General features: G+C 66.3%; 188 protein-coding genes and 2 tRNA genes (2 of these 190 only partly in view). 103 read left to right on the top strand and 87 right to left on the bottom strand.

From position 1 onward, the window contains the following. The 3 genes from der to KF715_01120 all read right to left on the bottom strand — a co-directional run. Positions 1-680: the start of a ribosome biogenesis GTPase Der gene (gene der / locus KF715_01130; GenBank protein MBX3735265.1), read on the bottom strand. Its footprint begins 808 nt before the window's first position; the window shows 680 of its 1,488 coding nt (coding positions 1-680); it begins with the start codon at positions 678-680; its stop codon lies beyond the left edge, outside the window. 113 nt (positions 681-793) lie between these two features. Continuing rightward, complete coding sequence (locus KF715_01125) at positions 794-1,981, bottom strand: aminotransferase class I/II-fold pyridoxal phosphate-dependent enzyme (protein ID MBX3735264.1); 1,188 nt, start codon at positions 1,979-1,981, stop codon at positions 794-796. Between the two features lie 16 nt (positions 1,982-1,997). Beyond that, entirely contained in the window at positions 1,998-2,483 is a 486-nt protein-coding gene (locus KF715_01120; protein MBX3735263.1) for an Lrp/AsnC family transcriptional regulator, read from the bottom strand. A 113-nt stretch (positions 2,484-2,596) separates the two neighbouring features. On the opposite strand from KF715_01120, the gene ffh reads away from it, so the two are divergent. Together ffh and KF715_01110 are read left to right on the top strand one after the other, a co-directional pair. Further along, a complete protein-coding gene (ffh, locus tag KF715_01115; GenBank protein ID MBX3735262.1) occupies positions 2,597-3,949 on the top strand; it encodes a signal recognition particle protein in 1,353 nt (450 codons plus the stop codon). A gap of 213 nt (positions 3,950-4,162) precedes the next feature. Then, positions 4,163-5,851: a BNR-4 repeat-containing protein gene (locus KF715_01110; GenBank protein MBX3735261.1), complete on the top strand. Its 1,689-nt coding sequence runs from the start codon at positions 4,163-4,165 to the stop codon at positions 5,849-5,851. A gap of 295 nt (positions 5,852-6,146) precedes the next feature. Here the strand turns inward: KF715_01110 and KF715_01105 are convergent, their stop codons facing one another. Next, positions 6,147-6,920, bottom strand: coding sequence for an anti-sigma factor (locus tag KF715_01105; GenBank protein ID MBX3735260.1), 774 nt, complete (start codon positions 6,918-6,920; stop codon positions 6,147-6,149). Next, a complete protein-coding gene (locus KF715_01100; GenBank protein MBX3735259.1) occupies positions 6,917-7,435 on the bottom strand; it encodes a sigma-70 family RNA polymerase sigma factor in 519 nt (172 codons plus the stop codon). The genes KF715_01105 and KF715_01100 overlap by 4 nt, the downstream gene beginning before the upstream one ends. Before the next feature lie 116 nt (positions 7,436-7,551). Here KF715_01100 and KF715_01095 point away from each other — a divergent pair, with 116 nt between their 5' ends. The 3 genes from KF715_01095 to KF715_01085 are packed head-to-tail and all read left to right on the top strand — an operon-like array spanning position 7,552 to position 9,338. After that, positions 7,552-8,520: a metallophosphoesterase gene (locus KF715_01095; GenBank protein ID MBX3735258.1), complete on the top strand. Its 969-nt coding sequence runs from the start codon at positions 7,552-7,554 to the stop codon at positions 8,518-8,520. Positions 8,521-8,526: 6 nt separating this feature from the next. Next, positions 8,527-8,952 (top strand): hypothetical protein, encoded by a 426-nt coding sequence (locus tag KF715_01090; protein ID MBX3735257.1) that lies wholly within the window; start codon positions 8,527-8,529, stop codon positions 8,950-8,952. After that, positions 8,949-9,338, top strand: coding sequence for a cytochrome c (locus KF715_01085; protein MBX3735256.1), 390 nt, complete (start codon positions 8,949-8,951; stop codon positions 9,336-9,338). The genes KF715_01090 and KF715_01085 overlap by 4 nt, the downstream gene beginning before the upstream one ends. Before the next feature lie 25 nt (positions 9,339-9,363). Here the strand turns inward: KF715_01085 and KF715_01080 are convergent, their stop codons facing one another. From KF715_01080 to KF715_01045, 8 genes are all read right to left on the bottom strand, one after another. Continuing rightward, complete coding sequence (locus KF715_01080; GenBank protein MBX3735255.1) at positions 9,364-10,536, bottom strand: alpha/beta hydrolase; 1,173 nt, start codon at positions 10,534-10,536, stop codon at positions 9,364-9,366. 50 nt (positions 10,537-10,586) lie between these two features. Further along, positions 10,587-11,819, bottom strand: coding sequence for a tetratricopeptide repeat protein (locus KF715_01075; protein MBX3735254.1), 1,233 nt, complete (start codon positions 11,817-11,819; stop codon positions 10,587-10,589). A gap of 123 nt (positions 11,820-11,942) precedes the next feature. Next, positions 11,943-12,587, bottom strand: a complete 645-nt coding sequence (locus KF715_01070; protein MBX3735253.1) for a phosphoribosylanthranilate isomerase — start codon at positions 12,585-12,587, stop codon at positions 11,943-11,945. A gap of 19 nt (positions 12,588-12,606) precedes the next feature. Further along, the gene (locus KF715_01065) at positions 12,607-13,707 is read right to left on the bottom strand and encodes a DegT/DnrJ/EryC1/StrS family aminotransferase (GenBank protein MBX3735252.1); all 1,101 of its coding nucleotides are present in this window, start codon (positions 13,705-13,707) and stop codon (positions 12,607-12,609) included. An 83-nt stretch (positions 13,708-13,790) separates the two neighbouring features. Next, positions 13,791-14,585, bottom strand: coding sequence for a uroporphyrinogen-III synthase (locus tag KF715_01060; protein ID MBX3735251.1), 795 nt, complete (start codon positions 14,583-14,585; stop codon positions 13,791-13,793). Beyond that, positions 14,585-15,430 (bottom strand): hydroxymethylbilane synthase, encoded by an 846-nt coding sequence (hemC, locus tag KF715_01055; GenBank protein ID MBX3735250.1) that lies wholly within the window; start codon positions 15,428-15,430, stop codon positions 14,585-14,587. The genes KF715_01060 and hemC overlap by 1 nt, the downstream gene beginning before the upstream one ends. 15 nt (positions 15,431-15,445) lie before the next feature. After that, positions 15,446-15,522 (bottom strand) — tRNA-Val (locus tag KF715_01050). A gap of 241 nt (positions 15,523-15,763) precedes the next feature. Continuing rightward, positions 15,764-16,798 carry an aspartate-semialdehyde dehydrogenase gene (locus tag KF715_01045; GenBank protein MBX3735249.1) on the bottom strand — a complete coding sequence of 345 codons (1,035 nt, stop codon included), beginning with the start codon at positions 16,796-16,798 and terminating at the stop codon, positions 15,764-15,766. A 96-nt stretch (positions 16,799-16,894) separates the two neighbouring features. On the opposite strand from KF715_01045, the gene KF715_01040 reads away from it, so the two are divergent. Then, complete coding sequence (locus KF715_01040) at positions 16,895-17,350, top strand: L,D-transpeptidase (protein MBX3735248.1); 456 nt, start codon at positions 16,895-16,897, stop codon at positions 17,348-17,350. Positions 17,351-17,458: 108 nt separating this feature from the next. Here KF715_01040 and lepB read toward each other — a convergent pair whose 3' ends face one another. Genes lepB through KF715_01015 form a run of 5 tightly spaced genes read right to left on the bottom strand, consistent with a single transcriptional unit; the run spans position 17,459 to position 23,591 of the window. After that, entirely contained in the window at positions 17,459-18,823 is a 1,365-nt protein-coding gene (gene lepB, locus KF715_01035; protein ID MBX3735247.1) for a signal peptidase I, read from the bottom strand. Positions 18,824-18,842: 19 nt separating this feature from the next. After that, on the bottom strand, positions 18,843-20,642 hold the full coding sequence (lepA, locus tag KF715_01030; GenBank protein MBX3735246.1) for a translation elongation factor 4: 1,800 nt from the start codon (positions 20,640-20,642) through the stop codon (positions 18,843-18,845). Further along, complete coding sequence (gene fabD, locus KF715_01025) at positions 20,642-21,547, bottom strand: ACP S-malonyltransferase (GenBank protein ID MBX3735245.1); 906 nt, start codon at positions 21,545-21,547, stop codon at positions 20,642-20,644. Before fabD ends, lepA begins: the two co-directional genes overlap by 1 nt. Positions 21,548-21,594: 47 nt before the next feature. Continuing rightward, positions 21,595-22,500: a hypothetical protein gene (locus KF715_01020; protein MBX3735244.1), complete on the bottom strand. Its 906-nt coding sequence runs from the start codon at positions 22,498-22,500 to the stop codon at positions 21,595-21,597. Continuing rightward, positions 22,497-23,591, bottom strand: a complete 1,095-nt coding sequence (locus KF715_01015; GenBank protein ID MBX3735243.1) for a PilT/PilU family type 4a pilus ATPase — start codon at positions 23,589-23,591, stop codon at positions 22,497-22,499. The genes KF715_01020 and KF715_01015 overlap by 4 nt, the downstream gene beginning before the upstream one ends. Positions 23,592-23,665: 74 nt before the next feature. Between KF715_01015 and dapA the strand changes: the two genes are divergently transcribed. Genes dapA through ruvA form a run of 3 tightly spaced genes read left to right on the top strand, consistent with a single transcriptional unit; the run spans position 23,666 to position 25,903 of the window. Further along, positions 23,666-24,562, top strand: coding sequence for a 4-hydroxy-tetrahydrodipicolinate synthase (gene dapA, locus KF715_01010; GenBank protein MBX3735242.1), 897 nt, complete (start codon positions 23,666-23,668; stop codon positions 24,560-24,562). Next, positions 24,559-25,299 (top strand): 4-hydroxy-tetrahydrodipicolinate reductase, encoded by a 741-nt coding sequence (gene dapB / locus KF715_01005; protein ID MBX3735241.1) that lies wholly within the window; start codon positions 24,559-24,561, stop codon positions 25,297-25,299. The genes dapA and dapB overlap by 4 nt, the downstream gene beginning before the upstream one ends. A gap of 1 nt (position 25,300) precedes the next feature. Continuing rightward, on the top strand, positions 25,301-25,903 hold the full coding sequence (gene ruvA / locus KF715_01000; GenBank protein MBX3735240.1) for a Holliday junction branch migration protein RuvA: 603 nt from the start codon (positions 25,301-25,303) through the stop codon (positions 25,901-25,903). A gap of 54 nt (positions 25,904-25,957) precedes the next feature. Here the strand turns inward: ruvA and KF715_00995 are convergent, their stop codons facing one another. Together KF715_00995 and KF715_00990 are read right to left on the bottom strand one after the other, a co-directional pair. After that, positions 25,958-26,647, bottom strand: coding sequence for a hypothetical protein (locus tag KF715_00995; GenBank protein MBX3735239.1), 690 nt, complete (start codon positions 26,645-26,647; stop codon positions 25,958-25,960). Continuing rightward, complete coding sequence (locus tag KF715_00990) at positions 26,644-27,249, bottom strand: sigma-70 family RNA polymerase sigma factor (protein ID MBX3735238.1); 606 nt, start codon at positions 27,247-27,249, stop codon at positions 26,644-26,646. The genes KF715_00995 and KF715_00990 overlap by 4 nt, the downstream gene beginning before the upstream one ends. 183 nt (positions 27,250-27,432) lie before the next feature. On the opposite strand from KF715_00990, the gene KF715_00985 reads away from it, so the two are divergent. The 3 genes from KF715_00985 (at position 27,433) to KF715_00975 (ending at position 28,921) form a co-directional block, all read left to right on the top strand. Further along, positions 27,433-27,507 (top strand) — tRNA-Lys (locus tag KF715_00985). Positions 27,508-27,649: 142 nt separating this feature from the next. Continuing rightward, on the top strand, positions 27,650-28,303 hold the full coding sequence (locus KF715_00980; protein MBX3735237.1) for a response regulator transcription factor: 654 nt from the start codon (positions 27,650-27,652) through the stop codon (positions 28,301-28,303). Positions 28,304-28,381: 78 nt separating this feature from the next. Then, entirely contained in the window at positions 28,382-28,921 is a 540-nt protein-coding gene (locus tag KF715_00975) for an OmpA family protein (GenBank protein MBX3735236.1), read from the top strand. A gap of 155 nt (positions 28,922-29,076) precedes the next feature. Here the strand turns inward: KF715_00975 and KF715_00970 are convergent, their stop codons facing one another. The 3 genes from KF715_00970 to KF715_00960 form a co-directional block, all read right to left on the bottom strand. Continuing rightward, complete coding sequence (locus tag KF715_00970) at positions 29,077-30,447, bottom strand: M20/M25/M40 family metallo-hydrolase (protein ID MBX3735235.1); 1,371 nt, start codon at positions 30,445-30,447, stop codon at positions 29,077-29,079. 184 nt (positions 30,448-30,631) lie between these two features. Then, positions 30,632-32,188 carry a bifunctional phosphoribosylaminoimidazolecarboxamide formyltransferase/IMP cyclohydrolase gene (gene purH, locus KF715_00965; protein ID MBX3735234.1) on the bottom strand — a complete coding sequence of 519 codons (1,557 nt, stop codon included), beginning with the start codon at positions 32,186-32,188 and terminating at the stop codon, positions 30,632-30,634. A 124-nt stretch (positions 32,189-32,312) separates the two neighbouring features. Then, the gene (locus KF715_00960) at positions 32,313-33,959 is read right to left on the bottom strand and encodes a formate--tetrahydrofolate ligase (GenBank protein MBX3735233.1); all 1,647 of its coding nucleotides are present in this window, start codon (positions 33,957-33,959) and stop codon (positions 32,313-32,315) included. Between the two features lie 33 nt (positions 33,960-33,992). Here KF715_00960 and KF715_00955 point away from each other — a divergent pair, with 33 nt between their 5' ends. The 3 genes from KF715_00955 (at position 33,993) to KF715_00945 (ending at position 36,864) form a co-directional block, all read left to right on the top strand. Beyond that, positions 33,993-34,379 carry an ApaG domain gene (locus tag KF715_00955; protein ID MBX3735232.1) on the top strand — a complete coding sequence of 129 codons (387 nt, stop codon included), beginning with the start codon at positions 33,993-33,995 and terminating at the stop codon, positions 34,377-34,379. 84 nt (positions 34,380-34,463) lie between these two features. Then, positions 34,464-35,822, top strand: coding sequence for an MBL fold metallo-hydrolase (locus tag KF715_00950; protein ID MBX3735231.1), 1,359 nt, complete (start codon positions 34,464-34,466; stop codon positions 35,820-35,822). Positions 35,823-35,925: 103 nt separating this feature from the next. Then, positions 35,926-36,864: a hypothetical protein gene (locus KF715_00945; protein MBX3735230.1), complete on the top strand. Its 939-nt coding sequence runs from the start codon at positions 35,926-35,928 to the stop codon at positions 36,862-36,864. Between the two features lie 205 nt (positions 36,865-37,069). Here the strand turns inward: KF715_00945 and KF715_00940 are convergent, their stop codons facing one another. From KF715_00940 to uvrA, 6 genes are all read right to left on the bottom strand, one after another. After that, entirely contained in the window at positions 37,070-37,468 is a 399-nt protein-coding gene (locus tag KF715_00940) for a hemerythrin family protein (GenBank protein MBX3735229.1), read from the bottom strand. Positions 37,469-37,630: 162 nt separating this feature from the next. Continuing rightward, positions 37,631-38,425, bottom strand: a complete 795-nt coding sequence (locus tag KF715_00935) for an inositol monophosphatase (GenBank protein ID MBX3735228.1) — start codon at positions 38,423-38,425, stop codon at positions 37,631-37,633. Between the two features lie 75 nt (positions 38,426-38,500). Further along, entirely contained in the window at positions 38,501-39,046 is a 546-nt protein-coding gene (locus KF715_00930; protein MBX3735227.1) for an FmdB family transcriptional regulator, read from the bottom strand. Between the two features lie 132 nt (positions 39,047-39,178). Next, positions 39,179-40,651, bottom strand: coding sequence for a DNA polymerase IV (locus tag KF715_00925; protein MBX3735226.1), 1,473 nt, complete (start codon positions 40,649-40,651; stop codon positions 39,179-39,181). 512 nt (positions 40,652-41,163) lie between these two features. Further along, complete coding sequence (locus tag KF715_00920) at positions 41,164-41,739, bottom strand: DUF4252 domain-containing protein (protein MBX3735225.1); 576 nt, start codon at positions 41,737-41,739, stop codon at positions 41,164-41,166. A gap of 104 nt (positions 41,740-41,843) precedes the next feature. Further along, a complete protein-coding gene (gene uvrA / locus KF715_00915) occupies positions 41,844-44,696 on the bottom strand; it encodes an excinuclease ABC subunit UvrA (GenBank protein ID MBX3735224.1) in 2,853 nt (950 codons plus the stop codon). Between the two features lie 216 nt (positions 44,697-44,912). On the opposite strand from uvrA, the gene KF715_00910 reads away from it, so the two are divergent. From KF715_00910 to KF715_00895, 4 genes are all read left to right on the top strand, one after another. Further along, positions 44,913-46,898: a DUF1302 domain-containing protein gene (locus KF715_00910; GenBank protein MBX3735223.1), complete on the top strand. Its 1,986-nt coding sequence runs from the start codon at positions 44,913-44,915 to the stop codon at positions 46,896-46,898. 19 nt (positions 46,899-46,917) lie between these two features. Then, positions 46,918-48,285 (top strand): DUF1329 domain-containing protein, encoded by a 1,368-nt coding sequence (locus KF715_00905; GenBank protein ID MBX3735222.1) that lies wholly within the window; start codon positions 46,918-46,920, stop codon positions 48,283-48,285. An 81-nt stretch (positions 48,286-48,366) separates the two neighbouring features. Further along, positions 48,367-49,338, top strand: a complete 972-nt coding sequence (locus tag KF715_00900; GenBank protein MBX3735221.1) for a hypothetical protein — start codon at positions 48,367-48,369, stop codon at positions 49,336-49,338. A 2-nt stretch (positions 49,339-49,340) separates the two neighbouring features. Beyond that, a complete protein-coding gene (locus KF715_00895) occupies positions 49,341-51,695 on the top strand; it encodes an RND family transporter (protein ID MBX3735220.1) in 2,355 nt (784 codons plus the stop codon). A gap of 39 nt (positions 51,696-51,734) precedes the next feature. Here the strand turns inward: KF715_00895 and KF715_00890 are convergent, their stop codons facing one another. Continuing rightward, a complete protein-coding gene (locus tag KF715_00890; GenBank protein MBX3735219.1) occupies positions 51,735-54,413 on the bottom strand; it encodes an ABC transporter permease in 2,679 nt (892 codons plus the stop codon). Between the two features lie 9 nt (positions 54,414-54,422). Continuing rightward, on the bottom strand, positions 54,423-54,758 hold the full coding sequence (locus KF715_00885; GenBank protein ID MBX3735218.1) for a PadR family transcriptional regulator: 336 nt from the start codon (positions 54,756-54,758) through the stop codon (positions 54,423-54,425). A gap of 144 nt (positions 54,759-54,902) precedes the next feature. Here KF715_00885 and KF715_00880 point away from each other — a divergent pair, with 144 nt between their 5' ends. The 3 genes from KF715_00880 to KF715_00870 are packed head-to-tail and all read left to right on the top strand — an operon-like array spanning position 54,903 to position 57,869. Next, positions 54,903-56,066: an AI-2E family transporter gene (locus KF715_00880; GenBank protein MBX3735217.1), complete on the top strand. Its 1,164-nt coding sequence runs from the start codon at positions 54,903-54,905 to the stop codon at positions 56,064-56,066. Between the two features lie 31 nt (positions 56,067-56,097). Further along, entirely contained in the window at positions 56,098-57,072 is a 975-nt protein-coding gene (locus KF715_00875; protein ID MBX3735216.1) for a hypothetical protein, read from the top strand. A 29-nt stretch (positions 57,073-57,101) separates the two neighbouring features. Next, entirely contained in the window at positions 57,102-57,869 is a 768-nt protein-coding gene (locus KF715_00870) for a DUF3108 domain-containing protein (GenBank protein MBX3735215.1), read from the top strand. Between the two features lie 15 nt (positions 57,870-57,884). On the opposite strand, the gene KF715_00865 is transcribed toward KF715_00870, so the two are convergent. Then, positions 57,885-58,439 carry a DNA-3-methyladenine glycosylase gene (locus tag KF715_00865; protein ID MBX3735214.1) on the bottom strand — a complete coding sequence of 185 codons (555 nt, stop codon included), beginning with the start codon at positions 58,437-58,439 and terminating at the stop codon, positions 57,885-57,887. 142 nt (positions 58,440-58,581) lie between these two features. Between KF715_00865 and rplU the strand changes: the two genes are divergently transcribed. The 4 genes from rplU (at position 58,582) to KF715_00845 (ending at position 60,527) form a co-directional block, all read left to right on the top strand. Then, positions 58,582-58,896, top strand: a complete 315-nt coding sequence (gene rplU / locus KF715_00860) for a 50S ribosomal protein L21 (protein MBX3735213.1) — start codon at positions 58,582-58,584, stop codon at positions 58,894-58,896. A 12-nt stretch (positions 58,897-58,908) separates the two neighbouring features. Continuing rightward, positions 58,909-59,148 carry a 50S ribosomal protein L27 gene (gene rpmA, locus KF715_00855; GenBank protein ID MBX3735212.1) on the top strand — a complete coding sequence of 80 codons (240 nt, stop codon included), beginning with the start codon at positions 58,909-58,911 and terminating at the stop codon, positions 59,146-59,148. 96 nt (positions 59,149-59,244) lie between these two features. After that, positions 59,245-59,601, top strand: a complete 357-nt coding sequence (locus KF715_00850; GenBank protein MBX3735211.1) for a hypothetical protein — start codon at positions 59,245-59,247, stop codon at positions 59,599-59,601. A gap of 74 nt (positions 59,602-59,675) precedes the next feature. Continuing rightward, complete coding sequence (locus tag KF715_00845; GenBank protein ID MBX3735210.1) at positions 59,676-60,527, top strand: diaminopimelate epimerase; 852 nt, start codon at positions 59,676-59,678, stop codon at positions 60,525-60,527. A gap of 64 nt (positions 60,528-60,591) precedes the next feature. Here the strand turns inward: KF715_00845 and KF715_00840 are convergent, their stop codons facing one another. Next, positions 60,592-61,200: a redoxin domain-containing protein gene (locus KF715_00840; protein MBX3735209.1), complete on the bottom strand. Its 609-nt coding sequence runs from the start codon at positions 61,198-61,200 to the stop codon at positions 60,592-60,594. Positions 61,201-61,341: 141 nt separating this feature from the next. Here KF715_00840 and KF715_00835 point away from each other — a divergent pair, with 141 nt between their 5' ends. The 5 genes from KF715_00835 (at position 61,342) to dtd (ending at position 66,439) form a co-directional block, all read left to right on the top strand. Continuing rightward, the gene (locus KF715_00835) at positions 61,342-62,958 is read left to right on the top strand and encodes an exosortase/archaeosortase family protein (GenBank protein MBX3735208.1); all 1,617 of its coding nucleotides are present in this window, start codon (positions 61,342-61,344) and stop codon (positions 62,956-62,958) included. 171 nt (positions 62,959-63,129) lie between these two features. Next, positions 63,130-63,792 carry a sigma-70 family RNA polymerase sigma factor gene (locus KF715_00830; protein ID MBX3735207.1) on the top strand — a complete coding sequence of 221 codons (663 nt, stop codon included), beginning with the start codon at positions 63,130-63,132 and terminating at the stop codon, positions 63,790-63,792. Next, on the top strand, positions 63,789-64,616 hold the full coding sequence (locus KF715_00825) for an anti-sigma factor (GenBank protein ID MBX3735206.1): 828 nt from the start codon (positions 63,789-63,791) through the stop codon (positions 64,614-64,616). Before KF715_00830 ends, KF715_00825 begins: the two co-directional genes overlap by 4 nt. A 96-nt stretch (positions 64,617-64,712) precedes the next feature. Beyond that, entirely contained in the window at positions 64,713-65,900 is a 1,188-nt protein-coding gene (locus tag KF715_00820) for a trans-2-enoyl-CoA reductase family protein (GenBank protein ID MBX3735205.1), read from the top strand. A gap of 86 nt (positions 65,901-65,986) precedes the next feature. Then, on the top strand, positions 65,987-66,439 hold the full coding sequence (gene dtd / locus KF715_00815; GenBank protein MBX3735204.1) for a D-tyrosyl-tRNA(Tyr) deacylase: 453 nt from the start codon (positions 65,987-65,989) through the stop codon (positions 66,437-66,439). 3 nt (positions 66,440-66,442) lie between these two features. Here dtd and KF715_00810 read toward each other — a convergent pair whose 3' ends face one another. Next, a complete protein-coding gene (locus tag KF715_00810; protein MBX3735203.1) occupies positions 66,443-67,270 on the bottom strand; it encodes an isocitrate lyase/phosphoenolpyruvate mutase family protein in 828 nt (275 codons plus the stop codon). A 124-nt stretch (positions 67,271-67,394) separates the two neighbouring features. Between KF715_00810 and KF715_00805 the strand changes: the two genes are divergently transcribed. Then, positions 67,395-69,590 carry a DPP IV N-terminal domain-containing protein gene (locus tag KF715_00805; GenBank protein ID MBX3735202.1) on the top strand — a complete coding sequence of 732 codons (2,196 nt, stop codon included), beginning with the start codon at positions 67,395-67,397 and terminating at the stop codon, positions 69,588-69,590. Between the two features lie 138 nt (positions 69,591-69,728). On the opposite strand, the gene KF715_00800 is transcribed toward KF715_00805, so the two are convergent. The 7 genes from KF715_00800 to KF715_00770 form a co-directional block, all read right to left on the bottom strand. Then, complete coding sequence (locus tag KF715_00800) at positions 69,729-70,415, bottom strand: SDR family oxidoreductase (protein ID MBX3735201.1); 687 nt, start codon at positions 70,413-70,415, stop codon at positions 69,729-69,731. A gap of 110 nt (positions 70,416-70,525) precedes the next feature. Further along, positions 70,526-70,936, bottom strand: coding sequence for a biopolymer transporter ExbD (locus KF715_00795; protein MBX3735200.1), 411 nt, complete (start codon positions 70,934-70,936; stop codon positions 70,526-70,528). Then, positions 70,933-71,496: a MotA/TolQ/ExbB proton channel family protein gene (locus KF715_00790; GenBank protein MBX3735199.1), complete on the bottom strand. Its 564-nt coding sequence runs from the start codon at positions 71,494-71,496 to the stop codon at positions 70,933-70,935. The genes KF715_00795 and KF715_00790 overlap by 4 nt, the downstream gene beginning before the upstream one ends. Before the next feature lie 106 nt (positions 71,497-71,602). Then, a complete protein-coding gene (locus KF715_00785; GenBank protein ID MBX3735198.1) occupies positions 71,603-73,384 on the bottom strand; it encodes a hypothetical protein in 1,782 nt (593 codons plus the stop codon). A 92-nt stretch (positions 73,385-73,476) separates the two neighbouring features. Next, a complete protein-coding gene (locus KF715_00780) occupies positions 73,477-76,026 on the bottom strand; it encodes an ATP-dependent Clp protease ATP-binding subunit (protein ID MBX3735197.1) in 2,550 nt (849 codons plus the stop codon). Between the two features lie 25 nt (positions 76,027-76,051). Next, a complete protein-coding gene (locus KF715_00775; protein ID MBX3735196.1) occupies positions 76,052-77,134 on the bottom strand; it encodes a protein arginine kinase in 1,083 nt (360 codons plus the stop codon). A gap of 1 nt (position 77,135) precedes the next feature. Further along, a complete protein-coding gene (locus KF715_00770) occupies positions 77,136-77,645 on the bottom strand; it encodes a UvrB/UvrC motif-containing protein (protein MBX3735195.1) in 510 nt (169 codons plus the stop codon). A gap of 306 nt (positions 77,646-77,951) precedes the next feature. Between KF715_00770 and KF715_00765 the strand changes: the two genes are divergently transcribed. The 7 genes from KF715_00765 (at position 77,952) to KF715_00735 (ending at position 84,195) form a co-directional block, all read left to right on the top strand. Further along, positions 77,952-78,704: a type II secretion system protein gene (locus KF715_00765; GenBank protein ID MBX3735194.1), complete on the top strand. Its 753-nt coding sequence runs from the start codon at positions 77,952-77,954 to the stop codon at positions 78,702-78,704. 231 nt (positions 78,705-78,935) lie between these two features. Further along, positions 78,936-80,600, top strand: a complete 1,665-nt coding sequence (locus KF715_00760; protein ID MBX3735193.1) for a putative manganese-dependent inorganic diphosphatase — start codon at positions 78,936-78,938, stop codon at positions 80,598-80,600. A 19-nt stretch (positions 80,601-80,619) separates the two neighbouring features. Then, the gene (locus KF715_00755; GenBank protein MBX3735192.1) at positions 80,620-80,943 is read left to right on the top strand and encodes a hypothetical protein; all 324 of its coding nucleotides are present in this window, start codon (positions 80,620-80,622) and stop codon (positions 80,941-80,943) included. A gap of 44 nt (positions 80,944-80,987) precedes the next feature. Then, the gene (locus KF715_00750) at positions 80,988-81,185 is read left to right on the top strand and encodes a hypothetical protein (protein ID MBX3735191.1); all 198 of its coding nucleotides are present in this window, start codon (positions 80,988-80,990) and stop codon (positions 81,183-81,185) included. After that, positions 81,178-81,438, top strand: a complete 261-nt coding sequence (locus KF715_00745) for a hypothetical protein (GenBank protein MBX3735190.1) — start codon at positions 81,178-81,180, stop codon at positions 81,436-81,438. The genes KF715_00750 and KF715_00745 overlap by 8 nt, the downstream gene beginning before the upstream one ends. Before the next feature lie 77 nt (positions 81,439-81,515). Next, positions 81,516-83,306 (top strand): glutamine--tRNA ligase, encoded by a 1,791-nt coding sequence (gene glnS, locus KF715_00740; protein ID MBX3735189.1) that lies wholly within the window; start codon positions 81,516-81,518, stop codon positions 83,304-83,306. A 208-nt stretch (positions 83,307-83,514) separates the two neighbouring features. Continuing rightward, positions 83,515-84,195 carry a YceH family protein gene (locus tag KF715_00735; protein MBX3735188.1) on the top strand — a complete coding sequence of 227 codons (681 nt, stop codon included), beginning with the start codon at positions 83,515-83,517 and terminating at the stop codon, positions 84,193-84,195. 92 nt (positions 84,196-84,287) lie between these two features. Here KF715_00735 and KF715_00730 read toward each other — a convergent pair whose 3' ends face one another. The 5 genes from KF715_00730 to KF715_00710 are packed head-to-tail and all read right to left on the bottom strand — an operon-like array spanning position 84,288 to position 87,562. Then, positions 84,288-84,446 (bottom strand): hypothetical protein, encoded by a 159-nt coding sequence (locus KF715_00730; GenBank protein ID MBX3735187.1) that lies wholly within the window; start codon positions 84,444-84,446, stop codon positions 84,288-84,290. Between the two features lie 39 nt (positions 84,447-84,485). Then, positions 84,486-84,893, bottom strand: a complete 408-nt coding sequence (locus KF715_00725; protein ID MBX3735186.1) for a hypothetical protein — start codon at positions 84,891-84,893, stop codon at positions 84,486-84,488. Positions 84,894-84,924: 31 nt separating this feature from the next. Next, the gene (locus KF715_00720) at positions 84,925-85,425 is read right to left on the bottom strand and encodes an ATP-binding protein (protein MBX3735185.1); all 501 of its coding nucleotides are present in this window, start codon (positions 85,423-85,425) and stop codon (positions 84,925-84,927) included. 4 nt (positions 85,426-85,429) lie between these two features. Beyond that, positions 85,430-86,158: a hypothetical protein gene (locus tag KF715_00715; protein MBX3735184.1), complete on the bottom strand. Its 729-nt coding sequence runs from the start codon at positions 86,156-86,158 to the stop codon at positions 85,430-85,432. Between the two features lie 15 nt (positions 86,159-86,173). Beyond that, entirely contained in the window at positions 86,174-87,562 is a 1,389-nt protein-coding gene (locus KF715_00710) for a glutamate--tRNA ligase (GenBank protein ID MBX3735183.1), read from the bottom strand. A 119-nt stretch (positions 87,563-87,681) separates the two neighbouring features. Between KF715_00710 and KF715_00705 the strand changes: the two genes are divergently transcribed. Beyond that, positions 87,682-88,434, top strand: a complete 753-nt coding sequence (locus KF715_00705; GenBank protein ID MBX3735182.1) for a M14 family metallocarboxypeptidase — start codon at positions 87,682-87,684, stop codon at positions 88,432-88,434. Here KF715_00705 and KF715_00700 read toward each other — a convergent pair. Both KF715_00700 and KF715_00695 read right to left on the bottom strand, forming a co-directional pair. Continuing rightward, positions 88,420-90,033: a hypothetical protein gene (locus KF715_00700; protein ID MBX3735181.1), complete on the bottom strand. Its 1,614-nt coding sequence runs from the start codon at positions 90,031-90,033 to the stop codon at positions 88,420-88,422. The genes KF715_00705 and KF715_00700 overlap by 15 nt on opposite strands. A gap of 538 nt (positions 90,034-90,571) precedes the next feature. Beyond that, on the bottom strand, positions 90,572-91,447 hold the full coding sequence (locus tag KF715_00695; protein MBX3735180.1) for an RluA family pseudouridine synthase: 876 nt from the start codon (positions 91,445-91,447) through the stop codon (positions 90,572-90,574). A 204-nt stretch (positions 91,448-91,651) separates the two neighbouring features. On the opposite strand from KF715_00695, the gene raiA reads away from it, so the two are divergent. The 7 genes from raiA (at position 91,652) to KF715_00660 (ending at position 98,979) form a co-directional block, all read left to right on the top strand. Then, on the top strand, positions 91,652-92,020 hold the full coding sequence (gene raiA / locus KF715_00690) for a ribosome-associated translation inhibitor RaiA (protein ID MBX3735179.1): 369 nt from the start codon (positions 91,652-91,654) through the stop codon (positions 92,018-92,020). 206 nt (positions 92,021-92,226) lie between these two features. Continuing rightward, a complete protein-coding gene (hutH, locus tag KF715_00685; protein ID MBX3735178.1) occupies positions 92,227-93,765 on the top strand; it encodes a histidine ammonia-lyase in 1,539 nt (512 codons plus the stop codon). Between the two features lie 14 nt (positions 93,766-93,779). Further along, positions 93,780-94,235 (top strand): GNAT family N-acetyltransferase, encoded by a 456-nt coding sequence (locus KF715_00680; protein ID MBX3735177.1) that lies wholly within the window; start codon positions 93,780-93,782, stop codon positions 94,233-94,235. A gap of 10 nt (positions 94,236-94,245) precedes the next feature. After that, positions 94,246-95,967 carry a urocanate hydratase gene (gene hutU / locus KF715_00675; GenBank protein MBX3735176.1) on the top strand — a complete coding sequence of 574 codons (1,722 nt, stop codon included), beginning with the start codon at positions 94,246-94,248 and terminating at the stop codon, positions 95,965-95,967. A 7-nt stretch (positions 95,968-95,974) separates the two neighbouring features. Further along, complete coding sequence (locus KF715_00670) at positions 95,975-96,850, top strand: formimidoylglutamase (protein ID MBX3735175.1); 876 nt, start codon at positions 95,975-95,977, stop codon at positions 96,848-96,850. A gap of 98 nt (positions 96,851-96,948) precedes the next feature. Then, positions 96,949-98,157 (top strand): imidazolonepropionase, encoded by a 1,209-nt coding sequence (hutI, locus tag KF715_00665; protein ID MBX3735174.1) that lies wholly within the window; start codon positions 96,949-96,951, stop codon positions 98,155-98,157. 129 nt (positions 98,158-98,286) lie between these two features. After that, the gene (locus KF715_00660) at positions 98,287-98,979 is read left to right on the top strand and encodes a hypothetical protein (protein ID MBX3735173.1); all 693 of its coding nucleotides are present in this window, start codon (positions 98,287-98,289) and stop codon (positions 98,977-98,979) included. An 18-nt stretch (positions 98,980-98,997) separates the two neighbouring features. Here KF715_00660 and KF715_00655 read toward each other — a convergent pair whose 3' ends face one another. The 10 genes from KF715_00655 to KF715_00610 all read right to left on the bottom strand — a co-directional run bounded on the left by KF715_00655 (position 98,998) and on the right by KF715_00610 (position 108,026). After that, positions 98,998-100,317: a glycoside hydrolase family 28 protein gene (locus KF715_00655; protein MBX3735172.1), complete on the bottom strand. Its 1,320-nt coding sequence runs from the start codon at positions 100,315-100,317 to the stop codon at positions 98,998-99,000. Between the two features lie 50 nt (positions 100,318-100,367). Beyond that, positions 100,368-100,892, bottom strand: coding sequence for a MaoC family dehydratase (locus KF715_00650; protein ID MBX3735171.1), 525 nt, complete (start codon positions 100,890-100,892; stop codon positions 100,368-100,370). Positions 100,893-100,894: 2 nt separating this feature from the next. Beyond that, positions 100,895-101,416, bottom strand: a complete 522-nt coding sequence (locus KF715_00645) for a MaoC family dehydratase (protein ID MBX3735170.1) — start codon at positions 101,414-101,416, stop codon at positions 100,895-100,897. 3 nt (positions 101,417-101,419) lie between these two features. Further along, complete coding sequence (locus KF715_00640) at positions 101,420-102,256, bottom strand: CoA ester lyase (protein MBX3735169.1); 837 nt, start codon at positions 102,254-102,256, stop codon at positions 101,420-101,422. 219 nt (positions 102,257-102,475) lie between these two features. Next, the gene (locus tag KF715_00635; GenBank protein ID MBX3735168.1) at positions 102,476-104,179 is read right to left on the bottom strand and encodes a response regulator; all 1,704 of its coding nucleotides are present in this window, start codon (positions 104,177-104,179) and stop codon (positions 102,476-102,478) included. Positions 104,180-104,225: 46 nt separating this feature from the next. Beyond that, a complete protein-coding gene (locus KF715_00630; protein ID MBX3735167.1) occupies positions 104,226-104,936 on the bottom strand; it encodes a response regulator transcription factor in 711 nt (236 codons plus the stop codon). Positions 104,937-105,101: 165 nt separating this feature from the next. Further along, positions 105,102-105,446, bottom strand: a complete 345-nt coding sequence (locus KF715_00625; protein ID MBX3735166.1) for a P-II family nitrogen regulator — start codon at positions 105,444-105,446, stop codon at positions 105,102-105,104. Between the two features lie 14 nt (positions 105,447-105,460). Beyond that, entirely contained in the window at positions 105,461-106,780 is a 1,320-nt protein-coding gene (locus KF715_00620) for an ammonium transporter (protein MBX3735165.1), read from the bottom strand. 115 nt (positions 106,781-106,895) lie between these two features. Beyond that, the gene (locus KF715_00615) at positions 106,896-107,456 is read right to left on the bottom strand and encodes a YqgE/AlgH family protein (GenBank protein ID MBX3735164.1); all 561 of its coding nucleotides are present in this window, start codon (positions 107,454-107,456) and stop codon (positions 106,896-106,898) included. Between the two features lie 51 nt (positions 107,457-107,507). Next, positions 107,508-108,026 (bottom strand): cytidine/deoxycytidylate deaminase family protein, encoded by a 519-nt coding sequence (locus KF715_00610; GenBank protein ID MBX3735163.1) that lies wholly within the window; start codon positions 108,024-108,026, stop codon positions 107,508-107,510. An 84-nt stretch (positions 108,027-108,110) separates the two neighbouring features. Here KF715_00610 and KF715_00605 point away from each other — a divergent pair, with 84 nt between their 5' ends. Genes KF715_00605 through KF715_00590 form a run of 4 tightly spaced genes read left to right on the top strand, consistent with a single transcriptional unit; the run spans position 108,111 to position 110,788 of the window. Beyond that, entirely contained in the window at positions 108,111-108,863 is a 753-nt protein-coding gene (locus tag KF715_00605) for a Nif3-like dinuclear metal center hexameric protein (GenBank protein MBX3735162.1), read from the top strand. Further along, positions 108,860-109,297, top strand: coding sequence for a 3-dehydroquinate dehydratase (locus KF715_00600; protein MBX3735161.1), 438 nt, complete (start codon positions 108,860-108,862; stop codon positions 109,295-109,297). Before KF715_00605 ends, KF715_00600 begins: the two co-directional genes overlap by 4 nt. 49 nt (positions 109,298-109,346) lie before the next feature. After that, the gene (locus KF715_00595; GenBank protein ID MBX3735160.1) at positions 109,347-109,859 is read left to right on the top strand and encodes a UpxY family transcription antiterminator; all 513 of its coding nucleotides are present in this window, start codon (positions 109,347-109,349) and stop codon (positions 109,857-109,859) included. Further along, a complete protein-coding gene (locus KF715_00590; GenBank protein ID MBX3735159.1) occupies positions 109,856-110,788 on the top strand; it encodes a hypothetical protein in 933 nt (310 codons plus the stop codon). The genes KF715_00595 and KF715_00590 overlap by 4 nt, the downstream gene beginning before the upstream one ends. On the opposite strand, the gene KF715_00585 is transcribed toward KF715_00590, so the two are convergent. The 3 genes from KF715_00585 to pgsA are packed head-to-tail and all read right to left on the bottom strand — an operon-like array spanning position 110,785 to position 112,479. Continuing rightward, entirely contained in the window at positions 110,785-111,354 is a 570-nt protein-coding gene (locus KF715_00585) for a CPBP family intramembrane metalloprotease (protein ID MBX3735158.1), read from the bottom strand. The genes KF715_00590 and KF715_00585 overlap by 4 nt on opposite strands. Continuing rightward, complete coding sequence (locus tag KF715_00580; protein MBX3735157.1) at positions 111,354-111,869, bottom strand: phosphatidylglycerophosphatase A; 516 nt, start codon at positions 111,867-111,869, stop codon at positions 111,354-111,356. The genes KF715_00585 and KF715_00580 overlap by 1 nt, the downstream gene beginning before the upstream one ends. A gap of 1 nt (position 111,870) precedes the next feature. Further along, entirely contained in the window at positions 111,871-112,479 is a 609-nt protein-coding gene (pgsA, locus tag KF715_00575) for a CDP-diacylglycerol--glycerol-3-phosphate 3-phosphatidyltransferase (protein MBX3735156.1), read from the bottom strand. 203 nt (positions 112,480-112,682) lie between these two features. Here pgsA and coaD point away from each other — a divergent pair, with 203 nt between their 5' ends. From coaD to KF715_00550, 5 genes are all read left to right on the top strand, one after another. After that, positions 112,683-113,219 (top strand): pantetheine-phosphate adenylyltransferase, encoded by a 537-nt coding sequence (coaD, locus tag KF715_00570; protein ID MBX3735155.1) that lies wholly within the window; start codon positions 112,683-112,685, stop codon positions 113,217-113,219. A gap of 105 nt (positions 113,220-113,324) precedes the next feature. Next, on the top strand, positions 113,325-116,747 hold the full coding sequence (locus KF715_00565) for a PD40 domain-containing protein (GenBank protein MBX3735154.1): 3,423 nt from the start codon (positions 113,325-113,327) through the stop codon (positions 116,745-116,747). Positions 116,748-117,073: 326 nt separating this feature from the next. Next, the gene (locus KF715_00560) at positions 117,074-118,270 is read left to right on the top strand and encodes a hypothetical protein (GenBank protein MBX3735153.1); all 1,197 of its coding nucleotides are present in this window, start codon (positions 117,074-117,076) and stop codon (positions 118,268-118,270) included. 21 nt (positions 118,271-118,291) lie between these two features. Beyond that, a complete protein-coding gene (locus tag KF715_00555; GenBank protein ID MBX3735152.1) occupies positions 118,292-118,840 on the top strand; it encodes a cache domain-containing protein in 549 nt (182 codons plus the stop codon). Between the two features lie 4 nt (positions 118,841-118,844). After that, positions 118,845-120,341: a hypothetical protein gene (locus tag KF715_00550; protein MBX3735151.1), complete on the top strand. Its 1,497-nt coding sequence runs from the start codon at positions 118,845-118,847 to the stop codon at positions 120,339-120,341. Between the two features lie 62 nt (positions 120,342-120,403). Here the strand turns inward: KF715_00550 and KF715_00545 are convergent, their stop codons facing one another. After that, on the bottom strand, positions 120,404-121,981 hold the full coding sequence (locus tag KF715_00545) for a hypothetical protein (GenBank protein MBX3735150.1): 1,578 nt from the start codon (positions 121,979-121,981) through the stop codon (positions 120,404-120,406). A gap of 167 nt (positions 121,982-122,148) precedes the next feature. Here KF715_00545 and KF715_00540 point away from each other — a divergent pair, with 167 nt between their 5' ends. The 37 genes from KF715_00540 (at position 122,149) to KF715_00360 (ending at position 179,703) form a co-directional block, all read left to right on the top strand. Then, positions 122,149-123,603 carry an efflux RND transporter periplasmic adaptor subunit gene (locus KF715_00540; protein ID MBX3735149.1) on the top strand — a complete coding sequence of 485 codons (1,455 nt, stop codon included), beginning with the start codon at positions 122,149-122,151 and terminating at the stop codon, positions 123,601-123,603. Between the two features lie 2 nt (positions 123,604-123,605). After that, positions 123,606-124,367, top strand: a complete 762-nt coding sequence (locus KF715_00535) for an ABC transporter ATP-binding protein (GenBank protein ID MBX3735148.1) — start codon at positions 123,606-123,608, stop codon at positions 124,365-124,367. Positions 124,368-124,369: 2 nt separating this feature from the next. Further along, on the top strand, positions 124,370-125,578 hold the full coding sequence (locus KF715_00530; GenBank protein MBX3735147.1) for an ABC transporter permease: 1,209 nt from the start codon (positions 124,370-124,372) through the stop codon (positions 125,576-125,578). Positions 125,579-125,814: 236 nt separating this feature from the next. Next, positions 125,815-126,096, top strand: a complete 282-nt coding sequence (locus KF715_00525) for a hypothetical protein (protein MBX3735146.1) — start codon at positions 125,815-125,817, stop codon at positions 126,094-126,096. 89 nt (positions 126,097-126,185) lie between these two features. Then, a complete protein-coding gene (locus KF715_00520) occupies positions 126,186-127,553 on the top strand; it encodes a sigma-54-dependent Fis family transcriptional regulator (protein ID MBX3735145.1) in 1,368 nt (455 codons plus the stop codon). Between the two features lie 42 nt (positions 127,554-127,595). Continuing rightward, positions 127,596-127,955, top strand: coding sequence for a four helix bundle protein (locus tag KF715_00515; GenBank protein ID MBX3735144.1), 360 nt, complete (start codon positions 127,596-127,598; stop codon positions 127,953-127,955). Between the two features lie 6 nt (positions 127,956-127,961). Then, positions 127,962-129,314 carry a PAS domain-containing sensor histidine kinase gene (locus KF715_00510; GenBank protein MBX3735143.1) on the top strand — a complete coding sequence of 451 codons (1,353 nt, stop codon included), beginning with the start codon at positions 127,962-127,964 and terminating at the stop codon, positions 129,312-129,314. A gap of 67 nt (positions 129,315-129,381) precedes the next feature. Beyond that, entirely contained in the window at positions 129,382-129,612 is a 231-nt protein-coding gene (locus KF715_00505) for a hypothetical protein (protein ID MBX3735142.1), read from the top strand. Positions 129,613-129,812: 200 nt separating this feature from the next. Continuing rightward, on the top strand, positions 129,813-131,066 hold the full coding sequence (locus KF715_00500; GenBank protein MBX3735141.1) for an HlyD family efflux transporter periplasmic adaptor subunit: 1,254 nt from the start codon (positions 129,813-129,815) through the stop codon (positions 131,064-131,066). Positions 131,067-131,304: 238 nt separating this feature from the next. Then, complete coding sequence (locus KF715_00495) at positions 131,305-132,015, top strand: ABC transporter ATP-binding protein (protein MBX3735140.1); 711 nt, start codon at positions 131,305-131,307, stop codon at positions 132,013-132,015. A 364-nt stretch (positions 132,016-132,379) separates the two neighbouring features. After that, entirely contained in the window at positions 132,380-134,803 is a 2,424-nt protein-coding gene (locus KF715_00490) for an ABC transporter permease (GenBank protein ID MBX3735139.1), read from the top strand. Positions 134,804-134,833: 30 nt separating this feature from the next. Beyond that, a complete protein-coding gene (locus KF715_00485) occupies positions 134,834-137,236 on the top strand; it encodes an ABC transporter permease (GenBank protein MBX3735138.1) in 2,403 nt (800 codons plus the stop codon). A 45-nt stretch (positions 137,237-137,281) separates the two neighbouring features. Next, positions 137,282-139,810: an ABC transporter permease gene (locus tag KF715_00480; protein ID MBX3735137.1), complete on the top strand. Its 2,529-nt coding sequence runs from the start codon at positions 137,282-137,284 to the stop codon at positions 139,808-139,810. 99 nt (positions 139,811-139,909) lie between these two features. Continuing rightward, positions 139,910-140,329: a DUF3788 family protein gene (locus KF715_00475; GenBank protein MBX3735136.1), complete on the top strand. Its 420-nt coding sequence runs from the start codon at positions 139,910-139,912 to the stop codon at positions 140,327-140,329. Between the two features lie 7 nt (positions 140,330-140,336). After that, positions 140,337-140,672 carry a hypothetical protein gene (locus KF715_00470; GenBank protein MBX3735135.1) on the top strand — a complete coding sequence of 112 codons (336 nt, stop codon included), beginning with the start codon at positions 140,337-140,339 and terminating at the stop codon, positions 140,670-140,672. A gap of 65 nt (positions 140,673-140,737) precedes the next feature. Then, the gene (locus KF715_00465; protein ID MBX3735134.1) at positions 140,738-143,146 is read left to right on the top strand and encodes an ABC transporter permease; all 2,409 of its coding nucleotides are present in this window, start codon (positions 140,738-140,740) and stop codon (positions 143,144-143,146) included. 73 nt (positions 143,147-143,219) lie between these two features. Continuing rightward, positions 143,220-143,789, top strand: a complete 570-nt coding sequence (locus tag KF715_00460; protein MBX3735133.1) for an RNA polymerase subunit sigma — start codon at positions 143,220-143,222, stop codon at positions 143,787-143,789. 162 nt (positions 143,790-143,951) lie between these two features. After that, complete coding sequence (locus KF715_00455) at positions 143,952-146,744, top strand: serine/threonine protein kinase (GenBank protein MBX3735132.1); 2,793 nt, start codon at positions 143,952-143,954, stop codon at positions 146,742-146,744. Between the two features lie 14 nt (positions 146,745-146,758). Beyond that, entirely contained in the window at positions 146,759-147,220 is a 462-nt protein-coding gene (locus KF715_00450; GenBank protein MBX3735131.1) for a hypothetical protein, read from the top strand. Positions 147,221-147,387: 167 nt separating this feature from the next. Then, the gene (locus tag KF715_00445) at positions 147,388-147,795 is read left to right on the top strand and encodes a hypothetical protein (protein ID MBX3735130.1); all 408 of its coding nucleotides are present in this window, start codon (positions 147,388-147,390) and stop codon (positions 147,793-147,795) included. A gap of 287 nt (positions 147,796-148,082) precedes the next feature. Continuing rightward, on the top strand, positions 148,083-148,895 hold the full coding sequence (locus tag KF715_00440) for a hypothetical protein (GenBank protein MBX3735129.1): 813 nt from the start codon (positions 148,083-148,085) through the stop codon (positions 148,893-148,895). Between the two features lie 189 nt (positions 148,896-149,084). After that, complete coding sequence (locus tag KF715_00435; protein MBX3735128.1) at positions 149,085-151,652, top strand: ABC transporter permease; 2,568 nt, start codon at positions 149,085-149,087, stop codon at positions 151,650-151,652. A 28-nt stretch (positions 151,653-151,680) separates the two neighbouring features. Further along, positions 151,681-154,287, top strand: coding sequence for an ABC transporter permease (locus KF715_00430; protein MBX3735127.1), 2,607 nt, complete (start codon positions 151,681-151,683; stop codon positions 154,285-154,287). A gap of 7 nt (positions 154,288-154,294) precedes the next feature. Beyond that, entirely contained in the window at positions 154,295-156,826 is a 2,532-nt protein-coding gene (locus KF715_00425) for an ABC transporter permease (protein MBX3735126.1), read from the top strand. A 54-nt stretch (positions 156,827-156,880) separates the two neighbouring features. Further along, entirely contained in the window at positions 156,881-157,654 is a 774-nt protein-coding gene (locus KF715_00420) for a DUF4097 family beta strand repeat protein (GenBank protein MBX3735125.1), read from the top strand. A 10-nt stretch (positions 157,655-157,664) separates the two neighbouring features. Beyond that, positions 157,665-158,420, top strand: a complete 756-nt coding sequence (locus tag KF715_00415; protein ID MBX3735124.1) for a DUF4097 family beta strand repeat protein — start codon at positions 157,665-157,667, stop codon at positions 158,418-158,420. Between the two features lie 168 nt (positions 158,421-158,588). Beyond that, on the top strand, positions 158,589-159,884 hold the full coding sequence (locus tag KF715_00410; GenBank protein MBX3735123.1) for an SMP-30/gluconolactonase/LRE family protein: 1,296 nt from the start codon (positions 158,589-158,591) through the stop codon (positions 159,882-159,884). An 11-nt stretch (positions 159,885-159,895) separates the two neighbouring features. Next, on the top strand, positions 159,896-162,415 hold the full coding sequence (locus tag KF715_00405; protein MBX3735122.1) for an ABC transporter permease: 2,520 nt from the start codon (positions 159,896-159,898) through the stop codon (positions 162,413-162,415). A gap of 15 nt (positions 162,416-162,430) precedes the next feature. After that, complete coding sequence (locus KF715_00400; GenBank protein ID MBX3735121.1) at positions 162,431-164,836, top strand: ABC transporter permease; 2,406 nt, start codon at positions 162,431-162,433, stop codon at positions 164,834-164,836. A 32-nt stretch (positions 164,837-164,868) separates the two neighbouring features. Beyond that, entirely contained in the window at positions 164,869-167,289 is a 2,421-nt protein-coding gene (locus KF715_00395) for an ABC transporter permease (GenBank protein ID MBX3735120.1), read from the top strand. A gap of 13 nt (positions 167,290-167,302) precedes the next feature. After that, positions 167,303-169,708 (top strand): ABC transporter permease, encoded by a 2,406-nt coding sequence (locus tag KF715_00390; GenBank protein MBX3735119.1) that lies wholly within the window; start codon positions 167,303-167,305, stop codon positions 169,706-169,708. Positions 169,709-169,723: 15 nt separating this feature from the next. Next, complete coding sequence (locus tag KF715_00385; protein ID MBX3735118.1) at positions 169,724-172,138, top strand: ABC transporter permease; 2,415 nt, start codon at positions 169,724-169,726, stop codon at positions 172,136-172,138. 38 nt (positions 172,139-172,176) lie between these two features. Beyond that, complete coding sequence (locus tag KF715_00380) at positions 172,177-174,636, top strand: ABC transporter permease (protein MBX3735117.1); 2,460 nt, start codon at positions 172,177-172,179, stop codon at positions 174,634-174,636. Positions 174,637-174,777: 141 nt separating this feature from the next. After that, positions 174,778-177,198, top strand: coding sequence for an ABC transporter permease (locus KF715_00375; GenBank protein MBX3735116.1), 2,421 nt, complete (start codon positions 174,778-174,780; stop codon positions 177,196-177,198). A 54-nt stretch (positions 177,199-177,252) separates the two neighbouring features. Continuing rightward, entirely contained in the window at positions 177,253-178,104 is an 852-nt protein-coding gene (locus KF715_00370; GenBank protein MBX3735115.1) for a tetratricopeptide repeat protein, read from the top strand. A gap of 187 nt (positions 178,105-178,291) precedes the next feature. Beyond that, positions 178,292-179,515 (top strand): SAM-dependent methyltransferase, encoded by a 1,224-nt coding sequence (locus KF715_00365; GenBank protein ID MBX3735114.1) that lies wholly within the window; start codon positions 178,292-178,294, stop codon positions 179,513-179,515. After that, positions 179,512-179,703, top strand: coding sequence for an MmcQ/YjbR family DNA-binding protein (locus KF715_00360; protein ID MBX3735113.1), 192 nt, complete (start codon positions 179,512-179,514; stop codon positions 179,701-179,703). The genes KF715_00365 and KF715_00360 overlap by 4 nt, the downstream gene beginning before the upstream one ends. Before the next feature lie 157 nt (positions 179,704-179,860). Here KF715_00360 and KF715_00355 read toward each other — a convergent pair whose 3' ends face one another. The 7 genes from KF715_00355 to KF715_00325 all read right to left on the bottom strand — a co-directional run bounded on the left by KF715_00355 (position 179,861) and on the right by KF715_00325 (position 188,684). Further along, entirely contained in the window at positions 179,861-180,829 is a 969-nt protein-coding gene (locus KF715_00355; GenBank protein ID MBX3735112.1) for a metallophosphoesterase, read from the bottom strand. A 62-nt stretch (positions 180,830-180,891) separates the two neighbouring features. Further along, positions 180,892-181,506 (bottom strand): LUD domain-containing protein, encoded by a 615-nt coding sequence (locus KF715_00350; GenBank protein MBX3735111.1) that lies wholly within the window; start codon positions 181,504-181,506, stop codon positions 180,892-180,894. After that, on the bottom strand, positions 181,500-182,894 hold the full coding sequence (locus KF715_00345; protein MBX3735110.1) for an iron-sulfur cluster-binding protein: 1,395 nt from the start codon (positions 182,892-182,894) through the stop codon (positions 181,500-181,502). The genes KF715_00350 and KF715_00345 overlap by 7 nt, the downstream gene beginning before the upstream one ends. A 107-nt stretch (positions 182,895-183,001) precedes the next feature. Then, positions 183,002-183,781, bottom strand: coding sequence for a (Fe-S)-binding protein (locus tag KF715_00340; protein MBX3735109.1), 780 nt, complete (start codon positions 183,779-183,781; stop codon positions 183,002-183,004). Continuing rightward, the gene (locus KF715_00335; GenBank protein MBX3735108.1) at positions 183,781-185,199 is read right to left on the bottom strand and encodes a rhamnulokinase; all 1,419 of its coding nucleotides are present in this window, start codon (positions 185,197-185,199) and stop codon (positions 183,781-183,783) included. Before KF715_00335 ends, KF715_00340 begins: the two co-directional genes overlap by 1 nt. Before the next feature lie 4 nt (positions 185,200-185,203). Further along, positions 185,204-187,396, bottom strand: coding sequence for a bifunctional rhamnulose-1-phosphate aldolase/short-chain dehydrogenase (locus KF715_00330; GenBank protein ID MBX3735107.1), 2,193 nt, complete (start codon positions 187,394-187,396; stop codon positions 185,204-185,206). Between the two features lie 31 nt (positions 187,397-187,427). Beyond that, on the bottom strand, positions 187,428-188,684 hold the full coding sequence (locus KF715_00325; protein ID MBX3735106.1) for an L-rhamnose isomerase: 1,257 nt from the start codon (positions 188,682-188,684) through the stop codon (positions 187,428-187,430). A 214-nt stretch (positions 188,685-188,898) separates the two neighbouring features. Between KF715_00325 and KF715_00320 the strand changes: the two genes are divergently transcribed. Then, entirely contained in the window at positions 188,899-190,389 is a 1,491-nt protein-coding gene (locus tag KF715_00320; protein ID MBX3735105.1) for a sialate O-acetylesterase, read from the top strand. A gap of 172 nt (positions 190,390-190,561) precedes the next feature. Beyond that, on the top strand, positions 190,562-191,167 hold the full coding sequence (locus KF715_00315; protein MBX3735104.1) for a hypothetical protein: 606 nt from the start codon (positions 190,562-190,564) through the stop codon (positions 191,165-191,167). Between the two features lie 108 nt (positions 191,168-191,275). Here the strand turns inward: KF715_00315 and KF715_00310 are convergent, their stop codons facing one another. Further along, a complete protein-coding gene (locus tag KF715_00310; protein MBX3735103.1) occupies positions 191,276-193,426 on the bottom strand; it encodes a beta-galactosidase in 2,151 nt (716 codons plus the stop codon). A gap of 12 nt (positions 193,427-193,438) precedes the next feature. Next, positions 193,439-195,859 (bottom strand): DUF4982 domain-containing protein, encoded by a 2,421-nt coding sequence (locus tag KF715_00305; protein MBX3735102.1) that lies wholly within the window; start codon positions 195,857-195,859, stop codon positions 193,439-193,441. Positions 195,860-195,978: 119 nt separating this feature from the next. Between KF715_00305 and KF715_00300 the strand changes: the two genes are divergently transcribed. The 7 genes from KF715_00300 to araH all read left to right on the top strand — a co-directional run bounded on the left by KF715_00300 (position 195,979) and on the right by araH (position 205,383). After that, positions 195,979-196,905, top strand: a complete 927-nt coding sequence (locus KF715_00300) for an AraC family transcriptional regulator (GenBank protein ID MBX3735101.1) — start codon at positions 195,979-195,981, stop codon at positions 196,903-196,905. 264 nt (positions 196,906-197,169) lie between these two features. Beyond that, positions 197,170-198,006 (top strand): amidohydrolase, encoded by an 837-nt coding sequence (locus tag KF715_00295; GenBank protein MBX3735100.1) that lies wholly within the window; start codon positions 197,170-197,172, stop codon positions 198,004-198,006. 88 nt (positions 198,007-198,094) lie between these two features. Then, positions 198,095-199,189 (top strand): hypothetical protein, encoded by a 1,095-nt coding sequence (locus KF715_00290; protein ID MBX3735099.1) that lies wholly within the window; start codon positions 198,095-198,097, stop codon positions 199,187-199,189. After that, the gene (locus tag KF715_00285; GenBank protein MBX3735098.1) at positions 199,186-201,573 is read left to right on the top strand and encodes a glycoside hydrolase family 95 protein; all 2,388 of its coding nucleotides are present in this window, start codon (positions 199,186-199,188) and stop codon (positions 201,571-201,573) included. Before KF715_00290 ends, KF715_00285 begins: the two co-directional genes overlap by 4 nt. Positions 201,574-201,698: 125 nt before the next feature. After that, a complete protein-coding gene (locus tag KF715_00280) occupies positions 201,699-202,730 on the top strand; it encodes an arabinose ABC transporter substrate-binding protein (GenBank protein ID MBX3735097.1) in 1,032 nt (343 codons plus the stop codon). Positions 202,731-202,744: 14 nt separating this feature from the next. Next, positions 202,745-204,325 carry an L-arabinose ABC transporter ATP-binding protein AraG gene (gene araG / locus KF715_00275; GenBank protein MBX3735096.1) on the top strand — a complete coding sequence of 527 codons (1,581 nt, stop codon included), beginning with the start codon at positions 202,745-202,747 and terminating at the stop codon, positions 204,323-204,325. 62 nt (positions 204,326-204,387) lie between these two features. Then, positions 204,388-205,383, top strand: a complete 996-nt coding sequence (gene araH, locus KF715_00270; GenBank protein MBX3735095.1) for an L-arabinose ABC transporter permease AraH — start codon at positions 204,388-204,390, stop codon at positions 205,381-205,383. A gap of 96 nt (positions 205,384-205,479) precedes the next feature. Here the strand turns inward: araH and KF715_00265 are convergent, their stop codons facing one another. The 5 genes from KF715_00265 to KF715_00245 all read right to left on the bottom strand — a co-directional run bounded on the left by KF715_00265 (position 205,480) and on the right by KF715_00245 (position 214,256). Continuing rightward, entirely contained in the window at positions 205,480-209,457 is a 3,978-nt protein-coding gene (locus tag KF715_00265) for a hypothetical protein (GenBank protein ID MBX3735094.1), read from the bottom strand. A gap of 165 nt (positions 209,458-209,622) precedes the next feature. Beyond that, positions 209,623-210,186 carry a hypothetical protein gene (locus KF715_00260; protein MBX3735093.1) on the bottom strand — a complete coding sequence of 188 codons (564 nt, stop codon included), beginning with the start codon at positions 210,184-210,186 and terminating at the stop codon, positions 209,623-209,625. Positions 210,187-210,202: 16 nt separating this feature from the next. Continuing rightward, positions 210,203-210,901 (bottom strand): L-ribulose-5-phosphate 4-epimerase AraD, encoded by a 699-nt coding sequence (araD, locus tag KF715_00255; protein ID MBX3735092.1) that lies wholly within the window; start codon positions 210,899-210,901, stop codon positions 210,203-210,205. Positions 210,902-211,008: 107 nt separating this feature from the next. Further along, on the bottom strand, positions 211,009-212,523 hold the full coding sequence (araA, locus tag KF715_00250; GenBank protein ID MBX3735091.1) for an L-arabinose isomerase: 1,515 nt from the start codon (positions 212,521-212,523) through the stop codon (positions 211,009-211,011). Positions 212,524-212,579: 56 nt separating this feature from the next. Continuing rightward, positions 212,580-214,256 (bottom strand): ribulokinase, encoded by a 1,677-nt coding sequence (locus tag KF715_00245; protein ID MBX3735090.1) that lies wholly within the window; start codon positions 214,254-214,256, stop codon positions 212,580-212,582. 112 nt (positions 214,257-214,368) lie between these two features. Here KF715_00245 and KF715_00240 point away from each other — a divergent pair, with 112 nt between their 5' ends. Then, complete coding sequence (locus KF715_00240) at positions 214,369-215,421, top strand: LacI family DNA-binding transcriptional regulator (GenBank protein ID MBX3735089.1); 1,053 nt, start codon at positions 214,369-214,371, stop codon at positions 215,419-215,421. On the opposite strand, the gene KF715_00235 is transcribed toward KF715_00240, so the two are convergent. From KF715_00235 to KF715_00185, 11 genes are all read right to left on the bottom strand, one after another. Further along, a complete protein-coding gene (locus KF715_00235; GenBank protein MBX3735088.1) occupies positions 215,418-216,713 on the bottom strand; it encodes a bile acid:sodium symporter family protein in 1,296 nt (431 codons plus the stop codon). The two genes, KF715_00240 and KF715_00235, sit on opposite strands and share 4 nt — an antisense overlap. 73 nt (positions 216,714-216,786) lie before the next feature. Next, complete coding sequence (locus KF715_00230; GenBank protein MBX3735087.1) at positions 216,787-217,446, bottom strand: hypothetical protein; 660 nt, start codon at positions 217,444-217,446, stop codon at positions 216,787-216,789. Between the two features lie 6 nt (positions 217,447-217,452). Then, positions 217,453-218,769 (bottom strand): four-carbon acid sugar kinase family protein, encoded by a 1,317-nt coding sequence (locus tag KF715_00225; GenBank protein MBX3735086.1) that lies wholly within the window; start codon positions 218,767-218,769, stop codon positions 217,453-217,455. Further along, positions 218,766-220,010: a ribulose-bisphosphate carboxylase large subunit family protein gene (locus KF715_00220; GenBank protein ID MBX3735085.1), complete on the bottom strand. Its 1,245-nt coding sequence runs from the start codon at positions 220,008-220,010 to the stop codon at positions 218,766-218,768. Before KF715_00220 ends, KF715_00225 begins: the two co-directional genes overlap by 4 nt. Positions 220,011-220,159: 149 nt before the next feature. Then, a complete protein-coding gene (locus tag KF715_00215; protein MBX3735084.1) occupies positions 220,160-221,272 on the bottom strand; it encodes a mandelate racemase/muconate lactonizing enzyme family protein in 1,113 nt (370 codons plus the stop codon). Next, the gene (locus tag KF715_00210) at positions 221,269-223,980 is read right to left on the bottom strand and encodes a family 78 glycoside hydrolase catalytic domain (GenBank protein MBX3735083.1); all 2,712 of its coding nucleotides are present in this window, start codon (positions 223,978-223,980) and stop codon (positions 221,269-221,271) included. Before KF715_00210 ends, KF715_00215 begins: the two co-directional genes overlap by 4 nt. 111 nt (positions 223,981-224,091) lie before the next feature. Continuing rightward, on the bottom strand, positions 224,092-225,378 hold the full coding sequence (locus KF715_00205) for an MFS transporter (GenBank protein MBX3735082.1): 1,287 nt from the start codon (positions 225,376-225,378) through the stop codon (positions 224,092-224,094). 28 nt (positions 225,379-225,406) lie between these two features. Next, the gene (locus tag KF715_00200; GenBank protein ID MBX3735081.1) at positions 225,407-227,467 is read right to left on the bottom strand and encodes a glycoside hydrolase family 127 protein; all 2,061 of its coding nucleotides are present in this window, start codon (positions 227,465-227,467) and stop codon (positions 225,407-225,409) included. 16 nt (positions 227,468-227,483) lie between these two features. Beyond that, a complete protein-coding gene (glpK, locus tag KF715_00195) occupies positions 227,484-228,977 on the bottom strand; it encodes a glycerol kinase GlpK (GenBank protein ID MBX3735080.1) in 1,494 nt (497 codons plus the stop codon). 113 nt (positions 228,978-229,090) lie between these two features. Continuing rightward, entirely contained in the window at positions 229,091-230,149 is a 1,059-nt protein-coding gene (locus tag KF715_00190; GenBank protein ID MBX3735079.1) for a hypothetical protein, read from the bottom strand. After that, positions 230,146-230,686, bottom strand: the 3' portion of a protein-coding gene (locus tag KF715_00185; GenBank protein MBX3735078.1) for a transketolase. It continues 293 nt past the right edge of the window; only the last 541 of its 834 coding nucleotides appear in the window; the start codon falls outside the window, past its right edge; the stop codon is at positions 230,146-230,148. Before KF715_00185 ends, KF715_00190 begins: the two co-directional genes overlap by 4 nt.

Here is a 230,686-nt window from a genome sequence, read left to right as displayed (position 1 = left end):
CGCGACTTGTAGTCGAAGTCGAGTTCCACGGAATCGCGCGTCGTGCCGGGCACGTCGGAGACGATGAGCCGCTCGTGCTTGAGGAGGCGGTTCGAGAGCGAGGATTTGCCGACGTTCGGACGCCCGACGAAGCAGAGCGTGAGGCGCTTCTTGTCGTGGTCTTCGGGCTCGGGTTCGGCCGCGGGAAGTTTCTCGAGTATCTTCTCGCGGAGGATCGCTTCACCGTTGCCGTGCTCGGCGGAAACGAAGATCGGCTCGCCAAACCCGAGGCGGAATAACTCGCCGACTTCGCCAACCTTTTCCTCACCGTGGTCGGCCTTGTTGGCGACGAGGATGACGTGCTTCTTCGCCTTGCGGAGCATCTGGCCGACGCGCTCGTCGAGCGAGGTCAGGCCCTCCTTGGCGTCGACGACGAAGCAGATCACGCTGGCCGCGCGGATCGCGAATTCGACCTGCGCCTCGGAGGCCTTGATCAGCTTCGACGGCGTATTGGCGTCCTGCAGGCCGAGGCCACCGGTGTCCATAAGCGTGTAGCCGCCGTCCTTGACCTCGACAGAGACGATGTCGCGCGTGACGCCGGGTTGATCGTGGACAATGGAAACGCGGCGCTTCGCCAGTCGGTTAAACAGGCGGCTTTTGCCCACATTGGGGCGGCCAACGATGGCGACGGTGCGGCTCATAAGCGGTAAGCTGTAAGCAGGAAGCGGTAAGCTCAAGCCAGCTAAATCGCGACCGGCGACCAACCGCGATGGACGGCGCCCGGTGGCGATCGCCGCAGCTTACCGCTTAGAGCTTATCGCTTACCGCCAGCCGCCACGAACTTCTCCATCCGGTCGCAGGCATCGATCAGCTGCTCGTAGCTGGTGGCGAAGCAGGCGCGGACGTGACCGTGGCCGTTGTCGCCGAAGGCCGTGCCGGGGACGACGGCGACCTTGTGCTCCTTGAGCAGGCCGACGGCGAAATCCTTCTCGGTCATGCCGGTGCTCTTCACGTCGGGGAATGCGTAGAACGAACCGCGCGGCGAGTGGCACTTGAGGCCAATCTCGTTGAAACGGCGGACGACGAGGTCGCGGCGGCGGTGATATTGGTCGCGCATTTTCACGACGGAATCCCAGCCGTTGCGCAGCGCCTCAAGCGCCGCTTCCTGCGCGATGATCGAGGCGCAAAGCATCGAGTATTGGTGCACCTTCATCATCGCATCGATCAACACGGCCGGGCCGCACGCGTAGCCGATGCGCCAGCCGGTCATCGCGAATGCCTTCGAGAAACCGTGCAGGAAGATCGTGCGCTCCGCCATGCCGGGCAGGCTGGCGATGCTGGTGTGCGTGCCGTCGAACGTGAGCTCCGAGTAGATCTCGTCGGAGAGCACGAGCAGGTCCTTTTCGCGGCAGAACTCCGCGATCTCGGTCAACTGCTCGCGCGTGCAGGTGCCGCCAGTCGGATTGCACGGCAGGTTGAGCATCAACATGCGGCAACCGGGCTGCCAGGCGGCGCGGAGCGATTCGGCGGTGAGAGCGAAGTTGTCCTTCGCATACGTCGGCACCGCGACGGGGATCGCGTGCGTGAGCGCGATGCTCGGCGAATACGAGACGTAGCACGGCTGGTGAAACAGCACCTTGTCGCCGGGATTGAGGAACGCGCGACAAGCGAGGTCGAGCGCCTCGGACACGCCGACGGCCACGAGAATTTGATCCTCGGGCCGGTAACTGACGTTGAAGTGCTGCGCGACGTAGTCGGCGATCGCGCGGCGCAGTTCGATCATGCCGAGGTTGGACGTGTAGTAGGTCTTGCCCTTTTCGATCGCGTAGATCGCGGCCTCGCGGATGTGCCACGGCGTGACGAAGTCGGGCTCGCCCACGCCGAGGGAGATCACGCCGCCCTCATTTTTCATTTGGGCGACGAGTTCGAAGAAGTCGCGGATACCGCTCTTGGGCAACGCGGCCACATGGCCCGCCACCCAGCGTTTCGGGTCGGTGCTCATTGAGTTGTCCTCCCGGTTACGGCGCGACGTTCAACCGCTCGCCCGAGGACTCGGCTTGATCGAGGATGAAGCCCTGGTCCTTATAGCAGCGGAGTTGGAAATGCGTGGAGGTCGAGAGCACGCCCTCGATCGTGGACAGCTTTTCGGAGACGAAAGCCGCGACGCGTTGGAGCGTGGTGCCCTTGACGAAAAGGAGCAGGTCGTAGCCGCCCGACATGAGGAAGCACGACTCAACCTCGTCGAACCGGCTGATGCGCTCGGCCAAGCGGTTGAAACCGCCGCCCCGTTCCGGAGTGATGCGGACCTCGATGACGGCCCGCACGGTAGCTGCTGCGGCGTCGCGCGAGAGATCGAGCACCGGACGCCAGCCGAGGAAGATTTTTTCCTTCTTCAACTGTTCCAGGTGCTGATTGACTTCGGATTCGGAGACGCCCGCCACTTGCGCCATTTGGGCAGTGGTGAGTTGGCCGCCGTCGAGCAACAGCTTGAGAACAGGGTTCATGGGAGCGGGAAGGTGGCAAATCGCCCGCGTCGCACGCGACTTTAATCCAAAGGGCATGTGGCATAAAAATTTGGGTGGCCTCGCGCGCCGCTTTGGTTTCCCTGCCCCTTCCGATGTTCGAATCCCTGACCGACAAACTGACCAACGCGCTGCGCAACCTCCGCGGCGTCGGCAAGCTGTCCGAGGAAAACATGGCCGACGCGCTCAAGGAAGTGCGCGCCGCCCTCCTCGCCGCCGACGTGCACTTCAAGGTCGCGCGCGAATTCATCGAGCGCGTGCAGACAGCCGTCGTCGGTCAGGAAGTCCTGAAATCGGTCACGCCGGGCCAGATGGTCATCAAGATCATCCACGACGAGCTCGTGAAGCTGCTCGGCGAAGGCACGACCGAACTCTCCGCCAAGCGCCCGTTGCGCATCCTGATGGTCGGTCTGCACGGCTCGGGCAAAACCACCTCGACCGCGAAGCTCGGCAAATTGCTCAAGAAAAAGGGTGCTCGCCCCTTCGTCGTCGCGTGCGACGTCTATCGCCCCGCCGCCATCGACCAGCTCGAGATTCTCGCGAAGCAGGAAGAACTCGGCTTCTACTGCGACCGCGCCTCCAAGGACGTGCCCGCCATCGGCGCCCAGGCGCTGGACGCCGCGACCGCCGCCAACGCCGACATCATCCTCTTCGACACCGCCGGCCGACTCCAGATCGACACCGAGTTGGTCGAGGAAGTGAAGAAACTCAGCGCGCGTGTGCAACCCGACGAGATCATCCTCGTCGCCGACGGCGCCCTCGGCCAGGAGGCCGTGAACGTCGCCAAGACCTTCCACGACGCCCTCTCGCTCACCGGCCTCATCCTCACGAAGATGGATGGCGACGCCCGCGGCGGCGCCGCGCTGTCGATCAAGAGCGTCACCGGCGTGCCGATCAAATTCGTCGGCACCGGCGAAAAGACGGCGGACTTCGAGGTGTTTCACCCGGACCGCCTCGCCTCGCGCATCCTCGGCATGGGCGACGTCGTGTCGCTCGTCGAGAAGGCGCAGGAGACCATCGATCAGAAGGAAGCCGAGCGCATGGCGGAGAAGATGCGCAAGGCGGACTTCAACCTCGAAGACTTCCTCTCGCAGATGCAGCAGGTGAAGAAGATGGGCTCGATGCAGTCCATCCTCGGCATGATGCCCGGCATGAGCGGCGTCGAATTGCCCGGCGACGCCGACAAGCAGATGAAGCGCACCGAAGCCATCATCCTCTCGATGACCGTGCAGGAGCGCCGGAAGCCGCAAATTCTCAATGGCAACCGCCGCATCCGTATCGCCAACGGCGCCGGCGTGAAGGTCGTCGAAGTGAATCAGCTCATGAAGCAGTTCGAACAGATGCAGAAGCTCATGAAGATGATGAAGGGCGGAAACCAGAAGAAGCTGATGCGCCAGATGGAAGCCATGCGCAAAGGCGGTGGCATGGGCGGCATGCCGGGTTTCTGAGCGCGCGCCACCTCGGCTGACACCGTCAGTGTAACGCGCGCTGCCCCGGCAACGCCGGCCCCACGGGGATCGCGTCGGCCGGTGGCTCGCCGCTTCTCTTGACACAGTTTGCGGACTATCCGGCTTGAGCCCGGTTTTTGCCGCCGGATGCTGCGCTCACGACCTGAGCGCAGCCGCAGACCCCGTCGGCTCAACAATTGTCCCCAACCGCGCATGACGACCCACTCCCGCTTGCTGCTTCTCTGTGTTCTGATTCCGACTTGGTTGTTCGCCGCGCCCACTGGACCGGTCGACGCGCCGGAGGTCTACACGCTCGACCGCAATGTTGCCGATCGGCAAATCGCGACGTTCGAGGACGTGGGCACCTATTGCGCTCTGCCCGATTCGCGCGACAAGCCCGAGAATCGCCGTAAATCCCACGAACTCGTCTGGCACCGTGGCGCGCTTTACGCGGGCATGGTGGGCTGGGTGCAACCGGTGTGCGACGCGCCGGGGGTCTCGTTTGCGAACTACCCCGAGGTTTACGGTTCCGGGCTGTTTGTCGCGGCGACCGCAGGAGTGTTCAGACTCGCCGACGATCAGACGCCCGCTCGCCTTGCTGCGTCCGTCAGCGCGGCTCCGACGCCGACCGCAGACACAGCGGCACGCGTGAGGTTGACCACGTTCATGCGGGACGCGGGTTGGTGCTGGTATCAGGATCCGCGCGTCATCCTACATCAGGGTAAACTCTTCATCGGTGCCGTTAAGGGAAACGGCGACGGCGAGGCGCTGGTCGGCATCTACGATCTGCGCGCGGAAAAATCGCTCGGCCCGTTCGTCCTGCACGAGAAATTCGACTGCGACGACCATAACTCTCCCGTGTTCTACGCGCGACCCGACGGCTCGGTGCTCGCGATGTATGCGCGACACAGTCGCGAGAAATTCCACTATTACCGCGTCAGCGATCCGCAGGACTGCACGCGTTGGTCCGAGGAGAAACGCATCGACCACACCGCGACGCTCCCCGAGCGCGACCGCGTGACTTACATGAATCTCCTACCGCTCTCGGCCGAGGGTAAGCTCTACAATTTCTACCGCGGCTTCGAGTTCAACCCCAGCTTCGTGACCTCCACCGACGACGGCCTGACTTGGAGCGAGGATACGCACTTCATCAAAAGCGAGGTCCCCGGTTACCAACGTCCGTATGCGCGCTATGCCGGCAACGGCCGCGACACCGTCCTCGTGACGTTCACCGACGCGCACCCCCGCGACTTCGGAAACAGCATTTACTACACCGCGTTTCGCGGCCGCGCTTTCTACCGCGCCGACGGCACGAAGATTTCCGATCTCGCCGACGGACCGCTGAAGCCCTCCGCCGCCGAGCGGATTTTCCGCGGCAGCGGCGTGAAGACCGACGGCGCCACGCTCGGAAATGCTCCATCCGCCGCGTGGACTTCGTCCATCGCCCTCGACACGCAGGGCCGCCCGCACATCGCCTACACGCTCTACCTCTCGAACGACGACCACCGCTACCGTCTCGCCTCGTGGGACGGAAAGAAGTGGATCGACCGCGAGATCGCCTACGGCGGCCGCTGTCTCTACGCGAAGGAAGCCAGTTACACCGGACTCGTCACCCTCGACCCCGTCGATCCGACCCAGGTTTTCATCTCCACCAACGTGAATCCGAGCACGGGCATCGATTCCGGCGGGCGGCACGAAATCTACCGCGCGAAAATCGGGCCGCACGACAATCTCCAGACGGTGAAATGGGAGCCCGTCACGCACGATTCGTCCGTCGCCAACCTCCGCCCGATCATCGTCCGCGATGGAGCGCAGCGCGTCGTCCTGTGGACTCGCGGCGTCTTCAGATCCTACGCTGATTACAACCTCGAAGCCGTCGGCTTCGTCGAGACGGCCGACTGAGGTTCGGTCAGTCAGGCGCGATCCGGACTATTCGCGACTGAGTGTGGAACGGGCGAAGCCAGTCGCCGCGAACACTTCGTAAGCCGCAAGAATCACGACGCTCCCGGGCGTGTGCCAGCCGGCTCGGACGTGAAAGTCGTCGAAGTGAATCAGCTCAGGTAGATGATGAAGGGCGGGAATCAGAAGAAGCTGATGCGCCAGATGGAAGCTATGCGCAAAGGCGGCGGCATGCCGGGCTTCTGAGCGCGGCGGCGCGCGCGCACTTGGCGCGCGGTGTCCGTATCCGGCAGCAGAGCTATTGCGGAAGCGACGCGTCCACTCCGGTGAACTGCCGCCGGAATTCCATCAGCTCAGGCGCCGCGAGATCCGAGACGGCCACATAGAAGAGCCCGTCCTCCCCTTTCCAACCCAGCAGCGTGAAACCGGCTTCGCGCACCGGAGCCTCGCTCGCGGCCGGACCGTCACGCCAGACGTAAACGTCGATCGTGTGCTGCCGCCGTCCGTAGACCAAAGCAGCCGCCGGACGCGTTCCGAAGCGCTCGACTCGTCCGCCCAGCAGCGGAAATCCCTGCGCCGCCAAGTCCGGCACTGCCGGCGAAAAGTCCACGCGCCCCGCGAACCACGGCTTCACCGTGTGCTGACTCGACGACGCGACTTCGTAAAGCCGTCCCGTCGCGCGCGCCCGGACAAAGCTGGCGGTGGCATCGTCCGTGAATCCGATCCGTTCGCTCCGCATGCGGCCCCACTGAAAACCGATCGCCCCCGCGAGCGCAATCGAGGCGGCGAGCGCGAACGCTTGCGACCAGCGCCGTGGAAAACGCACGACGCGTCCCGCGTGCGCCGCCGGCTCGGCCGCGAGTTGCCGGCGAATCTGCGCCGCCAAGTCGACCGGCGCAGCGCGGCGCAGTGGACTGCGTTGCAACGTCCGGCGTAGCTCGGTCAGCGCCTGCAACTCGCGGGTGCAATGCGGGCAAGTGTCGAGATGCGCGACGACGGTGGCATCGTGCACGACGTCGAGCTCCTCGTCGAGATGCGAGCCGAGCAGCGGGCGGATTTGTTCGCAGGTCATGGACGTTCCTCCGATTGGGCGGGACCGAGCAGGGCGCGGTTCAGACGCAGACGCGCGCGGGAGAGACGCGACATCACGGTGCCGAGCGGGATGCCCACGACGGCCGCGATCTCCTTATAGGCGAGTCCCTCGATTTCGTGCAGCACCAACACCTCGCGAAGATCGACCGGCAGCGCCGTCAGCGCCGCATCCAAGCGCGCGTGATCGATCTCCTGCCGGTCGAGCACCGCCAGTTCCGCCGGCTCGTTGACCCGCCCGTGCTGGCTTTCGTCGAACGGCTCGGTGGGCAGCTGGCGCTGCATCCGCCGCAGATGCGTGTAGCAGACGTTGCGCACGATCGTCAGCAGCCAGGCGCGTCCGTCTCCGCCGCGGAAGCCGTGAAAGGCCTTGAACGCGCGCAGATAGGCCTCCTGCACGGAATCCCGTGCATCCTGCTCGTTGCGCAACAGCCAGTGCGCCAGGTTGTAGGCGGCATCCAGGTGCGGCAGCATCGTTTGCTCGAAGGGAGAGGTCATGGCGGCGAGGGCCTGATTACATATACGCGGCGCCCGGGCCGTTTATTCCCGGCGCAGCTTTTTTCTTTTCCGGCGAATAAACCGCCCGGCCTCGGCGTAACGGGAGATGAAACCTTATGAGCGACTTCATCCTCGACGATCATCATCACGACGGCATCGACCGCCGTGGCTTCCTCAAGTGCATGGCCTGGGCAGGCACCGGCGTGCTGTGGACCCTCAGCAGCGGCGTCCTCACGTCCAAGGTGCTGGGCCAGACGACCGGGCTCGGCGATCTCCCCTTGGCGGGCGGCAATGCCCTGCACTTCGTTCAAATCAGCGACAGCCACATCGGCTTTCACAAGCCGGCGAATCAGGATGTCGTCGGGACCTTCCGCGAGTCGATTGCACGCATCAACGCGCTCCAGCATGCACCGGACTTCATCCTGCACACCGGCGACCTCACGCACCTGTCCGAAGCGGCCGAGTTCGACACGCTCGAACAACTGCTGAAGGACTGCCGCACCAAGCAGGTCTTCTACGTGCCCGGCGAGCACGACATCCTCAACGACAACGGCGCCCAATACCGCGCCCGTTTCGGCCGCAACACCTTCGGCGCCGGCTGGCACAGCTTCGACCAGAAGGGCGTGCATTTCATCGGCCTGGTCAACGTCGCGGCGATCGCCGAAGGCGGCCTCGGCGTGCTGGGCGCCGAGCAGCTCGACTGGCTGGCGCGCGACCTCGCGCCGCTCTCGGCCGAGACGCCCATCGTGGTCTACGCGCACATTCCGCTTTGGTCCGTCTACCCGCAATGGGGCTGGGGCACGAGCGACGCCGAGAAGGCGCTCACGCTGCTGAAGCGCTTCGGATCCGTCACGGTTCTGAACGGACACATTCACCAGACCCTGCAAAAAATCGAAGGCAACGTCACCTTCCACACCGCTTGCTCGACCGCGTTTCCGCAACCCGCGCCCGGTGCCGCACCCAAGCCCGGCCCCATGGTCGTCGAGGCGCCGCGCCTGCGTTCCACGCTCGGTTTGACCGAGGTGACCTTCCTCGAGCACGACAAGCCGCTCGCCGTCGTCGATCACACCCTCGCCGAGAAGTAAGCCGACATGTCCGCACCGCTTTGGGCCCAAGTGCACGGCGCCACCGTGCACTTCCCGATCGCCCTGGTTTTCTTCGCGTTGTTCGGCGACTCGCTGGCGCAGCTCACGTGGCGCCGGCCGTCGTCCGGCACCTGGCTTAACATGGCCCGCTACACCGTCATCGCCGCCGCCGTGAGCTGCTGGCCGCCGCTCGTATCGGGTCTCTGGCTCACGCGCGGCAACCTGTGGGGCCACGGCGCCCTGCGTTGGCACCACCTGTTCCTCTGGCCCATGGTCGCGCTGCTGACCGGACTGGCGGTCTGGCGGCAATGCCGGCCCCTGCCGGTCTCACGGCGCGCGCATCTCGGTCACCTCGTCCTGTTGCTCGCCATCGCAGGATTGGTCGCTGCGACCGGCCATTGGGGCGGCCAACTTTCCCAATCGCTCCCATGACCCCGTATCGAGCCCTGGTTTTCAGCGCGACCGCCGCCGCGATCGTGCTCGGCAGCTCCGTGGCCCTCGGCAGACTCCTCGAAGCCCGTGCCCGGCGCGATTCGCACGAACTGCCGCCTTGGACCGGTTTGCCGACGCCGGCCAGGGCGACGCTGGATACGCTCACCCGCACCGGCCACGATCTCTACCTGAACAGTTGCGCCCATTGCCATGGCGCCGACGCGCGCGGCGACGAAGGGCCCGACCTCCACGCGCTGCAAGTCAGCGATCGCCGCATCGCGAACGTCGTGCTCCGGGGCATTCCCGGCGAGATGCCGTCATTCGCGAAAAAGCACTCACCGGAGGAAGTCGCCGCCCTGATCGCCTACCTGCGGACGCTCGACTGAGATTCTCCCGCGCCCACGCACCGGCTCAATGCGCCGTGGGCAGAAGAAACTTCCAATACCGCCGGTCTGCCGTGTCGCCTTTCTCGGCTAGACCGCGCTGTGCGGCGCGCAGGCCTTCCAGCACGAGCCGACGGATGTCCTGCAGCACGGAACCACTGGTCGCGAAATATGAATGCTCGAGAAAACTGGTATCGAGACCGGAAGCGTCGACGGTTTCCACGCCCGGCATCACTGCGATCCCGGCCGCCGCGTCACCGAGGCGCGGGTAGCCGTGAACTTTCTTCGAGGCGAGCAATGCCTTGTCGCCGTCCGAGACGTAGAGCGTGATCTTGTCGCAGCCGGCCACGAGCTTCGGCGCGAGCTCGCGCTTGAAGACGTCCGCATCGACGTCCGGCGCGGTGAGAATGATTTCCTTGAAGCGTCCGCGCAGTTCCGGGTGTTCCGTGAACAGCGTCGAAACCGCGCGGGTGAGTGCGCGGTTTCCCATCGAATGGGCGATGAGGTAGATGTCCTTCGCGCCGCAATGCTGCGCGTAATCGAGCAGGAAGTTTTTCAGGTTGAGCATGCTCCACTCGACGTTCGCCTCGTCCACCGTGTAGCCTTCGAGCGACGCCTGCGAGGGCCAGCTGTAGAAAACCGGTGCACCGCGGAAATCGAGATCGTAGGCGATCTGCGCCGTGCGGCGCGCAGCGTCGTCGAACGCCACGTTGTAGCCGTGCACGAACACGAACGACGCCTCACTGCCACCGCGCGCGAGGGTTTCGCGAATCGCGGCGACGAAGTCGTCGCGCGGATAAGTCGCCCGGCGGACGATGGTCATGTGCTTGCGCGGATCCTCGGAGAATTCGAGCCGCCAGATGGACGGCTGCTCGATGCCTCCGATCCGGTGCTGCCGCGGAATGCTCACAAAGACGTTGCCGTAAGCGATCTCGCTGCCGCGCTCGCCACCGAATTCACCGACCCCGTTCGCCCGGCGATCGGTCGCGAAGAACACGCGCACCTGATCGAATTCGAAGCCGCGCGCGACGTTCGGATTGCCCGCTTGGGGCATTGCCATCGGTGGCGGAGGAGGAGGTGGTGGCGGTGGCGGTGGCGTGCTCTGCATCGCCGTCGGGCGCGGAGGAGCGCTGCAGCCGATGAAAGCCAACACGACGGTCGCTCCGATCAACCAGCCAAGCGTGGGACGCAGCCATTTCATGCGGCGCGAAGTTGGGCGGAAATGCGGCGCGGCTCAATCACTCGCTCGCGTCACTTCGTCCGGGGCAACTCCGCCTGCGCCAGCGTGTATTCGACGTAGGTCTTTTGCTCGGTCTGGAGCGCCGATTGAAAACGCAGGCGCGCGGTCGATTTGTCGCCCGCCTGTTTGCGCGCGAGTCCGACGTAGAAGTGCATCTCGCACGCGCGGCCGGCGAGTTCGCCGTCGTCCCGCGTGTCCTTCGCTACGGTTTCAAGGGCGTCTTCGTCGATCTGCCCCGCGATGAATTTCGCCAGCGCCTGCAACCACGGCTCGTCCTTCCAGTTGCCCCAGGAGGTGGCCACACGTTTGTCCGCCCCACCCGCGCGGAGCATCGCGTAGTGCCGCACGAAAAGCGCGTAGGCCGCCCCCGAGCTCGAATCGGCATCCGCTGCCGCCGCGAGTGTTTGACCAGCCTCGATGTAGTCGCCCTTGGCGAATTGCGTATAGCCGAGCACGCGCAGCGTCGCGTCGGCTTTCGGTGCGTATTCCAGCACTTTCCTCGCATCCGCTATCGCTTCGTCCCACTTCCGTTCGTGGAAGCGAATCCAGGCCCGATTGTTGAGCGCATCGGCGTGTTTCGGGTTCAACGCGATGACCTTCGTGTAATCTTCCGCCGCCGCCGTGGTTTCGCCGTCCGCCTCGTAGAGCTGCGCGCGCAGGAAATACGCCGCCGTGTAGTCCGGTTTCAACTCGATCGCGCGCGTCAGGTCGTGGATCGCCGACGGGCGATCGCCGAGCTTGTTTTCCACCTCGGCCCGCATGCCGAAAAGCTCCGCGTTCGCCGCCAGGAATTCGCGTGCCTGAGTCGCCTGTCCGGGCACGCTCTCGTCGACATGGTCTACAATTTTCTTCAGCGTATCAATTGCCTTGGTGAAATCGGCCAAGCTGTTGGCGTAGTCGGCGGCTTCATAGCGCATCTGGCCGCGCACGCGATAGGCGTCGAGGTTGTCGGGATGGAGCGCGATGGCTTGGGCCAGATCGGCCCGCGCTCCGCTCAGGTCTTTCAGTTTCCACTTCGCGATGCCGCGCATCACCCAGACATTGCCTGCCTTCGGCTCGGTCTCGAGGATCTCGTTGTAGATTTCGAGCGCCGGTTGGAATTCGCCGGCGTCGACCTTCGCGTTGGCTTCGCGATAGCGCTTCTCGAGCGCTTCGTTGTCAGCGGCGCGAGCCGGCAACGAAAGCAGCGCGGCACAGCAAACCAGCCAAACGGTCGGACGGAGCGGTGAGAAACGGATCAGCATGACGGGAGAGAGGTGGACGGTGCACGGATGTGAATCACGGGACGACGTGCGCGCGGCAGTTTTCTTAGCGACAAAACGCGCGCAAGCCTGCAAATGCAGTGCGGGCGCGACCCACGCCACGCCTCAATCGCCGCGCAAGGCCGCCGCCAGCGCGGCGAGTTTCGCGTGATCCTTCACGCCGGGTGACGCCTCGACGCCGCTGTTCACATCGACGAATTTCGCCTGACTCTTCGCGAGCGCCTCGCGGACGTTTCCGGGATTCAAGCCGCCGGCGAGGACCCAGCGCACTTTCTTGAACTTGCCCTGCAGCCACGCGAAAGCGGCCCAGTCGCCGGTCTTGCCGGTGCCGCCATGCTGGTTGGGATCGTAGGCATCGAGCAAGAAGGTGTCGGCCAGCGGCACGAAGCACGAATCGAGTTCGCGTCCCGGCGGCACGCGCGGCGCGAGCCAGAGTTGTTGCGGTGAAATGATGTCGGTCCACAGCGCTGCCTCGAAGAACGGCGTCTCATTCGGGAAATGCAGCTGGATGTAGTCGAAGCCTGCGTCGCGCGCCTGCTCCAGCGCGGCCATGTCGGAATAGACCAGCACGCCGACCTTGGGCAGCGCGGGCAATTCGGGGCGGAGCGCCGCGAATTTCTCCAGCGTGATGTGCCGCGGCGAAGCCGGGTGCAGCACGAAGCCGAGATAGTCCGCGCCGATGCCCACCGCCGCATGGGCGTCGGCCGCAGTCGTGAGGCCGCAGATTTTGAGGTGCGTGGAACCGATCATCCGAAAACTTGCTTATCGGTCACCCGGCGAAGGAATTAACCGCGGCGATCACGTGCGCCACCTGCTCATCGGTCAATTCCGGGAAAATCGGGAGGCTCACACAGCGCTCGCTGGTGTATTCCGCGACCGGCAGGCTGCCCTTGGCGTAGCCGAGCGCGGCGTAGCACGGCTGGAGGTGCATCGGCCCCGGATAAATGATGTCAGTGCCGATGCCCTGCTGTTCGAGGTGCGCGCGCAGTGCGTCGCGGCGCTCGTGCAGGATCGTGAACTGGTGCCACACGCTCTCGCCATAGGCGGGCACGACCGGGAGCGTGACCGCAGGGTTCCTGATGCCGGCACGATATAGCGCGGCGATCGCCCGGCGGCGCGCGGTGTAAGCCTCGATGTGCTTGAGCTTGATGTTGAGGATCGCGCCCTGAAAGCCGTCCATGCGGAAATTGAAGCCGACCTCCGTGTGCAGGTAACGCTTCGGCGAACCGTGCACGCGCAACAGCTGCGCCTTGTCCATCACAGCGGCGTGCTTCGAAACGAACGCCCCACCCTCGCCGCAGGCTCCGAGGTTCTTCGTCGGATAGAAACTGAACGTGCCGCAGTCGCCGATGGCGCCGACCGGCGCGCCCTTGTAGCGCGCACCGACGGCCTGCGCGCAATCCTCGACGACGAACAGCTGGTGCGCCGCCGCGATGGCCATGATCTCGTCCATCCGCGCGGGCTGGCCGAAGATGTGCACGACCACGATGCCCTTCGTGCGCGGCGTGATCGCCTTCGCGATCGCCTCGGGGCTGATGCACCAGGTGTCCGGATCGATGTCGACGAACACCGGCTTCGCTCCGACGTAGCTGATGCCCCAGCAGCTCGACGCGAAAGTGAACGGCGTCGTGATCACCTCGTCTCCCGGCCCGAAGCCGCCGCAAAGCGAGCCGAGGTGCAGCGGCGACGTGCCGCTGTTCATGCCGAGCGTGCGGGTGTAGCCGAACTTTGCGCTGAACCCCTTTTCGAAATCCTCGACATCCTTGCCGAGGCAGAAACGCGTGGCGTCGTAGGTGGCGGCAAGCGCGGCGAGGACTTCGTCGCGAATGGCCTGATGCTGAGGCTTCAGGTCGAGGAACGGGACTTTCATGAGGAAGCGTCCACGGAACACACGGAACGCGCGGAATTCAATCCGACATATTCCGGGTGCGCCGGGTATCCCGCCGGCCGGAATCAGAGCTTCTTGAGCAGCGCGTCGACAAACGAACCGAGATTGGCCTGCGCCGCCTCGAAATCCACCGGCAGGCCGAGCTGCTTCATCGCCGCGGTCGTCGTCGCGCCGATGCTGCCCGAGAGCGGACGCTTCGCCTTGGCCGCGAGTTTCAACGCCGCGGCCTGGTCGAAGAACGACTGCACGGCGGACGGACTGGCGAAGAGGATCGCGTCCGCGCCCTTGGACCGGAAATCGCCCGCGACCGGATCCTTCGCGAGATCGGTCTCCTCGGTCTTGTAGATCGGCAGCGTGTCGACGATGGCGCGCGCTTCGTGGAGTTTTTCCACGAGCACGTCACGGTTGAGGTTGCCGGTGACGACGAGGATCTTTGCGCTGTCGAGCGATTCGCGTTCGAGCATCGCCTGTGCGAGTTCCTCGGCGTTGGCCTTCTTCGGCTGCAACTCCACACGCAAATGCAGGCCGCGCACCACATCCGCCGTGGCCTCGCCGACGCATGCGATGCGCACGAGACCGAGCGCACGAATGTCGTCGAAGCCCTTCAGGAACTCCTCGAAGAAGAACCGCGCGCCGTTCGCGCTGGTGAAGATCAGCCACTCGTATTGGGTGAGCTCGGCGAAAATCTCGACCAGCGTCTGCTTGTCGTAGTGCTTGGTGACCTGGATGAGGGGCAGCTCGATCACGTCGGCACCCTGCGCCTCGAGTTGCGCACGCCATTCAGCGGCCTGCTCACGCGGACGGGTGATGACGATGCGGCGGCCGGCGAGCGGCGCGGTGGAGGCGGATTTCGCAGCCATTAGAATCCGAGCTCCTTGAGGATGCGCGCGGCGGTTTGCTGCGGCGCGGCAAAGTCGGCCGCAGTCAGCGGGAAGCGGCGGATGCCGGCGCGCTCGTGGAAAAAATGCAGCGTGTCGTCCGTCGCGTGCGCCGCGAACGCCACCTGACACCCGCCCCCGATCTGCGCCTGGAACGCGCGCTCGAGCGTCACGTTGCGGAAAGTCGCCGCGTCGAGCGCCGGCGCCAGTTGCGCGGCGAGGTCGGTGCGGCATTGGATCGCGATGGCGCCCTGTCCGACGGCGGGCACGCTTTCCTCGAACTTCAGCGGGCGGAACGTGACGCCCGGCCAGCTGTGGATGCCGAGGCGGCGCATGCCGGCGGCGGCGAGGATCGTCGCGTCGGCGTCGCCCTGCGCGATCTTCTTCAGGCGCGTGTCGACGTTGCCGCGAATCTCGGTGAACTTCACGCCCGGGAAAAGCTTCGCGACCTGCAACTGCCGGCGCGGGCTGCTCGACCCGATCGTCGCGGGCGTCGTGACACCCTCGCGAAGCACGAGCACGTCGTGTGTGAGCTCGCGCGGCAGAAAGCCGGCAACGGTGAGGCCGGCTGGATTCTCGCCCGGCAAGTCCTTGCAACTGTGCACGGCGGCGTGCGCGTCGCCGCGCAGGAGCGCCTGCTCGAGTTCCGCGGTGAAGAGCCCCTTGCCGCCCTGCTTGATCAGCGACCAGTCGGTCTGGCGATCGCCGGTCGTGACGATCTTGAGCAGTTCGCATTCGGCGCCCAGCTTCTCGGCGAAACGCGCGGCGACCATGTTGGTCTGCGCGAGTGCGAGCGGGCTTTTGCGGGTGGCGAGGAGGAGTTTCATGCGGAAAATTGGCACTGGTGGACGCTGAGGGACTCGAACCCCCGACCCTCTCGGTGTAAACGAGATGCTCTAACCAACTGAGCTAAGCGTCCGGAATCCGGAGACGAAACGGCAGCCGATTACCTCTCGCAAGGAGAAAGCCGGTGCGGGCCGGCTGGTAAAACTGCGCCCGTTGCCGAGTAGCCAGTCCTCTCGGAGGACGGTTTGGTGAAGGGCGTGGCTACTGCCACGCCGTTGACGTTCGATGCCGTCAAGAAGTTCGCGGCGCGGCAGTAGCCGCGCCCTCCACCGCAGCCACCCGCGCCCGGAGGCGCGGGCTACCTTAGGCGCGGCTCACGCCGACGGCCGCAGCGGGATGCCTTCGCGAATCATCGCCTCCGCAATCTGGATCGAATTCAACGCTGCGCCCTTCCAAAGGTTGTCGCCGGCGACCCAGAGCGCGAGGCCGTTGTCCCACGTCGTGTCGACGCGGATGCGACCGACGCCGCACTTCACCTTGCGGCTGAAATCCAACGGCGTCGGATACACCTTGTTGGTCACGTCGTCGACGAGCTCGGCGCCCTCGAATTGCGCAATCGCCGCGCGCGCGGCAGTGACGTCGACGGGCTTCTCGAACTCCGCATTCACCGCCACGGAGTGCGCGCGCACGACCGGCACCCGCACGCAGGTCGCGGAGACCTTCAGCGCCGGCAGGCCCATGATCTTGCGGCTCTCTTCGCGCATCTTCGTCTCCTCGCCCGTGTAGCCGTCGACACCGAACGAGTCGATGTGCGGGATGAGGTTCTGGAAAATCTGATACGGATAAACCGAGCGCGTGAGCGGCTGGCCCTTGGCGTAGGCCTGCGTCTGCGCCTCGAGTTCATCGATAGCGTCGGCTCCGGTGCCGGAGACGGATTGATAGGTGGAGAAGAACACGCGCTTCACGCCGAAGAGCCGGTGCAGCGGGTAAAGGCCCATGAGTGCGATGGCCGTCGAGCAGTTCGGGCTCGCGATGATACCGCGATGTCCGCGCGTCGCCGCGAGATTGATCTCGGGCACGACCAGCGGGACGTCCTCGCGCATCCGGAACGCCGAGCTCTTGTCCAACACGAGGCAGCCGCGCTTCACCGCTTCCGGCGCCAGCGCCTTCGCGATCGCGCCCTCGGCGGCGAACAGCGCGAGATCGAGTCCCTCGAACGCCTCGGGCTTCGCCTCGATCACCGTGAGTTTTTTCCCGGCGAACTCGACGACGCGACCCACGGAGCGCGCGGAGGCCATGAGCCTCAGCTCCGCGAGCGGAAACTGCCGCGACTGGAGCAGACCGATCAGCTCTTGACCGACCGCTCCCGTCGCACCGACGATGCCGACTCGATAGGACTTGGTATTCACGTGAAAAATTCCTTGGAACGGGCCACGAAAAAGTCTGCCGCTCTCGGCCGCAAGCCGTCAGCGCGTTCTATTGTCGTTTCGATCAGCAAGCAGCTGATGGGTTTCTATCGGGATGGGCAGCTGGTGAAGAGTTACGTCATATCCACCTCGCTGCGCCCGCCATCCAACGTGAAGGATTCGATGGGCACCCCGCGCGGCCTGCACGAGATCGCCGAGCGCATCGGCGCGGGCGCACCTCCGGGCATTGTCTTCAAGGCCCGTGTGAACACCGGCCGGCATTTCTCCGAGTTCGACGCCGACGAGCAGGCCAAGAACCTGATCACGACGCGCATTCTGTGGCTGCGCGGCCTCGAAGCCGGCGTGAACGCCGGCACGAACGCCGCCGGCGAGTCCGTCGACACCCACGGCCGTTACGTCTACATCCACGGCACGAATCACGAGGACCATCTCGGCAAGCCCGCCAGCAGCGGCTGCGTCCAGATGCGCAACCTCGACATCATCGAACTCTACGACGAGGTGCGCGTGGGCGATCTGGTTTGGATCGAGGATTGAAGGTGGTCGCCGCCGTCGGTCGTCCGCCGCCAAAACCGACCGGCGAGAGCTATTCAGCGCTTCCCTAGCTCCAACAGCACGCGGCGCAACCGTGGCAAGTCGTGCGCGTCAGCGCGCTAGGCCCCAGCGGCGCGTGAGCGGATAGTAGATGAACAGCGGCTTGCCGACGACGTCCTTGTCCGGGATGAAACCCCAGTAGCGGCTGTCTGCGCTGTTCGGCGAGTTGTCGCCAAGTGCCATGAACGAATTCGCCGGCACCTCGACGACGTTTCCGATGCCGAGCAGTCCGACGTTCGTGTAGCCCGGATAGAGTCCTCGTTTCTCCGAATTTGCTTTGAAGGCGTCGGCGCCGGCGATGGGCGCGCCGTTGCGAAAAAGCTGTGCGGCGGGATCGTTCGAGTTGTCGCCGCCGTCGCGGACGAATTTGGGCGCGCGGACCTCGATCTTGTCGCCGGGAGTGCCGACGAGGCGCTTGATGTAGTATTGGCGCAACTGCTCGCCGTTTGGTCCGGTCATCGCGTCGCTGTGGATGTTCTCGGTCTTGAAAACGAAGCCCTGCCCCACCTTCGGCGGGAAGAAATTGTAGGTGATGCGATCCACGAACAGCAGATCGCCCGTCAAAATGTCGAACGACAGGATCGGCTCGCCGCGCTTCACCTGCTTGCCCACGGGAATCCAGTAGACGCGTTGGTCAAAGGTGCGTCCGCCGGCGGAAATCGTGAGAATCGAGGACTCCGGCGTGCGACCGCTACTCAGCGCCTGCTCCCGGAGCACGCGGGTGAAAGGACGGTTCTTGCCGCCGAAGGCCTCGTCGAGCACGCGCTCGAAGCCGAAGTCCGCCGGCACCTCCAGTTCGGTGGGTGTTCCGTTCACCAGGAAGGTGTAGACGCGGTAAGTCGTCGGGAAAAAGCCGAGCGCGCGTCCAGCGCGTTGGGTCGACACCACGTGGAATTCACCATCCTGAAACTTCAACGCGGGCACGAGCACTTCGCCATCGGCGGCAGCGGTGGCCTGGTAGTGCGTCGCGCCGAATGCAAGCAGGCGGCCGAGGCGGCCGAGCACACCAGGCTCCTCGCCCGGTTTGATGAGCTCGTGCGTCATGCCGTAGTAGGTCGGCCACATCGAGTTCGTCGGGATCTTGAATGGCTGCACGAAATACGCGCGCAGGCCGAGAATCACGATCGCGGCGACGAGGAAGAACTCGACGTTCTCGACCAGCGACGAGGTCGGATAAATGCGGCCGCCGGTCTGGCGGAGGACGTCCTCGAGCTTCTCGATCGCCATCTTGAGCTTCGAGGCGTCGGCCTTGTCCTTGAGGCGCAGCTTGAGGTCGCCGCTGGCGGCGACGAGTTGCTGGACCTGCGCAGCAGGCAGTTGGTCGCGGCGGAAGTTGTAGATGCGCTCGGCGACTTCGAGCCAGTTCGCGGCATGGCGCCGCATCTTTTTTTCTTCGGAGAGGAGAAAGTCGAACACGGCGGAAAAAGGGGCGAACTCAGTTGTTGGTTTTGAGAACCTGAATGAAGGCGTCCGGAGGGATGGAGACTTTGCCGATCTGCTTCATCTTCTTCTTACCCTCTTTCTGCTTTTCGAGGAGCTTGCGCTTGCGGGAGATGTCGCCGCCGTAGCACTTCGCGGTGACGTCCTTGCGCATCTCGCGGACGTTGTCGCGCGCGATGATCTTGCCGCCGATGGCGGCCTGCACGGCGATCTTGAACATCTGCGGCGGAATAATGTCGGCCAATTTCTCGCAGAGCGCACGGCCCTGGGTCTCGGCTTTCGAGCGGTGCACGATGCTCGCGAATGCGTCGACCGGGTCGCTGTTTACCAGGATGTCCATCTTCACGAGGTCGGACGCGCGATATTCGCCGAGCTCGTAATCCATGGAGCCGTAGCCGCGCGTGATGCTCTTCAGGCGATCGTTGAAATCGACGAGGATCTCGTTGAGCGGCAGCACGCAGGTGAGCATGACGCGGGCGCCGTCGAGCGTGTCGGTGTGGTCGAGCGAACCGCGCTTTTCCATGATGAGATTCATGATGTCGCCCATGAACTCGTTCGGGATATGGATCTGCGCCTTGATCGTCGGCTCGGCGATTTCGAGGATCGAGGCCGGATCCGGGAGATCGACGGGGTTATCGACCTCGATCGTTTCCTTCGCGTGGTTCGTGACCTTGTAGACGACGCTCGGATAGGTGGAGATGATGTCGACGTCGTATTCGCGGCGGATGCGCTCCTGGATGACTTCCATGTGCAGCAGGCCGAGGAAGCCCGCGCGAAAGCCGAAGCCGAGCGCGACGGACGACTCGGTCTGATAGACGAGTGCGGAGTCGTTGAGGCGCAGTTTGCCGAGCGCGACCTTGAGTTTCTCGTAATCGTCGGACTCGAGCGGATAGAGGCCGCAGTAGACCATCGGGCGGACTTCCTTGTAGCCGGGCAGCATCTCGCTCGCGGGCTTGTTGGCATGCGTGACGGTGTCGCCGATCTTGATTTCGTCGGTGCTCTTGATGTTCGAGACGATGTAGCCGACGTCGCCCGGGCCGAGTTCGCTCACCTTCTCCATCGCCGGGCGGAACACACCGACTTCCTTCACTTCGGAGCGCTGGCCGGTGCTCATCAGCATCATCATTTCGCCGGCCTTGATCGTGCCGGAGAAGACACGCGCGTAGGAAATCACGCCGCGGTAGGAATCGTATTTCGAGTCGAACACGAGTGCGCGCAGTGTCGGGTAATCCGTCCAACGCGGCGCCGGGATGCGCGTCACGACAGCCTCGAGAATGTCCTGAATTCCAATGCCGGCCTTGCCGCTGGCGAGAATCGCCTCTTCACCCGGAATCGTGAGGATGTCCTCAAGCTGCTTGATGCAGAGTTCGAGATTCGCGCTCGGCAGGTCGATCTTGTTGATGACCGGGATGACCTTGAGGCCTTGGTTGAAGGCGAGGTGCGCGTTCGCGACGGTCTGCGCCTCGACACCCTGGGCGGCGTCGATGAGCAACAGCGCGCCTTCGCACGCCGCGAGCGAGCGCGAGACCTCGTAGGAGAAGTCCACGTGTCCCGGTGTATCGGTGAGGTGCAGTTTGTAGGTTTTGCCGTCCTTCGCCGGGTAATGCATCACGACCGGGTGCATCTTGATCGTGATGCCGCGCTCCTTCTCGAGGTCCATCGCGTCGAGGTGCTGATCGGTCAGCACGCGCTGCGACACGGTGTTCGTGTATTCGAGCAGGCGGTCGGACAGCGTCGTCTTGCCGTGATCGACGTGTGCGATGATGCAGAAATTTCGAGTGAGCAAATCGGCCATTAGGCGGGGAGTTCGGAGAGTTCGCTGAACGATTTCACGACCCACGCCTTCTCGGTGCGACGCGCGAGGCCGGCGAGGACGCCGCCCGGGCCGCACTCCCAGAATTCCGTGGCGCCCGCTGCGACGGCGCTGCGCATACAATCTTCCCAAAGGACGCTCGACACCACCTGTTTGACCAGCGCCTCGCGGATCTGTGCCGGCTCGCTCACGGCCTGGCCAGTGGTGTTGGTGAAAACGGTGAACGTCGGGCGGTTGAAAGTGACGCTCTGGAGGAACTGCGCAAACTCCGCACGCGCCGGCTCCATCAGGCGGCTGTGGTAAGCTCCCGCCACATTGAGCGGCATCACGCGCTTGAGGCCTTTGTCCTTCGCCGCCGCGACGAGCGCTTCGACCTTGGCCTTCTCGCCGGAAACGATGATTTGGCCGGGCGCGTTGAAATTCGCCGCCTCGATGTCGAACTCGCGGCAGAGTTCGGCGACCTTCGCGCGTTCCTCGCCGATGATCGCGGCCATGCCGCCGACGCTTTTCTCGCAGGCCTGCTGCATGAGTTCGCCGCGACGCGCCACGACCTTCAAGCCGGTCGCAAAATCAAAAACGCCCGCCGCGGTCAGCGCCGTCACTTCGCCGAGGCTAAGGCCGAGTGCGAACGTCACTTCCGGCAACTTGCCTCGCTCTTTCAGGGCGGCGAGGACGGCGAGCCCGTGCACGAACAGCGCCGGCTGGCACACCTTGGTCTGCGTGAGGTCCGCCTCCGGGCCCTCGAAGCTGATTTGCTTCAAGTCCCAGCCGAGCACTTGGTTGGCTTGATCGTAAAGCGCGCGCGCCGCCACCGAGCCGTCGTAAAGCGACTTGCCCATGCCGACCTTTTGGGCGCCCTGCCCTGCGAAAAGAAGTGCCAGAGACATAGATGAAAGGGGCCGGTTAAACCGGTCCGCCGCGTTGAATCCAAGCCCTAAAATTTTTTCAGCTGTGGGAAGTATTTTTTGTCTTCCGAAGGCGGAGGCGGCAGCGTGAGTTTCAGGTCGGATTTGGCGCGTTCCGGGAGGTCGTAGACCGTGTTCGGCGCCGCCACGGGCGAGGTCGCCGATGAAATGCCCGTATCGATGGCGGATGGGCGCGCATCGACCGAGCGGGGCTGATCGAAAGATGGCAAGCCGAGCGCCTGAATGAACGGATTGCCCGCCGCGGAATGCATTCCGGCGCTCGCGTCAATCGATGGGGAGCCCGCGTTCGTGACAATTCGTGCCGAAGGGCCTGGCCCCACACCGTCCGCGGTCGTGGCGCGATCGGACGCCGGGTCGGCGGGCAACGACTCCTTCAACGCGTCGCGCACCGGCGAGTTCGCGAGCCAATCTTGCAGGAACGGCGCAAACGGGTCGGCCGTCACGGAATTCGCCAGTTTCGTGTCGGGGATGCCGTTCGGGTCGAGTTGCCGTGCTTCGCTCTGCGCGCGTTGGCGCTCGTAAACCCGGAGAAAATAGTCGGGATCGGCCGGATCGAGCGGTTTGGTCTCGTCCTCGCGTAAGTCGGATTCCTTCGCGATTCCACCGGCGCTCGGCTTGCGCCGCTCGAGTTTGTTGAAACCGTCGACCAGCCAGTCGCGGCGCGCCTTGGCTTTCTCAGACGTCGCCCGTTCTTCGCGCCGCGGTGGCGTCGGCGGCGCATTCGTTTCGGGAGTGTTGAGCGACGGGAGGTCGAGTTTCACTCCGCTGGGAGTGCCGGCCTTTTGTGCGGCCTCGTCCCTTTGCAGCGATTGCAGCTGTTGCTTGGCTTCTGCGAGCGGCGCATTCGGGTCGTCCGCGGCGGCGGTCGATGCCAACGCTGTAACAAGTGCGGCGACTGCGAGCCGGCGGCTCACGTCTTGAAGAAGATGCCCTTGAGGTTCATCTCCAGCGCCTGCGGATTGGGCGAGAAGCGCAGGCCGTCGGCCTTGCTGATCTTGCCCTCCTTGATGAGACGATAGAGGTCCTTGTTGAAGGACTTCGACATGCCATCGGCGCCACCATCGAGCAACTGTTGGATTTTGTCGTTCTGTCCTTCGAGAATCAGGTTTCGCATCGTGGCATCGGCGACCATGATTTCGTGCGCCGCGAAGCGGCCGCCGCCTTCGAGTGCGGGCACGAGCTTCTGGCAGATGAAGCCGCGCAGCGAACCAGCGATTTGACGGCGCGCCTGCGCGATCTGCTCGGGCGGGAAAAACTCAAAGAGGCGCGTCAGCGATTGCGCGACGGTCGCGGCGTGCATCGTCGAGAACACCAAGTGGCCCGTCTCGGCCGCGGAGATCGCAGTCTCGAACGTCTCCTTGTCGCGCATTTCGCCGATGAGGATGATGTCCGGATTTTGGCGCAGCACGGATTTGATCGCCATTTCGAAATTCGGCACGTCGATGCCGATCTCGCGCTGCTGGAAGACGGACTTGTCGTCGCTGAAAGTGTATTCGATCGGGTCCTCGATGGTGACGATGTGTTTGTCGAGGTTCTGGTTAATCCAGTTCATCATCGCCGCCATGGTGGAGCTCTTGCCGGAGCCGGTGGCGCCGCACACGAGCAGGATGCCGTCCTTGGCCTGCGCGAGCTTCACGAGCACGTCGGATTCGATCTTCAGCTCCTCGAAAGTCGGCGGGCGGCTCTTGATATGACGCAACACGATCGAGACCGTGCCACGCTGATGAAAACCGTTCACGCGGAAGCGCCCGACGTCCGCCGCGGCATACGCGAAGTCCACCTGGCCGTCCTTTTCCCAATTCGGTCGGAAGACCGACGGCACGTGCTCGCTGACCCAAGCGTCCGCCTGCTCGTGGGTAATCGGATCCATCTCCACCGCGCGCAGCCGGCCGCCCATGCGCAGGTAGCCGGGCTTGTTCGACTTGATCACGATGTCGCTCGCGCCGCTCTCGACGGCGAGCTTCAGCAGATCTTTCATGATTTCGGTGTGAACCGTTGTGCTCATGGGGAATTTTGGGCGTGAACCGGCAGCGAAGCTTGTTTTGCCTACGGACCTCAGAATCGTTGAGACAACTTTCCATGAAGTCCAGCCGCCCCTTCACCGGGACCATCACTGCCCTCGTCACGCCGTTCAAGAATGACGCGGTCGCCTACGACGACCTGCGCACGCTCGTGAATTTCCAGATAAAATCCGGCATCGACGGCATCGTCTCGGTCGGCACGACGGGCGAGTCGCCCACCCTCGACCACGAAGAGCATCTCGAGGTGATCCGCGCGACGATCGCTGCCGCGCGCGGTCGCACGCCAGTCATCGCTGGCACCGGCTCCAACTCCACGAAGGAGGCGATCCATCTCACGAAGGAGTCCGACCGCGCCGGCGTCGACGCCATGCTCGTGGTCGCACCTTACTACAACAAGCCGACGCAACAGGGCATCTTCGAATATTTCTGCGCCATTGCTGACGCGACGGACAAGCCGATCATCCTCTATTCCATTCCCGGCCGTTGCGGCGTGGAGATCAGCGTCGGCATCATTGAGAAACTTCGCGCGCGCTACCCGCACGTCGCATGGGTGAAGGAAGCCGGCGGCTCCGTCGATCGCGTGGACCAGATTCTCCAAGCGTGCGGCGACTCCGTCACCGTGCTGAGCGGCGACGACTCGCTCACGTTGCCGTTCATGTCCGTCGGTGCGAAGGGCGTGATTTCCGTCGCCTCGAACCTTTATCCCAAAGAGACCGGCAAAATGGTGCGCCTCGCGCTCGACGGCGACTTCGCCAAGGCCCGCGCACTGCACCGGAAGCTCTACCCGATGTTCAAGACCATCTTCATCGAGGCCAACCCGGTGCCGATCAAGGCCGCGCTCGCCCGTGCCGGACACATTGCTTCGGACGAAGTCCGCTCGCCGCTCTGCCCGTTGCTCGAAGCGAATCGCAAAACCCTCTTCGGCGTGCTCGACACCCTCGCCGCCAAGAAGTGAGCGCTCCCCGTCTCATCATCAACGGTGCCAAGGGGCGTATGGGCCGTGCACTACTCGCGGCCGCCGCGGATCTGCAGCTGCCCGTCGCCGCAGCCGTCGATGCGAGCGACGATCTCGCCGCCGCACTCGCGCTGGGCGACGTGCTCGTGGACTTCAGCGTGCACAGCGCGACGCACCGCGCGATCGAACTCGCGGTCGCGCAGAAAAAGGCGCTCGTCATCGGCACCACTGGTCACGGCGCGGAGGAGAAGAAGAAGTTCGCGGCGCTCGCCGCGCAGGTGCCGACAGTCTGGGCCGGCAATTTTTCCGTGGGCGTTAATCTGCTCTTCGCGCTCACCCGTCGCGCGACACGCGTCCTCGGCGCCGACTACGACACCGAGGTCGTGGAAATGCACCACCGCTTCAAGAAGGACGCCCCCAGCGGCACCGCCGCACGCCTGCTCGAGATCATTCTCGAAGAGCGCAAGCTCGCCGCCGCTGACGCCCTGCGTCACGGCCGCTCCGGCATCACGGGCGAACGTTCGCCGAATGAAGTCGGTGTGCATGCGCTGCGCGGCGGCGACGTCGTCGGCGATCACACCGTCATCTACGCGGCGCTCGGCGAACGCGTGGAGCTCACGCACAAGGCGAGCGACCGCCAGATTTTCGCGCGCGGCGCGCTGCGTGCCGCGCAATGGGTCGTCAGCCAGAAGCCGGGCGTCTACGACATGCAGGACGTGCTCGGCCTGAAGGATTGAAATGATCACGCGCATCACCGGCACGCTCGTCAGCGCCACTCCGCTCCACGCCGTCATCGAGACCGGTGGCCTCGCTTACGAGGTGCACATTCCGGTCACGACGGCCGAGCGCCTCCCCCAGCCTGGCCAGCAAGCGCGACTGCATACGCTCGTGGTTTATCGCGAGGACTCGCAGACGATGTATGGCTTCGCCGGCGAGGATGAACGCGACTTCTTCCGGTTGTTGGTGGAAAAGGTTTCCGGTATCGGACCGAAGACGGCGCTCAGTATTTTCAGCAAGCTGTCGTTGCCGGTGCTGCAAGGTGCCATCGCTGCTGGCGATGTCGGATTGCTCGCAAAGTGTCCGGGCATCGGCAAGAAGACGGCCGAGCGACTCGTGATCGAGTTGCGCGACAAGCTCGGAGCCGCGCCGGTCGTCGCGCCTGCGTCTGCGGCGAGCGGCGAATCGCCGGCGCCGGCCGACAACAAAGTCCGCGATGCCGTCATGGCCCTCGTCGCGCTCGGCTACAAAGCTGCCGACGCGGACAAGGCAGTGCGCCAAGCTTGGGTCGCGCTCGGCCCCACGGCGACGACCGAAGCGCTGATCAAGAAAGCGCTGGGCTAAAAAAGAGCCCGCGTCATTCGACGCGGGCCGGGTAACGAAGGACTTGGACAGCGCTCAGCGCTGGAACTGGAAGGCGGTGAACTCCGTCTGTGCGCGCGGGTTCTTGGTCTTCTGGAGCAGATTGGCGCGATTCTGGAGCGCTGTGCGTTCGTCAAACACGCCGTCGTCGAACAGCGAGTTGAGGCGCGGCGCGGTGCCGCTGGGAAGACCGAGCAGGCGGCTTTCGTCCTGGCGGAGCGAGGCGAAGATCGCTGCGTAGTCCGCGGTGATGGCCTGTCGCGGCGTGGTCTCGGCGCGAGGCGCTTGCGGCACGGCGGCCACGGCGACCGGTGCGGGTTGAGCGACCGTCGCCACGGCCGGAGCGGTCGACGTAGGCTTGGCGGCGAGATCAGTCGACGCGGGCGTGGCGTCGGAGAAATTCGAACGCATCACCACGAAGGCAACGCACGCGGCGGCAGCAAGGCCGCTGGCGGCGTAGGCCCACCGCAAGCGGCGCTGGCGAATCCGCCCTTGGATGTGGGCGATCGTCGCAGGCTGGCGGGCTGGTTGGCCGGTCTGCTCGGTCTGGGCGCGGAAGCTCTCATAGACGAGCTTGGTGGCGCGGTGCATCCGGCAGTATTGCAGGTAAACCTGGCGCCGGCGCGGATTGGACTGAATTTCCAATTCGAGCTCGGTAGCCTCGTCCGGCGAAATCTGCCGGTCGATGTAGAGGTTCACCAGTTCGGTGAAACGTGTGTCCTTCATTGCTGAAATTCCTCCCCCAGTCTCTCGCGCAGGCTTTCGCGGGCGCGGGCGATGCGGCTTTTGACGGTGCCGACGCTGATACCGAGGATGTCGGCGATCTCCTCGTAAGAGAGATTCTGCACGTTGCGCAGGATCAGAATCTCCCGGTGCTTCTCGTTGAGCTCCTCCATGCACTCGGCCACGCGGTTGACGAATTCCTGCGTGACGGTGGCGTCCTCGGGAGTCTCCTGTTCGGACGGGATGAGTTCGGCGATCGTGGTGTCGTTATCGGCACCAAGGGGGGCGTCGAACGAGATGGATTGGTCGCGCTTGCGCCGCCACCAATACCAATAACGGTTGCGTGCGAGATTCGTGGCGATCTGGTAAAGCCACGTGGAGAACGCGGACTCGCCGCGGAAATTCGTCAGGCCGCGATGGGCGCGGATGAAGGCGTCTTGCGTGACCTCCTCGGCGTCCTGCTGGTTGCGCAGGAGCTGGTTGACCATCGCGTAGATGCGATCCCAGTAACGGGTGACGAGCTGGTCGAACGCGGCGGAGTCCCCGCCTTTGAAGCGTTCCACCAGCATGCGATCCAATGCGACTTCCTGGGCCTTGGCTGTCATGTGCTCAGGCTCGTTTGGATTTGGAAATTCGTGAATTGTTCCCACAGAAAATTCTCCGGGCCGATCGGTGTTGAAGTCCGGCCGGCGGAGGGGATGGACGTTGAACGTTGGGCCGCGAAGTGCCAAATAATTCTTGCTTTGCCCGCCATCTGAAAAAATAAACTGCCCGCTTACTTGGATTTGGGGTCGATAGCTCAATGGTAGAGCAGCGTCCTTTTAAGTCGTTGGTTCTGGGTTCGAATCCCAGTCGACCCACCATCCCTTCCAAGTGCGTGCGGGCACTCCGGTTGCGCAAACATCCGGGTTGTGTTTTCCGGGCCGTTTGTCTTACCTGCGGCCACTAAGTTCCTCACCCGCCCTCGGGCCCTTTTCCCAATACCACGTGGCTACGTCCCCCCAAATCAAACGCATCGTAATCGTCGAAGATCAGACCGCCATCCGGGAGATGCTCGCGGAGATTCTCCGGATTGACCCGAGCTACAAAATCGTCGGCGAGACCGGCGACGGCCAAGCCGCCTGCAACCTCTGCCTCGATCTGAAACCCGATGTCATCGTGCTCGATGCTCGCCTGCCAGGCCTCAGCGGAGTCGACATCCTCCGCCGCATCGCCAAGCAGCTCAAGACGACGCGCATCATGGTTTTTTCCGGCTACGAGAGCCCCGCGCTCGTGCGCGAGATGCTCGAGGCCGGCGCCCACGGCTTCGTGGAAAAGACGGCCGGCCTCACCGAGTTCAAGAAGGGCCTCGAGACTGTCGCGAACGGCGGCACCTATTTCGGCCCCGGCGTCGCTGCGCTTCTGCGCAACGTCGTCGCGAACAACTCCCCCACCTCCGGTGCCGACCTGCTCACGGATCGCGAACGCGAAATCCTCAAGCTCGTGGCCGAAAGCCACAGCACGAAGGAGATCGCCCAGAAGCTCGGCATCAGCGTCAAGACGGTCGACAACCACCGCACGAACCTCATGCGGAAACTCAACCTCCACGACGTCGCGAGCCTCACCCGCTACGCCCTCGAAATCGGCCTGATCGACCATCGCTCCCAAGCTTGGGCGTGATGACAGCAGCGGCAGGGTTTTCGTTCTTGCCGCCCCCAAGGGATTACCGATAACTCGCGCCATTCTCGCCTCTTTTCCATGAAGCATCTTAAGAAGTTCCTCAGCGTCGCGCTCGCCGGCTCCGTGCTGTTGCTCGCGGCCTGCTCCAAGAAACCCGTGCGCGACCCGAACGCCGGTGCGAATCAGATGGGCAACACCATCGATCCGAACAGCGTTGCCATCCCGCAAGACCAGGCGCCCGGCACCGGTCTCGAGAATCGTCCCGCTGAAACTCCCTTCGGCAAGAGCGTCGTGGAGCCCGTCTATTTCGACTTCGATCGCGCCGCCGTTCCGGAGCGCGAACGCGCCAAGCTCGAAGCCGCCGTCAAGTGGCTCAAGGACAACGCCGACAAGCGCATGGTCCTCGAAGGTCACTGCGACTGGCGTGGCACCGCCGAATACAATCTCGGCCTCGGCGACCGTCGTGCGAACGCCGTCCGCCGCTTCCTCGAGCATCTCGGCGTCGACTCGAAGCGACTCGAGATCCTCTCGAAGGGTTCGACCGAAGCCAAGCAGGGTGGCACCGACGCTGAGTGGGCCAAGGACCGTCGCGTCGACTTCATCGAGCTGACGAAGTAAGGCGCCCTCGCCTTCCCGATCTTCAAGCCGCGGTTCGCCGCGGCTTTTTTATTTTCGGCCAAAGGCGTTCGCACACGGCGCGGAAAAACAAAGAGCGGCGCCATGAAGCGCCGCTCGAAATTTCGTCCTGCGATTCGCGTGATTGCTTGCGCGCGTCAGCTCTTCGCCAACTGCGCGAGCACGCTCTTGCTGGTGGCGATGCCCTTTTTCATCACGCGCAGATCGAAGCCTTCGTTCGGCGCGTGCAGGTTGTCCTCGGGGAGGAACAGGCCCATCATCACCGCATCGAGCCCGAGCACTTCCTTGATGTCGGCGATGAGACCGACGCTGCCGCCCTCGCGGAGATAGAGCGGCTCCTTACCCCAAACATCCCTCGCCGCCTTGTCGAGCGCGCGGAAGCACGCGGCGAGTTTCGGCGACTGGTTCTTCGGCGTGTTCGAGCGATCGGGCGGAATCACGACGTAGGGCGTCGCGACGTGCTGCTCGGTGATCTTGATCGAGACACCCTTCGGGCAACGTTTCTTCACGGTGTCGAAGATGAGCTTCTTCACGTTCTCCGGCGTCTGATTCGGCACGAGGCGGCAGGTGACCTTCGCCGAGGCCTTGCTCGGGATTACCGTCTTCGTCCCCTCGCCCTGATAGCCGCCGGAAAAGCCGTTGAACTCGAGCGTCGGCAGAAAGCGGATCGCCTCGAACGGATTGTAGCCGGGCGGCGTGTGGAATTTCGAGATGCCGAGAAATTTCTGGTAAGCGTCCTTCTTCAGGCCGGCCTTCTTCAATTGCACGCGTTCCCACTGCTCGGGTTCGATGACCTTCTTGTAGAAACCCGGGATGTTCACGCGGCCGTCCGGCGTATGCAGCGAGGCGCAGAGTTCGGCGAGCGCCTGGAGCGGATTCATCAACACGCCGCCATTCATGCCGGAGTGCAGGTCCATCTTCGGACCGGTGAGCTCGATCTCGAACGCCAACATGCCGCGCAGGCCGACGGTGATCACCATTTGATCGGGCGACGGGATGCCGGTGTCGGACATGAAAATGAAGTCGCCGTCGAAGCGGTGGCGGTTCGCCTTCAGGAAGTCCTTGAAGTTCTTCGAGCCGATCTCCTCCTCGCCCTCGACGACGAAGGTGATGTTGAGCGGCAGGTCGGGTTGCTCCTCGAGCAACTGGCCGACCGCGGCCACGTGCACAAGCAGCGGGCCCTTGTTGTCGGCGGTGCCGCGACCGTAGATGCGGTTGCCCTTCACCGTCGCCTCGAACGGCGGCGTCGTCCAGAGGTTGAGCGGGTCCGGCGGCTGCACGTCGTAATGGCCGTAGATGATCACGTGCGGCGAGGTCTGGTTGACGATGCGCTTGGCGACGATGACCGGGTGCAGTTGCGTCGGCACGACATCGACGCTGAAGCCGAGCTCCTTGAACAACGAGGTCAGGAACTGCTGGGCGCCCACCATGCCGTCCTTGAACTTCGGATCGGCGGAGACGCTGGCGTGACGGACGTATTCCTTCAGTTTCTCAACGGGGTCGAACATGCACGTAGGTTGCCCTCACTCGCGTGCGGCGGCTAGTCGAAATCCACGGGCCGTTCGACTAGTAGCGCCTTGGCCTCGCGCAGTAGCGTCCGTCTCGCCCTGCGCCTCCATCCCGCCTCAGCCGAGGTCCGCCGATGCGCGCCGCAGCTCGCGGGCGCATCGCGCGTGCACGGATCACGCCAGCTCAGTGTTTGAAGTGGCGGACGCCCGTGAAAACCATCGCCATGCCGCGCTCGTCGGCGGCCTTGATGACTTCCTCGTCGCGGATCGCACCGCCCGGCTGGATCGCCGCCGTCGCTCCGGCATCGGCGGCAGCCAGCAAGCCATCGGGAAACGGAAACAACGCCTCGCTCGCCACGACAGAGCCGCGCAAATCGAGTTTCGCCTCGCCGGCTTTCCAAACCGCGATGCGCGAGCTGTCGACGCGCGCCATCTGGCCAGCTCCGACGCCGAGGGTCTGTTCGCCGCGGCAATAGACGATGGCGTTCGACTTGACGTGCTTGCAGACCTTCCAGCCGAAGAGCAGCGAATCCCACTCTTCCGCGGTCGGCTGGCGCTTGGTCACGACTTTGCAGCCAGCCATCTTCTCCATCGAGCGGTCGCGGTCCTGCACGAGCACGCCGCCGACAACCGAGCGCACTTCCTGCAGCGCATCGGCACCGATGCCGCCTTTTGCGATCATGAGGCGCAGGTTCTTTTTCTTGGCGAAAATCGCCAGCGCCTCGTCGCTGAAACGCGGCGCGATGATCACCTCAGTGAAGATGTCCTTGATCTGCTCCGCGACGTCCTGGCCGAGCGTCTGGTTGACGACGATGATGCCGCCGAACGGTGCCTGACGGTCGGTGGCATAGGCCTTTTCCCACGCGCCGAGCAATGTGTCCGCACTGGCGACGCCGCAGGGATTCGTGTGCTTGAGGATCGCAACGGTCGGTTTTTCGAAGTCGCCGATCAGGTAGGTCGCGGAGGTGATATCGAGAATGTTGTTATACGAGAGTTCCTTGCCTTGCAGTTGCTGGAAGTGCTCGTGAAACGTGCCGTAGAGCGCCGCCTTTTGGTGCGGGTTCTCGCCGTAGCGGAGGCTCTGCGCCTTCTTGAGCGAGAGCGAATAGGTCGCCGGAAAACCGCTCAGCGCTTCGAGGTCGGGCTCGTCCTGCTGGGTTTCGAGATACTTCGCGATCGCCGTGTCGTAGGCGCCGGTGCGCTGGAAAACCTTCAACGCGAGCTTGCGACGCAGCGCCTTCAACTCCGCGCTCCCCTCGCCCGCCGCCAGCGCCGCGAGCACGCCAGTGTAGTCCGCCGGATCGCACACGACGCTGACGCTCTCGTGGTTCTTCGCCGCGCTGCGCAGCATCGACGGGCCGCCGATATCGATGTTCTCGATCGCCTCCTCGAACTCGACGTGCGGCTTCGCGACAGTCTGCTCGAACGGATAAAGATTCACGACCACGAGGTCGATCAGGTCGATGCCATGCTGTTCCGCGGCCGCGAGGTGATCGGCCTTGTCGCGCCGGCAGAGCAGGCCGCCATGGATCTTGGGATGTAGCGTTTTCACGCGACCCTCCATCATCTCCGGGAAACCCGTGTGCGCGCTCACTTCAGTGACGGGCAGACCCGCTTCCGCGAGCAGTTTGGCGGTGCCGCCGGTCGACAACAGCTTGTAGCCGTGCGAGCGGACGAGGGCGGTGGCGAAGTCCACCAGGCCGCGTTTGTCGGAGACGGAAAGGAGCGCGAGCTTAGCCATCAATCTAAGGACGTGACGGCCGCGTAGGCTGGCAAGCGGGAAAACCTCCGTGACACGCGCGTCGGCAAAAAAACGAGCGGCCGACTCGCGCCGACCGCTCGCCTGCTCGGGGTTAGGGCCCGGCTCAGGTGCCGGAAATTCCCACGATGTCGCCGCTGGCATCGACATCGATATGTTCGGCCGCCGGCACCTTGGGCAGCGCCGGCATGCGCATCATCTGACCGGTCAGCGCGACGACGAAGCCCGCGCCCGCCGCCAGTTCGAAATCGCGCACCGTGACACGGAAGCCGCGCGGACGGCCGATCTTCTCCGGATCATCAGTGAGCGAATTTTGCGTCTTGGCCATGCACACGGGCAACTTGCCGAAGCCGGCGATCTCGAAGAGCCCGAGCTTGATCTCGGCTTCGGGCAGGATGTCGACGCCGTCGGCACCGTAGAAACGGTGTGCGATCGCCTCCATCTTTTCGCGAATCGGCTGTTCGTCGCGGTAGGTGTATTGCAGCGGCGGAGTGCTGGAATAGATCGAGTGCAGCACGGTTTCCGCGAGCGCGAGTCCGCCCTCCCCGCCCTTCGCGAAGACTTCCGAGACCTCGCACTCCACACCGAGCGCGTGACAGAACGCGCGGACCCGCACGAGTTCGTCGGGCGTGTCGCTCGGGAATTTGTTCAACGCGACCGTCACAGGGCGGTTGAAATTCCGCGCCGCGGTCACATGCGCCTCGAGGTTGGCGAGTCCGCGTTCGAGCGCCGCGAAGTCCGGTTGCGCGAGCGCGTCGGCCGGTGCGCCGCCGTGCAACTTCAGCGCGCGCACCGTCGCCACGAGCACGATGGCGTCGGGATTGAGGCCCGTCTGCCGGCATTTGATGTCGATGAACTTCTCGCCGCCTAGGTCGAAGGCAAACCCCGCTTCCGTCACCACGAAATCCGCGTGCGCGAGTGCCAGACGTGTCGCCAGCACCGAGTTGCAACCGTGCGCGATATTCGCGAAAGGCCCGCCGTGCACGAACGCCGGCACGCCCTCGCAAGTCTGCACCAGGTTCGGCTTCAACGCATCGCGCAGGAGCGCCAGCAAGGCGCCGGTAGCCTTGAATTCCGACGCGCGCACCGGCACGCCCTCCGTCGTGAAGCCGATCACGATGCGATCGAGGCGGGCGCGCAGATCGCGCATCGATTCGCTCAGGCAAAGGATCGCCATGATCTCGGATGCTGCGGTGATATCGAAGCCGCTCCGGCGCTCGCCCGACTTGCCGCCGGCGTTGAGCACGACATTGCGCAGCGCGCGATCGTTCACGTCGAGGACGCGTTTCCACAGCACCTGCGTCGGCGTGAGCCGTGACTGTTTCAGATGGAGTTGGTTGTCGATTATCGACGCGAGGAGGTTGTGCGCCGAGGTGATCGCGTGGAAGTCGCCATTGAAGTGGAGATTGATATCCACCGCGGGCTGCACCGTGCTGCGACCGCCGCCCGTGGCTCCGCCCTTGCGACCGAAGACTGGCCCCATCGACGGCTGGCGCAGTGCCAGCGCGGCGCGCTTGCCGAGCTTGGCGATGCCCTGCGCGAGGCCGATCGACGTCACCGTCTTGCCTTCGCCGGCGGGCGTCGGCGTGATCGCCGACACCAAGATCAGCTTCCCACGCGACGGCTTGTTCTCGAGTGCCTCGAGCGCAACCTTCGCCTTGTCTTGGCCGAAAAGCACCAGATGCTTTTCCGCGATTCCAATCTCCCTCGCGACATCCGCGATTTTCTTCATGGGGTCCTCCGGTAAATCCATTCAACCGCTCAGCGAAAATTCGCTCAACGTCTAATGCCCTCAGCTCCACTGGAATTACGCGGACTTCGCGTTGAATTAGATAAACTCGTCTACCGCCACGGCGGTGATGAGCTCCCGCCGGACCGACCGCACGCCTTCATCTACTACCTCACGATCCACAACGATGCCGACCGCACCGTGACGTTGCTCGGTCGCAAATGGGTCGTCGTGCACGGCGACGGCACGCGCCTCGTCATCGAAGGCGACCGCATCGTCGGAGAGACGCCGCGCCTCGCACCGGGCGAACACTTTTCCTACAACAGCTATCACGTCACCGCGACTGACGCGCGCGTGCACGGCAGTTTTCACGGCGTCGACGAGTTCGGCGCGCACATCTTCGTGCGCATCCCGGAATTCGCTCTGGAAATCCCGCCGGCATGACGCGCGCGTTGCCCGCGTGACGGAAACCGGACAGCGCTTTAACTTGCCCTTGCCGGTGCGGTGCGCCTCCTTGGCAGCCCCGCAATGAAGCTCATCGATCTCAATCGCGACGGCGGCATCGGCGCCAATTCCACATACTGCCAGCTCGGCGATTTTCATTTCGTCATCGATAGCGGGTTGCATCCGAAACAAGTCGGCCGCCAGGCCGCACCGGATTTGACGCCGTTGCGCGACGTCGAGCTCGACCTGATCATCATCACGCACTGCCACCTCGATCACATCGGTTCGCTGCCGATTCTGATGAGGGAGCATCCGAACACGCCGGTCGTCATGACCCAACCGAGCCGCATGATCATCGATCGCATGCTGCACAACTCCGCCAACGTGATGGTGCGCGAGCGCGCGGAAAAGAACGTGATGGATTACCCGCTCTTCACGCACGAGGAGATCGATCGCCTCATGCCGCGCCTGCACGCGCACGGCTTCAACAACCCGAAGAAATTCTCCGGCCAGCGCGACGAGATCGAATTCACCTTCTTCCCCGCCGGCCACATCGTCGGCGCCGCCGGCGTCGAGATCGTGCACAAGCACCGCCGCATCTTCTTCACGGGCGACGTCCTCTTCGAGGCGCAGCGCACGATCAACCCCGCGAAATTTCCCCGCGTCCGCTACGACACGCTGGTCATGGAAACGACGCGCGGCGCGACCGAACGCCCGTCCGACCATTCGCGCCTGCGCGAGGTCACGCGCCTCGTCGACACCATCAACGAGACGCTCCAGCGCGACGGCTCGGTGCTGATTCCAGTCTTTGCGCTCGGCCGCATGCAGGAAATCCTTGCCGTGCTCCACGACGCGAAAAAGTTCGGCAAACTCGTCGAGTCCCCGATCTTCGCGTCCGGCCTCGGCATGGATCTGTGCGACTACTTTGACGACATCGCCAAGAAGACCGGTCAGGTGCACTTCACCCGCACGATCCTGAAAGACCTCGGTGTGCGCAAAACGCCCCGCGATCTCCAGCCCGGCAAGCAGCCGCCGCAGCAAGGCATCTACGTCGTCAGCTCCGGCATGGTCGTGGACAACACGCCGTCCTACGCACTCGCCTCGGCGCTCGCCGGCAATGCGAAGAACGCGATCTGTTTCGTGGGCTATTGCGACCCCGACACCGCCGGCGGCCGCCTGCTCGCTTCGCGCCAGGGTGACGAGTTCCTTTTCGACGCGGTCAACGTGAAGACGAAAATCCGCTGCCAGATCGAGCGCTTCGACCTTTCCGGGCACGCCGACCGCGAGGAGTTGCTGCAATTCGCCATCGACTGCCAACCCCGTTCGCTCGTGATCACTCACGGCGATCCGCCGGCGCGCGCCTGGTTCATGCAGCAGCTCGCCGAGAAGCTGCCGCACACGAAGCTGCTCGATCCCGTGCCGCTGCACGAATACCGCGTCTAATTACCGCCAGCAGCGCCGCTGCAGGCCGTCGTCGCTGGTGAATCGCCGGCGCGCCGTGCCGATAACCAGGATGAAGCCGAGCGCATCGTCCGGTCTTCGCGCCATGAACCCTCGCCACTCGCGGACTAAATACGCAATTGGCCTCGGTGTTCTCGTAATTCTGGCGGGGACACCGGCGGTCGTGCTGTCGCGTGGAAACGCGAGCCCCAGTGAGACTTGGATCGGGCTCGCCTGCGGAGGAGTCGCCTTGCTTGTGGCCATCTGGACCTACCGGAGCACCTCGAACGCGATCGCGGCCATCGTCGCGGAATCCGATGCGGCCGCGCACGAATTCGCCATCGCCGTGGACGAAGCTCGGCAAGCCCAAGCCGCGTCAACCGTTACGCTGCAGCAGGAAACCGCCTCGGTGGCGCGTGCTAACGACCGACTCAGCACTGCGGTTTCGCTGATCCAACAGCACGCCGACCAGGCCAAACAAACGACCTCTCTCGCCAGCGCGACTCACGAAACCGCCGACCGCGGTGTGCGTGAGTTGCAGGCCATCGGCGATGCGATCGAGGCGCTGAACCAGAGCAGCGGCGAGATTTCGAAGATTTTGCAGACGATCGACGCAATCGCCTTCCAGACCAATCTGCTCGCGCTCAACGCCGCCGTCGAAGCGGCGCGTGCCGGCGAGGCGGGCGCCGGCTTTTCCATCGTCGCCGACGAGGTCCGCCGGCTCGCAAAGGACGCCTCTGAAGCCGCGCAACAGACGTCCAGCAAAGTCGAGGATGCCGTGAATTGGATCAGTCAATGCGAGATGCTCAAGATTGCCTTGAGCGAAACGCTGCAAGACGTCGCAGGCAAAGCCCGCGAGCTCGACACCGCCGTCGCGGAGATTTCCTGCGGTTCACGTGAGCAATCGGAGAGCGTCAGCGCCGTGAACGCCTCGATCACCGATCTCAATCGACGCCTGCAGAAGCTGACCAACACTCGGCCCGGCACACCGGCGATTTCATTCCCGTCGACAACCGCGCTCATGCCGGAATCGATCGACGCATGATCGCGCGCTTGCGTCGAGCTCCGTAGACCTCGGCGGCGAGAGCCATTCGCTCGGCGGGCTCAAGCCGCCGCACTTCAAGCACGGGACGCACTCCACCGAACGCGCTCCACCGAACTATGCTCAGACCGCATCCGAGGATACGCCGCCGCAGTATCGGCGATCCGATCGACCAACGAGCACCGACGCTCCTTCCCGCCGCCCACGCTCAGTGTTTCGCGCAGGCCTTGAGCTGAATATCGATCGAGAGAATGTGATTCTTGATCCAGTCCGCCGCCGCACCGTGCAGGCTTTTCAGCAGCTCCGGCTTTGGTCCTTCAACGGCGTAGCGCGACTTGTATTTCGCGAAGAGATCCAGGAACGCCGCGTGCGCGGCCTTGTTCTTTTCATGGGCCGGACAATGTGCCTTCTCCATGCAGCCTTCCTCGAATTTGAAATGCGTGCCGACGTAGGAACCGAGGAAGTTCAACAACTCGTCGCACTTCGCTTTCGGTGGCGGCGGACCAACGAGAAGTTGTTCCATCTGATTGATCTTTTCGATCAGCATTTTGTGTTGCGTGTCCACGAGGGGCACGCCGGTGGCGAATTGTTCGCTCCAAGCGAGCATAATGCACTCCTTCTTGTTCGGTCTGGTCGCTCGATGCTCCTCGTCCAATCGGGCAAAGGTTGAGCTCTTGCTCCTTGCAACGTCACGTTGCGCGCGCGATTGAAGGATTCCGCCGCGCTCGCGCGGTAAGAAGCATGCCTAAACGCAAGATCTGCGCCGCGTTTATCGGCCGAGTGTCTCGTGCAGCTTCGCCACCATCGCCGCGTTGCCGGCGAGGTATTGGACGCGCGGGCTCTTGAGCCAGAATTCTTTTAATGGGAACGGCGTCGGCGTGAGGTAGTCGAGCTGACCGCCACCCTCCTCGATCATCGCGGCCGCGGCGGCGATGTCCCAGAGCCGGTTGTTGTGCTCCACCACCCCGTCGAGATGGCCGGTCGCGCAATAGGCCAGGTGCAGCGCGCTGCTGCCGAGGCCGCGGATCTTGAAGGCTTCGATGATGCGCTTGCCCTCGGCGGCGTAGCTTTTCTCCACCGGGGAATGGAAGCCGATGAGGCTGTGTCCGTGCGGCGCCTCGGGCGCCACGCGCGCGGGCTTGCCGTCGTCCCACACGCCGCGACCGCGACCGCCGTGCATCAACGTCCGGCGCGCCATGTCGTAGATGACGCCGTAGATGGGCTCACCGTTTTCCAGCAACGCGAGCGAGATGGAGACATAGATGATGCCGTTCGCGTAGTTGTTCGTCCCGTCGATTGGGTCGAGCACCCAGCAGTAACGCGATGTCACTGGCACCGGCTGGTCCGTGACCGCCAGTTCCTCGCTGAAAAACTGGTCTTCCGGAAACTGCTTGGCGATCGCCGCCTGGATCGACTCCGAGATGGCGATGTCGACCGGCGTCACGCGCGTGCCGTCGTATTTGATCTGCGCCTTCGTGCGGCCGAATTCGGCATGGAGGCGCCCGGTTTCGGCGAGCACGGCGGCCTTGGCTGCTTCGATGCGTGAGTCGATGGCGGAAGACATTCCGCGCAAAGGAACACGAGAACGGCCAAGAACCAAGCGCAGAGTGCGTGCAACCGAGGCGCGCACCCGCAGCGCTCAATCGTAGTCGTGAAGCTTCGGGTCGCGCGTGGGCGGAGGGCGACGGACCTTGAACTTCGCCCTGCCTTCTTGCGGTTCCGGCTTCTTCCCCGCATCCGCCGGCATGCCGTCCTCCGTCCCGCCCTCGCCCGCGAACGCGTCGCCCATCTGCTCCTCCAGCGAATCGGGATCGGCGCCCTCTTCGAGTTTGCGCACGGCTTCCTCCATCGGCTCGTCGAGTTTCTCGCCGCTGAGCTCCGCCATGCGCCGCATCATGCGCGCCATGGCACGCGGGTCGTTTTCGTCGACGCCGCCGAACTCGCGCTCCATCGCTCCCATCGCCGCTTCTATGCGCGCATCCTCGGCCGGATCACCCGCCGCAGGCGCGGCCGGCGCAGACGGCTCCTTGCGGTTGCCGCCGACAGCGAAGTTCGAGACGAGCTTAACCATGCGCGCCCTCGGATTGTCCGGGCAGCGCGGCGTGAGTTTCCCCTGCGCGAGCGTCTTCGCGAAGAACGAGTAGATGCGATTCGTGTCGGGACTGTAATACTCGTAGATTGGCATGGCGGACGGGCTCCCACGGATTGCGGAGCCTCGCGTGTTTTCAAATCGAAATTCGCGGGCGTTCTGCGTCCAGGACGGCAGCGCTCTTGCCCGTGCCTCGCCGTCCGCCGAGCGCAAATGTGCGGCGCACCGTCACCGGTCGCCGAGTTGGTGGCCGCGTTGCACGGTGGGTTTCTTGCCGGTGTTCATTTTATCCAACACGGCGGCGAGCCGGCGTTTCTTTTCGTCGGCTTGCGCGAACATTTCCAGCTGTGCGGCCGGTTCCTCGATGCCGGAAAAGCGCACGCTGACCAGCCGCAGCGGGCGGCGCTTGGTCCACGCCGCTTTCAGCAACGGGCCGACCAGCGGATAGAACGGGGCCTCGAGATCGGTGGCTACCGCCAAACTGCGGCCGCACGAGCTGTCCTCCATGCCTGGATAGCGCACTTTCACGGTCAGGGTCCGCGCCCGCTTTCCGTCGCCGCGCACGGACGGCATGAGATCGTCGATCATGCGCTTCGCGATGCGTTCGATCTCGGCAAAGTCCCAGATGTCCTCGCCGAACGTCTCCTGCTGCGAATACGACTTCGCGTCCTCGTGGTCGACGTGCACCACCCGGTCGTCCTCGCCGCGCGCCATGCGCACGATCTCGGCGGAAAAATTGCCGAACGTCTCCTCCACCTCCCGCTCGCTCAACGCGAGGATGTCGCGCACGAGTTTGAGTCCGACGGCCTTCAACCGCTCCTCGGTTTTTTTGCCGATGCCCGGCAGGACGCCCACGGAAAGCGGCGCAAGGAACTCCGCTTCCTGTCCCGGCAATACGACCGTGAAGCCGCGCGGCTTGCGCGCCTTGCTGGCGATGGCCGCGACGAGTTTGTTCGCCGCGATGCCGAACGACGTGGGGATTTGGTGTTCGTCCCATATCCGCTGCTGCAACGCCCGGACGCGCGTCTCGGTCTCCGCGACGGTCTTGAAGCCGCACATGCCGAGATCGAGGTAGCCTTCGTCGATCGAATTGCGCTGCACGATCGGCGTGAGCGTTTCGCATAGGTCGAACATCGCGCGCGACTTCTTGCCGTAGAGGCCGGAAGTGTGCGGGAGCAAAATCAGATCCGGACAGACGCGCAGGGCGAGCTTCGTCGGCATCGGCGTGTAGACACCCGCCGCGCGCGCTTCGTAGCTGGCCGAGGAAATGATGCCGCGCTCGCGTCCGCCCACCGCGGTCTTCTTGCCGCGCAGATCCGGCCGCAGCGCCAGTTCGCACGACACGAAGAATGCGTCGGCATCCAGATGCACGATGGTCGGCAGGGCCGGCTTCGTCGGGTGATTCGGCGCGTCGCTGGGCACGCCGACAGTTTTCGGGAGATTTACCACCGCGCAACACCGCGCGGTGCAAAAAAACGCCTGCGTTGCATGACGCAGGCGGAAAATCGAGGTTGGCCAGTCCCTGTGGACTGCGCACCACTCAAAGCAGTTTCTGGTGCCGGGATGCGATCTTCTTGATCTGCTCGGGCGTGTGGCGCTGCACCAGCTCGGTGAGCGTGTCCGGATCGACCGTCGTCGAGACGACGACCAATTCGCGGCGGTTGACGACTGCGATGCAGATGTCGATCGGATCGCCCTCATCGAGATTTTCCGGCGTGTAGATCAGGACCGCCTCGGCTTCGCCGCGATCGGAGACGCCGACCAGCCGGGTCCAGCCGCGCTTTTGCATCGCCCGGTCGGTGTCCACGAAAAGCTGCTCGCGCGACCACTCGCCGGACTGGCTCCGGCGTTCGTAGACGCCGACGCTGGCGTGCTTGACCGCGGCGAGCGCCAGGCGGGCGTCGACGACTTCGGGTTTCCGCACGAAGAGCAGGCCGCCGCGAACGGCGCCGAGCGTGAGCCGGCCGACGCTGCACTGGACTTTGGTGTGCCAGTCGGCGTTGGTTGCCTTCATGACGTTGCGGCGCAGGGCGGCGGCGTCGCTGTCGAGGGTGACATAACTCGCCACCGCGACGGCCATGATCACGAACGGCGCGAGGCAGATGCCGAGCACCCAGGGCCAGACGCGGCGGCGGCGCGCGACGGGAGTTTGCGGAGTCGTCGGATTCATGACGGGAGAGTCGGCGATGGCGTTGGCGAGGGAACGGGAGCGATCAGGCCTTCGCCTTGACCTTCGCGTTCAACTTGATGTGACGCAGGGGCTCGATGTCGTATTTCTCGGCGAGCGCGCCGATCTTGTCGGCGTTGATGCTGCCGACGACGTTCACGAAGACCGCCTCGCCTTTGTGGTCGATGACGGTGACGACGAGGCCTTCGATGACGTCCTCGCCTTTCAGCTTGGCGAAGATGGCGACATCGTCGCCCTTGTTCTCCTCGCGGACGGTGACCATGCGGTGCCAGCCGGCTTTCTCGAGCTTGGCGCGGACGGCCTCGATCTTTTCGACATTGGCAGCGCGGTTGGCGTCGTCGAGGCCGACGACGTTGACGCGGATGCGTTGGATGTCGCCGACGATGTCGGCGGCGTCGGCGTCCTGATGCTTGGCGATGCGCGCGGCGAATTTCAGCATCGCGGGCGAAAGGTTTACCTCGACGAACTGGCCCTTGGCGGACGGAAGGAGCTGGCCGATGTCGACGAAGCCGGAATCTTCATCCGCGGCGAACGCAGCGGTGGCAGTGAGCGCCAGCGACACGGTCGCGGCGGCGAGGAGGGAGCGGAGCGAGGATTTCATGGGAGTTTCTTGGGAGGGTTAGTGGCCGGATGCTCCCAACACCCGGCAGGGCGCCGCGAAGTTGCGGAAAGTTCGCGCGAACAAGCGCGAAAGCCGCGGAGGGCCTATTTTGCCCCGCGCCAGACGCGGAGCGCCTCGCCGGTGAGCGAGCGCAATTCCTTCTCGATGCCGGCGCCCGGGCCGGCGTAGACGATCTCGCCGCCCTCGGGACCGCCGCCGGGTCCGAGATCGATCAGCCAGTCGGCGAGGTGAATCACATCGAGGTTGTGCTCGATGATTACGACGGTGTTGCCGGCGTCGCGCAGCTTGAAGAGTAAGTCCATCAACCGCTGGATGTCCGTCCAATGCAGGCCGGTCGTGGGCTCGTCGAGGATGTAGAGCGTGCGGCCTTGCTCGCGTTTGCTCAGTTCGAGGGAGAGCTTGATCCGCTGCGCCTCGCCGCCCGAAAGCGTCGTGGCGGACTGACCGAGCGAAAGATAGCCGAGGCCGACCGCATCGAGCGTCGCGAGTTTCTCGCTGATGCGCGGGATGGCGCGGAACAGCTCCATCGCCTCGCGCACGGTGAGATCGAGGACGTCGGCGATGTTCTTGCCGTGGTAGCGCACCTCGAGCGTCTCGCGGTTGAAGCGCCGGCCGGCGCAGCTCGGGCACGGCGCGAACGCGTCGGCCATGAACTGCATGTCGAGACGGATCTGCCCGTCGCCCTGACAACGCTCGCAGCGGCCGCCGCGGACATTGAACGAGAAACGGCTGGCCTTGTAGCCGCGAACTTTAGCCAACGGGATTTGCGCAAAGAGATCGCGCAGCAGATCGAGCAACCCGACGTAGCTCGCGGGATTCGAGCGCGGGCTGCGGCCGATGGGCTCCTGGTCGACTTGCACGGTCTTCTCGAAGTGTTCGAGGCCGGCGAGGCCCTTGTGTTTTCCGGGGAGCGTCTTCGCGCCGTTCAGCTTTCGCGCCGTGGCGGCGGCGAGGATGTCGTTCACGAGCGAGCTCTTGCCGGAGCCGGAAACGCCCGTGACGCACGTGAGCAAGCCGACGGGAAACGCGGCGTCGACGTTCTTCAGGTTGTGCTCGGACGCGCCGCGCACGGTGAGCCAACGGCCGTCGGGCGCGAGGGTCTTGGCGTCTTTCGCGACACCCAACTTGCGCGCGAGATACGGGCCGGTGCGCGAAGCGGAAGCGGGCAACCGCGCGCAGTCGGCGGGCGTGCCTTGGAACAGAATCTCGCCACCCTCGCGGCCGGCGCCGGGGCCGAGTTCGATGAGCTGATCGGCGATGCGCATCGTGTCCTCGTCGTGCTCGACGACGACGACCGTGTTGCCGCGATCGCGCAGGTCGCGGAGCGTGGCGAGAAGCTTCTGGTTGTCGCGCGCGTGCAGGCCGATGCTTGGCTCATCGAGGACGTAGATGACGCCGACGAGTCCCATGCCGAGCTGCGTGGCGAGGCGGACGCGCTGAGATTCGCCACCGGAGAGCGTGCTGTATTCGCGATCGAGCGTGAGATAGCCGAGACCGGTTTCCTGAAGGAAATGCAGTCGTTGCTCGACGCCTTCGATCACTTCGGCGACGGCCTCGATCGAGCCGAGTTTCGCCGGCACATCGCGGAGGAACGCCAGCGCATGATTGATATCCATCGCGCTGAATTCCGGATACGCCACGCCGGCGAGACGCACGGCGGCGCTGCGGGGATTGAGGCGCGAGCCATGGCACGTCGGACACTCGCCGCTCACCATGAAAGTCGTGAGCCGGGCACGGAAGCCGTCGCTGTCGGTCTCGCGAAAACTCTCCATCAAGTCCGCGACGACACCGAGGAACGCCATCGCCTTCGGCTCGCGCATGCGGCGAAGCTTGAAGCTGAAGAGCCGCTCCCCCGCTCCGTGCAAAATCAGGTCGCGCGTCTCCGCGGGGAGCTTCTTCCACGGCACGTCCGGGTCGAAGGGCAGTTGCTCTGCGAGCTGCTTGAGCAGCGCGTTGTGTTTGATGATGAGATTTTTTCCGCCGATGCGCCACGGCTTGATCGCGCCTTCGCGCACGGACTTCTCCGGATCGGGAATGACGAGCTCGTCGCTGAACGTGAGTTGCCGGCCGATGCCGCCGCAGTCGGGGCATGCGCCCTCCTTGTTGTTGAAGGAGAAATGGCGCGGCGTGAGCGGCTCGAAGACGTCGCCGCAGACCTCGCACGCGAGGTTCTGGCTGAGCGGAATTTCTCGCCACGGCGCATCGGCGGTCCTCTGCACGAGCACGAGCGCGCGGCTCTGGCCCTCGCGGAAGGCGAGTTCGAGCGAGTCGGCCACGCGGCTGCGTTGGTCGGCGTTGAGCACGATGCGGTCGAGCACGACCTCGACGACGATTTCGGCGGCGCCAGTGGGGATGAGTTTGGTTTCCTCGAGGGACTTCACCTCGCCCGCGATGCGCACGCGCTGGAAACCCCGTTGCCGCAGCCGCGGCAACTCGTCGCGCAGCACCGCGGGTTTCGCCTTCATGAACGGCGCGAGGATGAGCGCGCGCTCGGCCGGCGCGTCGCGGAAGAGTTGATCGATGCAGTCGTCGAGCGAGCGCTTCACCACGCGGCCGCCATCCTTCGGGCAGCGTTGCTCGCCGCAGAGCGACCAGAGCAGGCGCGCGTAGTCGGCGACTTCGGTGACGGTGGCGACCGTGCTGCGCGGCGACCCCGAGCCGGTGCGCTGCTCGATGGCGAGGACCGGCGAGAGACCGTGGATGAAGTCGACGTCGGGTTTCTTCAGTTGCTCGAGAATCTGGCGCGCCTGCGCGGACAGGCTCTCCATGTATTTCCGGTAGCCCTCGGCGTAGAGCGTATCGAACGCGAGGGAGCTTTTTCCGGAACCGCTCGGTCCGGTGACCACGACGAGTTTTCCCCGCGGGATGCGCAGCTCGAGATTCCGGAGATTGTGCTCTCGGGCTCCCTTGATGTGGATATGCGCGGCGGCGTCCATGATGTCGGCCCACGGTTGCCGAATCGGACGGGAGGTCAAAACGCTAATGGCGAAACCAACCCCCTGCTCCACCGTGGATTAAGTCTTGAAGTCATAAACGAAACGCCGCTTCATCCGCGCCAATGAGCCCGGTCCCCGGCTCCTTGTTTCACCCTAACCACCCCGACCGCTCCGCTTGAGCGGCAGTGTTTACCCGCTATGAACCCAAGCAAACCTATGCATCGTCGTCTGCGCGCGCAGGCGATCGCCGCGTTAACCGCCGCCCTCTGCCTGACGCCCGCCGTGCGCGCCGTCGTGTTGCAGTTCGGCGAAGTCAAAGGCCACTTCGACACGACGCTGTCGTTCGGCGGCCTGTATCGACTCAACCCACCCAACCCGGAACTCTACGGCCTCACCAACTCGTTCAACGGCGTCGCCGGCAAACAGCGTTCGGTCAACGCCGACGACGGCGACTTGAACTACGGCTCCACCCTCGTCTCTGCGCTGCTCAAAGCCAGCCACGACCTCGAGCTGAACTACAAGAACTCCGGCCTCTTCGTCCGCGGCTTCTACTTCAACGATTTCGTCAACTCGAACGGCTCACGCAAGAAAGCAGCGCTCTCTGACGAGGCCCAACGCATCGTCGGACAAGGCGGCGAGCTCCTCGACGCCTACGTCTACTTCAAGCCCACGCTCGGCACCATGCCGGCACGCTTCGCCATCGGCAAACAGGTCCTCAGCTGGGGCGAAAGCACCTTCATCCCGAACGGCATCAACTCGGTCAACCCGATCGACGTGGCCAAGCTCCGCACGCCCGGCTCCGAGCTGAAGGAAGCGCTCCGCCCACTCAACATGGTGTCCGCCTCCCTCGGCATCACCGACAAGCTGACCGCCGAAGCGTTCTACCTCCTCGATTGGGAACGCACCCGCGTCGACCCCCCGGGCACCTATTTCTCGACCAATGACTTCGTCGCCAAGGGCGGTCAGAAAGTCTACCTCGGCTTCGGCGGCATCAACGACGGCTCCTCCCTCGGCGCCATCCTGCGCGGCACCGACAACGAGCCCGGCAACTCCGGCCAGTGGGGCCTCGCCTTCCGCTACCTCGCCGAGAATCTCAACAACACCGAGTTCGGCCTCTACTACATGAATTACCACAGCCGGCTCCCGGTCATCTCGGCGCGCACGCCGACGGTCCCGGTGAACAGCGCGAAGGTCGTCAGCGATTCGCAGGCTGCAATCCAAGGCAGCACGACACTCCTGACCGCGATCGGCACCGCCGCCGCCAGCTCCGGCATTCCGACCTCCACCGCCTTCCAGCTCGTGCTCGGCGCCGCCCTCGGCGACCCGACCGCGACCGCCGCAATTGCCGCATTTCCGGCCGTGCAAGGCTTGGTTCCCACGATCGCCGCGCAAGTCACGACCCCCATCAGCACGCGCGAACTCCTCACCGCCGCCGCCACAGGCAACTACGTGATCGAGTTCCCCGAGGACATCCACCTGTGGGGCGCCAGTTTCAACACCAACATCGCCGGCGTCGCCCTCCAGGGCGAAATCAGCTACCGCAACAACCAGCCGTTCCAAGTCGACGACGTCGAGTTGCTCTTCGCCGCGCTCTCCCCGCTCAGCTCGCGCTTCGGCAACAACAACCAACTCGGCACCTTCGCCCTCAACACCTACATCCCCGGCTACCGCCGCCACAAGGTCTGGACCGGCCAGATGACCGCCACGAAAGTCGCGCGCGGCATCTTCGGCGCCGATCAGACGACCCTCATCGCCGAGGTCGGCTACGTGAACGCCGACATCCCGAACCCCGGCAAACTCCGCTACGACGGCCCCGGCACCTTCGTCGGCGGCGACGTCAACTACATGAACGCCTCCGGCAACAACACCTCCGGTGCGCAACCCACCTACGAACCCGCCAGCGCGTTCGCCACCAAGTTCTCGTGGGGTTACCAACTGGTCGGTCGCCTCGACTACAATAACGCCTTCCACGGCGTGAACGTCTCCCCGCTCGTGCTCTTCTCGCACGACGTCAGCGGCAACACGCCGCTCCCGATGGGCAACTTCCGCGAAGGCCGCAAAACCGTCACCGCCGGTGCCGACTTCAGCTTCCAGAACGCCTGGGCGCTCGAACTCCGCTACGTGAACTTCTTCGGCGCCGGACGCTACAATCTCCTCGGCGACCGCGACTACGTCTCCGCCACCCTGAAGTATTCGTTCTAACCCCGCGCCCCACGTCATCATGAAGACCAAGATCACACTCTCCGTCCTCACCTGCCTGGGCGCCCTCGCCGCCCAAGCCGCCATCTCCCAAGCCGACGCCGACCGCCTCGGCGCCGACCTGACCCCGCTCGGCGGCGAAAAGGCCGGCAACGCCGACGGCTCGATTCCCGCCTGGGACGGCGGCATCACCGCCGGCCCCGCCGGCTACAAGCCCGGCATGCATCACCCCGATCCGTTCGCGGGCGAGCAGCCGCTCTTCACCATCACCGCCGCGAACGCCGACCAATACGCCGGCAAACTCAGCGCCGGCCACCTCGCGCTCCTGAAGGCCTACCCGACCTACAAGATGCCGGTCTATACCTCGCATCGCACGGCCTCCAATCCGCAGCGGATCTACGACGCCACGAAGAAGCACGCCACCACCGCCGCCCTCACCGAAGGCGGCAACGGCATCAGCGGCTCCGTCGTCGGCATCCCGTTCCCCATTCCGCAGAACGGCCTCGAGGTGATCTGGAATCACCTCACCCGCTACCGCGGCATCGCCGCCTCGCGCTCGATCAGCCAGGCCGCCCCGCAGCGCAACGGCAGCTACACCCTCGTCGATTTCGACGACGAATTCTTCTTCAACTACGTCCGCGACGACATCTCCGAAGCCGAACTCGCCAAACAAATCGCCTCCGACAACGTCCTGATCTACTTCAAGCAGGCCGTCACCGCCCCCGCCCGCCTCGCCGGCTCCATCCTCCTCGTGCACGAGACGATGGACCAAGTGAAGGAAAAGCGCCGCGCCTGGCTCTACAACGCCGGCCAGCGCCGTGTGCGCCTCGCCCCGTCGATCGAATACGACAACCCCGGCACCGCCGCCGACGGCATGCGCACCTCCGACCAGTTCGACATGTTCAACGGCGCCCCCGATCGCTACGACTGGAAGCTCGTCGGCAAAAAGGAAATGTATGTCCCCTACAATTCCTACAAACTGCACAGCGACTCGGTGAAGTATGACGAGATCCTGAAGCCCCTGCACATCAACCAAGACCTCACCCGCTACGAACTCCACCGCGTCTGGGTCGTCGACGCCACGCTCAAGGCCGGCACCAGCCACGTCTACTCCCGCCGCACGTTCTACGTCGACGAGGACAGCTGGCAGGTCCTCGCCGTCGATCAATACGACGGCCGCGGCCAGCTCTGGCGCGTCTCCGAGGCGCACTGCATCAACTACTACGATGCCCTCACCTTCTGGAGCACGCTCGAAGTCCACACCGACCTGATCGCCGGCCGCTACCTCGCCATCGGCCTCGATAATCAGGGCAAGATGTATGACTTCACCCTCAAGCGCACGCCGCAGGACTACACGCCCGCGCGCCTCCGCCAGGAAGGCGTCCGCTAACACCAAGAATTGCGCAAGGGCGGCCACGATCCAGGCCGCCCTTTTGCTTGCCCACTCCGCTCCCCGGAAAATCATCGCCCCATGCTCTCGCCGTTCGCTGCCGCAGCGGCCGTCTGTGCCCGCCACTCCCTCCGCCTCGCGGCCGCGACGCTCGCGCTGCTCCTTGGCACGCTGACCTTCGCGCAGGACGTCTCGGAGCCCGCACCCCTCGCCGCGAAATCCCTGCTGCTCGACATCGCGATCGCGGGTGATCGCGTGGTCGCCGTCGGCGATCGGGGGCATGTGCTGTTGTCCTCCGACGACGGCAACACCTGGCAACAAAGCATCACTCCCACCCGCGCGATGCTCACCTGCGTCTCCTTCGCCGACACCGAGCACGGCTGGGCCGCCGGCCACGACGGCGTCATCATCGCCACCAACGACGGCGGCAAAACCTGGACCCGGCAAGATGGCGGCCAGGACCTCGACACCGTGTTCCTCGACATCCTCTTTCTCGATGCCCAACACGGTTTCGTCGTTGGTGCCTACGGAAAATTCCTCGAGACCACCGACGGCGGCAAGACGTGGACTGTGCGCAAGATCGCCGAGGAAGACGTCCACTTCAACCGCCTCTCGCGCGACGGCACTGCCGCGCTCTACCTCGCCGGCGAACAAGGCACCGTGCTCATCTCGCACGACCTCGGCCGGACTTGGCAACGCTCCCCGCTCGACTACGAAGGCTCGCTCTTCGGCGTGCGCCCTCTCACCGGCGGCTTGCTCGTCGCTTACGGCCTGCGCGGCCGGATCTTCGTCTCCACCGACGACGGTGCTTCCTGGCAACCCCGCGATAACGACATAAAGACGCTCATCACCTGCGGCGCGCGCCTGCGCGAAGGCGTCGTCGTCCTCGCCGGCCAGGGCGGCAACTTTTTCATCAGCCGCGACGGCTGCCGTTCCTTCCATCATTGGAAACCCGACGATTTCGGCACGAGCGTCGCTGACCTCGCCGTCGCGCGCGACGGCGCGCTCATCACCGTCGGCGAAGCCGGCGCCGTCCGCATCAACATCCCCTGATCATGCTCGCGCGCGTTGAAGAATTCGTTTTCCGCTACCGCCACGTCACCGTGGCGCTTTTCGCCGTCGCGACGCTCGTGCTGGGTTACTTCGCGAGCCGGACGCACGTCGACGCCAGCTTCAACAAGCAGCTGCCGAGCGACCACGAATACATCCAGAACTTCAAGAAATACCAGGAGCAGTTCGGCGGCGCCAACCGCCTCGTGATCGCGCTCGTCGCTAAAAAAGGCGACATCTTCACGCCCGAATTCTTCCAGACGCTCAAGGCCGCGACCAACGAGGCCTACTACCTTCCCGGCGTGGATCGTGCGCAGGTCACGTCCATCTTCACGCCCAACGTCCGCTACATCGAGGTCGTCGAGGAAGGCTTGAGCGGCGGCAACGTCATCCCCGCCGACTTCGTGCCGACCGCCGCCGGACTCGAACGCGTCCGCCAGAACATCATCAAATCGGGCCGTGTCGGCATGCTCGTCTCGAACGACTTCACTGGCGCCGCAATCATCGTGCAGCTGCTCGATGTCGATCCGCAGACCGGCAAGAAACTCGTCTACGCCGAGGTCGCGGACGCGCTGGAGCAGAAAATCCGGCAGAAATTCGAGTCCGACACCGTCGGCGTGCACATCATCGGCTTCGCCAAAGTCATCGGCGACATCACCGACGGCGCACGCGGCGTGCTCGTGTTCTTCGGCGTCGCGATCGTCATCTCGGCGTTCCTGCTCTACTATTTCTCGCAATCGCTCGCGCTCACGATCCTGCCGCTGATCACGTCCTTCTGCGCGGTCGTCTGGCAGCTCGGCATCCTCAACCTGCTCGGCTTCGGCATCGACCCGCTCTCGATCCTCGTGCCGTTCCTCGTGTTCGCGATCGCGTTGAGCCACGCCACGCAGATGCTCCGCTCGTTCCGCTACGAATACAACGTGGGCGGCACCGAGATGCACGCCGCACGAGCGTCGTTCGCGAATCTCTTCATTCCCGGCACCGTCGCGATCCTCACCGACACCGTCGGCTTCCTCACGATCTGGCTCGTCAAGGTCCCGATCATCCAGGAACTCGCCATCACCGCCTCGATCGGCGTCACGCTCATCATCCTCACCGACCGCTTCATGCTGCCGGTGCTGCTCAGTTACACGAAGATGGCACCCGATTTCCGGCGGCGCGTGAACTTCCGGCGCTTCGCCCTCCAGCCGACCTGGCGTCGCCTCGTCAACTTCACCACCGGCCCGAAATCGTCGCTCGTCATCATCGCCGTGGCTGCGACGCTCTGGGGCTTCGGCCTCTACAAGGCGAAGCAGATCCGCATCGGCGACATGCACGCCGGCGTGCCCGAACTGCGCCAAAGCTCGCGCTACAATCAGGACACCGCCGCGATCACGAAAAAATTCAGCATCGGTGTCGACGTCATCACCATCATCGTCGAGACGGTCCCCAACGGCGTCATCGATCACGACGTGATGTCGCTCGTCGACCACTTCGCCTGGCACATGCGCAACGTCGACGGCGTCCAATCCACGATGGCGATCACCGATCTCGCCCGCACGATCAACGCCGGCTGGAACGAGGGCTCGCTCAAATGGCGCGTCATCGCCCGCAACAAGGACGCCCTCGCCCAATCCGTCTCGCCCGTGGAAACCTCCACCGGCCTGCTCAACAACGACGGCAGCGTCATCCCCGTGATGATCTACCTCAAGGACCACAAGGCCGAGACCATCCAGCGCGTCATCGCCGCCGTGAAGGATTTCCGCGCCGCGCATCAGAGCGACCGCGTGCACTTCCAACTCGCCACCGGCAATGTCGGCGTCATGGCCGCGACCAACGAGGTCGTCGTCGCCGCGCAATTCCCGATGGTGATGTGGCTCTACGTCGCGATCGTCGTGCTCTGCCTGATCTCGTTTCGCTCCTGGCGGGCCACGCTCTGCGTGGTGCTGCCGTTGATCATCGTGTCCGACCTGGCCTACGCGCTCATGGTCTTCCTCGAAATCGGCCTGAAGACCTCGACTCTTCCCGTCGTCGCGCTCGGCGTCGGCATCGGCGTCGACTACGGCATTTATCTCTGTTCGGCGCTGATGGAGCGCCTGCACGAAAAGGGCGACTCGCTCGAGGACGCCATCTGCTTCGCCTACGCGACCATGGGCACATCGGTGGTTTTCACGGGCCTCGCCTTGTCGATCGGCGTCGGCACTTGGGCAATCTCGGCGCTCAAGTTTCAAGCCGACATGGGCGTGCTGCTCGCGTTCATGTTCCTCGTCAACATGCTCGGCGCGATGCTGCTGATGCCTGCGCTCGCCGCCTGGCTCTTCCGTCACAAACGCGGCGCCATCCACGACGCCACGCGCCCGCCGTTTCCGATGACGAAGTGAGGCGCGCCGCCGGCCGTTCGGCGCGCCAACATCCTCCGTTCACTCGCTCCGTAACGTCACCGCCGGATCGACACGCGCCGCCCGCCGGGCTGGAGCCCAACAGGCGAGCGCGGTCGTCCCCAACAGGAGCCCGATGACGCTCCCGAAGACCACGGGCTCCATCGGCGCCAAGCCGAAGAGCACTTTGGAAAGTCCCAACCCCAACAGTGTCGCCACGAGCAGGCCCATCACGACGGCGATAGCCGTGAGTCGCATGCCTTCACGCACCAGGAGCCGCACGACTCGCCGCGCATCCGCGCCGAGCGCCATACGGATGCCGATCTCGCGCGTCCGTTGCGCCACGCCGAACGCCACGACCGCATAAAGCCCCATGACCGACAGGAGCAATGTGATGCCCCCTTGGATGGCCGCCACGGTCATACCCATGCGCAACGGCAGCAGCGCAAACACACTCGAGCCCATCAAGTCCTCCATCGTGCGCACGTCGTAGACCGGCAACTGCGGATCGAGCGCCGCCAGTTCCGCCCGCACCCGCTTCGCTTCCGCGGCCGGCTCGCGACCTGTTGTCCGCACCGTGAGCGTGACCGGCGCGAGCGGCTCCTGCGTCAACGGCACGAAGAACGCCGGCGACGGCGGCTCCGAGAGCATCATGTATTTTGAATTTTCCGTGACCCCCACGACCTCGATCCAGGGGCCGTCCTTCCACGGGCGGAAGCGCTTGCCGATCGCGTCCTGTCCCGGCCAGCACACCTCGGCCATCGCCGCGTTGACCACCGCGACACGCGGAGAGTTCGCCCGATCCGTCTCGTCGATCGTCCGGCCGCGCCGCAACCGGATACCCAGTCCCTCGATGAAACCCGGCGAGACCATCGAAATTTTCACCGACACCACGCCATCCTTCAACTGCGGCGGCGGATTCTCCGGATACGCCTCACGCCCGTTGATCTGGTTGTCGAACGGCATGTGACTCGTCAGTCCGGCCGCCTCGATGCCGGGCAAACCGCGCAACCGCGCGAGCAACTCGCGATTGAACACCTGACCGCGCTCATCGCCGTAGCCCTGCAGCGAAAGATCGTAGGACAGCATCAGCAGCCGCTCGGGCCGGAACCCGAGCTCGACCGACTGCACGCGCCGCAGGCTTTGCAAAAACAATCCGCCGCAAATCAACACGATCAGCGACATCGTCACCTGACCGATGACCAGCAGATCGCGCAAACGGTGACGCCCACCGCCCAACGCCGCCTCCGGACCGCATTTTAGCTGGGCCACGAGATCGATACGCGACGCCCGCAGTGCCGGCAGCAAACCGCTCGCGAGGCCCGCCGCCAGCGAGATCCCGGCGACGAACGCATAGCCCTCCCAACCGGGACGGCCATCGACCGCGATCGGCATGTCGCCTTGCGGTGAGAATCGTTGCATCGCGAAGCCCATGAGGTTGCCCAGGAACCAACCCGCGAGTCCGGCAAACCCGGCCAGCACCAAACTCTCGACCAACAGCTGGCGGATGAGGCGTCCGCGGCTGGCGCCGAGCGCCGCGCGCACGGTCAGCTCGCGTTGCCGCGACGCCGCCCGCGCGATCATCAGGTTAGCCACGTTCGCGCACGCCGTGAAAAGCACCAGCACAACCAATCCGACAAACAGCGCGATGAACACCGGCAGCAATTCCGCCACACTCGGATCGGGCCGCGCCCGGCTCTCGAGCATGACAGTCGACCGATAGTTGCGGTGCTCGCTCGGATATTCCTTAACCAATTGCTCGAGCACGACCGCCGCCTCCGACCTCACCCCATCGAGCGTCGCGCCCGGCTTCATCCGTCCGGTGACGCGCCAGGCCGGCGCGCCGCGCCACTCCGCCACATCCGCCATGCTCGGCCGCAATCGATCGATCGCGCCGACCGGCACCCAGGCGCTCATTGCCAGCATCGAGTGAAAACCATGGAACTGCGCTTGCGCGACGCCGACCACCGTGAACGGCTGCCCATTCAACCGCACCGTGCGACCGACCACACTCGGATCGCCTCCGAAACGGGTTTGCCAGTAATCGTGCGCCAGCACCACCACCGGCGCGGAGCCGCGCGCCTCGCCGTCGGATGGCAACAGCGTCCGACCTGCCGTCGGCGCGATATCGAGTGCCGTGAAGGCGTTCGGCGACACGACCTCGAGCCAGGTTCGCTGTGGGCCTCCTTCGTCGGCACTCACGTTCGCCGCCATCGGCGTCGAAGCCACGAGCGCATCCACGCTCCGCAACCGCGCGCGGTAGTCGCGAAAATCGGGATACGACAGCCCGATCGGCATCTTCATCATGTCCGTGCGGTGCAACACGACGACCAGCCGCTCAGCCGCCGGCAGCGACGACGGCCGCAGGAAAAACATGTTCACCACCCCGAACAGCACATTGTTTACCGCGATCCCGAACGCCAGCGTCAGCACCACCACGATCGCGTAACCCGGCGACTTGGCGATCTGTCGTAGCGCCGAGCGGACATCCTGCCGCAACTCATCGAGCCAGCGCCCGCCGCGCGCATCGCGCGCGCGTTCCTGCACACTCGGCACATTGCCAAACTCCCGCAATGCCGCGTAGCGCGCCTCTTCCGACGTCATGCCGGCCGCGCGCTTCCGCTCCTCGCTCATCTCGAGATGCACGCGCATCTCCTGCGCCATCTCCGCATCCAGTTTCCGCTTCCGCCAATAGGCCCGCAGCTGCTTGAACGGATTCATGATTCCTCCTCAGGTCGCCCTCAGAACCAAATTGATCGCCGCCGAGACGCGTTCCCACGCCTCGGTCTCCTCTGCGAGTTGCTTCCGCCCGGTCGCCGTGAGCGTATAGAACTTCGCCTTCCGGTTGTTCTCCGAGACGCCCCACTCGGAGCGAATCCACCCCTGCTCCTCCAAGCGATAGAGCGCCGGGTAGAGCGAACCCTGCTCCACCAGCAGGACATCTTTCGACATCTGCGCGATGCGCAGCGAAATGCCGAAACCGTGCATCGGTTCGAGCTGCAGCGATTTCAGGATCAGCATGTCGAGCGTCCCCTGCAGCAATTCCTGTTTCTCGTCTTTGGCCATGATCGTCTCTCCTAGAATATCTAGGAGAAGAACATCGCTCCCCTAGACCGTCAAGAGGAAAGCGGCCTGCGGCAAAACTCCCGCGCCTTTTCCAATCGGGCGCTTTGCTCTGGCCAGCGCGCGCCGCGTCGCTTTTCTCCCGACATGGCCGCGGCCGAAGACATTCCGCTCCTCTCTCCGTCCCAGCGCCGGCTCGTCGGCGCCGCACTCGCGTTCGCCGCCGTGGTGGGGATTCTCGCCCTGATCGTCTACAGCGTGCGCATGGTCGGGCTCGTCGTGCATCAATTCTCCGGCGTGATCTGGCCGATCGCGACCGCGGGCATCCTCGCGTTGATCCTGCATCCGTTCGTGGACTTCCTGCAGCGGCGCCTGCGCTTGCGTCCCCTCGCCTCCGTCATCGTTCTCTACGGTGTCGTCGTGCTGGCGGTCGCCGGCGTGCTGCTCGCGGTCGCGCCCGCCGTCATCAGCCAGATCATCGACTTCTTCAGCTACCTCCCGACGCTGTGGCAGCACGTCGTCTCGTGGAGCGAATCGCACTTCCCGGAATGGCTCGCGGTGTTCCGCAAGTATTCCGACGTGCCCGCCGTGAAGAACGCCCTCGCCGCACTCACCGCGCAGGTGCAAGACCTCGCGACCTACATCCTGCCGTCGCTCAAGCAGGCCGGCGCGGGGCTCTTCGGCATTTTTGGTGTGATCGCATCGCTCGCGATCATCCCGGTCTACCTGTTCTTCTTCCTGATGGCCGACGGACGCGATCCGACTAAGCGGCTCGCGGAGCACCTCGTTTTTCTTCGCCCGCATCTGCGGGACGACGTGGTGTTTCTCGCGCGTGAGTTCGTCGGCATCGTCGTCGCGTTTTTCCGCGGCCAGCTGCTCATCGGTCTGATCATGGGCGCACTGCTCGCGGTGGGCTTCTCGCTCGCCGGACTGAAGTTCGGCTTGGCGCTCGGAGTTATCATCGGGTTCCTCAACATCGTGCCGTATCTCGGCTCGATCCTCGGACTCAGCGTCGTCCTCCCGCTCGCGCTGCTCCAACCGGACGGCGGCCTCTGGCTCTTCCTGGCGTGCATCGGCATCTTTGTTGGCGTGCAGATCATCGAGGGCTGGTTCCTCACCCCGCGCATCATGGGGCAGCAAACCGGGTTGCATCCGGTCGCGATCATTTTCGCCGTGTTTTTCTGGGGCGAGGCGCTCGGCGGAATTCTCGGCATGCTCCTGGCCGTGCCGCTGACGGCGTTTTTCGTGACCGCCTGGCGTCTGGTGCGCCGGAAATACTTTCAGGCGTCCGAAGGCGATCAACCCGCCTGACGCTCGCTCCAAGCCACCTGACGTTCCGCCCATGCCTTGGGACGTGCGCTTCGATCACGGAATCTGGCTGCCGCAGATCGGCTGGTGGCTGGATGCTCAGAAATCGACGCCGCGCGCGATCGTCACTCACGGCCACTCGGACCACATCGCGCGTCATCGCGAGGTCGTTTGCACGCGCCCAACCGCGCGGTTCATGCAGGAACGTTTGCCCGGACGCCGCGAGTGCCATGTGCTGGAGTTCGGTCAGACGGAGCAGCTGACGCTCGACTGCACGGTGACGCTCCTGCCCGCCGGTCACATTTTCGGCTCCGCTCTTGTGCGGCTCGAACATGCCGAGCACGGCACGCTCCTCTACACCGGCGACTTTAAGCTCCGCGGCGGACGCGCCGCCGAGACCTGCGCCACACCCCGCGCCGACGTGCTGATCACCGAAAGCACCTTCGGCCTCCCGCGATACGTGATGCCGCCCACCGAGCAAACCGAGGCCGCCATCCTCGAATTCTGCCGCCGCGCACTCGCGGAAGAAATTACGCCGGTGCTGTTCGCCTACGCGCTCGGCAAATCGCAGGAACTGCTGCGCCTGCTCGATAGCGCCGGCCTGCCGGTCTCGCTCCACCCGCGCGCCGCGCGCTTCGCGCGCCTCTACGCCGAACTCGGCGCTGCCATGCCCGCGCACCGCACGCTCGACACCCAAGGCCACCGCGGACACGTCGTGATCGCTCCCGCCGGCGACAAGCTCCTCGACTACGTGCATCCGCGACGCACCGCCGCCGTCACCGGCTGGGCGCTCGACAGCCGCACGCGCTACCAGATGGGCTGCGACGCGGCTTTCCCGCTCTCGGACCATTCCGATTTCAAGGAGCTCCTCGCATTCATCGACCACGTGCAGCCGCGCACGATCTATACCGTGCACGGCTTCGCCCGCGAATTTGCGGCGACCCTCCGGCAGCGCGGCCACGACGCCTGGGCGCTCGGGCGCGGCAACCAGCTGGAACTTTCCTTGTAGCCACCGGACTCAACTTTCACCTTCGCCCCGTGCCCTGCCACCTGCGCCTCCTGCTCCTCCTCGCCCTCTCCGCGTTCGTGAAACTCAATGCCGCTCCATTCACCGGCATGGCCGACGGCGAGCGCTTCGTCTACAAGGTCGGTTTCGCCATCTTCCCGCACGCCGGCGACATCACCATCTCGGCGAAGACCGAGCGGTCGCCCGACGGTCGCATTCTGATGCGCGTGACGACCGAGACCGCCTCGCGTGGAATCGTCCGCGGGCTCTACGAATTCGACAATCTCGCCCATGTGCTCATCGACGTCGCTTCGGGACGCGCATTGACCATTCACGAAACCGGCGAGGACCCGAAACGAAAATCAGATTCCGAAACCAACTTCGACTACGACAAACGCATCGCGCACCACGTCGACCGCAGCCGCCCCGAGCGCAGCGTCGACCTGCCGATTCCCGCGGGTGATCCGATCGACCTCATCAGCGCGTTGGTGCAGACGCGCGACTGGAACCTGAAGCCCGGCGAGAAACGCGAGGTGCTCATGTTCTTCGGCCGCGACCTCTACCCGCTCTCGATCTACGCGGAAAATTACGAAGAAGTCCGCACTCCGATCGGCAAATTCAAGACCCTCGTCCTCGTGCCACGCATGGACAAGGATCCCAAAGGGCTCTTCAAAAAAGGCGGCGAAATCAAAGTGTGGATCGCGCAGGACGGCTCGCGCCTCCCCGTGAAGATGCAGCTGAAGCTCAAGTTCGGCACCGCCTCGCTGCTGATGACCGACTACGCGGCTGCCGCGAAATAGCGCGCGGCGTTGCGATCAAGCGCGCGGCACCAGCCGGCGAATATCTTCCGGCGCGAGGCGAAAGCGCCACGGCTTCGCGGCCCAGATCGGCCCCGCGTAGTCGATGCCCACGCGCGGACCTCGGACGATTTTCCCCGGAGGAATCACGATACCGTGATCCTCGAGATGCAGCCCGCTCGATGGCGCAGCCGGCGCGGCGTTGAGTGCGCGATCAATGCGAAGTTGTTTCGTCACGCGCCCCGGCCCGATCGCACCCGAGACGCCGCGAATGAGAATCGCCGCGGGAAAACCTGCCGGACCCGTCACGAGATTCAGCATCTCGTGAATCCCGTAGCACAGGTAAACATACCAGACGCCGCCGGAGCCGAACATCACCTGCGTCCGTGGCGTGCGGCCCTTGCTGGCGTGGCACGCGAGATCGCGCTCTCCCACATAAGCCTCCGTCTCAACGATTACCCGTTCTTCGCGCCCCGCAGCGGTTGTTCGCACGAGCACCTTGCCGAGGAGGGCGCGCGCCAAGCCCACGGTCCCTCGGCCCTGCCATTTTTCGGGGGAAATCACGCGCGCCATCTTCGTGATTTGACGCGCCTCGAGCCCTTCCGCAAGCTGCGCCTCGTCAGCGCGAAGCCCAATTTCACTCGGGAAATCGCGAACTGAAAATAAATCCTTGCACACCCTCCGGGCGCTCCCCTTATTTCGGCCCTTTGAATTTATGAAAGCCACTATCAAGACACAGGGCAAACAGTTCTCCGTGAGCGAAGGCGACATCCTCATCGTGAACCGCTACCCGAAGACCGAAGCCGGCTCCACGGTGGAAATCACCGAGGTCCTCGCCGCTGGCGAAGGTGAAAACTTCAAGGTCGGCACGCCGTTCCTCTCGGGCGCGTCCGTCAAGGCCAAGGTCCTTGAGAACAAGCGCGGCAAAAAGGTCGTCGTCTTCAAGAAGAAGAAGCGCAAGGGCTACGAAAAGAAGCGTGGCCATCGCCAAGAGCTTTCCGTCATCAAAATCGAATCCATCAGCGCCTAAGGAACTACTGCCATGGCTCACAAGAAAGGTCAGGGAACATCCAGCAACGGCCGCGACAGCCACTCCAAGCGTCTTGGTGTGAAGGTCTTCGGCGGCCAGAAGATCCTCGCCGGCGGCATCATCGTCCGTCAGCGCGGCTCCAAGCACCACGCCGGCGACGGCGTCGGCACCGGCCGCGATTGGACGCTGTTCGCGCTCCGCGACGGCACCGTCCAGTTCGACAAGGCTCACCGCAAGGTGAACGTCGTCTAAGCCGACTTCGCTAATTGACTTTCAAGGCGCACCCGAGGGTGCGCCTTTTGTTTGGCCGGGCTTGCCGCCTCGCCACCCCTCTTCCACCTTCCCGCCGTGTCCGACCGGCTCGAAGAACTCCGCCACCAGCGCGCACTGCTCCAGCAACATCTCGCGTGGATCGATGCCGAGATTGCGGCCGCGACGCGAACGCCTCCCGCGCCGGGCATGCCATCGACGACCGATCAGCCGGATCGTCACTCCCACTCTGTCCGCGCGCCCGTCGCATCACCCGCGCTCGAGGCACAACCGGCCGCGGCGGAGCTCGCCCCCTTCATCGCCGAGCAAAAAAACGCCCCGGCTGACTCCGCGCAGGAAGCCAAGCGCGGCTGCATCCTGGCGTTCTCGCTGTTGCTCCTGATCCTCGGCGCGGCGGTTCTCGCGTGGTATCTTTATTTCCGCGCGACCCACTGAGCATCCTCCCCAGCTAATGTGCCGCATTGCGGCGTTGCCCTCCGTCCGGTCCGGGCGATACCCCTTCCCCTCGGATGCGCTTCCACAAATATCACGCCTTGGGCAACGACTACCTCGTCATGAATCCAGCCGATCACCCGCGCTGGACCGCACCGAGCTCCGAGCAGATTCGCACCATCTGCCACCGCAACTACGGCGCCGGCTCAGACGGAATTCTCTGGGGTCCGATCCGCACCGCCCGCGCGTCGTTCGGTCTGCGCATCTTCAACCCCGACGGCTCTGAGGCCGAAAAATCCGGCAACGGGCTCCGCATCTTCGCCCGCTATCTGTTCGATCAGAAGAAGGTCGGCGACATCCCTTTCACCATCGAGACTGCTGGCGGTGTCGTGGAGGCGGTCGTGCGCGACGGCGGCAAATCGATCACGATCGCGATGGGGAGAGTTTCGTTCTCCAGCGAGCGCATTCCTGTCGCCGGACCGCAGCGGGAGGTCGTGAACGAAAAAATGGCGATCCAGGACCGGGAGTTCACATTCACCGCAGCGACAATCGGCAACCCGCACTGCGTGATACCGCTGGACGAGATTTCCGAGTCCCTCGCCCGCCGCTATGGACCGGTGATCGAGATCCATGCCAATTTTCCGAAGCGCACCAACGTGCAGTTCCTCAAGATCATCGATCGAGCCAACATTCAGATCGAAATCTGGGAGCGCGGCGCCGGTTACACTCTCGCCTCCGGCAGCAGTTCGAGCGCGGCCGCTGCGGCGGCACATCGCTTGGGTTTCGTCGATCGCGATGTCACCGTGCACATGCCCGGCGGCCAAATTCGCATCGAGATCGGGGATGAGTTTTCGATCAGGATGACGGGGCCGGTGATTCGTGTCGGCGAGGGGCAGCTCGATCCAGAGCTGTTCGCCGTAAAGGTCTGAGCCTGTGCCCAACAAAAAGCCGGAGCGATCGCTCCGGCTTCGCGCGGTAATGGGGCGGCCGCTTTCAGTATTTCACGGAGCAACCGTAGGGCGCGGTCGAAGCGTGCGTGACCGGCTTGCCGCTCTTCAATTCGGTGAGCGCGGTCGTCACGTAGTTGGTCGCCTTGGCGATGTCATCGGGATTCGCGGAGCGAATGCTATCGATGCCGCCTTGGTAAGCGAGCGTGCCGTCCGGAGTGATGATGAACAGGTGCGGCGTCGTGCGCGCGTCGTAGAGATGACCGACCTTGCCGTCCTGGTCGCGGAAGTAGGCGGTCGCGACCGCGCCGACGCCGCTCTGCCACGCCTTCGCCTTGGTCACATCATAGTCGCCCTCGTTGCCCGGCGCCGCGGAGTTGATCTGCAGCCACACGACACCGTCGGCCGCGGCGGCCTTCTGCGTGTTCTGCATGTTCGTCGATTTGTTGTAGTGTTTGCGGACGAACGGACAATCGGGGTTCACCCATTCGAGCACGACCGTCTTGCCTTTGAACGAGGACAACGAATGCGGCTGCCCGTTCAAATCGGTGAGGGTGAAATCGGGCGCTGACTGGCCCACCTCGAGCGAGGCATGGGCGATGGCGGCGGCGGAAAGCGCGGCCGCGAGACTGAGGAGTGACGTGATGCGGTTCATGGGATTCGCGCTTACCAAAGCCAACTTCGCCGCGTCGTCAAAACTCGGGGCGGTGGAAGAAGGTGCGCCCGTTTCCACCTGCACACGGGGAGAATGCGCCTTGCCCGTGCCGTGAGCCAAACTAGTTTCCGCAGCGCAACGATGCCCGCTGCGCCCGCCCCCTCACGCTCCCTTCGCGACTGGTTTTCGTCTCCGGTCGGATGGGTGACCGTGCCGCTCGTGGCATTCACGGCGGCGTTCATCGCGATGGTCGGCGACGAGTGGCGGCGAAACCCCGACCTCTCGCATGGGCTGTTCGCCCCTGTCGTCTTCGCGCTGCTGATCTGGGAAGGCGCGCGCCGCGGCACGCAACGCTGGCTCCCGCGCTCGCGCTGGTTCGCCGCCGCCGCCGCCGGCCTGACGCTGGTCGCGCTCGTCCTGTTCGGGGCCGCCGGGCTGCTCGCGGCCACGGTCGGCTGGGGACATGCATTGGTGAATTGCGTGCTCGCCCTCGCACTCGTCGCCGCGTGGCTGGGCGCCTGGGTCGTGCTGGCCGACGCACGCGTGCGCGTGCTGCCGTTCAACTGGGTCATTTTCACCGCCCTCGTGCTCTGGGTGCTGGCCTCGCCGATTCCCGACGGCACCTATCGGCGGGTGACGATGACGCTGCAACACGGCGTCACCACCGGTGTGCTCGACGCCCTGCACATCCTCGGCATCCCCGCGCGGCAAATGGGCAACGTCATCGAACTCGCCTCGACGAGCGTGGGCGTGGAGGAAGCCTGCAGCGGCATCCGGTCGCTGATCTCCTGCCTTTACGCGGGTTTCTTCTTCGCCGCCTGGCTCGTGCGCGGTTTCGGACGGCGACTGTTCCTGATCCTGTCGGCTCCTGTGCTTGCGATCGTGATGAACTTCATCCGCTCGCTCACTCTGACTCTGCTGGCGAACAACGGCGTCGACATCGCGGGTTTCTGGCACGACGCGACCGGCTACGCGATCCTCGCACTCACCTCGCTCGCGCTCGCCGGCTTCGCGGCATTGATGAGTGCGCCGCCATCGCCAGCCGCGCCCGTCGGCGACGTCCGCGATTTCACCTCGACCCCGCGCACACCGTTCGCGCTGCTCGCGGGTGCTAGCGCACTCGCGGTCGCCCTCGGAATTTTTTTCGCGTCGTTCAATCGCCCCGCGCCCGCGCCGTCCGCGTCGACGCTGACCTCCGCCGCGTCGCTGATCCCGGAATCCGCCACTGGCTGGGAAGTGCGCAACTCGGACGATCTCTACCAATTCTCCGACATCCTGCGCACCCGTGATCTCGCCGAGCGGACCTATCTCCGACGCGGCCCGCACGGTGTCGTCCAAGTGACGCTCTACATCGCCCACTGGCGGCCCGGCGAAGCCTCCGTGAGCGTCGTCGCCTCCCACACGCCCGACGCGTGTTGGCCCGGCGGCGGCTGGAACGTCGGCCCGGTCGCCTCGCCGCAAGAGCGCCTCACCGTCGGTGATCGCGTGCTGCCCACCGCCGAGCACCGCTTTTTCACCAAAGGCACATTGCCGCAGCACGTGTGGTTCTGGCACGTCTACAACGACCGCCCGATCAACTACCGCGATCCGTATTCCGTCCCCGCCTTGTTCGAAATCGCCTGGCGCTACGGCTTCCGTCGCGAAGGCAGCCAGTATTTCATCCGCTTCTCGAGCAACCAGCCGTGGGAAAACCTCGCGCAGGAGCCGCTCGTGCAGGAAATCTTCCGCCGCCTCGCGACCATCGGACTCACCCCATGATCTTCTCCACTACCCGACAGGAACGCAAAATCCTCGCCTGCGTCGCCGCCCTGCTCGCCTTGGGCGTGATTGGCCTGCTCGTGCTCTGAGTCCGGGCAGAACCATGTTGCCAAGCCGTTCGCCCGCCGAAACCCTGCATCCTCCCGACCGCTCCACGCGTATTCCGATGAAATGCTCACGGCCATCGTCTCACCGTTTCCCTCCGCCGGCTGGCTCAGCCGCGCAGAGCCGGTGCGCCCGCGCATGACCCCAGTCGCAGCCAACCCATCGACGCCCGACCCGGCCGAAGAGCACCGCCGGCTCGCCGCCGCGCTCGCCCGCGGCGACAAGGAGGCACTGGCGCGCCTCTACGACCTCCTCGCCAAGCCGCTCTACTCCCTCGCGCTCCGCATCACCAACGACACCGCCGAGGCGCAGGACATCATTCAGGACGTTTTCCTCCAGCTCTGGAACAAGGCTGTGGACTACGAGCCGTCGCGCGGCAGCTACTTTTCCTGGGCCGCCACTCTGACGCGGAATCGCGCGCTCGACCGCATCCGCATGCGCACCCGCCGCGCCGAGATCGTCCAGGAATCCGCCGCCGAAATCCTGCCCTCCGGCGACAACGATCTCGATTCCAGCGACAGCCTTTGGCTTCGGGAAAAAGCCAGCGCCGTCCGCGCCGCGCTCACCGCGCTCCCCTCGGAACAGAAAGACGCCATCGAACTCGCCTTCTTCCGCGGGCTCACCCAACAGCAGATCGCCGAGCACCTCGGTGAACCGCTCGGCACCGTCAAGGCTCGCATCCGGCGCGGCCTCCTCCGGTTGCGCGACCAGCTTTCGACCCGGCTATGAGCACGGAACGCCACGAGGAACTCGCCGCGCTCTACGCCCTCGGCTTGCTTGAGGGCGAGGAAAAGCGCTCGTTCGAAGCGGACCTGGCTGGCAATCCCGCCTTGCGCACCATCGTGGATGAATTGAGCGACTCCTCCGCCGCGCTCGCGCTCGCAGTGCCCCAGGTCGCGCCGCCGCGCGAGTTGCGCGACCGCATCCTCTCCGCCGCTGCGACGCCCGCCGCGAGTCCATCCACCGCGACCGTGGTTGCGTTTCCGCTGGCTCGCGTCCTGCCCTGGGCCGCAGCCGCCTGCCTCGCCGTCAGCACCGTTTTCTTCGCCGCCCGCACCCTCTCGCTTCGCTCCGAAAACGACGCGCTGCGCACCGAGCGCCAGCTCGCCGAAGTCGCCTATCAAATGGCTCAATCAAAGCTGAGCGAGCGCTCGCTCCTCGCCGAGCGGATGATCGCCGACCTCGGCGCGAAGCTGAAACACACGGAAGATCTCAGCCGCCTGAAGATCACCGCGCTCGCCTCGCTCGCCGGCAACTCCGCCGAAGCCAAAGCCATCGCCGTCTGGGATCCCGAGCAACAAAGCGGCCTGCTCACCGTGGAAAAGCTGCCCGCCGTCGCCGCCGAGCAGGATTATCAAATTTGGGTCATCGACCCGCAGTATCCGATCCCCGTCGACGGCGGCGTCTTCAAGCCCGACGCCGACGGCAAGGCCGTCCTCACCTTCAAGGGCGACAAACCCGTGAAACAAGCCTCCGCCTTCGCGATCAGCCTCGAGAAAAAAGGCGGCGTCCCGAAAGCGGAAGGTCCGCTCGTGTTGCTCGGCAAATTCTGAGCCGCTGCGCACCGGCGCGCGGGCTGGCGAGCATAATTTTCCGGAGCGAAAGTTGACTCTTGTCACTCGGCGGACCGCCGAAAGACTCGCGCGCGTATGATCATCAAACCGAAGGTCCGCGGCTTCGTCTGCGTGACTGCCCATCCCACGGGTTGTGCCGCACACATCCAAGAGCAGATCGACTACGTGAAGTCCAAGGGCCCGATCCAGAACGGCCCGCGCAACGCGCTCATCATCGGCGCGTCGACCGGCTACGGTCTGGGCTCGCGCATCGCCGCCGCGTTCGGTTCCGGCGCGAAGTCGCTCGGCGTGTTCTTCGAACGCCCCTCCGAGGACGGCCGTCCCGCCACTCCCGGCTGGTATAACACCATCGCTTTCACCAACGCCGCCCGCGCCGCCGGTCTCTACGCGGCGAACATCAACGGCGACGCGTTCTCCGACGACATCAAGAAACAAGCGCTCGAGATCATCGCGCGCGACATGGGCCCGATCGACCTCGTCGTCTATTCGCTCGCCTCGCCACGCCGCACCCATCCGCGCACCGGCGTCGTCCACAAGTCGACCCTGCAGCCCATCGCCGCCCCCTACACCAACAAGACCGTCGACACCGACAAGGGCATCGTCAGCGAAGTCACCATCGAGCCCGCCGACGAAGCCGGCATCGCCGACACCATCGCCGTCATGGGCGGTGAAGACTGGGAGATGTGGATGAAAGCGCTCGCCGACGCGAACCTGCTCGCCCCCGGCGCCACCGCGATGGCCTACTCTTACATCGGGCCGCACCACACCTGGCCCGTCTACAAAGATGGCACCATCGGTCGCGCCAAAATCGATCTCGAACGCGCCGCCCGCGCCATCGATGCGCAACTCAAGGCCCACGGCAACGGCCGCGCCTTCATCTCGGTCAACAAGGCCCTCGTCACGCAGGCCAGCTCCGCCATCCCGGTCGTGCCGCTCTACATTTCCATCCTCTACAAGGTCATGAAGGAAATGGGACTCCACGAAGGCTGCGTCGAACAGATGCAGCGCCTCTTCGCGACCCAACTCTACAACGGCAACCAACCGAAGCTCGACAGCGAAGGCCGCGTCCGCGTCGACGATTGGGAAATGCGCCCCGACGTGCAGGCGAAGGTCGCCGAAATCTGGCCGCACGTCACGACCGAGAACTTGGCGCAACTGACCGACATCGCGGGCTACCGCGCCGAGTTCCTCAAGCTCTTCGGCTTCGGCCTGCCCGGCATCAACTACGACGCCGACGTCGAGCCGCATGTGCCGATGGTTTGAGGCCTCCGGCGATCAGCAATCAGCGATCAGGTTTCCGCCCGCGTCGCATTCGCTGATTGCTGAAAGCTGACAACTGACCGCTCCCCATGCGAGTTGTCGTCCAACGCGTCGCACACGCCAAGGTCACTGTCGAAGGCCGCGTCACCGGCGAGATCGGTCGCGGCCTTCTCATTTTTCAGGGCATCGTGCCGAGCGACACTGCCGCCGACGGCGAATGGCTCGCGCAGAAACTCACCAAGCTTCGCATTTTCGAGGACGCGGACGGGAAGATGAACCTCTCCGTCAGCGATATCGCCGGCGGCATCCTGCTCGTGAGCCAGTTTACGCTCCACGCCAGCACCGCCAAGGGCACGCGTCCGTCGTTCAACGCCGCCGCCCGCCCGGAAATCGCTCGCCCGCTCTACGAGCTCTTCCAACAACAGCTGGCCACCGCCCTCGGCCGTCCCGTCGCGACCGGCGAGTTCGGCGCGATGATGCAGGTCGCCCTCGTGAACGACGGCCCCGTCACGCTCGTGATCGACTCGCACCAACGCGAGTGACGCTCACGCGCGCAGCCACGGTTTCACATCGCTGCCCTTGAGGATCCGGTCGCAATAGCCGAACGTGCCTCTGTCGAGGATCTCCCGCGCCGCCGCATCGACGCCACTCAGTGCCGCGCGGTAAAGCGAAGCCGCCAGACTCACGCGCTTCACTCCCGCCGCCTCGAGCTCGCGCAGCCCCAAGTCCATCCCGGCGATGCTCGCCATGATGTTGACCGGCTTGCCGACCGCCATGCACACGCGCCGGATATCCTCGATTCTCCGCAAGCCCGGCGCGAAGAGCACATCGGCACCCGCCGCCGCATAAGCCTGTAGACGCCGGATCGTCTCATCGACTCCGCCCTGCCCGTCGTGCAGCAGGTTTTCGGCGCGCGCTGTGACCACAAAAGGGATTCCGAGCGCGCGCGCCGCGGTCACCGCTGCAGCCACGCGCTCCGCAGCCTGGCCGACCTCGAACAACGGCGCCGCCTGATCGCCGGTGAAATCCTCGATCGATCCCCCGGCGAGCCCCGCCTCCGCCGCGAGCCGGATCGTCTCGGCGACAACGGCCGGCTCCACGCCGAAACCATTCTCCAGATCCGCCGACACCGGGATGTCCACCGCCTGCGCGATCAGCCGCGCGTGCGTCAGCGCCTCGTCGCGCGTGATGCGGTTGTCCGCCTTGCCGAGTAACGCCGCCGCCGCCGCGCTCGACGTGGCGAGTGCCTTGAAGCCGCGCGCTTCGAGCAGGCGCGCCGAGACCGCGTCCCAAGGGTTCGGAATGACGAAGATGCCGGGCGCTCCGTGCAGATCCCGCAAACACTGGGCTTTCGCCGCCAGATTCGTGCTCATGCTTCCATGGCAACGTCCCGACCGACGGCTGACGAGCGCGAAGCCGGCACCCACCGGCACAGCGCGCACCATTTCCCGGCGAAAGCTCCGTGGACATTTCCGGACGACTGGTTTCCCTTCCGCCATGCGCTCACTGCTGCCCCACGCATTGGCCGTCGCGTTGCTCGCGACCGCCGTTCGCGCCGAAGACGACCCCAACCTCACCTACTTCCGCGATCTCGCCGAGACCCGGAACTACACGCTCGGCCGACCCGTCTCGCCCAAGCTGACTCCCGACGGCGAGCACGTGATCTTTCTCCGTGCCCAGTCGCGCAACCCCACCCTGCGCCTCTACGAATTCACGGTGGCGGACGGTCAGGAGCGCGAATTGCTCTCGCCGGAGCAAATCCTCGCCGGCGCCGAGGAGAAACTCACCGCCGAGGAAAAGGCACGCCGCGAACGCCAGCGCCAAAGCCTGCGCGGCTTCACCTCGTTCGAGATGTCGCGCGACGGCGCGCGCTTGCTCGTCGTCCTTTCCGGCAAGCTCTACGTCGTCGACCGCTCCGACCTGAAATTCACCGCGCTCCCCGGCCAGAACTGGGTCGACCCGCGCTTTTCCCCCGACGGCAAATCCGTCGCCGCCGCGAAGGATCGTGAACTCTTCGTCATCGATCTCGCGACCAACCGCGAGCGCCAGCTCACGAGCGGCGCGACTGAGTTCGTGAGCCACGGCATTTCCGAGTTCGTGGCGCAGGAGGAGATGAAGCGCGACGAGGGCTACTGGTGGTCGCCCGATTCCACGACGCTGCTCTATCAGGAAACCGACGAGAGCGCCGTGGAGACGCGCTACATCGCCAACGCACTTCACCCGGAGGAAAAACCGACGACCTTCGCCTACCCGAAGGCCGGCTCCGCCAACGCCAAAGTTCGCCTCGGCCTGATGTCCGCCGCCGGCGGCACGACGACGTGGGTGCGCTGGGACTCCGAGCGCTATCCCTATCTCGCCCGCGTCAGTTGGACGAATCCACGCGCGCCGCTCACGATTCTCGTGCAGAATCGCGAACAGACGGCACAGCTCCTCCTCACGGTGGACCCGCAAACGGGAACGACAAACGAACTGCTCAAGGAAACCGACGCCGCGTGGCTGAATCTCGACTACGACAGCGATGTCCCCCTCTGGGTGAAGGACGGCTCGCGCTTCCTCTGGACCACCGAGCGACGGGGCGCGTGGCAAGTCGAACTGCGCGACTCCTCCGGCATGTTCGTCCGCGAACTCACGCCCTCCAGCTTCACCTTCCGCGGACTGGTTGGCCTCGACGAAAATGCCGGACAGGTGTTCGTGAAAGGCAGCCTCGACGCCCGCGAGGTGCACCTTTGGCGCTTCCCGCTCGCTGGCGGGCCCGGCACGCAACTCACCCGCGAGACGGGCCATCACAACGCCGTGATCGGTGCGAGCGGCACGCGGCTGGTGCACACTTACGATCGCTTCAACGGCACCTACGGCGTGCAAGTCGTCGATGCCAACGGCCAACCGCTCGCCGTGCTCCGCAGCGTCGCCGAAGCCCTGCCCCGCCGGCCGACGACCGAGCTCACGCAAACCAAGAGCGCGCCGCAGTTCGACGCCGCCATCACGCGTCCGCGGAATTACGAAGCCGGAAAGAAATACCCCGTGATCCTTTCCGTCTACGCGGGCCCGACAGCCAAGCGGGTCAACGCCGTGGTGCGCGACTACCTTCCCGATCAGTGGATGGCGGACCAAGGCTACATCGTCGTCCGCCTCGACGGCCGCGGCACGCCGTGGAAGGGCCGCGATTGGGAGCGCGTGATCAAAGGCAACTTCATCGACGTCGCGCTCAACGACCAGATTGCCGGCCTCACCGCGCTCGCCAGCCAGTATCCGGAGCTCGACCTCGCGCGCGTCGGCGTGACCGGCTGGTCGTTCGGCGGCTATTTCAGCGCGATGGCCACGATTCGCCGACCGGACTTCTTCCGCGCCGGCGTCGCCGGGGCGCCGGTCGTCACCTGGGAGAACTACGACACGCACTACACCGAACGCTACCTTGGGCTGCCCCAAGCCGCGCCGGACGCCTACCACGTCAGCGACGTGACGACCTACGCTCACGAGTTGCGCCGTCCGCTGATGCTCATCCACGGACTCACGGACGATAACGTGTATTTCCAACACACGCTGCAACTCGCCGACGCGCTCTTCCTGGCCGGCAAACCTTACGAACTGCTCCCGATGCTGGGCACGCACATGGTGAGTGACCCGGTGGTGAAGCTGCGCCAGCAACAGCGCATCATGGAGTTCTTCAATCTGAACCTGAAGGGCGCCCAGTAATCGGCTGCGCTCGCGGCCCGCGAAGCAGATCGCTGCGATGGATCATCGCTCCCGCTCGTAGCGGGCGCAGTCTTGCTCTCCGGTCCGCTCGCCCCGGCTTGTCACAATGCCCGCACCCAACGCTGCGTCCGCTGCGCCTTACTCGTGCGCGTAGCGTGGGACGGTGGCGGGGCGGCCGTTGTCCTTGGGGCCGAGTTGCAGGATGAAAGGTGCCGCCGTCTTAGCCCACTCGTCGGGTTTCACATGGCCGCTCGCGCCGTCGGACCAAGCTTGGCGCAGCATGTCGGTGTCGATCACGCCCGGATTCAGCGGCACCGCCGCCATGCCCTTCGGTAACTCCTGCGCGAGCGCCTGCGTGAGTCCCTCGATGGCGAACTTCGACGCGCAATACGGCGCGACCTCGGGCGATGTGCTCCGGCCCCAGCCCGAACTGAGCGTGACGATCGTGCCGCTCCCGCGCGCGATCATGGGCGGCGCGAAATGGCGGATGACGGTCGCGACGCCTTTGACGTTGATGTCGATGAGGCGGTTGAATTCCTGCGCCGGCACTTTCCAGAGTGGCGCGGGCTGGTTCATCACGGCCGCGTTGCAGATGAGGATGTCGGGCGCGACATCCGGTCCACAAAGCTTGGTCGCCCAGATGGCAACCTTGGTTTCATCGGCCACATCCACGACGGAGAAATCGTGCGGCGCAGGATGAGTGAAGCGCAGATCGAGGATCTCGGCACTGCGGCCACAACCGGCGACCGTATGCCCGTTGGCGATATACCACTCGGCGAGCGCACGGCCGAGTCCCTTGGTGACACCGGTGATGACGATGAACATGCCGGCAGCTTTAAGCGGTAAGCTTTGGGCGAAAAGCTCAATCAGCCGGACAAATCATGCCCGGACGCGCAGCTCCTTCGCGTAACGCCGATGGCGCTCGGGCTAGCGCCTCAGCGCGACTGCAGCCGGATCTTGTTCAGGCCGTTCTTGCGGCAGATATCCATCGCGCCGGTGATGTGGCGCAGCGGCGTGTTCTCGTCGGAACGGATCAGGACGGTCACATCCTTGCTGATGCCGCCGAGTTCGTTGATGAGCTTTTCCAGTTCGTCGATCGTCACTTTGCGGCTGCGGGCGCCGGTCTGGAAGGTGAACTCGCCCTCCTTGGTGATCGTGATGGTGATCGAGTCCTTGAGCTCGCTCTTGCCGGCGGTTTCCACCTTCGGGAGCGTCAGGTTCATCGTCGCGACCGAGCGAAACTGCATGGTGACGAACGCAAAGAAGATCAGCATGACGAGCACGTCGATCAACGGCACGAGGTTCATCTCGGGCCGCTTGCGCCGGCGCTGGTAGAGGCTGCTCATGACTGCCGATTGCGGCTGAGCACGCGCTCGAGGATCACGTCGATCTGCACGGCGTAGTTCTCCACTTTGCGCTGCAGGTAACCACCGCCGACGAGCGACGGGATCGCGATGCAAAGACCGATGACCGTGGCGGAGAGAGCGAGGGCGACGCCCTTGGTGAAAGCGACGGGATCTGGCAGGCCGGTTTCGGGCGAGATCTGTGAGAACACTTGAAGCAGGCCAGTGACCGTGCCGGTGAGGCCAATGAGCGGCGCGGCGGCGTAGATGACGTCGAGATACGGGATGCCGCGCTCCATGCGGTTGATTTCGAGACGGGCGAAGGCCTTCACGGCATCGGGGTCGTCCTTGTGCTGCCCGGCGTAATCGAGCACGCGCGCGAGCACCGAGTGTTTGCCGCCGGCGTAGGCCTTGTTCTGGAAGACCGCATCGACGAGGTCGTCAGGCAGCACCGCCGCTTTGCGGAGGGAGTAGATGCGTTCGCAGATGATGAAAACTGCGGCGATCGAACAAAGAGCCAGTGGGTAAATCAGGAGGCCTGCGCCCCGGAAGACGTCGAACATGGGAAGATTTGGAGTGAACCGGGCAGTAGGACTCGCACAAGCCGGAAAAGGTTCATCATTTGCCCGGGATTTTTCCTATGACGCTCCGGACCGCCAGCTGGTTGCGTCAGCGCGGCTGGCGCAGCTCCGCGGCCATTTGGTTCAATTCCCCTTCCAGCTGGCTGCCCTTCGGAATGCGCAAGGTCCGGCGCGCCCGATCGACGGCGTTCATGGCGCTGGCGATCTCCCCGCGGCGGCGCAGGCTTTCGACGAATGGCCGGACGATTTTATCGAAAAAGTCGATGTTCGCGCCATTGCCGTAGGTTTCCAGCAGGCGCTGGTAGGTGCGGAACTGGGTCGCAAGGTCGTCGCTCTGCAAGCTGCGCTGAAGGATCTCGCCGGCCTGTTGATAGCTCAGGTCGGAACGAATGGTCTCGTATTTCCTGGCGAGCCGCTGCTCTTCGACGTTCGCGAGGCTGCCTTCGCCGCGCTCGCGCAGACTGGCGACGAGTTGCCGACCGAAACTGCTTTCGAGATCGGGATACCGCGCGAAGGCGCGCATCGCTTCGCGCAAGGTGCCCTCGCGCTCCCGGGCGTCGGTGCCGGCGACTTTTTGCACCGACAAGAGGGTCTGCCAGCCGCGAAGATTCCGGCTCTCGCGGTTCACCGCCTCGCGTGCAGCGCGCAACGCGGCCGCGGGATTGTTGGCGCGCAGGAACTCGAGCGCGAACGACGCGTGCAGCTCCGAAAGCTGGAAGAGCGGCAGCTGTCGGAATCTTTCCGAGATGAAAGCGAGCTCATGGTCGGTGAGTTCGCGCCAAGTCTGCGGATCGCGCACGAGTCCGGTAACGAATTTCTGCTCCGCGTAGCGGCCCGCGTCCATCACCCACCCCGTCGGCGACAGAAAACCGAACCACGCGTGGCGTCCGTCGAGCCCCGCGCCGCGGAAGAGCAGCGTAGGCACTCCGCGCGCCTTGCCGACATTGGCGGCGAAATACGCCTGATCGACGCAGATGCCGCCGTCGCGCAAAATGGATTGCAGCGAATAGTCGCGCCCGGGCCACGTGAACTGGTTGTTGGCGACACGCTCCTTCCGGTAGCGGATCATATCGTAGGCGCGTGCGAGTTCCGAGAGCGTCGGCGTGACGTTCTGCCGCGCCCAAATGAGCTCGGAAAACGGCGTGCTCGTATCGACGACGAACTTCAGCTCGCTCGCCGGCAGTCGCTTGAGCTTATGCGCGGCGACGTTGGCGCGATCCAGCTTGGTCCAGTAGTCGAAAGCGGCCGTCGGCTCCGGCAAGCGTCGCGGCAGCATCGTGGCGCTCACCTGTCCATGCGGCCAATCGGGCGGAGGCGGCACGTCGTAGACGACCGCGATCGCGAGCGCGAGCGAGGCGTAATCGGCGAACACACCAGGATTCGCCGACTCGATCTTCTGCAGGATCGCGAGCACCTCGATCGGATTGTCCTGATCGCTGAGGGTCGCGAAAAACTCCTGGGAAAACGCGGCGTTGCCCACCAGCCACCGCTGCAACTCAGGCTTCAGTTCTCCGCCGAGCGAGCCGGGCGGCAGTGCGTAGTGGAGCGGCATGTTCGCGTGCGCGCCGCCGGCGGTCTCGATGGCCTTGATCCAATTCTCAAGCGCCTGTCGCCGCGGTGTGCCGAAAAGCTCGCCCCAACGATACAGCAGCAGCCAGGGCCCGGCGCTGGCCGGCTCGCGCTCGTAGGCCGCCAACGCGGCCGCCCGCAACCCGGGCGCCAGTCGCCCCCACCCGTCGCGAGCCGCCGTCGCCACCAATGCATCGAGGCGGGTCGCGCTCGGTGGCCGCGCCAGTTCCTCTGCGGGTATCGTCACGTCCTGCGCACACAACGGTGCCGACAAGAGGACGAAGATCAGGAGGACTCGCACGGCGGGACCAAAGCGCACTGCACGGACGGCGACAACAAAAAGCCCGCCGGTGGGCCGGCGGGCTGAAGAGTTAGCGGAAATCGAACTCGGGCTCAGGACGACACGCCGGTGTCGGCGGTGGGCGTCTTCTGCTGGAACTCGAGCTTGTCGCCGTTGCGCAGGACGATGATCGGATCGCCTTCCTTGACGTCGCCGCGCAGCATGGCTTCGGCGAGCGGGTCCTCGAGGTAGTGCTCGACCGCGCGGCGCAGCGGACGCGCGCCGTATTTCTCGTCGTAGCCTTTCTCGATGAGGAGGAGCTTCGACTCGGGCGAGAACTCGAGGAGGATGTGGCGCGCCGCGAGGCGCTTGCTGACCTTCGTGACCTCGATGTCGACGATCTTGATCAGCTCTTCGCGACCGAGCGGCTTGAAGACGACGAGGTCGTTGATGCGGTTCAGGAACTCGGGCTTGAAGACGCGCTTCGCCTCTTCGAGCACCTTTTCCTTGAGCTTGTCCTGGTCGTGGAAGTCCGATTTCGCGGCGGCGGCGAAGCCCATTGTCGTCTGATTCTGGATCAGCTTCGCGCCGACGTTGGTCGTCATGAGAATGATCGTGTTGCGGAAGTCGACGGTGCGGCCGAGCGAGTCGGTCAGGCGGCCGTCTTCGAGAATCTGCAACATCAGCTGCACGACGTCCGGGTGCGCCTTCTCGATTTCGTCGAAGAGCACGACGGAATACGGACGGCGGCGGACGGCCTCGGTGAGCTGGCCGCCCTCCTCATAACCGACGTAGCCCGGAGGCGAACCGATGAGGCGCGAAACGGAGAACTTCTCCATGTATTCGGACATGTCGATCTGCACGATCGCGTCCTGCGAGCCGAAGATGTTTGCGGCGAGTTGCTTCGCGAGTTCGGTTTTACCGACGCCGGTCGGTCCGAGGAACATGAACGAGCCGATCGGACGGCGCGGGTCCTTGAGATCGGCGCGGCTGCGGCGCAGGGCGCGCGCGATGGCGACGGTCGCGAGGTCCTGACCGATAATGAATTTCTGCAATTCCTGTTCGAGGGTGAGCAGCTTCTCGCTCTCCTTCTTCTCGAGGCGGCTGAGCGGAATGCCGGTCCAGTCGGAGACTACTTGGGCCATCATTTCCTCGTCGATCACGACGCGCTTCTCATCGCGGACCTTTTTCCAGTCCTCGATCATCTGCTCCTGTTTCGAGCGGAGTTGCTTCTCCTTGTCGCGATACTTCGCGGCTTCCTCGAAGTGCTGCGCGGCGATCGCCTGCTCCTTTTGCGAGCAAACGCTGTCGATCTCCGTCGTCATCGCCTCGATCTCGGGCGGGCGATTGAGCGAGCTGATGCGTGCGCGCGAACCGGCCTCGTCGAGGACGTCGATGGCCTTGTCCGGGAGGAAACGACCGGTGATGTAGCGGTCGGAGAGCTTGGCGGCGGCTTCGACGGCCTTGTCGGTGAAGGTCGCCTTGTGGTGCTCCTCGTATTTGCCGCGGATGCCCTTGAGGATGATGATGGTGTCGTCGACAGACGGCGGCTCGACCTTCACGTTCTGGAAACGGCGGTCGAGGGCGGAGTCCTTCTCGATGTATTTGCGATACTCGTTGAGCGTGGTCGCGCCGATGCACTGCAGCTCACCACGCGAGAGCGCGGGCTTGAAGATGTTCGACGCGTCCATCGCGCCTTCGGCGGCGCCGGCGCCGACGATGGTGTGCAGCTCGTCGATGAAGATGATGACGTTCTTCGAGCGCTTGATCTCGTCCATGACGGCCTTGATGCGCTCCTCGAACTGGCCGCGGTATTTCGTGCCGGCGACCATGAGGGCGAGATCGAGGGTGACGACCTTCTTGTCGGCGAGGATCTCGGGCACGTTGCCCTTGGCGATTTCCTGCGCGAGACCTTCGACGATGGCGGTCTTGCCGACGCCGGCTTCGCCGACGAGCACCGGGTTGTTCTTGGTGCGGCGGCAGAGGATCTGTATGACGCGGCGAATCTCGTTCTTGCGGCCCACGACGGGGTCCATCTCGCCCTTGCGAGCGAGCTCGGTGAGATCGCGGCCGAACGCCTTCAGCGCGGGTGTCTTGACTTCCTTCTTGTCCTCGGGGCCGGAGCGCGAGGACGTCGGCTCTTCGCCGCCGCCACTGCCACCGGCGCCAGCCGCGCCCGCACCACCGCCGGTCTCGCCGCCTTGGCCGGCGGAGAATTGCGGGTCGAGCTCGCGGAGGATTTCGTTGCGAGTGCGCTCGATATCGATGTCGAGCGACTTGAGGACGCGAGCGGCCACGCCTTCGCCCTCGCGGAGCAGGCCGAGCAGGATGTGCTCGGTGCCGACGTAAGAGTGATTGAGGGCCTTGGCCTCCTTGCCGGCCAGTGCGAGGACCTTCTTCACGCGCGGCGTGTAGGGAATGCTGCTGGCGGGCGTCTTGGTTTCCTGGCCGGTGCCGACCTGTTTCTCGACCTCACCGCGGACGGTTTCGAGATCGAGCCCCATCTTCTGCAACACGCTGACGGCCACGCCCTGCCCGAGCTTGATGAGGCCCAGCAGGAGGTGCTCCGTCCCGACGTAATTGTGGTGGAAGCGGTCGGCCTCCTTGCGAGCCAGCGCGAGCACTTGTTGCGCGCGCGGCGTGAAATTGTTCATGGGTTCCATGTGGGCGTTTGGAGAGTGAAATCGGTTATTTGGATGCGTTACTGAAGTCCGGACCGGGCACTTTGGCAAATTCCGCGCGGAGCAACTGCCCGCGCATGACGTCGCGCTGGCCGGCTTCGACGGATTCCTTGACAGAATGCTGGATGTGACCGGGCTGGCACTCGATGAAAAGACGATCGATGACCGCGCGTTGCGTGTCCGGGAAGATGCCGAGATCGATGCCGAGGCGGATGAGCGAGAGGAGGTTCATCGCCTCGCCGGAGTTGAGCAGGAAACCGTGCTGGAGGATGCCGTAGGCACGGCCGATCTTGTCGAAGAGCTTGGTCTGCTCGCCTTCGAGGAGTTTTTCCCGGGCGTTAAGCTCCTGCTCGATGATCGTGTTCAGCACGCCGGTGAGGTGCTTGATGATATCCTCCTCGGTTTCGCCGAGGGTCGTCTGGTTGGAGATTTGGAAGATCGAGCCGCTCGCGTCCGAGCCTTCGCCGAACAGGCCGCGCACGGCCATGCCGAGCTGGTTGACGGCGCGCACGACCTTTTCCATCTGGCCGGAAATCACGAGGGCCGGCAGGTGCATCATCGTCGAGGCGCGGATCGCGGTGCCGAGGTTCGTCGGGCAAGCGGTCAGGTAGCCGAGCTGCGGGTTGAACGCGTAGTCGAGGTGTTCCTCGAGCTCGGTGTCGAGGGCGTCGATCGTGTTCCAGACTTTCTTGAAGGAAAAACCGGCGCGCAGGACTTGGATGCGAAGGTGGTCCTCCTCGTTGATCATCACGACGCACGACTGGTCGCGACTGATCACCATGCCGGCACCGGCCTTGGCGTGGCTGAGCTCGCGGCTGATGAGATGACGCTCAACCAGGATCTGACGCTCGAGCTCCGTGATATCTTCCACTCCCACGGCCAGTCCGCGCTTCATCTGCGGGAGCGACGAAACCGCCTGCAGGCACGCGCCGAGCACTTCGCGCCGCTGCGCTTCCTTGGCCCAGCCGGGAAACGGCATGCGCGCGAGATTCCGCGCGAGACGGATGCGCGTCATGAGCACGACGGCGCTCTTGCTGGCCGACGTGTCGGTCAATTCGGAAGGCGCCGCGATGAGGTCGTTGATCTTCATCTCAGGTTTGCGCGCGGGCTTTCTTGCCGACGGCTTGGCGGACTTGCGTGATCTCATCGCGGTAACGCGCGGCGTCTTCGTAACGTTCGGACTTGATCGCCTGATCGAGCTCCGTCTCGAGCTGCGTGAGGCGTTCGTAGAGGGATTTGCGCTCGACGGCTTTCTGCGGGACCTTGCCGACGTGGCTCGTGCCCTTGTGCATGCTGTCGAGCACCGGCTCGAGGGTTTCGGCAAAGGCCTCGTAGCACGCCGGGCAGCCGAAGCGGCCGGTCTTTTTGAAATCCTGTTGGGTGAACCCGCACACTTCGCAGCGCAGATCGCCGCGCGGCTCCGGGTTGAGCGAGGCCTTCAACAGAAGGTCGGCCAGCGAGAACCCGCTGGGATCGGTGACGCCCTTCGCCTGGGCGCACGCCTCGCACAGGTCAACCTTGTGGATCTTGTTGTTGACGATCTGGGTGAGATGGACCGTGGCAGGCTTCGAGCACAGGTCGCACTTGAGGGAATTGGCCATGTAAAATCGCGGAGGTGACGAGGCCAGCGGCGGGCCCACCTACACCTTGTCGGCGACCCGCGAACCGCTGTCCAGTGACGATTGTGAAAATGCCCAAACCCACTCGGGAAGCAAGTGCGCAGTCCTCCCCGCGTGTGGCATCGCGACATCCACGGTGCGCGGCTACCGTCGTGCTTCGGCTGGTCGGCGTTCCGCCTCATTCGCGAGCGCCCCACGCATTTCCCGCCGGCACACGCTCACGTGTCACACCGCGAGAATGGGCTTGCGGTTCTTTTTCCCCAACACTCGACTCGCGCTCTCTCCGTTATGCTATCAGGCGACCGCCGCAACGCAGGCTTCACCCTCATCGAGCTGCTCACGGTCATCGCCATCATCGGCATCCTCGCCGCGCTGATCTTCCCCACCGTCGGCAAAGTCCGCGAGACCGCCCAACGCACCGTCGACGCGAACAACCTCCGCGAAATCGTCAAAGCCGCGCAGCTCTACGCCGCCGACAACAACGACCGCCTGCCCGACCCGACGACGATCGCCTCGCAATACCCCGGCCTCGGCCAAGGTTCCTTCGCGTGGGCCGGCATCCTCGCCCAGCGCGGCATCCTCACCGACCCCACCTTCTATTTCGCGAAGAACGATCCGCAGTTCAACGGCACCTACCCGACCGCCATCGTCTCGCCCACCGGCCGCACCACCATCGACGCCTCGTTCACCACGAACCGCGTGCTCTCGTTCGAACTCGTCGGCGGCCTGCGCATGAGCGACGGCCCGACCGTCCCGGTCGCCTTCACCCGCGGCCTGCTCACCACCGGTCTGTGGAGCGCCGAAAACGGCGTCTACAAGGACGCCGGCGGCCACATCGCTTTTCTGGGCGGCAACGTCCAGTTCTACCCCAACACCACCGAGGCCGCCAATCAGTTCACCCTGAACAACGGCCAGAAGGGCAGCAACGTGCTGCAGGCTCTGCCCTTCAACAGTAATGCAGCAAGCAATCCGAGGGTCTACGCGACGCCTCCGGCCGGCGTCGGCTCCCAAGCCGGCACGCCCGCCGTGCGCGCCTCGTAGGCCCGATTAGTCAGCACAGACCCGCCATTGCTTTCGGCTAAAAACAAAAGCCCGGCCCGCACAGGCCGGGCTTTTTTCTTTTCCCGTGCCGGCTGCCGCCTACGTTCGACCCCTTTCCGGCGCGCGACGTCTCATTTGGGCCACTTGCCCAGGCCCGTCGCCAGCCTCGCCCCCTAGAATTTTTCCTTTCAACTTTTCGCCGTGCCCACCGTCCCGCCCTTCCCGTCCGACGTGCCGCCGACCTTCGTCGTCGGCCACAAGAACCCCGACGCCGATTCGATCTGCTCCGCGGTGGCCTACGCCGCCTTCAAGGAAGCCCGCGGCGAAAAAGGCTACGTCGCCGCGCGCTGCGGCAACTCCAATGCCCGCATCGACGCCATCCTCGCGCGCTTCCACACCCCGCTCCCACTCTACCTCGCCGACGTCCATCCGCGCGTGCAGGACGTCATGGTCAAGGACGTCCACAGCCTGCCCGACACCGCCACCTGCGCCGAAGCGCTGGAGTTCATCGACCGCTTCGGCCACCGCGTCGTCCCCGTCGTCGGCGCCGATCAAAAGCTCACCGGCACCATCAGCACGCCCGCCCTCGCCCACGCCTTTCTTCCCCAAGTCACCGAGCCGAAGCGCATGCGGCAGGTCAACACCGACCTGAACTCCATCGCCCGCACGCTGCGCGCCGAAATCGTCCACCTCGGCACCGAGTCCGACATCGTCGAGGAACTCTTCGTCCGCATCGGCGCCATGGACATCGCCTCCTTCTGGCGCCTCTCGCAGGCCGAAGGCATCCCCGCCGAGAAATCCATCATCGTCGTCGGCGACCGCAGCGACATCCAGCAACGCTCCATCGAGCTCGGCGTGCGCCTCCTCGTGATCACCGGCGGCAAGCGCGTGCATCCATCCATCGCCGACGCCGCCCGCGCCCGCGGCACCACGCTCTTCATCAGCCCCTACGACTCCGCCACGACCGCCTGGCTCATCCGCACCGCCGGCCGCCTCGCCCCGGTCATCGATCGCAACTTCGCCACCGTCAACGCCGACAGCCGCCTCGCCGACGTCCGCCGCAAGGTCGGCGGCTCCGCCGCGCCCGCGTTCATGGTTCTCACCGACACCGGCCGCCTCGCCGGCATCGTCACGAAGACCGACATGCTCAAGCCCGTGCCGACGCGCCTCGTGCTCGTCGACCACAACGAGCTCACCCAAGCCGTCCCCGGCGCCGACGAAGTCACGATCACCGAAATCATCGATCACCATCGCCTCGCGCCGATGGCCACGCCGCAACCGATCTTCTTCCTCAACGACCCCGTCGGCTCCACCTGCACGATCGTCGCCGACCTCTTCCGCCGCTACGGCCTCAAGCCCACGCCCGACCTCGCCGGCCTCATGATGTCCGGCCTCATCTCCGACACGCTGCTCCTCCAAAGCCCGACCTCCACCGCCAAGGACGCCGACATCCTCGCCTGGCTTGAGTCGCACGCCGACATCAAGGCCAAGGCCCTCGCCGAACTCATCTTCAGCTCCGGCTCCGTCATCCTCGCCAGCCCGCCCGCCAAGGTCGTCCGCTCCGACTTCAAGATCTACGACGAGGAAGGCACCACCTTCTCCGTCTCGCAGGTCGAGGAACTCGGCTTCGACAACTTCTGGGCCCACGCCAAGGAAATCTCTGCCGCACTCGGCGAGCTCCGCGACGCCGAGAAACTCAATTTCGCCGCCCTGCTTGTCACCGACATCAACACACAGAACTCGCTCCTGATCGTGAAAGGCGAGCCCGAGTTCATCCGAAAGATTTCCTACGCCCACGTCGAACAGGACGAAATCTTCGACCTCCCCGGTGTCGTCTCCCGCAAAAAGCAACTCATCCCCTACCTCACGAGTTTGCTGCGGGAGATGCGGGGGTAACTCAACCGCGCGAACTGCCATGCCCATCCATTTCGACACTATTTCTCAAGGGGAATCTAACCCCAAGTTGCGCATCGCCGGAACCAAGGAAGACCTCATCCAGTTCGCAGAGGAACTAAAGCGCCAAGCGGCTAATTCCGCCGATGGGCAGCGGGACCCGCTCCGTTTCGACGACACGGAGCTGAGATCACACGAATTCGACGTTGAGATTCGTGCACTCACCACAAGGGATTTGGCGTCGCTCGAAAAGAAAGGCGCGAGACGGAAGCGCCTCACGTTGATCATCTGGCTAGTCATGGTTGGCGCTACTATCGCTCTCTTCTATTTTGCGCCCGCCAAATAAAGGTGGAGCCTTGACGCTGCGCGGTCGTCGGCAACTCTAGCGCTATGACGATGCTCCAATTGAAGCAGGAAATCTCCCGCCTCTCTCTCCGCGAGCGGCGCGAATTGAATGCTTACATGATTCGCCTTCGTCACGAGCGTCCCGAGTGGAGGAAAGAAGTCTCGCGCCGCATGCGGGAAATGGACGCCGGCAAGAAAGTCTCGGTAACTGAGTTGAAGCGTCGGATGGCCGCGCGTGGCTGAAAAGGCATACCTGCCGGTCTTTTCCGAAGCGGCAGCCGAGGCCCTGCTGCAACTCCCACGACGCCGACAGCGGCGCGTAGTAAGGCTCGTCCAACAACTCGCCGCCAGACCACACGTCCGCAGCGACTACCGCCTATCCGACGAGAGCGGACGGACCATCGATTATCTTTCGGTCGAGGACTACGTTTTGGGCTATTGGATCGACGATGCAGTGCGCGAAATTCGCATCGTCGAAATCGAAGACGCTTCCTAAGTTCTGTCCGAGAAAAAGGCAATGAACCGCAATGGGACGTTGCCTTGCACCCCGTCGCTGCGCAACGTGCTCCCTCTATGTCCGCCGAGAACACGTCACCCGCCACGCCCGCTCCCGCTCCCAGCGATTTCGTCCGCGACATCGTCGCGCAACACGTTGCCGAGCAACGCTACGCGAAGATCGTGACGCGCTTCCCGCCCGAGCCCAACGGCTACCTCCACATCGGCCACGCGAAGTCCATCTGCCTGAACTTCGGCATCGCCCGCGAAAACCACGGCCAGTGCAACCTCCGCTTCGACGACACCAATCCCGTCAAGGAGGACGTCGAATACGTCGAGTCCATCACCGCCGACGTGAAGTGGCTGATCGATGGCTGGGCCGACCACTGCCTCGGCTTCAAGGCCAAGGGCGCCACGCCCGCCGCCGTCACCTCCAACGGCAAACCCGACTTCTTCCAGCCCGCCGTTCCCGCAGCCGAGCGCGCCGCCGCCGAACCCTTCCACGCCTCCGACTACTTCGAGCCGCTCTACAACTACGCGCTCGAACTGATCAAACGCGGCAAAGCCTACGTCTGCGACCTCACGCCGAAGGAGACCGACGAATACCGCGGCGCGCCCGACAAGCCCGGCCGCAACTCGCCCTACCGCGAACGCAGCATCGCCGAGAATCTCGACCTCTTCACCCGCATGCGCGCCGGCGAGTTTCCCGACGGTGCCCGCACGCTCCGCGCGAAGATCGACATGGCGTCGCCCAACGTCTGGCTGCGCGACCCGCTGCTCTACCGCATCCGCCACGTCGCGCACCACCACGCCGGCAGCGGCTGGTGCATTTATCCGCTCTACGACTACGCGCACTGCCTGAGCGATTACCTCGAGGGCATCACGCACAGCGTCTGCACGCTCGAGTTCGAGGTGCACCGCCCGCTCTACGACTGGATTCTCGAGTCGCTCGACCTCCCGCGCCCGCTCCCGCACCAATACGAATTCGCGAAACTCAACCTCGCCTACACGCTCGTTTCCAAGCGCAAGCTCCTCACGCTCGTGAACGAGAAAGTCGTCACCGGTTGGGACGACCCGCGCATGCCCACGATCTCCGGCCTCCGCCGCCGCGGCATCCCCGCGCCCGCGCTCCGCGAATTCGTCACCAGCGTCGGCGTCACCAAGGCCGACTCCGTGACCGAGGCCGCCGTCTTCGAGAACATCGTCCGCAATTATCTCAACGGCACCGCGCACCGCCGCCTCGCCGTTCTCAAGCCGATCAAACTCGTCCTCACCAACATCCCCGCGGGTGAAGTCGTCCTCTGCGACGCCACGAACAACCCGCAGGACGAGACGCCCACGACGCGCAAGGTTTCGCTCACACGCGAGGTCTTCATCGAGTCCGACGATTTCGCCGAGGTTCCACCGCCGAAGTATTTCCGCCTCAAGCCGGGCGGCGAGGTCCGCCTGAAATACGCCTGCATCATCAAGCTCGCCGAAATCGTGAAGGATGCCGCCGGCGCCATCACCGAGCTCCGTTGCACCGCACAACTCGACACGCGCTCCGGCCAGCCCAACGCCGACAAGAAGGTCAAAGGCACGATCCACTGGGTCAGCGCCACGCAGTGCATCGACGCCGAGGTGCGCCTCTACGACCGCCTCTTCACCGTCCCCGAGCCGGCCGCCGAAGAGGATTTCCTCAAGGTCGTGAACCCGAAGTCGCTCGAAATCGTCACCGCCAAACTCGAGTCCTCGCTCGCCGCCGCGACGCTCGCCGACCGCTTCCAATTCGAACGCCTCGGCTACTTCGCCTTGGACGCCAAGGACAGCATCCCCGGCAAACTCATCTTCAACCGCACGATCACGCTCAAGGACACCTGGGCGAAATGACCGCAAGGTAGCCCGCGACCTCCGGGCGCGGGAAAACCGCCCCGGAACAAACCAAGGCCGCAGAACAGCGAACCAAGCCTCGCCGCTCTCCGGTTTGCCTCTGTGTCCTCTGTGACGAGATCGAAAACACCACGCTCCTCGCCCTCCACGTTTTAGCGCCGTTCATTAGTGTTCATTCGTGTCCATTAGTGGTTTCCCTTTGCCTCTGATGAATCCGCTCCCGCAACTCGACGCCATCGAAGCTCGCGTCCTCGGCGCGCTGATCGAGAAGGAATTGACGACACCGGACTACTACCCGCTGTCGCTCAACGCGCTCGTCAACGCCTGCAACCAGATCAACAACCGCGAGCCGGTCATGGCACTCGGCGAGCCCGAAGTCACCCGCGCCCTCGACAAACTCCGCGACAAACGCCTCGCCGTCGTCATCACCGGCGGCGACAGCCGCGTCCTCAAATTCGCCCACAAGGCGCGCGAAGTGCTCGAACTCTCCCGCCCCGAAGTCTCGCTGCTCTGCCTGCTGCTCCTGCGCGGCCCGCAGACCACCGGCGAGCTCCGCGGTCGCAGCGGCCGGATGCACGAGTTCGCCGACCTCGCTGACGTGCAGACCACGCTCGGTCGCCTCGCCCACCGCGAAAATCCGGACCAACCCACGCTCGTCACGCTGCTCCCGCGCGCCCCGGGCACGAAGGAGTCGCGCTACGCCCACCTGCTCAGCGGCGAACCGGCGTCGATCGCCCCCGCGCCGATCGGTGAAACGGCTGCGGTCGTCGCCCCGTTGTCCTCCGACACCGCGCGCTTTGCCCAACTCGAAGCGGACAACGCCGACCTGAAACGCCAGCTCGCCGACCTGCGCCGCGAATTCGAGGAGTTTCGGAAGAAATTCGAGTGATCCCGCGGCGCGGCGATCCGACTTGGTCGTGCCCGCGAAAATGAAAAGCCCGCGACATGCGCGGGCTCGGGTCACACCTTCGACGCGAAAGCTCACTGCTTCTTGTGATGCTTCTGGTGTTTGTGGTGCTTTTTGCCGCCCTTCTTGGCCACGTGCTGGGTGGCCGCCACGGGCGCGGTGACGGTTTCCGCGAACGCGGAGGCCGTGAGAAGACTGAGAGCGATGACCGCGAGCGAAAGGAGTTTCTTCATGGGTGCAGAAGACGCTGAAATGCCGAAGTAGTTACGAGGTCAAGTCCGCGGCGGCCGCCCCACGACATCCGACAACACAGGACTCACCGCCGCGAGCGGTCGCACTTCGACCGTCAAGCCGTGCGGCAGTCCGGGACATTGACGCGCGATCTCCGTTGCCTCGTCGAACGACTCGACCGTGAGCATGATGTAGCCACCGACGACTTCCTTCGCCTCGGCGAACGGCCCATCGATCACGCGGCCGTTGGCACCGACGACAACTCGCCCCTCGAGCGCGAGCGGCTGACCGTGCGAAACCTTTCGGCGCGCCGCGAGGCCGTCATACCAATCGTTCCATTGCTGCGCCAGCACCGCGCGGCCTTCGGGAGTCAGATGCGCGTGCGCTTCCGGTCCAGCGTTGCGAAACAGGAGCATGTAGCTCGACACGGGAGTGGTAGGCGTGGACATGACGCGTAGTGAGCGCCCCGAAAGCACGGCGTCAATCGCTCCGCGACGAAACCGCGCCCTCATCGGCTCCCGGCGGCTCGAAGCGCGCACGAAACGCGTCCCATGCCGCACCGTTTATCTCCAGGACCGGCCCGCCCGTCGCCGTCCGGGCAAGCGTCCGCGCGCGAGCCACCTTGTCCTCGCACGCGACCACATGCAGCACGCCAATCGCACCGATCGCCGCCACGCGCTCTCGCGCTGCATCGCGCTCGGCTCGTGTCCAGAAACCCCAATCCAGAATCACGTCGCGCCCCGACGCGACGACCTCCGACGCCTCGCGCCAAAGCTCTTCGGTCACCGCGCCAGCCAGCGCGGCGAACTCCGCTTCCGGCGGATTCGTGCCATGGCGCGCCACCATGCGCTCGTCGTGCCCGAGAACAATCGCCCCGCTTTCCGCTGCCATCCGGCGAGCCAGTGTCGTCTTGCCGCACCCGGGCAGGCCGCACAACAGGTGCACGGTGGGTCGGGTCGAGCGATCGCCCGGCGCGCTCATCGGTTCAGAAAGCCACGAGGCCCTGCGCGTGCAATTCCGCGCCGCTGCGCACGGCAAAACCGGCCGCGTCATCCGCCCGGCGCTCGAGCGCCACCTGCACCGTTGCGACCGCGAGCGAGACCTCCTTGAGGAACTGCATCTCGACGCGCTTCGGCCGCGCCAGCATCGCTTGCCGGCTCAGTGCCGTCTGCAGGCAGTCAAGGTAGGCGGTGTTGTTCAGATGCGCGTTCCCATCGAAATCGGCATAGCGCAACGACACCTCGCTCGCCGGCGCGTGTTCCGCGGGCGGTTCGTAGCGCACCTTGTCGAGGTCGGCACGGAACATCTCCGCCTGGCCCACGGGAAACCGCTCGGCCAGCTCCGCAGCCACACGGATGAGCGACTTCGTCTGGAGATTGACGTAGAGCCACAACGTGGAGGCGCGGACCAGCAGTTCGTCGCCGCAATAGACGCGCAGATCGCGGTAACCACGAAAGCCGCGAATGCCGGCCGACCATGTGCGCACGACCAGTTTTTCCTCGTAGCGCGGGTAGCGCGCGATCTCGACGGCGATGCGATTCAGCACCCAGCTTTCGCCGCGCGCCGTCATCGCCTTGGCGCCCAGACCGTAGACGTCGGCGTGCTTGATAGCCGCCTCCTGCAGCAGCTTGAAAACGCCCGCGAGCGTCATCACCTGATCGCGGTCGACGTCCCAGTAAGACACCTCCGCTTCCAGTGTGAAGACCTCGCTCATGGCACTGCGCTCGCTTCAGGCCGCAAATTTTTGCAGGCGCGCGAGCACGCGCTCTTTGCCGAGCACGCGGAAGATGCTCGTGATGCTCGGGCCGGCGTTCGTGCCGGTCACTGCGAGGCGCGCGATGCCCTGGTAGTCGCCGAAGCCGAGTTGCTTCGACTCCGCCAGCGCCTTGAGCGCGGCCTCGATGGCCGCGTCAGTCGAAAAATCCATCGCCGGCAACGCCGCGATCAGCTCGGCGAGGCGCGCTTTCGGATCGCCCTTGGCCATCAGCTTCTCCTTCACCTTCGCGTCGATCGGAAAGTCGTCGGTGAAGAAATACACCGTGTAAGCCGCGAGTTCGTCGATGGATTTGATCTTCGGCTGCGCGAGCAGCATGATTTCGCGGAAATACGGCTCGTTCGCGAGCACCGCGGCACCAGTCGGCTGCTGCGCGAAATAGGCCTTCGCCTGCGCGCGGAATTTCTCCGCCGGCAACTCGAGCAGATACTGCATGTTGAGGTTCGCGAGTTTCTTGTGGTCGAACTTCGCGCCGCTCTTGTTCACCGCCGGCAAATCGAAGAGGCGCACGATCTCGCTGACGGGCATCTTCTCGCGGTCGTCGCCGGGATTCCAGCCGAGCAGCGAGATGTAGTTCACCAGCGCCTCGGGCAGGAAGCTGCGCTGTTGGTATTCCTCGATCAGCGCGCCCTTGTCGCGCTTCGACATCTTGCCCTGCCCCATCTCGGGCGATTTCAGGATGAGCGGGATGTGCGCGAAGATGGGCGGCGTCACGCCGAAGCCTTCGTAGAGACGCACGTGCTTGCTCGTGTTGGAAAGGTGGTCCTCCCCGCGGATGATGTGCGTGACCTTCATCGTGATGTCGTCGACGACGTTCACGAAGTGGAACACCGGGTTGCCGTCCGAGCGGAAGATCACGAAGTCCTCGTCCTCCATGCGCTCGACACGACCGCGGATCTGGTCGTCGATCACGACCGGATCGCTCTTCACCTTCTCGACCTCCTTCTTGCGGTGGTCGTCGAAGACACGGTAGCGCTCGCCGAGCATCTTGAACCAGATCGCGCCGTCCTTCTCGTAGGCGCGACCGTTGGCGAGGAGCTTCTGCTTGTATTCCTCGTAGAGCGCGCCGCGCTGGCTCTGGCGATACGGGCCGTAATCGCCGCGCTCGCCCACGCCATTCGGATTCGGACCCTCGTCCCAATCCATGCCGAGCCACGTCATCGAATCGTAGATCAGGCGGAGGAACTCCTCGCTGTTGCGCTCCTTGTCCGTGTCCTCGATACGCAGGATGAACGTGCCGCCGGTGTGGCGGGCGTAAAGCCAGTTGAACAGCGCCGTGCGGGCGCTGCCGATGTGGAAGAAGCCCGTCGGGCTGGGTGCGAAGCGGACGCGAACGTTCGACATGGGAAAAAGGAGAACCACGAATGGACACGAAGGAACACAAATTTCCAAGCCCGCTTCCGCGCGCGCACCTGGCTGCGCTCCGACATTGCGCCGCCGACATATCTGCGCACCTCTACGCCATGCCCTCCGCGCTGCCGCTCGACCCTGCCACGTTCATCCCGCGTTTCGATGCCGCCGCCCGCCGCGCAGGTTTCGGCGGTGAGAAATTCGGAGAGATACACGGCTTCGACCTCAACGCCTACACGAAACCCGCCCGCCCCGACGCGCCGCGCATTTACGTCTCGTCCGGCATGCACGGCGACGAGCCCGCCCCGCCGTGGGCCGTGCTGCGGTTGGTCGAGGATGGTTTCTTCGACGCGCGCGCGGCGTGGTGGATTTGTCCGGTGCTCAATCCCACGGGCCTCGCGCGCGGCACGCGGGAGAACTTCGCCGGCATCGATCTCAACCGCGACTACAAGCATCCGGTCACAGCCGAGATTGGCGCTCACGTCGCCTGGCTCGAGCGCCAGCCGGATTTCGACGCCGCCTTTTGTCTGCACGAGGACTTTGAAGCCGCCGGCTTCTACCTCTACGAGTTGAACCCCGCCAACCGGCCGACGCTCGCCGACGTCGCGCTCGCCGGCGCCGGCCGCCACTGCCCGATCGAAAACGCCGCCGTCATCGATGGGCGCGACGCGGACGCACCGGGCATCATCCGTCCAGTGAGCGATCCGCTGCTGCGCGATCGCTGGCCCGAGGCGATCTACCTCCGCCACGGCCGCACCACGCTCGGCTACACTTTCGAATCGCCCACGCGACTGCCGCTCGAGCAGCGCGTCGCCGCGCACTGCGCCGCTCTCCACGACGCGTTGGCGCGCCTACTCGCTTCTTGAAGTGCGGCCGGCGTGCAGAGCCAACAACAGCGCCGCCACTGCACCGAAGACACCGCTCGCCGCTCCGCCGCCTCCGCCACCGCCGGAAGAATTCCCCGGCGTCGGAACCGGCTCGCTCGCCGGCACTGACACCGACGCGGTGCCGCTCGTGACGGAGCCGACCCGGTTGCTCACGCTCACGGTGTAATCTCCCGCATCGCTCGCCGCGACCGCTGCACGCGTCAGGCTCGAGGCGGTCGCCCCCACGATGGCGGCGCCATTGCGGGACCACTGGTAGAGCAGCCCACCGCCTTCCGCCGAGACGGACAATGTGAGTGACCGGCCGGCCGAGACACTCGCGCCCTGCGGCTGCACCACGATTCTCGGCTGCGTCAGTTCGGCGTTCACGTTCACGATCGCCGACGCGTTATCGTTCAGCACGCGAACGTTGTAGGCTGCCTTCGCGTGCGATTCGGGAAATCCGATCGTGCGCGTGCCGAGCGGCAGGTTCGGACCGCTCCGTTCCTCCATCGCGGTCGTCACCTCGAGCGTGATGCCCGGATTGCTGAAATAGGGCACGATGTAGTTCGCATACGACATGACGGTGCCGGAAGTCGTGTTGCCGCCCGCGCTTTCGGGGTCGCTCCACAACAGCCCGTAGCACCAAAAGCCGTCGCCTTCCGGCGTCGGCACACCCGCGCCGCCGAAATTCGCGCGATCGTGGCGGCAGCCGAAATTGTGCGCGAGCTCGTGCGCCATCAGCTTGTAGCTGCCATCCACGCGCATGACCGTGCACGCGAGCGAGCCAGACACCGGCACTTGCTTGGCCGCGATGTTGGCCCAGCCGCCAGCGTCGGTCTTGCCGCCGATGAAAAGCATCACCTGGTCCGCGCCGTAGCGATACCGCAGGTCGGCCACGTAGTCGCCGATCGCTCCGCCGGGCGAAATCTGTCGCAGATCATCGATCAGGATGCCGTTGCGGACGTAGGCGCGCGACGCCTCCAATCCGACCCAGCGCCAAACGAACGAGGTCACGCCGCTCTGCGCCAGCACGAGGTTGGCGGTCTCGATCGTCGCGCGGCTGCGGCCCTCGAGATAGCCAATCGGATCGGTCGAGCGGTCCGAGGCATAGCGCAACGCATCCGCATCGTAGAGAAACAACACGTCCACGTTCGGGGCCGTGCTCGCCGCATTCACTGCCTCCGCGACCGTGGCAATCGCCGCCTCGCTCGCCTCCGATGCCCGGTAGATCGCCCCGCTGCTGGCCACCGCGGTTGGGCGGTCCGGTTGCGCCGGATCGACTCCGCAACCTTCCTCGCCGGGCGCGCTTTCCTCGACCACCACCGAATTCCCTCGCACATGAAAACTGAACTGACTGGCGCCCGGAATCACCAGCACCGCATCGAAACCATCCGCGCGCGCCACGCTCACGAAGCTCGCTCCGGGCACCGCCGCATTGCGCCCGATCCACGTCACGCGGCGCCCGTCGTCCTTCACGGCGGTCCGGGTGAAACGGATCGGCATCCCACGCAACGGCTCCACTTGGAGTCGTTCCGGTCGGAACTCGCGCCAGTCCGTCACGACGTCCGGGATTTCCGGGAAAGCCTCGCGCAACTCCATTCGCACAAACGCAGGCACCGCAGTCGCTCGCCCTGTTTCGCGGGAAGGCGCCGCAGTCACCGCGACCAGCGACGAGACGCCCGCTTGCGCCGGTTGCACCGAGGCGGGTTTGCTGCGCCGCGCCGCGGTCGCCGGAATTTTCGCGAACCAGACTCGGCCGCTCCAATAAAGCGCCGCCGCCATCGCGACCACACTGAGAATAACTGCCGTCCGTGTTTTCATGGGGTTCGCTCGCAGCAAGCCCACCGTCCCATCGCCCCAAGTCAACTCAGCGGACGGTCACCACCGCCGCAGAAGCCATCGCGCTGACCCGCGCAAGATTTCTAAAAAACTCAGACCTCTGGCACGATTACTTAGGAAACTGCGCGCCGGCACACGGCGACCAGCAATGCGGAGCAGCCAGTGAAAAACTCACTCGCCGCTCCGCCACCGCCGCCTCCCTTCGCGTTGGCCGCAGCCGTGCTGACCGGTCCGGCAAAAGCGCACGCGAGCGACGCGTGGCGGCTCGTTGCCGCACCGCAAACTCGAAAGCAACACGCTATGCTTCCCGACATCCCTCGTGGTCGTGACGCGGCGCGACGGCAGCGAACGCCCGACTGACAAATCCATCGATCAGCGCCTGCGCTTCTCCGGCGGACAACCCCATTTTCCGCTCGGCAAAGCGCGCCAAATCCGCGGGCCACGGTGCCGTCAGCAGATAGTCCAGGTGCGCCGGTCGCAAATCGATCGCCGCGCAATGCAGCGCCTGCCGCGTGAGCGGCAGCAACGCGCTGTGCCGCTCCGTCCAGCCGTGCTCGGCGAACTCGAGATAGAGCGTCGGGTCGGGACCGTAGAGTTTGTCGCCCACCACACGCCGGCCCAGCCATTCCGCGTGCGCGCGGATCTGATGCTTGCGCCCCGTGAACAACTCCACGCCGACCATCGTGTAGCCGCCGCGCACGATTAGCGGATGGAAAACCGTCCGCGCTTCCTGCGCGCCGGCGGTGCCGGACTCCACGACGCGCTGCTTCACGGTGACGTTGGCCGTCGGATCCGGCCCGAGCGCCTGATTCACTTCCGTCCGTTCCGCGAGCTCGCCTTCGAGGATGGCCACGTAGGCCTTGCCAATGAGCCGCTTGGCCATCGCCTTTTGCAGCCGGCTGCCCGTCGCCTCGTCCTTCGCGAGAATAATCACTCCAGAGGTCTCGCGATCGAGCCGATACACGAAGCGGATGGTTTGCAGTCCCATTCCTTCGCGCAGTGCCCCCGCGAGGCTCGACCACGGTCCGTTTTTGGACGGGTGGACGACGAGCCAGCCGGGTTTGTCGATCGTCAGCAGGCGCTCGTCCTCGAACCTCACCCAGCCCGGCAAGTCGGCCGGATTCACGAGCGGCGCTTCGGGCGGTGGCAGCGGTTGGTCGTCAAGCAGGGACATGCGGGGACGTTCAAAATTATTGTGCGTTATAACCGACACCGCGAGGTTGCCTCCGCGACGGCATGAGCTATGCGTGTGGGTGTCGAATGAAGCACTTTCCCACAAGGAAAGAATGGCCGGCCCACACGGGCGGCCTCGTCGACATACCGCACGCCGCAGAGAGGGACTTTGCCCCGTGCTTTTCCTCAACCAGAAAGGATACCCATGAATAGCTCCCACGAAGTGATCGTTACAGGCATCCACCTCGAACTGACCCCGTCCCTGAAGTTCTACGTCCGGGAAAAAATGGAGCGACTGTTCCGACACGAGGCGCACATCGTCCGCGTGAAAGTCGAACTCGAGTGCGACCGCAAGCACGACCGACAGCACAAGTTCATCGCCAAAGCGCACGTCCAGCTCCGCGGCCCCGACATCAACGCCACCGTCAATTCGGAGGATTGCCACAAGTCCATCGATCTCCTCGTCGACAAGCTCGACCACTCCGTCCGCCGCCGCCACAGCCTCGCCAAGGACAAGCGCAACCATCCGCACGCCGTCGAATGGCAGGATGTCACGCTGCCGAAGGCAGTCTGAGCGACACGCAACCCCCTCACTTTTTCGAGCCCGCCCACCGGCGGGCTCTTTTCTTTTCCAGGACGAGCTACGCGCTCCCGCCTCGCGCCTTCACGGGAAAGCAGGAACGCCAACCTACCCCACGCGCCGAACTAATCCCCCGAACGGCCTAAACCTTTTCAGTTTCCAAAATCCTGCCCCGGGCCTTCTATGACACGACCTCCGCTATGCCCGGCAAACTCCTCCTCTCCGGCCGCGACCTGACCTTGTCCCGCCTGCGCCGCGCTCTCGCCCGCCGCGAAAAACTCGCCCTCACTGCCGACGCCCGCCGCCGTATCCGCGCCTCCCGCGCGATCGTCGACCGCCTGCACGACGATCCGACGCCGCACTACGGCATCAACACCGGCTTCGGCGTCCTCGCGCACCAGCGCGTGCCCGCCGCCGACCTCGAAAAGCTCCAGGAAAATCTCATCCTCAGCCACGCCGTCGGCGTCGGCGACGAAGTGCCCGCGGAAATCGTCCGCCTCATGCTGCTCCTCAAGGTCAACGGCCTCGCCGTCGGCATGTCGGGCGTCACGCCGCGCGTCGTCGATCACCTCATCCGTTTCTACAACGAGGACGCGCTCCCCATCGTCTACACCAAAGGCTCGCTCGGCGCCTCCGGCGATCTCGCGCCGCTCGCGCATCTCGTGCTGCCGTTGCTCGGCCTCGGCGAAATGATCTTTCGCGGCAAACGCCAGTCCGCCCGCGCCGTCCTCAAACAGCTCGGCCTCGCCCCGCTGAAGCTGCAATCCAAGGAAGGCCTCGGCCTGATCAACGGCACGCAATTCATGTCGGCCTACGCCGTGCATTGCCTCCTGCGCGTCGAAAATCTCCTCAAGACCGCCGACCTCGCCGCCGCCACCACGCTCGAAGCCGCCCGCGGCAGCGCCGCACCGTTCGACGCGCGCATCCACGCCGCCCGCCCGCACTCCGGCCAGCGCGAAGTCGCCCAAAACATCCGCGCGCTGCTCGCCGACTCGAAGATCCTCCCGTCGCACGCGCACTGCGGCAAGGTCCAGGACCCCTACTCGCTCCGCTGCGTCCCACAGGTGCACGGCGCCGTGCGTCTCGCGTTCGGACACGCGCGCAGCGTCGTGGAAACGGAAATCAACTCCGCCACCGACAACCCGCTCATCTTCGAGAACGGCGACGTCGTCAGCGGCGGCAACTTCCACGGCGAGCCGCTGGCGTTCGTCATGGACTACCTCGCCATCGCCACCGCCGAACTCGCATCGATCTCCGAGCGCCGCATCTACATGCTGCTCCACGGCGACACCATCGGCGACCTCAAGGTCCCGAAGCTCCTCATGAAGGACACCGGCCTCAACTCCGGCTTCATGATCCCGCAATACACCGCCGCCGCGCTCGTCTCGGAAAACAAAGTCTTCGCGCACCCCGCCTCCGTCGATTCGATCCCGTCCTCGCTCGGCCAGGAAGACCATGTCTCGATGGGGTCGATCAGTGCGACGAAGCTCCTCGAAGTCGTGAAGAACACCGAAACCGTGCTCGCCATCGAGTTCATGTGCTCCGCGCAAGGCCTCGAGTTCCTTCGGCCGCTCAAAGCCGGCCGCGGCGTCGAAGGCGCCGTCGCCGCCGTGCGTCGCGTCATCCCCTTCGCCCAAGCCGACCGCCTCTTCCACGACGACGTCCAGACCGCCCTCGCCCTCGTCCGCAGCGAGCAACTCGTCGACGCCGCTGAAAAAGCAGCCGGCCACCTGTGCTGACTCCGCCCTTCGCGATGAAACCATCGTTCCGTCCCTGCACGTCTGCGGACAGCGAGTGGGCCTACGAACTGAAACGCGAGGCCTACCAGCCCGTGGTCGAACGCCAGTTCGGCCCGTGGGACGAGGCGTTTCAACGGCGGCTCTTCGCCGAGCGTTGGAAGCCCGAGTTCAGCCGGCTTATCCTCGTCGACGATCAGCCGGTCGGACTGCTCGCCGTGCGGGAGCGAGCCGAGGAGCACTGGATCGATGAGATTCAACTCGCGGCTCCATGGCGCGGCCGGGGACTGGGCACGCTTTTGATCAAAGCCGAAATCGAACACGCGCGCACGCTCGGCAAGGCCGTGTCCCTGCAAGTCCTGCGCGAAAACACCCGTGCTCGGAATCTCTACCAGCGCCTCGGCCTCCGCGTCAGCGCCGAGACCGCCACGCACCATCGCATGACCTCGGCTCCAGTCACCGCACTCCCTTAGCGCTCTACCCATGTCACGCTCCCGCTCCGCCGCCGCACGAAAACTCCCCGCCTCCAAACCGCGTCCCGTTCGCGCACCACGCGGCACGATGCGCACTTGCCAGTCGTGGGCCGCCGAAGCTGCGCTGCGCATGCTCCAGAACAACCTCGATCCCGAAGTCGCCGAGCGGCCGAACGACCTCGTCGTCTACGGCGGACGCGGCAAGGCCGCGCGCAACTGGGCCTGCTTCGACGCCATCCTCGCCACGCTCCCCAAGCTCGCACCCGACGAGACGCTGCTCGTGCAATCCGGCAAACCCGTCGGCGTCGTCCGCACTCACGTCGACGCCCCACGCGTGCTCCTCGCCAACAGCAACATCGTGCCCGCGTGGGCGACGCAGGAGCGCTTCGACGATTTCGAGAAACGCGGCCTGATGATGTATGGCCAGATGACCGCTGGTTCGTGGATCTACATCGGCACGCAAGGAATTCTCCAAGGCACCTACGAGACTTTCGCCGAGTGCGGCCGCCAGCACTTCGGCGGCGACGAGTGCGCTAGCCTCGGCGGCACGCTCGCCGGCCGCCTCTGCGTCACCGGCGGCTGCGGTGGCATGGGCGGCGCGCAACCGCTCGCGATCACCATGGCCGAGGGCACCTGCCTCATCGCCGACGTCGACAAGTCACGCCTCCAAAAACGCGTGCACGACCGCTACCTCGACGAAATCGCTCCGTCGCTCGACGAAGCGATCGATCGCGCCGTCCTCTACGCCGAACACCGCAAGGCGCTCAGCGTCGGTGTCGTCGCCAACATCACCGATCTCCTCGAACGTCTTCTCGCGCGCAAAATCCACGTCGACGTCCTCACCGACCAGACGAGTGCGCACGACCCGCTCGTCGGCTACGTGCCCGTCGGCTACGACCTCAAGGCGGCTGCCAAGCTGCGCAAAGCCGACCCGAAGAAATACCAGAAGCTCTCGCTCGCCTCGATGGCGCGCCACGTGAAGGCGATGCTCAAGCTCCAAGCGCGCGGCGCGAAGACCTTCGACTACGGCAACAACCTCCGCCAGCACGCGTTCAACCAAGGCGTGAAGCGCGCGTTTGATTTCCCGGGCTTCGTCCCCGCCTACATCCGCCCACAATTCTGTCTCGGCCGCGGTCCTTTTCGCTGGGTCGCGCTCTCCGGCGATCCCGCCGACATCGCCGCCACCGACCGTGCGCTCATGGAACTGTTTCCCAAAGACCAAGCGCTCCACCGCTGGCTGAAAATGGCCGGCGAACGCGTCGCGTTCCAAGGCCTCCCCGCGCGCATCTGTTGGCTCGGTCTCGGCGAACGTCACCGCGCTGGCCTGCTCTTCAACCAAATGGTCGCCGACGGCCGCGTGAAAGCGCCGATCGTCATCGGCCGCGACCATCTCGACTGCGGCTCCGTCGCCAGCCCGAACCGCGAAACCGAAGCGATGAAGGACGGCTCCGACGCCATCAGCGACTGGGCGATCCTCAATGCCATGGTCAACATCGCCAGCGGCGCCTCGTGGGTGAGCTTCCACCACGGCGGCGGTGTCGGCATCGGCTACTCGCAACACGCCGGACAGGTCATCATCGCCGATGGCACGCCCGAAGCCGCGCGCCGGCTCGAGCGCGTCCTCACCAACGACCCGATGATGGGCGTCTTCCGCCACGCCGACGCCGGCTACGAACAGGCACAGGAATGCGCCGAGCGCTTGAACGTGCCGGTGCCGATGAAAAACTGGTGAGCGTCCGATGAAGTCCATTCCCCACCTCCTTCCCGCCCAATGGCCCGCCGATCTCTCGCGCGCCCGATTCGCCTCCACGTTTCGCACCGATAATCCCGACGGCTGCCAGATCGCGCTGCTCGGCCTCCCCGACGACCGCGGCGTCTGGATGAACAACGGCCGCCCCGGCGCCGCGCACGGCCCCGCCGCTTTCCGGGAGGCGCTCTGTCGCTACGGCGCCGCCGAGCCCGCCGCCGGCGAACTGCCGCGCGTGTTCGACGCCGGCAACGTCGAGGTCTCCGACTCGCTCGAGGAAACGCACCGGCGCGTCACCGCCGTCACTGGCGCGCTGCTCGACGCCGGTCTCTTTCCCATCGCAATCGGTGGCGGCCACGACCTCACCTACCCGTTCGTGCGCGCCGTCGCCGCGCGTTTTCCGAAACCCGTCGGCGTTTACTTCGACGCCCATCTCGACGTCCGCGAGACCACCGGCTCCGGCATGCCGTTCCGCCGACTCGTCGAGGATTGCGGCGTGAAACAACTGCACGTCCACGGCCTGCGCCCGCTCGTGAACTCGCGCGAGCACTTCGGCTGGTTCGCCTCGCACGGCGGCATCACCCATCCCGACCGCGCGAAGGTCGCGCTCCCGCGCGCGAAGCACCTTTTCGTCAGCTTCGACCTCGACGTCCTCGATGCCGCGCAAGCTCCCGGCGTCAGCGCGCTCAATCCCTCCGGCTGGTCCGTCGCCGACGCCGAACGCTGGGTGCGCGCCTGCGGCGCGAACCGCACCGTGCGCTGCTTCGACCTCATGGAGCTGAGCCCGGCGCACGACCTCGACGGCCGCACGGCGCGGGTGGCCGCGCATCTCTTCCTGACCTTCCTGCTCGGCTTCGGCAAACGCTGACGGAGCCGGAAATGTAGGGGCGCAGTCTTGCTGCGCCCTGGCGCATCGGTTTTCCTCGGGCGCAGCAAGACTGCGCCCCGACGATCGAAGCAAACGAAATGCCCTCTCTCCTTATCCGCAACGCCCGCATCCTCACGCTCGCCGGCCCCGCCGGTCCCCGCCGCGGCAAGGCCCTGCGTGAACTCGGCGTCCTCCCGCAAGGCGAGGTGCTCGTGATCGACGACAAGATCGCGGCTGTCGGCGCCAAGGTCGAGGCCCCCGCTGACACGCAGGTCATCGACGCTGCCGGACGCGTGCTGATGCCAGCATTCGTCGATTGCCACACCCACGCCTGCTGGGCCGGCGACCGCCTCGACGAATGGGAAAAAAAACTCAACGGCGTCCCCTACCTCGACATCCTCAAGTCCGGCGGCGGGATCCACGCCACCGTCCGCGCCGTGCGCGAAGCGACGCAGAAGCAGCTCGCGGCCGGCCTACGCGAGCGCCTCGGCCAAATGCTCCGCGGCGGCACGTCTACCGTGGAGGTGAAGAGCGGCTACGGCCTCAATACCGAGGCGGAGCTGAAAATGCTCCGCGCCATCCGTCGCGCCGCGAGCGATTGGCCCGGCACCGTCGTCGCCACGGCACTGCTCGGCCACGCCGTCGAGGGTGACGTCGAAGATTACTCCCGCATGGTGACGAAGGAAATGCTCGCCGAGGTCTCGCGTGAGTTTCCCGACATCGCGGTCGACGCGTTCTGCGAAAAGGAAGCGTGGACCGTCGAGGCGTGCGTGCGGTTCTTCGAGAAGGCCCGCAAGCACCACCCGATCCGCGTGCACGCCGACCAGTTCAATCCGCTCGGCATGATCCCCGAGGCGATCCGGATGCACGCGCGCAGCGTCGATCACCTCGAGGCGTCCACCAAGGCCGACCTGACCGCGCTCGCTGAGTCGAACACCTTCGGCGTCATTCTCCCCTGCACCGGCCTGCACACCGACCAGCGCTTCGCCAAGGCCGGTTTCTTCGCCGATCGCGGCGGCGCGCTCGCCCTCGCCACAAATTACAACCCCGGCTCGTCACCGACGCACTCGATGCCGCTCGCCATTGCCACCGCCGTCCGGTTCTGCGGCCTGCTGCCCGCCGAGGCGATCGTCGCGTCGACCTACAATCCCGCCCAGCTGCTCGGCTTCACGGATCGCGGCTCGATCGAAGTCGGCAAGCGCGCCGATCTCGTCCTGCTCTGCCACAAAGACGAGCGCCAGCTCGCCTACGAACTCGGTGGCAATCCCGTCGATGCAGTGATCTGCGGCGGGGCACGCGTCCTCTGAAGGCGACGCTAGGCGCGAGTGCGGGGACAAACGAAGTCCTCGCGGGATTTTCCATTTTCGTCGCAAAGCGGTGGCGCGCCTTCGCCGACGCGTTGATGTTTCGCGCCGGTTTTCCTCCATTTCGCCTCTATGTCCGACCAACCTCACCCGACATCGCTCATTCACCATCTGTTGATCCGCGGACTGCTCGACACCGGTCGCGCCCCCACTGGAGCGGAATTGGCGGCCGGCGCCCAGCTCTCGACCGAAGACGTCGAGGCGGTCATGCGCGAACTCGACGCGTCGCACGGTCTGGTCCTTCACCCGCATCGCTGCGAGCCATGGATCGTGCATCCATTTTCCACCTCGCCGACGCACACCTGGGTCGCCGCGCGCGAGCACGGTTGGTGGGCGCCGTGCCTGTGGTGCGGCCTTGGGATTTCCGCCCTGCACCGCGAACCGGTCGTGATCCACACCCGCATCGGCGCGGAAAGCGAACCGATCGAAATCCCGGTCGATCAAGGCGTGCCGCGGCGAGAGGACTTGTGGGTGCACTTCCCCGAGCCGCCGCGTCTCGCGTGGGGCAATGTCCACCATTTCTGCGCGCGCCTCGTCGCGTTCCACTACGAGGCCGACGCCCGCGAGTGGACACATCGCCATGGCTTCAAGCTCGGACAGGTGCTGCCGATCGCGCAGCTCGGCGACCTCGCGCGTCGTTGGTATGGCCGCCACGCCGATCGGGCGTGGACAAAATGGAGCATCGCCCAAGCGCGCGACATCTTCGCTCAGAGCGGGCTGACCGGCGAGTTCTGGAGCCTGCCGGGTGGGGACGGCAAGTTCTGACGCCTGGCGAACGGCCGTTCAATGCTCGCCTGGCCGCTCCGCCGGAGCGACACCCGGGCGGATATCCTTCGTCATGCGCTCGAACACGGGCGGCTCCGCGTCCTTGATTTCGAAATCCCGCTCGGCGCTGAGCTTCACGTCGCGCAGCGTCACGCCGCGAATCGGGTTATCGGGCAGACCGATGATTTTTCCCGCGCGACGCGAGCCGGAGATCGTGACGTTGTCGATGAGCACATCGCGGATTGAAGGCACCTTCGTCGGGTCGCCGCGAAAATCCGGCCGATTGTTGTCGGTGTAATCGAGCTGCAGGACGATCGCGTTCTCCACGTCCTTCATCGTGAGGCCGGTGTAGCGGATGTTTTCCACCAGACCGCCCGCGCCGCGCATGGACTTGATGCGAATGCCGTTGTCGGTGCCCTCCAGCGTGCAATTGCAGACGAGCATGTTCCTCACGCCGACCGTCGTCTCGGAGCCGATGGAGATGCCGTGGCCATGCCGGATCGTGCAGTTCTCGATGAGGATGTTCGTGCCGCCGGACTTGATCACGATGTCGTCGTCGCCGGTGTCGATGAGGCAGTCGCGAATCAGGAAATTTCTCCCCGGCCCCGGATCGATCGCGTCGGTGTTGGGCGCGCTGCCGTCCCACGGGGCGAAGACCTTCACCCGCTCGATCGTGAGGTCGTTGATGTGCTTCGGCACGAGGTGGAACATCGGCGAATTCCGCAGCGTGACATCCGACACCAACAGGCGCTCGCAACCGTCGACGACGATCAGGTGGGAGCGACGATAAACGAGGCGGCGGGGTTCCGTCGCCTTGGCGTTGCGCGCCGCGCGCTCGGACCATTTCCACCAATGGGCACCGTTTCCGTCGATGGTGCCCGGACCGGTGAGGGCGACGTCGTGGAGCTTCTTGCCGCTGATCAGCGGATCGAGCACGGGCACCTTCTCGCGCACCTCCGCCTGGCTCTTCAGCGTTTCGGGCTCGGGCAGACCGGCTTCGGTGAAAGTCGCGGGGGCCTGGATCACCGCGCCCTCCTCCAAGTGCAGGTCGAGATTCGAGCAAAGCTTGATCGGCCCGGTGCGGAATGTGCCCCGCGGCACGATGAGCCGTCCGCCGCCCGCATTCGAGACGGCAGCGAGAGCTCGCGCAAACGCGTCCGTGTTCATCGTCTTCGCGTCGCCGACTGCGCCAAAGTCCGTCAGCTGGAAGACGCGCTCGGGAATCGTCGGCCGCGCCGGGCGGAGGTTTTCCACCGCCGCCACGTCCACTTCCGCAGCGAAGAGACAGCCACTCGCCACCCAGGCAAAGGCGACAACCGCTAACGGCAGAAATTTCATGACACCGAAAAATTTCATGACACCGAACCTAGAGGCGCCCACACACCGACTCAATAGCCCGCCGCGTCGTAGGGGCCTTGGCCGCGTCCGTAGATCAAGATCATGCGCTCGAAGGTGCACACGAGTCGGCCTTCGTGCGTCTTCGCCACCGTGCGCACGTGCACGATGCCCTGCCCCGGACGCGACTTCGACTCGCGTTTCTCGAGCACGGTCGACTCCGCGTAAACCGTCTCGCCCGCCAGCACCGGGCCGTGGAATTTGACGTTCTTCCACGCCAGATTCGCGACGATCTTCGAAAAGGTCTTCGTCATCATGCCGGTCAACACCGCCAGCACATGCGTCGGATTGATCGGCAGCGCGCCGCGTCCGAGCTGGGCGTGAAAATGCAAATCGGTGAGAGCGGGCGTTTGGTCGAGCGAACGCAACGTCTGCTGCATGCTCTCATCCGCCGTGAAGCTCTTGCCCGGCCGGTGCTCGTAGGTCTCACCCACGACGATGTCCTCGAAGAACAGCCCCATGCGCTCGAGAAAGACTCCGGGCGCGACTTCGATGTGCGAGGCGTGACGAGCTTCCATGGTCAGTAATCGAGGCGGGTGAAATCGTCATGCCCGGCGCGCGCGACGAGCGCCTCCCAGACGAGGATCGCGACGGTTTCGCCGCGCTGATTGAGGCCGTGCGTCCGCACTTTCACGCGGCCGGCGTTCGGCGTATCGGGATTCGCCGCGTGTTCGAGAATCTCCGACTCGGCATAGAGTGTGTCGCCGCCGAAAGTCGGCTTCGGCAGCGTGATCTCGTCGAAGCCGAGCAACTGCACGCGCTTCGCGAAGGTTTTCCAAGTCATGCCGAGCACGACCTTCGTCGTGAGCGTCGAGTCCATGAGGCACCGTTTCCATTCCCCGTGCGCGGCGAACTGCTCGTCGAAATGCAGCATCTGCTGGTTCAACGTGTCGAGGCACTCGTCGCGGCTGTCCTGCTGCGACAGCGTGACGCCGGGACGATGCCTGAACTTCTGGCCCGCCGCGAACTGCTCGAAATCCAGCCCGAAGCGCTCGCGGAAGCGTTGCGGGCCGGTGGACACGTAAGCGGAGAAATTGCTCATGATTCAGGTGCCCGCGCGGGCGAGGATGCGTTGCGCCGAGCGATACATCGGCACGTCGATCATCTGGCCGTCGATCACCGCAACATTGCCGCGAGCGGCCTCGAACGCGGCGACGATGCGCTGCGCACGCGCCATCGCCGCCTCCGTCGGCTGGAACGCTGTTTTGATCGCCGCGCATTGCCGGGGATGAATCGCCAGCTTGCCGGCGAAACCCAGCGCGCGCACCCCGGCGCATTCCTCCGTGAGGCCGGTCAGGTTCTCCAAGTCGATGAACGGCTGGTCGAGCGCGAGCACGCCGGCCGCCGTAGCGGCGTGGACGACCTGCGTGCGCGGCCAAAGCAACGCATCCCACGTCGGTTCGCCGCCCGTCTCCGCCGAAAGATCGAATCCACCGAACGCCAGCGCGGCGACCTGCGGCGAGGCGGCGGCGATCTCCGCCGCGTGGCGCACGCCCAACACCGTCTCGATCAGGCACACGAGGCGCGGTGCGCCGAAGAGCTTGCGCGCGGCCTCGTGCACTTCGGCTGCCGATTGCACCTTCGGCAGCACCACCGCGTCGAGCCGCAGCGCCGCGGCGTTCAGCGCGTCGAGATCGGCGCGGCCGTGCGCCGAACGCAGATCGTTCACCCGCACCGCCGTCGCGAAAGGCGGCGTGCCGACGCGACCGTGCTGCCTGAGCCAGGCGATCGTCTCGCTGCGCACGCGGTCCTTGTCGGTGATCGGCACGGCGTCCTCCCAATCGACGATGATGCCGTCCGCGCCGCTCGCGGGAACTTTCTCGAAACGGTCAGGGCGCGTGCCGGGCGTGAACAGCAGCGAGGTGAGCCGGGGGTGCGACATCGCGGCCACTGAAAGCGCTTTTCTCCCGCGAGGGAAACAAAAAGCAGACCACGGCGCGTGCGGCCAGAAGCTAACAGAAAACGCGCTGTGCCGAAGCGGTAGCCGGCGACCTCGGTCGCGCCCCTGAGAGCACCGCGCGTGTGCCTGCACGCTGCCTACCGTGGAAACGCGGTTTTCAGATAGCCGCTTGTCGTCGCGAAGCCCGCGTCGGACGACGCTTCAGGTTGTCGCCCGGTCGCCGGCGATGGAAAATTCACAGATCACCCGCGTGCCGAGCGCCGGCTGCGAATCGACCACGAACGTGCCACCGATCATGTTGGCGCGGTATTCCATCAGGCGCAGTCCGCCTTTGCGCACGGTTCGCGCATCGGCGTCGAAGCCCTTGCCGTCATCGGCAATCGCCAGGCGAAAATCGCCACCACCCTGCGCCGCAAGCGTGACCTCGATGTTCTTCGCTTCGCTGTGGCGGAGCGCGTTGTTGATCGCTTCCTGCGAAATCCGGTAGAGCTGCACGCCGGTGAGGTGGTCGCAGTCGAACTGCGGCGGGCTGCGAAAGCGGCAGCGCACGCCTTGGATGACCTCGGTGGTCTCGACCAATTCCGTGAGCGCCGAGAGCAACCCGCCGGCTTGCTCCAGTTGCACCGGGCAAAGGCCGCGCGCCAGTGCGCGGGATTCGAGGGTCGCGTCGTTCGAGAGCGCAGCGATGAGGCTGGCTTGCTCGGCGTTCAGCGCGTCGCCGGAGACCAGTCGGTCGCGCAGCGCGGTCGCGAGGCACGCAAGGCCGGTCAGTTTCTGCCCGAGTCCGTCGTGGAGGTCGGCGCCGATGCGCTGTTGCTCGGCGTCGATCACGGTGAGGAGCCGTTGCTCGAGCCAGCGGCGTTCGGTGACGTCGCGGCCGAGGAAGGTCACGCCCGCACCCGGGCTGCCGACGGCATAGAAATCGGCGTGCCACTCGCGGTCGTTGGCCTGGCCGCGGAGGGTGAAGCTCACCTCCTCGTGGCGTTGCGCGCGCTCGAGCGCGTCCCGGCTTTGGGGGAAAAGATCGGCGAAGACCGCCCCGGAAATCGTTTCGGCGGCGATGCCGCAGTGCGCGAGTTTGCCGCGCGCCTCGACCACCTGACCGGAGGCGTCGAGCCGGCCGACGATCACCGGCAGGTTCTTCATGATGTTGTCGAGGAGCTGCGCCTGCCGGAGGCGCTCCTCCTCCGAGCGGACGCGCTCCGTGATGTCGACGGCGGCCAATCCCTGCAACTGGCGGTCGAGCGACACGGTCATGGGGAACGTCGTCACCAACCAGCACCTTTCCTGGTGTCGGAGAATCCACGGCGTGGCGCTTTCGCGCGGGCGCAGGTCGCCATCGAAGTCGCGGATGTGTTCCGCGAAGAGCCGGTTTTGAAAAAGCACCGCGCCTTCGTGGTCGCAGATCGCGACGGCGCACGGGACGTTGTGCATGAACAGCTCGAGCTGGCTCTGGCTCTGGCGCAGTTCCCGCAGCGTGTCGCTGTGGCGGAGCGCGTAACGGATCGAGCGTTCGAGCTGGCCGGTGGTGAGGCCGTTCTTGCAGAGATAGTCCGCGGCGCCGGCGCGGGTGGACTCGCGGTCGATCTCGGGGCTGTCGTGACCGGTGAGGAGGATCACGGGCAGGTGGCAGCTTTTCGCCTGCGCCATGCGGACGAGTTCGAGTCCCGTTTCCACACCGAGACGATAATCGACGATCGCGACGTCGTGGCCGCCGCGCTCGAGCGCCTCGAGGCCCGCCACATAGCTGGCCGCCCACTCGAGCCGGTAGGCGGCGAAGGTGTGGCGGGTGAGCAGCCGCGAGACGACGAGGTAATCGTTCTCGTCGTCGTCGACGACCAACACGCGGATGGGCGCGGCGGCGGCGGTCCCTTGCGGTAGCGGTTGGTTGAGCGTTGGGTTCACGGAGACAGACGCGGGAGGGAGGAAGCGCGCCGCGGTCCGTGCAAGCTCAGACGCTATCCTGCGACTTCACCCATTGGATGGCGTAGCGCACGAGCTCGGCGCCGGATTCGAGGCTGAGCTTGAGTTTCAGGTGTTCGCGGTAGGAGTCGATGGTCTTCACGCTGAGGTTGAGTCGCTCCGCGATCTGGCGCGTGGCGTAGCCGTTGCCGATGAGCTGGAAGACTTCCATTTCGCGGTCGCTCAGGCTCTCGACGGGTGAGGTGACTTCGCCGCTGCGGCTGTTCACGAGGCGCGAGAGCATGCGCGCGCGCACGCGGTCGCTGATGTAGAGTTCGCCGGAGCTGATTTTCTCGAGGGCCTCGATCACGCGCTCACTGGCTTCGTGCTTCATCAGGTAGCCGCGCGCGCCGGCGCGGAGGGCCCGCTCGGCGAACAGCTCTTCGTCGTGCATCGAGACGATGAGGATCAACAGGTCGGGCGAGTGCGCCTTCAGGTTTTTCGTCAGCTCGATGCCGTTGGCCGAGCGCAGGGCGATGTCGACGATGGCGATGTCCGGCTTGAGTTTCGCGGCGAGATCGACGGCTTGGGCCGCGTTGTCGGACTCGCCCACGACCGTCATCCCGGGCTGCTGGCCGATGAGCATGCGGAGCCCCTGGCGGGTGATCGGATGGTCGTCGACGAGCAGGATTTTCCGGGCGGTGGACGGAGCGGGCGCGGCGGCGGAGCTGTCGCCGTCGGCGGACGATGGGGCCTTCATTCGAGTTGGCATTGATTGCCCGTCGACACCGGCGAGCAAGACAAAGTGCCATCGGGAAATCCCCCAAAAACGGGCGGGTGTCCCCAAACGGCAAAGGCCGCGCGGACTTCGCAGTCCACGCGGCCTTTGTTGGTGTTGGTGTGTGTCAGTGACGCCGTAGGGCGGTCAAATTGCGGTGCCGCCGCGCTCGCCGGTGCGGATGCGGATGCACTCCTTGAGTTCCTGGATGAAGATCTTGCCGTCGCCGACTTCGCCTTCCTTGCCGGACTTCGCGGCTTTCAGGATGGCGTTGACGGTGATGTCTTCGAAGGCGTCGTTGCAGGCGATCTTGATCTCGATACGCGGAATCAGGTTCGGGATGACCTTCTGACCGCGCTGGAACTCGATCTCCTGCTGTTGGCCGTGGCCGGAGACGCGGCTCACGGTGATGCGCTCGATTTCGGCGTCGATGAGGGCCTGGCGGACCTCGTCGAGTTTCTCTTCGCGGATGATGGCGGTGATAAGCTTCATGGTCGGGGCGCTCCTTAGTTGAGGTTGTTGAGGCCGTAGCCGCGCTCGCCGTGGAGGTCATGGTCCATGCCGGCGCGTTCGGACTGCTCACTGAGGCGGAGGCCGACGGTCTTCTGGACGATGAAGCCGATGATCAGCGTCATCACGACCGCGAAAGCCACCGTGGCGCCGACCGCGAAGATCTGCGTCTTGAGCTGGCCCATGAGCGTCCAGCCGTCGGGCTTGGCCCAGCTGTCGCGAATGAAGAACGTGAGGGCGATGGCACCGATGATGCCGCCTGCGCCGTGCACGCCGAACGCATCGAGCGTGTCGTCGTAGCCGAACTTGCCCTTGAGCGTGATGACGAAGTAGCAGCCGACCGCGGCGATGACGCCGAGCGCGATCGCGCCCTTGACGCCGACCACACCCGCGGCGGGCGTGATGGCCACGAGGCCGGCGAGGATGCCGGAGGCGAGACCGAGCGAGGTCGGTTTGCCGTGCGCGAAGGCTTCGATGAGCACCCAGGTGAGCGCGCCGGTGGCGGCGGCGACCTGCGTGACCGTGAGGGCGCGCGCGGTGTCGATGTTCGAGGCGACCGCGGAGCCGGCGTTGAAGCCGAACCAGCCGACCCACAGGAGACCGGCGCCGAGGAGAACCATCGTCAGGTTATTCGGCGAAGTGGAGAGCTTCGGGTGACCGAGGCGCGGTCCGACGAACAGCGCGAGCACGAGACCGGAAATACCAGACGAGATGTGGACGACCGTGCCGCCCGCGAAGTCGATCGCACCCATCTTGAAGAAGTAACCGTCACCGGCCCACACCCAGTGGCAGAGCGGCGCGTAAACGAAGATGACCCAGAGCGTGATGAAGACCGCCCAGCCGCGGAAGCTGATGCGCTCGGCGACCGCGCCGGCGATGAGCGCCGGAGTGATGATGGCGAACTTGCCCTGGAACATCGCGAAGACGTATTCGGGCACGTTGTAGGACATGATCGTCTGATCGATGCCCGAGAGGAACAGCAGGTCTTTGTTCCAGCCCACGAAGCCGCCGAGGATATTCGGGCCGAAGGCCAGCGAGTAACCCGCGACTGCCCAGATGACGCCGACGATCGCCATGGCGATGAACGAGTGCATCATGGTGCCGAGGACGTTTTTCGTGCGGACGAGGCCGCCATAGAAAAGCGCCAGGCCGGGGACCATCAGCAACACGAGCGTCGTCGAGACGAGCATCCACGAGGTGATGCCTGAATCGACGGTCGGGGCGGGTGGCGTCGCGGCCTGCGCGAGCGCGAACGTTGGCAAGGAAAGCACGGCGGCTCCGGCCGCGAGCTTCCGTAGTGGGTGTGTGTTCATCATGTGTGGTAGGGGTAAGGGACCCGCCCGCCCTAACGCAGAGCCCGTGCCAATCGCGCCGGAGCGCGCGTGTCATCGGAAAATTTATGCCGCCGCACCGCGCCGGCCGCGCGTCGCGTCAGTTCTTCGACGGATCGTCGGGCTCGTCCGCGAGCAATTTCAGCTCGGGATCGAGCGACCCCAGAATCAAACGCCACAGCGCCGGACCGTCCTCGGCACCGAGGTTGTAGTTGGCCGGTCCCGCGACGAACCAGGTGTTCTGCTTCATCTCGTTTTCGAGCTGCCCCTTCCCCCAGCCCGAGTAGCCGAGAAAGCCGCGCAGCGTGTAGCCCGGCTCGGCCACCAGCGCTGTCGCGCGCTCCGGATCGAGGCCGAATTGCAGCTCGAATTCGCCCGACTCGTCGCGCCACCGCCACGCCGCGAGAATGAGCTTTTGCGTCTCGACCGGCCCACCGGTGTAGAGCGGGACCTTGGCCAGCGGACTCAGCGCGAAATCCGGACTGATCTCGTCGAGCCGCCGACGCAGCGGGCGATTGATTACCACTCCCAACGCGCCGTCCGCATCGTGCGCCGACATGAGCACGACGGTGCGGCCGAAATTCGGATCCTTCATCGCCGGATGCGAGAGCAACAGGCTGCCCGCGAAACTCTCCTTCGGATTCGAGCGGCGCGGTTTCATGGCGAGGTGGACAACTGCGGGAGCACGCCGTCGCATCGGCGCGCGGCCGCGTCAGAGCTTCGAGATTTTCACGCCTGCATCGGCGAGGATCGGCGCCACGAACGGGTCGTTGTTGTAGTCGGTGTGATACTTGACCTCCGCGATGCCGGCCGCCGCGAGGATCTTCGCGCAATTGATGCACGGATAATGGGTCACGTAGGCCGTGCAGCCCTCGACGCTCGACCCGCGCCGCGCGGCATCCGCCACGGCGTTCTGCTCGGCGTGCACGGTGGCGGTCTCGTGGTTGTCGCGGATGCGCGAGACGTGAGGCGTGCCGGGCAGCCAGCCGTTGTAGCCGGCCGCGACGATGCGGTTGCGGCGCTCGCCGCCGGTCACGATCACGCAGCCGACGTTCAGGCGCTCGCAGTTCGAGCGCGACGAGATCAAGGTCGCCGTCGCCATGAAATACTCGTCCCAACTCGGTCGATGCTCGAAGCGAGCGGTCGCCTCGGCGATGAGATCGATGGGGTTGCTCGGAGCCGTCTCGCGCGGAGCGGCGGCGGGAGCGGTGGGATTCAAGCCAGCCTCCATGCCGCCACGCTGCCGGCCGACCGCGCGCTGGCAAGCCTCAGCTGCGTCTTGCACGCCTCCGCCCCGCCCCTCAACCTGCCGCGAATGGCCTCGCTCCAGCAACTCACCGACTACTGCGACCGGCGCACCCGGCGCTCGTCCTTCAAGGACTACCCCGGCGCGGTCAACGGCCTGCAAGTCGCCAACGACGGACGTGTCACGAAGATCGGCGCGGCCGTCGACGCGGGCCTCGTGCCGTTCGAGCAGGCGGTCGAGTGCGGCGTGGATTTTCTGGTCGTGCATCACGGACTCTTCTGGGGCGGAGCGCAGCCGCTCACCGGGCCGGCCTACGAACGCTACGCGACGCTCATCCGCGGCAACTGCGCGGTCTACTCGTCGCACCTGCCGCTCGATGCGCACGCCGAGCTCGGGAACAACGTCCTGCTCGCCCGCCAGCTCGGTCTGAAACCCAAGGGCCGCTTCCTGCCGCACGACGACGATTTCGTCGGCTGGACCGCGCCGAACAAATTCAAGCGCGCACAACTCCGCAACCGTCTCGAAGAACTCTACCCGCGCGTCGTGGCGCTCGAGTTCGGCGCCGCGCTGCCGAAGCACATCGCGTTTTGCAGCGGCTCGGGCAACAGCGCCATCGCCGCGCTGCCCGCGACCGGCATCGACACGCTCGTGACCGGCGAACTCCGCGAGGAGTGGTTCAACTTCGCGCAGGAACAGCGCCTCAACATCTACTGCTGCGGCCACTACGCGACGGAAACGCTCGCGGTGAAGGCGCTCGCCGCCGAGCTCGCGAAGAAATTCCGCCTCCCGTGGGTGTTCATCGACACGGAGAATCCCCTTTGAAGACCTTCGCCATCCTCCACGGCCCGAACCTCAATCGCCTCGGCAAACGCGAGCCGCACATCTACGGCACCGCCACGCTCAAGGACCTCGAGCAGCTCATCCGCACCGAAGCCAAGCGCCTCGGCGTGCGCGTCGTGTTCTTCCAGTCGAACCACGAAGGCGCGCTCATCGATCGCATTCATGCGCTCGCCGACCGCGGCGTCTCCGGCTTCGTCGTGAACTTCGGCGCCTACACGCACACGAGCATCGCGCTGCACGACGCCTTGAAAAGCGTCGCGCCGCTGTCCGCCGTCGAGGTGCACATTTCGGATATCAAAAAGCGCGAAAAATTCCGCCGCCATTCCTACACCGCCGCCGCCTGCGTCGCGATGATCAGCGGCAAGGGTTTCCCCGGCTACCTCGAGGCGCTGCAACTCCTCGCCGCGCGCGCCTGACCGCGCCGCGCGTTCCGTCCTCGGTTCTCCGTCATCAGTCTTACGCTTCATGGGCCAGCATCTTCCCGATTTCACCGAGCCGCGTTGGTTCGTCTGTCATACCAAGCCGCGCTGCGAAAAGAAATTCGCCGATCTGCTCGCGCGCGAGAAATTCGACCACTACCTCGCACTCATCGAGAGCGTGCGCCGCTACGGCGCGCAGAAGAAGGTTTTCACCAAGCCGCTCTTCGCCGGCTACGTCTTCGCGCAAATCATCCCGGAAAAGAAAACACGCGTCTACCAACAGGACCTCCTCGTCCGCGCCCTCATGGTCGAGAACGAGCCCGTCTTCCTCCGCCAACTCGCCGACGTGAAAGCCGTCTGCGCGTCGGGCTACGAAGCCGCGCTGCACCCGCTCATCCGGAAGGGCACGCGCGTGCGCGTCAGCGGCGGTGCGCTCAACGGCCTCGAAGGTTATGTGGACGATCCCGTGAACCCGAAGGGAATCGTCGTGTCCGTGGACGTGTTGCAACAAGGCTTGTTGGTCCGCCTGCCGCTGGAAAGCCTGCAACCGCTCCCGTGACGCCACGCGCCCTTCTCGCTTCCCTCGCCCTCCTCCTCGCGATCGCCACGCCCGGCGCCACCGCAGACCACGCCCCGGCGCCCGCCGCCGAAAATATGCAGACACCGCCGGGAGCACCGCGCCTCTTCGACCGTATTCGCGGCTTGTTCGACATCGACCTGCCGCACCTCGATCCACCGGGCACATTTCACATCACCTTCAATCCGCGCTTCGGCGACCTGCTGCATCGCGACTACATCCGCCTGCCCACGGGAATCCGTTGGGCCGTGAACGACCAGCTGGGCTTCAACGTCGAAGCTGAAGCCTACGCCACCCACGGCCTGGGCGGCGGCACGACCAACCACGGGGTGGGACTCATGCGCTTCGGCGGCAAGTATCTCCTGCCCCGCTGGCCGCTCGCCGAATACGAAACCAGCGTCGGCCTGAACATGGATTTGCCTGTCGGCTCGCCGCCCCGCGACCTGACCGACGGACACAACCACTACTCGCCGTTCCTCGTCGTGCAGCACCACGACGAGGCACACCCGCGTTGGACCGAGTTCGTCGGTTTCAGCGCCGACTTCATCACGCCCTCGCATGTGCAGGGCGGCTTCGGCCTCAACACCCCACACGACGACTCGCTGTCGTTCACCAGCGGCGCCGTTTACGACATGGGCCAGCTCAAGTGGACCGTGCAGGCCACCTACACCACCACGCTGCTGCTCAGCGGCACCGACGACAATTTCTTCACCGTGCGTCCCAGTGTCCTCTGGTTCGTGCCGCGACGCTTCACGTTCAACTCGAAGACGCAGTGGATCGTGGGCTTCGGCGCCCGCTCGACCTGGGGACCCGACGGCTACGAATTCTCCACCGGCACCCGCGTCCGCGCCGAACTCACCTTCGGCCAGGCCCTGCAAAAACTCCGCGGCGCCTTCGACTACCGGCGTTAGTCGCCGCCATATCGGTGCAGCAGCAGCACCGTGCAGTTCCACGCGGCGTGCACCGCCGCCGTCACCCAGAAACCCCGCGCCCGGCGGCCCGCCGACACGAACGCATACGCCAGCACCGCGCCCGCGGCGCAGCCGTAGACGATGTAGCCCAAGCTGTAGAAATGCTGGAGCCCGAAGCACAGGGCCGATAACGCGAACACCGTCCGCGGCCGCGACGCAAAGAATCGGGTGCCGGCGACGTAATCGAGAAACACTGTCTGACAAAGCCAAGTCTCCATGAGCGGCGCCAGCAGCATCGCCCCAAAAATCTGCATACCGAGTCTCATGCTATCGACCGTCTGCGGCAGCCACACGCCGAGCAGTGCATCGAGACCGACGCGCACGAACCCCGTCACGAAAGCGACGACGGCGAACAAAAGATAAAGCACCGCAACCAGCGTGCCGAACGATCGGCCGCGCAGCCACGCATCGAATACCTGCGCGCGCTTCATCCACCGTGCGCGACGCGCCGGCGGCTCGCTTTCCCCCGACCGAATTTCCGCCGCAGTCTGCTCGATCTCAGACATCAGAATCGCAGCCAAACCCAACCGCTCAGGTGCAACGCCACGCACGCGGCGAGCGCCGCAACGAAATCGTCTGCGACGATCCCCCACCCGCCCGGCCAGCGCTGCAGGCGCGAGATGCCGAACGGTTTCAGGATATCGAACACGCGAAACCACGCGAAGCCCACCGCGAGCACGACCCACTCCGGCCACACGCCGCCGAACGCGCGCGCCGCGCCGAGAAACACGAGCGGCATCACGACGAATTCATCGAGGATCACTTCGCCCGGGTCGCTTTTTCCCATGCGCCGCGAGGCTTCACCCGTGAGCCCGACCGCGAGATAGCTCGCGATCAGTGTGACCACGACCGTCGTCGGCCACGGCACATGTCGGAAAAACAGCAGCGCATAAAACACACCCGCCGCCGCGCCCCACGTCCCCGGTGCCGGCATCCGCATGCCGAGCGGACCGAGCGTCGCGATTTCCTGCACCCATTTGCCCGGCAGCAACGCCGGCCAGCGCGGCTCCTTCAGTTGCATTTCAATCCATCACCACATGTCCGTGGCGCTTGAAATACGAGAGGCCCGACGTGATCGTCAGCACCGCCGACAGCACGAAGAGGATCAGGCCGATGTTGTGGATGACCGTGATGATGATGCGGTCGCTCGGCGGGAAAATCTCGCTCCAATCGTGCTCGAACATCCGCGCGCCGAGCAGCCAGCCGATCGCATTGAGCTGCGTGAAAGTCTTCACCTTGCCGCTCGTGTCCGCCTCGATCGCGATGCCGCGCATCGCCGCCGCCATCCGCATGCCCGACACCGCGAATTCGCGCGCGAGGATGCAGAGCAGCAGCATCACCGCCGTGATCGTGTAGTCGTGCCCGGCAAAATAGAAATACCCGCGGTTCGTCAGCGCGATCATCAGGCCGAGCACCATGACCTTGTCGATCACCGCGTCCATGAAACGCCCGAACGCCGACACCTGATTCGACCGCCGCGCCAGCAAGCCATCCAGCCAGTCGGTCAGCGCCGCCGCGATGTAGAGCCAGAACGCGATCGTCGCGCACCACGCGAAATCCGCATACATCAACCCGACCACGACGAACATCAGTGGCACGCGTGAAATGGTGAGCAGATTGGGGAGAGTCATGCGCCGTGGCCGAGTCGAGCGGTCGCGCCAAACCTTGGCAACCATGGAGTGCCGCGCCGCGCGCTTTCGGAGACGCTCACGCGGGAGCGCGGTTTCATTCCTCCGCGCGGCGGCCGCTTGGTCCGGAAGAACCCTTCGCCCACTGCGAATTCTCCTCGCCAACCTGCGGCGCGTCCCGTTGGCTCCGGCGCGCCCGACGCCGCATGAGACTCTGCATCTACCCCGGCACTTTCGATCCGTTCACCAACGGCCATCTCGACGTTTTGCTGCGCGCCGCGAAGCTGTTCGACCGCGTCACGGTTGCCGTCGCCCTTAGCTCCACCAAGGAGCCGCTCTTCACCGCCGAGCAGCGCGTCGCACTCATTAAGGCGACCGTCGGCCGCATGCCGAACATCGACGTCGTCGCCTTCGACGGCCTCCTCGTCGAATTCGCCCACCAGCGGAAGGCGCACGCGATCATCCGCGGCCTGCGCGCGCTGTCGGACTTTGAATTCGAATTCAACATGGCCTTGATGAACCGCCACCTCGAGCCGCAGGTGGAAACGATCTTCGTCATGCCGAACGAGAGCTACAGCTACACCAGCTCCACCCTCGTGAAACAGATCGCCCGACTCGGCGGCGACGTGACGAAGTTCGTCCCCGCGCCCGTCGCCGAAGCGTTGCAGGAAGTGTTCAAGCACCCGACGCCGCGCCAGGCGCGCGCCGGCGCCAAGAGCGGCTGGCACCGCCGGAGCACTTGACCGCACGAGGACCGCGCATTCGGTCCCGTTGCCCGTTCGTTTTGCGCCCTTCGTCTCGTCATCCTCGCCGTCGCTGACGCCGCGACGCCAACTTTACTCATCCCCATGCGTGCCATGACCCGCCTCATCCTCGGCCTCGCCTCGATCCTCGCGCTGGCCTCGTCGCTCCGCGCCGACAGCACCGCCGGCTACTACCGCTTCCCCTCGATCCACGGAGACACGATCGTGTTCACCGCCGAAGGCGATCTCTGGCGCGCCTCGGTCAACGGCGGCGCCGCCCAGCGCCTCACCAGTCATCCCGGCTACGAGACCAGCGCCGCGATCTCGCCCGACGGCCAGTGGGTCGCCTTCTCCGGCCAATACGAGGGCCCCGTCGAGGTCTACGTGATGCCGCTCGCCGGCGGCCGCCCGAAGCGCCTCACCTTCGAAGGCGAAAACGCCCTCGTCCGCGGGTGGACGCCCGATGGCAAAATCCTCTACGCCACCCGCGCCTTCGCGACGATTCCCGACAACCAACTCGTCGCCATCGACCCGCAAACCGGTGCCCGCACCTTCGTGCCGCTCGCGCAGGCCGACGAAGGCGCCTACTCGCCCGACGGCCAGACGCTCGTCTTCACGCGCTACTCGTTCCAAGGCTCGCACGCCAAACGCTACGTCGGCGGCACCGCGCAAAACCTCTGGCGCTTCGACGCCGGCGCGACCGAGGCGACGCAATATCACGCGGACTTCCGCGGCGTGAGCCGCTGGCCGATGTGGCTCGGCAACCGCATCTACTTCGCCAGCGAACGCGACGGCACCAGCAATCTCTGGTCGATGCAGCCCGACGGCTCCGACCTCCGCCAGCACACGCACCACGCCGATTTCGGCGTGAAAAATCCCCAGGGCGACGCCGCGCACATCGTCTACCAGAACGGCGCCGACCTCTGGCTCTACGACCTCAAGACCGACCAGACGCGCCGCCTCGACCTCACGCTCACCTCCGACTTCGACCAGACGCGCGAGACCTGGGTCACCAAACCCACCGACTTCACCACCGCCATCGCCCTCTCGCCCGACGGCGACCGCATGGCGCTCGTCGCCCGCGGCCAGGTCTTCGTCGCCCCGGCCGGCCAGGGCCGCCTCGTCGAAGTCGCCCGCAAAAGCGGCGTGCGCTACCGCAGCGTCAGCTTCACGCCCGACGGCAAATCGCTCATCGTCCTCTCCGACGAGTCCGGCGAAGTCGAATTCTGGAAACTCCCCGCCAACAACCGCGGCCAGCCCGAGCAACTCACCACCGGCGGCGAGACCCTCCGCATGACCGGCGTGCTTTCGCCCGACGGCAAATGGATCGCCTACACCGAACGCGACGACGACCTGATGCTCTTCAACGTCGAGACGAAGGAAACCAAGCTCGTCGCCCACTCCAAGTTCCAGGACTTCGGCAGCCCCGATCTCGATTGGTCGCCCGACAGCAAGTGGCTCGCCTACGCCATGTCGGCCGACACCGGCAACCAACAGATTCTCCTCTACGGGCTCGACTCCGGCAAATCCACGCCCGTCACCAGCGACCGCGTGATCAGCTCTAGCCCCGCCTTCGCCCCCGACGGCAAGTGGCTGTATTTCCTCTCCGACCGCTCCTTCAACTCGCTCGTCGGCGCGCCGTGGGGCCCGCGTCAGCCCGAGCCCTTCCTCGACAAGCCGACCAAGATCTACCTCCTCGCGCTCGCCGACGAGAAACGCTCGCCCTTCCAACCCAGCGACGAACTCGTCGCCGAGGAGAAAAAGGCGTCCGAGAAGAAATCCGACGACGAGAAACCGGCCACGCCCGCGACCGACGAGCAGAAACCGGCACCGTCCGGCGACAAGGCCGTCGCGAAAGTCGACGGGAAAAAAAGCGACGACGCCGACAAGAAAGCCGCAGCCGACAAGAAGTCCGGCGACGACAAAAAGAAGAAAATCGAAGTGAAGGTCGCCCTCGACGGTCTCGCCGCCCGCCTCTGGGAAGTGCCCGTCGGCCCCGGCAACTACGCCAGCCTCGCTGTGAACGACAAAGCCGTGTTCGTCACCGACCGCGACGCCGGCGCCGACGGCCCCGCGTCCGCCCGCCTGCTCGCCATCGAGATCAAGAACAAGGACGTCGAAGCCACGACGGTGCTCGGTGGCGTCCGCGGCTACCAACTCTCCGCCGACGGCAAGAAGCTGCTCGTCCGCCAGAGCGAGAACTTCGCGATCATCGACGCCGCCCCGCGCGCCGCCGGCGACGTCGCCAAATCCCGCGTCAATCTCAGCACGCTCCGCTTCCCCTACTCGCCCCGCGAGAGCTGGCGCCAGATGTTCACCGACGCGTGGCGCCTGCACCGCGATTACTTCTACGCGCAGAACATGCACGGCGTCGACTGGAAGGCCAACCTCCAGAAACACCTCCCGCTCGTTGATCGCGTCACCGATCGCGCCGAGCTCGACGACGTGCTCAACTACCTCATCAGCGAACTCTCCGCACTGCACACCGACGCACGCGGCGGCACGCTCCGGCCGTTCGAGCCGCAGATTGCTGTCGCCTCGCTCGGCGCCCGCTGGTCGCGCGACGAAGCCGCCGGCGGCTACCGCCTCGACTACATCTACCAGAGCGATCCCGAGTTCCTCGAACGCCGCGGCCCGCTCCTCACGCCCGGCCTCGGCATCAAAGCCGGCGACGTGATCGTCGAGATCAACGGCACGCCGACGCTCTCCGTCCCCGACGCCGCGTCGCTGCTCCGCAACCAAGCCGGCCGGCAGGTTCTCCTCTCGCTCAAGCCCGCCGGCGGCGGCGAAGTTGTTCAACGCATCGTCACGCCCGTCAGTGCGAACGACGCCGTCGGCCTGCGCTACACCGATTGGGAATACACCCGCCGCCTCGAGGTCGACCGCAAGTCCGACAACACGATCGGCTACGCGCACATTCGCGCGATGGGCACCGACAACTACTACGAGTTCGTCCGCCAATACTACGCCTCCGCCAACAAGGGCGGCCTCATCCTCGACCTGCGCCACAACCGCGGCGGCAACATCGACAGCTGGATGGTTGCCCGCCTCATGCGCCCCGCCTGGATGTGGTGGAGCAACCGCTACGGCCTTTCCTTCCCTCATCTGCAAAACGCCTTCCGCGGCCATCTCGTCGTGCTCGTCGACGCCTGGACCGCCTCCGACGGCGAGACGATGGCCAACGCCATCCGCCACCTCAAACTCGGCGAGACCATCGGCGTGCGCACCTGGGGCGGCGGCATCTGGCTCAGCGGCTCGAACTTCCTCGTCGACCGCGGCCTCGCCCGCGCGGCGGAGTTCGGCAGCTTCATCCCCGGCGAAGGCTGGGTGATCGAAGGCGACGGCTTCACGCCCGACGTGATCGTCGACAACAACCCCGCCCGCGCCTTCCGCGGCGAGGACACCCAACTCGACGCCGCCATCAAGCGCCTGCAGGAGCTCATTGCGAAAAACCCGAAGCACCTCCTGCCCACGCCCCCACCGCTTCCGGATAAAACGCTCAAGACCTGGACGCCCCCCAAGCGCTAGGCCCGCAGGCCCAAATCCGTCGCACTCAATCGCTCAAGCGAAACAGAGCGTTCCCCGGCTGGTAGGCAGCGAGCTCGCTCGCGCCCAAGCGGCTCTCCCTGCGGAAAAGCGCGGGCAAACCCTACGGCGCGGCTACCCTGTGCCCTCCATCCCGGAAACCGAGGCGCATCTGAACTAGAGCCATTTGCCTCCAGCCGGCGCGCCCAAACCGTTGGCCGGTTACGACCTACAGCGGGTTGTCACGAAAGTGTGACAGCCCATCCAGCGATTCGCGGTAATCCCGCGCGCCGCATGTGCCGACTAGTGTTGCAGACACCCCTCGTCACATGCCCAAACACCTCGGTCGCCTCCTCGCCCTCGGCGCGCTTTGCGTTGCCTATGCCCACGCCCAAAACCCCTCGTTGGAGGATCGCCTCGCGCGCGTCGAAGCCGCCATCGCGCGCATCGAAGCGAAACTAAACGACACCGTCTCCGCCGACGAACTCGCGCCCACGCTCAAGGAATTCTCCGATCTCACCCGCCAGCTCGGCTGGGATGGCAAGGCCCCGCTCAACGTCGTCAAGGCCGCCGGCACCGAACAAAAGCTCGCGCTCGGCGGCTTCGTTCACGCCCAATTCGAGACCGGCGGCGCACCCGACACCCGCTACACCGGCCTCAACGACCGATTCCTCCTGCGCCGCACACGCGTGAACCTCGCCGGCAGTTTCGCCGAGAACGTCGCCTTCAAGCTCGAAGCCGATTTCGGCAACAACTCCATCGCCACCAAGACCGGCATCTCCGGCCAGCTCACCGACGCCTTCGTCAACTGGACGCCCGATTCCCGCGCCAGCGTGCGCATGGGCCAGTTCAAGACGCCCTTCGGCTACGAACAACTCCAGCCCGACACCAAGACCTACACCATCGAGCGCTCGCTCCCGAACGACCGCCTCACCGTCTCCCGCCAGATCGGCGCCATGCTCTACGGCGATCCGGTCCCGAAACGCCTCACCTACTCCGTCGGCGCGTTCAACGGCACCGGCGTCAACACCAGCAGCAACGACAACCAGAAATTCATGTGGGTCGGCCGCGTGAACGGCATCGTCCACGAAGGCACGATCGGCACCCGCAAAGCGCGGCTGTCCGCCGGCACCGATTATTTCACCACGAAGGACAAGGGCACCTTCACCGGCCGCCGCGAAGGCTACAGCGCCGACGCGCAACTCGTCGTCGGCTCCGCCGAGCTCCAAGCCGAGTGGCTCCGCAACACGCAGCACCCGGCCGCTGGCGCCGTCGTCACCGCCGAGGGATGGTCGATGCTCGGCCGCTACAACTTCACGCCACGCTGGCAGGGTGTCGTCCGCTACGAGAATTACGACAGCAACACCGCCACCGCAGCCACCACGTCCAAACTCTGGACCTTCGGCGTGAATTTCCTCCTCAAAGGCGACGACCTGAAATTCTCGCTCAACTACCTCCAAGGCGATCCCGCCGCGCCCGTGCCCTCCGATCACCGCCTGCTCGGCCGCATCCAAGTCGTATTCTAAACCGCGCTCCGCACCGACCCCATGAAACTCCGCTCCCTCCTCCTCGTCACCGCGCTCGCCGGCTGGTTTGCCTCCGCCCACGGCGAGACGCTCGCGCCTGAAATCCAAGCCAAGATCGACGGCCGCATCGCCGCCATCGTCGCCTGGGCCGCCGACCCCGTGATCGTCGACGCCGTGCGCGCCCAGAACGCCTCCACACCGGCCGACTACGCCGCGATGAGCCAGGAAAAATGGCGCTCGCTCACCGTGCTCGATCCGTTCGTGCGCAGCTTCTCCAAGAACGCCGCCGGTCAATTCCTCAAGTCCAAGCGCGACGACATCGTCACTGAAGCGTTCCTCAGCGCCGCCAACGGCTGGAAAGTCGCCTGCATCGCCAAACCGACCAACTGGTCGCACAAGGGAAAGGAAAAGCACGACGTTCCCATGACCGGCAAAACCTGGCAGGGCCCGGTCGAGCTCGACGAGTCGTCCGGCCAGCAGCAAATCCAGATCGCGGTGCCCGTGCTCGACGGCGGCAAGCCCATCGGCTCGCTCGTGGTCGGCCTCAGCCTCTCGAAGATCAAATCCTGAAATCGTGATTTCAGCGCGCTCACTGCGTTTCAAACTGGCCGCGCTCGTCGCGGGCGCCGCGCTTTGCAGCGCCACGCTCGCCGCCATCGCCGCGTGGCGGATCGTTTCCACGCATCGTGGCGATGCCCATGTCGCACGCGAAATCACCGCCCGACTTCAGTCCGCGCAGCAAGGCCTGCAGCAACTCGTCACCGCCGACCAGCGCCTGCAGGCGATCCTCCGCCTCAAGGACCCGGATGAGATCGAGCGCGGCCTGAACGACTACAAGACGGGCTTCGCCACGGCGGGAAAGTCCCTGGAAACCGCCGACGCCCGACTCGCGGACCGCGTGAAGCGTCTCGCTGCCGCCGGGGACGCGGTCACCGGAGCGATCCTGCTCGGCGACAACGTCGCCGCGGTCGAAGCTTACATGCGCCAGTTCTCTCCGGAGATTGAGGGCGCCGTCGGCGAGCTCCGCGATTACAGCGACCGCGTCGCGCGCGCGGCCGACGACGAAATCACGGCGCGCGAGAAGGACATCCGTCGCGAACTCACCTGGAGCGCTGTCGTGCTCGCTCTCGTTCTCGCCGCCATCAGCGCCGCCGGCTGGATCGTCCAGCGCAGCATCACCCTTTCCCTCACGCAGACATCCGACTCCCTGGAACTCGCCGCCGAATCCCTCGTCGCGCAGTCCACCGAAGTCGCCTCCGGCAGCCAGACCGTCGCCGAAGGCGCGAGCACCCAGGCCGCTGCGCTTGAGGAAGCCGGTGCATCGAGCGCGGAACTCCTTTCCATCAGCGAAACCGCGCACACCCACATGGGCGAGGCCGCCCGCGAAGCCTCCGAGGCCCGCGCGCTCTGCGGTCACAGCGAGACCGGCGTCAACGGTCTGAAGACCGCCATGCAGGAACTCGCCGAGGCCAGCCGCGGCGTCGAGAAGATCATCAACAGCATCGACGAGATCGCCTTTCAGACCAACATCCTCGCGCTCAATGCCGCCGTCGAAGCCGCCCGCGCGGGCGAAGCCGGCGCCGGATTTGCCGTGGTCGCCGAGGAAGTCCGCGCGCTCGCCAAACGGTCCGCCGACGCCGCGCGCGAAACCGCGAGCCGCATCGGCGACGCGATCGCCGCCACCGAACGCGGCGGCAAAATCAGCGGCGAAGTCGCGACCCAGTTGCTCGATATCTCCACGCGCGTGCGCCGCGTCGACGAACTAGTCGGCGGTCTCGCGCAGTCCTCGCGCGAACAGACCGACGGCATCCGCCACATCGGCGGCGCCATGACGCAGATCGACAAAGTCACTCAAGCCAACGCCGCCGCCGCCGAGACGAGCGCCGCCGCGGCGAACCAAATGCAGCACGCCGTTGGCGGCTTGCACGACGCCATTCACCAGTTGCGCATCATCATCGGCCTCGGCGACCTCGCGCGCGACGCGAGCAGCGGCCTGCCGGTGGAGCAAACCGCCGCCAGCAACAAACCCGCCCATACCCCGCGCCCCGCAGTCGCGCCCACGGTCGCCTAGTGGCGGCACGAGTGCGGCTCCGTCGCGCAAGTAAGGGCGAGTTTTCCGCGCGCGCCCTTGCGTCAGCGATTGCGCTGACTCGCCAGCGTCGCCTGGAACCACGAGCTGAAATCCGCCTTCAGCTTCTTCAGCGAGTCCATGTGCGTATACATCATGTGGCCCGCCTCATAGTAGGTCATGCTCACGTTCTTCCGCACCGCCTCGGGCAGGTGCATGTGGCGAAACGTCCAATCCGTCGCGTAATATGGCGTGGCGAGATCGTAGTATCCGTTCGCCACCCAGACCTTCATCGCAGGGTTGCGCACCATCGCGTTCTTCAACGCGACGCTGACATCGAGGTAGGTGTTCTCGACGTTCTTGTAGCTCCACGGCTGGACGTTCACGAGCACGCCGTAAGGCAGGTCGGTCTCGAACTTCAGCACATTGCGTGCGTAGTCGCTCATCGCGGCGGCGTAGGGCCCGCGAATCGCCTCCATGCTCGGATCGAAGAAACCGCCGCCGCGTCCGCCCTCACCCTCGCCGCTGTCGTCGAGGATGCCCGTGATGCTGCTGTCGAGGCGGCCCACGACGATGCCTTCGTCACGGCGCAACTCGCGGATGAATTCGCCGATGCTCACGCGGAGGCTCTGCTTCTTGACGTAATCGAGTGAGAGACCGGTGAGCGCGGCGAGTTCGGCGGCGATGCGCTCGCGCTCGGCGGCCGGGAGAGCGTCGCCCTGCATCAGCGCGACCGTGTAGTCTTTCGCCGCGAATTCCTCCGCGCGCTTCCGCGCGCCGTCGAGCGTCTTGGCCCAATCGCCCTTGAGCCGGCCGTGAAACCACGCCGTCGCGGTGTAGGTCGGCAGGAACAGCGGATACGGGTCGTCGTTGCCGGGCGCAAAGCGCGCGGTCTGGAAATTCAGGATCGAGGACACGAGCATCACGCCGTTCACGTAGAGATCGTATTTCTGCTGCAACCGCTCGGAGAGCGCGGAGACGCGCGTCGTGCCGTAGCTTTCGCCGACGAGGAATTTCGGTGACAACCAGCGTGAGTTGCGAGTCGTCCACACCTGGATGAAATCCGCGAGCGACTCGAGGTCGCCGGTGAAACCGTGAAACTGTTTCGGATCTTGGTCCTTCGCCGCGCGGCTGTAGCCGCTCGAAACCGGGTCCATGAACACGAGGTCGGTCTCGTCGAGCCAGGAGAACGCGTTGTCCTCGTAACGATACGGCGCGGACACCGCACCACCGGTGTCGTTCATCACCGCGCGCTTCGGACCGAGCCCGCCGAGGTGCAGCCAGACGGAGGCCGCGCCGGGGCCGCCGTTGAACGAGAAAGTGACTGGGCGCTGCGCGACGTCCTTCACGTCGGCCTTCGTGTAGGCGACGTAGAAGATGTTGGCCTTCGCCGCGCCCTTTTCATCGCGCTGGACGAGGTAGCCGGCGGTCGCCTTGTAGCGGATGACTTTGCCGCCGATGGTGACCTCGCCATCGGTCACGGACGGGGCCGGATCCTTCTCGGGCGGCATCGGCTTGGCGGGCGCCTCGGCGGCGGCGCCCTTGCGGTCGGCCGGCTTGTCCTTCGGTTCTTCCTGCGCTGTGACGGCCACGGTGGCCGCCGCCAGCACCAGCATGGAGAGGAGGTGCTTCAGGGACTTCATAGGGGTGCGCGGAAGGAAGCGCCCGCCGCGCCCGCCCGCAACAGGAAAGCCACGACCGGTGAAACCTTTGCGACGAACGCGGCGTCTCTGGGAAGGCGGCGCCGAGACACGGCGGGAAGTTGCCTTCCCGACGTCGATCGCTTCGCTCCTCCTCTCCCACGTTCCGCATGAAGAAACTCCTGTTGTTCCTCGTTGTGATCGGCGTCGCCGGCGCCGGCTGGTATTACTATTCGATCCGCAGTCGCGCCGATAGCGCGCCGGAGTTCACGACGACCACCGTCGCGCGCGGCGACATCCTTCAACAGGTCACGGCCACCGGCCAGCTCGACTCCGTCGTCAGCGTCGATGTCGGCTCGCAGATCTCCGGCCTCATCCAGAAGCTCTACGTGGACTTCAATTCGCCGGTGAAAAAAGGCGACAAGCTCGTCGAGATCGATCCCGCCACCTACCAGCAGAAGCTCCGCCAGGCGGAGGCCAACCTCGCCTCCGCCGAGGCCTCGAACCAGCTCCAGAAGGTCAACACCGAGCGCGTGAAGGAACTCTTTGCCCAGAAACTCGTGACGCAGCAGGAATACGATCAAGCCGTCGCGCAGCTCCAGCAATCCAACGCCTCGCTCGTCACCGCCCGCGCCACCGTCGAGAACGCCAAGGTCGACCTCGAACGCTGCACCATCACCTCGCCCATAGACGGCATCGTGATCAACAAGCAGACCGAGGAAGGCAAAACCGTCGCCGCCAGCCTCAACGCGCCCGTCCTCTTCACCATCGCAAACGATCTTTCCAAGATGCAAATCACCGCCGCCGTCGCCGAAGCCGACATCGGCAGCGTCGCCGAAAGCCAGCAGGTCACCTTCACCGTCGACGCCTTCCCGAATCGCTCCTTCCACGGTCAGGTCGTGCAAGTCCGCAACGCCCCGAAGACCACGAACAACGTGGTGACCTACGACACCATCATTTCCGTCGACAACCGCGACCTCAAGCTGCGCCCCGGCATGACGGCCAACGTCTCCATCATCGTCGCCCGGCGCGACAACGTCCTGCGCATCGCCAACGCCGCCCTGCGCCTCCGCGTCCCGGAATCCGTCGCCGTGAAACGCGACGAACCCGTCGCCGCCAAGCCCGACGCTTCCGCCAAGAAAGACGCCGCCGCACCCGCGAGCGCGCCCGTCGCCGCATCCTCCGGCGGCGAAGGTCAGGGCGGCCGTCGCGGCAGCGGCATGTTCGCCAACTTCACGCCGGAGCAGCGCCAGAAGATGCGCCAGATCACGGTCGAACTCGGCATCGATTTCCGCAACGGCCCGCCCACCCCCGAGCAGCGCGAACAGCTCCGCAAAGCCATGATCGAGGCCGGCCTCCCCGTGCCCGAATCCTCCTCGTCGGCTCGCCCCGGCGAAGCCGTCGTCACCACGCGCAAAGTCTACAAGCTCGTCGGCCTCGCCCCGAACCAGTCGCTCGAGGAGTTCACGATCAAGGCGGGCATCACCGACGGCACCGCCACTGAAGTCATCGACGGCCTGAAGGAAGGCGACGTCATCGTCACCAGCGTGAGCGTGCCCAACGCCGCCGCGCAATCCGGCCGTCCGGCCGCGAACCCGTTCGGCGGCGGCGGTCGTCGCTTCTAACCATGCCCGCCGTCGTTCAACTCGAGGAGATCCACAAGATCTACAACTCGGGCGAAGTTCCCGTGCACGCCGTGCGCGGCGTGTCGCTGCAGATCGGCAAAGGCGACTTCGTCGCCGTCATGGGCGCGTCCGGCTCCGGCAAGTCCACGCTGATGAACCTGCTCGGCTGCCTCGACCGCCCCACGAAAGGCCGCTACCTGCTCGACGGCACCGACGTCTCCGTGCTCGAGAAAAACCAGCTCGCCGACATCCGAAACCAGAAACTCGGTTTCGTCTTCCAGGGATTCAACCTCCTCGCCCGCACCACCGCGCTCGAAAACGTCGAGCTCCCGATGCTCTACGGCGCGCGCCGCCTCAGCTCCGCGCAGATGCGCGACCGCGCGCAGAAAAGCCTCGAGCTCGTCGGCCTGGGCAAACGCGCCGACCATTTTCCCAGCCAGCTTTCCGGCGGCCAGCAGCAGCGCGTGGCCATCGCCCGCGCCCTGATCAACGACCCGCAAATCCTCCTCGCCGACGAGCCGACCGGCAACCTCGACTCCAAGACGTCGGTCGAGATCATGGGCGTATTCCAAAAGCTCAACGAGCAGGGCATCACGATCGTGATGGTCACGCACGAGCTCGACATCGCGCATTACTGCAAGCGCAACCTCATCATGCGCGACGGCCGCCTCGTCAGCGACGTGCAGGTCGAAGGCCGCCTCATCGCCACCGAGGAGCTCCGCAAACTCCAGGAAGCCGAAGCCGCAGCCAAGCTCACCGACTGAACATGCGCCTCCTGAACACCATCACCGTCGCCCTCCGCGCCCTGCGCCGCAACCTGCTGCGCTCGGTGCTCACCGCGCTCGGCATCATCATCGGTGTCGGTGCCGTCATCGCCATGGTCAGCATCGGCAACGGCGCGAAGTCGCAGGTCGAAGGCCAGATCGCCAGCCTCGGCCAGAACATCATCTCGGTTTTCCCCGGCAACTTCACCAGCGGCGCCGTCCGCGGCGGCTTCGGCAGCGCCAGCACGCTCACCGTCGAGGACGCCATGGCCATCCGCAACGAGGTCGCCGGCGTCGCCAATCTCAGCCCCGACATGCGCGACCGCACCCAGATCCTCGCCAATGGCCAGAACTGGAGCACCAACGTGCAGGGCGAGGACGTCAGCTATCTCGACATCCGCCTCTGGAGCATCGCCGAAGGCGCGATGTTTTCCGACGCCGACGTGCGCAGCGGCGCCAAGGTCTGCGTGATCGGCAAAACCGTCTCGGACCAGCTCTTCCAAGGCGACGATCCCATCGGCCAGACGCTGCGCCTGCGCAACATTCCCTTCAAAATCGTCGGCGTCCTCGCGCCGAAGGGCTTCAACTTCTTCGGCCAGGATCAGGACGATGTCGTGATCGTCCCCTACACGAGCCACCTCAAACGCATCGCGCGCCGCCCGTTCCTGAATTCGATCACCATCCAGGCCGCGAGCCCCGACCAGATGTCCCGCATTCAGCAGGACATCACCGATCTCCTCCAGCAGCGCCGCAACGGCAAGGATCCCGACTTCACCGTCCGCAATCAGCAGGAACTCGCCGAAGCCGCCACCGCGACCACCAAGACCATGACCGTGCTCCTCGGCGCGATCGCCGGCGTATCGCTCATCGTCGGCGGCATCGGCATCATGAACATCATGCTCGTCTCCGTCACCGAGCGCACGCGCGAGATCGGCATCCGCCTCGCCGTCGGCGCGCACGGCCGCGACGTGCTGCTGCAGTTCCTCACCGAAGCGATCATCCTCTCCATGATGGGCGGCATCCTCGGCATCCTGCTCGGCGTCGGCAGCTCGCAGTTGATTTCAAAGCTCAACGGCTGGCCCGTCCTCGTCTCGAGCACCGCGGTGATCGGCTCGTTCGCCTTCAGCGCGGCCATCGGCGTCTTCTTCGGCTTTTATCCGGCGCGCAAAGCCGCCGAGCTCGATCCGATCGAAGCGCTGCGCTACGAATAGCAGCATTGCGCTTCGGAGCCGCAATGCACCTTGGCCACCCGGTCAAGGCGCCGCGTCCCACTCGCGGGAACGATCCTTCCCGTCTGCGCGGGAAAACCGCGCCAAAAACGACCCGCCGTCCGCGGCAGAAATTCGCCGCCTATGTTTATCTGCTTGGAGACGGAGCGCTTAACGCCACGGCCCACCCGTTGGCACGCGCGGTGCGATAGGAGGAGCATCAACCAACTGAATCTCCCATGAAGACCACGCTCTCCGTCATCCTCGCCGCCGCCGCCACTGGCTCCGTGATCGCCAAGCTCTCCAACGCCGCGTTCCTCGCCGCCGTCCCCGGCGAAGTCATCTTCGCCGCCGCCGCGAGCGCCGCGATCGTCGGCATCACCATCGCCGACTACGCGCGCAACGTCCGCCCGCTGACGATCAAGGCGCCGGTCTCGCGCGTCGAACTCCCGGCCGGCCAGCGCAGCAACGCCTACGGCATCCGCCGCCGCTCCGCCATCGTCGAGCGCATCGCCGCCTGAGCGCGCCACTCCGCCCATCGCGCCGATCCGCCGCCGCTTCGGCGAAGGCGGATTGACTCTTGCGGCGCATCGCGAGTCACTACCGCAAAATGGCAGCCAACGATCCCGCGCCCCACCGCATCCTCGTTGCGGACGATCAACCCGACGTGCTCGAAGCCCTCCGCCTCCTCCTCAAGGCCGAGGGCTATCTTATCGATACGGCGAAATCTCCCGGCTCAGTGATGAAGGCCGTCGAACAGCGCGACTACGCGCTCGCCCTCATCGATCTCAACTACGCGCGCGACACCACGTCCGGTCAGGAAGGCCTGGATCTCCTCGCCAAACTTCAACAGGCCGACTCCACGTTGCCCGTCGTCGTGATGACCGCGTGGGCCAGCGTCGAGGTCGCCGTCGAGGCGATGCGCCGCGGTGCCAAGGATTTCATCACGAAGCCCTGGGACAACCCGCGCCTGATCGCGATCGTCAAGAACCAGATCGAGCTCGCGAGCGCCGTCCGCGCCTACCAGCGCCTCGAGCAGGAAAACCAGATTCTCCGCGGCAAGGGCGGCCCGAACCTCATCGCGCAATCGCCCGCGATGCGCCCGGTGCTCGAGGTCATTTCGCGCGTCGGCCCGTCCGACGCGAACGTCCTCATCACCGGCGAAAACGGCACCGGCAAGGGCGTCGTCGCGCAGGCGCTGCACGCCGTCTCCGTCCGCGCCGGCAAGCCTTTCATCTCGGTCAACATGGGCGGCCTGCCCGAAGGCGTCTTCGAGAGCGAACTCTTCGGCCACGTCCGCGGCGCGTTCACCGACGCGAAGACCGACCGCGCCGGCCGCTTCGAGCTGGCCGACGGCGGCACGCTCTTCCTCGACGAAATCGGCAACATCCCGATGAGCCAGCAGGCGAAAATCCTGCGCGTCCTCGAAACCGGCGAACTCGAACGCGTCGGCTCCTCGCGCACCTACCGCGTCAACGTCCGCCTCATCTCCGCCACCAACGCCGATCTCCCCGCCGAGGTCGCCGCCGGCAAGTTCCGCCAGGACCTGCTCTTCCGGCTCAACACGATTCACATCCATCTCCCTCCGCTCCGCGAGCGCCGCGAGGACATCGCGCTGCTTGCGCAACATTTCCTCAAAGCCCACGTCGAGCGCTACCGGAAAGCGATCACCGGCTTCGACGACAGCGCGCTCGAGGCGATGCGCGACTACGCCTGGCCCGGCAATGTCCGCGAGCTCGACCACGCCGTCGAACGCGGCGTGTTGATGACGCAGGGCAAAGTCGTCCGCGGACCCGATCTCGGCCTCAACGCCGGCCAAGCCGCGCCGCGCCTCGAAGACATGAGCCTCGAGGAAGTCGAAGGTTTCCTGATCAAGAAGACCCTCGCCCGCTGCGACGGCAACGCCCGCAAAGCCGCCGAGCAACTCGGCCTCAGCCGCAGCGCCTTCTACCGCCGCCTGGAACGCTACGGACTGTAAGCTTTCAGCGATCAGCCGTCAGTTTTCAGCCTTGGCGACACCGTGAGAGACTACCGCACACTTCAGATTTGGCAGCGAGGCCACCAGCTGACGCTCGCGGTCTACGCCGTCTCGCGCCGTTTTCCGAAAGAAGAACTCTTCGCGCTGACCAGCCAAATCCGGCGCGCCAGCTACTCGATACCGGCAAACATCGCTGAAGGCTGTGGCCGGGATAGTGACGCGGAGCTTAAGCGCTTTCTCGATATCGCTCACGGCTCGGGCAGCGAACTCGAATACTTCCTTTTCCTTGCCGCCTCACTGGATTATCTGCCGGCCAAGGAACACGCTCCGCTCGCCAACGAAGTCGCTGAACTCAAGAAAATGATCGGTGCCTTTGCCCGGAAGCTGAAACCTGATCGCTGACCGCTGATGCCTGCTGTGAAACAGCGTCGCCTCGCCCACGAGAACCGCGTGCTGCTCTACACGCTGCTCTCGGGCCTGCCGGCCGTGCTTGTCGCCGTGTGGCTCATGGTCGATCGCGAGACCGAGATGGACGCGAAGAAGCAGTGGACGTTCGGACTCATCATCGTCGGCTTCTGGCTCGGCTACGCCCTCGCCGTGCGCGAGCTCGTCATGCGCCCGCTGCAGACGATGGCCAATCTCCTCACCGCGCTCCGCGAAGGCGACTTCTCCACCCGCGCCCGCGGCGCCAACCGCGACGAACCCCTCGGCGACGTCATGGCCGAAATCAACCTCCTCGGCGGCGTCCTCCAGGAACAACGCCTCGGCGCCCTCGAAGCCACCGCCCTGCTCCGCACCGTCATGGAGGAAATCGACGTCGCCATCTTCGCCTTCGATGGCAACGAGACGCTGCGCCTCGTCAACCGGTCCGGCCAGGAACTCCTCGCCCAACCCGCCGAGCGCATCCTCGGCCGCGACGCCAAGGAACTCGACATGGTCGATTGCCTCACCGGTGACGCCACGCGCGTGCTCAACCGCACCTTCCCCGGCGGCGCCGGCCGCTGGGGGATGCGCCGCACCATGTTCCGCGAAGGTGGTCTGCCCCACTCGCTCGTCGTCATCGCCGATCTCAGCCAGCCGCTCCGCGAGGAAGAGCTCAAAGCCTGGCAGCGCCTCGTGCGCGTCATCGGCCATGAGCTCAACAACTCCCTTGCCCCCATCAAATCCATCGCCGGCTCGCTCGGCGCGATGTTGCGTCGCGACAAACGCGCCCCCGACTGGGAAGACGACATGCGCGGCGGCCTCGAAATCATCGAAGCGCGCGCCGAAGGCCTCAACCGCTTCATGCAGTCCTACGCGCGGCTCGCGAAGCTGCCGCCGCCGACGAAGCTCCCCGTCCAGATCGGCCCGCTGCTCCGCCGCGTCGCCTCGCTCGAAACGCGCACACCGGTCACAGTCGTCGAAGGCCCCGACATCGTCCTCAACGCCGACGCCGCGCAGCTAGAGCAGGTTTTCATCAACCTCATCAAAAACGCCGTCGAAGCGCGCCCCGAAGCCGGCCAACCCGGCGAGCCGACCTGCTGCGTGAGCACCGGCTGGCGCGCGCTGCCCGGCGCGATCGAAATCTTCGTCGAGGACAACGGTCCCGGCATCGCCAACTCGCAGAATCTCTTCGTCCCGTTTTTCACGACGAAACCGTCCGGCTCCGGCATCGGCCTCGTCCTCTGCCGCCAGATCGCCGAAAACCACGGCGGCTCCCTGACGCTGGAAAACCGCACCGACGCCACCGGCTGCATCGCGCGAATGCGCCTGCCAGCCTGAAACCGCCAGCCACGCGGCCCAACAAGCGCTCCTGTTGCAGCTGAATTTGCCCGCCACGATGAATCGAATGACCAAATCCACCGTCGCCGGAGCCATTGCCGGCGTCACCGTTTTCGCCGTCGTGTTTACGTGGCAGTATTTTCGTTTGCTGGCTCATCAACCCGGGATCGCGACGCAGCAGCCCATCACCAGCTACCCTCCGTCCGCAGCGTGGGTCACGGCACTGCCGTGGTCGCTGCTCGCGTTTGTCACGGTGGCGATCGGGACCTTTGTCGTGGGCAACTTGCGGGCGAAATAATCCCGCCGCACGCAGTCCGACAACCGATTGCGTTCCTGTGGGTTTCCCGTTTTCGGGACGGCCACATCCCGCCTTCGCTCTGACGCGCTCGCACCCTCATTTGCCAGTCGCTCTCTTCTTGCTTACCTCCAATAGTTTAAAGCTTACCGCTTCCTTGGCACGAGCGGTGCGATAGAGCCGCAGACTTTCCGCATTTCGCAATGGATATTCCCCGCCCCAACGCCGCCAAAGAGAAGCGCAAGAAGCGCCTCGTCTACGGAATCATCGCCGCTGTCGTGCTCGTCGGTATCACCGTCGTGCTCGCCCGCCTCAAACCCGCCGCGCCCACCGTCGAACGCAATCTCGTGTGGATCGACACCGTGAAGCGCGGCCCGATGGTCCGCCAAGTCCGCGGCCTCGGCACGCTCGTCCCGGAGGAAATCCGCTGGATCGCCGCGCGCACCCAGGGCCGCGTCGACAAGATCATCCTGCGCCCCGGCGCGGTCGTTGAACCCGGCACGCTCATCCTCGAGCTGACCAACCCCGACGTCGTCTCCGCCTCCGCCAACGCCGACTCCCAGCTCCGCGCCGCCGAGGCCCAGCTCTCCAACCTCCGCGTGCAACTCGAATCCCAGTTGCTCCAATCCGAGTCCACCGCCGCGCGCGCCAAGTCCGACTTCGAAACGAGCAAGCTCCAGGCCGAGGTTCGCGAACAGCTCTTCAAGGACGGCCTCGTCTCCGAGCTCGAACTCCGCCTCTCGCAAGCCACCGCCGCACAGGCCGCGAACACCAACGCGATCGAGCAAAAACGTTTCGCCTTCGCCAAGGAATCCATCAAGCCGCAGCTCGCCGTGCAGGAAGCCGAAGTCGAGCGCCTCCGCTCTCTCGCCAAGCTCCGCGCCGAGGAACTCGACGCCCTCAAGGTCCGCTCTTCCATGACCGGCGTCCTCTCCGCCCTCCCCGTCGAAGTCGGCGCGCAAGTCCAGCCCGGCACCAACATCGCCCGCGTCGCCGACCCGGCCAAACTCAAGGCCGAAGTCCGCATCGCCGAAACCCAAGCCAAGGACATCGCCATCGGCCAGCTCGCCTCCATCGACACCCGCAACGGCGTCGTCGAAGGCAAGGTCGCGCGCATCGACCCCGCCGTGCAGAACGGCACCGTGCTTGTCGACGTCCGCCTCGACGGTCAACTCCCGCGCGGCGCCCGCCCCGACCTCTCGGTCGACGGCACCATCGAACTCGAGCGCCTCAACGACGTCGTCTACGTCGGCCGTCCCGCCTTCGGCCAGGAACGCAGCACGGTCGGCATCTTCAAACTTGATCCCGCCAGCAACGACGCCACCCGCACCCAGGTGCAGCTCGGTCGCAGCTCGGTCAACACCATCGAAATCGTCAACGGCCTCCAACCCGGCGACCGCGTCATCCTTTCCGACATGTCGCAGTGGGACGCCAACGACCGCATCCGCCTGAACTAATCCCGCCTCGTGCGACGCTCTCCTCCAGTCCAGTCCACCTCCTTCCAGCTTGTCATCGCGAGCCCGGCGCAGCCGGGCCCGGCGATCCAGCTGTAATAAGCGCCATGCTCGCCGCCATCGTCGTCCTCTGCCTCCTCAGCCTGGTCATCGCGACCGACGCTGACGCCTCCGCCTGAAATTTCTGTAACCCCAAGCACGCTTCGCGTGTTTCCCTCCCACTGCCACGCGCAATTACCCAATGACCACTGAGAATACATCCCTGATCAAACTCGAGGGCGTCACCAAAGTCTTCCTCACCGACGAGGTCGAGACCCACGCTCTTTCCGGCATTCACATGGAGATCTTCAAAGGCGAGTTCGTCTCGATCGCCGGCCCCTCGGGCTGCGGCAAGTCGACGCTCCTCTCCATCCTCGGCCTCCTCGATACGCCGACCGACGGCACCTATTACCTCAACAGCCGCCCCGTCCACGGCCTCACGCTCCCCGAGCGCGCCCGCATCCGCAACCGCGAGATCGGCTTCATTTTCCAATCGTTCAACCTCATCGGCGACCTCACGGTCTACGAGAACGTCGAGCTCCCGCTCACCTACCGCGGCATGCCCGCCGCCGAGCGCAAACAGCGCGTCACCGAGGCCCTCGAGAAGGTCGGCATGGGCCACCGCGCCAAGCACCTCCCGTCGCAGCTCTCCGGCGGTCAACAGCAGCGCGTCGCCGTCGCCCGCGCCCTCGCCGGCTCGCCCGCCGTCCTCCTCGCCGACGAACCGACCGGTAACCTCGACTCCAAGAACGGCGACGCCGTCATGGAACTCCTCCACAATCTCCACAAGGCCGGCTCGACGATCGTGATGGTCACGCACGACGCCCGCTTCACGCGCCACTCGGAACGCACGATCCACGTCTTCGACGGCCGCGTCGTCGAGGAGCAGGTCGAGTCCGATCCGACGCACTGATTCCCGCCAATCGTCGGTAGCCCGCGACCTCCGGGCGCGGGTCGTGGCGGAAACCATCACGTCTCCGCCCCACGGCAACCGCGGAACGCCGCAGTTCTTTTCAGTCCCTAGCTCAATCAGCGGAGCGGCGCCATCCCCGCATCTTCGCCCCGTCCCGAACGGCCCCTCTCAGTGGTCGGGCTCTCGGGACGAAGGCGACCCGGCGCCCTCCGCTTTTTCATTGGTTCTTTCCCGTCTGCCCGCACCAACGGGTAGCGGGAGCTTCCAGCTCCCGTTGTTGGGCGATGGGAGTTGGAAGCTCCCGCTCCTTTAGACGCGCGCGATCCCACCGATCGTCCGCCGCATCCCGCAGCTCCACGCACCCATGACCACGAACCTCCGCCTCGCGCTCCGCTCGCTCGCGAGATCGCCGGGATTCACCGCCGTCGCGCTGCTCACGCTCGCCCTCGGCATCGGCGCCAACGTCGCGATCTATTCCGCGATCAACACGCTCTTCCTGCGTCCGCTGAATTTCGCCGAGCCGTCGCGTCTCGTGCGCGTCTGGGGCGCGTTCGCCGACCGCGGCCTCGACCAGGCCAATCTCTCCTACCCGCGCTACGAGCACTTCCGCGACAACCTCGACGCCGTCGAGTCGCTCTCGGCCCTCGCCGGCACCGCCTTCACTCTCACCGGCGGCGGCGATCCGGTCCAGCTCACCGCCGCCCGCGTCACGCAGAATTTCTTTCCCGTCCTCGGCGTGCAACCGCAGCGCGGACGTAATTTCCTCGCTAAGGAAGATCGCACCGGCGGCGCGCCGGTCGTCCTGATCAGCGCGGGACTCTGGCAACGCCAGTTCAACCGCGCGCCCGACGCCGTCGGCCAGGCACTCATCCTCAACAACGTCCCGCACACCATCATCGGCATCCTGCCGGACGGCTTCGGGTTTCCCTTCAACGGCATCGACGTGTTCGCCGCGAGACCCTTCGAGCTCGAGGGCCTGCCACGCGAACTCATGCTCCAAGGCTCGGGCTACCTGCTCGTCCATGGACGCCTCAAACCCGGCGCGACGCTCGAGACGCTCGACGCCCAACTGAAGCGCGCCGCCGCCACCTACGCCGCCGCACACCCGGAGAAAGTCGACGCCAACGGCGGCATCTTCGCTCGCTCCATGCAAGCCGACCTCGTTGGCGGCCAGCGCCCGGTCTTCTTCGTGCTCCTCGCCGCCGTCGGCTTCGTGCTCCTCATCGCCTGCGCCAACGTTGCGAATCTTTTCCTCGTCCGTCTCGCGGCCCGCCGCAAGGAGATCGCCATCCGCGCCGCGCTCGGCGCCACGCGACGCAGCATCGTCGCGCAATTCCTCACCGAAAGCACGCTCGTCGCCCTCGCCGCCGGACTCGCCGGCTCGCTGCTCGCCGTCTGGGGCGTCGATTCGCTCGCACGCATCGCCGCCGACTTCATTCCGCGCGCGCAGGAAATTTCCGTCGATCTCCCCGTCCTCGGCTTCGCCCTGCTGCTCTCGCTCGCGACCGGCCTCGGCATGGGCTTTCTCCCCGCGTGGCAGGCCTCGCACGCCGACGTCAACGAGACGCTCAAGGACGCCACGCGCGGCAACACCGGCGGCCGCGCCGCCAACCGCCTGCGCTCCGCGCTCTTCGTGGGCGAAGTGGCGCTTTCGCTCGTGCTCCTCATCGGCGCCGCGCTGCTCCTGCGCAGTTTCGTGTGGCTCCAGGGTGTGTCGCCGGGCTTCGACGCCACCGGCGTCAGCACCTTCAACGTCCAGCTCTCGCCCGCGCAATATCCCGACGCGGACGCGCAGACCGCGTTCTACGCCCAGCTCGTCCAGCGTCTCTCCGCGATTCCCGGGGTCACCGCCGTCTCCGGCATCAACAATCTCCCCGTCGTCGCGGGCGGCAACACCCGCTCGCCGTTCTCGCTCGAAGGCGAAGCGCTCCCGCCCATCAACGAGCGCCGGCTCGCCGTCCGCAGCAACACCCTGCCGGGCTACTTCGCCACGATGGGCATCCCGATCAAACAGGGCCGCGACTTCGACTGGCGCGATCGCACCGACCGCTCGAACGTCCTCCTCATCAGCGAATCCACCGCGAAGCGCCTCTTCCCCCACGGCGAAAATCCGATCGGCCGCCGTCTCATCACCGGCCTCGGCTCCATTCCGCGCGAGATCGTCGGCGTCGTCGGCGAAGTCCGCGCCACCGGACTCGATCAAGTCGCGGGCGACGCGCTTTACTATCCCACCGCGCAACTGGGCGACGGTTTCTTCAGCCTCGTCCTCCGCTCGTCCCGCCCTGCCGCGAGCCTGCGCGACGAAATCCGCGCCGCCGTGCACGCGCTGGATCGCGGCATCCCCGTCGATCAGGTGCTTTCGTTCCACCAACTCACCGCCGACTCCATCTCCGACCGTCGGCTCGTCATCGGCCTGGTCGGCGGATTCGCGGCGCTCGCACTCGTGCTGGCCGCCCTCGGCATCTACGGCGTCATCGCCTACTCGGTCGCGCAACGCACCGCCGAGATCGGCGTCCGCATGGCCCTCGGCGCCTCTCGCGTCGCCATCGTCGGCCTCGTCGTGCGCGAGGGCCTGCGCCTCACTCTGGTCGGACTCGCCATCGGCGTCGCCATCGCGCTCGGCCTGACGCGCCTGCTCGGTGCGCAACTCTACGAAGTCAGCGCCACCGACCCGGCGGCCTTCGTCGGCGTGTCGATCTTCCTCGTGTTCGTGGCCGCCTTCGCCTGCTGGCTCCCCGCGCATCGCGCCAGCCGCATCGATCCGCTGGTTGCACTTCGTTCCGAGTAGTCCACCGTCCCGCTCCGCCGCTTTTCTCCCATGATATCCGACCTGAAATTCGCCCTCCGCTCGCTCGCCAAGGCGCCCGTCTTTTCGCTCATCGCCATCGTGACGCTCGCGCTCGGCATCGGTGCGAACTCCGGCGTCCTCAGTTTCCTGAACGTCCTGCTCTTCAAGCCGCTGCCGCTGCCGCAAGTGCAGGAGCTCGTCTACTTCGGCGAACACTCGCAGCAGGTGCCCAACATGTCGGTCTCGTATCCGAACTTCGTCGATTGGCGCGAGCAGCAGAAGAGCTTCACGCACCTCGGCGCGTTCCGCGGCCAGTCGTTCAACTACGTCGGCCCTTCCGAAACCGAGCGCATCAGCGGCGCCATGTTCTCCTCCGAGATGTTCCCCGCGCTCGGCGTCGCGCCGCTCCGCGGACGCTGGTTCTCCGCCGCCGAGGACAAGCCCGGCGCCGAACGCGTCGCCGTCGTCAGCGAGCGCTTCTGGCAAACCTCGCTCGGTGCCCGCCCCGACGTGCTCGGCACGAAGCTCGCCCTCAGTGGGGAAATCTACTCCGTCGTCGGCGTGATGCCCGCCACCTTCAGCTTTCCCACCAACTCCCCCGACGTGTGGACTCCGCTCGGACTCAACGCCGACGCGATGCGCGACCGCGGCAGCCATCCCGGACTCTACTGCATCGGCCGGCTGAAGCCCGGCCTCTCGCTCGAGGCCGCCCGCGCCGACATGGTCGCCCTCGCGCGACGCCTCGAGCAGCAATACCCGCAGTCCAACACCGGCAACTCCGTCAACATGCAGACGCTCGTCGAGCGCGCCGTCGGCCAGCAGCGCGGCGCTGTCTGGATTTCCTTCGGCGCCGCCCTCGGCGTGCTCCTGATCGCCTGCGCCAACGTCGCCAATCTCCTCCTCGCTCGCGCCGCCGTCCGTTCGCGGGAGTTCGCCGTGCGCGCCGCGCTCGGCGCCGGACGCGGCCGCCTCATCCGCCTCGTGCTCACGGAGAGTCTCCTCCTCGGCCTCGCCGGCACGGTTCTCGGGCTCGGCGCCGGCTACGGCGTCATGCAGGGCATCAAGACGATCATTCCCGCCAACTCGCCCTTCGTCACGCAAGTCGCCATGGACTTCACCGTCCTCGGCCTGTCGGTCGTGATCGGCGTCGGCACCACCGTCCTCTTCGGCCTCGTGCCCGCGCTCTCCGGCACCAAGGTCAATCTCAACGAAGCCCTCGCCGCCGGCGGCCGCGGCGGCAGCGCCGGGCACGCCAGCTGGCGCTCCGTCCTCGTCGCCGGCGAATTCGCGCTGACGCTCATGCTCCTCTTCGCGTCCGGCCTGATGATCCGGACCATCTACAACCTTTACCGCGCCGACCTCGGCCTGAAGACCGACCGCATCGTCAGCTTCGGCTACGTGATGCCCGGTCGCGATTGGCAGGACGGCGCCAAGCGCACCCAACTCCTCGACCGCGCGCTCGCCGAGCTCCGCCAACTTCCCGGCGTCACGCACGTCGCGCTCACCAACCCGCTCCCGCTTTCCGGCGGCGGCAACCAGACGTTCTACCTCGTCGAAGGCCAGGCCGACCCCGGCGTCGGCAAGCGTCCCTCGACCGAAAACAACGCCGCCAGCGCCGCGTATTTCGAGACCATGCGCATCCCCCTGCTGCGCGGACGCACCTTCACCGACACCGAGCAGCCCGACGAACCCGCCACCGTGATCGTCGACGCCAAGTTCGCCGAAACCCACTTCGCCGGCCAGGACCCCATCGGCAAGCGCGTCAGCTTCGGCCTCAGTCCCACCGGCCCGAATTGGTCCACCATCATCGGCGTCGTCGGCCACGTGCAGAACTACGGCATCGGCGAAGACACGCGCGTGCAGATCTATTTTCCCTACCGCCGCTTGCCGCCCGGCTCCGTCAGTTTCGTGCTGCGCACGCAGCAGGACCCGGCCTCCCTCGCCGGTGCCATCCGCGCCACAATGCGGAAAATCGAGCCGACCCTGCCCGTCTTCGCCCTGCGCACGATGGACGAACTTTTCGATCAATCCGTCACCAACGAGCGCATCATGCTCCGGCTCCTCGCCGTCTTCGCCGGCGTGGCGCTGCTGCTCTCCGCGATCGGCCTCTACGGCGTGCTCAGCTACATCGTCGCACAGCGCACGCGCGAAGTCGGCGTGCGCATGGCACTCGGCGCCACCGCCGGCTCGGTGCGTCAGTTGATGCTCGGCCAAGGCCTGCGACTCGCGCTCATCGGCCTCGGCCTCGGCCTGCTCGCCGCCGCGGGTCTCGGCAAGCTCATGAGCAGCGTCCTCTACGGCGTTTCGCCGTTCGACCTGCTCAGTCTCGCCGCCGTGTCGGTCGTGCTGCTCGCAATCGGTCTCTTCGCCAGCTGGCTCCCCGCCCACCGCGCCACGCGCATCAATCCCGTCGAGGCGCTGCGCGCGGAATAAGAAAATCCCTTGTAACCGCGGCGTCCGGGCGCGGTTCATTTCGTCATGCTCGCCGACCTGCGCCTCGCCGTCCGTCAACTTCGCCAGAGTCCCGGCTTCGCCGTCATCGCGGTCCTGTCGCTCGCGCTCGGCATCGGCGCCAACACCGCCGTATTCAGCCTCGTCAACGAATTCCTCCTGCGTCCGCTGCCCGTGCGCGCGCCGGAGGAGCTCGTCATCTTCCGCAACGTCGAGGGCGAACGCGGCGGCCTCGCGCAATCCGTCGAGGGTTTCGGCGGAGCGGACATCGCCAGCGGTCGCTACTACACGACTTCCTTTTCGCTGGGGATGGTCGAGCGCTTCCGCGCTCACCCCGAAGTGCTCTCCGAGGTCATCGCCTTCGTGCCATCCACCGAGAGCTTCGTTCTCGTGGACGGCGCCCCGGAAACCGGACTCACCGCGCAACTCGTCTCGGGGAACTATTTCTCGGGGCTCGGAGTTGCAATGCAGGTCGGCCGACCGATCGCGCGCGATGATGATCGCGTCTCGGCACAACCGGTCGCCGTGATTTCCTATCGATTCTGGCAGCGCCGCTTCGCCGGCTCGGGCGATGTGCTTGGCCGCACCGTGACCTACAACAACGTCCCGGTCACCATCATCGGGGTGGCTGCGCACGATTTCGGAGGCACCAGCCAAGTCGGCGAACATACCGACATCTACCTGCCCTTGGCCCAACACGGGCGCTTCGAACGCGACAGCGCCGAAGAGCACTCGCGACTTTCCACCTGGTGGGTCCGCGTCATGGGGCGGCTCGCCCCGGGAGTAACTGCCGCACAAGCCTGCGCCACACTGGAACCGATCTTCGTTGCGACCGCGCAAGAGGGCTGGCGCACCGCGCCGCCTCCGCCGGAGGGACGCGGTGAGATGCCCGGCGCGCCGACCCTGCACGCCGACCCTGGCTTCCAAGGCGAGCGCGACTATCGCCAGCGCTACCAGGACTCCCTGCGTCTCATGCAGGGTCTCGTCGGCCTCGTGCTCCTCGCCGCCTGCGCGAATGTGGCCAATCTCCTCCTCGCACGCGGCGCCTCCCGCCGTCGCGAGATTGCCGTCCGCCTCGCGCTCGGCGCGAGTCGCACCCGGATCGTGCGCCAGCTCCTCGCCGAGAGCCTGGTCCTCGCTGCGGTCTCGGCGCTTGTCGGTCTCACGCTCGCGAGCCTGGCCCGGGGCGCATTGATCGCCTTGCAGCCGTTCGGCGCCCAGTCAGCGAACCTCGAACTGCCGCTCGATTGGCGCGTCATCGCGTTCACCGCGTTGGCCGCCTTGCTCACCACCGCCGCCTTCGGTCTCGCGCCCGCGCTGCGCGCCACGAAGCTCGATCTCACGCAGGAATTCCAAGGCGGTCGCGGTGCCCGCGGCGCGCGTTCGCGTCTCAGTCGCGGCCTGATGGCGACGCAGCTGGCTCTCTCGCTCGTGCTGCTCGTCTGCCTGACGCTGTTGCTCGGCTCGCTCCGCAACCTCGACCGCGTCGACGCCGGCTTCAACCGGCGCTCCCTCCTCCTTTTCAATTTCAATCTCACCGCCGCCGGCTTCGACGAGGCGCAGACGCGAAATTTCCGTGATCGCGCGCAGGAGCGGCTCGCGACGCTGCCCGGCGTGCGCGGAGTCACGTTCTCGCGCGTGCCGGTGTTGTCGCATTATGTGCAGACGAGTTCGGTCCTCATCCCCGGCGTGACGCCGCCCCAAGGCGCCAGCGGACTCGAGGCGCACTTCAACGCCGTGGCGCCGAACTTCTTCTCGGTGCTCGAGCTGCCGCTCGTGCTCGGACGAGCTTTCACGGCTGCGGACGGTCCGTCCTCCCCCAAAGTGGCGATCGTCAACGAAACCTTCGCGCGCCTCTATCTGGCGGGCGCGCATCCGCTCGGCCTGCGCTTCCACTATCCCGGTGACGACAAGAACGAGTTCGAGATCGTCGGCGTCGCTCGCGACGCGAAATACGCCGATCTCCGCTCGGAGGTGCCGCCCACGGTCTATCTCAGCGCGGCGCAACGCGGCGGCGGCTTCCTCTTCTTCACCCTGCGTTACACGGGCTCGGCGGAAGCGTTGACGCCGTCGATCCGCACAACGGTGCGTGCGCTGGATGCGCAAATCCCGCTGCTCAACCTGCGCACGATGGACCAGCAGGTGGACATGCTGCACCGCGAGGAACGACTCTTCGCCAAGCTGGCCGGGTTATTCGGCGCGCTCTCGTTGCTGCTCACGTCGGTCGGACTCTACGGGCTCATGTCCTACCTGATCGCGCGCCGCACGAGCGAGATCGGCGTGCGCATGGCGCTTGGCGCGTTGCCTGGTCACATCCTCCGTCAATTCATCGGGGAAGCCGGAGCGATGGTGGCGGCTGGCGTCGTGGCGGGCGGACTCGCCGCGTGGGGCGTCGCGCAGCTGCTGCGGCAGATGCTCTACGGTCTCACTCCCACCGATCCCTCGGCTTACGCGATCGCCGCGGTCGGACTTGGTCTGGCAGCTCTCGTCGCAGCGGCGGTGCCGGCGTGGCGCGCCTCCCGCGTGAGCCCCAGCGAAGCGCTGCGCGCCGACTGAGGCTCCGCCGGGAGGATAGCGCGGCGTGGACATCCGTGTGGGAACACGGTAGAGCTTCGCCCGTTTCCGAACTGTTCCGCGCTGGTTCGGCACTTTGCCGTGCTTACCAACGCCTTCACTCACCACCCGCACGCCCCGACGAAGACCGAACTTTCGGCCGCGTTGGGCGCGACGCAATCGGTCTGGAACGACTTCCTCACGCATCTGGCCCGCGAAAGCCTGACCACGACGCAGGAATGGAAATGCCACTCGCCCAAATGGGGCTGGTCGCTGCGCGTGCTCCAAGGCCAGCGCACCATCGTCTGGCTCTCGCCGGGCCGCGGCGGCTTCAATGTCACCTTCATCCTCGGCGACCGCGCGGTCGCCTCCGCGCGCGCCGCGCGCCTGCCCCAAACGGTCCGCACCGCGCTCGCCACGGCGCTGCGCTATCCCGAAGGCACCGCTCTCCGCCTCGTCGTGAAATCTCCGCGCGCGCTCCCGGCTCTGCGCCGACTCGCCGCCCTCAAAGCCGCTCACTGATTCCGCCATGCGCTTCCTCGCCCTCGAAAGAGAAATCCCCGCGCTGCCGCGCCCCGACCACACCGACCTCCTGCGCCACGAAGCCGCCGCCGTCTGGCGCCTCCAATCTGCCGGCGTCGTCCGCGAAATCTGGTTCACGCATCCCGAACGCCACGCCGTCCTCACACTCGAATGCCCCAGCCTCGCCAGCGCTCGCGCCTATCTCGCCGCGCTGCCGCTCGCGCGCGCCGGCCTGATCGAATTTCAACTGCACGAATTGCGGCCCTACGACGGCTACGAGCGCCTTTTCGCGCCCGGCTACGACGCGCCGACCGATCCAGCGGGCGGTCCGGCGGAATACTGAGAGATTCCCGGTAACCGCCAACGCGCCGGCGGGTTCTCTTGGTCAGCACCCATCTGACCACGACCATGCCGCACGTCATCCGCTTCGCCCTGCGCTCGCTGCGCAAGTCCCCCGGCTTCACCGCCGCCACGATCCTCACGCTCGCACTGGGCATCGGCGCCACCACGGCGATTTTCTCCGTCCTCTACGCGGTCCTCCTCAAGCCGTTCCCCTACCCGCACGCCGAGCAACTCGTGGTGCTCTGGCAAAAGGGCCCGCAGATGGAGATGTCGATTTCCTGGCCCACCGTGCAGGACTGGATGAACGAGCAGCAGACCTTCAGCGCCCTCGCCGTCCACCGCCGCGACCGTTTCAACCTCTCCGGCGCCGGCCAGCTCCCGGAAAACGTCACCGGTGCCTACGCTTCCGCTTCGCTCTTCGACGTCGCCCAACTCCCGCCCGTGGCGGGCCGCTATTTTACCCGCGACGAGGACAAGCCCGGCGCCGCCCCCGTCGTCGTCATCTCCGAAAAACTCTGGGAACGCCGCTTCGGCCGCAACCCCGCGCTCCTCGGCACCACCATTCCGGTCGACGGCGTGCAGCGCACCGTGATCGGCATCGCGCCCGCCGCGCTCGGCCTCCCGCGCCTCGCCGAAGTCTGGGTGCCGATCTTCCCGTTCGCCGCCACACAGCCCGGTTGGCAATCCCGCGGCAACAATCCCGGACTCTACAGCTACGGCCGCCTGAAGCCCGGCGTGTCGCTGCAACAGGCCGCCGCCGACATGGAGCGCATCTACGTCGGGCTGCGTCCCAATTACCCCGGCAATCTCACGGGCGTCAGCGCGCGCATCCAGACCTACGAGGAAAACCAAACCGACACCTACCGCGCCGGCCTGTGGTCGCTGCTCGCGGCGACCGCCTTCGTCCTCGCCATCGCCTGCGCCAACGTCGCGAGCCTCTTCATCACCCGCGGCATTCAGCAGGAGCGCGACTACGCCGTCCGTGCCGCGCTCGGCGCCAGCCGCGCGCAGCTCATCCGTCAGATGCTCACCGAGTCGCTGCTCGTGGGCCTCACGGGTGGCGTGCTCGCGCTGCTCGTCGCCGGCGGCGCGCTGCAACTCATCCGCTCGCTCATCCCGGCCGACAACGTCCGCTTCCAAGCCATCGCGCTCAACTTCTGGGTGCTCGGCTTCTCGTTCGCGCTCGCGATCGTCTCCGGCGCCCTCGCCGGACTGTGGCCCGCGTTGAAGATTTCGCGCACCGACGTCCGCGCCGCGCTGCACGACGGCGGACGCGGCGCCACCGCGGGCGGCGGCGTGCGCCAGATTCTCGTCGGAGCCCAGGTCGCGCTCACCCTCGTGTTGCTCAGTGTCAGCGGGTTGATCCTGCGCAGCCTCGAGCGGATGCAAAGCGCCGACCTGGGCTTCGACGCCTCCTCCACCCTCACCTTCGAGATCTCACTCCCGGGCAGCCGCTACGGCACCGACGAAGTCCGTCGCCGCGATTTCTTCCTGCGCTTGGTCGATGAACTGAAGGCGCTGCCGGGCGTGAAGACCGCCGCCCTCAGCACGACCCCGCCGCTCGACACCGGCTGGCAATCCAGCTTCGCCGTCGAGGGCGTGCATCGCCTCGATCAAAACGACCTGCCGCTCGCCGAGATGGGCATGGTCAGCGACGACTACTTCGCCACGCTCAAGGTGCCGCTCTTGAAAGGCCGCGCCTTCGGCCCGCCGGACATGACCGACCCGAGCGTCGCCATCGTCGACGAAGGCTTCGCGCGCAAGTTCTGGCCCGGCCAGGATCCGCTCGGCAAACGCATCCACTGGGGCTTCAGCGACGACGAGAGCCGCAACTGGTTCACCGTCGTCGGCATCGTGCCGACCCTGAAAGTCTACGGCTACGCCGAACCGCCGTCGCGCCCGCAGGCCTACGTCTCGCTCCGGCAATTCGCGTGGCAGCAGAAAGTCGGCCTCGTCCGCACCGAGGGCAACCCGCGTCTCCTCGAGCGCCAGATCCGCGAACTCGTCGGCCGGCTCGATCCCGAGATCGCGATCTTCAACCTCAGCACGATGCAGGAGGAAGTCGCCTCCACCTACCAGAACACGACGCTCCAATCGCGCCTGCTCACCGGCTTCTCCGTCCTCGCCTTCGTGCTCGCGCTCACCGGCCTCTACGGCGTCGTCGCCTACGGCGTGAACACCCGCCGCCGCGAGATCGGCGTCCGCATGGCGCTCGGCGCCGCGAGCGGCAACGTCGTCGGCCTCATGCTCCGGCAAGGCCTGCTCCCGCTCGCGATCGGCGCCGGCATCGGCCTCGCCGGCGCGCTCGCCGCCGGCCGCGCGCTCCAGACGCAACTGTTCGAAGTCTCGCCCTTCGACCCCGCCACGCTCGGCGTCGCCACCGCCCTCCTCGCCCTCGCCGCCGCCCTCGCCAGCTGGCTGCCCGCCCGCCGGGCCGCCCGTGTGAACCCGGTCGAAGCCCTCCGCGCGGACTGAGTCGGAAAAATCTTCCGCGTCTCACGCGCACTTTTTGGTTTTGCCCCGACCGCCGGCCCGCCAGTGTGCCGGCGTGACCGATTCCGGCCCCACGCCTCCGCCCGCTCCCGACCTCACCCTCGCGAGCGATCCGGCAGCGCTGCTCGCCCTCGTCTACGACGAACTCCGGAAACTCGCCGCCGCGAAGCTCGCGCGCGAGTCCGCCGCCTACACGCTGCAACCCACCGCGCTCGTGCACGAGGCCTGGCTCCGCCTCGGCGGCGACCGCCAACCCACGTGGGCCAACCGCCGGCACTTTTTCGCCGCCGCCGCCGAGAGCATGCGGCGCATCCTGATCGACAGCGCCCGGCGCAAACACGCTGCCCGCCGCGGTGCCGGCGCGACCAAGCTCAGCGTGGACTCGACCGGCTTCGATCTCGCCGCGCCGGCCGACGACACGGAACTCATCCTCGTCAACGACGCCCTCACCGCCCTCACTGCGCACGACGCCCGCAAAGCCGAACTCGTGAAGTTGAAATACTTCGGCGGTCTCACGCTCGACGAAGCCGCCGATACTCTCGAAATTTCCCACCGCACCGCCAAGCGCGACTGGGCCTACGCTCGCGCCTGGCTGTTCAACGAAATCACCCGACTCCGCGGCTGACCCCGCCACTCCACGCCTCTCCGCCGCCCGGACCGGTCACCACGGTCGCGACGGAAGTCCGGCTGCCCGCATCGCCGTTCTGCCGGGTTCGCTGGCCCCTTTTTTCCCGCTTTTCCGCATCTCCGTAATGCCCGCAGTGCGCGACCCGTTCGCGCCCCCACCTTGAGACCCGACGACGAAATCTTCTCCGACGCCCTCGAACTGCCGCCCGCCGACCGCGCCGCGTTCCTCGATCGCGCTTGCGCCGATGCCGAGCAACGCCGCCGCATCGACGCCCTCCTCGCCAGCGACGCCGCCGCGCGCAACTTCCTCGACCGCCCGCCGCTCGCACCGCGCCCCGAGCTCCCCGAGGAGAAACCCGGCGACCGCATCGGCGCCTACGTCCTCGAACGCCGCATCGGCGAAGGCGGCTGCGGCGTCGTCTACCTCGCCGAGCAGACCGAGCCGATCCGCCGCCACGTCGCGCTGAAGATCATCAAGCTCGGCATGGACACGCGCGAGGTCATCACGCGCTTCGAAGCCGAGCGCCAGGCGCTCGCCATGATGGACCACCCGTGCATCGCGCGCGTTTTCGACGCCGGCGCGACCGTCACCGGCCGGCCGTTCTTCGTCATGGAATTCGTCGACGGCCTGCCGATCACGCGCTTCTCCGACGAATACCGGCTCACCACCGAGCAACGCCTCGACCTCTTCGCCCGCGTCTGCCTCGCCATCCAGCACGCGCATCAAAAAGGCATCATCCACCGCGACGTGAAGCCGTCCAACGTCCTCGTCGCGATGCACGATGGCGTGCCGATGCCCAAAATCATCGACTTCGGCATCGCCAAAGCCACGCAAGGCCGCCTCGCCGAGCACACGCTCATCACCCGCGTCGACCAACTCGTCGGCACGCCCGCCTACATGAGCCCCGAGCAAGTCGAGGCGCGCGACCACGACATCGATACGCGCAGCGACGTCTACTCGCTCGGCGTGCTCCTCTACGAACTCCTCGCCGGCCGCCCGCCCTACGACCCGCAATCGCTCCTCCAGGCCGGCGCCGCCGAGATCCGCCGCATCATCCGCGAAGTCGATCCACCGCGTCCGTCGACGCGCCTCGCCACTCTCGCCGTCGCCGACCGCGACACCGTCGCCCGTCTCCGCGGCTCCGCGCCCGTGCAACTCACCTCCGTGCTCCGCGGCGATCTCGATTGGATCGTCATGCGCTGCCTCGAAAAGGACCGCGCCCGCCGCTACGGCACCGCCTTCGAACTCGCCGACGACGTCCGTCGCCACCTCCGCCGCGAGACCGTCACCGCGCGCCCGCCCGACGCGCTCTACCGCACACGCAAATTCGTTTCCCGCCACCGCGTCGCCTGCGCCAGCGCCGCGGCGATCGCGACGTCGCTCGTCGCCGGCACGATCGTGAGCCTCGTCCAAGCCGAGCGCGCCCGCCGCGCCGAGATCATCGCCCGCGCCGAGCGCGACATCGCCCAGGCCGCCCAGCACGCCGAGACCGTCGCCCGCGCCGACGCCCAACGCCGTCAGGAACAAGCCGAGGCGCTGCTCACCTTCATGCTCGGCGATTTCCGCACGGAGCTGAAGAGGATCGGCAAACTCAGCCTGCTCGACGCCGTCGGCGACAAGGCCATGGCGCACTTCGCCGCGCTCGACCCGAAGGACCTCACCGACGCCGCGCTCACGCAGCAGGCGAAAGCGCTCACGCAGATCGGCGAAATCCGTCTCGACCAGGCGCGCTACACCGACGCCTCGAAAGCATTTGAGGCGGCCTACCAACGCTCCGCCGCGCTCGTGACGCGCCACCCGCAAAACGCCGACATGCTCTTCGAGCGTGCCCAAGCCGAGTTCTGGATCGGCTTCACCGCGCGCCGCAAAGGGGATGCCGGTATGGCGCGCATATGGCTTACACGTTATCGCGACTCATCCGCCGCACTCGTGACACTCGAGGGCGATACGCTGCGCGCGCTGCGCGAGCGCATGTCGGGCGAGCACAACCTCGCCGTGCTGGATTTCGACGAGGGCAATCTCGCCGCCGCCGACGCGGGCTTTCTCGCCAAGAGGGCTACGATGAAGACACTCCTGCCCCGCGCCCCCGACGACACGCGTCTCCGACTGTCGATCGCCGATATCGAATCATGGCGCGCCCGCATCGCAGAAGCCGAGGGACGTTTCGCCGATGCACTCGCCGGCTATGAAGCCACCGCCGCCGGCTTGACCGAACTCTCCCGCCGCGAACCGACCAATCCCCTCTGGCGCGCGCGACTGGCGGACAACCGCATCTTTTCGTCCCATGTCCTTGCCATGCTCGGCAGGACCGCCGACGCGCTCGCCGGCTTCGAATCCGCCCGCGATGTCTATGCTCAGTTGATTGTGGATGATCCCAAGAACCAGCAACGTCGCGCCACCGCGCTGACGATCGAACAAGACCGCGCCCAGCTCCTCTTCTTCACCGGCCGCGACGCGGAAGCTCGGAAGCTCGTCGCCGACGCCCGGAAGCAACTCGAGGCGCTGGTTCAAAGCGAACCCACCTCACTCTTGTTCCGCCGCCGACTCGCCGCCGCACACCGCCTGCAGGCCCGGTTGGCTTTCGCCGAGCCGGAGGCCGCATACGCCGAGGCCGCGAAGGCCGTCGCAGCCAGCAGCGATTTCCTCGGCGTGGACGCGACCGACGGCTACACTCTGGCCGAATACGTCGCGATCCGCCTGCTGGCCGGCCGCTTCGCCCACCAACTCGGGCGGGATGCCGAGGCGCGGCAGCTCTGGCAGGACGTGGTCAGTCGACTCGCCCCCCAGTTGGCGAAATTCGCCCGAAATCCCCGGGTGATTGCCCCGCTTGCCGAGGCTTATCTCCTGCTCGATGAAATCAATTCAGCGCGGCCGTTGCTCGAAACGCTAAAGGCCTGCGGCTATCATGCCGTAGACCCTTGGACGGCTTCGCTGTTCGAAACCGCATCCTAGACCACATCCTGTCCATGTATACTGCCACCACCCAGATCACGATCGTCAAATTCGTCCCCGTCGTGGAATTCCCCACGAATGGTGTCTGCACCGAGGCGACCATCTCGCCGCCCGTTAATACCTCGCCTCAACCGCCAAACCAGAAAACCCCGGTGTTCACTGGCGACGGTCAGTCGATCACGATCACGGTCCCCGCAGACTACCATGGCGCGACGCAGTTGACCTATCAGCTCTTCGACCCGCGGTATATTCTGCTGGGCATCGCCTTTAAGGGGGCCGTCGCGGGATGCGGTCGCGAGGAGTTCAACCAACTCGACATCTACCGCGACGACACGAGCAGCCAGATTATCGTCACCGATACCTGCGATCCCGAGTATACCGGAGTGGAATACCAATACATCATCCTGATTCAGGATTCCGAAACCGGTGCCATCGGCATCATCGATCCCGAAATCGATACCGAGGTGGAAGAATAGTCCTAACTCAGCGCATTCTTAGGCTGCTCCCACGGAGCAGCCTTTTTTGTAGGCGCGAGAAAGCGCTTGCCGAAGGCCCCCCCCCTCGGGCTTTTTCGGTGCCACGGATTGCTACCGAGGTCGGTAGCGGGCCAATCCGGTATTCAACCTGATTGTCCGCTATCTTGATGAAAAAGCATCTCGCTGGCCTCTTTGCCGGCCTCCTTCTGTCCGCCTCGGTCGCTTCGGCCCAAACCGCCGAAGCCGCCAAAGTGACTCTCACCGTCACGAACTTCCGTCCGCTCTTCTCCCAAGCGGAAAACAGCTATGTCGACGCCGCCGTCTCGATGGCGCCACACAGTTCCGTCAGCCTCGCGGATCGCAACGGGATGCCGACGTTCACCTGTAAAGGCACCGTCGACTTCGAGATCGCTGTCGCCTCGGCGGACAGCAACGAGAGCTATCGCCCAATTGCGATCACGTTCCAGCAACTCGGCAGTGTTGCCGCCGCGGACAAGGACGTCGCCGGCGAGCTGAATTTCGCACGCCTTGCGCCACCACCGACGGGAAACTGCTGTTCCGCAACAAGGCCCTGAAACGGGGCGAAGTCGGTCATTACGAGTTCTTCGTGCTTATTCAGCGGGTCTCCGACGGCGCCATCGGTATCATCGACCCGGACATCGAGACCAACATCAACGAATAATCCCCCGAGAATTCGTCGATTTCCTAAGGCCGCTTCGCTGAAGCGGCCTTTTGTTTTGTCCGGCGGCCGGTCGCCTTCTTGCGAAAAACTCGCCGACGCGTGGCCCCTTCGGAGCCGCGACCGCGCATTGGGACGATGGAACGCCGCACTCACCGGCGATTCGGTTACCCCTCGTCCCGCATGAGCTCCTCTCTCGCCGCCTTCGCCGCCCAGCCGCAAGTTCAGAAATTCATCGTGCCCGAGGAAGGCCTCTACGTCCTCGAAGTCTCCGGCGCGCAGGGCGGGAGCGGCGGCGGTCCCGGCGGCAAGGGCGCCCGGTTGCGCGGGACTTTTCATTTCACGGCGGGGCAACGGCTGTGTCTCGTCGTCGGCCAGCGCGGCGAAGCCGGCGTGAAGCCCGCGCATGCCGCCGGCGGCGGTGGCGGCGGCTCGTTCGTCTGGTGCGACACGGGTTTGGTGCGCCCGATTTTCCCGCTCATCGCCGCCGGCGGTGGCGGCGGCGGCAGCGGCAGCGATGGCCGCAGCGAGGCCGATGGCGGCGTCGGCGGCGGTCCCGGCGGCACCGGCGGTCGCGGCGGACAGACCGATCTCAGAAATTTCCACTACAGCGGCGGCGGCGGCGCGGGCTGGTATTCGACCGGCGCGATCGGCTCCCTGCCCACGCATTGCGGCGGCGGCGGCCACTGGGAGGGCGGTGAAGGCGCGAACTACGGCGGCTTCCACGGCGGCGACGGCGGCTACGGCGGCGGTGGCGGCGGCTCGTTCTTCGGCCACGGTTCCGGCGGCGGCGGCGGCTACAGCGGCGGCGGCGGCGGCACCGAAATGGGCCCGGCCGGCGGCGGCGGCGGCTCGTTCAACGCCGGCGCGGATCAGTTCAATCACAGCGGCGTGCAGGAAGGCGACGGCTGCATCCGGCTCTGCCTCGCGCGCGAAGTCCACCTCCTGTTCAACGCCGGACAACCCGGCAAGGCGGCCGACCCCCAGGTTTGGTGACGAATTGGGGCGGACGGTTCATCCGCAATCGAACCGTTCGTCTCTGCGGCGCAGTGGCCCTCTGGCCCGAGACCACTGCGCCGCAATCTCTTCTCTCCCCCGCGGAGGGGCGCGGAAGAAAAGCGCAACTTTGTGCGACCAGGCCGTGTTGTGCCGGGAACCCGTCCCGGTTTCGCACACCCTCGCGCCATGTCCACGCTCCTCCACGACCTCCGTTTCGCCGTCCGTCTGTTCGCCAAAAGCCCCGGCTTCACCGCCGTCGCCGTCGCCACGCTCGCCGTCGCCATCGGCGTCAACTCCGCCATCTTTTCCCTCGTCAACGGCCTGCTCCTGAAGTCCGTCGTGCTCGAGCGACCGCAGGAGGTCGTGAGCGTCTTCTCCGCGCGTAAGGACGCGTCGCGCGACTACCGCCAGTTCTCCTTCACCGAATACCAGTCGCTCCTCGAGGCGAAGGACGTCTTCACCCAGGTCGCGGCGGTGAACTTCTCCCTCGCCGGCATCGGCCGCGAGCCGGGCGAGATGCACCGCAGCTTCGTGTTCATGGTCACCGACGGCTTCTTCCCGCTCATGGGCGCGAAGCCCGCCGCCGGCCGTTTCTTCAACGCCGAGGAAACCCGCCCGAACTCGAACGTCCCCGTCGTCGTCGCCAGCTACGCGCTGTGGCAGCGGATGGGCGGCCGCGCCGACTTCGTCGGTTCCACGCTGCGCGTCAACGACCGCCCCTACACCGTCATCGGCATCGCCCCCGAAGGCTTCTCCGGCATCAGCGCGCTCATCGCGCCCGAAGTCTGGCTGCCCACCGGCGTCTTCTCGCAAATCGCCTCGGCCTTCGGCGACGGTGCCGACGTGCGCGATCTCGCCGCGTTGAAAAACTACACGCTCAACGTCTACGCCCGCCTCGCCCCCGGCCTCACGCTCGAATCCGCCAAGGCCCGCCTGCCCGTCCTCGAACAACGCCTCACGGCGCTCCAGCCGCCCGACGCGCAAGGCACGCGCGAGATTCAGCTCACCGTCCCGAGCAAGTTCAGCATCAGCACGAGCCCCGAGTCCGACGGCTCGCTCACCCTCCTCGCCACGCTGCTCATCGCGATGGCCGGCGCGGTCCTGCTCATCGCCTCGCTCAACCTCGCCAACATGCTCCTCGCCCGCGGCACCGCGCGCGCCCGCGAGATGGCCGTCCGTCTCGCCATCGGCGCCAGCCGCGGCCAGATCGTGCGCCAGCTCCTCGTCGAGGGCCTGCTCCTTTCGCTGCTCGGCGGCGGCCTCGGCCTCTTGCTCAGCTATTGGTCGAACACGCTGCTCGAAAACTCGTTCACCGCGCTGCTCAGCTCGATGAACTTCACCCTCGCCGGCGGCCTCAAGCCCGACGCCACCGTCCTCACGGTCACGACGCTCTTCTGCCTGCTCTCGACGCTCGTCTTCAGCCTCGGGCCCGCCCTCAAGGCCGCGCGCACCGATGTCGTCACCGACCTGAAATCCACCGGCGCCGAGGCGACCGGCACGGGCCGCTTCAACCGCTTCTTCGCGCCGCGCCACATTCTCGTCATGGTGCAGATGACGCTCTCGCTCGTCCTCCTGTTCAGCGCCGGCCTCTTCTTCCGCGGCGCGCTCAACGCCAGCGGTCTCGACAAGGGCTTCGATCCCGCCAACGCCGTGCTCGCCGAGATGGATTTCTCGCTCAGCGGCACGCTGCAGCAGGAAGGCCTCCGCCGCATGAGCGATCTCGCCGACCGCGTCCGCGCGCTGCCCGGCGTCGAATCCGCCGGCTACACCACGCTCATCCCCTACGGCAACATCACCAACACCACGCGCATCATGCCCGCGAGCGAGGCGATGCCCGTCACCACCGACCCGAAAGCCCCGCGCCCCGGGGCCGGCGGCGTCGAGGCGGGCATCACGCCCGGCTTCCTCCGCTCCATCGGCGTGCGCATCCTCCGCGGCCGCGACTTCACCGAGACCGAGGCCCGCGACAAGAACTCGCCCAAGGTCGTCATCGTCGACGAAGGCATGGCCGCAAAACTCTTCCCCAACGGCGACGCCCTCGGCCAGCGCGTGAAGTTCACCCAGCCGCCGACCGATGGTTCGGTCAACGAACTCGAGATCGTCGGCATCTGCTCCGCGCACCGCCACGATTTGCAGGACAACTCCGGCAACGCCGCCGCGCGCCGCGTCTACTTCCCGCTCGCGCAGCGCTACAACGCCTCCGTCTTCCTCGTCACACGCTTCGCCGCCCGCGACCCGCAAGCCGTCCTCGCCACGCTCCCGTCCTTCCGCGCCGAGCTGCGCCGCATCGACGCCGCGCTGCCGCTGCTCCAGCTCGTGCCCTACACCTCGTTCCTCGAGCGCAGCATCACGCTCTGGATCGTGCGCCTCGGCGCCGTGCTGTTCGGCATCTTCGGCGGCGTCGCCCTCGCCCTCGCCGTCGTCGGCGTCTACGGCGTGAAGGCCTACGCCGTCGAGCGCCGCACCCGCGAGATCGGCATCCGGATGGCGCTCGGCGCCGAACAGCGCGACGTCTTCGCCCTGATCATGAAGCAGGGCGCGCTGCAAACTGTCGTCTCCGTCGCCGCCGGTGCCGTGCTCTCGCTGCTCGTCGGCCAGGTGCTCGCCAGCGCGCTGTTCAAGGTCAGCCCGATGGACCCGCTCGCGCTCGGCCTCTCGGCCGCGCTGCTCAGCGCCGCGACGCTCGCGGCCTGCTTCATTCCCGCCCGCCGCGCCACGCGCGTCAGCCCGACCATCGCCCTCCGCGCCGAATAGCAAAGTTCTTAATCAGTAACTACCCCCCATGACCTCCCTGCTTCAGGATCTCCGCTTCTCCCTGCGCGTGCTGGCCAAAACGCCTGCCTTCACCGTCACCGCCATCGTCGTGCTGGCCCTGGGCATCGGTGTGAACACCGCCATTTTCAGCCTCGTGCACGAACTCGTCTTCAGCGCCCGCCCGTGGCCAAACGAGTCGCAAGTCGTGCAGCTCTACACCCAGGACGAGAAGAAGCCCGACCGCTTCCGCATGTTCTCCTACCCGGCCTACGAGCAACTGCGGAAAGACCAGACAACCTTCACCGACATCCTCGCCCACAACCTCACCATGGTCGGCATCGGCGAGGGCGAGGCGACGCGACGCGTCTTCGGCGCGCTCGTCAGCGCCAACTACTTCAGCACGCTGCAAGTCCCGCTCGTCCGCGGCCGTGCCTTCACGCCGGAAGAGGAAAAACCCGGCGCGGCGATTCCGGTCGCGATCGCCAGCTACAACCTCTGGAAGCGCGAAAACTTCGCACCCGACCTGCTCGGCCGCGTCATCCGCGTCAACGAGCGGCAGTTCACCATCGTCGGCATCGCGCCCGAGGGCTTCAGCGGCACCATGATGCTGCTCGGTCCCGAAATCTATTTTCCGCTCGGCTGCTACGATCAGCTGCAAAACGACTTCGACGCCACGCGCGAGCGCGCACTCGGACGGACCGACGCCTACAACCTCTTCCTCGTCGTGCGGCTGAAGCCCGGCCTGACCATCGCGAACGCCGACGCGCCGCTCAAGGCTCTCGCCGCCGGCCTGCAAAAAACCTTCCCGGTCGAGTTTAAGGAGCAGACGCTCACCTCGCGCCACCTGCCGCGCCTCAGCTCGAGCAACGCCCCCGCCGAGGAGCAATCGCTCGGCGTCCTCGGCACCACGCTGATCGCCATGTCGTCGATCGTGCTGCTCATCGCCTCGCTCAACCTCGCCAACATGCTCCTCGCCCGCGGCACGGCCCGCCGCAAGGAATTTGCCGTGCGTCTCGCGCTCGGCGGATCCCGCGGCCGCATCGTGCAGCAGTTGCTCACCGAAGGCTTCGTGCTGTCGCTCGTCGGCGGCGCGCTCGGCTTCGTCATCGGCGCATGGTCGACCACCGGACTTGTGCAGGCCGTCGGCCGCATCGCGCCTGTCGGACTCTTTTTCCACGGCGCGGCCAATCCCATGCTCTACGCCGCGACGTTCGCCTTCTGCTCGCTCGCGACGGTCTTCTTCGCCCTCGGGCCCGCGCTGAAATTCTCGCGCGCCGACGTGCTCACCGATCTCAAGGAACAATCCGGCGAGGACACCACGCACCGCCACCGCTGGCGGTTCCTGCCGCGCAATCCCCTCGTCGTCGCCCAACTCGCGCTCTCGCTCGGCCTGCTCATCGCCGCCGGCCTCTTCATCCGCGGCGCGACCGCCGCCGCCAGCGTCGACACCGGTTTCCGCGCCAACGACACGCTGCTCGTCGAACTCGACGCCAGCCTCGGCGGCTACAACGCCGAACGCGGCCTCGAACTCTACCGCCGCGCCTCCGAACGCGTCGCCGCGCTGCCCGGCGTGCAATCCGCGAGCCTCGGCTCCGTCGTGCCGTTCGGCATCGTTTCGCTGAGCCGCAGCGTGCAGCTCGCCGGCGTGCATCCCGCGCCGGACGCCAAACCCGCGACCGCCGCCGAAGGCCTCGCCTACGGCGCGCGCTGGAACAGCATCGGCGCCGACTATTTCGCGACCATGGGCCTGCCGCTGCTGCGCGGCCGCGCCTTCACCGCCATCGAGACCGATCACAAGGGCGCGCCCGCCGTCGCCATCATCGACGAGGTCCTCGCGCGAAAACTCTTCCCGAACGGCGACGCCCTCGGCCAGCGCATCCAATACGCCGAGCGCAACGCCCCGCGCGCCGCGGGCGGCGACGGCCCCAGCAGCGGCGTGAGCGAGACGCTCCAGAAACGCGCCGACGAAGCGCCGACGCTCGAAATCGTCGGCATCGTGCCCGCGACCAAATGGGAACTTTTCGGCGACAGCTCGAACGGCGTGATCTACGAACCGTTCGCCCAAGGCTACCAGAGCAACGTGTTCCTGCATGTCCGCACCGCCACTCCGCTCGCCGGGACCGCGCGTCAGGCGATGATCGACACCATCCGCCGCGAACTGCGCACCGCCGCCACCGGCGTGCCCGTGCTCGACCTCAAGACCTTCGGGCAGCACCTCGACGCTTCCTTCCAGCTCTGGATCACGCGCATCGGCGCGATCATGTTCTCGGTTTTCGGCGGCCTCGCCATGGCGCTCGCCGCCGTCGGCCTCTACGGCGTGAAAGCCTACGCCGTTGCCCGCCGCACCCGCGAAATCGGCATCCGCATGGCGCTCGGCGCCGAGCCGATCGCGGTCCAGCGCATGATCCTCCGCGAAGGTCTGACCATGACGCTCGTCGGCACCGGACTTGGCCTGTTGCTGGGTCTCGGCATCGGTCAAGTGTTGCGCTCGCTGCTCTACAAGGTCAGTCCGCTCGACCCGATGACCTTCGTCGTCGCGCCCGTCGTGCTGATCGTGGCCGCCATGCTCGCCTGCTGGCTCCCCGCGCGACGCGCCACCAAGGTCAACCCGCTCACCGCCCTCCGCTCCGAATAACTGCACCATGCTCCAAGACCTCCGCTTCGCTCTCCGCCTCCTCGCCCGCTCGCCGGGCTTCACGGTCGCGACGATCCTCGTGCTCGCCGTCGGGATCGGCCTGAACAGTGGCATGTTCACGTTCGTTTACTCGCTCGCGTTCACGCCGCGACCCTTCGCCGAGCCTGACCGCATCGTGCAGGTCTTTTCCCTGAACCGGAAGCAACGCGACGACAGCCAACTCTTCTCGCATCAAGTCTGGAGCGAGCTCGCCGAACGCCGCGAACTCTTCTCCGCCGTCGCCGCGTTCAAGCACACGCTCGTCGGCCATCAAGCCGGCGGCGAAACCCGCCGCGCATTCGCGTCGCTCGTCTCGGCCAATTACTTCTCCACTCTCGGCGTGCCGCTGGTGCGCGGCCGCGCCTTCACCGCCGAGGAATCGCGTCCCGGCGCCGGCATCCCGTCCGTCATCGTCAGCCACGCGCACTGGCGGAAGACCGGATTCGCCGCCGACATGGTCGGCCGCACGCTGCGCATCAACGAGCAGCTCTTCACTGTCGTCGGTATCACCCCGGAGAGCTTCAGCGGCACCACCGCGCTCTTCGGACCGGAATTCTACTTCCCCTTGGGCATGTTCGATGCGCTGGAAAATGTCCGCATCGGCGAGGAGCGCCGGGCCCTCGGGCGGAACGATTCGTTCAACCTCTTCGTCTTCGCGCGTCTCGCGCCGGGCGTGGAACTCGCCACGGCCACGGCGGCCTTGGATGCGCTCGGGACGAACCTCGAACGCACGTTCCCGGTCGATTTCAAGGACCACACCATCACCGCCGGCCCGCTGCCGCGACTGGGCACAAGCTCCTCGCCGCGCTCGGAAGGTCCGGTGAAGCTTTTCGCCCTCGTCCTGCTCGGGCTCGCCGGCGCCGTGCTGCTCATTGTGTGCCTCAACCTCGCTGGCCTGCTCCTCGCACGCGGGCAGTCGCGTCGCAAGGAGTTCGCCATCCGCCTCGCCCTCGGCGGCAGCCGCGCGCGACTCGTGCGGCAACTCTGCATCGAGGGCTTTCTGGTCGCCGCCATCGGCGGAGCCCTCGGCATGATCGCCGCGCATGTCGCCCTCGATCTGCTCGTCGGTGCGTTCGAAGCCCGGCTGCCTCTGACGCTGTTCCCGACCACCGCCGGCTCGGGCGTCGTCGTCGCCGCGACCACCGCACTTTGCGTCGGAGCGACGCTGGTCTTTTCCCTCGGGCCGGCGTTGCGGCTCTCGCGCGGCGACGTGCTGACCGACCTCAAGCTCCAGAGCGGCACCGAGGCCGCCGCGCCGCGTGGCGCGTGGTGGCGGCCGCGTCACCCGCTGCTCGTCGCCCAGGTCGCGCTGTCACTCGCGTTGCTCATCGTCGCGGGTCTCTTCCTGCGCACCGCGCTCGGCGTGTCGCGCACTGACCACGGCTTCCACGCCGACAACACGGTCGTCGCCGAAGTCGATGCGTCGCTGGGCAAGCTCGATGAGACGCGCAGCCTGGAGTATTTCCGCGCCGCTTCGCAGAAGCTCGCCGCCTTGCCGGGAGTGCAGTCCGTCTCCATCGCCGCGATCGTGCCCTACGGCTTCAACAGCGTCGGCCGCAGCGTCCGCCGCGACGGTCCGCCGCCCGCGAAGGGCAGCCGCCCCGCCACCGCCGCCGAAGGCCGCGCCTACAGCGCCAGTTGGAACGCCGTGGGCGCCGACTACTTCACCACGCTCGGTCTCGCCCTGCGCGACGGCCGGGCGTTCACCGAATCCGAGTCGCTCAACTCGGGCGCGCCGCGCGTCGCCATCATCGATGAAGGCCTCGCCCGCGCGCTCTGGCCCGAAGGCGGTGCAGTCGGCCGGTTCATTCGCGACACGGACGGCGGCGATTCCAACGCGGCGGCCTTGCAGGTCGTCGGCGTCGTCTCGTCGACCCGGATGGATTTCTTCGAGGAAGACACGCCGCGTGCGATCTACGTGCCGTTCGCTCAAGGATTCTACGCCAACGCCCATTTCCACGTCCGGCCCGCCGTCGATGCGGAGCCGGTCGCGACACGACTCGTCGGCCAGGTCCGCGAGACGCTCGCCGACGCCATGCCGGGCGTGCCGATCTTCAAGGTGCGCACCTTCCGCGATCACGCCGAGTCGTCCCTCGATGTCTGGGCCATGCGCCTCGGCTCGCTGCTGCTCGGAGTGTTCTCGGCCTTCGCGATGTTCGTCGCCGTGGTCGGCATCTATTCGGTGAAAGCATACCAAGTTTCCCGCCGCACGCGTGAGATCGGCATTCGCATGGCGCTCGGCGCGCTGCCCGCGGCAGTGCAATCGCTCATCTTGCGCGAGGGCCTGGCCACGGCCGCGATCGGTCTCGGCTTCGGTCTGCTTCTCGGGCTCGGCCTCAATCGCGCGCTGGCCTCCGTGCTGCACGGCGTGCGCGGCTTCGACCCGGTCGTCCTCGGGGCGTGCACCACGCTGTTTTTCCTCGCTGCGGCGATCGCCTGCTGGATTCCAGCCCGGCGTGCGACCAAGGTGAATCCCCTCGAGGCCCTGCGCGCGGAATAAGCTGTAACTTTTCGGCGGCCGCGCGGGTATTCAGGGAGCAACCGACAATTCCCCATGATCTCTTCCGCGCTCCGCCTGCCTGCTTTCCTCGCCGCCGCCACTCTTCTCGTCACCAGCGCCTCCGCCAAGGTCACCGAGAAATTCAGCCAGACCCATCCGCTCGGCGCCACCGGCACCGTCGCCCTCACCAACATGAACGGCGACGTGGAGATCGTCGGCTGGGACAAGGCGGAGGTCAGCATCGAGGCGGAAAAATCCGCCCGGACCGACGAGGAGCTGAAACGCATCGAGATCGTCGTCGAGGCGACCGCCGATCACGTTTCGATCAAGACCAAGCACCAGCGGACCGAGGGCGGTTCGTGGTGGCACCGCAACGACAACGTCTCGGGCGCCGTGCACTACGTCGTCCACGTTCCCGCGAAGCTCCTGCGCGTGAAGATCGACGCGATGAATTCCAACATTTCCACCGACAAGGTCAGCGCCGCGATGAAGCTCGAGACCATGAACGGCCGCATCCGCGCCAACGGCCTGACCGGCGACGCCGAGTTCGACACGATGAACGGCCGCATCTCGGCCTCGTTCGACCGCCTCGGCGCCGGCCAGAAGGTCAACGTCGACACCATGAATGGCCAGTGCGAGATCTTCGTTCCCGCCGACGCCAGCGCCCGCGTGAACGCCTCCTCGATGAACGGCCACGTCTCCAGCGAACTTCCGATCACCGTCGAAAAATCCTCCCGTCGCTCCCTGCATGGCGCGCTCGGCAAGGGCGAGGCCTCGCTCTCGATGGATTCCATGAACGGCTCGCTTTCGATCCGCGCCCGCACCTGATTTCTCCGCCATGCTCACCGCCCTCCGCCGCCTCGCCCTCCTCGCCCTGTCTCTCGCCGCCGCCGCCTCGCTTTCGGCGACGGTGACAGAGAAGTTCACTCAAACCTACCCGCTCGCCGCCGACGGCACGGTGTCACTCGACAACGTCAACGGCACGGTCGAGATCGTGGGCTGGGACAAAAACGAGGTTAGCGTCGAGGCCGAGAAATCAGCCGCGTCAGCCGACAGTCTGAAGCGCATCGAGATCCTCGTCGAGGCCACGCCGGATCACGTCGCCATCAAGACGAAGCTCGAGAAGAAATGGTTCTCCTTCGGCTTCAACCGCGCTGAAGTCCGCTACAAGCTCCACGTGCCCGCCACCGCGACCCTGAACAAAATCGACGTCGTGAACGCGGATGTCCACGTCCGCGGCGTCAAAGGCTACGTCGATCTCGACACCGTCAACGGTTCCATCGACGCCGAAGGCCTCGGCCGCGGCGGTCGCTTCGACACCGTCAACGGCTCCATCCGCGCCAGCTTTGTCGAAGTCGCCGCGAAAGATCGCATCGTCCTCGATACCGTCAACGGCTCCGCCACAGTCACGCTCCCCGCCAACGCCGCCTTCAGTCTCAAGGCCGACTCCGTCAACGGCAGCATTTCGTGCGACTATCCGATCACGATCGGCAAAGCCGGCAGACGTCACCTCAACGGCAGCGTCAACGGCGGCGGTGCCGAAGTCGTGCTCGATTCCGTCAACGGCGGCCTCGCCGTCCGCGCCAGCCGCTGAGTTCGCCGCTCGCGCGCAGCGGTCCCTGCATCCCATTCGTGGGACGGCGCAATTTCGTTTTCAGGTTGGGCCGGGCAAACCGCCTGAACTCGGAAACCCGCAACCCGCTGCGCCGGCGGGAATAAGCTTCTTCCGCGCCCTTGGCACAACGGCTGCAATTTCGCGGCCGTGCTGCTCGCCACGCACTCGATCCATTTCCGTGTCCACACGCGCGTTTTGCTCACGTTGCTGGTCGCGTGCGCGATTGCCACGGCGATGTGGGCGCAACCGTCCGCGCCCGCGTTGCTGCGCGACGCCAACGCCGCGCTGAAGGCCGGCGACCGCCCACTCGCACTCGAAAAACTCGCCGCCGCGCGCGACCTGCTGCCCGATTATCCGCGCCTGCACCTCCAGCTCGCGCGCCTGCACGCAACCTCCGGCGATCATGCCGCCGCGCTCGCCGCGCTGTCGGCGCTGGCCGATCTCGGCGTCGCGTCAGACATCGCGCACGATGCCGCGCTCGCGCCGTTGCACGCTTCCCCCGCCTGGGCGGACGCCGTCGCCCGTTTCACCGCCAACGCCGCACCACGCGGCCACGCGGATCGCGTCGTCACTCTGCCCGCGCGCGACGGCATCGTCGAAACCGCCGTGGCCGACTCGCACGGACGATGGTTTCTGGCCGACGTCCGCAATCGACGCCTCGACGTGCGCGAGCCCGACGGCTCGATGCGTCATTTTTCGAGCGAGCGCGACGGGCTCGCCGGCGTGTTCAGCCTCGCGCTCGACGAAGCGCATCAGCGTCTCTGGGCCGGCATTTCCGCCACGCCGGAAATCAAGGATTACCGCGCCGAGGACAGCACCTCGGCGTTCTTCGCCGAATACAATCTGACGACCGGCAAACTCGCTCGCGTCATCCGACTGCCCGCCGACGAGCGTCCGCACGTCCTCGGCAGCCTGACCTTCGCCTCCGACGGCACGCTGTTCGCGACGGACAGCGGCACACCGTGCCTCTGGCGCGCGAATCCCGCCGACGGCTCGGTCGAGCGCTGGCTCGCGAGCGACGACTTCGCCTCCCTGCAAGGCCTCGCGTTCTCCGCCGACGGCAAGACGCTCTACGTCGCCGACTACGCGCGCGGCCTCTGGGCCATCGACGTCGCCACGAAAACGCCGCGCCGTCTCCGCGCGCCGGCGCACGCCACGCTGTTCGGCATCGACGACCTCCGCCTCGCTTCCGCCGGCGCACTCGTCGCCGTCCAGAACGGCATCGAGCCGCAACGCGTCATCCGTCTCGACCTCGATGCCGCCGGCGAGATTTCCGCCATGCGCGTCCTCGCCTCTGCGCTGCCCGGTCTGGACGACCTCGCGGGCGGCTCGCTGCGCGACGGCCGTTACGTCGTCGTCGGCAACGCCGGCTGGTCGCTCTTCGACTCGCCCGGCGCCGCCCCGGCCGCGCGCGACGTCCAACTTTTCTCCGTCACCCCGTAGCTCCCCACGTCATGATCCTCGAATCTTTCGGCCAAGACCTGCGCATCGGCCTGCGCGTCCTCGTTAAGGAAAAGGGCTTTTGCGCGCTCGCCGTCACCGTGCTGGCACTCGGCATCTGCGCCGTCACCACGATGTTCGCCGTCGTCAACGGCACACTGCTCCGCGGCTTCTCGTTCCCCGAGCCCGACCGCCTCGTCGACGTCCAGCTCGCTGACCCGACGAATTTCCAGCCGAACAACTTCAACGCGCAGATCCTCACCGTCGACTTCAAGGACATGCGCGAGATGGAGCTGAAGTCCTTCTCCAATCTCACGGCCTACCTGAACGGCTCGACCGTCAACGTCACCTACCAGGGTCAGCCGCGCCGCTACCAGGGCGGCTACATCTCGCACGATTTCTTCCGCACGCTCGGCGTGAAACCCGCCCTCGGCCGCGACTTCATCCCCGAGGACGATCGCCCCAACGTCGACAAGGCCGTCATCCTCTCCGATGCGCTGTGGAAATCCGATTTCGGCGGCGACCCGGCGATCCTCAACAAGCCCATCCGCGTCAACGGCACCGCCGCCACCGTCGTCGGCATCATGCCGCCGAAATTCCAGTTCCCGCAAAACGAGCAGCTGTGGATTCCCGTCAACGCCTCGTTCCCGTGGCGCCCGCGTTCCGACCGGAACAACCAAACGGTGAACATCATCGGCCGCCTGAAACCCGGCGTCGGCCTCGAGTCGGCGCAAAACGAAATCGACCTCGTCGCCAAGCAATTCGCCCGCGCCTACCCGGACACGAACAAGCAGTTCTCGATGGGCTACGTGCGCCCGCTGATCGAATCGTTCATCGGCGGCGGTTTCCGCCAGACCGTCTTCACCATGCTCGCGTTCTGTGTCGGCGTGCTGCTCATCGCCTGCGTCAACGTGATGAACATGCAGTTCGCGCGCGCCACCCTGCGCAGCAAGGAACTCGCCATCCGCTCCTCGCTCGGCGCCGGCCGCTGGCGCCTCCTGCGGCAGATGCTCACCGAGAGCCTGCTCGTCGCCACGCTCGGCGCCCTCGTCGGCGTCGGCCTCGCGTTCTGGTCCACCGATTTCATCGACGCCGCCTCGCGCAACACCGCGTTTCCCCTGCCCGCCTGGATGGCCTTCACCATCGATCCGATGGTGCTCGCCGCCGTCGTCGGCTTCACGCTGCTGGCCGCGCTCGTCTCCGGTCTCGTGCCGGCCTGGCTGTCGTCGCGCGCCAACGCCGCCGAAGTGCTCAAGGAGTCCGGCCGCGGCAACACCGGCCGCACGATCAACCTCATCACGAAGGGCCTCGTCGTCTTCCAGATCTTCGTCACGAGCATCCTCCTCGTCGTCGGCCTGCTTCAGGTGCAATCGATCCTCCGCGCCCAAACGCTCGACCTCGGCTACGACACCGGCGGCGTTCTCGGCTCCCGCATCGGCCTCATGGAAGGCGATTATCCGACGCCCGCGACGCGCGCCCTCTTCTACGAAAAACTCGTCCGCGAACTCCGCGCCACGCCGGACTTCGAATCCGCCGCGCTCACCACGCGTTTCCAGATGATGTTCGCGCCGCAGGGCCCCGTCGAAATCGAGGGCAAAGCCTACGCGCAACCCAGCGACCGCACGATCGCCCAGACCGAAAACGTCTCGCCCGACTTCGCCCGCACGCTCGGCCAGAAGATCGTCGAAGGCCGCTACCTCACCGACGAGGACTCCGACGCGCGCGAACCCGTCGCGGTCGTGAACGCCACTTTCGCGCGCAAACACTTCGGCACCGAATCCGCCGTCGGCCGCCGCATCCGCACCAATTCGGCCGACGGCAAGAACCCCGGCGTATGGCGCCGCATCGTCGGCGTCGTCACCGACGTCCGCATGCTCGGGCCGTTCAATACCCAGAACGACAACGCGGGCTTCTACGTGCCGCTCACGTCCGCGATCTTCGGACCGTTGCCCAAGGAGGTCACCGCGCCCCAGTTCGTCACCATCGTCGCCAAGCCCCGCGGCGGGCAGCGCGGCGAATCGCTGACGCGCTCGGTCGCCTCCGTCGTCCAGAAAATCGACCCCAACCTCCCGCCCTATTTCGTCCAGACGCCGAAGGCCTCGCTCGACGGCATCCTCGCGCAGAATCGCATCATCGCCGGATTGTTCGGCGTGTTCGGCCTGCTGGCCATCGTGCTCGCCTCCGTCGGACTCTACGGCGTGCAGAGCTTCTCGGTGAACCAGCGCACGCAGGAATTCGGCGTCCGCATGGCACTGGGCGCGCAACCCTCGACGATCCTCGGCATGGTCTTCCGCAGCGGCGCCTGGCAACTCGGCCTCGGGCTCGTGCTCGGACTCGGGATCATGTGGACCGTCGCCCACTTTTTCAGCCAACAGATCGCCGGCGCGCTGTTCATCACGCAAATCGCGCCCACCGATCTCCCGACCTACGCCGCCATCGCCGGTCTGCTCACGCTCGTCTCCGCCGGCGCAGTCTTCGTGCCCGCGCAACGCGCCACCCGCGTCGATCCGATGGTCGCGCTGCGCGCTGAATAACCGCCCTTCCGCACCATGCTGCCCGACCTTCGCTTCGTTCTCCGCCGCCTGCTCACGACGCCGGGCTTCACGCTCGTCGCGATCGGCACGCTGGCGCTCGGCATCGGCGCCGGCACGGCGATGTTTTCCATCCTCAATGCCGTGCTGCTCCGGCCGCTGACACTGCCGCAACCGGAGCAGCTCGTCTTCGCGCGCGAGCTGGTGCCGTCGATTTCGCCCGCCCCGCTCCCCGTCAACGCCTGGCACTATCAGGAGTGGCGCGAGCGCAGCCACTCCTTCGCCGAACTCGGCATCGCCAGCCCCCGCCTCGCGGCCCTGAATGGTGCCGACGGCGCCATCCCCGTCGCGCTCACCTACGCGACCGCCAGTTTCCTGCCGACGCTGGGCCTTCAGCCCGGCCTCGGCCGCGGCTTCACCGAATCCGAGGAAAAGGACGCCGCGGCGCACGTCGTGGTGATCTCCGACCGCCTCTGGCGCGCGCGTTTCCACGCCGATCCGGCCGCGCTCGGGCGAACGCTTTCGCTCGATGGCGTGCCGCACACCGTCGTCGGCATCCTCCCGCCGTCGCCCGCGCTCGATGCGCTGAATCTCGCCCCCGCCGGCTACGCCGGGCCCGACGTCTTCAAGCCGCTGGTGTTCGCCGCGGAGGAGCTCGCGGACAAGTGGGGACGCCACAACTACGCCGTATTCGCCCGCCTCCGGCCCGGCGTGACGCTGGCCGCCGCACAGCGCGAGCTCGACGGGATCGGCGCCGCGCTCGCTCGCGAAGACGGTAGCACGATCGAGTTGCGCAGCCTGCTCACACCGCTGCAGGAAAACCTCGTCCGGCAAAGTCGCACCGGACTCTGGCTCCTCCTCGCCGCCGTGTTCGCCGTCCTGTTGATCGGCTGCGTCAATCTCACCGGACTCCTCCTTGCCCGGGCGGAGCAGCGGCGCAGCGAGATTGCACTGCGAGTGGCGCTCGGCGCCACCCGCTCCCGCATCTTCCGCTTGGCGCTGCTCGAACCGTTGACCATTGCCGCCGCCGGCGGCGCGCTCGGCCTGCTGATCGCCAACTCCACGATCGCCGCGCTGCCGCGTTTTGCACCGGCCAACCTGCCGCGCCTCGCCGAGGTCACGCTCGATCCGGACATCGTCGGCTTCACGCTGGTGCTCGCCGGACTTTGCGGCCTGTTCACGGGCCTCGTGCCCGCCTGGCAGCTCGCCGCGTCGACTCCGGGCGCGGACATCGGGCAGGCACGCGCCGTCGCAGGCGGGCGCCGCACCAATCGTCGGCATCGCAGCTTCGTCGCGGTGCAAATCGCGCTCAGCTTCGTGCTCCTCGCCGGTGCCGCCGTGCTGATGCAGAGCTTTTCACGACTGCTGCACACAGACGCCGGCTACCGCAGCAGTCAGGTCCTGGCCGCCCAGGTCCTCCTCCCGGCGGAGAAATACAAGGACGACGCTCAGGCCAGCCAGTTCTACGCCCGCCTGCTCGCCCGTCTCGAGTCCACGGCCGACATCGAATCCGCCGGCGTCACCAACCAGCTGCCACTGCAGGGCGAAACCTGGGTCGACAAGATCTGGGTGCTCGGCGACGGGCGCGTGCCCGACGAACGGCCGTCCGTCAACATCCGCTTCGTGAGCCCGGACTACTTTAGCGCGCTCGGTCTGCCGTTGCTCGGCGGGCGAACCTTCGAGCCCCGTGACCGCGGCGCCGAAGCCGTCATCATTTCGCGCAGCCTCGCCCGCACGCTTTTCGGCGATCAGGATCCCGTCGGTCGCCGCCTCACCCGCGACGGCGAGACCGAAGCCACCGTCATCGGCGTCACCGGCGACGTCCGCGCGGACGCGGACCGCCAGCCGGCACCCACGCTCTATCGCCCCTACACCGACTGGCCGCCCTATCGCGGCCGGCTCGTGGTGCGCGGCCGCCAACTGACTCCGCTCGCCGCCACGCTGCGCGCCGCGTTGCAGGCAACCGATCCCGACGTGCCGCTCGCATGGGTGCGCCCGCTCGACACGCTGGCCGCGAACGCCGTTGCGCCACAGCGCTTCCAGACCCGGCTGACCGCGGGCTTCGCCCTCGCCGCCACGCTGCTGACAGCGATCGGACTCTACGGCATCGTCGCCTACGCTGTCGCGTGTCGGCGCAAGGAATTCGGCGTGCGTCTCGCCCTCGGCGCCGAACCCGCGTCGCTCCCGACCACGGTCGTGCGTCATTATCTGCCGGCCATTGCTCTCGGATTGGCCGGCGGCGCGCTCGCCTTCCTCGGCGCCGGTCGTGTGCTCGAAAGCCTGCTCTTCGCCAGCGATCCGCGCGACCCGCTCCTGCTCGTCGGCGTCGCCGCGTTGCTGGTGGTGATCTGCATGTTCGCCGCCTGGTTGCCCGCTCGCCGCGCCGCCCGCGTGGACCCGATGATCGCTCTGCGCGCCGAATGACCGATTTCTCCCCTCCACGATTGCTTTTCCCCATGCTCGCCGATCTCCGCTTCGCCTTCCGTTCGCTCACCAAGACGCCGGGATTCTCCGTCGTCGCCATCCTGACGATGGCCATCGCCATTGGCGCCTGCACCGCGCTGTTCAGCGTGCTGCAAGCCGTCGTGCTCCGCCCGCTCCCCTATCCAAACCCCGAGACGCTCGTCGCCATCTGGGCGCGCAACGACGAACGCAACCTCGAAGCCCCCGCGCTCTCCTGGGCGAAATTCGAGGCGTTCCGCACGCGCACCGACGTGTTCGCCGACATCTCCATGTCGGCCGGCAACAGCTTCACGCTCACCGAAGGCGAAGGTGAACCCGAGCAACTCCCCGGCATCCACGTCACGCAAAACTTCCTCCCCGTCCTCGGCCTCGGCACCATCCGCGGCCGCAATTTCACCCGGGAGGAAGACTCCGAAGGCGGCGCACCCGTCGCGATGATCAGCCGCCAGCTCTGGCAGACACGCTTCAGCTCCGACCCGAACATCGTCGGCCGTCTGATCCAATTCGACGGCGTCGGCCGCACCGTCGTCGGCGTCTTCGACAACCTTCCGCAGCCGTTCAACGGCACGGCCGTGCTCGTGCCGCGCGCCGATGACCTGCCCTATCTCCCGCGCGCCAACCGCGACAACGCCATCACGCACCAGGCCTTCGCCCGCCTCGCCCCCGGCGTGTCGCTGAAAGTGGCGAACCTCCGCCTCGCCGAGATGGTGCAGCAGTTCAAGGCCGACAAGGCCTCTCACATCGACGCCGAGAACAAGAACGAGCTGCGCACCGTCACCCAGCAGGTGCTCGGCAACCTCGACCGCACCTTCTGGACGCTCGCCGGCGCCGTCGCCGCCGTGCTGCTCATCGCCTGCGCGAATATCGCCAATCTTTTCCTCGCCCGCGTCAGCGCACGGCAAAAGGAAATCGCCGTCCGCATGTCCCTCGGCGCACGCCGCGCCGAGGTCGTGCGGCAATTCCTCGCCGAGAGCGTCGTGTTCACCCTCGCCGCCGGCGCCATCGGCGTGCTGCTCTCGTGGTGGAGCCTCCGCGGCATCCAGATTGTCGCCGGCCCGCAACTCCCGCGCGCGGACGAAATTTCCCTCGACCCGGTCGTGCTCGGCTTCGCCCTCGTCACCGCGCTCGTCGCCGCCGTGCTCATCGGCGTCTATCCCGCCTGGCAAGCGTCGCGCACCGATGTCGGCACCGTCCTCAAGGACAACACCCGCGGCGCCGGCGGCGGCTCGGCGGCCAAGGCCTTCCGTCACTTCCTCGTCGTCGCGCAGGTCGCGATGTCCCTCACGCTTCTCATCTGCGCCGGGTTGCTCGTCCTCAGCTTCTACAAACTCCAGAGCTCCGACCTCGGTTTCCAAGTCGAGCGCCGCGCCCTCGGCCAGCTCAACCTGCCGAGCGCGCGCTACTCCACGCCGGAGCTCTCGCGCGAGTTCTACCAGCAGCTCCAGCAAAAGCTCAACGACGCGCCCGAACTCGAGGCCGGCGGCGTCGTCTTCGGCGCACCTCTCACCGGCATCGGCGCGATCTCGCCGTTCGCGGTGCAAGGCCGTCCGATCCCCGAGCTCACCAAGCAACCGCTCGCGAGCATCCGCCAGGTCAGCTACGGCTATTTCGCCGCCATGGGCATCCAGCTCCGCGAGGGCCGCTTCTTCGACGCCAACGACCGCAACGGCGGCGAAAACGTCGTCCTCATCAACGAAACCCTCGCGAAGAAACTCTTCCCCGGCGAGCGCGCCCTCGATCAGGTCCTGCTCACCGGACGCGGCAGCACGAAGAACCGCATCGTCGGCGTCATCCGCGACGTGAAGGCCTCCGGCCTCGCCGCGCCTCCGCCGGATGAAATCTATTTCCCGCGCGCGCAACGGGGTGGTGCCTTCATGAACGTCGTCGCTGTGGCCAAACCCGGCCTCTCCGCCTCGACCGTCATTCCCGTGTTGCGCCGCTTGGTGAAGGAGATCGATCCCACCGTCGCCGTCGCGACGCCGCAAACCTACGCGCAGCTCGTCGCCTCCTCCATCGGCGTGCAGCGCGTGACGATGGCCCTGCTCCTCACTTTCGCCGCCATCGCCGCGCTGCTCGCCGCCGTCGGCGTCTATTCGGTGATGGCCTACGCCGTCACCCAGCGCACCGGCGAGATCGGCGTGCGCATGGCGCTCGGCGCGACGCCCGGCAGCATCCTCGCGCTCGTCCTCCGCACCGGCGCGGTGCAAGTCGGCGGCGGCCTCGGTCTCGGCCTGCTCGGCGCCTTCGGCGCGAGCCGGCTGCTCGCCGACGCGCTCTATGAGGTGAAACCGTTCGACCCGCTGGTGTTTTCCGTCGTCGCGTTGTTCTTCGCCGTCGTCGCCACGGTCGCCTGCCTCGTGCCCGCCGCGCGCGCCACGCGCGTTAATCCCCTCGACGCGCTCCGCGCCGAATAATTTTTCCACCACCATGCTGACCGACCTCCGCTACGCCCTCCGCCAACTGACGAAATCGCCGGGCTTCTCGCTCACGGTCCTGCTGATTCTCGCCCTCGGTATCGGCGCCACGACGATCATCTTCACCATCGTCGACTCCGTGCTGCTGCGCCCGGTCGAATACCCGGAATCCGACCGGCTGGTCGTCGTGCGCGAACGCGCCATGCCGCGCTTTCCCCAGTTCTCGGTCTCGCCGGGCAACTACGCGACCTACGCGGCCGAGATCGACGCCTTCGAGAGCACCTATGCGACCACCGGCCGGCGCTTCAATCTCACCGGCCATGGCGAGCCGGTGCGCGTGAGCGCCCAAGGCGCCAGCGGACGCTACTTCGAGGTCCTGAAAACCCAACCGTTCATCGGTCGTGCCTTCGGCCCCGCGGAAGATGCGCCCGGCAAAGGCAACGTCGTCGTGCTCCTCTATGGCTTTTGGCAACGGCAGTTCGGCGGTCGGGAGGACATCGTCGGCCAAGCCATCACGCTCAGCGGACGAAGCTACACTGTCATCGGCGTCATGGGCCCGGATTTCCGCCGCGGCACCACGCTCGATCTGATCGTGCCGATGGCCTTGCCCCCGGACCAAGCCGCCGAGCGCAGCGGGCACTACCTCAGCATGGTCGGCCGGCTGAAGCCCGGCGCGACGCTCGAACAGGCCAACGCCCAGCTCGCGACCGTGACCGCCCGGCTCGCCCGAGAATTTCCCGATTCGAACGCCGGCTGGGACGCCTTCGGCATCACCATCCTCGAAAACAACACGCGCAGCGCTCGCACCGCACTCTATCTCTTGCTCGGCGCCGTCGGTGCCATGCTCCTGATCGCCTGCGCGAACATCGCCAACCTCATGCTGGCGCACGCGACCGTGCGACATCGCGAGATTTCGATCCGCGCCGCGCTCGGAGCCTCGCGCTGGCGCACCATGCGGCTCTTGCTCACGGAAAGTCTCGTGCTCTCGCTCGCCGGCGGCGCGCTGGGCATTCTGGCCGCCCGTTGGGGGCTCGATCTCGTGATCGCCTTCGGCGGCGACGCTTTGCCGCGCGCCGCGGAGATTGCGCTCGATTGGCGCGCCATCGGCGCGACGACCGCACTGTCGGTCGTCACCGGCATCGTCTTCGGCCTCGCCCCCGCGCTGGCCGGCGTGCGCGTCAATCTCATCGACGCGCTCAAGAACGGCGCCCGTGCCGCCGGCGACGGCGGCATGCGCTGGGCGCGCTCGGCCCTGGTCGTGCTCGAGATGGCGCTCGCACTCGTGCTCCTCACCTGCGCCGGCCTGCTCATGCGGAGCTTCGTGACGCTCGTGCACACCAGTCCGGGCTTCGATCCGACCGGGGTCGCCGTCGCCTCGGTGGCGCTGCCGGAAAGCCAATACGACACGCCGGAAAAGCAGGCGCTCTTCACCAATCAGGTGCTGGAAAACTATCGCGCGATACCCGGCATGCGCTTCGTCGCGGCATCGCACGTCGTCCCCTACATGAACGGCGATTGGGTGCTGTCGCTCGAGTTCGAGGGCCGCCCCGCGCCCAAACCCGGCGGCGACGGCGTCTCCGTGCAATACTTCGCGATCAGCCCCGATTATTTTCGGGCGCTGAGCATTCCTCTTTTGCGCGGCCGCTTTTTCACGCCGCTCGATCGCAAGGACGCGCCGCGGGTCGCCATCGTCAGCGAATCTTTCGTCCGGCAGCACTTCCCCGCCGGAGATGCCCTCGGCAAGCGCATCAGCGTCGGCATCGGCCCCCAAGCTTGGCGCGAAATCGTCGGGGTCGTCGGTGACATCAAGCATGCCCGCGTCGACGTTGCGACGCTGCCGCAGGTTTACGAGCCGCTGGCCCAACAGCCGTTCGACGAGCTCACTTTTGTCGCGCGTTTCGACTCCGACGCCGCCGCGGCCGCCGCGAATCCGGTCTTGAAGCAAGGCGTGCTCGCCGTGGATCCGGCCCAACCCGTCATGCTCGGACGCACGCTGCGCGGCTACGTCGACGAAGCGAGCGCGCGCGAGCGCTTCATCCTCGGACTCTTCGGCGTCTTCGCCGCACTCGCGGTGCTGCTCGCCGCTCTCGGCATCTACAGCGTCATCGCCTACGGCGTCGCGCAGCGCCGCACGGAGTTCGGCGTGCGGGTCGCGCTCGGCGCACTGCCGGCGGACATCCATCGCCTGGTGCTCGCGGCCGGCGGCAAATTGCTCGCGCTCGGAGTGTTGCTCGGTCTGGCCGGCTCGGTCGCCGCATCGCGCGTCATGGAATCGATGCTCTTCCGCACCAGCGCGCGCGACCCGCTCGTGCTCACCGCCGTCGCCGTGCTGCTCAGCCTGGTTGCGCTCGTCGCCTGCCTGTTGCCCGCGCGCCGCGCCGCCCGCGTCGACCCGATGGTTGCCCTCCGCGCCGAATAACCCGCCCCCTTCCCGATGCCCACCAGTCTCCGCTTCCTTCTTCGGAACGTCGCCCGCAGCCCGCTCCTCACTGCGGTGATCGTGCTTTCGCTCGGCGTCGGTATCGGCGTGAACACCGTCATCTTCAGCTGGCTGCGCGAGGTGGCGTTCGACCCGCTTCCCGGTGCGCGCAGCGCGGGGCTCGTGTCGCTCGAGACGCTCGACGACACCGGCAAATACGTCTCCACCTCCTGGCTCGAATACCTCGACTTGCGGGAGCGCACGCCGTCGCTGCCGGGCATCGCGCTGCAGCGCAACCGCCCGCTCACCCTCGGCGACGCCTCGGCCGGCGAGCGCGTATCCGCGCAGCTGGTCTCCGACAATTTTTTCGCGGTCCTCGGCGTCGCGCCCGGTCTCGGTCGCTATTTCCGCGCCGGCGAAGGGCTCCAGGCCGGCGACGAACCCACCGTCGTTCTCTCGCACGATTTCTGGCGCACGCGTTTTCATTCCGATCGCGACATCGTCGGGCGGACCGTCCGGCTCAACGACCGCGTCTGCACCATCGTGGGCGTCGCCCCCCGCGGATTCTTCGGCGGACTCAACGCGGTGAGCTTCGACGTGTGGGTGCCCGCCGCCTTCGCCCGCGAACTCCAGCCGGGCACCACCGAGCTGACGGATCGCAAGGCGCGCGGCTACACCATGCTCACACGCCTGCCGCCGGAGGTCACCGCCGCCCGCGCGCAAGGCGAGCTCGATGCCGCCGCCCGCTTCCTGCTCGATACCCATCCGGAGACGAATCGCGGCCTCGGCTACACGCTGCTGCCGCTGTGGCGCTCGCCGCGCGGCGGACAGGCGATGGTGCTCGCGCTCGCCACGCTGCAACTCTTCGCCGCGCTCATCCTCGCCGTCGTCTGCGCCAACACCGCGGGCCTTCTGCTCGCGCAGGCCTCGACCCGTCGGCGCGAGATCGGCGTGCGCCTCGCTCTCGGCGCCGCTCCGCGCCGCATCCTCCTTCAACTGCTCGGCGAGAGTGTCACGCTGGCCGCCTGCGCGATTCTCGTCGGCTATATCGTGGCCCTCTGGGGCGGCGACATCCTCCGCAACCTGCCGTTCTCGCTCCCGGGCAACCTGCACCTGCGTGTCGCCACGGAGTTGAACTGGCCCGCCCTGGTCTTCGGCGCCGGTCTCGCCCTCGTCTGCGGCGTCGTGTTCGGCCTGGCGCCGGCGCTCCAGCTCACGCGTGCCGACGTCATCGACTCGCTGCGCAACGGCTCGGGCGCCCTGCCCGGCCGCAGCCGGCTCCGCGACGTGCTCGTCACGATCGAAGTCGCGCTCGCGGTCGTGCTCCTCGTGCTCGCCGGCCTCTATTCGCTCAGTTTCCGTCGCGCCCTCGCCGCGCACCCCGGTTTCGACGTCGATCGCGTTCTCCTTGCCTCGCTCGACCTCGGCGCCAAGGGCTACAACGGCGCGCGCACCCGTGCGTTCATGCCCGATTTGCTGCGCCGCCTCCGCGCAGCGCCCGGCATTAGCGGCGCATCGGTGAGCAACAGCGTCCTCCTCGATCTGCACGGCCTGCCCACCGGCGTCATCGCGGTCGCGGGCTACCCGTTCGATGGCACGGCGAAGATCCGCTACGCCTTCGCCTCGCCGGGACACCTGCAGACCCTCGGCATGCCGCTGCGCGCCGGCACCGACCTCACGCCGCTGGAACGCCCCGATCTGCCCGTCGACGCCGTCATCAACGAACGCATGGCGCAGCTCTATTGGCCGGGCGTCACGCCGCTCGGCCGCAAGTTCATCGTCAACGACACCGAATACATCGTCAGCGGCGTCGTGCGCGATGCGCGCTACGAATCCCTCAATGAAGCGCCGCTGCCGCTCGCGTGGCTCACCGCGCGCTCGCGCACGCTGGTGCAACCCGTCCTCCACATCCGCAGCGAGGGCGATCCGCGCGCCGCCCTCGGCGCCGTCCGCGATGTTCTGCGCCAGATCGATCCTGCGCTGCCGCTCCTCGAAATCCGCACTCTCGCCCAGCACGTCGAAAACAACCTGATCACGCAGCGCATGCCCGCGCAGATGCTGGCCTTCCTCGGTCCGCTCGCCCTCGTGCTCGCGGCCATCGGCCTCTACGCCGTCATCGCCTACGCGCTCGCTCAACGCACGCGCGAGATCGGCGTGCGCATCGCGTTGGGGTCGTCGGCGGGTCAGGTCGTCGGCCTCATGGTCTGGCAGGGCATGCGCGTCGTCCTGATCGGCGGCGCCGCCGGCTGGGCGGTGGCGCTGGCCATCGGCTATTTCCTGCAACACCGCCTCGTCGGCGTGCCCTTCGGCGAGCCGCTGGTGTATGCCGGCGTGCCGGTGCTCCTCCTCGCCGTCACCACGCTCGCCTGCTGGCTCCCCGCGCGCCGCGCCGCCCGCGTCGATCCGATGGTCGCGCTGCGCGCGGAGTGATCGCCCGCCGCCGTCTCACGCCTATACCCCGCCCCGCCATGATGACCCTGCGCCTCGCCCTTCGCTCGCTGCTCAAGAATCCCGGCTTCACCGCCACGGTCGCACTCGTGCTCGCGCTGGGCATCGGCGCAACCACCGCGATCTTCAGCGTCATCCACGCGGTGTTGCTCCACCCGTTTCCCTACAAGCAGGGCAATGAGATCCTCTTCGTCGCCGAGATGCGCACGACGGAACCGAACAGCCAGTTTTCCGTCACCTACCCCGACTTTCTCGATTGGCAGAAAGCCGTCCAGACCACCGAGGAACTCGTCTACGCCGGCGCCGACGCCGTGACGCTCACCGGCATTCCCGAGCCGGCTTCGCTCCGCAACGCCACCATCTCCGCCGGCGCGTGGTCGCTGCTCGGCATGCAGCCGCTCCTCGGTCGCGTTTTCACCGCCGAGGAAGACCGTCCATCCGCCTCGCCCGTCGTCGTCCTCAGCCACGCCACCTGGAAAAACCGCTTCGCCTCCGATCCGGCGATCCTCAGCCGCGTCATCCAGCTCAACGGCGTCGCCTACACCGTCATCGGCGTCATGCCCGCGAATTTCAAATTCTGGGCCGGCGACGTCTGGACGCCCGTCGGCCTCAACGCCGGCACGCCCATCCTCCAAAGTCGCGTGCTCCGCACCGACTCCTGGGTCGTCACCCGCCCGAAGCCCGGCAAAACCATGGAGGACGTCCGCGCCGAGCTGAACCTCATCGCCGCGCAGATCGCCAAGCAGCACCCCGACACCAACAAGGACGTCGGCGTCCGCCTCGAACGCCTCGCCGCCAACACCGGCTCCCAGCTGCGCGATCCGCTCCTGATCCTCCTCGCCGCCGTCGGCGGCGTCCTGCTCATCGCGTGCGCCAACGTCGCCAACCTCCTCCTCGCGCGCACCACCGCGCGCCGCCGCGAGTTCGCCGTGCGCGCCGCGCTCGGCGCCGACCGCGGGCAGTTGCTCCGGCAGACCCTCGTCGAATGCGTGCCGCTCGCGGCCCTCGGCGGCATCGGCGGCATCGTCCTCGCCTATTGGGGCCTTGAGGCGATCCTCGCGGTGATTCCCGCCGATGCCGTGCCCGCCGAGTCCGAGATCCGCGTCAACGGCCTCGTCCTGCTCTTCTCGCTCGGCATCACGCTCGGCACCCTGCTGCTTTTCGCGCTCTTCCCCGCCCTCGAAGGCTCCCGCGCCGCCCTCGCGCCCGGACTCGCCGACGACGCCCGCGGCACCGCCAGCGCCCGCACCGGCCGCGTCCGCTCCGGCCTCATCGTCGCGGAGGTCGCGCTCTCGCTCATGCTGCTCGTCGCCGCCGGACTGCTCCTGCGGAACTTCGCGCAACTCCAGCGCGTCGATCTCGGCTTCGACCGCGAGCACCTGCTCGTCATTCCCATCCAGCTGCCCGAGTCGCGTTACGCCACCACCGAGCAGTCGACGCAGTTCTTCGAGGCCGCCATCGAGCGGCTCCGCCGGCTGCCGGTCGTCGCATCCGTCGCGCATGCCACCAACGTCCCGATGATGGGCGGCAGCGGCATGCCGCTCGTCGTCGAAGGCAAAACCTATAACACGCTCGACGACCTGCAGGGCGTGCAGTTCACGTTCGGCACCGCCGACCTCCTCCGCGCCCAGGGCATCCGCATCAAGCGCGGCCGCGGCCTCGAACCCACCGACACCGCAGGATCGCAACCCGTGATCGTGCTCAACGAGGCCGCCGTGAAACATTTTCTTCCCGACGGCGATCCGCTCGGCCAGCGCGTCATGCTCGGCATTCCCGCGCACCTCAACAAGGGCGGCATCCTCCCACCGGAACTCGCAAAAACCCAATGGGCCACCGTCGTCGGCGTGGTCGAAAACGTCCGCCACTTCGGCCCCGTCAGCAACGACATCTCGTCGGTCTACGCGCCGCTGCGCCAGGCGTGGGATTTTCCGCCGCTGCGGCGCGCGGGGTTCCTCCTCGTCCGCACGAAGGGCGCGCCGCTCGACGCCGTCCCGATGGTCCGCTCCACCCTCCGCCAGCTCGACCCCAACCTCCCCGTCGAACGCATCACGACGATGGATCTCACCCTGCGCGATTTCCTCCGCGGCACCCGGTTCAACACGCTCCTCCTCGGCCTCTTCGCCGGCACCGCCCTCGCGCTCGCGGCCGTCGGCATCTACGGCGTCGTCGCCTGGAGCGTCACGCAGCGCACGCGCGAGATCGGCGTCCGCCTCGCCCTCGGTGCCGAGCGCAGCGCGATCCTTCGCCTCGTGATTTTCCAATCGATGCGCGTCGTCGCGCTCGGTCTCGCCCTCGGCCTCGTCGGCGCGCTCGCCACCACGCGCTTCCTCCAATCGCAGCTCGCCCACCTCAGCGCCTTCGATCCGTGGACCTTCGCCGCGGTCGTGGTCGTGCTCGCCTGCTCCGCGCTGCTGGCCTGCTGGCTCCCCGCCCGCCGCGCCACGCAGGTGAATCCCGTCGACGCCCTCCGCGCGGAATAGCGATCGCGCGCACTCGCCGCGCGCCCACTCATCCTGCGGATTGCATCGGTCGTCCCGCACCCTGGCGGCCTGTCCGCTGTTGCGTTGCCGGTCCCCTTGCGTCGCGGCATCTGAGCTGCGCCTCCCCGTCCCCGCCCGTCCATGCACTCGCTCAAAACCGCGTTTCGCTCGCTCCTGAAATCGCCCGGCTTCACCGCCGTCGCCGTCCTCACCATCGCCGTCGGCATCGGCGCCAACACCACCCTCTTCACCCTCTTCGACCGGCTGATGCTCAACCCGGTTTCGTTCCCCGAACCGTCGCGCCTCGTGGCCGTGTGGGCGGTGAACAACGAGCGGCAGTTCGTCGCGCCGGCGATCTCCTGGCCGCGCTTCGAGGAACTGCGCCGCGCCACCGGCAATGTCTTCGAGTCGCTCACCACGACGTCGTTCGATTCCCACACGCTCACCGGCAACGGCGAGCCGGAGCAGGTCACGGTGCTGCGCGTGACCGCCGACTTCTTCTCCACCATCGGCATCAAACCGGCGCGCGGACGCGCCTTCACCCGCGAGGAAGACCTGCCCAACGGCCCGGCCGTCGTCATCCTCGCCCACGAATACTGGCAAACGCGCTTCGGCGGACGCGAGTCGATCCTCGGCGAAAACATCCTCCTCAGCGGCACACCGCACCACGTCGTCGGCATCATGCCGCCGCGCCTCGGCAACCCTTTCGTCGGCGTCCAGGTTTTCGTCCCGCGCGTCTTCGAGGTCGGCGGCCTCCTGCCCGCGCAAATCCAGGCTGGCGCCGGCTACACCCAGGCTCTCGGCCGTCTGCGCCCCGGCGTGACGCTCGATCAGGCCCGCGCCGCCTGCGCCGCGCACGACCGCGCCTACCGCGAGCAGTTCGCCTCGCGCCTCGACGCCGACAATCAGATGGACCCGCGCGCGTTCACCGAGACGCTCGTCAGCGGCCTGCGCCCGACGATGCGCATGATGCTCGGCGCCGTCGCATTCGTGCTGCTCATCGCCTGTGCCAACGTCGCCAGTCTCTTCCTCGGCCGCCTTTCCGCGCGCCAGCGGGAAATCGCCGTCCGCCAGTCGCTCGGCGCCACGCGCGGCATGCTCGTCCGCCAGTTCCTCGTCGAAAGCCTGCTCTTCAGTGTCGTCGCGGGCGGACTCGGCGTGCTGCTGGCCGTCTGGTCGCTCTCCGGCATCCGCAGTCTGCTCGCCAACCAGCTCCCGCCCGACACCGCCCTCGGCGTGAGTCTGCCCGCACTCGCCGCCACGGTCGGTGTAACCTTCGTCGTCGGCGTGCTGATCGGACTCTTTCCCGCGTGGCAGGCCTCGCAAGTCGCGCTCACCGAAACGCTCAAGGATTCCTCGCGCGGCTCCTCCGGCGGTCCGCGCGGCAAGCGTTTCCGCGGCGCGCTCGTCGTCGCCGAGGTGGCGCTCTCCGTCATGCTGCTCGTCGGCTCGGGCCTGCTGCTCGCCTCGTTCCTCAAGCTCCAGCGCACGCCGCCGGGCTTCTCGGCGCGCGGCGTCGCCGCCGCGTTCGTCGGCCTGCCCAACACCCGCTACCGGACCGGCGCGGAACAGGTGGAATTTTACCGCGCGGTGATCGAGCGGCTGCAAGCCATGCCGCAAATCGAGTCCGCCGCCGCCGTGATCGGTCTGCCGCTCAGCGGCAACGCGCCGCGCGCGCCCTACACGGTCGGCACCGACGCTGCGCTGCCGCTCCCACAACGCCCGCTCGCCGGACTCCGCATCGTCACGCCCGGCTACTTGAAAACCCTCGGCATTCCGCTCCGCGAGGGGCGCGACTTCACCGAGCGCGACCGCGAGGGCGCGCCGGGCGTTTGCCTGATCAACGAATCCTTCGCGCGCCGCCTCTTTCCCGGCCAGAGTGCGCTGGGCAAAGTCGTCCGCCGCGGCCGCGACGCGGAATTCGCCCACGAGATCGTCGGCGTCGTCGCCGACGTGCGCACGCTCGGCCTCGGCCAGCCGCCCCCGGACGAAGTCTTCTACCCGCTCGGCCAGCTGCCGCGCCCCGGACTCGCCATTGTGGCCCGCACGACGGGCGACGCGGGCGGATTGCAGGCCATTCTCCGCACCGCCGTCGCTTCGGTCGATCGCGACCAACCCGTGTCGTTTTTCCAGACGATGGAAAATCTCCTTCAGCTCAGCCTCGGCTTTCAGCGCATCGTCGCGTCGCTCACTGCGCTCTTCGCCGGCATCGCCCTCGTCCTCGCCGCCGTCGGACTCTACAGCGTGCTGGCCTACTCCGTGGCGCAACGCACCGGCGAGATCGGCATCCGCATGGCGCTCGGCGCCGCGCGCGGCGATGTCGTCGCGTTGATCGTGCGGCAGGGGCTCGGACTCGTCGCCTTCGGGCTGGGCGTCGGCCTCGCGGGCGCCGCCGGCCTGGCGCATCTGCTCTCGGCGCTGCTCTACGAGATCCGCCCGTTCGAGCCCACTGTCTACGCGGTCGTCACGGTCGTGTTCGCCGGCGTCGCGGTCCTGGCCTGCCTGCTGCCGTCGTGGCGCGCGAGCCGTGTCGATCCGCTCGTCGCGCTTCGCACCGAGTGAGGGCACTTTCGGCTTCTCGCGTGGTCTGAATTGGCCCATCTCCTCTCCGCCGCCATGCGCCCACTCGCCCTCTTCCTGCTCGCCGCCACCACCCTGTCCGCCTCGCCCGCATTCGACGATGCCGTCGGACTCTACAAACAGCGCAAGGACGCCGAAGCACGCACGGCATTCGAGGCGCTGCTCCAGACGGAGCCGAAGAACGCGGAGATTCCCTATTACCTCGGCCGCCTCGACCTGCGTGCCAAAGACACCGACGCCGCCGTCGCGCACTTCCAGGCCGCCGTCGCCCTCGATGGCGCGAAGAGCGCCTACCACCTCGAACTCGGCGGCGCCTACGGCAACCAGGCCCAGAGCGCCGGCCTTTTCGGCAAAGCGGCCCTCGCCAGCAAGGCGCGCACGGAATTCGAGAAGGCCGTCGCGCTCGATCCGTCCAGCTACGACGCGCAGAGCGCGCTGTTCCAATATTACATGCAGGCGCCCGGTTTCATGGGCGGCGGATTCGACAAGGCCCTCGCGCAATCCGAGGTGCTCATCAAACTCGACCCCCTCCGCGGCAAGAACGCCAAGGTCGCCCTCCTCGTCCGTGAAAGGAAATTCGACGAAGCCTTCGCCATCTTCGACGAGATGCTGCGCGCCAATCCCGACGACTACGCCGCACTCTACGGCCTCGGCCGCACGGCCGCCGATTCGGGCCAGCGCCTCGATGCCGGCCTCACGAACCTCCAGAAATGCCTCACGCTGACGCCGCCCGCCGGCCTGCCACCGCACGCCGCGGCGCATTGGCGCATCGGCAACATTCACGAGAAAAAGGGCGACAAAGCCGCCGCCCGCGCCGCATACCAAGCCTCCCTCGCGCTCGATCCGAAGTTCCAGCCGGCGATCGACTCGCTGAAAAAACTCGGCTGAGCGTGCCGATTCCAAGCTCATCGCCCAACGCGCGCCCGCATCAATCGTAGCAGAACTCGCAGAGTGGTAGCCCGCGACCTCCGGGCGCGGGTTGGCCCGGTGCTCAAGCACACTCACATCCGCCGCACCAGCCGCACGCTCGCTCTCGCCACTTGCCTCCCGCGTCCCGCGCGCGCACCCTTCGGGCATGTCCACCGGCCTTGCGCCTGAAGTCTCGGAATTCCTCGCCCTGCTCGACGCGAGCGTGCGCGACGGCACCTTCACGCGCCTGACGCTCGGCAAACCCCGTGGTGGCGACGACGCGACGCTGCAAAACGTCTTCGTCCGCCCCGTGCGCCTGAAATCCGGCGCGCACCTGAGCTTCCTCTGGCGGCACGACCGCCGCGATCTCACGAAGAACATCCCGCCCGCCGACGGCATCATCGAGGTCGGTCGGCTCGTCGGCACGATCTTCCACAGCGCCCACCTCTTCATCGGCGCGCGCACCGCGCAGCTCGAGTTCAACAAGAAGGGCGAACCGCGCCTCACCTTCGGCAAGAACACGCCGCCCGCCGCCGCGAAACTCGTGCGCGAGGACGCCCACGATCGCGCCAAAGCCCGCCTGCTCCCCGCGTCGAGCCACGACTGGCTGCACGCGCTCGGCGTCACCAACTCCGCCGGCATCGTCCGCGAAGGCATGGCCGACAAGCACCGGCAGATTCATAAATTCGTCGAGCTCCTCCATCATCTCGTCGCCGACGCCACGCTGCCGCGCGACCGGCCGATCGAAATCGCCGACATGGGTTGCGGCAAAGGCTACCTCACGTTCGCCACGCACGACTACTTCGACCGCGTCGCCAAGCTCTCGGTCCGCGTGTGCGGCGTCGAGCTGCGGCCGGAACTCGTCGCCCAGTGCAACACGCTCGCCCACGACACGGGTCGCGAAAAGCTCTCGTTCGTCCGCGGCACGATCCAGGAAGCCACGCTGCCCACGCCCGACGTCCTGATCGCGCTCCACGCCTGCGACACCGCGACCGACGACGCCATCGCGCGCGGCCTCGCCGCCGGCAGCGCGTTGATCGTCACCGCGCCGTGCTGCCAGAAGGAACTTCGCCCGCAGTTGTGCGCCGCCCCTGTGCTCGCACCCGCGCTGCGGCACGGCATTTTCCAGGAACGCCACGCGGAGTTCGCCACCGACGCCCTGCGCGCGCTGCTGCTCGAGTGGGCCGGTTACGACACCAAAGTCTTCGAGTTCATCTCCACCGAGCACACGGCGAAGAACCTCATGATCGCCGCCACCAAGCGCGCCCGCGCCGATAGCGCCGACGAGCGCGCCGAGCGCGCACAGGCCATTCGCGCGTTCGCCGAATTCTACGGCGTGAAACGCCAGGCGCTGGCCGCGCACCTCGACTTCGCGCTGTCGTTGCCGTGACCGCTGCGGACTTCAGACGTCTTGTCCTCGCCCTTCCCGGCGCGAGCGAAGGCGCGCATTGCGGCCACGCGGACTTCCGTCTCGGCGGCCGCGTCATCGCCTCGCTCGAGTCGCCGGACGTCGGCTGGGCCATGGTGAAGCTCACGCCCGTGCAGCAAGCCGCGGTGCTCCGCGCGTCCGCGAGCTGATTTCGCCCGGCCAACGGCGCGTGGGGCGCCCAAGGCTACACCATTCTCTTCCTCGCCGACGCCCGGGTGGAGCCAGTGCGCGCCGCGCTCGCACTCGCCGCCGCCAACGTCGCTGCGAAAAAGAAGTCCCGAGCGCCGAAGCGCCGCTAAGGACGCTTCAGGCCCAGGCGCAGGAGTGATACGTGCGGTTCCACGAGCCGTCCGGGCTCAGATCGAGCACCGCGAAGCCCGCGCCGGTCTGGTGAAACACCGGTTTGCCCCACCAATCGGCGCTGACCGCCCCGTTGCCGAGATAGTGCACGCCGTCGTAGACGACATGGTCCTGCAGGTGCAGGTGCCCGCTGACGCAGAGTGTGACGCCGCCGCGTTTCCGCAGCACCGCCTGCAACACGCTGCTGTCCGTGTGCATGAGCGCCGAGCTCACCACCCTTCCGCCCGAGGCCCGGCCCGGCGCGGGAAAATCGACCACTTTCTCAAGCACCTGTCCCCACTCGTGCACGGCCGCCGACAGGATGGGAATGTGCGAGCAAACCACCAACGGCTGCGCCGCCGGCGTGCGCGCCACCTCGCCGCGGAACCACTCGAGCTGCTCCGGATCGAGGTGCGCGCGATAATAGGTCTTCTCGCCATCGACCACCGGCCGCGTGCTGTCCAGCACGAGAAACCGCCAGCCGCCTTGCTCGAACGCATACCATGGGCGCTCCAGCTGCAGCTCATCCATCGCGCGCAACTGGTAGCGCAGTCCGCCCCGCTCGCGCGTCTCGCCGATCCAGATGTCGTGATTGCCGAGGCACGCGCGCAACGGGGCGCGCAGCTGCGCCGCCGCGCCACGCCAGACGTTCCACAGTTGGTCGACGCGCGCCGCGTCGCGCACCGCCCACGAGTCCATGATCACGTCGCCCGTGTGCAGGATGAAATCCGGCGCCGGATCGAGCGCGGCCAGACCGGCGAGGAGCCGCTCGAGGCCGGCCGCGCAATTCGGATTGGTCGTGACGTGAGTATCCGTGATGTGGGCGACGCGCAGGGCGCGGGGACGCGAGGCGTTTTCGGCGGCGACGAGGAGCGGCGCGGCCGCAGCCGTGCCCGCCAACGCGCCGAGGGTCCGAACGAAGTGGCGGCGATTCATGCGGCCGGGATGGGACGCGAGAGTCCGCTCGACCGCAAGACTGCGCTTTTCCCGCGCCGGCGTCAGTCGACCAACAACACCGCCTGCACACCCGGTCCGTGGACGCCTTCGATCAGGATGCCCTCGACATCCGCAGTCTTCGATGGACCGGTGACCCAGATGACGTTCGGGTCCGTGGGCAGCGCCGCGAGTGCGGCCGGAATGTCCGGGAAAATATCGCCGCGCTTCAGCACCACGATGTGCGCCCACGGCGCCAGCGCCGCGAGTCGCGAGCTCGTGTCGGCGTCCGTCAACACGACCGTGCCGGTCTCGGCGATCGCCGCCGTCGCACGCGTGATACCAAACGCGTAGTCGTCGACGCGCGTGCGGTCGTAGGTCGTCTCGATTTGCACGCCGGCGAGCGAGGCGCCCAGCGCCGGCAGCAACGCCGGGTCGCAGTAGCCGCGCGTCCAGTTGTTCTTCGCCAGCAAGTCGGCCAGCTCCGCCGCCGATTGCAGCGGCGTGCCGTTCACGCCTTTCAGGCGAGTGCAGAAGGTCGCGGCGAGATCGGTGACGCCCTGCATCTGGCGCATGCGCACGAGTTCGCGCTCCCAATCGGGCAGCGCCGCGCGCTGCGGCAGCGGAGCGAGCGCCGCGCTCACGCGCGCGAGAATGGCTTCGCGATCGGTGCTCATGATTTCCTCCGCTGCTTCATCCACTTCCGGAATTCGCCGCCGCGCCACGCGGGTAAGGCGCGTTTCTCCTCCCACGCGCGCAACGCGGGCACGGGGATGAGCTTGGTCGGGAGATAATTCAGCGCCTTGCCGCCGAAGAGCGCGGCTTTCCACGCCGTGGGTTGCGAAGCCATGAGCGCCCACGCGCCCATCGGCGGCGTGCCGACCGCGGCGAGCGGCGCGCCCTCGCGTTTGCCCTTCTCGCGGAGCCGGAGCAGCAGGTCGGGAATCGGAATGTTCACCGGACACACCTCGTTGCACGCGCCGCACAGCGACGAGGCCTTCGGCAGGTCGGCGAGTTCCGGGAATTTCTTTCCCGCCAGCAGCGGCGAAAGCACGGCGCCAACCGGGCCGGGATAAACGCTGCGATAAGCGTGACCGCTCGCTTGGCGGTAGATCGGGCAGACGTTCAGGCAAGCGCCGCAACGGATGCAGCGCAGGATCTCGCGGCACTCGGAGGCGAGGACGTCGGTGCGGCCGTTGTCGACGAAGATGACGTGCATCTCCTCGGGGCCGTCGGGCTGCGTCGCGTGCTTCGGGCCGGAGATGAATTCGGTGTAGACCGTCAGCTGCTGCGCCGTGGCGGAGCGCGCGAGGAGATTCAGCAGCACGCCGAGGTCGCGGTCGCGCGGGACCAGTTTCTCGATGCCGACGAGGGCGATGTGCACCTTCGGCGCGGCGAGGCTGAACCGCGAGTTGCCCTCGTTCGTCACGAGCACGAGCCGGCCGCTCTCGACGGAGACGAAGTTGGCGCCGGTCAGGCCGACGTCGGCCTGGAGGTATTTGTGACGGAGAAACTGCCGCGCGCGCCGCGTGATCGTCTCCGGATCGTCGTTGTAGGCGCCGAGGCCCTCGCGTTCGAAGCTCGTCGCGATCTCGCGGCGGTTCTTGTGGATGATCGGGCGGACGATGTGGCTCGGGTGGTCCTGGTCGATCTGGACGATGAATTCGCCGAGGTCGGTCTCGAGCGCCTCGATGCCGTGCTTCTCGAGGTAGTGCGCGAGCTCGATCTCCTCGGAGACCATCGTCTTCGCCTTCACCATCTTCTTCGCGCCGCGCGCCTGCATGATGCGCAGCACGGCGGCGCAGGCATCGTCGCCAGTCGAGGCCCAGTGCACCTGCGCGCCGTTCGCCTTCAGTTTCGCTTCGACGGCCGGCAGCAGCGTGTCGAGGTTCTCGATGACGTGCTGCTTGATCTCGCCGGCGCGCCGACGGAGCAGGTCGGGATCGTTGAACTGGTCGAAGAGCAGCTTGGTGCGCTTCTCGTGCGTCGCCTTCGTGCTCTGATAAACCGAGGCGCGCTTGTCGGCGGGCAGCGTCGCGGCGGCTTGGTCGATGGGCTGGGAAGCCATAGCAGGAAGCTTTAAGCGATAAGCGTTAAGCCGTAAGCGTCGGACGAAACGCGACGGGATTCTTGAATCGAGGTAAGATACATGGGCTTGGGCTTACAGCTTAGCGCTTAAAGCTTACCGCTGTTCTTCAGCGCATCCCGCATCACCTGCGCGATGTGCTGGGTTTTGACCGGCTGGCCGGCTTTTTGCGCGAGCCCGCCCATGTGCATGAGGCAGCTCATGTCACCGGAGACGAGCACGTCGGGCTGCGCGGCGCGGATATGCTCCAGCTTCAACGTGCCCATGCTCGAGGAAACGTGCGGGAACGCCACGGAGAATGTGCCGCCGAAGCCGCAGCACTGCTCCTGCTCGCCGAAGGGCACGACCTTAGCACCGGCGATCGAGGCGAGCAGCGCGAGCGAGGCGGCTTCGCTGCCCGTGCCGCGATTGTGGCAGTTGCGATGAAACGCGATCGTCGCCTCGTAGCGCCCGGGCCAGGTCTTCACGCCGAGCGCGTTGACGATGAAATCGGCGAACTCCCACGTGCGCGCCGCGAGCGCTTTGACTTCGGGCAAGTCGGCTTCCTTCTCGAATTCGAGCAGTGCGCCGTGACGCAGCATCGCGGCGCACGAGCCGGACGGGAGCAGCACCGGCGTGGTGCCGGCGAAAGTGCGCAGCGTGTGGCGCACGACCTTGCGCGAGGCCGGCCAGTCGCCGCCGTTGAACGCCGGTTGTCCGCAGCAGGTCTGCCCTTCGGGAAATTCCACCTCAACGCCGAGGTGTTCGAGAACCTCCACGGTGGCGCGCGCAACGTCGTCGTAGAACGCGTCGCACAGGCACGTCGCCATCAACTGAATCTTCGGTCGCTCACCGGGTGCGAAGGGCGAAGGACGGATGGGAGCATGCATCAGGATCGCGGAGTGTAGACAGTCGCCTCGAGTTGGCGAGCCAGGTGGGCGCGGAAGGCGTGGATATCACGAACGACACCGAGTCCGATTAGCTGACTGGCGAGATTGCCGACCGCGGTGCCTTCGAGCGAATACGACACGACGGGCAGACCGCTGGCATCCGCCGTCGCCTGGCAAAGCAGCCGGTTCTTCGAGCCGCCGCCGACAATGAGGATGCGCTTGAATCTACGTCCGGACAACTGCTCGAAGCTCCGCACCGCATCGGCGTGCCCGCGGCCGAGGGAGTCGCAGATCAGCCGCACGTAGCCGGCGAGGTCGCGCGGCGGACGCGCGCCGTTCTGCTTCAGCTGCGCATCGATCGCGGCGCGCATGTCGGGTGGGTTGAAGAGCGAGGCGTCCGTCACATCGAGCAGCCGCGTCGGCGCGGGCGCTTTCTCGGCGAGGGCGATGAGCTTCTTCCACTGCGCCGGGCTCGTGGGACGGACCGCGAAGGCCGGCAGCGTTTGCTCGAGCAACCAAAGCCCGAGACAGGAACGCAGCGGCCGATAGCGCCCGTCGCCCATGCGCTCGTTCGAGACGCGAGCGGCGCGCGCCGCCTCACCGAGCACCGGCGTGTCGCTTTCAAAACCGAGGAGCGACCACGTGCCGGAACTCAGGTAGAGATCGGAGCCGTCCGCGGCGGCGGGCATCGCAGCGAAGGCGCAAGCGGTGTCGTGCCCGGGTGCCAGCACGGTCTCGACGCCGGCGAGTTCGGGGATGTCGCGCACCGGACCGAGTTTCTGCGCCGCCAGCGCCGGACGGCTGAACCAATGGCGCGGAATGCCGAAGTATTTCATCGCCGCCGCCGACCACTCGGTGCTCTTCACGTCGAGGAACTGCGAGTGACTGCAGATGGAGATCTCGTTCTCCATGCGGCCGGAGAGCAGGAAATTGAAGTAGTCGGCGATGAACAGGCACCGCGCGGCGGTGCGAGCGATGCCGGGACAGGCCGCGAGCGTTTCCTGCAATTGGAGGCTCGTGTTGAAAACGTGACTCGGCAGGCCGGTGAGCGCGTAGATGCGCGGATAGCCGGTCTGCTCGAACTTCTTCGCCGGTTCGAGCGTGCGCTTGTCGCGGTAGGCGTGCACCGGATATACGGGACGACCCGCCGCGTTCACCAAGACGTGATCGACGCCCCACGCATCGCAACCGACCGAAGCGAGCTTCGGGAACTGCGCCTTCGCCTTCAGCAGGCCGGCGCGGGCTTCGCTCCAGAGATACGGCAGGTCCCAGTAGTCGTTCGCGCCGAGCGAGCGGAATTGATTCGGGAACCGATGAACCTCGGTGAGATCGAGTCGGCCTTTCGTCCAAGTGCCGACAATGACGCGGCCGCTCGTGGCCCCCAGATCGATCGCGGCACAATGGACGGTGGCTTTCATAGAATCATCGCAGGAACGCCTCGTGCAGGCCGCCGTCGACCGTGATCACCTGGCCGGTGGTCTTGCTGAGGCGCTGCGACACGAGGAGGAAATACGCCTCGGCCTGGTCGGCGGGCGTGATCGGGGCCTTGGTCAGCGTGCGATCGGCATAAAACTGCGCCAGCTTGCGCACGAGCGACTCGGTCGCTTCGTCGTCGGTGTAAGGAATGTTGTATTTCGCGAGCGAGCCGATGACGCGATCGCGCGGGAACATCGCCGAGCCTTGCACGACCGTCGCCGGCGCGACGCCGTTCACGCGCACGAGCGGCGCGAGTTCGATGGCGAGTTCGCGCACGAGGTGATTCGCCGCGGCCTTCGAGGTGTCGTAGGCGACGGAGCCCTTCTTCGCGACGACGGCATTGGCGCTCGTCGTGAGCACGAGGTTGCCGCGGAGCCCCTGCTCTTTCCATGTCTTCGCCGCCTCGTCGCCGACGACGTAGCTGCCGGTGACGTTGATCGCAAACGTGAGCGCCCACTTGTCGTCCGGGATGTGGCCGGAGGTGTCGCTGGGCACGAAAATGCCGGCGGTGACGCAGATCGAGTCGAAGCCGCCGTAGGCAAGCGCGACCTGGTCGAGCATCGCGCGCACGGAGGCGCGATCGGTGATGTTGGCCGCGAGGCCGACCGCCGGGCCGCAGTTGGAAACACCCGTGCCGGCGACGCCGATGCCGACGCCGTATTTGGATTCGATCTCCTTCGCGGTCGCGCTGGCCGCGTCGGCGTTGAGATCGACGGCTACGATGTGCGCGCCTTCCTTCACGAGGCGGTGCGCGGTTTCCTTGCCGATGCCGGAGCCGGCACCGATCACGACGATGACCTGGCGCGCGAGCTCCTTCTCCGCGGGCATACGCTTGAGCTTCGCTTCCTCGAGGAGCCAATACTCGATGTCGAACGCCTCCTGCTGCGGGAGCGCGATGTAGCGGTCGATCGCCTCGGCGCCGCGCATGACTTCGACGGCGCAATTGTAGAATTCGGCGGTGACGCGCGACTCGGACTTGTCCTTGCCCCACGCGATCAGGCCGAGGCCCGGGATGAGCACGACCGTCGGATTCGGGTCGCGCATCGCGGGCGAGTTGGCGTGTTTGCAGGCGGCGTAGTAGGCCGCGTAGTCCCTGCGGTAGGCCGCGAGTCCGTCGGCGAGCTTGGCCTTCAGCGTGGTCACGTCTTCGGCCTGCGGATTCCAGTCGACGTAGAGCGGCTTGATCTTGGTGCGGAGGAAATGGTCCGGGCACGACGTGCCGAGTTCGGCGAGACGCGCGGCATCCTTGGAATTCACGAAGCGCAGGATCTTCGCGTCGTCCTGCACGGTGCCGATGAAGCGCTTCTCCTTGGAAACCTGGCCGCGCAGCCACGGGAGAATCGCCGCGAACGTCGCGCGGCGCTTGGCCTCGTCGAGCGTCTGGTATTTCGCGCCGCCGAAGGCCGCAGCGTCACCGCCCTTGGCCGCGTAGGCCTTCTCGATGTAGGCGGAGGCTTCCTCGATGAAGGCGAGCGTGTCAGTGTAGCACTGCTTGTCGTCGTCGGCCCACGAGATGAAGCCGTGCTGGCCCATCATGATGGCGCGAACGTTCGGCTGCTCCTGCGCGATCTTCTGCATCGCGAGGCCGAGTTCGAAGCCCGGGCGCATCCACGGCACGTAGGCCATGCGGCCGCCGAAGATTTGTTGGGTGAGCTTTTCGCAATTCGCCGAGGCCGCGATGGCGATGATCGCGTTCGGGTGCATGTGGTCGACGTGCTGGCCCGGCAGGAACGAGTGCAGCGGCGTGTCGATCGAGGACGCGCGCGGGTTCAGGTTGAACGTCGCATGCGTATACATGCCGACCATGTCGTCTTCGGCGGGCGACTTCAGACCCTTGTCGGTGCGCGCCGCGTAGAGCGACTGGAGCGCGACGAGCTTGCTCTGGTAGAGCGAGGAGAAGTTTTCGCGCGTGCTCGTGCGGAGGTCGCCGCCGGAGCCTTTCACCCAGAGCACCTCGACCGGCTGGCCGGTGAGCGGGTCTTTCTCGGTGAGCTTGGACGACGTGTTGCCGCCGCCGGTGTTGGTGATGCGTTGATCGCTGCCGAGGAGATTGGAGCGATAGACGAGGCGGGCGACGGGATCGAGGGACGCCGCCTTGGCGTCGTCCCACAGATAGTTGACGAATTGGTAGGAAGGCATCGTGGAATGCGTTGCGTGGAGAGAAAGCGAGTCAGCGGCGCTGCGCGAGAACTTCGCGCTCGTAGCGTGTCACCGCCGGGAGCCACTGGCGGTCGCCGGGCACGTTGGCGCGGCGGCAGTGTTCCTCCCAGATCGCGCCGAGCGGGAGCGTCCGCAACTCCTCGAGCAGCGCGAGGCGGCCCGTGTGGTCGCCCGCGGCCTCGAGGTCGCGCAGGCGTTGCGACGGTTCGAGCAACGCGGCGAGCAGACATTTCTGGGCGTTGCGCGTGCCGATGACCCAGGCCGCGACGCGGTTGATGCTCGCATCGAAGTAGTCGAGGCCGATCGCCGTGCGCGGGAGGAAGTCGCCCCGCACCAGTTCCTCGAAGAGCGCCTTGGTCACGTCGTCGAAGAGCACCACATGATCGCTGTCCCAGCGCACGCCGCGACTGACATGCAGCAGCAAGCCGGGCACGAATTGCAGCACGGACGAAATCTTGTCCGCGACCGACTCGGTCGGATGGAAGTGCCCCATGTCGAGGCAGAGCATCTTTTTTCGTGTGACGGCGTAGCCAAGATAAAACTCATGCGAGCCGACTACATAGCTCTCCGAACCGATGCCAAACAACTTCGACTCGACCGCGTCGCGGTGAACGCGTTCATCGATTTGTTCCTTGAACACGGCGTCGAGCGACTGCGCGAGCCGCTCGCGCGGGACCTTGCGATCCGCCGGCAGATCCTTGTGGCCATCGGGAATCCAGACGTTCGTCACCGTCGGCGTGCCGAGCGCCTGCCCCATCGCCGCGCCGATGCGCCGGCAGGCGATGGCGTGCTCGATCCAGAATTGCCGGATGGCGGGCTCGCGATGCGAGAGCGTGAAGCCGTCGTTGGCGAGCGGATGCGAGAAGCACGTCGGGTTGAAATCGAGACCCATGCCGCGCTGTTTCGCCCAATCGATCCAGCTCTGGAAATGCTCCACGCCGATCGCATTGCGGTCGACCTTCTTGCCGCCGAAGTCGCCGTAGATCGCGTGCAGATTCAGCCGGTGCTTGCCGGGGATCAGTGACAGCGCGACGTCGAGATCGCCGCGCAGCTCCGCGATCGTGCGCGCCTTGCCCGGATAATTGCCCGTCGCCTGGATGCCGCCGCCCTCGAGCGTGGCGCCGGCGCGTTCGAAGCCGCCGACGTCATCGCCTTGCCAGCAATGCAGCGAGATCGGCGTGCGCGCGAGCGTGGCCAGCGCGGCCTCGGTGTCGACGCCGAGCGCGGCGTAGGTTTCACGAGCGGAATCGTAGTGCGAGGCAGTCATGGAGGATGCAGCATTTGCCGCGAAGCGGCGGGGTGGACGGAAAGCAGCGAGAGCGAGCAGTCTACAGCGGAGCGACGCAGGCGGGAATCCGCGCGATGATCTTTGGGATACAGAAAATGCCTAGGGCATTTCCGATTCGCTTTCGAGTCGCCAAACGTCGCCTCGACCCTTCAATCGCCCCGGCCGCGCTTCCCCCGCGGCGGCCACGCCAACCATGCTCCGCCCTGCCCTGCTTCGCCGCGGTTTCTGGCTCTGCCTCGCCGCCTTTTTCGGTTCCACGCTGCGCGCCGACGTGCGTTGCGCCCCGCTGTTCACCGATCACATGGTCCTCCAGCGCGAGCGGCCCGTCCCGGTGTGGGGCACCGCCGCGCCGGGCGAGAAAGTGACGGTCGCCTTCGCCCTCCAGACCAAGGCGACCGTCGCCGCCGCCGACGGCGCGTGGCGCGTCACGCTCGATGTGCTGGCGACGAGCACCGAACCGCGCGACCTCGTGGTGCGCGGCGCGGACACGGTGACGTTTCGCGACGTCCTCGTGGGCGAAGTCTGGTTCGCCTCCGGCCAGTCCAACATGGAGAAGCCGCTCGGCGAGCGAAAGGGCCAGAAGCCCACCACCGGCTACGATCTCGAGATCGCCGCGGCGCGCTACCCGCTCCTCCGCCTGTTCCAGGTGCCGCGCACCGACCTCAAGCAGGACGGGCCGGGCGTCTTCCGTTGGCTGCCGTGCTCGCCGGAAGCGTTGCGCGAATCGAATTTCTCCGCCGCGGCCTACCACTTCGGCCGGCAGGTGCAGCAGACGCTCGGCGTCCCCGTCGGGATCATCCACTCCAGCTTCGGCGGCACGCGCCTCGAGGCTTGGCTGCCGCCCGAGGCCTTCGCCGACCCGCAACTCGCCGGTCTCGAAAAGGAGCGCTACCCCGCGTGGGTGCCCGGCGTGCAACCGACCGAGCTGTTCACGAGCATGGTGCGCCCGTATGCGCCGTTCGCCGTGCGCGGTTTCCTGTGGTATCAAGGCGAGACCAACTGCATGGTGCCCGACCCCGACCGCTACGCGCACAAGCTCACGACGCTGATCGCGCACTGGCATCGCGTGTGGGAGAACGCCGACGCGCCGTTCTACGGCGTGCTGCTCGCGCCGTTCGACTACTCGAAGTGGGAGAAATTCGCCACGACCGAGCTCGCGCTGCCGCGCTTCTGGCAGGCGCAGATCGAAGCGCTCTCCGCGCCGCGCACCGGCTACGTCGTCATCAGCGACGGCGTCGACGATCTCCACGACATCCATCCCGTGAACAAGCGCGTCGTTGGCGACCGCCTCGCGCGCCTCGCGCTGAACGAAACCTACGGCCGCACCGACATCGCCGCGCACGGGCCGACACTCGCGAGTTGGCAAGCTGACGGCGCCGCACTCGTCGTCACGTTCGTCCACGCCGAGGGACTGCACACGCGCGACAACCTGCCCGCAACCGACTTCGCCCTCGCCGGCGCCGACCGCGTCTTCCATCCCGCCCAAGCGACGATCAATGGCGCGACGATCACGCTCACCTGCCCCGCAGTTCCCGCGCCGATCGCCGCGCGCTTCGCGTGGCACGAAACCGCCCGCCCCAACCTGGTGAACCGCGCCGGCCTCCCCGCCACGCCTTTCCGCACGGACGATTGGCCGGTGAAGATCGATCGACCGGTTCCCGAGCCGCTTGAGATGCGCCCCTGATCGCAATCGCATCCGAGAGATTGGAATTTCTACTCGCACGGAAACGGACCGGCTATTGCGGGGCACAGCCACAACAGCCTTGAGCCACAGGCAGTTTGCCGCACCCTCACTGCCACGGGCCAAACCACAGTGAGGTTTCTCACTGAATCTGAATAGCACTGTTCGGCAAAATATGAGCCCACTAGCATCCAACGTAATCGCCGGCATCGTTTCCGGTCTCTTAGCGACACTGCTCACCATTGGATTTCGTTCGTTCTGGCTGCGTGTTGTAATTCCCTGGTTTGAGGAGCTCGTCTACAAAGACGCCAGAATCGAAGGAGTATGGTATTGCGCAAGCGCCCAAGAAGTCCGTGAAGAGCAAACCTACACCGCCACTATCACACGGAATGCACACAAGGTAAGCGCAGTAATGGTCTGCGGCTCAGGTGAAGACCAAGGCCAGTCCTACAGGATTGAGGGTATCTTCAAGAATCTGATTTTATCAGCTACCTACGAAAGTCTGTCCCGGACATCTCTTGATCGAGGTGCGCTATCGCTGATGCTAAAAGAGAACGGTGATCGATTGGTCGGCTACCTCGCCTTTTACCATGATCGCGGACATAAGATTGATGACCTCGCGATGATCTGGTTCCGGCACAAAGAACACTTCGACCGCTTTATTGAGAAGAAAGTCAAGGAGAAGGAAGAGGAAGAGAAGCGACGCGAGGAAGAAGCCCGCAGGGTTGCGGCCCTTGTCGAGAGCCAAAAGGAGAAGAAAAAAAAGGAGCCGAACCAGTAGGAATGAGAAGGCGTGAGAGGTCCGCGTCGCCGTAGAGGGCGCGTAGTTCTACTCTCCGTCTCATGAACACGAGCGAACTGACCATCGGACTAGCCGGCGCGACCAAGCTCACTGGGTGCCAGGCGCGGCGAGATGGTGAAGGAGCACCGCGACGCCGTAGCGGGGCAGATTAAGCTTGGTCACCTCGCCGCCGTGCAGCACGTCGGTCATTGGCGCGGGCAATGCGATGTCCTGCGGGCCGGTGGAGAAATTCGTCAGGATGAAAACCTCGCGGTCGGTTGCGACGCGGCGGCCGACACTGACGCGATCGGGCACCGCGATGGTCGGCGAGTCGATCTTCGCGAGCGCGACCCATTGTTTCGCGAGCGTCTGCATCAGCGGCTGGTCGACGACCGCGCCGAGGTAGGTGATCGTGCCCTTGCCCACATGACGGCGGAGCGCCGCAGGTTGACCGGTGAGCCAATCGTTGCCGGGGCCGTAGCGCAGCGGGATCTCGATCTCGCCTGCGGAAGCCGAGAGCTGAGAGTTGAACGCTGAATGCTGCGCCGCGGTCAGCGGCGCCAGCGTTTCCGCCCACACGGTCGCGCGGCCGCTGCCCCACTCGCCGGCGACCGGCACGTCCTCGAGCAGCGCGTAGAATTGCTCCACGCGACCGCCGAGCGGGGCGACGAGCGGGCCGGGCTGGCGCTGGGTGTTGAGCGCGTTGAACTCGTTCTTCATGCCGGTGCGCGGGCCGAGCACGAGATGGCCGCCGGATTCGACCCAGGCGGTGAGCTTCGCGGCCAACTCCGCCGAAACGACGTTGAGGCTCGGCGCGACGATGAGCTTGTAGCGCGCGAGGTCCATCGCGGGCGTCACGATGTCGACCGACTGCGTCTGTTGCCGCAGCGCCTTGTAGTAGCTGTGCAGCACTTCGAGCTGTTCGTAGCGGTTGCTGAAGCGGTTGAAGTCGATCGCCCAGCGGCTGTCGTAGTCGTGGATCAGCGCGACCTCCGCGACCGGCGCGGTGCCGGCGATCACCGGCGCGGCCTGCGCAAACTCGCGTCCCGCCTGAGCGGCCTCGGCGTAAACCGGAACCGGTTCGCCATCGGGCCCGACGAGCGAGCCGTGATATTGCTCCTGGCCGTTCAGGGCGCTGCGCCATTGCCAGTAGGCGACGCAGTCGGCGCCGTGCGCGATGGCATGCCACGCCATGGCGCGCGTCTCGCCCCGGTCGAGCGAGTTGCTGACGCTCGACCAATCCACGAAACCCGGTGGCATCTCCAGCACCCAGAAATTCTTCCGCTTCCAACCGCGCACGAGATCGTGCGTCGAGCCGCTGCGGTCGGGGTCGAGGTGCCCGGTGCCGTTGCGCGAATTGTCGGCGTAGCCGGCGCCGAGATACTCGTCCCACGAGATGACATCGTAATCGGCGGCGATGAGCTGGCGGTTGAAGCGATTCGCCCAACCCAGACCGCCGAGGTTGGTCGTGATGAGCTGCCGCGGCTCGACGTGCGCGCGCAGCACCGCGATTTGGTTGCGCTGGAAGGCGAGCCAGGTGTCCGTGACGTAGCGCTTGTAGTCGAGCAGCAGGCCGGGATTCGCGCGGCCGGTGGTCATCGGGATCTGGCTCCACTGCGAATAGGTCTGGCTCCAATACGCGGTCATCCAGTGGCGGTTCAGCTGGTCGAGCGAGCCGTAGCGCTGCTCCAGCCACGCCTGCCAGCCGCGCTTGGATTCCGCATCAAAGGAGTCCTCGGTGAACTCGTTGCCGATCTGCCACGCGACGACGTTCGGGTTCTTGCCGAAGCGCTGTGCGAGCTGCGTGACGATCCGCGCGCACAGCTCGCGGTATTTCGCGCTCGCGATGGAAAAATGCCGGCGCGAGCCGTGCTGGAGTTGCTTGCCGTCCTCGCCGACGCGCAACACCTCGGGATATTTCGTCGTCAGCCACGCCGGCGGCGTGTCGGTCGGCGTGCCGATGATGGTGACCATGCCGTGGCGCGCGGCCGCGGCGACGGCGCGCTCCATCCAGTCCAGTTGGTAATCGCCCTCCGCGGGTTCGAGGCTGCTCCACGCGAACTCGCCGATGCGCACCATGTTGAGGCCGGCCGCCTGCATGCGCACGAGATCGGTTTCCCACGTCGCCTCCGACCACTGCTCAGGATACCACGCCGCGCCATACATGAGCGGCGGGACGTTCGCGGCCCGCGCGACGAGGCCGAGCAACGGGAGCGCGAGAAGCAGGACGAGCGAAACGAAACGGCGAAGCGTTGGCATGCGAAGCGTGGTTCAGCGCGCAGCGGCGCGGAGGTTGACGGTGACGGGTTGCAGTTTCGGGGCAGTGACGCGCACGACGATTTCACCGCCCTTGGACTTCGAGCGGACGACGGCGAGCGCGCGACCTTGATAAAGCGAACGACGCGGTCCGACATAGGACTCCTTGGACGTGAGATCGGCGTTGCCGAGCGCGAGCAACGTCGCCGCCCCTGACACCTCGACGGTAACGGGCAATTCCGCATTCGGCACCCACTCGCCCTTCGCATCCAGCGCCTCGATCGTGACGTAAACCAAATCCTGTCCGCCCGGGCGAACGCGCGTGAGATCGGGCGTCACGCGCAGCGCGGCGACTTTGCCGGCGGTGCGCAGCGTGAGGCGTTCGACCGCGCGCCCGTCTTGAAGGCCAACGGCGACCAATTCGCCCGGCGCGTAGGGCACCGCGAATCGCGCGCGAAACTCATGCGCGCGATCCGTGGGCAGTTCGCCGAGCGACTGGCCGTTCAGCTCGAGGCGCACGGCGGCGTGGCGTGAATAGATTTCCACGGCGAGCGTCTTCCCCTCCTGCCCCGGCCAGGTCCAGCTGGGCAGCGCCGGCGGCATCGACCACGGCGTGACGTTCCACGGCCGACCGTCCGAGGTGGGCGCGACGACGGCGGCGTAAAGCTTCTCCCCGCGATCCCAGACGATGTTCCGGTAATGCGAGATCGGCTTCCTCCAGCCGGTGAGATCGATGTCGCCGCACGCGGCGCCGTGCCACGGCCACATGTTGCCTTCCCAGTGCTTCACCGCCGGCTCGCCGGGCGGGAAGACGCGCCCGATGCCGGCTTCGCCGAGATAATCCAGCGCGCTCCACACGAAATCGCCGATCACGTAGGGCTGCTCCTGCACGATCGCCCAATTCGCGAACACTTCTGACTGATAGGATTCTGCGGCCACGATGATGCGTTCCCGTAATCGCGCGTGGTCGCCCGCGTGCTGCGCGGCCAATTCGTAGTTGTAGCCGGCGAGGTCGAGCGCAGCGAAGAGCGGATCGAGTTGCTCCCACGGGCCGTTCTTGCCCGCGCCATTCACGCCCGCCGAGACCGGGCGCGTCGCGTCGAGCGAGCGCACGCGCTCCGCGAGCTCGCGCGCGATGCGCTGGCCGTCGGCGGTCGTGCGTTCGAACATTTCGTTGCCGATGCTCCAGATGATCACGGAGGGGTGATTGCGGTCGCGCTTGATCCACGCATCGACGTCCCGCTGCCACCACTCGGTGAAGAACACGCTGTAGTCGTGCTTGTTCTTTCCCTTCGCCCAGCCGTCGAAAATCTCATCCATCACGAACAGGCCGAGCCGGTCGCACGCCTCGAGGAAGGCGCGCGACGGCGGATTGTGCGCCGTGCGCACGGCGTTGAAACCCTCGGCCTTCAGCAGCTCGACCTTTCGCTCCTCGGCGCGGTCGAACGCCGCGGCGCCGAGGATGCCGGTGTCGTGGTGCACATTGCCGCCATTGAGCTTGATCGGGGCGCCGTTTAGTTCGAGGCCGCGCGCGGCCGTCCAACGCAGCGTGCGCACGCCGAAAGCGGTCGAGCATTCGTCGATCAGCTCCTTGCCGTCCGTCAGGCGCACCGTGGCTCGGTAGAGCGTCGGCGAGGCCGGCGACCACGCCTGCGGTTGCAGAATCTTCACTGCTGCGCGGAAGACGGACTCCGTGCCGGGCGATGCGGCGACGGTGCTGCGCGTCTGCCCAACGCGTTTCCCGGTCGCATCGAACACGCTGATCTCGGCCGCGAGCTTGCGCTCGGTCCCGCCGCGATTGGCCAGCGTGGTCTCGATGGCGAGTGTCGCCTCGGCCGCGCTCAGCGATTCGGTCGCGACGAAAATCCCGTCCGTCACGACATGCACCGGCGCCGTGACGTGCAGCAAAACATGGCGATAGAGTCCGGAGCCGGTGTAGAATCGCGCCGTCGGTTGCGCCGAGTGGTCGATGCGCACTGCGAGGACGTTTTCCGTCCCGAGCTTCAGGTGCGGCGTGAGATCGACGGTGAACGGCGTGAAACCGTAGGCGTGCCGTCCGACCGGTGCGCCGTTGATGAACACCTCGGCGTTCAGGTAGGCGCCCTCGAACTCGACCGTCACCCGCTGCCCGGCCCATGACTTCGCCGCGCGGAACGACTTCCGATACCAGCCGACGCCGTTCTCGAAAAAACCGCCGTGGCCCGCGGACGCCGCGTCCTTCCGCACCGGACGCTCAATGCTCCAATCGTGCGGGAGGTCGAGCGCGCGCCAGTGCGCATCGTCGAAGTCCACTGCGGCCGCACCGGCCGGATCGCCGAGCTGAAATTTCCAAGCCGCGTCCCACAGATAGCGCTCGCGCGCCTCCGCCCACGAGGCGACGAACAGAAGCAACAGGGCCGCGGCGATGCGGGAACGAAGGGGAGAAAGGGACAGCATGGACGCGAATGGGAGTGTTGCCGAAACCGTCGGGGTGACGAGCGCGCAATCGCGTGCAGTTACTGTATGGCAAAGGCTTGCACTCGGGAATACCCGGCCTGATCTTTGGCATCCAGGAAATGCCCAAGCCGCCCCCCGACTATTTTCGCTACTTCCCGGACCATCCGGACATCGCACGCTGGGGCATTGGTGTCGCGGCGTGCGGCCTCGCACGCGCCACGCCGGGCGCGGCCTACCCGCCGCAGCAACACCCGGCGGACCACCACTTCGACTGGTCCCATGGCCGCGTGCTCGACGCCGTGCAGATCGTGCTCATCACCTCCGGCCGCGGCGCGTTCGAGTCGCGCGAGCTCGGGCGCCGCGATATCGAGACCGGCACCGCCGTGCTGCTGCTGCCGGGCATGTGGCACCGCTACCGGCCCGACGATAAAACCGGCTGGTCCGAGAGCTGGGTGGAGCTGCGCGGCCCCGTCGTCGACACGCTGCGCACGTCCGGCGTGCTTGCCGTGGACAGCGCGATCCGCAACGGAGCGCTCGCGGCCGGACTGGACAGCGCGATGGACACGCTGCACCAGCACGCGCGGCGCGCCGGGCCGGGCTTCGACCCGGAAATGTCCGCGTGCGCGCTGAACATCCTCGCGGCGTGGGCGCGCGCGGGCGAGACGGCTCCGGCGCGCGCCCGCATGGTGCGCGCGGTCCTGCAGGCGGAGCGATATTTCGCCGATCATCACACGGAGGCGGTCAACGTCGAGGCCCTGGCCAGGGAACTCGGCGTCGCGTATTCGCATTTCCGGCGCGAATTCAAGACCCAGACCGGCTTCTCGCCGTGGAACTACGTCGTGCATCTGCGCCTGTCGCGCGCGCGCCGCCTGCTCGCGGCGGGCGACGCGACGCTCGACGACATCGCGGCCCGCCTGGGGTTCAGCTCGGCGTTCCATCTCTCCACGGCCTTCAAGCAGGCTTACGGCATCGCGCCGCAACACTGGCGCGAGCAGCTGCAGAAGACCGCGCGCCCCGCGGGAAAACGTCCCGAAACGGACGTCTGACGTCGTTGGCATTTTTTGTAGGCAAATGATCAGGCAGCCGATGGCCAAGCGCGGCGGCCTGCGCTATGCTCGCGGACGTCGGGAGGGGATTCCGGCGCGCCGCGGGGGTGGCGCGCCGGTTTTCTTCCCCCGCCCCCGTCGGCGTTCCAGCCCCCTTTCACCCCGCCCCCGTTCCGCCGCTCTGCCTGCCCGAGCTAACAAGCGCGCGAATATTGAGCCGGCCACTTCGATCCCCGCACGCCCGCTACCGCCGTCCGATCCGCCATGCACTTCGTCGATACCCACCAGCATCTCTGGGACCCGAGACGCTTGCCCTATTCCTGGTGCGCGAGCATTCCCGCCCTGCATCGGACTTTCTCCCTCGACGACTACCGCGCCGCGAGTCGAGGCGCGGGGATTGCCAAAACGGTCTTCATGGAGTGCGACGTCGACGATCCGCACCAACTCGCCGAGGCGGAGCACGTCCAGCAGCTCGCCGAGACCGATCCGCTCATCCAAGGCATCGTGGCGAGCGGTCGGCCGGAGCATGACGGCTTCGCCGCGCACCTCCGCGCGCTCGCGCGGCTCCCGCGTCTTCGCGGTATTCGCCGCGTGTTGCACGTCGTGCCCGACGGACTTTGTCTCGAGCCCCGCTTCGCCGAGAACCTCCGCCTGCTGCCGGATTACGGCCTGACCTTCGACGTGTGCGCCCTGCCACGCCAACTGGCGAATGTGCGCACCCTCGCCGAGCGCTGCCCGCAGGTGACCTTCATCCTCGATCACGTCGGCGTCCCCGACGTGAAAAACCGCATGGACGAACCCTGGCGCACCGGACTGGCCCGCCTCGCCGACCTGCCCAACGTGAATTGCAAGATCAGCGGCCTCGTCGCCTACGCCGACTCCGCGACCTGGACCGTCGACGACCTCCGGCCGTATTTCGAGCACGCCGTCGCGTGCTTCGGCTGGGATCGCCTCGTCTGGGGCGGCGACTGGCCGGTGTGCACGCTCACCGCCCCGCTCTCCCGCTGGGTCGAAGCCACGCACGCCCTCACGGCCAGCGCCACGCCCGCGCAGCGCGCCCTGCTCTATCACCGCAATGCCGAGCGCCTCTACCGGGTTTAGCCCCGCCCCGATCGTGGCAACGGCACGCGACCGGGGTCGACTCGCCGCCGTGAACCTCCTAACAACCTCGCGACTCACCCCACCGCGCATGCGACCGCTGTCACTTTTCCTCGTGTTCCTGGCGTGCACGCTCAGCGGCGCCGAACCGCGCCCCGCGGTGATACCTTTCCCCGCCGGCAAACCGCGCCTCGTCGGCCCCGCCGCGATGCAGCGCATCCACGACGAAGTGAAAACACCGTTCAAATACGGCGTCGTTCTTCGCGGCGAGCCGGGCGAACTCGTCGACTGCCCCAATGTTTTCCGCCGCGCCGGCCGGTGGTATATGGTCTACGTCGCCAACCGGGACAAAGTCGGCTACCAAACCTGCCTCGCGCGCAGCGACGACCTCCTGCACTGGGAAAAACTGGGGCCAATCCTCCCTTTTCGCCGCACCGGCTGGGACGCCTGGCAAGCCGACGGCGGCCTCGCCCTCTACGACCCGCGCTGGGATGGCACGCACGAGCTCGCCCCGCACGACGGCCACTACTGGCTCTCGTATCTCGGCGGTGCGAAGCAAGGCTACGAGCCCGACCCGCTCGCCATCGGCCTCGCGCACACCGAGGATCCGACCGCCGCGCGCGAGTGGACGCGCCTCGCGGAAAATCCCGTCCTCGCGCCCGACCAAAGCGACACGCGCGACTTCGAGCACGTCACGCTCTACAAAGGCGCAATCGTCCGCGACGAGGCGCGCACGCTCGGCGCGCCGTTCGTCATGTTCTACAATGGCAAATCCGCTCCCAACGGCGTCGAGACGATCGGCCTCGCCGTTTCCGACGACCTCCGCTCGTGGCGCCGCTACGGCCGCGGCCCCGTGATCGCCAACATCGGCGCCGCGCCGTGGGCGATCAGCGGCGACCCGCAGCTCACGCGCATCGGCGACGTGTGGGTGATGTTTTACTTCGGCGCGTTCTGGAAACCGGGCGCGTTCGACACTTTCGCCTGTTCCTACGATCTCGTGCACTGGACCAAATGGGACGGTCCGCACCTCGTCGCTCCGAGCGAACCCTACGACCGACAGTTCGCCCACAAGCCGTGGGTGCTGAAGCACGAGGGCGTCGTCTATCATTTCTACTGCGCCGTCGGCGCCGAGGGCCGGGTCATCGCCCTCGCGACCTCGCAGGACCTGCACGCTTCCGCCCAATGAGAGTCGCCGCCCTCGCCCTCCTCCTGCTCGCCTCCACGGCGTTGCTGCGCGCCACACCGCCCGACGATTCCCGCTACGTCCTGCTCACCGCGCCCGGGACGCACCTCTTCGAATCCTCGCCGCTCGGCAACGGCCGGCTCGGGGCCGCGCTCTACGGCGGCATCGACGAGGAACGCATCGTCCTGAACGAGTCCGGCATGTGGTCCGGCTCGCCGCAGGAGGCCGACCGCGCCGACGCCCGCCGCGCCCTGCCGGAGATTCGGCGCCTGCTCCTCGAAGGAAAAAACCACGAAGCCGAGGCGCTGGTGAACGCCAACTTCACTTGCGCCGGCCTGGGCTCCGGCCGCGGTGCGGGCGCCAACACGCCCTACGGTTCGTATCAAATTCTCGGCGATCTCCGCCTGAAGTTCCTCGGCGCCGACGCGCCCGTCACGCACTACCGCCGCACGCTCGATCTCGCCGAGGCGACCGCGCGCGTCACGTTCGAGCGGGGCGGCGTGCAGTTCGTCCGCGAAGGATTCGTGAGCGCGCCCGCCGAAGCGTTCGTGCTGCGGCTCGGCGCCGACCAGAAAGGCCGCCTGTCCTTCGACGCCACGCTCGCCCGCGCGGAGCGGGCGACCATCGAGTCCGCCGGCTCCACCGGCCTCGTGATGCACGGCCAGCTCAACGACGGCTACCACGGCACCGACGGCGTCCGCTTCGCCGCGCGCCTCGAAATTCGCGCGCACGGCGGCACGGTCGAGACCGATGGCGCCACCGTGCGCGTCCGCGACGCCGACGAAGTGCTCCTGCTCGTCACCGCCGCCACGGACATCAAACGCCGCAGCTTTGCCGGGCGCGCCGTTGCGGATCCCCGCGCCACCGCGGAGGCGGATCTGGCCGCCGCGCTGAAATCCGACTTCGCCGCACTCCGCCAGGCGCACCTCGCGCATTACCGGAGTTTCTTCGACCGCGTCGCACTCACGCTCGGCGCCCCGTCCGCCGAAGCCGCGACCCGCGCCACACCGGAGCGCCTGCAAGCGTTCTCCGCCGGCGCCGCCGACCCTGGACTCGCCGCGCTCTATTTCAACTTCGGCCGCTATTTGCTCATCTCGTCTTCGCGGCCCGACGGACTGCCTGCCAATCTCCAAGGCATCTGGTCCGACTCGATCCAGACGCCGTGGAACGGCGACTGGCACTCCAACATCAACGTGCAGATGAATTACTGGCCCGCGGAGACGACCAACCTCTCCGAGCTGCACGCGCCGCTCTTCGCGCTCATCGACTCGCTCGTCGCCCCCGGCACGAAGACCGCGCAGTCCTACTACGGCGCGCGCGGCTGGGTCGCCTTCCTGCTCAACAACCCGTGGGGCTTCACCTCGCCCGGCGAATCCGCCAGCTGGGGCTCGACCGTCTCCTGCTCGGCGTGGCTCTGCCAGCATCTGTGGGATCACTACCAGTTCACCGGCGACCGCGCTTTCCTCGCCCGCGCCTGGCCGACGCTCAAGGGCTCCGCGCTCTTCTACCTCGATATGCTCATCGAGGACCCGAAGACCGGCTGGCTGCTCACCGCGCCGTCGAACTCGCCGGAGAACGCGTTCCTCCTCGACGGCCAACCCGCCCACGTCTGCCTCGGCCCCACCGCCGACATGCAGCTGCTGCGCTACCTGTTCGACGCCTGTATCCGCGCCTCGGAGATTCTCGGCACCGACGCCGACCTGCGCGCCGAGCTGAAAGCCAAACGCGCCCGCCTCGCCCCGACCCGCCTCGGCTCCGACGGCCGCGTCCTCGAATGGCAACAGGAGTATCCCGAAGCCGATCCGCAGCACCGCCACGTCGCGCACCTGTGGGGCCTTTATCCCGGCAACGAGATCACGCCGCGCGGCACGCCCGACCTCGCGGCCGGCGCGCGCCAGACGCTCGAAGTGCGCGGCGACGCCAGCACCGGCTGGAGTCTCGCCTACAAGATGGGCATGTGGGCTCGCCTCAGCGACGGCGACCGCGCGCACCGACTCCTCCGCCACGCGCTCACGCCGGCCGACGCCGCGACCTCCAAGCGGCAATTCAGCGGCGGCACCTACGCGAACCTCTTCGACGCCCACCCGCCCTTCCAGATCGACGGCAACTTCGGCGGCACCGCGGCCATCGCCGAAATGCTCCTGCAAAGCACGGCCGACGAAATCGTCGTCCTGCCCGCGCTGCCGTCCGCCTGGCCCGATGGTCGCATCACCGGCCTCCGCGCCCGCGGCGGCTACGAGGTCGATCTCGAGTGGCGCGCCGGCAAACTCGTCCGCGCACTCGTCCGCAGCGTCGGCGGCCGCGCGACGCAGCTCCGCTACGGCGCGACCGTCGTGCCGGTGAAATTCACCGCCGCGAACACGTCCGCGTTCGTCTTCACGCCGTGAAGTCGCCCGCCCCGCGACGCGGCTAAAGTTTGACCGCGCCGCCCGTTGCCAGCCGGTTTTCCGCTCCCTAACGGTCAAGTTAACCCCGAGTCGCCGCCTTCGTCCGCGTCGGTTTTCCTTTTAGGATGAAACCCCACCCCGCGCTGTTTCCGCTGGTCGTCGTCAGTTGCGCCCTGGCGCTCACGGGCTGCGGCCCGAAATCCGACTCCACCACCGCAGCGTCGCCCGCGCCCGCAGCGCCGGCCAAGATCAAGCTCGGCTTCTTCGTGAAGCAGCCCGAGGAACCGTGGTTTCAATTCGAGTGGAAAGGCGCCGAAAAAGCCGCCGCCGAGCACGGTTTCGAGCTCCTGAAATACGGCACGCCTGATGGCGAGAAAGTCATGGCCGCGATCGACAACCTCGCCGTCGCCGGCGCGCAGGGCTTCGTCATCTGCACGCCCGACGTCCGCCTCGGCCCGCAAATCGTCGCCCGCGCCCGGCAAAAGAACATGAAGGTCGTCACGGTCGACGACATGTTCGTCCAGCCGGACGGCAAATTCATGACCGAGGTGCCCTACCTCGGCATGTCCGCGTCGCAGATCGGCGAGTCCGTCGGCCGCGCGCTCCACGCCGAGGCCACGAAGCGCCACTGGAACCCCGAGGAAACCGGCGTGTGCCTCATCACCTTCGAGGAACTCGACACCGCGCGCGAGCGCACCGAGGGCGCGCGCCGCGCGCTCGAAGCCGCCGGCTTCCCCGCCGCCCGCATCTTCAAGGCGCCGCAAAAGACCACCGACATCCCCGGCAGCTTCGACGCCGCGAGCGCGTTGCTCACCCGCCAGGGCGGCGTCAAGCGCTGGCTCATCGCCGGCATGAACGACAACGCCGTGCTCGGCGCCGTCCGCGCCATGGAAGGCCGCGGCTTCAACGCCGAGACCGTCATCGGCATCGGCATCAACGGCACCGACTGCATCGACGAACTCCGCAAGCCCAAGCCGACCGGCTTCTACGGCTCCATGCTCGTCTCCGCGCCCTTCGAAGGCTACGAAACCGCGCGCCTGCTTCACGTCTGGGTCAAGGACGGCCAACGTCCGCCACTCGAGACGCGCACGCCCGGCATCTTCATCACGCGCGAGAACTTCGAGACGGTCCTCAAACGCGAAGGCATTCTCCAGTAGCGCAGACCTCCAGCCTGCCTCCGCCATCGAATCCGCCCGCTCCCTCGCATCCCTGCCGCACCCTCGCGCGCCGCGTGACGCCTTACCTCCAATTCGCCTCCGTCACCAAGACCTACGTCGGCGTGACGGCGTTGCAGGACGTCTCCTTCGCCGTGTGCGAAGGCACGGTGCACGCGCTCATGGGCGAGAACGGCGCCGGAAAATCGACCCTGCTCAAGGCGCTCAGCGGCGCGCACCGGCCGACATCCGGCCGGATTCTCCTCGGCGGACGCGCCCACGAATTCGCGGCGACGTCCGCCGCGCTCGCCGCCGGCGTCGCCGTGATCTATCAGGAACTCCATCTCGTGCCCGAGATGACGGTGGCCGAAAATATTTTCCTCGGACACCTCCCGCAGCGCCGCGGCGTGATTGACCGTCCAACCCTTGTTGAAAAAGCGAGCGCCCTGCTCCGCCGCCTCGGGGAGGACATCGCTCCCGACACGAAGCTCGCGCGCCTTTCCATCGGCCAGCGCCAGATGGTCGAAATCGCCAAAGCGCTCAGCCGCGGCGCGAAGGTGATCGCGTTCGACGAGCCGACGAGCAGCTTGTCCGTCCGCGAGATCGAGCGACTCTTCGCCGTCATCCGCGAACTGCGCGCCCAGAGGTGCGTCATCCTCTACGTCACGCACCGGATGGAGGAGGTCTTCGCGCTCTGCGACGCCTGCACCGTGCTCCGCGATGGCCGGCACGTGCGGACCTACGAGGCGTTGCGCGAGACCACGCCCGCACAACTCGTGCGCGACATGGTCGGCCGCGACATCGCCGACGTCTACGCCTACGCCCCGCGACCGCACGGCCCGACCGCCTGCGCGATCCGCGCCGTCGCCGGGCCGGGCATCCGCGCTCCGGTTACGTTTTCAGTGGCGCAGGGCGAGATCCTCGGGCTCTTCGGTCTCGTCGGCGCCGGCCGCACGGAATTGCTGAAACTGCTCTTCGGCGCCGAACGCGCGACCGCCGGCTCCGTCACGGTTCACGGCGAACCGATCGCGTTGCACTTGCCCGCCGACGCGATCGCGGCGGGCATCGTCTACTGCACCGAGGATCGCAAGCGCGAGGGCATCGTCCCGATCCTCTCCGTGCAGGAGAACTGCAACCTCGGCGTCCGCGCTCCGCACACGCGCTGGGGCGGATTGCTCGACGGACGCTGGGAACGCGACAACGCCACCGCCAAGGTTCGCGAGCTCGCCGTGCGCACCCCGTCGGTCGATCAACTCATCAAGCATCTCTCCGGCGGCAATCAGCAGAAAGTGATCCTCGCGCGCTGGCTCTCCACGCGGATCCGCGTGCTCCTGCTCGACGAGCCGACGCGCGGCATCGACGTCGGCGCCAAGAGCGAAATCTACCGCCTCATCCGGCGCCTCGCCTCCGAGGGCGTCGCCGTGATCCTCGTTTCGAGCGACCTGCCCGAAGCGATCGGCCTCGCCGACCGCGTCGCCGTCATGCGGCAGGGCGAACTCGCCGCCATCCTCGACCGCGCCGACGCCACGCCCGAGCGCGTCCTCAGCCTAGCTCTCCCGCAAGAAAACGCGCCCGCCGCATTGTCACTTAATAAGTGACAATCGCCACCGGCCGTTCCCACTTCGCCGCGATCCGCCTTAGCACTTTTCCGAGCCTTCACATGAGTTCCGTGCAGAAACCCTCCGCCCCCTCGTTCTCCGCCACGCTGCTCGACCGCGGCGGCATGACGCTCGTGCTGTTCGCGCTCGCCGCCGTCTGTTGGGTCACCGTGCGCGGCTTCGGCACACCCGAAAATCTGATGAACCTGCTCCTGCAGGTCTCGATGGTCGGCACCGTGGCGACCACGATGCTCTTCTGCCTCGCCTCGGGCAATTTCGACCTCTCGGTCGGCACGATCATCCCCGCCGGCGGCGTGCTCTGCGCGTTGGTCCTGCGCCAGACGAACAATCTCTTCCTCGCGATCGCGGCGTCGCTCGCCTTCGGCGCGCTGGTGGGTTTCCTCAACGGCACCATCGTCGCGCGCCTGAAGATCAACCCGCTGATCACGACGCTCTCGACCATGATGATGGTGCGCGGCATCGCGTTCGTCTTTGCCGACGGCAAATCGATCGGCATCGCCAACGACGCGCTGCTCAACCTCGCCAGCTGGGCCTTCCCCGTGATCCGCAACGCCGCCGGCGCGATCGTCTTCCAGATCACCTTCCCGGTCTGGGTCTGCCTCGGGTTGTTCGCGTTGTTCGGTTTCGTGCTTCAGCGCACCGCCTTCGGCCGCAACACGCTCGCCATCGGCGGCAACGAGGAGGCCGCGCGTCTCGCCGGGGTGAACGTCACCGCCGTGAAGGTCGCCATCTTCACGCTGCAAGGTCTCGTTGCCTCGCTCGCCGGCGTGTTGCTCGCCGCGCGCCTCGGCATCGGCGACCCGAAGACCGCGCAAGGCAGCGAGCTCTCGATCATCTCGGCGTGCGTGCTCGGCGGCGTGTCGCTCTCGGGCGGCGTCGGCCGCATGAGCCACGTCATCGCCGGTGTGTTCATCATGGGCGTCGTCGAGAACGCGATGAACCTGCTCAACATCGACTCGTTCTACCAATACATCGTGCGCGGCGCTATCCTGCTCGCCGCGGTGATGCTCGACCAGCTCAAGCAACGCCGCAGTTGACGGCGTCGCGCCCCTCCGCGGCGCGAACCGGCCGCCGCCTCTCCCGCCACTGTGGCGCATTACGCCGCAATCCGCCCCGCGGCGGAATGCGCGCCTTCACTCGGGGAAAGTCACCCGCACCGGATTGAGCAAGCGCACCGGACCGAGAAGTCCCGACGCCACGAGCGGCTCGTCCCGGTCGTAGAACTTCCAGGCGGAAAACGTCACGCGGCCACCCGGCGGCTTCGGCTTCCCATCGCGATACCACTCGGGCAGGCGCACGATGCCGTGCGGGTCGTTGCCCTGCTCGTCACGGATGCCGTATTCGTTTTCCGCGGGGAGAAACTCGTCGCCGATCAGGCGATTCGTCCAAAGATTCGTGACCGCCACCTCGAGCGTGTTCGCGCCCGCGTGCACGAGGTCCGTCACATCGAGGCGATAAGGCTCCTTCCACACGGCGCCCGCGTTCCGACCGTTCACGCGCACAGTGGCGATCACCTCGACGCGACCGAGATCGAGGATCACGCGCTTGTTCCCGCCGACGAATTCCGCCGGCACGTCCAGCGTGCGCGCATAGGTGGCGGTGCCCGAGAAGAACTTCACGCCCGGGTTCTCGTGGAGGTGCAGCGATCTCAGTCGCGGCAGCTCAACCGAGTCCGGCGCGCCACGTCCTTCCTGAAACCGCACGCGCCACGGCCCGACGACCGAGCGGGGCGCGGCCACTGCGACGCTTTGCTCGCGCGCACCGTCCAACGCGTAACGCCCGCCTTGCCAGACCAACGCCGTGACGCGGTCGGCTTCGCGGCGCAACTCGGTCACCGCGGGAACCTCGGGCGGCGGCACGCCGTCCGCAACCAGTCGTTTCAGGTCATCGCCCGAGAGCGCATGGTCGGCCTCCGTGGGCGGCACGAAATTGCCCTCGAAGAAAAACACCTGACCGCGCGAAGGCGGTGGCGGTTGCCCGGCCTGACGGGTCAGCGCCTCGATGCCGGGAAAATGCAGCGGATAGTCGACCGGCGGCGGCGGCGAGCCGACGCCCGAATGCACGATCTTGCCGGAAACGAGTCCCTCGCGCACGAGCTCGCCGTTGACGAAAAGCTGCGGCTTGCCGTCCCGATAGACGACCGCGACGTGCGTCCAGCCGGAGACGGGGTGCTGCCACGCCAACACCGCCGGGCAGGTGTCGAGCGCGCGCTCGACGACGAAGATGCCATTGCGCCCCACCGCGAGTCCCGCCGTCGCATGGCCGGTGCCGAAGCGCACCTCGCCCGGGTCGGCGGGGATCGCGTAGAACTTGCCCACCTCGTCGATCCGGCCCGTCGTGCTTTCCGTCGGAAACACGCGGAGGTCGGTGTCGGGTTTCACCCAGACCGCCATGGTGAAATTGCGGCTCGGCGCCTTGTCCCGCCGCGCCGATTGGAGGGTGCAACCGGTTGAAACCCGCGCCTGTCGTCCGTCCTGCATGAGGTAGCGATGGCTCTTCGCCGCCGCATGGCGGAAAAGCACGAAAACCGATTCGCCCGGTTCCAACCGCAGGGGCACCACGGCGCGACCGTCCCGGGAGGAAAAAATCGCCGCGTCGCTGCGCTCGCCGGATTCGGTGCGCCAGATTTCAGGCTGCCGGCCGCCCATGCCGCGAAACAGCGCGAGCAGATCCTCGACGCGCCGCTGCCGGTTGCCGACGAAGAACAGATCGCCCTCGGGCAAGCGTCGATGCTGCCACGAAAACGATGCGCTACCGTTCGGCGACAGCGTCTCGAAATCCGGTGCGACTCCACGCTGCGCCAAAGCCTCGGCAATCGTAGCGCGCTCGAGCACGCGCGGATTTTCCCACAGTTCCGCCGCGTCGCGCAGCATCGCCCGCTCGCTCTCCGGGTAACCGGCGAGCGTCGGGGAGAATTGCGGCCGCGGACCGACCAGTGTCGCCCCGGCAGCCACGAACGCGCGCAATTTCTGGAGCAGCTCGGGCCGGATTGCCTTCAGATCCGGCGGGAGCACGAGCAGCTGGTAGCGCCCGCCCTCGGGCAGGACGTATTCGCCGTTCTCGACGCGCACGCGTTGGAGCAGCGCGTCGGTGTTGACCAGATCGTAGCTGTAACCTGGCGGCACGACCGGCAGCGCCATGGAGGACACGTCGGGACTGCGCTCGCCCGTGAAATAGAGGACGTCGGCCGCGTAGGTGCCTTGCTGGAGCATCCAGTGCGTGCGCGCGATGCAATCGAGCCACGGCTTCGCTTCGCCGAACCAGGTGTTCGTGCGCTCGAAGAAAAACCCGTAGGGCCCGAGCGACACGCCCGGCACCGCCGTCGGATGCGGCTGGTGCGCGTAGCGGTGAAAGACGAAGTGATTCACGCCCAGCGCGCTCATCTCGTCGCCGAGGATTTTCAGCGCGTAGGGATACTCGAGCCAGCGCGACGTCTTGAACTCGCCCGTGAAAGCCTCCGAAGCGACCACGGGCTTGCCGTAGACGTGCGCGGCGGACGAAACCATCTTCACCACGCGATTCGGCGTCCACGGCGTGCGCGTCCAGAATTCCGTCATCGGCACATCCGGCAGACCGGAGACGCGCAACTCGTCGAAGTTCGCCGCGCCGTAGCCTTCGACGTAGAATCGCAGCCCGCGCTCCCGCGCGAGCGCATGCATGCGCTCGTAGTAATTCTCCGCCATCAGGTCCGCCTGCACGCGCCGGAAATCGAAAAGAAAACGGTCCGCCACGCCCGCATCGCCCACGACGCGTCCGACCAGCGCCGGCAGGTAGCCGGTGATCGCGTAACCCGCGCGCCGGCGAAACTCCGCCGGAAAATCCGCCGTCCAGTTCTGCATGCCGGCCTCGTAGCTGTCGATGGTCACGGCGGCCGGCCCCTTCGCCCCCGCCGCTGCGGCATCGGCCAGGACGCGCGCGACAACCTGCGCGAAATGGAACTGCGTTGCCGGCGCGCTGAACTTGTCGATCTCGAGGCCGCGACCGGCCGCGGACGCGGCGACATTGTTCTTCCCCGTCGCCGTGTGCCCGAGCCGCAGGACGATCCACGCCCCGGGCGGCGCGTCCCACTCGAGCCGGTCGCCCCGCAGGTGCGCCGTCAGGTCGACGACCGTCGACGGATCGATCGCCGCGGTCGACGCGACGGACGCAGGCAGCGCCAGTTGGCCGGCGACGCGATAGTCGAAATTCGCCTTCGCCACCCAATCCTCGATCCGCGGCGTGCGATGCAGGACGAATTCCGCCAACTCGCCCGCCGACGACGCCGTGACACGCACGAAACGGACCCGCGCCGTCGAAAAACCACGCACCGCCGGGGCAAGGATGCCGTGCCGGCCCGGCGCGCCGACCGTGCAGAGCTGGCGGAACTCACGGCCGTCTTGGGAACCTTCGACCGTCAATCGCGGGAACCGGCCGCCGGGGCTCGGAAACGCCGCCAACGCGTGCAGGTCGATGGCTTGCGCGAATTCGAGGAGCAGCGGCGCCGCGGGCCCCAACGCGATCTTCGTCGCGAGCGAGCCGTCGCTGAGGATTCCCTTGTCTAACTCCGTCGCACCCACGCTGACGCGGGTCAACGCATCCTCGTAACGCACCGTCTCGTCCGCCGGCGCCGGAAACGCGACGACGAACGCGTCGCGGTAGTAGTCGAGATTCGTCTGCGGCCGCACGAGGTCGATCGCGACGTGTTGCCCGCCCGCGACGGTCGTTTCCGTCCAAACGAGTTGCTGCATGGACATCGCCGGTGTGACCCACGGACCGCCGCTGCTGGACCATCCCGGAGCGTTGTGCATGCTGATAGCGACGCCGAGCCGGTTGCCCTCCTTGATCGCGTGGGTCATCAGTTCGCGCCAGAGCGGCCCGAGATAGTCGGCCGGTCCGGCCGGCAGGTAATCGCTGCCGTCGAAGATCATCGCGCCGCTGACGCCGATCTTCGCCATCGCTTCGAGATCGAGCGTGATGCCTTCGCGGGTGACGTTGCCGTTCATCCAGTGCCAGAACGTCTGCGGGCGCGCCGTGCGCGGCGGCGCATCGAAGCCGGCGGCCAGCGGATCGGCCGCGACGGCGTGCAGCACGGTCAGCGGCAGGAGCAGCACGAGCAGTCGGCGGAGGAGCACGGCGGGAGATTGGGAGGATTCGGCGCGCACGGCGAGCAGCGGTTCGGTGACTGAGCGGACGGACCCGAGCGACCGGGATCGGGCCGCGCCGCGACACTTTACCCGGGGCGATGAAAATTGCTGCCGGGAATCGTGCGAATGAGGCCGGAATCCTAAGCCCGCGCCTCAGCGGGTTTCAGGCAGTGGCAAACCGTATTTGACCGGCAACTCCCGCAGGAGCTCCGCCACCGCATAGACGGCGTCGGGGCGTTGCGCGCGCAGCGTCGCGTCGACCTGCGCGTTCAGCTTCAGCTCGACGAACGGAATGTCGATGCGCACGGGCGGGCCATCGCCGATGAGCGATCGCGAACGCTCCCGCTGCTCTTGCTGGTCACGGCTGTAGTCAATCACGGGCTGCGACGCCAACGGGGACTCCGGCGGCGCCTGATTGCCGCGGCGAAAAGTCGGACGCGTCCAAGCGCGCTCGCTCACCACCGCGAATTCGGCCACGCCTCCGGCGCGCGCCAGCTCGGCGGCGCGCAGCAACGCGAGATCGCGCACCTGCGCCGCACGCATGCCCGGCTCGCCGGTAAAGCGCACAAAGTAGACGGTCGCCGATTCCTGCCAGGATTCGTAGCCCGGCTCGTCCGCAGCGACGCGCGGCTGGTAGAGCGGATGCTGTTGGCAGCCGGCGAGGACGAGGGCCAGCAACAGGAACGCGCCCGATCGCGGAGGACGTCGCGGTGACATGGCGTTGGGTGTCGGTTTATTTTTGCCCGTAGTAGGCGCCCGGGCCGTGCTTGCGCTGGAAATGTTTCGCCAGCAACTCGGGCTCGAGCGCCTTGAGGCGCGGCTCGAGCGCGAGCGACATCAGCGCCAGGTGCGCGATGCACTCGACCGCCACGGCGGTCTCGACGGCTTTCGCGACCGTCCTGCCCCAGGTGAATGGCGCGTGGCGGTTCACCAACACGCCGGGAAAATCGAGCGGAGCGAGATCGTCGTCGAGGAATCGCTCGACGATCACGTTGCCCGTTTCCCACTCGTAGGCGCCGCCGCCGATTTCCTTCTTCGTCATCTTCCGCGTGACCGGAATGTTGCCGTTGAAGTAGTCGGCGTGGGTCGTGCCGAAGATCGGTATCTCGCGACCGGCCTGCGCGAACGCGGTCGCATGCGACGAGTGCGTGTGCACCACGCCGCCAATCTCGTGAAACGCCTCGAAGAGGCGGCGGTGCGTCGGCGTATCGGAGGAGGGATTGAGTTTCCCCTCGACGATTTTACCCGCGAGATCGACGAGGACCATGTCGTCGGGCCGGAGCGCCGCGTAGGCGACGCCGCTCGGCTTGATGGCGAAAATGCCCTTCGCGCGATCGATGGCGCTGGCGTTGCCGAAGGTGAGGTTGATCAGCCCGTGCTTCGGCAGTGCAATGTTCGCCTCGTAGGCTTCGCGTTTGAGTTCGGTCAGCATGGGAACGGCAGAAGTAGCGAGTAGCAGGTAGTGAGTAGCGAGTAGAAAGATGCGGGGCGTATGCTCGCTGCCCGCGACTCACTGCTCGCTACAGCGATTTTGGAGGCTCAGGCGCGAAAACCACCGCTCAGGTGGTAGTAGACCTCGTTGTTGCGGAGGTCCTGCTTGAGCTGCGGGAGCGTCGTGTCGGCGTTGATGTGCACCGTCTCGATGCCGGCGATCGTCGCGAAGTCCTCGAGCATTTCGCTCGTGACGACGTAGCTGTAGCCGGTGTGGTGCGCTCCGCCGGCGTAGATCCACGCGGCGCAGGCGGTCTTGAAGTCCGGTTTGCATTCCCACACGGCGCGCGCGACGGGGAGTTTCGGCAGCGCGGGTGGTTTCACGGCAGTGACTTCGTTGATCACGAGACGGAAGCGGTTGCCGAGATCGACGAGCGAGGCATTGAGCGCGGGGCCGGCGGGGGCGTTGAAGACGAGGCGAACCGGGTCCTCCTTGCCACCGATGCCGAGCGGGTGCACCTCGACCGCGACCTTGCCGGAGGCGATCGACGGGCAAATCTCAAGCATGTGCGCGCCGAGCACCTGGTGGCCCTTCGGCGACAGGTGATATGTGTAATCCTCCATGAAGGACGTGCCGCCGGGCAGGCCGGCGCCCATCACCTTCATGGCGCGGACGAGCGCGGCGGTCTTCCAGTCACCCTCGCCGCCGAAACCGTAGCCCAGGCCCATCAAACGTTGCGTCGCCATGCCGGGCAGCTGGCGGAGGCCGTGCAGGTCCTCGAACGTGTCGGTGAAGCCCTTGTAGCCGCCCTCTTCGAGGAAGGCGCGCATCCCGAGTTCGAGTCGTGCGCTGTAGCGCAATTCCTCGTGGCGCTTGCCGCCCGTGCGCAGCTCCTTCGCGACCGCGTAGGTCCGCTCGTATTCGTCGCAAAGCGCATCGACGGCTTGCCTGTCGATGCCGGCCGCGGAGACTTTCGCCACGAGGTCGCCGATGCCGTGCGTGTTGACCGCAAAGCCGAACTTCATCTCGGCGGAAACCTTGTCGCCGTCGGTGACGGCAACCTGGCGCATGTTGTCGCCGAAGCGCACGAACTTCGCGCCCTGCCAGTCGTGCCAGCCACGCACCGCGCGCATCCAGGCGCCGACGCGGTCCTGCACTTCGCTGTCGCTCCAGTGGCCGACGACAACCTTGCGACCGAGACGGAGGCGCGTGTGGATGAACCCAGCCTCGCGGTCGCCGTGCGCGGCTTGGTTGAGGTTCATGAAATCCATGTCGATCGTCGACCACGGCAGGTCGCGATTGAATTGCGTGTGCAGGTGGAGGAACGGCTTCTTCAGCGACGTGAGGCCGCGAATCCACATCTTCGAGGGCGAGAAGGTGTGCATCCAGAGCACGAGGCCGGCGCAGTTGGCGTCGGCATTGGCCTCGAGGCAGACCTTGGCGATCTGGTCGGAGTCGACGAGGAGCGCCTTGAATTTAAGCGGGAGAGGCAGGCGCTTGGATTTCACGAGTCCATCGACGACGGCTTGGGCGTTGGCGGCGACCTGCTTGAGCGGGCCGGGGCCGTAGAGGTGCTGCGAACCGCAGACGAACCAAATTTCGGGAGTGGAGAGAAGTTTCATGGAAAGTAGTGAGAGCGGGTAGCGAGGAGGGACGAAGCGGAGGTGCGGAGTGCACGCTACTCGCTACTCGCCACTCGCTCCTTGATGGTCAGCAGTTCCTTCATCACGCTGGAGAGATCGGCGGACTTGGCTTTGCCGCCGAAGCTGTCGTGGAGCTGGCGGTAGAGCGCGTAGAGCTGGTCGTAGGTTTTCTGCGCGGCCTTGCGCGGCTTGTAGGCGACCTTCTTGAGCGAAGTCATCCTGCGCTGGGCCGTCGGGAAATCCTTGTGCGCACCCGCGAGCACCGCGGCGCTCACGGCCGAGCCGAGCGCGCAGGCTTGGGACGAACCGGCGACGAGCATCGTGCAACCGGTGATGTCGGCGTAGATCTGCATCAGCAGCGGATTCTTCTCCGCGATGCCGCCGGCGCAGACGACGCGATCGATCGGCACGCCGTATTCGCGGATGCGCTCGATGATCGCGCGGGCGCCGAACGCCGTCGCCTCGATCAGCGCGCGGTAGATCTCCGCTTGTGTGGTATAGAGCGTCTGGCCGACGAGCAGGCCGGTGAGGCGCTGATCGACGAGGATCGTGCGGTTGCCGTTGTTCCAATCGAGCGCGAGCAGACCGCTTTGACCGGGCGCGAGCTTCGCCGCTTCGGCGGTGAGCGCGGCGTGGAGCTTCACGTCCTGAAGCACGCCTTCGACGAACCATTTGAAGATGTCGCCCACTGCGCTCTGGCCGGCCTCGATGCCGTAGAAGCCCGGCAGGATGGCGCCCTTCACGATGCCGCAGATTCCGGGGATGTCGGGCACGGTCCGCGCCGCGGAAACCACACCGCAATCGCACGTGGACGTGCCGATCACCTTCACGAGCGTGCCTTCCGCGACGCCGCAGCCGATGGCGCCGTAATGCACGTCGAACTCGCCGATCGCGATCGGGATGCCGACCGGCAAGCCGAGAATCTTCGCGGACTCAGGCGACAAGTTGCCGGCGGATTCGCTGGCATCGTGCGCCGTTTCGTAGAGACGATCGCGCAGCTCGGCGAGCCGTGGATCGAGCAGTGCGAGAAACTCCTTGTCGGGCAACCCGCCCCACTCTGCCGCGTAGAGCGCCTTGTGTCCGGCGGCGCAGACTCCGCGCTTCACGGCGCGCGGGTCGGTCACACCGGCGAGCACGGACGGAATCCAGTCGCACAGCTCCACCCAGGAATAGGCCGCGGCAAAGACCTTGGGATCGACGTTGAGGCAGTGCCAGAGCTTCGCCCAAAACCACTCGGAGGAATACGTGTTGCCGCACTTCGCGATGAATTGCGGACGATGCTGCGCGGCGAGTTCCGTGATCTTCGCGGCTTCGCGCCAACTGGTGTGGTCTTTCCAAAGCCAGCACTGCGCGTTCGCGTTCCTCTCCCATTTCCGGTCGAGCGCGAGCGGGACATTGCGCGCATCGACGGGGATCGGACTCGAGCCAGTCGTGTCGACGCCGAGACCGATCACCCGTGCCGCGGAGAATCCGCGTTGCTTCTTCGCCTGCGCCAGCGCGCCCTTCACCGACTTTTCCAAGCCGACGAGATAGTCGCTTGGGTGCTGGCGCGCGAGGTTGTGGTCGCGGGCATCGAGCAAGACGCCCTGCGTGCCGCTGGGATAATTCACGACGCAGGAGCCGAACTCCCGGCCGTCGCGGCAACGCACGACGAGCGCGCGAACCGAATTGGTGCCGTAATCGATGCCGAGCGAGAAAACGTCTTGGGCCATGGGGAGAGCGGGACAGCGGCCGCAGCGTAGACCCGCGCGAAGTCGGAGCGAATGCGCGGGCACTTGACCGTCAAGTGTCTCTCCGTAGCGTGGCGCCATGCCCGCCGTCACCATGGCGATCCTCGCCCGCGAACTGAAAGTGTCGAAGAACACCGTCTCGCTCGCGCTGCGCCACGACCCGCAGATCCCGCTCGAGACCCGCGAGCGCGTGCACGCCGCCGCCCAGCGCCTCGGCTACTCCCGCAATCCCGTGGTCGCGCACCTCATGTCCGAGCTGCGCAAGCAGGCACAGGGGAAATCCAAGCACACGCTCGCGGTCCTCAACGCCCACCGCGACCGCGACGCCTTTCGCACGCACCCCACGATCCCGACTTACATCGCCGGCATCCGCCGTCGCGCCACCGCGCAGGGCTACGGCGTCGACGAATTCTGGCTGCACGACCCGCAACTCGACGGCGCGCGCCTCAACCGCATCCTGCGCGCCCGCGGCATCCGCGGCGTCATCGTCGTCGGTCTCATGGAAGAGAACCGCCTGCCGGAGCGCTTCGCGAGCACGTGGCGCGCGCACACCTGTGTCGTCACTGGCGTGCGCACGCACGAGCCGACGCTCTCATTCTGTTGTGTCGATCACCACGCGCTCGTGTTGCAGGCCTGCGAACGGGCGTTCGCGCTTGGCTATCGCCGGCCGGCGCTCGTGATCGACGAGCGCATCGACCGGCTCGTGGAAGGCCGTTTCACCTCGGGCATGATGATCGGCCAGCAAAGTCTCCCGCTGCGCGACCGCGTCGCACCGTTCTACGCCGTGGAGGCGGCGCGCAACGACCCGCGCGAATTCTACGCTTGGCTCACGCGCGAGCGCCCCGACGTCGTCTTCACGCTCTACCGGTTCGTCCGTCGCCTGATCGAGGAGCGGGGCCTGAAAGTCCCGCGCGATCTCGGCCTGCTCCAACTCGAGCGCCGCGCCGAGGATGGCGACTGGGCGGGCATGGACCAACACAACGACCGCACGGGCGAGGCCGCCGTCGACATGGTGATCAGCCACCTGCACAACAACGAGTGCGGCGTGCCGGAGTTCCCCCGCGCGACGCTCATTGGCGCTTCCTGGCAGCCGGGCAAGACGGTGAAGCGAGTCGCCCAACGCGCGGGCGCCACGGTCGCGAGTTAACTTTCTCCTCTGTCGGGCGGGGGCGCGTCGTCCACCGGGTGCTTGTGCCAGAAGTTGGCCAGGATCGAACCCGAGATGTTCATCCACGGGCTGAAGATGGCCGGGGCCAGGCCAACCGTGCCGAGCTTGCCCATCGCGCCGGCGAGTCCGGAGGCCATGCCGCCGTTCTGCAGGCCGACCTCGAAGGCCACGGAACGCGCGGAGCTCTTGTCGAGTCCGGCGGCGCGACTGAGCCAATAGCCGAAGAAATAGCCCGCCGCGTTGTGCAGCACCGACGCAATGAAGAGCAGCGCGCCGACCTTGAGGAGATTGTCGCGTCCCGCCGCCGTCGTGACCGTGGTGAAGTAGACGATGCCGGCCATCGAGAGCTGCGGCATCAGTGCGTCGAGTTTCGGCAGCCAGCGCGTGAGGCGGTGATAGGCGACGCCCACCGCGACCGCAGCCAGCAGGAAGCCGGAGAGCTCGATCGCGAGTTGCACGCTGTCGGGCAGCGTGGTGACGAGGATGTGATCGCGCAGGAGAAAAATGAACAGGCACGCGCCGGTCGTGAGCCATTGGGCGTTCACCCAGCGCGCCAGCGCCGTCGGCCGATGTTTGAGGTGATCGTGGATCAGCGCCGCGGCGATGGGCACGATGACGATCTTGATGATCTCGACCATCAGGTTGAGGAACTTCACTTCGACCAGGGCGCCGGCGAACAGCTTCATCAACAGCGGCGTCAGGAACGGCGCCACGAGCGTCGTGATCGCGGTGACGGTGACCGAAAGCACGAGATTCGAGCGCGCGAGATACGCCATGACGTTCGAGGCCAGGCCGCTGGAGCACGATCCGATCAAGATGATGCCGGCCGCGATCTCGGGCGGAAAATCGAAGAGCTTCGTCAGCGCGAACCCCACCAGTGGCATCACCGAGAAATGACAGATCAGGCCCACGAGCACGCCGCGCGGGGTCTTCACCACTCCGGAGAAGTCGCGCAGGCTCATCTGCGTGCCCATGCCGAACATCACAGTCTGGACGACGAGCAGGATAAGCCACTTGTTGCGCAGATCGAAGTCGCCGACCTTGAGGAACGCGCCCGGAAAAATCATCGCCGCGACCACCGCCGCGACGATCCATGCCGTGAACTGGTAACCTTTGAGCTCTGGCACCGCGCCGAGGCCGAGCGCGAGCGTAACTGCGGCCAACACAGCGGCCGGCGACCACAGTCCCGGCTGACCGAGCACGAGACCGGCAAGCGTCGCGGCGAGCGACGCGGCGGCGATTCCGAGGCAGAGTTTGCGGACAGCGTGCATGGGGTATGGGGAATGTGACGCCGGCCTCCCGCCGGAGGGAAACGTGAGTGCCGGCGGAATGCCGGTGCGGCGATCAGAGCATGGTCGCGAGGTGCGCGATCGCGAGCGGCGGACTGGCCAGGATCGGAATGCGGCGATCTTCCGGCGCGAGCGTGTCGACCACGCGGGCCATCGAAGCCTGTGCGAGCACGATCACGTCGACCTGCGCCGCGAGTTGGCGCAACGCGGCGGCGACGAGCGCGTCGTGCTTCGCCGCGTCGCCGGACATGAGCGCATCGAATGCGCCTTCGACCAACACCGCGCGGAGCTCGATGCTCCTGCTCGCAGCGGCCGCGCGGCGTTGCACCAGATCCTTCGTCGGATTGAGCGTCGTGGGCAGCGTCGCAATCACACCGATGCGCCGGCCCGTTTGCACGGCTTGGTCAGCCATCGGTTGGTCGACCCGCAACACCGGCACGGCGGCAAATGCCGCGGACGCCTCGACCGCCGGCCCGATCGACGAGCAAGTCACGAGCACGCAATCGGCGCCGCCCGCCTCGGCGGACGTGATATAGGACTGCACGCGGCGCGCGATGTCGGCGGTGAGACCGCCCTTTGCGCCGATGGCGCGGACCAGGCTGTCGTCGACGATGTTGAACGTGTCGACCTTCGGCAGGTGCGTCTGACAAAGCTGCTGAAAGACCGGGACGAGCGTCGCGGAAGTGTGAACGAGGGCGAGCGTCTTGCGTTTCATGGAAATTCAGGCGCCGCCGTCCCGGACCGCGGCGAAATAATCGGCCGGGCCGACCTGGCCGCCCTTGAAGTTGATCTCGAGGCCGTGCACGCCCCGGTGCCCGGAGTGCGCGCGGCACAGCGGAGCGCCGGGCGCGAGCCGCGCGATCATCTCGACGGCATCGATACCGAGCGCACGCGCAGCGTAGCTCGAAGTGTCGCCGCCCGCGACGAGCACGCGCGAGAGCGATTCCGACTCGGCCAACACGCGCGCAATCGCGCCGAGAGCGGCGCCGACGGCGGCAGCGGACGCGGGCGCACCGGTCGGAGTGCCGCGCGCCGTGAACACCACCGGGCTCTTGCCGTCCCGCAAGGCGTCGCGAGCCGCCGCGACGGCCGGCTCGATTTGCGGCGTCTGCGCATCGAGCGGCACGCCGACGAAACCGTGCGCGAGCGCCCAATCGATTTGCCCGGCGGTGACGGGCGAACAGCTGCCGGAGAGCACGAGCAAGCGATCGACGGCCGTGGCGCGGGGCCAGACTTGGTGCGAGGCGACGCTCCCCTGCTCCGTCCAGTGCGCCCCGAGCGCCATCTCGATGCCGGACGAGCCGACCGAAAAGACCGGTTCTCTTTCCGTGGCCAGCTCGTCGATCAGGCCGCCGATCCGCGCCAGCTGCTCCTCGCGCATGACATCGAAGAGCACGATCTCCGCGCCGGCCGCGAGAGCGCGTCCCAAGGCAGCGCGCGAAGCCGCCGGGCCGGAATCGAGCGCCTCAGTGTCGAGAAGGCCGATGCGTTTGGTGGTTTGCCGGGTGAGATGAAGCCGCAAATCCGCCTCGTCCGCCGGTGTCACCGGATGGCGGCTCATCGCGGGATGGCGATCGAGGCGGTGAATCTCACCGCTGCTGCCGATGCCCAGGCGTGCGAAGAGATTTCCGAAGGCGCAAAAGCGTCCGAGCGCCGGCGCACCGACGAGGAGCGGCACGTAGCGACCGGGAAAAATCTCCGCGCCCACTTCGATCGCCCGACCGATCGAGCCGACCGTGGGCGACGAATCGAAGGTGGAACACACCTTGTAGTGCACGTGCCGCGGGCGCAGTTCGCGCAGCGCCGCAAAGGCCGGGCGCAGCACCGCTTCCATCTCCCCCGGCGGGAGCGAGCGCGTGAGCCCGGCGACACCGATCGCGTCGAGTCCGGGCAGAGCGGCCAATCGTTCGCGGGACGGCGGGGCGAGGAAAAGCGCGGTGCGCAAACCCGCGCGCGAGAGAAATTCCAGCGCATCGGTCGACCCGGTGAAATCGTCACCGAAATACGCGAGGCGGAGTTGTGCGGACGCCGCCGTCATTTGCCGCCGAATTTCGCCTGCGATTTCGCGAGCAGCGGGTGCTTCGCGACGGCTTGCTCGACGGTCAGCCCTTCGACGGCGGCTTCCCACCAGAGTTGCAGCGAACGCACTCCTGCCGCGGCACCGTCCGGGTGCGCCTGGATGCCGCCACCGGCCATGTAGAGGAGATCGACGGTTTGTGTGCGTCGCCACGTCTCCGGCGCCTGGCCGCCCCATTGGCCGGAGGAGACGACGGGCAACACGGGCTTGCCGAGCGGCTCGATCGCGCGGCATGAAGCGATGGAGCGCACGACCGAATCGTCGTCTTCCCAGAACTTGTTCGCGATGCCGTTGACGTGGAGTTGGTCGACGCCGGCGAGCCGCTGGAGCTTTTGGTAAGCCGGAAAATCGATGCCGAGCAGCGGGTAGCGGTTGAGCATGCCCCAACCGTTGCGGTGACCGTGGATCGCGAGCTGGCCGCGATCGCAGAGCGTCTTCGTCGCCGCGAGGCCGACGCTGTTGACGCTGATCATCGCGCAGGTGCCGCCACTCGCCACGATCTTGTCGTAGTGGCGCTGCATGGCGTCGAGTTCGTCCGAAATGTTGAAGGCAAACATCACCTTCCTGCCGGTGCGCTGAGCGTGATCGTTGATCACACGCATGACGGCATCGACCCGCGCGTCGAACGGCGAGTGCGGCGGGTCGGCCATCAGCTCGTCGTCCTTAACGAAATCGATCCCCGCCTCGACGAGCACGCGCACCATGTCGGCCGTTTGCGCGGGCGAGAGGCCGATGCTGGGCTTGATGATCGTGCCGATCAGCGGGCGGCCCTCGACGCCGGTGAGACGGCGCGTGCCGGCGATGCCGAAGGCGGGACCACGGAACTTCGCGGCGAACGACGGCGGCACGTCGAAGTCCATCAACTTGAGGCCGGAGAACTGGGCGAGTTCGTAGAGATTGCCCTGGAGCGTCGAGACGAGCGCGGGGAGGTTCGTCCCGAAATTCTCGACTGACCATGATACCTTCACCTCGGCGCGCTGGTAACTCGCGGCGGGAGCGCGGCCCGTCGGGAGCGCGGGCGCGGCAACGGATTCGAGCAGCTGGATCGCCTCCACGCGCGCGGCGAAACGCCGCTTCAGCTCCTCCGTCTCGCCCGGCACGGCGACGAAGGTGCCGGACGATTGCTCGCCGGCGAGCGTCGTCGCGGCCTTCTCCACGGGCAGCGGTGTCTCGATGAGATAGATGGCGGTGACGCGCTCCATGGATTTGGGGCTAACCACGAATGGACACGAATAGACACGAATGAAAACCGGCGGCGTCACGAAAGCTCGCCACGCTCAGCCGACTTTCAGCTCCGTGTCGGGATTCGTGTGCATTCGTGTTCATTCGTGGTTTCTCTCCTGATCGAGTCTCAAAGACGGTTGATTTGCTGTAGTGCCTCGGCTGTCGGCTCCATGCCGGCGCCCGGCGCTTCGGGCGCGATGAAATGGCCGTCGCGAATCTGCGCCGGATGCTTCATCCAGTCGCGCAACCAGGGAATATACTCGAGCAACCCACAACCGGGATGCGCGAAGCACAGATGCTGGTGGACCTGACACATGTCGCCGACGTGCGGCACGACCGGCAGGCTGTAACTGTGCGCGAGGTCGGCGACTTGCCACCACTCAGTCACGCCGGCGAGCCGGACGACATCGGGCTGCACGTAGTGCACGGCGCCGGCGTGGATGAAATCGCGGAACTGGTGCGCGAGGTAGAGCTGTTCGCCCAGTGCGATGGGCGTCTCGATCGCCTCGGCGAGGCGGCGGTGCGCGAGCACATCGTCAAAGGTCGTCGGCTCCTCGAACCACACGACGTCGAACTCCGCGAGCCGGCGGCCGAGACGAATCGCGTCGGGCAACGCGAGTTTGCCGTTGGCGTCGGTCATGATGCGGATCTCCGGCCCGAGGGCGGCGCGCACGGCTTCGAGACGGCGAAGATCGGTCGCGGGATTCGGACTGCCGACCTTGATCTTCACGGCGCGGTAGCCGCCGGTCTCGACGAGGCGCTGGCAATCGGACACGAGCGTTTCGAGCGGCCAGTTGAGCCAGCCGCCGTCGGTGTTGTAGGCCTCGACTCGCTTGGATGCGGAGCCGCCGAGGAGCTTCCAGAGCGGCAGGCCGGCGGCCTTGGCCTTCAAATCCCAAAGCGCAATGTCGATGGCGCCGTGCGCGAGGTGCGTGATGCCGGCGCGTCCGACCCAGTAAATCGGCGAGTGCTTGTGCAGTTTTTCCCAAAGTGCGCGGACTTCGCGCGGGTCTTCGCCGATGAGCAGAGGTCCGAATGAATCGACCGCGCACTCGACGATGAGCTTGTCGGTCGGCAGGTGCGCATGCGTGCCGGAGAAGCCGTAGCCGACGAGCCCGGTGTCGGTGTGGATCGCCACGCCCGGCGCGCCCCAGTGCGAAATCGAATGCGTGCTGTCGGCGATGCCGCCGCGCGTGACCGGCGCGTGCAGAATCAGCGGTTGGAGACGGGTGATCTTCATGCGTGAGCGAGCGTGCTGGTGAAGGTGTAGGTGCCCGCTGGCGCATCGCACACCGCGAAGCCGTCCGCACGGTCGACGATCGTGAGTCCATCGGTGCCGACCATCCCATCGGCTGTGCACGGGATATGCACGCGCGCCGAGGTGTTGGCGGGGACCGTGACCGTCCACTCGAAATGCGCGCCGTAGCGACGCCATGCGCTGCAAATCTCGCCGTTGATCGAACGATAACTGCCGCTCGCGTGAGCGAGCCCCTGCCCCACGAACGGCCGAAGCATGAAGCGTTGGTAACCTGGCGTGTCCGCGTCGAGTTCGATGCCGAGCACGTGACGGAACAGCCACTCGCCGACCGAGCCGAGCGAATAGTGGTTGAAGGAGTTCATGCCGTCCCGGTGGAAGCCGCTGGCGATCGTCCAGCTGTCCCAGCGTTCCCAGATGGTGGTCGCGCCTTGGAGCACCGGGAAAAGCCACGACGGGTAACTTTCCTGCAGGAGCAGCCGGTAGGCGACGTCGGCGCGGCCCGCGAGCGTGAGCTGCGGATTCAAGTGTCCGATGCCGACGAAGCCCGTGCTCAAGTGCCAATCGAGCGCGCGGATGTTCGCGACGAGATGCTCCGCCGCCGCGGCGCGGAGTTGGTCTGGCAAAAGGTCGAACGCGAGCGCGAGCAGGTAGGCGGTTTGTGTCTCGACGGCGATGCGTCCATCCGGGCGCACCCACTCGGCTTGGAACGCGGCGCGCACTTTTTCGAACATCGCCTGGAAGCGCGCCGCATCGGTGTCGCGGCCGAGCGCGCGGGCGAGGCGCGCCATTTTCGCGGCGTCGTCGGCCCAGTAGGCGGTCGCGAGGAGATTCTTCATCGGCGAATGCGTGCCGAACGAGGTGTCGCTCGGGATGCAGAGCCAGTCGCCGTAGTTGTTGCCGAGTTGGTTGACGCGAAGACCGCTCGGGTTGTGCCGCTCGATCCAGTCGAGCCAGCGCACCATCGCGTTCCAGTGGCGCTCGACGAGGCGCAGGTCGCCGTAGACGCGCCAGAAGGTGTAAGGGATGATTATGCCAGCGTCGGCCCAACCGGCGGCGCCGCCGAGGTTGCCGAGGCCGACCCAGTTGATGTCCTCGCGCAGGCGGGGCGCGATGTCGGGGAAGACGCCGTCCGGCGTCTGCGCGTCCTCGACATCGATCAGCCACTTGGTGAAGAACGCCGCGACGTCCATGTTGCACGTGGCGGTGCGGAAAAACACCTGCGCGTCGCCCATCCAGCCGAGGCGTTCGTCGCGCTGCGGGCAGTCGGTCGGCACGGACAGGAAGTTGTCGCGCTGCGACCACACGCCGTTGAGCCAGAGGCGATTCACGCCGGCGTGGGAGCACTCGAAGTGTCCCGCCGGTGGCGTCGCCGAGTGAATCACGCAGCCGGTGATCGTCCCGAGCGTGGGCGTGAACTTGTCACCAAATAGGTGACAGTTGTCGGAGCCGAGCGCGGTGAGCTCGACGAACTGGAAGCCGTGGAAAGTGAAATGCGGCTCGAAAACCTCGAGGCCGCCGCCGCGACACACGTAGACGTCGGTCGCCTTCGCGCGGCGGAGATTCGCGGTGTAGAGCGTGCCGTCAGGATTGAGGCGCTCGCCATGGCGCAACTGGACGCGCGTGCCGGTGGGCAGCTCGACCGCGAGCCGGATCCAGCCGGTCATGTTCTGCCCCAGATCGTAAAGGTGCACGCCGGGACTGATCTCCCGATGCGAGACCGGCACGCGCGTCTCGGTGATGCGCACGGGCTCGCTGCGTTGCGCGACGAGCGGAGCGGTCGGTGCGGCGACCTCGCGGACCGGCAGCCAATCGCGCGGCGCGCGGCGGGCGTCGTAGATTTCGCCCATTTGCAGGTCCGACGATAAAATCGGCCCGGTGGCGCAGCGCCATTGTCCATCGGTGCCGAGCGTGAAACGCGCGCCGTCGGCGAGGTCGACCTCGAGTTGGAGCGCGAGGCTGTTTTCGAGCGAACCGTAGCGGCCCTTCGTTTCCTGCCAACCGACGAAACCCGACCACCAGCCGTCGCCGAGCGTGACGGAGAGCTCGTTGGCGCCGGCGGCGAGGAGCGCCGTGATGTCGTAGGTGCGGTAGTGGATGCGCTTGTCGTAGTCGGTCCACTCCGGGGCGAAGAGGTCGTCGGTCACGCGGCGGCCGTTGGCCCGCAGATCGAGCAGGCCGCGCGCCGTGGCGAAGAGCGTGGCGCGCGCGATCGCGCCGGGGAGTTGGAACTCTCGGCGAAAAACTGCCGGCGTGCCCGGCTCGGTGAGCGTCGCGACCACGGCGTCGGGATCGCGTCGCACGATCTCGGGATCGGCGGCGATCCACTTCGCACACCAGTCGTCCGGGGCGAGCAGCCCCATGGTCCATCGTGCGGGAGCGGAGCGGACGCTCGCACCGGTCTCGTCCCACGCTTCGACTTGCCAGTGACACGCGTCGCGCGAACGCAGCGTCGCGCCGGCGTAGGCGATGTGGACGGTCTGCGCGCTCTCGACGCGACCGCTGTCCCAACGGTCCGTCTCGCCGGCGGCGAGTTTTTCCGGCGTCGAGGCGACCCGCACTCGGAATGCCACTTGGCGCGCGCCGCGCCGGCCGCTCTCAAGCAGCCAGCTCAGTCGCGGGCGGCGCTCGTCGAGGCCGAGCGGATCGACGAGGTATTCACAGCGAAGGGAGGAAACGCAGGTGTCAGACACGGTTGATTGGAAGTGTCATCGCGCGATGCGCGAAGTGCGCCGGGGCGATCCGGATGGATGGCTTCGGCGCTTCGCTCCCCGCAATGACCGGCTGGGCATGCGCGCTCGTGGTCAGGCTCGCTCGGCCTCGATTTGCTCGAGCGATTTGCCGGAGGTATCGGGCATGAAGAAGTAGCCGACCACGCCGCTGATCGCGAGGAACAGCGTGAGGAGGCCGGCGATCTGCTTGATGCCGGCGTGCGCTAGGATCGGCACGAAGAAGCTCCAGATGCCGAGGATCGTGCGCGCCACGCCGAAGGTGAAACCCTGGGCGGTGCCGCGCAGCGCGGTGGGAAACAGCTCCTGGCTGAAAACCTTGTAGAACGCCTCGCCCGAGAGCGCGGCGCTGGCGGAGAAGAGCACGATGTTGCAGATGACGGTCGTGATCGTGAACGGAAAGAAGAGGAACAGGCCGTAGGAGATGGTCTGCATCACCGCGCCGACGCCCCAGAGCAGCTTGCGCGTCTCGTAGGACTTGTCCGAGTAGCGCATGAAAATCGTCACGGTCACGATCATCGTGATGACGAAGTTCGCGCTCGAAAGACCGACGCTCATCGCCTGGCCGCCGGCATGGAGCGTGGAAATGATGTAGGGGTTGAAGATGCCTGCGGTGCCCGCGGCGAGGTTCCAGAAGAGATAAATCGTGGCGGTCCAGACAATGGCCTTGAGATTCGAACCCTTGAACAGCGCCCAGAGATTCTGGCCGACGCCCTTGCCGGCTTTCGCGGCTTCCTGCCAGCGCGCGGACTCGGCGAGGCCGCGGCGCAGCGCCCACGTCACGACGGCCACGACGAACAGCTGGAGAAAAACGATGCGAATGCCGAGCAGGCCGAGCGGCGCGAGCGCCAGGGCGAGCCAGAGCACGATCACCGGGCCGAGACACCATGCGACTTGGGTGAAGCCGAGGAGCTTGCCGCGCGCCTTGTCCGGCGCGAACTCGCCGACGAGCGCGAGGGACGTCGGGACGTCCGCGCCGACCGCGACGCCGACGATGAACGTGCCGAGGAAGAGCATCTCCTTGTTCTGGCACAGCGCGCACAGCAGGATGCCGAACGCGTAGACCATGAGGTCGTATTGGTAGATTTTCTTGCGACCGAGCTTGTCGCCGAGCCAGCCGCCGATGAGCGCGCCGAGCGCGCAACCGAGGGCGTTCGGGCCGATGGCCGCGAGCACGCCGACCGCGGTGTCGCTCATGCCGAATTCCTTTTGCAGGATCGCGAGGCCGGCGCCGAGCGCGACGATCGAACCGGCGTCGAGATACGACGCCATGCCGGCGAGCGCCGACCATTTCCATTGCTGCGCGGTGATGTGGGAGCCGTCGGCGGGCGCGGCTGGCACGGAGGACGTGACTTGACTCATGGGGTGTAGGCGGGGTTGCGAGAAACGTTTAGCGGGTGGGAATCCAGACGGTCATGTCGGCTTCGCCGCGGTTGCCCCATGCGTAGTAGGGCACGGCTTTCACGGCAATGACCCGCGGGGCTTGACCGTCAACCTCGCGGTAAAGCTGCCGGCCGGTCCACGCCGGCCGCTGGAGCGCGAGGGCATCGCAGGTGAGCGTGAGGACGGAGGCGTTGCCGATGCGCTCGCGGCGCGCGGTGAAGTTCGCAGGTTTCTGGAGCGAGAGCGCGACGTCCTTCAGCTGCACGCCCGGCGGGAGGTCGTTCGATTCGAGGCAGTAGACGAGCGGACCGTATTTGATCGTGACCTGGTCGACGGTCTCCTCGACGAGCGGGTTGGCCTCCCAGAGCGTGGCCTTGAACTCCATGTCGAACTGCACGACGTCGCCCTGCTTCCACGTGCGCTTCACGTCGGCGTAAGCGCCGGGCTGGAGCGCGGCGGCGACCGGCTGGCCGTTGACCTTGAGGGAAACTGCCTCGCTTTTCAGCCAACCGGGCACGCGCAGCTTCAGCGTGACTTCGCGCGCGGGAGCCTCGTCGACGACGATTTTCACCGCGCCGGCCCACGGGTAATCGGTTTCCTGGCGGAGCTTGATCGGTGTGCCGTCGAGCCAGTGCGAATCGAGCGTGCTGGCGGCGTAAAGATTGACCCACACGGTAGCGGGCGAGAGCGCGTAGACGTAGTTGTGCATCTCGGCGATGGTGCGCACGACGTTCGGCGGACAACAGAAGCTCACGGGAATGTTCGCCTCGCGCGTGCGCGACCAACGCAGCGGCACGTCGAAGTCGCGGAGCTTCTTCAGCGCGTTGACGTAGAAGTAGCGGGTGCCGTCGAGGCTGATGCCGGGCAGGATGCCGTTGTAGAGGGTCTGCTCGAACAGGTCCGCGTAGCCGGCATCGCCCGAGACGGCGAGCATGCGCCAGAGCCACATGCCGTAGCCGATGGTGGCGCAGGTCTCGTTGTAGGCGGTGAGATTGGGCAGCTGGTAATCGCGACCGTAGGCCTGGTGGACGGTCTTGATGTATTTGTGCTGTGTGTAGTCGACGCCGTCGGGCGAGGCACCGTCGTAGATCGCGCCGGTCATGCCGGTGATGTAGAGTTTCCGATCGGCGACGTTCGCGGAGATCGTCTCGAGCGTCTTCAGCAGAGTCGCGTCCCCGTCCTCGGCGAAGACGTCCGCGACGCCGGCGTAGAGGTAATTCGCGCGCACGGCGTGGCCGACAGCCTGCGTCATCTGCCGAAAGGGCATGCGGTCCTGGTTGTGGTCGCTGCCTTCGCTCGGCGGCACGAGGCTGCGAATCTCGATGAGTTGCTCCGCGAGCTTCAGATAACGCGGCTCGTGCGTGACGCGGTAAAGCTCCACGACACCCATGTAGTGCGACGGGCAGATGGCGTTGCGCGCGAGCTCCTGGGGTTTCTCAGCGCAAAGCTTGTCGATGTAGTCGGCGGCCTTGCGTGCGCAGTCGAGCAGCGTCGTCTTGCCGGTGGCGCGGTAATGCACGCATGCCGCCGTCATGAGGTGTCCCATGTTGTAGGTCTCGAAGTGTTCGCGGTCGGCGAACTCCTTCGTCTTTTCGCCGGCGCGCTGCGGGATGATGGTCTGCGTGTGCAGGTAACCGTCTTCGCGCTGGGCCCGGGCAACGACTGCGACGATCGCGTCCATCTGCCGGTCGATGGCCGGATCCTTCGTCACGGCGTAGATCTGCGCGAGCGCCTCGAACCATTTCAGAAAATCACCGTCGTTGAACGGCGGGCCGCGGAAGCGACCCTGCTTCAGGCCCGCGGCGATCAGGTAGTTGTCCCAGGCGGGGCTCGTCGCCGGATCGCTCAGCAGTTCCCACAGGTGCGGCACCATGGCGGTGCGGGCGACGTCGAAGCGCTCGCCGAGCAGGCCGCCCTGCCAGCGCACATCGCCCAAGTCGGGCATATACATCAGTGCGTGGGGCGAATGCGTGGTGTCGATCAGGGCTTTTTCCCCGGCGGAGCCGTCCGCGGGAGCCAGTGTGAGAACACAGCAAACGAGCGGCGCGAGAACAGCGTGCGATTTCATGCGTGGGCGGACGAGTTCAGGGTTCCCGGGCGAGAATCGTTTGTTGCACCGCATGACGCCAGCCTCGAACGAGGTCGGCCACGCGGGCGGTTTCCATTGTCGGGCGATAAACGCGACCCGCGCGCGGCAGCGCCGCCAGAGCCTCGAGCGACGAGACCACGCCCAACCCCAGCAAACCGGCAGTCACGGCGCCGAAGGCCGAACACTCCGCGAACGGCGCCAACCGCAACTCCGCGCCGGTGATGTCCGCGGTGAATTGCATCAGAAATCCGTTCCTCGTCGGCCCGCCGTCCGCGTGGATTGCGCTGATGTCCAGCGCCGCGTCGGCGCGCAACGCCGCCAGCGCATCGCGCAGTTGAAACGCGATCGACTCCTGCGCCGCGCGGACCACATGGCGGCGATCGCTGTGCGCCGTGAGGCCGACAATCGTCGCGCGCGCATCGGCCTTCCAATACGGCAGGCCGAGCCCCGAGAACGCCGGCACCAGATGCACGCCACCGTTGTCCGACAGCTCGGCCGCCATCGCTTCGACGCCATCGAGAGAGTCGATCAGCTTCAACTGGTCGCGCAGCCAGGTGAGCGTGGATGCCGCCGCAATGACGATGCCCTCGAACGCGTAGACAGGCACGCCGTCGCGCACCCAGGCGAGCGCGGTCACGACACCCTGCGATGAACGGCGAAACTCGCCGCCGAGGTTGAGCAGCACCGACGAACCGGTGCCCAGCGTGACCTTGGCGGAGCCGCGCGCGAAACAACCGTGCGCGAAGAGCGCGGCCTGCGAATCGCCCATCACGCCGCAAATCGGGACCGGGCGCGGCAAAGCGCCCGCGAGCGTCGTCGTGCCGAACGGCGCGAAACTCTCGCGCACCTCGGGCAACGCGCGTGTCGGCACGTCCCAGAGCGCACACAGCTCCTCGTCCCACCGCAGCCGGCGCACGTCGAACAGGAGCGTGCGGCTCGCATTCGTGTGGTCGGTCGCGAAGACCGCGCCGCCGGTCAGGCGATGGATCAGATAGGCATCGATGGTGCCGATGAGCGCCTCGCCGCGCTCCAGTTTCGCGCGGAGTTCCGGGTGCTCGCGCACGAGCCACTGGAGCTTCGACGCGGAAAAATACGGATCGATCCGCAAACCGGTGCGCGACTGGACGAGTTCCTCGTGCCCGGCCGCGACCGCGCAGGCGCAGAGCGGCTCGCTGCGTCGGCATTGCCAGACGATCGCGCGGTGCAGCGGTCGCCCGGTGGCGCGATCGAACACGACCACGGTCTCACGCTGATTCGTGAGGCTGAGGCCGATAATATCGGCGATCTCACGCTCATGCCGCGCCAACAGCGCGCGCACGACAGCGAGGACGTTTTGCCAAATCTCCTCGGCGTCGTGCTCGACCCAGCCCGGCTGCGGGTAGTGCTGCACGTGATCGCGCGACTCCCGGTCGAGCAGCCGGCCGTCGGTCGCGAAGAGCATCGCCTTCGTGGCGGAGGTGCTTTGGTCGACGGCGAGGACGAAGGGCATGGTATTCGCGAACCAGTTTTAACCACGAGTGAACACGAATGAACACGAATGCCCGGAAATGACACCTACAGCCGATTCGTGTCCGTTCGTGTTCATTCGTGGTTTTTCAGAATTCAGGGAGCCAGCAGTGCGAGCGCGGTGTCGCGCAGGGACTCCATGCTGATCCCGTAGTGCCGGAAGAGATCGGCCTGCGCGCCCGTGACGGTGTCCTCGTCGGGGAAACCGACCATCTTGAACTTCGGCGCGAGGCCGGCTTGGAGCAGTGTCGACGCAACCGCCTCCCCCAGCCCACCAGCAACCATGTGCTCCTCGACCGTGACGATGGCGCGGCACTCGCGCCCCGCCGCGAGCACCGCGGCGACATCGAGCGGCTTGACGGTGTGGAAACTCAGCACGCGGGCGCTGACGCCTTGCTCGGCGAGCGCCGCGGCGGCGAGCACCGCGTGGACGACGGTTTCACCGCTGGCGAGGAAGGCGACGTCGTGCGTGGGAGCGAGCTTGCTCGCGACAGCTCCGGCTGGAGTCGGCACCAAGTTCCCTTCCCCAGGAAACACCACGCGAGCGCGCCCGGGTTCAAACGGCGCGGCGCTGCCCGGCAAGTCGAGCATGGCAGCCTTGCCGAAACGGAGAAAAACCGGCCGCGTGGCGGCGCCGGCGTAGCGCACGGCTTCGCGCGTCTCGAAGTTGTCGGCCGGCGCGATGATCGTGATGTTGTGGATCGCGCGCATCACGGCGAGGTCGTGCAGCGAGTGGTGCGTCGAACCGAGCGCGCCGTAGCTGACGCCGGCGCTGATGCCGACGAGCACCGCGGGGACGTTCGAGTAGCAGACGTCGTTCTTGATCTGCTCGAGCGAGCGCGCGGTGAGGAAACACGACGGCGAGACGCCGAAGGCCTTCTTGCCGCACGCGGCGAGGCCCGCGGTGATGCCGACGAGGTTCTGCTCGGCGATGCCGACTTCGACGATCTGCCGCGGCAGCGCTTTGCCGAAAGGAGCGAGCTTGCCTGAGCCGCGCGAGTCGGAGGTGACGGCGACGATGCTCCGGTCGGCCGTGGCGAGCGCCTGCAACGTGTCCGCGAATTCCTCGAGATTGGCGCGGCCTTGCTTGAGGTCGAGTTTCGCGGCCAGCGCCTTCGCGGCGGGCGTGAGCATGGACGGGGCGGGCGCACTCATGCGGAGGCCTCCCGGAATCTCTGCTCGGCCGCGTCGAGTTCCGCGAGCGCCTGCGCGAGTTCGGCGTCGCTCGGGACACCGTGGTGCCACTTGCCGACGTTTTCCATGAAGCTGACGCCCTTGCCCTTCACGGTGTTCGCAATCACGAAGAGCGGCTTGCCGGGATGCGGCGCGGTGAGTGCAGCGGTGAGTTGCGCGTAATCGTGGCCGTCGACTGTGCGGACTTCCCAGCCGAACGCGCGCCACTTCTCGTCGAGCGGTTCGTTCGACATCACGTCGCGCGTGTGGCCGGTGATTTGAAGCGTGTTGTGGTCGAGAATGGCAACGAGGTTGTCCAAGTCGTAATGCGCAGCAGCCATGGCGGCCTCCCAGTTGGAGCCCTCGGCGAGCTCGCCGTCGCCGAGCAGCGTGAAGACGCGGAACGCCTCGCCGTCCATCTTCGCGGCGAGCGCCATGCCAAGGCAGATCGGCAAGCCGTGTCCGAGCGCGCCGGTATTCATCTCCATGCCGCGGATTTTTCGCGTCGGATGCCCGACG

The sequence above is a fragment of the Candidatus Didemnitutus sp. genome, from assembly GCA_019634575.1.
Classification (GTDB): Bacteria; Verrucomicrobiota; Verrucomicrobiia; order Opitutales; family Opitutaceae; genus Didemnitutus.
Note: the sequence above shows the minus strand (reverse complement) of the source record. Positions and strands in the feature narration are given on the sequence as shown.

Bases quoted from the DNA above. Each gene is read 5' to 3' on its own strand.
- KF715_01125 (MBX3735264.1), bottom strand. From the start codon at position 1,981: ATGAGCACCGACCCGAAACGCTGGGTGGCGGGCCATGTGGCCGCGTTG.
- KF715_01120 (MBX3735263.1), bottom strand. From the start codon at position 2,483: ATGAACCCTGTTCTCAAGCTGTTGCTCGACGGCGGCCAACTCACCACT.
- ffh (MBX3735262.1), top strand. From the start codon at position 2,597: ATGTTCGAATCCCTGACCGACAAACTGACCAACGCGCTGCGCAACCTC.
- KF715_01110 (MBX3735261.1), top strand. From the start codon at position 4,163: ATGACGACCCACTCCCGCTTGCTGCTTCTCTGTGTTCTGATTCCGACT.
- KF715_01105 (MBX3735260.1), bottom strand. From the start codon at position 6,920: ATGACCTGCGAACAAATCCGCCCGCTGCTCGGCTCGCATCTCGACGAG.
- KF715_01100 (MBX3735259.1), bottom strand. From the start codon at position 7,435: ATGACCTCTCCCTTCGAGCAAACGATGCTGCCGCACCTGGATGCCGCC.
- KF715_01095 (MBX3735258.1), top strand. From the start codon at position 7,552: ATGAGCGACTTCATCCTCGACGATCATCATCACGACGGCATCGACCGC.
- KF715_01090 (MBX3735257.1), top strand. From the start codon at position 8,527: ATGTCCGCACCGCTTTGGGCCCAAGTGCACGGCGCCACCGTGCACTTC.
- KF715_01085 (MBX3735256.1), top strand. From the start codon at position 8,949: ATGACCCCGTATCGAGCCCTGGTTTTCAGCGCGACCGCCGCCGCGATC.
- KF715_01080 (MBX3735255.1), bottom strand. From the start codon at position 10,536: ATGAAATGGCTGCGTCCCACGCTTGGCTGGTTGATCGGAGCGACCGTC.
- KF715_01075 (MBX3735254.1), bottom strand. From the start codon at position 11,819: ATGCTGATCCGTTTCTCACCGCTCCGTCCGACCGTTTGGCTGGTTTGC.
- KF715_01070 (MBX3735253.1), bottom strand. From the start codon at position 12,587: ATGATCGGTTCCACGCACCTCAAAATCTGCGGCCTCACGACTGCGGCC.
- KF715_01065 (MBX3735252.1), bottom strand. From the start codon at position 13,707: ATGAAAGTCCCGTTCCTCGACCTGAAGCCTCAGCATCAGGCCATTCGC.
- KF715_01060 (MBX3735251.1), bottom strand. From the start codon at position 14,585: ATGGCTGCGAAATCCGCCTCCACCGCGCCGCTCGCCGGCCGCCGCATC.
- hemC (MBX3735250.1), bottom strand. From the start codon at position 15,430: ATGAAACTCCTCCTCGCCACCCGCAAAAGCCCGCTCGCACTCGCGCAG.
- KF715_01040 (MBX3735248.1), top strand. From the start codon at position 16,895: ATGGGTTTCTATCGGGATGGGCAGCTGGTGAAGAGTTACGTCATATCC.
- lepA (MBX3735246.1), bottom strand. From the start codon at position 20,642: ATGGCCGATTTGCTCACTCGAAATTTCTGCATCATCGCACACGTCGAT.
- fabD (MBX3735245.1), bottom strand. From the start codon at position 21,547: ATGTCTCTGGCACTTCTTTTCGCAGGGCAGGGCGCCCAAAAGGTCGGC.
- KF715_01015 (MBX3735243.1), bottom strand. From the start codon at position 23,591: ATGAGCACAACGGTTCACACCGAAATCATGAAAGATCTGCTGAAGCTC.
- dapA (MBX3735242.1), top strand. From the start codon at position 23,666: ATGAAGTCCAGCCGCCCCTTCACCGGGACCATCACTGCCCTCGTCACG.
- ruvA (MBX3735240.1), top strand. From the start codon at position 25,301: ATGATCACGCGCATCACCGGCACGCTCGTCAGCGCCACTCCGCTCCAC.
- KF715_00995 (MBX3735239.1), bottom strand. From the start codon at position 26,647: ATGAAGGACACACGTTTCACCGAACTGGTGAACCTCTACATCGACCGG.
- KF715_00990 (MBX3735238.1), bottom strand. From the start codon at position 27,249: ATGACAGCCAAGGCCCAGGAAGTCGCATTGGATCGCATGCTGGTGGAA.
- KF715_00975 (MBX3735236.1), top strand. From the start codon at position 28,382: ATGAAGCATCTTAAGAAGTTCCTCAGCGTCGCGCTCGCCGGCTCCGTG.
- KF715_00970 (MBX3735235.1), bottom strand. From the start codon at position 30,447: ATGTTCGACCCCGTTGAGAAACTGAAGGAATACGTCCGTCACGCCAGC.
- purH (MBX3735234.1), bottom strand. From the start codon at position 32,188: ATGGCTAAGCTCGCGCTCCTTTCCGTCTCCGACAAACGCGGCCTGGTG.
- KF715_00960 (MBX3735233.1), bottom strand. From the start codon at position 33,959: ATGGATTTACCGGAGGACCCCATGAAGAAAATCGCGGATGTCGCGAGG.
- KF715_00955 (MBX3735232.1), top strand. From the start codon at position 33,993: ATGCCCTCAGCTCCACTGGAATTACGCGGACTTCGCGTTGAATTAGAT.
- KF715_00950 (MBX3735231.1), top strand. From the start codon at position 34,464: ATGAAGCTCATCGATCTCAATCGCGACGGCGGCATCGGCGCCAATTCC.
- KF715_00945 (MBX3735230.1), top strand. From the start codon at position 35,926: ATGAACCCTCGCCACTCGCGGACTAAATACGCAATTGGCCTCGGTGTT.
- KF715_00940 (MBX3735229.1), bottom strand. From the start codon at position 37,468: ATGCTCGCTTGGAGCGAACAATTCGCCACCGGCGTGCCCCTCGTGGAC.
- KF715_00935 (MBX3735228.1), bottom strand. From the start codon at position 38,425: ATGTCTTCCGCCATCGACTCACGCATCGAAGCAGCCAAGGCCGCCGTG.
- KF715_00930 (MBX3735227.1), bottom strand. From the start codon at position 39,046: ATGCCAATCTACGAGTATTACAGTCCCGACACGAATCGCATCTACTCG.
- KF715_00925 (MBX3735226.1), bottom strand. From the start codon at position 40,651: ATGAGGGCGATCCGATCGACATCTGCATCGCAGTCGTCAACCGCCGCG.
- KF715_00920 (MBX3735225.1), bottom strand. From the start codon at position 41,739: ATGAAATCCTCGCTCCGCTCCCTCCTCGCCGCCGCGACCGTGTCGCTG.
- uvrA (MBX3735224.1), bottom strand. From the start codon at position 44,696: ATGGACGCCGCCGCGCATATCCACATCAAGGGAGCCCGAGAGCACAAT.
- KF715_00910 (MBX3735223.1), top strand. From the start codon at position 44,913: ATGCATCGTCGTCTGCGCGCGCAGGCGATCGCCGCGTTAACCGCCGCC.
- KF715_00905 (MBX3735222.1), top strand. From the start codon at position 46,918: ATGAAGACCAAGATCACACTCTCCGTCCTCACCTGCCTGGGCGCCCTC.
- KF715_00900 (MBX3735221.1), top strand. From the start codon at position 48,367: ATGCTCTCGCCGTTCGCTGCCGCAGCGGCCGTCTGTGCCCGCCACTCC.
- KF715_00895 (MBX3735220.1), top strand. From the start codon at position 49,341: ATGCTCGCGCGCGTTGAAGAATTCGTTTTCCGCTACCGCCACGTCACC.
- KF715_00890 (MBX3735219.1), bottom strand. From the start codon at position 54,413: ATGAATCCGTTCAAGCAGCTGCGGGCCTATTGGCGGAAGCGGAAACTG.
- KF715_00885 (MBX3735218.1), bottom strand. From the start codon at position 54,758: ATGGCCAAAGACGAGAAACAGGAATTGCTGCAGGGGACGCTCGACATG.
- KF715_00880 (MBX3735217.1), top strand. From the start codon at position 54,903: ATGGCCGCGGCCGAAGACATTCCGCTCCTCTCTCCGTCCCAGCGCCGG.
- KF715_00875 (MBX3735216.1), top strand. From the start codon at position 56,098: ATGCCTTGGGACGTGCGCTTCGATCACGGAATCTGGCTGCCGCAGATC.
- KF715_00865 (MBX3735214.1), bottom strand. From the start codon at position 58,439: ATGGCGCGCGTGATTTCCCCCGAAAAATGGCAGGGCCGAGGGACCGTG.
- rplU (MBX3735213.1), top strand. From the start codon at position 58,582: ATGAAAGCCACTATCAAGACACAGGGCAAACAGTTCTCCGTGAGCGAA.
- rpmA (MBX3735212.1), top strand. From the start codon at position 58,909: ATGGCTCACAAGAAAGGTCAGGGAACATCCAGCAACGGCCGCGACAGC.
- KF715_00845 (MBX3735210.1), top strand. From the start codon at position 59,676: ATGCGCTTCCACAAATATCACGCCTTGGGCAACGACTACCTCGTCATG.
- KF715_00840 (MBX3735209.1), bottom strand. From the start codon at position 61,200: ATGAACCGCATCACGTCACTCCTCAGTCTCGCGGCCGCGCTTTCCGCC.
- KF715_00835 (MBX3735208.1), top strand. From the start codon at position 61,342: ATGCCCGCTGCGCCCGCCCCCTCACGCTCCCTTCGCGACTGGTTTTCG.
- KF715_00830 (MBX3735207.1), top strand. From the start codon at position 63,130: ATGCTCACGGCCATCGTCTCACCGTTTCCCTCCGCCGGCTGGCTCAGC.
- KF715_00825 (MBX3735206.1), top strand. From the start codon at position 63,789: ATGAGCACGGAACGCCACGAGGAACTCGCCGCGCTCTACGCCCTCGGC.
- KF715_00820 (MBX3735205.1), top strand. From the start codon at position 64,713: ATGATCATCAAACCGAAGGTCCGCGGCTTCGTCTGCGTGACTGCCCAT.
- dtd (MBX3735204.1), top strand. From the start codon at position 65,987: ATGCGAGTTGTCGTCCAACGCGTCGCACACGCCAAGGTCACTGTCGAA.
- KF715_00810 (MBX3735203.1), bottom strand. From the start codon at position 67,270: ATGAGCACGAATCTGGCGGCGAAAGCCCAGTGTTTGCGGGATCTGCAC.
- KF715_00805 (MBX3735202.1), top strand. From the start codon at position 67,395: ATGCGCTCACTGCTGCCCCACGCATTGGCCGTCGCGTTGCTCGCGACC.
- KF715_00800 (MBX3735201.1), bottom strand. From the start codon at position 70,415: ATGTTCATCGTCATCACCGGTGTCACCAAGGGACTCGGCCGTGCGCTC.
- KF715_00795 (MBX3735200.1), bottom strand. From the start codon at position 70,936: ATGAGCAGCCTCTACCAGCGCCGGCGCAAGCGGCCCGAGATGAACCTC.
- KF715_00790 (MBX3735199.1), bottom strand. From the start codon at position 71,496: ATGTTCGACGTCTTCCGGGGCGCAGGCCTCCTGATTTACCCACTGGCT.
- KF715_00780 (MBX3735197.1), bottom strand. From the start codon at position 76,026: ATGGAACCCATGAACAATTTCACGCCGCGCGCGCAACAAGTGCTCGCG.
- KF715_00775 (MBX3735196.1), bottom strand. From the start codon at position 77,134: ATGAAGATCAACGACCTCATCGCGGCGCCTTCCGAATTGACCGACACG.
- KF715_00770 (MBX3735195.1), bottom strand. From the start codon at position 77,645: ATGGCCAATTCCCTCAAGTGCGACCTGTGCTCGAAGCCTGCCACGGTC.
- KF715_00765 (MBX3735194.1), top strand. From the start codon at position 77,952: ATGCTATCAGGCGACCGCCGCAACGCAGGCTTCACCCTCATCGAGCTG.
- KF715_00755 (MBX3735192.1), top strand. From the start codon at position 80,620: ATGCCCATCCATTTCGACACTATTTCTCAAGGGGAATCTAACCCCAAG.
- KF715_00750 (MBX3735191.1), top strand. From the start codon at position 80,988: ATGACGATGCTCCAATTGAAGCAGGAAATCTCCCGCCTCTCTCTCCGC.
- glnS (MBX3735189.1), top strand. From the start codon at position 81,516: ATGTCCGCCGAGAACACGTCACCCGCCACGCCCGCTCCCGCTCCCAGC.
- KF715_00735 (MBX3735188.1), top strand. From the start codon at position 83,515: ATGAATCCGCTCCCGCAACTCGACGCCATCGAAGCTCGCGTCCTCGGC.
- KF715_00730 (MBX3735187.1), bottom strand. From the start codon at position 84,446: ATGAAGAAACTCCTTTCGCTCGCGGTCATCGCTCTCAGTCTTCTCACG.
- KF715_00725 (MBX3735186.1), bottom strand. From the start codon at position 84,893: ATGTCCACGCCTACCACTCCCGTGTCGAGCTACATGCTCCTGTTTCGC.
- KF715_00720 (MBX3735185.1), bottom strand. From the start codon at position 85,425: ATGAGCGCGCCGGGCGATCGCTCGACCCGACCCACCGTGCACCTGTTG.
- KF715_00715 (MBX3735184.1), bottom strand. From the start codon at position 86,158: ATGAGCGAGGTCTTCACACTGGAAGCGGAGGTGTCTTACTGGGACGTC.
- KF715_00710 (MBX3735183.1), bottom strand. From the start codon at position 87,562: ATGTCGAACGTTCGCGTCCGCTTCGCACCCAGCCCGACGGGCTTCTTC.
- KF715_00705 (MBX3735182.1), top strand. From the start codon at position 87,682: ATGCCCTCCGCGCTGCCGCTCGACCCTGCCACGTTCATCCCGCGTTTC.
- KF715_00700 (MBX3735181.1), bottom strand. From the start codon at position 90,033: ATGGAGTTGCGCGAGGCTTTCCCGGAAATCCCGGACGTCGTGACGGAC.
- KF715_00695 (MBX3735180.1), bottom strand. From the start codon at position 91,447: ATGTCCCTGCTTGACGACCAACCGCTGCCACCGCCCGAAGCGCCGCTC.
- raiA (MBX3735179.1), top strand. From the start codon at position 91,652: ATGAATAGCTCCCACGAAGTGATCGTTACAGGCATCCACCTCGAACTG.
- hutH (MBX3735178.1), top strand. From the start codon at position 92,227: ATGCCCGGCAAACTCCTCCTCTCCGGCCGCGACCTGACCTTGTCCCGC.
- KF715_00680 (MBX3735177.1), top strand. From the start codon at position 93,780: ATGAAACCATCGTTCCGTCCCTGCACGTCTGCGGACAGCGAGTGGGCC.
- hutU (MBX3735176.1), top strand. From the start codon at position 94,246: ATGTCACGCTCCCGCTCCGCCGCCGCACGAAAACTCCCCGCCTCCAAA.
- KF715_00670 (MBX3735175.1), top strand. From the start codon at position 95,975: ATGAAGTCCATTCCCCACCTCCTTCCCGCCCAATGGCCCGCCGATCTC.
- hutI (MBX3735174.1), top strand. From the start codon at position 96,949: ATGCCCTCTCTCCTTATCCGCAACGCCCGCATCCTCACGCTCGCCGGC.
- KF715_00660 (MBX3735173.1), top strand. From the start codon at position 98,287: ATGTCCGACCAACCTCACCCGACATCGCTCATTCACCATCTGTTGATC.
- KF715_00655 (MBX3735172.1), bottom strand. From the start codon at position 100,317: ATGAAATTTCTGCCGTTAGCGGTTGTCGCCTTTGCCTGGGTGGCGAGT.
- KF715_00650 (MBX3735171.1), bottom strand. From the start codon at position 100,892: ATGGAAGCTCGTCACGCCTCGCACATCGAAGTCGCGCCCGGAGTCTTT.
- KF715_00645 (MBX3735170.1), bottom strand. From the start codon at position 101,416: ATGAGCAATTTCTCCGCTTACGTGTCCACCGGCCCGCAACGCTTCCGC.
- KF715_00640 (MBX3735169.1), bottom strand. From the start codon at position 102,256: ATGTCGCACCCCCGGCTCACCTCGCTGCTGTTCACGCCCGGCACGCGC.
- KF715_00630 (MBX3735167.1), bottom strand. From the start codon at position 104,936: ATGAAGGCCCCATCGTCCGCCGACGGCGACAGCTCCGCCGCCGCGCCC.
- KF715_00625 (MBX3735166.1), bottom strand. From the start codon at position 105,446: ATGAAGCTTATCACCGCCATCATCCGCGAAGAGAAACTCGACGAGGTC.
- KF715_00620 (MBX3735165.1), bottom strand. From the start codon at position 106,780: ATGATGAACACACACCCACTACGGAAGCTCGCGGCCGGAGCCGCCGTG.
- KF715_00615 (MBX3735164.1), bottom strand. From the start codon at position 107,456: ATGAAACCGCGCCGCTCGAATCCGAAGGAGAGTTTCGCGGGCAGCCTG.
- KF715_00610 (MBX3735163.1), bottom strand. From the start codon at position 108,026: ATGGAGGCTGGCTTGAATCCCACCGCTCCCGCCGCCGCTCCGCGCGAG.
- KF715_00605 (MBX3735162.1), top strand. From the start codon at position 108,111: ATGGCCTCGCTCCAGCAACTCACCGACTACTGCGACCGGCGCACCCGG.
- KF715_00595 (MBX3735160.1), top strand. From the start codon at position 109,347: ATGGGCCAGCATCTTCCCGATTTCACCGAGCCGCGTTGGTTCGTCTGT.
- KF715_00585 (MBX3735158.1), bottom strand. From the start codon at position 111,354: ATGTCTGAGATCGAGCAGACTGCGGCGGAAATTCGGTCGGGGGAAAGC.
- KF715_00580 (MBX3735157.1), bottom strand. From the start codon at position 111,869: ATGCAACTGAAGGAGCCGCGCTGGCCGGCGTTGCTGCCGGGCAAATGG.
- pgsA (MBX3735156.1), bottom strand. From the start codon at position 112,479: ATGACTCTCCCCAATCTGCTCACCATTTCACGCGTGCCACTGATGTTC.
- coaD (MBX3735155.1), top strand. From the start codon at position 112,683: ATGAGACTCTGCATCTACCCCGGCACTTTCGATCCGTTCACCAACGGC.
- KF715_00565 (MBX3735154.1), top strand. From the start codon at position 113,325: ATGCGTGCCATGACCCGCCTCATCCTCGGCCTCGCCTCGATCCTCGCG.
- KF715_00560 (MBX3735153.1), top strand. From the start codon at position 117,074: ATGCCCAAACACCTCGGTCGCCTCCTCGCCCTCGGCGCGCTTTGCGTT.
- KF715_00555 (MBX3735152.1), top strand. From the start codon at position 118,292: ATGAAACTCCGCTCCCTCCTCCTCGTCACCGCGCTCGCCGGCTGGTTT.
- KF715_00545 (MBX3735150.1), bottom strand. From the start codon at position 121,981: ATGAAGTCCCTGAAGCACCTCCTCTCCATGCTGGTGCTGGCGGCGGCC.
- KF715_00540 (MBX3735149.1), top strand. From the start codon at position 122,149: ATGAAGAAACTCCTGTTGTTCCTCGTTGTGATCGGCGTCGCCGGCGCC.
- KF715_00535 (MBX3735148.1), top strand. From the start codon at position 123,606: ATGCCCGCCGTCGTTCAACTCGAGGAGATCCACAAGATCTACAACTCG.
- KF715_00530 (MBX3735147.1), top strand. From the start codon at position 124,370: ATGCGCCTCCTGAACACCATCACCGTCGCCCTCCGCGCCCTGCGCCGC.
- KF715_00525 (MBX3735146.1), top strand. From the start codon at position 125,815: ATGAAGACCACGCTCTCCGTCATCCTCGCCGCCGCCGCCACTGGCTCC.
- KF715_00520 (MBX3735145.1), top strand. From the start codon at position 126,186: ATGGCAGCCAACGATCCCGCGCCCCACCGCATCCTCGTTGCGGACGAT.
- KF715_00510 (MBX3735143.1), top strand. From the start codon at position 127,962: ATGCCTGCTGTGAAACAGCGTCGCCTCGCCCACGAGAACCGCGTGCTG.
- KF715_00505 (MBX3735142.1), top strand. From the start codon at position 129,382: ATGACCAAATCCACCGTCGCCGGAGCCATTGCCGGCGTCACCGTTTTC.
- KF715_00500 (MBX3735141.1), top strand. From the start codon at position 129,813: ATGGATATTCCCCGCCCCAACGCCGCCAAAGAGAAGCGCAAGAAGCGC.
- KF715_00495 (MBX3735140.1), top strand. From the start codon at position 131,305: ATGACCACTGAGAATACATCCCTGATCAAACTCGAGGGCGTCACCAAA.
- KF715_00490 (MBX3735139.1), top strand. From the start codon at position 132,380: ATGACCACGAACCTCCGCCTCGCGCTCCGCTCGCTCGCGAGATCGCCG.
- KF715_00485 (MBX3735138.1), top strand. From the start codon at position 134,834: ATGATATCCGACCTGAAATTCGCCCTCCGCTCGCTCGCCAAGGCGCCC.
- KF715_00480 (MBX3735137.1), top strand. From the start codon at position 137,282: ATGCTCGCCGACCTGCGCCTCGCCGTCCGTCAACTTCGCCAGAGTCCC.
- KF715_00470 (MBX3735135.1), top strand. From the start codon at position 140,337: ATGCGCTTCCTCGCCCTCGAAAGAGAAATCCCCGCGCTGCCGCGCCCC.
- KF715_00465 (MBX3735134.1), top strand. From the start codon at position 140,738: ATGCCGCACGTCATCCGCTTCGCCCTGCGCTCGCTGCGCAAGTCCCCC.
- KF715_00450 (MBX3735131.1), top strand. From the start codon at position 146,759: ATGTATACTGCCACCACCCAGATCACGATCGTCAAATTCGTCCCCGTC.
- KF715_00445 (MBX3735130.1), top strand. From the start codon at position 147,388: ATGAAAAAGCATCTCGCTGGCCTCTTTGCCGGCCTCCTTCTGTCCGCC.
- KF715_00440 (MBX3735129.1), top strand. From the start codon at position 148,083: ATGAGCTCCTCTCTCGCCGCCTTCGCCGCCCAGCCGCAAGTTCAGAAA.
- KF715_00435 (MBX3735128.1), top strand. From the start codon at position 149,085: ATGTCCACGCTCCTCCACGACCTCCGTTTCGCCGTCCGTCTGTTCGCC.
- KF715_00430 (MBX3735127.1), top strand. From the start codon at position 151,681: ATGACCTCCCTGCTTCAGGATCTCCGCTTCTCCCTGCGCGTGCTGGCC.
- KF715_00425 (MBX3735126.1), top strand. From the start codon at position 154,295: ATGCTCCAAGACCTCCGCTTCGCTCTCCGCCTCCTCGCCCGCTCGCCG.
- KF715_00420 (MBX3735125.1), top strand. From the start codon at position 156,881: ATGATCTCTTCCGCGCTCCGCCTGCCTGCTTTCCTCGCCGCCGCCACT.
- KF715_00415 (MBX3735124.1), top strand. From the start codon at position 157,665: ATGCTCACCGCCCTCCGCCGCCTCGCCCTCCTCGCCCTGTCTCTCGCC.
- KF715_00405 (MBX3735122.1), top strand. From the start codon at position 159,896: ATGATCCTCGAATCTTTCGGCCAAGACCTGCGCATCGGCCTGCGCGTC.
- KF715_00400 (MBX3735121.1), top strand. From the start codon at position 162,431: ATGCTGCCCGACCTTCGCTTCGTTCTCCGCCGCCTGCTCACGACGCCG.
- KF715_00395 (MBX3735120.1), top strand. From the start codon at position 164,869: ATGCTCGCCGATCTCCGCTTCGCCTTCCGTTCGCTCACCAAGACGCCG.
- KF715_00390 (MBX3735119.1), top strand. From the start codon at position 167,303: ATGCTGACCGACCTCCGCTACGCCCTCCGCCAACTGACGAAATCGCCG.
- KF715_00385 (MBX3735118.1), top strand. From the start codon at position 169,724: ATGCCCACCAGTCTCCGCTTCCTTCTTCGGAACGTCGCCCGCAGCCCG.
- KF715_00380 (MBX3735117.1), top strand. From the start codon at position 172,177: ATGATGACCCTGCGCCTCGCCCTTCGCTCGCTGCTCAAGAATCCCGGC.
- KF715_00375 (MBX3735116.1), top strand. From the start codon at position 174,778: ATGCACTCGCTCAAAACCGCGTTTCGCTCGCTCCTGAAATCGCCCGGC.
- KF715_00370 (MBX3735115.1), top strand. From the start codon at position 177,253: ATGCGCCCACTCGCCCTCTTCCTGCTCGCCGCCACCACCCTGTCCGCC.
- KF715_00365 (MBX3735114.1), top strand. From the start codon at position 178,292: ATGTCCACCGGCCTTGCGCCTGAAGTCTCGGAATTCCTCGCCCTGCTC.
- KF715_00355 (MBX3735112.1), bottom strand. From the start codon at position 180,829: ATGAATCGCCGCCACTTCGTTCGGACCCTCGGCGCGTTGGCGGGCACG.
- KF715_00345 (MBX3735110.1), bottom strand. From the start codon at position 182,894: ATGGCTTCCCAGCCCATCGACCAAGCCGCCGCGACGCTGCCCGCCGAC.
- KF715_00340 (MBX3735109.1), bottom strand. From the start codon at position 183,781: ATGCATGCTCCCATCCGTCCTTCGCCCTTCGCACCCGGTGAGCGACCG.
- KF715_00335 (MBX3735108.1), bottom strand. From the start codon at position 185,199: ATGAAAGCCACCGTCCATTGTGCCGCGATCGATCTGGGGGCCACGAGC.
- KF715_00330 (MBX3735107.1), bottom strand. From the start codon at position 187,396: ATGCCTTCCTACCAATTCGTCAACTATCTGTGGGACGACGCCAAGGCG.
- KF715_00325 (MBX3735106.1), bottom strand. From the start codon at position 188,684: ATGACTGCCTCGCACTACGATTCCGCTCGTGAAACCTACGCCGCGCTC.
- KF715_00320 (MBX3735105.1), top strand. From the start codon at position 188,899: ATGCTCCGCCCTGCCCTGCTTCGCCGCGGTTTCTGGCTCTGCCTCGCC.
- KF715_00315 (MBX3735104.1), top strand. From the start codon at position 190,562: ATGAGCCCACTAGCATCCAACGTAATCGCCGGCATCGTTTCCGGTCTC.
- KF715_00310 (MBX3735103.1), bottom strand. From the start codon at position 193,426: ATGCCAACGCTTCGCCGTTTCGTTTCGCTCGTCCTGCTTCTCGCGCTC.
- KF715_00305 (MBX3735102.1), bottom strand. From the start codon at position 195,859: ATGCTGTCCCTTTCTCCCCTTCGTTCCCGCATCGCCGCGGCCCTGTTG.
- KF715_00300 (MBX3735101.1), top strand. From the start codon at position 195,979: ATGCCCAAGCCGCCCCCCGACTATTTTCGCTACTTCCCGGACCATCCG.
- KF715_00295 (MBX3735100.1), top strand. From the start codon at position 197,170: ATGCACTTCGTCGATACCCACCAGCATCTCTGGGACCCGAGACGCTTG.
- KF715_00290 (MBX3735099.1), top strand. From the start codon at position 198,095: ATGCGACCGCTGTCACTTTTCCTCGTGTTCCTGGCGTGCACGCTCAGC.
- KF715_00285 (MBX3735098.1), top strand. From the start codon at position 199,186: ATGAGAGTCGCCGCCCTCGCCCTCCTCCTGCTCGCCTCCACGGCGTTG.
- KF715_00280 (MBX3735097.1), top strand. From the start codon at position 201,699: ATGAAACCCCACCCCGCGCTGTTTCCGCTGGTCGTCGTCAGTTGCGCC.
- araH (MBX3735095.1), top strand. From the start codon at position 204,388: ATGAGTTCCGTGCAGAAACCCTCCGCCCCCTCGTTCTCCGCCACGCTG.
- KF715_00260 (MBX3735093.1), bottom strand. From the start codon at position 210,186: ATGTCACCGCGACGTCCTCCGCGATCGGGCGCGTTCCTGTTGCTGGCC.
- araD (MBX3735092.1), bottom strand. From the start codon at position 210,901: ATGCTGACCGAACTCAAACGCGAAGCCTACGAGGCGAACATTGCACTG.
- araA (MBX3735091.1), bottom strand. From the start codon at position 212,523: ATGAAACTTCTCTCCACTCCCGAAATTTGGTTCGTCTGCGGTTCGCAG.
- KF715_00245 (MBX3735090.1), bottom strand. From the start codon at position 214,256: ATGGCCCAAGACGTTTTCTCGCTCGGCATCGATTACGGCACCAATTCG.
- KF715_00240 (MBX3735089.1), top strand. From the start codon at position 214,369: ATGGCGATCCTCGCCCGCGAACTGAAAGTGTCGAAGAACACCGTCTCG.
- KF715_00235 (MBX3735088.1), bottom strand. From the start codon at position 216,713: ATGCACGCTGTCCGCAAACTCTGCCTCGGAATCGCCGCCGCGTCGCTC.
- KF715_00230 (MBX3735087.1), bottom strand. From the start codon at position 217,446: ATGAAACGCAAGACGCTCGCCCTCGTTCACACTTCCGCGACGCTCGTC.
- KF715_00225 (MBX3735086.1), bottom strand. From the start codon at position 218,769: ATGACGGCGGCGTCCGCACAACTCCGCCTCGCGTATTTCGGTGACGAT.
- KF715_00220 (MBX3735085.1), bottom strand. From the start codon at position 220,010: ATGGAGCGCGTCACCGCCATCTATCTCATCGAGACACCGCTGCCCGTG.
- KF715_00215 (MBX3735084.1), bottom strand. From the start codon at position 221,272: ATGAAGATCACCCGTCTCCAACCGCTGATTCTGCACGCGCCGGTCACG.
- KF715_00205 (MBX3735082.1), bottom strand. From the start codon at position 225,378: ATGAGTCAAGTCACGTCCTCCGTGCCAGCCGCGCCCGCCGACGGCTCC.
- KF715_00200 (MBX3735081.1), bottom strand. From the start codon at position 227,467: ATGAAATCGCACGCTGTTCTCGCGCCGCTCGTTTGCTGTGTTCTCACA.
- glpK (MBX3735080.1), bottom strand. From the start codon at position 228,977: ATGCCCTTCGTCCTCGCCGTCGACCAAAGCACCTCCGCCACGAAGGCG.
- KF715_00190 (MBX3735079.1), bottom strand. From the start codon at position 230,149: ATGAGTGCGCCCGCCCCGTCCATGCTCACGCCCGCCGCGAAGGCGCTG.